Source organism: Streptomyces sp. NPDC045899, assembly GCF_056431485.1.
This window is the reverse complement of sequence record NZ_JBWKKP010000001.1, coordinates 112,507-343,192: the sequence shown is the minus strand read 5'-3', so window position 1 is coordinate 343,192 and position 230,686 is coordinate 112,507. Positions and strand designations below refer to the sequence as shown.

At 72.0% G+C, this 230,686-nt stretch carries 189 protein-coding genes, 2 tRNA genes, 1 other RNA gene, 4 pseudogenes and 1 riboswitch (2 of these 197 running past the window's edge); of the genes and pseudogenes, 79 read left to right on the top strand and 117 right to left on the bottom strand.

Translation table 11 applies throughout. The annotated features are described in order from the left end of the window. The 13 genes from AC07FT_RS01520 to AC07FT_RS01460 all read right to left on the bottom strand — a co-directional run. Positions 1-589 carry the 5' portion of a DUF6282 family protein gene (locus tag AC07FT_RS01520; RefSeq protein ID WP_479173061.1) on the bottom strand. Its footprint begins 302 nt before the window's first position, so the window shows 589 of its 891 coding nt (coding positions 1-589); it begins with the start codon at positions 587-589; its stop codon lies off the left edge, out of view. Further along, entirely contained in the window at positions 576-1,304 is a 729-nt protein-coding gene (locus tag AC07FT_RS01515) for an RraA family protein (protein WP_479173059.1), read from the bottom strand. The genes AC07FT_RS01520 and AC07FT_RS01515 overlap by 14 nt, the downstream gene beginning before the upstream one ends. Next, positions 1,301-3,514, bottom strand: a complete 2,214-nt coding sequence (locus AC07FT_RS01510; protein WP_479173057.1) for an isocitrate/isopropylmalate family dehydrogenase — start codon at positions 3,512-3,514, stop codon at positions 1,301-1,303. The genes AC07FT_RS01515 and AC07FT_RS01510 overlap by 4 nt, the downstream gene beginning before the upstream one ends. Beyond that, positions 3,511-4,341: an alpha/beta fold hydrolase gene (locus tag AC07FT_RS01505; protein ID WP_479173055.1), complete on the bottom strand. Its 831-nt coding sequence runs from the start codon at positions 4,339-4,341 to the stop codon at positions 3,511-3,513. Before AC07FT_RS01505 ends, AC07FT_RS01510 begins: the two co-directional genes overlap by 4 nt. After that, complete coding sequence (locus tag AC07FT_RS01500; RefSeq protein WP_479173053.1) at positions 4,338-5,270, bottom strand: beta/alpha barrel domain-containing protein; 933 nt, start codon at positions 5,268-5,270, stop codon at positions 4,338-4,340. Before AC07FT_RS01500 ends, AC07FT_RS01505 begins: the two co-directional genes overlap by 4 nt. 286 nt (positions 5,271-5,556) lie before the next feature. Then, a complete protein-coding gene (locus AC07FT_RS01495; protein ID WP_479173051.1) occupies positions 5,557-6,495 on the bottom strand; it encodes a LysR family transcriptional regulator in 939 nt (312 codons plus the stop codon). Between the two features lie 160 nt (positions 6,496-6,655). Beyond that, positions 6,656-7,990, bottom strand: coding sequence for a multidrug effflux MFS transporter (locus AC07FT_RS01490; protein ID WP_479173049.1), 1,335 nt, complete (start codon positions 7,988-7,990; stop codon positions 6,656-6,658). A gap of 63 nt (positions 7,991-8,053) precedes the next feature. Further along, positions 8,054-9,481, bottom strand: coding sequence for an FAD-binding protein (locus tag AC07FT_RS01485; protein ID WP_479173047.1), 1,428 nt, complete (start codon positions 9,479-9,481; stop codon positions 8,054-8,056). Between the two features lie 77 nt (positions 9,482-9,558). After that, positions 9,559-9,756 carry a tautomerase family protein gene (locus AC07FT_RS01480; RefSeq protein WP_432588472.1) on the bottom strand — a complete coding sequence of 66 codons (198 nt, stop codon included), beginning with the start codon at positions 9,754-9,756 and terminating at the stop codon, positions 9,559-9,561. Between the two features lie 220 nt (positions 9,757-9,976). Then, positions 9,977-10,987 (bottom strand): LLM class F420-dependent oxidoreductase, encoded by a 1,011-nt coding sequence (locus AC07FT_RS01475; RefSeq protein ID WP_479173367.1) that lies wholly within the window; start codon positions 10,985-10,987, stop codon positions 9,977-9,979. Between the two features lie 132 nt (positions 10,988-11,119). Then, positions 11,120-11,953, bottom strand: a complete 834-nt coding sequence (locus tag AC07FT_RS01470; protein ID WP_479173045.1) for a hypothetical protein — start codon at positions 11,951-11,953, stop codon at positions 11,120-11,122. A 162-nt stretch (positions 11,954-12,115) separates the two neighbouring features. Next, a complete protein-coding gene (locus AC07FT_RS01465; protein WP_479173043.1) occupies positions 12,116-13,021 on the bottom strand; it encodes an N-acetylmuramoyl-L-alanine amidase in 906 nt (301 codons plus the stop codon). Positions 13,022-13,045: 24 nt separating this feature from the next. Continuing rightward, the gene (locus AC07FT_RS01460; RefSeq protein ID WP_479173365.1) at positions 13,046-13,657 is read right to left on the bottom strand and encodes a class I SAM-dependent methyltransferase; all 612 of its coding nucleotides are present in this window, start codon (positions 13,655-13,657) and stop codon (positions 13,046-13,048) included. Positions 13,658-13,961: 304 nt separating this feature from the next. On the opposite strand from AC07FT_RS01460, the gene AC07FT_RS01455 reads away from it, so the two are divergent. Beyond that, positions 13,962-15,425 carry an MFS transporter gene (locus AC07FT_RS01455; RefSeq protein ID WP_479173041.1) on the top strand — a complete coding sequence of 488 codons (1,464 nt, stop codon included), beginning with the start codon at positions 13,962-13,964 and terminating at the stop codon, positions 15,423-15,425. A 151-nt stretch (positions 15,426-15,576) separates the two neighbouring features. On the opposite strand, the gene AC07FT_RS01450 is transcribed toward AC07FT_RS01455, so the two are convergent. Both AC07FT_RS01450 and AC07FT_RS01445 read right to left on the bottom strand, forming a co-directional pair. After that, positions 15,577-16,182 carry a response regulator gene (locus AC07FT_RS01450; RefSeq protein WP_479173039.1) on the bottom strand — a complete coding sequence of 202 codons (606 nt, stop codon included), beginning with the start codon at positions 16,180-16,182 and terminating at the stop codon, positions 15,577-15,579. Next, complete coding sequence (locus AC07FT_RS01445) at positions 16,179-17,408, bottom strand: sensor histidine kinase (RefSeq protein WP_479173037.1); 1,230 nt, start codon at positions 17,406-17,408, stop codon at positions 16,179-16,181. The genes AC07FT_RS01450 and AC07FT_RS01445 overlap by 4 nt, the downstream gene beginning before the upstream one ends. A gap of 331 nt (positions 17,409-17,739) precedes the next feature. Between AC07FT_RS01445 and AC07FT_RS01440 the strand changes: the two genes are divergently transcribed. The 4 genes from AC07FT_RS01440 to eda all read left to right on the top strand — a co-directional run bounded on the left by AC07FT_RS01440 (position 17,740) and on the right by eda (position 21,410). Then, positions 17,740-18,612 carry a MaoC/PaaZ C-terminal domain-containing protein gene (locus AC07FT_RS01440; RefSeq protein ID WP_479173036.1) on the top strand — a complete coding sequence of 291 codons (873 nt, stop codon included), beginning with the start codon at positions 17,740-17,742 and terminating at the stop codon, positions 18,610-18,612. Between the two features lie 25 nt (positions 18,613-18,637). Next, on the top strand, positions 18,638-19,723 hold the full coding sequence (locus AC07FT_RS01435) for an alcohol dehydrogenase catalytic domain-containing protein (RefSeq protein WP_471195209.1): 1,086 nt from the start codon (positions 18,638-18,640) through the stop codon (positions 19,721-19,723). After that, entirely contained in the window at positions 19,708-20,688 is a 981-nt protein-coding gene (locus AC07FT_RS01430; protein ID WP_479173034.1) for a 3-oxoacyl-ACP reductase, read from the top strand. Before AC07FT_RS01435 ends, AC07FT_RS01430 begins: the two co-directional genes overlap by 16 nt. Before the next feature lie 77 nt (positions 20,689-20,765). Continuing rightward, positions 20,766-21,410, top strand: a complete 645-nt coding sequence (gene eda / locus AC07FT_RS01425) for a bifunctional 4-hydroxy-2-oxoglutarate aldolase/2-dehydro-3-deoxy-phosphogluconate aldolase (RefSeq protein WP_479173032.1) — start codon at positions 20,766-20,768, stop codon at positions 21,408-21,410. A gap of 27 nt (positions 21,411-21,437) precedes the next feature. On the opposite strand, the gene AC07FT_RS01420 is transcribed toward eda, so the two are convergent. Genes AC07FT_RS01420 through AC07FT_RS01410 form a run of 3 tightly spaced genes read right to left on the bottom strand, consistent with a single transcriptional unit; the run spans position 21,438 to position 24,241 of the window. Continuing rightward, positions 21,438-22,595 carry a bifunctional RNase H/acid phosphatase gene (locus AC07FT_RS01420; RefSeq protein ID WP_479173030.1) on the bottom strand — a complete coding sequence of 386 codons (1,158 nt, stop codon included), beginning with the start codon at positions 22,593-22,595 and terminating at the stop codon, positions 21,438-21,440. Between the two features lie 4 nt (positions 22,596-22,599). Beyond that, positions 22,600-23,343 (bottom strand): zinc ribbon domain-containing protein, encoded by a 744-nt coding sequence (locus AC07FT_RS01415; RefSeq protein WP_308358791.1) that lies wholly within the window; start codon positions 23,341-23,343, stop codon positions 22,600-22,602. A gap of 46 nt (positions 23,344-23,389) precedes the next feature. Beyond that, positions 23,390-24,241, bottom strand: a complete 852-nt coding sequence (locus tag AC07FT_RS01410; RefSeq protein WP_479173028.1) for a Nif3-like dinuclear metal center hexameric protein — start codon at positions 24,239-24,241, stop codon at positions 23,390-23,392. A 264-nt stretch (positions 24,242-24,505) separates the two neighbouring features. On the opposite strand from AC07FT_RS01410, the gene AC07FT_RS01405 reads away from it, so the two are divergent. Both AC07FT_RS01405 and AC07FT_RS01400 read left to right on the top strand, forming a co-directional pair. Further along, complete coding sequence (locus AC07FT_RS01405; protein WP_479173026.1) at positions 24,506-26,962, top strand: hypothetical protein; 2,457 nt, start codon at positions 24,506-24,508, stop codon at positions 26,960-26,962. A gap of 139 nt (positions 26,963-27,101) precedes the next feature. After that, positions 27,102-27,266, top strand: a complete 165-nt coding sequence (locus AC07FT_RS01400; protein ID WP_479173025.1) for a hypothetical protein — start codon at positions 27,102-27,104, stop codon at positions 27,264-27,266. Between the two features lie 81 nt (positions 27,267-27,347). Here the strand turns inward: AC07FT_RS01400 and AC07FT_RS01395 are convergent, their stop codons facing one another. Next, on the bottom strand, positions 27,348-28,856 hold the full coding sequence (locus AC07FT_RS01395) for an alkaline phosphatase family protein (protein ID WP_479173023.1): 1,509 nt from the start codon (positions 28,854-28,856) through the stop codon (positions 27,348-27,350). A gap of 298 nt (positions 28,857-29,154) precedes the next feature. On the opposite strand from AC07FT_RS01395, the gene AC07FT_RS01390 reads away from it, so the two are divergent. Further along, a complete protein-coding gene (locus AC07FT_RS01390; protein ID WP_479173022.1) occupies positions 29,155-30,297 on the top strand; it encodes an erythromycin esterase family protein in 1,143 nt (380 codons plus the stop codon). A gap of 16 nt (positions 30,298-30,313) precedes the next feature. Here the strand turns inward: AC07FT_RS01390 and yaaA are convergent, their stop codons facing one another. From yaaA to AC07FT_RS01365, 5 genes are all read right to left on the bottom strand, one after another. After that, complete coding sequence (gene yaaA / locus AC07FT_RS01385; RefSeq protein ID WP_479173020.1) at positions 30,314-31,117, bottom strand: peroxide stress protein YaaA; 804 nt, start codon at positions 31,115-31,117, stop codon at positions 30,314-30,316. An 87-nt stretch (positions 31,118-31,204) separates the two neighbouring features. Further along, positions 31,205-32,860, bottom strand: a complete 1,656-nt coding sequence (locus AC07FT_RS01380; RefSeq protein WP_479173019.1) for a glycoside hydrolase family 13 protein — start codon at positions 32,858-32,860, stop codon at positions 31,205-31,207. An 87-nt stretch (positions 32,861-32,947) separates the two neighbouring features. Continuing rightward, complete coding sequence (locus AC07FT_RS01375; RefSeq protein ID WP_479173017.1) at positions 32,948-33,793, bottom strand: carbohydrate ABC transporter permease; 846 nt, start codon at positions 33,791-33,793, stop codon at positions 32,948-32,950. Then, positions 33,793-34,803 (bottom strand): carbohydrate ABC transporter permease, encoded by a 1,011-nt coding sequence (locus AC07FT_RS01370; RefSeq protein ID WP_479173016.1) that lies wholly within the window; start codon positions 34,801-34,803, stop codon positions 33,793-33,795. Before AC07FT_RS01370 ends, AC07FT_RS01375 begins: the two co-directional genes overlap by 1 nt. Beyond that, a complete protein-coding gene (locus AC07FT_RS01365) occupies positions 34,800-36,131 on the bottom strand; it encodes an ABC transporter substrate-binding protein (RefSeq protein WP_471195264.1) in 1,332 nt (443 codons plus the stop codon). The genes AC07FT_RS01370 and AC07FT_RS01365 overlap by 4 nt, the downstream gene beginning before the upstream one ends. 194 nt (positions 36,132-36,325) lie before the next feature. Between AC07FT_RS01365 and AC07FT_RS01360 the strand changes: the two genes are divergently transcribed. Beyond that, positions 36,326-37,615, top strand: a complete 1,290-nt coding sequence (locus AC07FT_RS01360; RefSeq protein WP_479173014.1) for a LacI family DNA-binding transcriptional regulator — start codon at positions 36,326-36,328, stop codon at positions 37,613-37,615. Here AC07FT_RS01360 and AC07FT_RS01355 read toward each other — a convergent pair. Then, complete coding sequence (locus AC07FT_RS01355; RefSeq protein WP_479173013.1) at positions 37,530-38,126, bottom strand: hypothetical protein; 597 nt, start codon at positions 38,124-38,126, stop codon at positions 37,530-37,532. The two genes, AC07FT_RS01360 and AC07FT_RS01355, sit on opposite strands and share 86 nt — an antisense overlap. Beyond that, complete coding sequence (locus AC07FT_RS01350; RefSeq protein ID WP_479173011.1) at positions 38,123-38,923, bottom strand: MerR family transcriptional regulator; 801 nt, start codon at positions 38,921-38,923, stop codon at positions 38,123-38,125. Before AC07FT_RS01350 ends, AC07FT_RS01355 begins: the two co-directional genes overlap by 4 nt. 95 nt (positions 38,924-39,018) lie before the next feature. Here AC07FT_RS01350 and rnpB point away from each other — a divergent pair. Continuing rightward, positions 39,019-39,420, top strand: an RNA gene (gene rnpB, locus AC07FT_RS01345) — RNase P RNA component class A. Between the two features lie 341 nt (positions 39,421-39,761). Here the strand turns inward: rnpB and AC07FT_RS01340 are convergent. After that, on the bottom strand, positions 39,762-41,369 hold the full coding sequence (locus AC07FT_RS01340; protein WP_479173010.1) for a hypothetical protein: 1,608 nt from the start codon (positions 41,367-41,369) through the stop codon (positions 39,762-39,764). Between the two features lie 197 nt (positions 41,370-41,566). On the opposite strand from AC07FT_RS01340, the gene AC07FT_RS01335 reads away from it, so the two are divergent. Then, positions 41,567-43,474, top strand: coding sequence for a hypothetical protein (locus tag AC07FT_RS01335; RefSeq protein ID WP_479173009.1), 1,908 nt, complete (start codon positions 41,567-41,569; stop codon positions 43,472-43,474). 129 nt (positions 43,475-43,603) lie between these two features. After that, positions 43,604-44,119: a GNAT family N-acetyltransferase gene (locus AC07FT_RS01330; RefSeq protein WP_479173008.1), complete on the top strand. Its 516-nt coding sequence runs from the start codon at positions 43,604-43,606 to the stop codon at positions 44,117-44,119. Between the two features lie 40 nt (positions 44,120-44,159). Here AC07FT_RS01330 and AC07FT_RS01325 read toward each other — a convergent pair. Then, positions 44,160-44,399, bottom strand: a pseudogene (locus AC07FT_RS01325) (thiopeptide-type bacteriocin biosynthesis protein); the annotation flags it as partial. 195 nt (positions 44,400-44,594) lie between these two features. On the opposite strand from AC07FT_RS01325, the pseudogene AC07FT_RS01320 reads away from it, so the two are divergent. Continuing rightward, positions 44,595-44,702, top strand: a pseudogene (locus AC07FT_RS01320) (IS5/IS1182 family transposase); the annotation flags it as partial. A gap of 373 nt (positions 44,703-45,075) precedes the next feature. Here the strand turns inward: AC07FT_RS01320 and AC07FT_RS01315 are convergent. From AC07FT_RS01315 to AC07FT_RS01290, 6 genes are all read right to left on the bottom strand, one after another. Beyond that, positions 45,076-45,561 (bottom strand): SitI3 family protein, encoded by a 486-nt coding sequence (locus AC07FT_RS01315; protein ID WP_479173007.1) that lies wholly within the window; start codon positions 45,559-45,561, stop codon positions 45,076-45,078. 23 nt (positions 45,562-45,584) lie between these two features. Then, a complete protein-coding gene (locus tag AC07FT_RS01310) occupies positions 45,585-47,252 on the bottom strand; it encodes a CdiA C-terminal domain-containing protein (RefSeq protein WP_479173006.1) in 1,668 nt (555 codons plus the stop codon). Then, positions 47,249-47,569 (bottom strand): hypothetical protein, encoded by a 321-nt coding sequence (locus tag AC07FT_RS01305; RefSeq protein WP_479173005.1) that lies wholly within the window; start codon positions 47,567-47,569, stop codon positions 47,249-47,251. Before AC07FT_RS01305 ends, AC07FT_RS01310 begins: the two co-directional genes overlap by 4 nt. Next, positions 47,566-49,464 carry a DUF6177 family protein gene (locus AC07FT_RS01300; protein WP_479173004.1) on the bottom strand — a complete coding sequence of 633 codons (1,899 nt, stop codon included), beginning with the start codon at positions 49,462-49,464 and terminating at the stop codon, positions 47,566-47,568. The genes AC07FT_RS01305 and AC07FT_RS01300 overlap by 4 nt, the downstream gene beginning before the upstream one ends. Before the next feature lie 315 nt (positions 49,465-49,779). Further along, positions 49,780-50,334, bottom strand: coding sequence for a hypothetical protein (locus tag AC07FT_RS01295; RefSeq protein ID WP_479173003.1), 555 nt, complete (start codon positions 50,332-50,334; stop codon positions 49,780-49,782). Positions 50,335-50,409: 75 nt separating this feature from the next. Then, complete coding sequence (locus AC07FT_RS01290) at positions 50,410-51,558, bottom strand: glycosyltransferase family 39 protein (RefSeq protein WP_479173001.1); 1,149 nt, start codon at positions 51,556-51,558, stop codon at positions 50,410-50,412. 152 nt (positions 51,559-51,710) lie between these two features. Between AC07FT_RS01290 and AC07FT_RS01285 the strand changes: the two genes are divergently transcribed. Further along, positions 51,711-52,487, top strand: coding sequence for an AfsR/SARP family transcriptional regulator (locus AC07FT_RS01285; RefSeq protein WP_479173000.1), 777 nt, complete (start codon positions 51,711-51,713; stop codon positions 52,485-52,487). Between the two features lie 122 nt (positions 52,488-52,609). On the opposite strand, the gene AC07FT_RS01280 is transcribed toward AC07FT_RS01285, so the two are convergent. Beyond that, a complete protein-coding gene (locus AC07FT_RS01280) occupies positions 52,610-53,572 on the bottom strand; it encodes a hypothetical protein (protein WP_479172998.1) in 963 nt (320 codons plus the stop codon). Further along, a complete protein-coding gene (locus AC07FT_RS01275; protein WP_479172996.1) occupies positions 53,562-54,164 on the bottom strand; it encodes a TOMM precursor leader peptide-binding protein in 603 nt (200 codons plus the stop codon). Before AC07FT_RS01275 ends, AC07FT_RS01280 begins: the two co-directional genes overlap by 11 nt. A gap of 192 nt (positions 54,165-54,356) precedes the next feature. On the opposite strand from AC07FT_RS01275, the gene AC07FT_RS01270 reads away from it, so the two are divergent. After that, positions 54,357-55,373, top strand: a complete 1,017-nt coding sequence (locus tag AC07FT_RS01270; protein WP_479172995.1) for a YcaO-like family protein — start codon at positions 54,357-54,359, stop codon at positions 55,371-55,373. A 140-nt stretch (positions 55,374-55,513) separates the two neighbouring features. Here AC07FT_RS01270 and AC07FT_RS01265 read toward each other — a convergent pair whose 3' ends face one another. The 4 genes from AC07FT_RS01265 to AC07FT_RS01250 form a co-directional block, all read right to left on the bottom strand. Beyond that, positions 55,514-57,121 (bottom strand): M4 family metallopeptidase, encoded by a 1,608-nt coding sequence (locus tag AC07FT_RS01265; RefSeq protein WP_479172993.1) that lies wholly within the window; start codon positions 57,119-57,121, stop codon positions 55,514-55,516. Positions 57,122-57,350: 229 nt separating this feature from the next. Continuing rightward, positions 57,351-58,655 (bottom strand): MFS transporter, encoded by a 1,305-nt coding sequence (locus AC07FT_RS01260; protein WP_479172991.1) that lies wholly within the window; start codon positions 58,653-58,655, stop codon positions 57,351-57,353. Continuing rightward, the gene (locus AC07FT_RS01255) at positions 58,652-60,658 is read right to left on the bottom strand and encodes a PEP/pyruvate-binding domain-containing protein (RefSeq protein WP_479172990.1); all 2,007 of its coding nucleotides are present in this window, start codon (positions 60,656-60,658) and stop codon (positions 58,652-58,654) included. Before AC07FT_RS01255 ends, AC07FT_RS01260 begins: the two co-directional genes overlap by 4 nt. Next, positions 60,658-62,040, bottom strand: coding sequence for an ATP-grasp domain-containing protein (locus tag AC07FT_RS01250; protein WP_479172988.1), 1,383 nt, complete (start codon positions 62,038-62,040; stop codon positions 60,658-60,660). The genes AC07FT_RS01255 and AC07FT_RS01250 overlap by 1 nt, the downstream gene beginning before the upstream one ends. 354 nt (positions 62,041-62,394) lie before the next feature. Here AC07FT_RS01250 and AC07FT_RS01245 point away from each other — a divergent pair, with 354 nt between their 5' ends. Both AC07FT_RS01245 and AC07FT_RS01240 read left to right on the top strand, forming a co-directional pair. After that, positions 62,395-63,681: a PAS domain-containing protein gene (locus AC07FT_RS01245; RefSeq protein ID WP_471195314.1), complete on the top strand. Its 1,287-nt coding sequence runs from the start codon at positions 62,395-62,397 to the stop codon at positions 63,679-63,681. A gap of 217 nt (positions 63,682-63,898) precedes the next feature. Beyond that, positions 63,899-65,605, top strand: a complete 1,707-nt coding sequence (locus AC07FT_RS01240; protein WP_479172986.1) for a sigma-70 family RNA polymerase sigma factor — start codon at positions 63,899-63,901, stop codon at positions 65,603-65,605. Between the two features lie 2 nt (positions 65,606-65,607). Here the strand turns inward: AC07FT_RS01240 and fxsT are convergent, their stop codons facing one another. The 5 genes from fxsT to AC07FT_RS01215 form a co-directional block, all read right to left on the bottom strand. Further along, positions 65,608-69,675, bottom strand: a complete 4,068-nt coding sequence (gene fxsT / locus AC07FT_RS01235) for an FxSxx-COOH system tetratricopeptide repeat protein (protein ID WP_479172984.1) — start codon at positions 69,673-69,675, stop codon at positions 65,608-65,610. Continuing rightward, on the bottom strand, positions 69,672-70,721 hold the full coding sequence (locus tag AC07FT_RS01230) for an AAA family ATPase (RefSeq protein WP_471195322.1): 1,050 nt from the start codon (positions 70,719-70,721) through the stop codon (positions 69,672-69,674). The genes fxsT and AC07FT_RS01230 overlap by 4 nt, the downstream gene beginning before the upstream one ends. A 47-nt stretch (positions 70,722-70,768) precedes the next feature. Next, entirely contained in the window at positions 70,769-72,481 is a 1,713-nt protein-coding gene (locus AC07FT_RS01225) for a VMAP-C domain-containing protein (protein WP_479172982.1), read from the bottom strand. Positions 72,482-72,566: 85 nt separating this feature from the next. Next, complete coding sequence (locus AC07FT_RS01220) at positions 72,567-73,115, bottom strand: toll/interleukin-1 receptor domain-containing protein (protein WP_479172981.1); 549 nt, start codon at positions 73,113-73,115, stop codon at positions 72,567-72,569. Positions 73,116-73,195: 80 nt separating this feature from the next. Further along, positions 73,196-74,344, bottom strand: coding sequence for a DMT family transporter (locus AC07FT_RS01215; protein ID WP_479172979.1), 1,149 nt, complete (start codon positions 74,342-74,344; stop codon positions 73,196-73,198). A 183-nt stretch (positions 74,345-74,527) separates the two neighbouring features. On the opposite strand from AC07FT_RS01215, the gene AC07FT_RS01210 reads away from it, so the two are divergent. Beyond that, entirely contained in the window at positions 74,528-75,139 is a 612-nt protein-coding gene (locus tag AC07FT_RS01210) for a TetR/AcrR family transcriptional regulator (protein ID WP_254745770.1), read from the top strand. A 21-nt stretch (positions 75,140-75,160) separates the two neighbouring features. Here the strand turns inward: AC07FT_RS01210 and AC07FT_RS01205 are convergent, their stop codons facing one another. Both AC07FT_RS01205 and AC07FT_RS01200 read right to left on the bottom strand, forming a co-directional pair. Further along, complete coding sequence (locus tag AC07FT_RS01205) at positions 75,161-76,036, bottom strand: glycosyltransferase family 2 protein (protein ID WP_479172977.1); 876 nt, start codon at positions 76,034-76,036, stop codon at positions 75,161-75,163. Positions 76,037-76,150: 114 nt separating this feature from the next. After that, on the bottom strand, positions 76,151-76,792 hold the full coding sequence (locus tag AC07FT_RS01200) for a hypothetical protein (protein ID WP_479172976.1): 642 nt from the start codon (positions 76,790-76,792) through the stop codon (positions 76,151-76,153). 487 nt (positions 76,793-77,279) lie between these two features. Between AC07FT_RS01200 and AC07FT_RS01195 the strand changes: the two genes are divergently transcribed. Beyond that, on the top strand, positions 77,280-78,902 hold the full coding sequence (locus tag AC07FT_RS01195) for an alkaline phosphatase D family protein (protein ID WP_471195337.1): 1,623 nt from the start codon (positions 77,280-77,282) through the stop codon (positions 78,900-78,902). A 68-nt stretch (positions 78,903-78,970) separates the two neighbouring features. After that, complete coding sequence (locus AC07FT_RS01190) at positions 78,971-80,095, top strand: serine hydrolase domain-containing protein (RefSeq protein WP_479172975.1); 1,125 nt, start codon at positions 78,971-78,973, stop codon at positions 80,093-80,095. 40 nt (positions 80,096-80,135) lie between these two features. Here the strand turns inward: AC07FT_RS01190 and AC07FT_RS01185 are convergent, their stop codons facing one another. Then, positions 80,136-81,143, bottom strand: a complete 1,008-nt coding sequence (locus tag AC07FT_RS01185; protein ID WP_479172973.1) for a small ribosomal subunit Rsm22 family protein — start codon at positions 81,141-81,143, stop codon at positions 80,136-80,138. Between the two features lie 91 nt (positions 81,144-81,234). Between AC07FT_RS01185 and AC07FT_RS01180 the strand changes: the two genes are divergently transcribed. Then, positions 81,235-81,852: a TetR/AcrR family transcriptional regulator gene (locus AC07FT_RS01180; protein ID WP_471195343.1), complete on the top strand. Its 618-nt coding sequence runs from the start codon at positions 81,235-81,237 to the stop codon at positions 81,850-81,852. Here the strand turns inward: AC07FT_RS01180 and AC07FT_RS01175 are convergent. Next, entirely contained in the window at positions 81,839-82,774 is a 936-nt protein-coding gene (locus AC07FT_RS01175; RefSeq protein ID WP_479172972.1) for a glycerophosphodiester phosphodiesterase, read from the bottom strand. The genes AC07FT_RS01180 and AC07FT_RS01175 overlap by 14 nt on opposite strands. Positions 82,775-82,943: 169 nt before the next feature. Between AC07FT_RS01175 and AC07FT_RS01170 the strand changes: the two genes are divergently transcribed. Beyond that, positions 82,944-83,681: a bifunctional DNA primase/polymerase gene (locus tag AC07FT_RS01170; protein ID WP_471195349.1), complete on the top strand. Its 738-nt coding sequence runs from the start codon at positions 82,944-82,946 to the stop codon at positions 83,679-83,681. Between the two features lie 199 nt (positions 83,682-83,880). Here the strand turns inward: AC07FT_RS01170 and AC07FT_RS01165 are convergent, their stop codons facing one another. The 7 genes and pseudogenes from AC07FT_RS01165 to map form a co-directional block, all read right to left on the bottom strand. Continuing rightward, positions 83,881-84,819, bottom strand: a complete 939-nt coding sequence (locus AC07FT_RS01165; protein ID WP_479173363.1) for an SCO2278 family lipoprotein — start codon at positions 84,817-84,819, stop codon at positions 83,881-83,883. After that, the gene (gene efeU, locus AC07FT_RS01160) at positions 84,737-85,708 is read right to left on the bottom strand and encodes an iron uptake transporter permease EfeU (protein WP_479172970.1); all 972 of its coding nucleotides are present in this window, start codon (positions 85,706-85,708) and stop codon (positions 84,737-84,739) included. Before efeU ends, AC07FT_RS01165 begins: the two co-directional genes overlap by 83 nt. 28 nt (positions 85,709-85,736) lie before the next feature. Beyond that, a complete protein-coding gene (gene efeB, locus AC07FT_RS01155; RefSeq protein ID WP_479172968.1) occupies positions 85,737-86,999 on the bottom strand; it encodes an iron uptake transporter deferrochelatase/peroxidase subunit in 1,263 nt (420 codons plus the stop codon). A gap of 50 nt (positions 87,000-87,049) precedes the next feature. Then, positions 87,050-88,183 (bottom strand): iron uptake system protein EfeO, encoded by a 1,134-nt coding sequence (gene efeO / locus AC07FT_RS01150; RefSeq protein WP_479172967.1) that lies wholly within the window; start codon positions 88,181-88,183, stop codon positions 87,050-87,052. 127 nt (positions 88,184-88,310) lie between these two features. Next, a pseudogene (locus tag AC07FT_RS01145) lies at positions 88,311-88,676 on the bottom strand (hemin ABC transporter ATP-binding protein); the annotation flags it as partial. Between the two features lie 92 nt (positions 88,677-88,768). Continuing rightward, positions 88,769-89,437, bottom strand: a complete 669-nt coding sequence (locus AC07FT_RS01140) for a biliverdin-producing heme oxygenase (RefSeq protein WP_479172965.1) — start codon at positions 89,435-89,437, stop codon at positions 88,769-88,771. A gap of 156 nt (positions 89,438-89,593) precedes the next feature. Further along, entirely contained in the window at positions 89,594-90,451 is an 858-nt protein-coding gene (gene map / locus AC07FT_RS01135; protein WP_471195373.1) for a type I methionyl aminopeptidase, read from the bottom strand. Between the two features lie 91 nt (positions 90,452-90,542). On the opposite strand from map, the gene AC07FT_RS01130 reads away from it, so the two are divergent. After that, positions 90,543-90,761 carry a hypothetical protein gene (locus tag AC07FT_RS01130; protein ID WP_254745799.1) on the top strand — a complete coding sequence of 73 codons (219 nt, stop codon included), beginning with the start codon at positions 90,543-90,545 and terminating at the stop codon, positions 90,759-90,761. 25 nt (positions 90,762-90,786) lie between these two features. Here AC07FT_RS01130 and AC07FT_RS01125 read toward each other — a convergent pair whose 3' ends face one another. From AC07FT_RS01125 to AC07FT_RS01115, 3 genes are all read right to left on the bottom strand, one after another. Further along, complete coding sequence (locus AC07FT_RS01125; protein WP_479172963.1) at positions 90,787-92,076, bottom strand: MFS transporter; 1,290 nt, start codon at positions 92,074-92,076, stop codon at positions 90,787-90,789. A 74-nt stretch (positions 92,077-92,150) separates the two neighbouring features. Further along, positions 92,151-92,756 carry a hypothetical protein gene (locus AC07FT_RS01120; protein WP_471195379.1) on the bottom strand — a complete coding sequence of 202 codons (606 nt, stop codon included), beginning with the start codon at positions 92,754-92,756 and terminating at the stop codon, positions 92,151-92,153. A gap of 54 nt (positions 92,757-92,810) precedes the next feature. Continuing rightward, positions 92,811-93,011 carry a DUF5708 family protein gene (locus AC07FT_RS01115; RefSeq protein WP_479172961.1) on the bottom strand — a complete coding sequence of 67 codons (201 nt, stop codon included), beginning with the start codon at positions 93,009-93,011 and terminating at the stop codon, positions 92,811-92,813. Positions 93,012-93,300: 289 nt separating this feature from the next. Between AC07FT_RS01115 and AC07FT_RS01110 the strand changes: the two genes are divergently transcribed. From AC07FT_RS01110 to AC07FT_RS01085, 6 genes are all read left to right on the top strand, one after another. After that, positions 93,301-94,425, top strand: a complete 1,125-nt coding sequence (locus AC07FT_RS01110) for a sialidase family protein (protein WP_479172960.1) — start codon at positions 93,301-93,303, stop codon at positions 94,423-94,425. Continuing rightward, the gene (locus tag AC07FT_RS01105; RefSeq protein WP_479172959.1) at positions 94,422-95,759 is read left to right on the top strand and encodes an ABC transporter substrate-binding protein; all 1,338 of its coding nucleotides are present in this window, start codon (positions 94,422-94,424) and stop codon (positions 95,757-95,759) included. The genes AC07FT_RS01110 and AC07FT_RS01105 overlap by 4 nt, the downstream gene beginning before the upstream one ends. Then, a complete protein-coding gene (locus tag AC07FT_RS01100; protein ID WP_479172957.1) occupies positions 95,756-96,676 on the top strand; it encodes a carbohydrate ABC transporter permease in 921 nt (306 codons plus the stop codon). Before AC07FT_RS01105 ends, AC07FT_RS01100 begins: the two co-directional genes overlap by 4 nt. A 122-nt stretch (positions 96,677-96,798) precedes the next feature. Next, complete coding sequence (locus AC07FT_RS01095) at positions 96,799-97,629, top strand: carbohydrate ABC transporter permease (protein ID WP_479173361.1); 831 nt, start codon at positions 96,799-96,801, stop codon at positions 97,627-97,629. A gap of 24 nt (positions 97,630-97,653) precedes the next feature. Continuing rightward, a complete protein-coding gene (gene npdG / locus AC07FT_RS01090; protein ID WP_471195392.1) occupies positions 97,654-98,391 on the top strand; it encodes an NADPH-dependent F420 reductase in 738 nt (245 codons plus the stop codon). Positions 98,392-98,496: 105 nt separating this feature from the next. Continuing rightward, positions 98,497-98,688 carry a hypothetical protein gene (locus AC07FT_RS01085; protein WP_471195395.1) on the top strand — a complete coding sequence of 64 codons (192 nt, stop codon included), beginning with the start codon at positions 98,497-98,499 and terminating at the stop codon, positions 98,686-98,688. 30 nt (positions 98,689-98,718) lie between these two features. Here AC07FT_RS01085 and AC07FT_RS01080 read toward each other — a convergent pair whose 3' ends face one another. Continuing rightward, positions 98,719-99,516: a site-2 protease family protein gene (locus AC07FT_RS01080; RefSeq protein ID WP_479172955.1), complete on the bottom strand. Its 798-nt coding sequence runs from the start codon at positions 99,514-99,516 to the stop codon at positions 98,719-98,721. A gap of 172 nt (positions 99,517-99,688) precedes the next feature. Between AC07FT_RS01080 and AC07FT_RS01075 the strand changes: the two genes are divergently transcribed. Further along, positions 99,689-103,483: an AfsR/SARP family transcriptional regulator gene (locus AC07FT_RS01075; RefSeq protein WP_479172953.1), complete on the top strand. Its 3,795-nt coding sequence runs from the start codon at positions 99,689-99,691 to the stop codon at positions 103,481-103,483. Between the two features lie 32 nt (positions 103,484-103,515). Here AC07FT_RS01075 and AC07FT_RS01070 read toward each other — a convergent pair whose 3' ends face one another. From AC07FT_RS01070 to panB, 5 genes are all read right to left on the bottom strand, one after another. Further along, on the bottom strand, positions 103,516-105,009 hold the full coding sequence (locus tag AC07FT_RS01070) for a sodium:solute symporter family protein (RefSeq protein WP_479172951.1): 1,494 nt from the start codon (positions 105,007-105,009) through the stop codon (positions 103,516-103,518). Beyond that, on the bottom strand, positions 105,006-105,302 hold the full coding sequence (locus tag AC07FT_RS01065) for a DUF3311 domain-containing protein (RefSeq protein ID WP_479172949.1): 297 nt from the start codon (positions 105,300-105,302) through the stop codon (positions 105,006-105,008). The genes AC07FT_RS01070 and AC07FT_RS01065 overlap by 4 nt, the downstream gene beginning before the upstream one ends. 151 nt (positions 105,303-105,453) lie before the next feature. Beyond that, a complete protein-coding gene (locus tag AC07FT_RS01060; RefSeq protein ID WP_479172948.1) occupies positions 105,454-106,281 on the bottom strand; it encodes an ABC transporter permease in 828 nt (275 codons plus the stop codon). Then, the gene (locus tag AC07FT_RS01055) at positions 106,278-107,303 is read right to left on the bottom strand and encodes an ATP-binding cassette domain-containing protein (protein ID WP_479172946.1); all 1,026 of its coding nucleotides are present in this window, start codon (positions 107,301-107,303) and stop codon (positions 106,278-106,280) included. The genes AC07FT_RS01060 and AC07FT_RS01055 overlap by 4 nt, the downstream gene beginning before the upstream one ends. Before the next feature lie 151 nt (positions 107,304-107,454). Beyond that, a complete protein-coding gene (panB, locus tag AC07FT_RS01050; protein ID WP_471195415.1) occupies positions 107,455-108,345 on the bottom strand; it encodes a 3-methyl-2-oxobutanoate hydroxymethyltransferase in 891 nt (296 codons plus the stop codon). Between the two features lie 235 nt (positions 108,346-108,580). Between panB and AC07FT_RS01045 the strand changes: the two genes are divergently transcribed. From AC07FT_RS01045 to AC07FT_RS01025, 5 genes are all read left to right on the top strand, one after another. Continuing rightward, entirely contained in the window at positions 108,581-110,206 is a 1,626-nt protein-coding gene (locus AC07FT_RS01045) for an MFS transporter (RefSeq protein WP_471195417.1), read from the top strand. Beyond that, complete coding sequence (locus AC07FT_RS01040; protein ID WP_479172943.1) at positions 110,203-110,850, top strand: TetR/AcrR family transcriptional regulator; 648 nt, start codon at positions 110,203-110,205, stop codon at positions 110,848-110,850. Before AC07FT_RS01045 ends, AC07FT_RS01040 begins: the two co-directional genes overlap by 4 nt. Before the next feature lie 230 nt (positions 110,851-111,080). Then, positions 111,081-112,106: an endonuclease/exonuclease/phosphatase family protein gene (locus AC07FT_RS01035; RefSeq protein WP_479172941.1), complete on the top strand. Its 1,026-nt coding sequence runs from the start codon at positions 111,081-111,083 to the stop codon at positions 112,104-112,106. A gap of 176 nt (positions 112,107-112,282) precedes the next feature. Next, positions 112,283-113,491, top strand: a complete 1,209-nt coding sequence (locus tag AC07FT_RS01030; protein WP_471195426.1) for an MFS transporter — start codon at positions 112,283-112,285, stop codon at positions 113,489-113,491. 709 nt (positions 113,492-114,200) lie between these two features. After that, positions 114,201-115,007 (top strand): alpha/beta fold hydrolase, encoded by an 807-nt coding sequence (locus AC07FT_RS01025; protein ID WP_479172939.1) that lies wholly within the window; start codon positions 114,201-114,203, stop codon positions 115,005-115,007. 9 nt (positions 115,008-115,016) lie between these two features. On the opposite strand, the gene AC07FT_RS01020 is transcribed toward AC07FT_RS01025, so the two are convergent. Both AC07FT_RS01020 and AC07FT_RS01015 read right to left on the bottom strand, forming a co-directional pair. Further along, positions 115,017-116,777, bottom strand: a complete 1,761-nt coding sequence (locus AC07FT_RS01020) for an NAD+ synthase (protein WP_479172937.1) — start codon at positions 116,775-116,777, stop codon at positions 115,017-115,019. A 132-nt stretch (positions 116,778-116,909) separates the two neighbouring features. Continuing rightward, positions 116,910-118,616 carry a multicopper oxidase family protein gene (locus AC07FT_RS01015; RefSeq protein ID WP_479172935.1) on the bottom strand — a complete coding sequence of 569 codons (1,707 nt, stop codon included), beginning with the start codon at positions 118,614-118,616 and terminating at the stop codon, positions 116,910-116,912. A 631-nt stretch (positions 118,617-119,247) separates the two neighbouring features. On the opposite strand from AC07FT_RS01015, the gene glnA (AC07FT_RS01010) reads away from it, so the two are divergent. Then, the gene (glnA, locus tag AC07FT_RS01010) at positions 119,248-120,609 is read left to right on the top strand and encodes a type I glutamate--ammonia ligase (protein WP_471195435.1); all 1,362 of its coding nucleotides are present in this window, start codon (positions 119,248-119,250) and stop codon (positions 120,607-120,609) included. 147 nt (positions 120,610-120,756) lie between these two features. Next, positions 120,757-121,383, top strand: coding sequence for a maleylpyruvate isomerase family mycothiol-dependent enzyme (locus AC07FT_RS01005; protein ID WP_479172933.1), 627 nt, complete (start codon positions 120,757-120,759; stop codon positions 121,381-121,383). Positions 121,384-121,518: 135 nt separating this feature from the next. Here the strand turns inward: AC07FT_RS01005 and AC07FT_RS01000 are convergent. Both AC07FT_RS01000 and AC07FT_RS00995 read right to left on the bottom strand, forming a co-directional pair. Then, positions 121,519-121,598, bottom strand: a tRNA-Tyr gene (locus tag AC07FT_RS01000). A 66-nt stretch (positions 121,599-121,664) separates the two neighbouring features. Beyond that, positions 121,665-121,749, bottom strand: a tRNA-Ser gene (locus tag AC07FT_RS00995). Positions 121,750-122,042: 293 nt separating this feature from the next. Here AC07FT_RS00995 and AC07FT_RS00990 point away from each other — a divergent pair. Beyond that, entirely contained in the window at positions 122,043-125,279 is a 3,237-nt protein-coding gene (locus tag AC07FT_RS00990) for a bifunctional [glutamine synthetase] adenylyltransferase/[glutamine synthetase]-adenylyl-L-tyrosine phosphorylase (protein WP_479172931.1), read from the top strand. Between the two features lie 81 nt (positions 125,280-125,360). Next, positions 125,361-125,894 (top strand): MepB family protein, encoded by a 534-nt coding sequence (locus tag AC07FT_RS00985; RefSeq protein WP_479172929.1) that lies wholly within the window; start codon positions 125,361-125,363, stop codon positions 125,892-125,894. Here AC07FT_RS00985 and AC07FT_RS00980 read toward each other — a convergent pair. From AC07FT_RS00980 to AC07FT_RS00955, 6 genes are all read right to left on the bottom strand, one after another. Then, on the bottom strand, positions 125,879-126,544 hold the full coding sequence (locus tag AC07FT_RS00980) for a helix-turn-helix transcriptional regulator (RefSeq protein ID WP_471195447.1): 666 nt from the start codon (positions 126,542-126,544) through the stop codon (positions 125,879-125,881). The genes AC07FT_RS00985 and AC07FT_RS00980 overlap by 16 nt on opposite strands. After that, a complete protein-coding gene (locus AC07FT_RS00975; protein WP_479172927.1) occupies positions 126,541-127,707 on the bottom strand; it encodes a threonine synthase in 1,167 nt (388 codons plus the stop codon). The genes AC07FT_RS00980 and AC07FT_RS00975 overlap by 4 nt, the downstream gene beginning before the upstream one ends. A gap of 139 nt (positions 127,708-127,846) precedes the next feature. After that, positions 127,847-128,752: an HAD family hydrolase gene (locus AC07FT_RS00970; protein WP_479172925.1), complete on the bottom strand. Its 906-nt coding sequence runs from the start codon at positions 128,750-128,752 to the stop codon at positions 127,847-127,849. A 193-nt stretch (positions 128,753-128,945) separates the two neighbouring features. Beyond that, the gene (locus tag AC07FT_RS00965) at positions 128,946-129,827 is read right to left on the bottom strand and encodes a phosphatase PAP2 family protein (RefSeq protein WP_471195456.1); all 882 of its coding nucleotides are present in this window, start codon (positions 129,825-129,827) and stop codon (positions 128,946-128,948) included. A 115-nt stretch (positions 129,828-129,942) separates the two neighbouring features. Next, on the bottom strand, positions 129,943-130,995 hold the full coding sequence (locus AC07FT_RS00960) for a LacI family DNA-binding transcriptional regulator (RefSeq protein WP_479172924.1): 1,053 nt from the start codon (positions 130,993-130,995) through the stop codon (positions 129,943-129,945). Positions 130,996-131,020: 25 nt separating this feature from the next. After that, on the bottom strand, positions 131,021-132,682 hold the full coding sequence (locus AC07FT_RS00955) for a glycoside hydrolase family 13 protein (RefSeq protein ID WP_479172922.1): 1,662 nt from the start codon (positions 132,680-132,682) through the stop codon (positions 131,021-131,023). Positions 132,683-132,936: 254 nt separating this feature from the next. On the opposite strand from AC07FT_RS00955, the gene AC07FT_RS00950 reads away from it, so the two are divergent. The 6 genes from AC07FT_RS00950 to pulA all read left to right on the top strand — a co-directional run bounded on the left by AC07FT_RS00950 (position 132,937) and on the right by pulA (position 141,685). Further along, complete coding sequence (locus AC07FT_RS00950) at positions 132,937-134,214, top strand: extracellular solute-binding protein (RefSeq protein ID WP_471195464.1); 1,278 nt, start codon at positions 132,937-132,939, stop codon at positions 134,212-134,214. A gap of 12 nt (positions 134,215-134,226) precedes the next feature. Beyond that, positions 134,227-135,240, top strand: coding sequence for a carbohydrate ABC transporter permease (locus AC07FT_RS00945; RefSeq protein ID WP_471195467.1), 1,014 nt, complete (start codon positions 134,227-134,229; stop codon positions 135,238-135,240). A 2-nt stretch (positions 135,241-135,242) separates the two neighbouring features. Further along, positions 135,243-136,073 (top strand): sugar ABC transporter permease, encoded by an 831-nt coding sequence (locus AC07FT_RS00940; RefSeq protein ID WP_471195470.1) that lies wholly within the window; start codon positions 135,243-135,245, stop codon positions 136,071-136,073. 50 nt (positions 136,074-136,123) lie between these two features. Further along, positions 136,124-137,818, top strand: a complete 1,695-nt coding sequence (locus tag AC07FT_RS00935; RefSeq protein ID WP_479172919.1) for a glycoside hydrolase family 13 protein — start codon at positions 136,124-136,126, stop codon at positions 137,816-137,818. Next, complete coding sequence (locus tag AC07FT_RS00930; protein WP_479172917.1) at positions 137,806-138,849, top strand: LacI family DNA-binding transcriptional regulator; 1,044 nt, start codon at positions 137,806-137,808, stop codon at positions 138,847-138,849. Before AC07FT_RS00935 ends, AC07FT_RS00930 begins: the two co-directional genes overlap by 13 nt. Positions 138,850-139,048: 199 nt before the next feature. After that, positions 139,049-141,685, top strand: a complete 2,637-nt coding sequence (gene pulA, locus AC07FT_RS00925; protein WP_479172915.1) for a pullulanase-type alpha-1,6-glucosidase — start codon at positions 139,049-139,051, stop codon at positions 141,683-141,685. 185 nt (positions 141,686-141,870) lie between these two features. Here pulA and AC07FT_RS00920 read toward each other — a convergent pair whose 3' ends face one another. From AC07FT_RS00920 to AC07FT_RS00895, 6 genes and pseudogenes are all read right to left on the bottom strand, one after another. Further along, positions 141,871-143,820, bottom strand: coding sequence for a hypothetical protein (locus AC07FT_RS00920; RefSeq protein WP_479172913.1), 1,950 nt, complete (start codon positions 143,818-143,820; stop codon positions 141,871-141,873). 81 nt (positions 143,821-143,901) lie between these two features. Then, positions 143,902-147,042: an alpha-N-acetylglucosaminidase gene (locus AC07FT_RS00915; protein ID WP_479172911.1), complete on the bottom strand. Its 3,141-nt coding sequence runs from the start codon at positions 147,040-147,042 to the stop codon at positions 143,902-143,904. Positions 147,043-147,198: 156 nt separating this feature from the next. Then, entirely contained in the window at positions 147,199-147,846 is a 648-nt protein-coding gene (locus tag AC07FT_RS00910; protein WP_254745848.1) for a LuxR C-terminal-related transcriptional regulator, read from the bottom strand. A 174-nt stretch (positions 147,847-148,020) separates the two neighbouring features. Further along, positions 148,021-148,635, bottom strand: coding sequence for a hypothetical protein (locus AC07FT_RS00905; protein WP_479172910.1), 615 nt, complete (start codon positions 148,633-148,635; stop codon positions 148,021-148,023). Between the two features lie 182 nt (positions 148,636-148,817). After that, a pseudogene (locus AC07FT_RS00900) lies at positions 148,818-149,069 on the bottom strand (hypothetical protein); the annotation flags it as partial. Positions 149,070-149,083: 14 nt separating this feature from the next. Beyond that, positions 149,084-150,361 carry a sensor histidine kinase gene (locus tag AC07FT_RS00895; protein ID WP_471195494.1) on the bottom strand — a complete coding sequence of 426 codons (1,278 nt, stop codon included), beginning with the start codon at positions 150,359-150,361 and terminating at the stop codon, positions 149,084-149,086. Between the two features lie 258 nt (positions 150,362-150,619). Between AC07FT_RS00895 and AC07FT_RS00890 the strand changes: the two genes are divergently transcribed. Next, positions 150,620-152,827 carry an MMPL family transporter gene (locus tag AC07FT_RS00890; protein WP_479172908.1) on the top strand — a complete coding sequence of 736 codons (2,208 nt, stop codon included), beginning with the start codon at positions 150,620-150,622 and terminating at the stop codon, positions 152,825-152,827. A gap of 83 nt (positions 152,828-152,910) precedes the next feature. On the opposite strand, the gene AC07FT_RS00885 is transcribed toward AC07FT_RS00890, so the two are convergent. From AC07FT_RS00885 to AC07FT_RS00875, 3 genes are all read right to left on the bottom strand, one after another. Continuing rightward, positions 152,911-153,513, bottom strand: a complete 603-nt coding sequence (locus AC07FT_RS00885) for a winged helix-turn-helix domain-containing protein (RefSeq protein ID WP_479172906.1) — start codon at positions 153,511-153,513, stop codon at positions 152,911-152,913. A gap of 365 nt (positions 153,514-153,878) precedes the next feature. Continuing rightward, the gene (locus AC07FT_RS00880; protein WP_471195503.1) at positions 153,879-154,670 is read right to left on the bottom strand and encodes a S1 family peptidase; all 792 of its coding nucleotides are present in this window, start codon (positions 154,668-154,670) and stop codon (positions 153,879-153,881) included. 258 nt (positions 154,671-154,928) lie between these two features. Next, positions 154,929-158,168, bottom strand: coding sequence for a helix-turn-helix transcriptional regulator (locus tag AC07FT_RS00875; RefSeq protein ID WP_479172904.1), 3,240 nt, complete (start codon positions 158,166-158,168; stop codon positions 154,929-154,931). A 184-nt stretch (positions 158,169-158,352) separates the two neighbouring features. On the opposite strand from AC07FT_RS00875, the gene AC07FT_RS00870 reads away from it, so the two are divergent. After that, complete coding sequence (locus AC07FT_RS00870) at positions 158,353-158,796, top strand: SPW repeat protein (RefSeq protein ID WP_479172902.1); 444 nt, start codon at positions 158,353-158,355, stop codon at positions 158,794-158,796. A 152-nt stretch (positions 158,797-158,948) separates the two neighbouring features. Here the strand turns inward: AC07FT_RS00870 and AC07FT_RS00865 are convergent, their stop codons facing one another. Beyond that, the gene (locus AC07FT_RS00865; protein ID WP_479172900.1) at positions 158,949-159,689 is read right to left on the bottom strand and encodes a DUF2848 domain-containing protein; all 741 of its coding nucleotides are present in this window, start codon (positions 159,687-159,689) and stop codon (positions 158,949-158,951) included. 161 nt (positions 159,690-159,850) lie between these two features. Between AC07FT_RS00865 and AC07FT_RS00860 the strand changes: the two genes are divergently transcribed. The 3 genes from AC07FT_RS00860 to AC07FT_RS00850 all read left to right on the top strand — a co-directional run bounded on the left by AC07FT_RS00860 (position 159,851) and on the right by AC07FT_RS00850 (position 162,576). Beyond that, complete coding sequence (locus tag AC07FT_RS00860) at positions 159,851-161,221, top strand: MFS transporter (RefSeq protein WP_479172899.1); 1,371 nt, start codon at positions 159,851-159,853, stop codon at positions 161,219-161,221. Positions 161,222-161,374: 153 nt separating this feature from the next. Continuing rightward, a complete protein-coding gene (locus AC07FT_RS00855; RefSeq protein ID WP_479173359.1) occupies positions 161,375-162,184 on the top strand; it encodes a carbon-nitrogen hydrolase family protein in 810 nt (269 codons plus the stop codon). Beyond that, positions 162,181-162,576: a cupin domain-containing protein gene (locus AC07FT_RS00850; RefSeq protein WP_479172897.1), complete on the top strand. Its 396-nt coding sequence runs from the start codon at positions 162,181-162,183 to the stop codon at positions 162,574-162,576. Before AC07FT_RS00855 ends, AC07FT_RS00850 begins: the two co-directional genes overlap by 4 nt. 50 nt (positions 162,577-162,626) lie before the next feature. On the opposite strand, the gene AC07FT_RS00845 is transcribed toward AC07FT_RS00850, so the two are convergent. Together AC07FT_RS00845 and AC07FT_RS00840 are read right to left on the bottom strand one after the other, a co-directional pair. Next, entirely contained in the window at positions 162,627-163,265 is a 639-nt protein-coding gene (locus AC07FT_RS00845) for a GntR family transcriptional regulator (RefSeq protein WP_479172895.1), read from the bottom strand. Between the two features lie 108 nt (positions 163,266-163,373). Further along, positions 163,374-164,495, bottom strand: coding sequence for a medium chain dehydrogenase/reductase family protein (locus AC07FT_RS00840; protein WP_479172893.1), 1,122 nt, complete (start codon positions 164,493-164,495; stop codon positions 163,374-163,376). Between the two features lie 207 nt (positions 164,496-164,702). Between AC07FT_RS00840 and AC07FT_RS00835 the strand changes: the two genes are divergently transcribed. Both AC07FT_RS00835 and AC07FT_RS00830 read left to right on the top strand, forming a co-directional pair. Further along, complete coding sequence (locus tag AC07FT_RS00835; protein ID WP_479172892.1) at positions 164,703-165,371, top strand: TetR/AcrR family transcriptional regulator; 669 nt, start codon at positions 164,703-164,705, stop codon at positions 165,369-165,371. 133 nt (positions 165,372-165,504) lie between these two features. Next, positions 165,505-166,023: an inorganic diphosphatase gene (locus AC07FT_RS00830; RefSeq protein WP_479172890.1), complete on the top strand. Its 519-nt coding sequence runs from the start codon at positions 165,505-165,507 to the stop codon at positions 166,021-166,023. 29 nt (positions 166,024-166,052) lie between these two features. Here the strand turns inward: AC07FT_RS00830 and AC07FT_RS00825 are convergent, their stop codons facing one another. From AC07FT_RS00825 to glnA (AC07FT_RS00810), 4 genes are all read right to left on the bottom strand, one after another. Continuing rightward, positions 166,053-167,873 (bottom strand): ABC transporter ATP-binding protein, encoded by a 1,821-nt coding sequence (locus AC07FT_RS00825; RefSeq protein ID WP_479173357.1) that lies wholly within the window; start codon positions 167,871-167,873, stop codon positions 166,053-166,055. 306 nt (positions 167,874-168,179) lie between these two features. Continuing rightward, positions 168,180-169,460 carry a ricin-type beta-trefoil lectin domain protein gene (locus AC07FT_RS00820; protein WP_479172888.1) on the bottom strand — a complete coding sequence of 427 codons (1,281 nt, stop codon included), beginning with the start codon at positions 169,458-169,460 and terminating at the stop codon, positions 168,180-168,182. A 264-nt stretch (positions 169,461-169,724) separates the two neighbouring features. Further along, a complete protein-coding gene (locus tag AC07FT_RS00815; RefSeq protein WP_479173355.1) occupies positions 169,725-170,720 on the bottom strand; it encodes a helix-turn-helix domain-containing protein in 996 nt (331 codons plus the stop codon). Positions 170,721-170,907: 187 nt separating this feature from the next. Continuing rightward, on the bottom strand, positions 170,908-172,317 hold the full coding sequence (glnA, locus tag AC07FT_RS00810; protein WP_471195530.1) for a type I glutamate--ammonia ligase: 1,410 nt from the start codon (positions 172,315-172,317) through the stop codon (positions 170,908-170,910). 240 nt (positions 172,318-172,557) lie between these two features. On the opposite strand from glnA (AC07FT_RS00810), the gene AC07FT_RS00805 reads away from it, so the two are divergent. Continuing rightward, complete coding sequence (locus tag AC07FT_RS00805; protein WP_479172887.1) at positions 172,558-173,025, top strand: RDD family protein; 468 nt, start codon at positions 172,558-172,560, stop codon at positions 173,023-173,025. 144 nt (positions 173,026-173,169) lie between these two features. On the opposite strand, the gene AC07FT_RS00800 is transcribed toward AC07FT_RS00805, so the two are convergent. The 4 genes from AC07FT_RS00800 to lipB all read right to left on the bottom strand — a co-directional run bounded on the left by AC07FT_RS00800 (position 173,170) and on the right by lipB (position 176,288). Further along, the gene (locus AC07FT_RS00800) at positions 173,170-173,850 is read right to left on the bottom strand and encodes a DUF4191 domain-containing protein (RefSeq protein WP_479172885.1); all 681 of its coding nucleotides are present in this window, start codon (positions 173,848-173,850) and stop codon (positions 173,170-173,172) included. Positions 173,851-173,860: 10 nt separating this feature from the next. Then, on the bottom strand, positions 173,861-174,058 hold the full coding sequence (locus tag AC07FT_RS00795) for an SCO2195 family GlnR-regulated protein (RefSeq protein ID WP_254745882.1): 198 nt from the start codon (positions 174,056-174,058) through the stop codon (positions 173,861-173,863). Between the two features lie 264 nt (positions 174,059-174,322). Next, positions 174,323-175,273, bottom strand: coding sequence for a lipoyl synthase (lipA, locus tag AC07FT_RS00790; RefSeq protein WP_479172883.1), 951 nt, complete (start codon positions 175,271-175,273; stop codon positions 174,323-174,325). Positions 175,274-175,472: 199 nt separating this feature from the next. Then, on the bottom strand, positions 175,473-176,288 hold the full coding sequence (lipB, locus tag AC07FT_RS00785) for a lipoyl(octanoyl) transferase LipB (protein WP_479172881.1): 816 nt from the start codon (positions 176,286-176,288) through the stop codon (positions 175,473-175,475). A gap of 217 nt (positions 176,289-176,505) precedes the next feature. On the opposite strand from lipB, the gene AC07FT_RS00780 reads away from it, so the two are divergent. Further along, positions 176,506-178,068 (top strand): regulator, encoded by a 1,563-nt coding sequence (locus AC07FT_RS00780; RefSeq protein WP_479172879.1) that lies wholly within the window; start codon positions 176,506-176,508, stop codon positions 178,066-178,068. A 660-nt stretch (positions 178,069-178,728) separates the two neighbouring features. On the opposite strand, the gene AC07FT_RS00775 is transcribed toward AC07FT_RS00780, so the two are convergent. Together AC07FT_RS00775 and AC07FT_RS00770 are read right to left on the bottom strand one after the other, a co-directional pair. Beyond that, the gene (locus AC07FT_RS00775; protein ID WP_479172877.1) at positions 178,729-180,042 is read right to left on the bottom strand and encodes an NAD(P)/FAD-dependent oxidoreductase; all 1,314 of its coding nucleotides are present in this window, start codon (positions 180,040-180,042) and stop codon (positions 178,729-178,731) included. A 294-nt stretch (positions 180,043-180,336) separates the two neighbouring features. Continuing rightward, entirely contained in the window at positions 180,337-181,236 is a 900-nt protein-coding gene (locus AC07FT_RS00770) for a TIGR01777 family oxidoreductase (RefSeq protein ID WP_479172875.1), read from the bottom strand. A gap of 66 nt (positions 181,237-181,302) precedes the next feature. Here AC07FT_RS00770 and AC07FT_RS00765 point away from each other — a divergent pair, with 66 nt between their 5' ends. Then, positions 181,303-181,851: an N-acetyltransferase family protein gene (locus AC07FT_RS00765; protein WP_479172873.1), complete on the top strand. Its 549-nt coding sequence runs from the start codon at positions 181,303-181,305 to the stop codon at positions 181,849-181,851. Between the two features lie 75 nt (positions 181,852-181,926). Here the strand turns inward: AC07FT_RS00765 and AC07FT_RS00760 are convergent, their stop codons facing one another. Next, a complete protein-coding gene (locus AC07FT_RS00760) occupies positions 181,927-182,448 on the bottom strand; it encodes a DUF4240 domain-containing protein (protein WP_254743405.1) in 522 nt (173 codons plus the stop codon). A 162-nt stretch (positions 182,449-182,610) separates the two neighbouring features. Here AC07FT_RS00760 and AC07FT_RS00755 point away from each other — a divergent pair, with 162 nt between their 5' ends. Continuing rightward, the gene (locus tag AC07FT_RS00755) at positions 182,611-183,561 is read left to right on the top strand and encodes an SDR family oxidoreductase (protein WP_471195567.1); all 951 of its coding nucleotides are present in this window, start codon (positions 182,611-182,613) and stop codon (positions 183,559-183,561) included. Positions 183,562-183,845: 284 nt separating this feature from the next. Here AC07FT_RS00755 and AC07FT_RS00750 read toward each other — a convergent pair whose 3' ends face one another. From AC07FT_RS00750 to AC07FT_RS00720, 7 genes are all read right to left on the bottom strand, one after another. Beyond that, positions 183,846-184,811: a helix-turn-helix transcriptional regulator gene (locus tag AC07FT_RS00750; protein WP_471195570.1), complete on the bottom strand. Its 966-nt coding sequence runs from the start codon at positions 184,809-184,811 to the stop codon at positions 183,846-183,848. 132 nt (positions 184,812-184,943) lie between these two features. Beyond that, positions 184,944-187,622 (bottom strand): pyruvate dehydrogenase (acetyl-transferring), homodimeric type, encoded by a 2,679-nt coding sequence (gene aceE, locus AC07FT_RS00745; RefSeq protein WP_479172871.1) that lies wholly within the window; start codon positions 187,620-187,622, stop codon positions 184,944-184,946. Between the two features lie 93 nt (positions 187,623-187,715). After that, positions 187,716-188,339: a GntR family transcriptional regulator gene (locus AC07FT_RS00740; RefSeq protein WP_479172869.1), complete on the bottom strand. Its 624-nt coding sequence runs from the start codon at positions 188,337-188,339 to the stop codon at positions 187,716-187,718. A gap of 149 nt (positions 188,340-188,488) precedes the next feature. Continuing rightward, positions 188,489-190,231, bottom strand: coding sequence for a 2-oxoglutarate dehydrogenase, E2 component, dihydrolipoamide succinyltransferase (gene sucB, locus AC07FT_RS00735; protein WP_479172868.1), 1,743 nt, complete (start codon positions 190,229-190,231; stop codon positions 188,489-188,491). A gap of 50 nt (positions 190,232-190,281) precedes the next feature. After that, on the bottom strand, positions 190,282-191,670 hold the full coding sequence (gene lpdA, locus AC07FT_RS00730; RefSeq protein WP_479172866.1) for a dihydrolipoyl dehydrogenase: 1,389 nt from the start codon (positions 191,668-191,670) through the stop codon (positions 190,282-190,284). A gap of 267 nt (positions 191,671-191,937) precedes the next feature. Beyond that, positions 191,938-193,473, bottom strand: coding sequence for a leucyl aminopeptidase (locus tag AC07FT_RS00725; protein ID WP_471195582.1), 1,536 nt, complete (start codon positions 193,471-193,473; stop codon positions 191,938-191,940). A 193-nt stretch (positions 193,474-193,666) separates the two neighbouring features. Continuing rightward, a complete protein-coding gene (locus AC07FT_RS00720; protein WP_479172864.1) occupies positions 193,667-194,584 on the bottom strand; it encodes an adenosylcobinamide-GDP ribazoletransferase in 918 nt (305 codons plus the stop codon). Positions 194,585-194,617: 33 nt separating this feature from the next. Between AC07FT_RS00720 and AC07FT_RS00715 the strand changes: the two genes are divergently transcribed. Continuing rightward, the gene (locus tag AC07FT_RS00715) at positions 194,618-195,379 is read left to right on the top strand and encodes a hypothetical protein (protein WP_471195587.1); all 762 of its coding nucleotides are present in this window, start codon (positions 194,618-194,620) and stop codon (positions 195,377-195,379) included. Here the strand turns inward: AC07FT_RS00715 and AC07FT_RS00710 are convergent. The 3 genes from AC07FT_RS00710 to AC07FT_RS00700 form a co-directional block, all read right to left on the bottom strand. Beyond that, the gene (locus AC07FT_RS00710; protein ID WP_479172862.1) at positions 195,374-197,209 is read right to left on the bottom strand and encodes a phosphatidylglycerol lysyltransferase domain-containing protein; all 1,836 of its coding nucleotides are present in this window, start codon (positions 197,207-197,209) and stop codon (positions 195,374-195,376) included. The genes AC07FT_RS00715 and AC07FT_RS00710 overlap by 6 nt on opposite strands. A 115-nt stretch (positions 197,210-197,324) precedes the next feature. Then, positions 197,325-198,446, bottom strand: a complete 1,122-nt coding sequence (cobT, locus tag AC07FT_RS00705) for a nicotinate-nucleotide--dimethylbenzimidazole phosphoribosyltransferase (protein WP_479172860.1) — start codon at positions 198,444-198,446, stop codon at positions 197,325-197,327. A gap of 71 nt (positions 198,447-198,517) precedes the next feature. Then, positions 198,518-199,717 carry a bifunctional adenosylcobinamide kinase/adenosylcobinamide-phosphate guanylyltransferase gene (locus AC07FT_RS00700; RefSeq protein ID WP_479172858.1) on the bottom strand — a complete coding sequence of 400 codons (1,200 nt, stop codon included), beginning with the start codon at positions 199,715-199,717 and terminating at the stop codon, positions 198,518-198,520. Between the two features lie 140 nt (positions 199,718-199,857). On the opposite strand from AC07FT_RS00700, the gene AC07FT_RS00695 reads away from it, so the two are divergent. Further along, positions 199,858-200,061: a hypothetical protein gene (locus AC07FT_RS00695; protein WP_471195598.1), complete on the top strand. Its 204-nt coding sequence runs from the start codon at positions 199,858-199,860 to the stop codon at positions 200,059-200,061. A 111-nt stretch (positions 200,062-200,172) separates the two neighbouring features. Here AC07FT_RS00695 and AC07FT_RS00690 read toward each other — a convergent pair whose 3' ends face one another. Both AC07FT_RS00690 and AC07FT_RS00685 read right to left on the bottom strand, forming a co-directional pair. Then, positions 200,173-200,928, bottom strand: coding sequence for a methyltransferase domain-containing protein (locus AC07FT_RS00690; protein WP_471195952.1), 756 nt, complete (start codon positions 200,926-200,928; stop codon positions 200,173-200,175). A gap of 62 nt (positions 200,929-200,990) precedes the next feature. Next, the gene (locus tag AC07FT_RS00685) at positions 200,991-201,587 is read right to left on the bottom strand and encodes a DUF3043 domain-containing protein (RefSeq protein ID WP_471195599.1); all 597 of its coding nucleotides are present in this window, start codon (positions 201,585-201,587) and stop codon (positions 200,991-200,993) included. A 247-nt stretch (positions 201,588-201,834) separates the two neighbouring features. Between AC07FT_RS00685 and AC07FT_RS00680 the strand changes: the two genes are divergently transcribed. The 4 genes from AC07FT_RS00680 to AC07FT_RS00665 all read left to right on the top strand — a co-directional run bounded on the left by AC07FT_RS00680 (position 201,835) and on the right by AC07FT_RS00665 (position 205,009). Then, positions 201,835-202,623, top strand: coding sequence for a PspA/IM30 family protein (locus AC07FT_RS00680; protein ID WP_431776002.1), 789 nt, complete (start codon positions 201,835-201,837; stop codon positions 202,621-202,623). A gap of 44 nt (positions 202,624-202,667) precedes the next feature. Beyond that, entirely contained in the window at positions 202,668-202,946 is a 279-nt protein-coding gene (pspAA, locus tag AC07FT_RS00675) for a PspA-associated protein PspAA (RefSeq protein ID WP_479172856.1), read from the top strand. A 90-nt stretch (positions 202,947-203,036) separates the two neighbouring features. Next, positions 203,037-204,329 (top strand): sensor histidine kinase, encoded by a 1,293-nt coding sequence (locus AC07FT_RS00670; protein ID WP_479172854.1) that lies wholly within the window; start codon positions 203,037-203,039, stop codon positions 204,327-204,329. Then, complete coding sequence (locus AC07FT_RS00665; protein WP_254743318.1) at positions 204,326-205,009, top strand: response regulator; 684 nt, start codon at positions 204,326-204,328, stop codon at positions 205,007-205,009. Before AC07FT_RS00670 ends, AC07FT_RS00665 begins: the two co-directional genes overlap by 4 nt. A 112-nt stretch (positions 205,010-205,121) precedes the next feature. Here the strand turns inward: AC07FT_RS00665 and nadA are convergent, their stop codons facing one another. Next, on the bottom strand, positions 205,122-206,309 hold the full coding sequence (gene nadA / locus AC07FT_RS00660; protein ID WP_254743316.1) for a quinolinate synthase NadA: 1,188 nt from the start codon (positions 206,307-206,309) through the stop codon (positions 205,122-205,124). 238 nt (positions 206,310-206,547) lie between these two features. Here nadA and erpA point away from each other — a divergent pair, with 238 nt between their 5' ends. Then, positions 206,548-206,901: an iron-sulfur cluster insertion protein ErpA gene (gene erpA, locus AC07FT_RS00655; protein ID WP_135340779.1), complete on the top strand. Its 354-nt coding sequence runs from the start codon at positions 206,548-206,550 to the stop codon at positions 206,899-206,901. Positions 206,902-206,986: 85 nt separating this feature from the next. On the opposite strand, the gene AC07FT_RS00650 is transcribed toward erpA, so the two are convergent. Next, complete coding sequence (locus AC07FT_RS00650; RefSeq protein WP_479172852.1) at positions 206,987-208,558, bottom strand: hypothetical protein; 1,572 nt, start codon at positions 208,556-208,558, stop codon at positions 206,987-206,989. A gap of 91 nt (positions 208,559-208,649) precedes the next feature. After that, positions 208,650-208,862, bottom strand: coding sequence for a hypothetical protein (locus AC07FT_RS00645; protein WP_471195616.1), 213 nt, complete (start codon positions 208,860-208,862; stop codon positions 208,650-208,652). A gap of 178 nt (positions 208,863-209,040) precedes the next feature. On the opposite strand from AC07FT_RS00645, the gene AC07FT_RS00640 reads away from it, so the two are divergent. Then, positions 209,041-210,015, top strand: a complete 975-nt coding sequence (locus AC07FT_RS00640) for a carbohydrate kinase family protein (RefSeq protein ID WP_479172850.1) — start codon at positions 209,041-209,043, stop codon at positions 210,013-210,015. Positions 210,016-210,091: 76 nt separating this feature from the next. Here AC07FT_RS00640 and AC07FT_RS00635 read toward each other — a convergent pair whose 3' ends face one another. Further along, positions 210,092-211,528 (bottom strand): aminotransferase class V-fold PLP-dependent enzyme, encoded by a 1,437-nt coding sequence (locus tag AC07FT_RS00635; RefSeq protein WP_479172848.1) that lies wholly within the window; start codon positions 211,526-211,528, stop codon positions 210,092-210,094. 315 nt (positions 211,529-211,843) lie between these two features. On the opposite strand from AC07FT_RS00635, the gene ctaC reads away from it, so the two are divergent. The 4 genes from ctaC (at position 211,844) to AC07FT_RS00615 (ending at position 216,336) form a co-directional block, all read left to right on the top strand. Then, a complete protein-coding gene (ctaC, locus tag AC07FT_RS00630; RefSeq protein WP_479172846.1) occupies positions 211,844-212,806 on the top strand; it encodes an aa3-type cytochrome oxidase subunit II in 963 nt (320 codons plus the stop codon). Further along, complete coding sequence (gene ctaD, locus AC07FT_RS00625) at positions 212,803-214,542, top strand: aa3-type cytochrome oxidase subunit I (protein ID WP_432015252.1); 1,740 nt, start codon at positions 212,803-212,805, stop codon at positions 214,540-214,542. Before ctaC ends, ctaD begins: the two co-directional genes overlap by 4 nt. Next, positions 214,539-214,937, top strand: a complete 399-nt coding sequence (locus AC07FT_RS00620; RefSeq protein ID WP_471195628.1) for a cytochrome c oxidase subunit 4 — start codon at positions 214,539-214,541, stop codon at positions 214,935-214,937. Before ctaD ends, AC07FT_RS00620 begins: the two co-directional genes overlap by 4 nt. 145 nt (positions 214,938-215,082) lie before the next feature. Further along, the gene (locus AC07FT_RS00615; RefSeq protein ID WP_479172843.1) at positions 215,083-216,336 is read left to right on the top strand and encodes a L,D-transpeptidase; all 1,254 of its coding nucleotides are present in this window, start codon (positions 215,083-215,085) and stop codon (positions 216,334-216,336) included. A gap of 47 nt (positions 216,337-216,383) precedes the next feature. Here the strand turns inward: AC07FT_RS00615 and AC07FT_RS00610 are convergent, their stop codons facing one another. Beyond that, the gene (locus AC07FT_RS00610) at positions 216,384-216,785 is read right to left on the bottom strand and encodes a DNA-binding transcriptional response regulator (protein ID WP_254743293.1); all 402 of its coding nucleotides are present in this window, start codon (positions 216,783-216,785) and stop codon (positions 216,384-216,386) included. Between the two features lie 199 nt (positions 216,786-216,984). On the opposite strand from AC07FT_RS00610, the gene ctaE reads away from it, so the two are divergent. The 6 genes from ctaE to AC07FT_RS00580 all read left to right on the top strand — a co-directional run bounded on the left by ctaE (position 216,985) and on the right by AC07FT_RS00580 (position 224,284). Further along, positions 216,985-217,605: an aa3-type cytochrome oxidase subunit III gene (ctaE, locus tag AC07FT_RS00605; protein ID WP_471195635.1), complete on the top strand. Its 621-nt coding sequence runs from the start codon at positions 216,985-216,987 to the stop codon at positions 217,603-217,605. A gap of 72 nt (positions 217,606-217,677) precedes the next feature. Next, the gene (gene qcrC, locus AC07FT_RS00600) at positions 217,678-218,487 is read left to right on the top strand and encodes a cytochrome bc1 complex diheme cytochrome c subunit (RefSeq protein WP_431776011.1); all 810 of its coding nucleotides are present in this window, start codon (positions 217,678-217,680) and stop codon (positions 218,485-218,487) included. Next, positions 218,484-219,539: a cytochrome bc1 complex Rieske iron-sulfur subunit gene (qcrA, locus tag AC07FT_RS00595; RefSeq protein ID WP_254743284.1), complete on the top strand. Its 1,056-nt coding sequence runs from the start codon at positions 218,484-218,486 to the stop codon at positions 219,537-219,539. The genes qcrC and qcrA overlap by 4 nt, the downstream gene beginning before the upstream one ends. After that, entirely contained in the window at positions 219,536-221,173 is a 1,638-nt protein-coding gene (gene qcrB, locus AC07FT_RS00590) for a cytochrome bc1 complex cytochrome b subunit (RefSeq protein WP_479172840.1), read from the top strand. Before qcrA ends, qcrB begins: the two co-directional genes overlap by 4 nt. A gap of 230 nt (positions 221,174-221,403) precedes the next feature. Further along, on the top strand, positions 221,404-222,477 hold the full coding sequence (gene trpD / locus AC07FT_RS00585) for an anthranilate phosphoribosyltransferase (RefSeq protein ID WP_432015248.1): 1,074 nt from the start codon (positions 221,404-221,406) through the stop codon (positions 222,475-222,477). A gap of 84 nt (positions 222,478-222,561) precedes the next feature. Beyond that, positions 222,562-222,679, top strand: a riboswitch (SAM riboswitch). Between the two features lie 198 nt (positions 222,680-222,877). Next, positions 222,878-224,284 carry an aminotransferase class V-fold PLP-dependent enzyme gene (locus AC07FT_RS00580; RefSeq protein WP_479172839.1) on the top strand — a complete coding sequence of 469 codons (1,407 nt, stop codon included), beginning with the start codon at positions 222,878-222,880 and terminating at the stop codon, positions 224,282-224,284. Between the two features lie 35 nt (positions 224,285-224,319). On the opposite strand, the gene AC07FT_RS00575 is transcribed toward AC07FT_RS00580, so the two are convergent. Next, on the bottom strand, positions 224,320-224,601 hold the full coding sequence (locus AC07FT_RS00575) for an Lrp/AsnC family transcriptional regulator (RefSeq protein WP_254743272.1): 282 nt from the start codon (positions 224,599-224,601) through the stop codon (positions 224,320-224,322). Continuing rightward, positions 224,598-225,320, bottom strand: coding sequence for a rhomboid family intramembrane serine protease (locus tag AC07FT_RS00570; protein ID WP_254743269.1), 723 nt, complete (start codon positions 225,318-225,320; stop codon positions 224,598-224,600). Before AC07FT_RS00570 ends, AC07FT_RS00575 begins: the two co-directional genes overlap by 4 nt. 163 nt (positions 225,321-225,483) lie before the next feature. Between AC07FT_RS00570 and AC07FT_RS00565 the strand changes: the two genes are divergently transcribed. The 5 genes from AC07FT_RS00565 to AC07FT_RS00545 all read left to right on the top strand — a co-directional run. After that, complete coding sequence (locus AC07FT_RS00565; protein ID WP_254743266.1) at positions 225,484-225,729, top strand: hypothetical protein; 246 nt, start codon at positions 225,484-225,486, stop codon at positions 225,727-225,729. Positions 225,730-225,746: 17 nt separating this feature from the next. Further along, positions 225,747-227,108 carry an NYN domain-containing protein gene (locus AC07FT_RS00560; RefSeq protein WP_479172836.1) on the top strand — a complete coding sequence of 454 codons (1,362 nt, stop codon included), beginning with the start codon at positions 225,747-225,749 and terminating at the stop codon, positions 227,106-227,108. Positions 227,109-227,379: 271 nt separating this feature from the next. Further along, positions 227,380-228,405 carry a C40 family peptidase gene (locus tag AC07FT_RS00555; RefSeq protein WP_254743260.1) on the top strand — a complete coding sequence of 342 codons (1,026 nt, stop codon included), beginning with the start codon at positions 227,380-227,382 and terminating at the stop codon, positions 228,403-228,405. Between the two features lie 274 nt (positions 228,406-228,679). Beyond that, a complete protein-coding gene (locus AC07FT_RS00550; RefSeq protein ID WP_479172834.1) occupies positions 228,680-229,738 on the top strand; it encodes a C40 family peptidase in 1,059 nt (352 codons plus the stop codon). A gap of 44 nt (positions 229,739-229,782) precedes the next feature. Continuing rightward, positions 229,783-230,686, top strand: partial view of a hypothetical protein gene (locus AC07FT_RS00545; RefSeq protein WP_479172833.1) — the 5' portion only. Its footprint extends 374 nt past the window's final position; the window shows 904 of its 1,278 coding nt (coding positions 1-904); its start codon is at positions 229,783-229,785; its stop codon lies off the right edge, out of view.

Below are 230,686 nucleotides of genomic sequence, written 5' to 3'. Positions count from 1 at the left end.
GCTGGTTGAGCATCAGCCTCGGCAGGTCCAGCCGTACGGCCTCGTCCACCAGCAGCCGCACCTCGTGGCCGTTCGCGTGGCCGGTGGAGATCACCACCGGCAGATCCCGTGCGACGCGCAGCAGTTCGCGCACATCGGTGCGCAGCACGCGGCGGTCATCGGTGACCGTGAGCGGCCGGAGCCCGTCGATGAGGAGCGGATGGGCGGGGGTGCGGGTGAGCCGGCTGCGGTGGGGGCGGCCGGTGACGGTGGGCAGGTGGACGATCAGCCGCAGTCCGCTGTCCTCGCCGTGCTGGATGACGGCCTGTTCCACCGCCCGGGGGTCGAAGCCGCCGGCCAGGTCGTTGAGAACGATCGAGCCGGAGACCGGCAGTCCCTGCTGACGGGCCTCCCACGCCTGAGCGGCGGTCGAGCCGAGGTGGTTCTTCAGGACGACCCAGCCACCGTGCTCGGCGTAGACCGCACCGGCGGTGGCGGCGGTGTGCCGGCGGATGTAGGCGTCCGGGCCGACGTGATAGTGGACGTCGATGAAGCGGGCGTCCTGCGGTGGCGGTGTCGTGGACCGCACGGTGAGTTCAGTCGCTGCCATGGTCGTCGCCGCCCTTCTCGTCCTCCCAGGGGCGCGCGTAGCCGAAGCGGGCGCGGGCCTCGTCCAGTCGGCTGTCGCCCAGCGCGGCTTCCCGGATACGGCCCTCGGTACGCTCCACGGCCTCCGCACGCCGGACGACCTCCTCGACGAGGTCGGCGGGGATGCGCAGCGCGCCGTTGTCGTCGGCGAAGATCCAGTCGCCGGGGGCGACGGGCGTACCGGAGATGTCGACCTCGACGCCGGTACGGTCCATCGCCACCCGGTTCTTGCCGCTGACCATCGTCACATCGGTGCTGAACAGCGGATATCCGGCGGTGCGGCTCTCCTTCACATCCCGCACCGAGCCGTGCACGACCGTGCCGGCGATATGGCGGTGCAGGGCGACCGCGCTGAGCAGGGAACCCCAATTGGTGCAGGTCCGGCTGCCGCCGTTGTCCACGACGACGACCGATCCGGCGGGTACGTCGTCGATGTAGTCGGCGGCGTTGTGAAAGGTGGTGGTGTCGTCGATGGCACGGTAGCGAACGGTGAAGGCAGGTCCGCAGGCGACGGAGCCGGGGGTGCGGGACCGGATGCCGGGCAGCACGCAGGGCGGCGTGCGCAGGCTGTCCATGGCGTCGGAGAGGGCGGCGGTGTCCAGGCGGGACAGCCGTTCGTGCAGCGATTCGGCGGATGTGTCGCCGTCGGCCGCGGGGGTGCCGGTCGTGGTGGTCATGCGGATTCCTCCGTGGAGTGGCGCCCCGTGAGGTGCCGGGCGATGGACCAGGCGGCGAACTGGGCGAAGTAGGTGGTGACTTCCGCCCCCCGGTTGGGGACGGTCAGCGTGCCGGTGTGTTCACCCGCCCCGTCCCGCACGGTGCAGGTGAGGGCGACGGTGCCGGTGTAGCTGGTGCGGTCCCCGCCTTCCCAGGTCCCCGAGAGGGTGACGCTCAGCGGGCGCTCGGTCCCGACGGCGACGCGTTCACGGGCCAGCTCGGCGGCGAAGACCCCCTCGGTGAGCCGGTCGTCGACGTCCAGGACGAGGCCGCGCTCGTCCAGCACCATCGCCAACTCCTGTACAGCGGTGCGGTCCTGCTCCGTGACGATGTGGTCGGCCAGCGCCGTGTCCAGCCGCTTGGTGAGTTCGCCGGCGGTGTGGGGCGGGCAGCCGAGCCGGATGTCGACGTAGGGGTAGTGCCAGCGGTACGCGGGCTTGACCGCTGCGCCGCTCTCTCGCACCAGCTCGTCGACCAGGGCCGCGGCGTCCGCCTCGATGATGCCGAGCGTACGGCGGAAGACGGTGGTGACCTCAGGGGGCCCGGGGATATGGGCCAGCCCGTCGCGCAGCACGTTCTCCAGCATCGGCAGGCATTCGCGGGGCGGGCCGGGAAGCATGATCACGGTGCTGCCCTGGGCCTCGGCGCGGCAGCCCCACGCAGTGCCATGGGCGTTCGGCAGCAGGTCGGCACCCTCGGCGAAGAGCGCCTGGCGGCGGTTGTCGTCGTGGATGGCGACGCCGAAGCGGGTCAGCCGCTCCACCACGCCCTGCCAGGCTTCCTCCCGGTGCTCCAGCGGCCGGCCGAGCGCGCGGGCCACGGCGCTGCGGGTGACGTCGTCGGAGGTGGGACCGAGTCCGCCCATCACGAGGATGACGTCGTCGCGGCCGATGGAAGGGCGGATGGCGTCGGCGATGGTGGATTCGTCGTCACCGACGGTGTGGCGCACACGGACCGGGATGCCGCGTTCGCCCAGCATCCGCGAGGCGTTGGCGGCGTTCGAGTCCTCCAGATCGCCGCGGAGCAGCTCGTCGCCGATGGTGACAACGGCGGCGGAGGAGGTGTGCGGCACCTCGCGACAGGCGTCGATCACGGCTGTGGCCGCCTCGGTGGTGGTGGCGGAGCCGCCCAGGTCGTAGGTGACCCGCTCACGGCGGCGCGTCACATGCCGTACGGCGTCCTGGATGCCGCCTGCCTCGTCCTTGAAGCCGAGGTGCTCCAGCATCAGTCCAATGGTGAGGAACGCGGCGACGGGGTTGGCCCGCTGCCGGCCGGCCATCGCGGGGGCGCTGCCGTGCACCGGCTCGAAGTAGTTGCCGTTCTCACCGATGTTGGCACTGGGTGCCAGGCCCAGTCCGCCCATCACACCACCACCGAGGTCGGAGAGGATGTCGCCGAACATGTTCTCGGCGACGATCACGCCGAAGCGCTCCGGGCGGCGGGCCATCCACAGTGCGACCGCGTCCACGTTGAGGACTTCGTAGGCGATCTCCGGGTATGCAGCGGCGATCGTCTCCAGGCGCTCCAGGACGTAGGCGCTGCTGGACCGCAGTACGTTGGGCTTGTCCGCGAGGGTGACCCGCTCGTAGCCGTGGCCGCGGGCGGTCTCGAAAGCGAAGCGCAGGATGCGGTCCAGGCCCTGCGAGGTCTGCAGGCGGATGCTGGCGGTCGTGCCGTTCCGTCCGCTGCGGCGGACGTTGGGGTGCTCGGCGACGAGCGGCCACATCCCGTCCGGTACGTGGTTCCAGTCCAGGCCCGCGTACAGGCCCTCGGTGTTCTCCCGGACCACGCAGAAGCGGTAGGGGGTGCCGCCGCCGAGGTAGTTCTCCACCGGCCGCAGATTGGCGAACAGGTCGAGGCGCTGGCGGAGTTGGATGATCGGCGAGATGTACTGCGGGGTGCGCTCGCGCGGTTCGGGGGCCAGCTCCGCCAGCGCCTCCCGGCGCGGCTTGCTGGTGGTGGCGCCGAGCAGGACGGCATCGCTCCGGCCGATCAGGTCCCAGGTACGGTCGGGGACGGGGTTGCCCTCGGCGCGCCAGCACTCCCAGCCGATGTCACCGAACTCCAGGTCGATGGGCAGGCCGAGAGCCTCGATCACCGGAAGGGCGGCGTCCAGGACCTCCGGCCCGATTCCGTCACCGGGCAGGACTGCGATGGTCTTGCGTTTCATGACTCTTCAGCTCCCACGAAGCGGGCGATGGCCTCTTTGGTGAGGGCCGGTTGGTCGGCGTGCGGGCGCATTCCGGCCCGCGGGATGCCGACGCACTGGTGCTGCGGGCGGGGGCCGGTGGCCAGGTGCTGGCGCTGGACGAGCAGCGACTGCTCGCCGTACACGTGCAGCAGGGGCCCGGGGAAGTCCCGTACGGGCTCCCGGACGTCGATGTCGTGCAGCAGCCGCAGTCCGGCGGACAGCCGTCGGCCCGCCCGTTCCTCTTCCGGAGAAGACGCTGGTGCGGCAGTCGTGCTGTGAGGATGCGGCGATGCGGTGCGGGGCTCCCGGCCGGGACCGCGTACGACCTCTTCGAGGAGGTGCAGCGCCGCGGCCAGGCCCTGGGTGCCCACGGCGGCGGCGATCCGCTCCAGCTTGGTGTTCAACGCGTCATCGGCGAAGGTGGGGCCGGAGAGCAGCAGCACTCTGGCGCGGTGGGTCCAGTCGTGGGTGAGCAGGGCCTGGACGACGGCGCCGCCCAGGGCGTTGCCCGCCAGTACGTCGGGGCCGTCGGCGCCGGATACGAGGTGGTCCGCCCAGCGGTCCACGAGCGCCTTCAGATCGTCACCCTCGCGCAGCAGGGACAAGGTGTCGTAGACCGTGACCCGGTGCCCTGAGGTGAGCAGTGGTCCGGCGACGTGCCGGAAGAACGTGCCGTGGTCCCAGCGGGGCATGACCGGGGCGAGGACGACCGCATGCCGCGGTGCGCCGGACTCGCCGAGAACGGCGAGGGCTGGAGCCGGCGCGGTGTCGCGCGCCGGCCCCGGATTCAGAGGACGCGAGGTCACCGCGCGCCCACCGCGGTCAGTTCGCGGGCCGCCGAGAAGGCGTCGCCGATCCGGTCCACGGGGAGCTTGGCGCGTTCCTCGACGGACAGGTCGAAGTGGCCCAGGACCAGGTCGGGCAGCGGCAGGGAGGGAGAGGCTTCCTCGAACTCCGCCTCCATGCGGTGGGCGAGGTCGAGGATCCGGCCGAGGTCGTACGTGCCGTCGGCGGCGAGCCGGCCGAGGTAGGCCAGCCACTGCTCGGCGACCAGGTTGCCCGGGCCCTTGCCCATGCCCAGGACGGAGGAGTCGATCCAGGTGGCGCCCGCTTCCACGGCGGCGATCGCATTGGCCAGGGCCAGCCCAAGGTTGTTGTGGGCGTGCAGGCCGATGGCCGCGTCGGTCACCGAGCGGACCAGGGTGACGAGTTGGGACACCTGGCTCGGCAGCATGCTGCCGTTGGAGTCGGCCAGATAGACCACATCGGCGCCGGCGTCGCCGGACATCGCGGCGAGTTCGACCAGTCTTCGCCGGTCTAACTGGCTGACGCGGGTGATGTTGACGGTGGTGGTGAAGCCCAGGTCCGCGGCCTTGGACAGCAGGGCGAGCCCGGGCTCAGGCGTACCGGAGGGCAGGCAGAACCGTACGAGGCGGATGCCGGCCTGGTACATGCGCGGAAGGTCGTCGTCCGAAATGTTCTTCGGGTGCACTATCATGCAGAGACGATCAGGGGAGACGACCTCGGCGACCGCGCGGATGTAGTCGTCAGCGCCCACGCCGGTCCGGCCGATGCCGGGCTTGGGCTTGAACGAGCCGTTGCGGTATCCGATCTCGACCCAGTCCATGCCGGCAGAGATGCTCTCCTGGGCGTGGTGCAGCGCGTACGGGAGAGGGAATTCGAAGTTGTTGCGATAGCCCCCGTCGCGCAGAGTCACATCAAGGTTAACGATCATTAACTCTCCAGGTATGACGCCTACATGCAGTGGGCGGAGTGATAGTCGGTGCGCACAGCCGTCGCAATGCGACGAGTCCGATGAAAATTAACGCACGGTTATTCCTGGTGGGATTATTAGAAATTCCCACATCGCCCCGTTGGGGAGCCTCACGGTTCGGCTTTCCGCGTCCTTCCAACCGAAGGCGCCTTGGCGTGCCGAACCGGAACTCTTGGACACAAGCTAGCAGGCATTCGCCAAAGGATTTCAATGCCAGAGTAAAGAACGTCCCAAGCGCGGACGGGATTCAGTGCCGCCGATCTATTTTGGAGGACGGGATACGCCACCCCTCCTTCGCAACCTTCTGGCGAACCTGCGCACTCGTCGCCGTAAGCAATTCAAGGCGCTCGGGGTCCGCGTTTTCTCGCAGAGCAAGAAACATGCGGATGGTGATGGGCTCCCCGTGGAGCGGAAGCAGTGCGATCCGGCGGGAGGAGATCGTGCCGGCCGCCGTCGGATACACCGGAGTCCAGCCGCCCGACCCCGCACCGATCTCGGCGAGGGTGTCCTGGAGCCGGGTGGAGGGCGGGCCGAGGGCGGGTTCGAACCCCGCCTTCCGGCAGGCGGAGAGGACCGTGTCGAAGAGCACGGGGTTCTCGTTGCGGGAGGCCACGCGCAGTGGCAGTGCGGCAAGGTCGGCCAAGTCCAGGCTGCCGCGTTCGGCCAGCGGGTGCGAAGTCGGCAGCGCGACCACCAGCGGGTCGTACCAGAGGGTCAGAAGCCGCAGGCCAGGGGCGGTGTCGATGCCGCGAACGAAGGCAGCGTCCAGTCGCCCGGCGCGGACTTCCTCAAGGCGGGCGTGGGCGTCGAGGGTCTGGAACTCGAACCGTGTGCCGGCGCCGCGGTCGGTCAGCGCGTCCAGGAAGTCGTCCAGCCGCTGCCCCAGGGCGGAGCTGATGCCGACGCGGAAGGTGGCTTCACTCTCCGCAGCCAGATACTGGGCCTTGGCGGCGAAGGATTCCCGCGCCGTGAGCAGTTCGCGGGCCTCGGGCAGCAGGGCCTCGCCGGCCGGCGTGAGGGTGACGTTGCGACCGGAACGGTCGAAGAGCTGGATGCGCAGTTCCCGCTCCAGTCGGCGCACCTGCTGGCTGACCGCGGGCTGGCCTATATGTAGCCGCTCAGCCGCTCTGCCAAAATGCAGCTCCTCGGCGACCGTGACAAAGTATTGGATCTGGCGCAGTTCCACAGGACCCCCCCTATGCCGAGAGCGACCCTGTTCATCGGACATGGTCTTCCGACGTCCGGGGGCCACCTCAAGGGGAATTCTCGCATACCGATGGTCGACACCACCACCAGTGTGGTCGCTCTCACCAATGAGGAATTTTGCGTACCTCTGCAAAATTTCTCTAATTGCAGTTCTGCTCGGCGGTAGCTTTCTGCAGACCGGCAGGCTCCCCGGCGCTGGGGATTTCGTCGTCCCCGGCCGCGGCCGCGGACACGGTGCTGGTGGGCAGCGAAACCGTCCCCCCGGTTCCCTCCTGCCGTCGCGCCAGCGACAGGAAGAATGCGAAGGCCAGAATTCCCACCGTCGCAGCGGTCAGTACGAACCAGCCCAGGGCGAAGAGGTCGCCCGCGGGCAGCCGGCTGGACAGGAAGATCCCCAGCGAGGCGGCCAGCAGTTGGATCGCGCCCATGAGACCGGAGGCCGAGCCGGCGGTCGAGCGGAAGGTCGTCACCCCCGCGCCCATCGACAGTGGCAGCAGGAAACCGTTACCGAAGGTCATGACCGGCATGAAGACCAGCACCAGCAGGCCCCAGGGCGCACCGGCCCCGCTCATCCCCAGAGCCAGCATCATCAGCGCGCCGATGAGGAAGAATCCGTGGCCCATCCACAGCAGTTGGTTGACGGGCCGCTCGCGGACCAGGCTGCGCGAGGTGAGGTTGCCCGCCACGTACGCTATCGAGACGGTGATGTAGCAGTAGCTGGTGGTCTCGGTGGACAGGCCCATCTTCTCGAAGACCAGGGGAGAGGCCGCCAGGTAGCCGAAGTAGCCGCCGTACGCCACCGCGAGGTTGATGGTGTACGCCCAGAACAGCGGGCGGGTCAGCAGCCTGGGGTAGCCCTTGAGCGTGGCGCCCAGGTGCTTGCTGCGCCGCTCGGGCGGCAGGCTCTCGGGGATCGAGGTGACCATCACGACCAGCGTCGCCAGGCCGAGCAGCGCGGTCACCACGAACGGTGCGCGCCAGGAGATGTACGAGGTCAGATATCCGCCGAGCAGCGGGGCGATGGACGGGGAGACGCCTACGATCGGCATGACCGTGGCGAACATCCGGGCCGCGTCCTTCTCCTCGTACAGGTCGCTGATCACGGCCCGGCCCAGCACCATGCCCGAGCCCGCGCCCAGTGCCTGCAGGAGCCTGCCGGCGCCGAACACCTCGACTGTGGGCGCCACCGCGCACACCAGGGAGGCCGCGACGAACACGCCGAGCCCGAAGACGATGACGCGCTTGCGCCCGTACGCGTCCGAGATCGGCCCGTAGACCGCCTGCGAGACCGCGATGCCGATCATGAAGGCGCTGAACGTCCACTGCACGGACGCGACCGGGGCGTCGAAGGCGTGCGCGGTGGCCGGCACGCCCGGCAGATTGATGTCGGAGGCGAACAGGCCACCGGCGTTCAGCGAGCACAGAACAGCGAGCAACAGCGCGTAGGGCGCGCGCGTTGGTGCGGTGGTCTTCATGACACCTGGCAACTTTCTTGATCAAACGCGGTCGGCGGTGGACTCGGCTGGTGGTGACCGGCGCTAGGCGATGTCCGCCCCGGCCATCCGGCCGAAGGTCAGCGCCCGCAGCACCGAAGTGGCCCCCGGACAGTGGCTGTAGGAGAACCCGGCGGTCTCCCCGATGGCGTACAGGCCGTTGATGGGCTCACCCCGCTCGGTCAGCACGCGCGAACGGGCATCGGTGCGCAGCCCGCCGAAGGTGAACGTGATGGCGCAGTGCACGGGCCAGGCCGCGTACGGCCCGGTGTCCAGCTCCACGGCCCAGTTGGACTTCTGCGGCACGAGCCCCACGGTGTGCTTGCCGTCCAGCCGCGTCGGATCGTAGGGAGCGGGTCGGCAGGCGTCGTTGAACCGGGCCACGGTCCAGCTCAGCTCATCGGGCGGGAGATCCAGCTCGCGGGCCAGCTCGTCGATGGACGGCGCGGTGATCGGGTCCTTGTCCGTCAGCAGCGCGCGTTCATGTCCCTCGATCTGCGACAGCTTGGCGTCGCAGATCAGATACGCGGATTGCCGGGCCTCCCGCCAGATCCGGTAGGCGACTTCCTCGAAGGTGTTGTCGGGGATGTCCGCACCCTCGTCCAGGAAGCGGTGCCCGTCCGCGTTGACGAGGATCCCGTACGGGTAGGCCATGACGAGTGCCTCGGCCTGGTGGCTGCGCGGATCGACGGGTTCCCCGTGGAAGCGGTCGTAGCGACCGCTGCGGGCCGCTCCCACCGCCACCGCCATCTCGATGCCCTCGCCCTTGTTGTTGCTGCCGCCGGGTGTGACGGGCTGCAACTGGCGACCGGTGTGACCGACATGGCACTCCAGCAGCTCCGGATTCCCCTGGAATCCGCCGCACGCCAGGACGACCCGCCGAGCGGCGATGTGCCACAGCCTGCCGCCCTCCTGGACGTGCACGCCATTGACCGCGCCGGTGACGTCGGTGCTCAGCGAAGTGGCCCGCACCCCGTAGGCGATCGTTCCCCCCAGCCTCTCCAATGACTTGGCGAGCTGGTCCACGAGACCGGCGCCGCCACCCACGGGCATCAGCCGGGGCCCGCACACGGTGCCGAAGTGGGCCGGCCGGATCTCGAAATCCACACCGTGCCGCTCGGCGAGCCAGCGCACGGTGGGCTCCGCGTTCTCGCTCAGCACCGAGACGCGGTCGGCGTCGGACGGGCCCTCGCCCAACTCGTGGCTCCGGCCACCGGCGTCCCCGGCGGCGTCGGCCGGCTTGCCGTCCGCGGTGAGCCGGAAGAACAATCCGGTCCAGGTGGTGTTCCCGCCGCGGCGGTAGCGGCTGGAGCGCTCCAGGATCAGGACCCGGCTGCTCGGAGCGTTCTCGGCGAAACTGACTGCGGTCGCGAGCCCGCCCGCACCGCATCCCACGACCAGCAGATCCAAGGGACCGGCGGCATCGGCTGTGGCTACGGAGGACGCTTCGGCGGTGTCAAGCGCTTCGCTCACGGCAACTCGTCATCTCCTGTTCTGATGCCGGACCTGGGGCGACCGGGGACCGGGCAACCCCCGGCCCTCCAGGTGGGTCAGCGCTTGGCGGCGCGGGCGGCGAGTGTGTCGCCACCGATCGACCAGCTGTCGGTGGCGATCTCCTGCACGGTCACCCACACGCTCTCCGGTTTGCTGCCGGTGGCCTTCACGTATGCGTCGGTCAGTTCACGGACCAGCTCGGCCTTCTGCTCGGCGGTCTTGCCGGGGGTCTGGTGCACGTGGATGAGAGGCATGGTGTTCTCCGGGACATCGGGGGCGGACTGATCCGCGGCCCCTGGCCACTGGACCCGGGGAACCGCCGTGCACCGATTCCATCACCGGGCCGGGTGCCCTCCAAGACGCAAACCGATCCGGCACCGATCACGAATCGTGATGCATCCGGGGTGAGCAGGCCGGTCTGCCCACCGTCCCCGACCTGCTGTGCAAGGTCAGCGAGTACGACCCGCGCGCCCCCTAGCCGTTGAGCTCGGCCAGCACCCGCAGGGTCTCCTCGTCCGGGGAGAGCGCCAGCAGATCCGTCACCGGTCCCGAACGCCACATCTCCAGCCGCTCCGCGATCCGTTCCCGGGGACCGACCAGGGAGATCTCATCGGCGAACGCATCCGGCACCGCGTCGATCGCCTCCTCGCGGCGCCCCGCGAGGAACAGCTCCTGGACCCGCCGCGCCTCGTCCCCGTAACCGAGCCGCGCCATCAGATCGGCGTGGAAGTTACGGGCCGCGTGGCCCATCCCGCCGATGTAGAAACCGAGCATCGCCTTCACCGGTTTCAGCCCCTCGGCCACGTCCGCGCAGACCCGCACCTGCGCCATCGCCGCCACCGTGAAACCCTCGCGCGCCTCGGCGAGCGCCTCCGCGTACAGCCCGGCGCGCAGCGGCGACCAGTACAGCGGCAGCCAGCCGTCGGCGATCCGCACGGTCTGCGCGATGTTCTTCGGCCCCTCGGCACCGAGCAGAACGGGCAGGTCGGCGCGGAGCGGATGGACGATCGGCTTGAGCGGTCTGCCGAGCCCGGTCGCGTCGGGCCCGTCGTACGGCAGCGGATGGTGGCGCCCCTCCAGCCGCACCGGGGCCTCGCGGCGCAGCACCTGGCGGATGACGTCGACGTACTCACGGGTGGCGGTCAGCGGACTGCGCGGGAACGGCCGTCCGTACCAGCCCTCCACCACCTGCGGTCCGGACAGCCCGAGTCCGAGCATCATCCGCCCGCCGGAGAGGTGGTCCAGGGTGAGCGCCTGCATCGCGGTGGCGGTCGGGGTGCGGGCGGCCATCTGCGCCACCGCCGTACCCAGCCGGATCCGGCTGGTGTGCGCCGCGATCCAGGTCAGCGGGGTGAAGGCGTCCGAGCCCCAGGACTCGGCGGTCCACACCGAGTGGTACCCCAACCGCTCCGCCTCCCGGGCCAGTTCCAGATGGCGGGGGTCGGGACCGCGCCCCCAGTAGCCGAGCGCCAGGCCGAGCCGCATCATGACCCCTTTCCCCACCATGTGAGTGACGGTACGTCAGCCGGTGCGCCGGACTGTACGGGCCGGTAACAGGAATGGCAACGGCCCCCCGCCCGGTGAGGGGCGAGGGGCCGGGTGCACACGAGGCGGAGATCAGCCGCGCTGGATCCCCGTGGTGTCCTGGAGGACGCCGCGACGGCCGTCCTGGGTCTGGGCGACCAGGGCCTGGCCGCGCTGCTCGACCGCCAGGTACCAGGTACCGGGGGCCAGTTCGGCGATGGTGTTCGACGAACCGTCCTCGGCGTACAGCGGACGGGCCACCGGCACGGCGAACCAGAACGGGGCGAAGTCGCCGCCCGCGGCCGGAGCCGGGGCCTGGGCCGCCGGACCGGGCTGGCCGCCGCCGAACGGCTGGCCACCGGGCTGGGGCTGACCGGGCTGGCCGCCGAACGGACCCGGGGCGCCGGGCTGGGCACCCGGGCCCGGGTAGCCGTAGCCGGGCTGCGGCGGCTGGTGGCCGTACGGGGACGGGGCCGCCGGGCCCGCACCGCTCATCAGCGGAGCCTTCAGCGCGGGGACACGCTGGGTGAGCAGCGCACCGGCCGCCATCGCCAGGGTGGCGACGAGGCCCAGGATCTGGCCGACACCCTTGTCGGAGCCGTCAGGGCCGCCGAGGATCGTCCACAGCGAGCTCCAGGCCGCGAAGACGGCCAGTGCGGTGCCCCACTGGTCCAGCGCGAGCCCGAACAGGTTGCGCCCCGCGGGCTGGAAACGCGCCGCCACGATGAGGCCCGCGGCGATGACGCCGGCGAGGTAGATCGACGGCAGCACGGGGAAGATGTCGCCATCCCACCCGTTGGGCAGGTCGATCCTGTCGCAGTAGTCACCGCAGTCGGTCGTGTAGAAGTCGAGGAAGGAGGCGATGAAGAGCAACACCGCTGCTCCGATCACCACGCCGTCGCCTCGAGTGAGCGAGCGGATGTTCAACGTGAGGTCCTTTGTCGGTTTCGTGGGTAGTAGCGCTGCCGCCAGGCGCTGGGCGCTGAAGGCGTCGGGGGTGGGCCCCATCGTACGGGTGAATCTTTACGCGCAGAGCCGGGGTGTCCCATCGGTTTCCCGGTCGTGACCTCCCGTTCGGTTGCGGGGAAGCTACCCGTTCAAGAAGTCCGTAATGCCCCGTGCGACACCGCGCGCCGCCCGCTCCCGCCAGCGTGCGTCGGTGAGGTGCGCGGCGTCCTTCGCGTCCCGCATGTTGCCGCATTCGATGAACACCTTGGGGACGGTGGAGAGGTTGAGACCGCCGAGGTCTCCCCGGACGTCCAGCCCGCTGCCGTCCCCGATGTAGTCGGCCGGTTCGCTGCCGGTCTCCTCGGCGAACGCGTCGAGCAGCCGCTCCCCGAGACGGCGGGAGGGCTTGGTGATGGCCGAGGTGTCGGCGCCGCCGCCGCGCACCGACTTCGGCAGGATCAGGTGGAAGCCGCGCTCACCGGAGCCCGCGCCGTCGGCGTGGACGGAGACGACGGCGTCCGCGTGGGCCTTGTTGCCGATCTCGGCGCGCTCGTCGACGCACGGCCCGAACTCCCGCTTGCCGTCCTGGGTGAACTTCACCGTGGCGCCACGGGCTTCGAGCAGGGTGCGGGTCCGGCGCGCCACATCGAGGGTGAACGACGCCTCGGCGTAACCGGAGTTGGTCGCCGTACCGGTGGTGTCGCACTCCTTCTTGTCGGTGCCGATGTCCACCCGGCGGGCGATCTGCGCGGAGTGATCGCGGTTGTTCGGATTGTGGCCCGGGTCGAGCACCACGACCTTGCCCTTGAGCGGCTCCTCAGGAGCGCCGGAGGGGGGTCCGGCGGGCGGTGGCGACGGGGACGAGGTGGACGACGCGGTGGGCTGCCCGGAACCGCCCGGGTTCCCGTCGTCCTGCCCCGGGTCCGGGCCGCCGAACGAGCTCCACACCAGCCAGCCCGCGAAACACGCGGGGATCAGGGCGGCCAGGACCACGGCGAAGGTGCCGCCGCGACGGCCGGACGAGGGGGGAAAGCTGCCGTAGGACACGCAGGCGATGGTAGCCGGGCCGGATCACACCCCGGTGCCGTCACCCTCCAGCGGTCCGCCGGTGCGGCGCAGCACCCGCAGCGAGCGGGTCGCGGAGATCTCCGTGAAGGCGCCGGACTCCAGCGCGCGGCGGTAGATCCGGTACGGCGCCTGGCCGCCGTCGGCCGGGTCCGGGAAGACGTCGTGCACCACGAGGAGGCCGCCGGGCGCGAGGTGCGGGGCCCAGCCCTCGTAGTCCGCGGTGGCGTGCTCGTCGGTGTGGCCGCCGTCGATGAACACCAGCCCCACCAGCCGTCCCCAGACCGCCGCCACCCGCGGCGAGCGGCCGACGACCGCGATCACGTGGTCCTCCAGACCGGCCGCGTGCAGGGTGCGCCGGAAGGCGGGCAGGGTGTCCATCCGTCCGACCTCGGGGTCGACGACCTCCGGGTCGTGGTACTCCCAGCCGGGCTGCTGCTCCTCGGAGCCGCGGTGGTGGTCCACGGTGACCGCGACGGTGCCGGCCGCGCGGGCGGCGTCGGCCAGCAGGATGGTGGAGCGCCCGCAGTAGGTGCCGACCTCGACCAGCGGCAGCCGCAGCGCGGTGGCCGCCTCGTGGGCCGCGGCGTACAGGGCCAGCCCCTCGTCGACGGGCATGAAGCCCTTGGCCGCCTCGAACGCGGCGAGGACGGTGCTGTCGGGGGCCGTGGTGGCGGGCTGTGTCGTCACCGGGCCATCTTCCCGTACGGCTCCGGCGGCCGGGCAGGAGGGGGGCGGAGTGACCACCGGGGCGTGCGCGCGGCCGCACTAGTCCGCCGGACCTAGGACCCACCGGGGTCCGGATGCTCCGAAATGACGATGCGGGGCCCGTGGCCGGACTGACAGCATCAGGGGCATGGGCGCTCACACTCCTTACCCGGCATCGCCGGACGCCGAAACCGCGAAAGCCATCCCTCCCGACATGGCCTCCGCCACGTCCGTCTCCGGCGCCCGGTCCGCGCCGCCGGTCTGGGCGGTCCTGCTCGCCGCCTGCGCCGGGCAGTTCCTCGTGGTGCTCGACGTCTCCGTGGTCAACATGGCGCTGCCGTCGATGAGTTCGTCCCTGGCGCTCACCGAGACCGGTCTGCAGTGGGTCGTCAACGCCTATGTCCTCACCTTCGCGGGCTTTCTGCTGCTCGGCGGGCGCGCGGCGGATCTCTTCGGCCGCAAGCGGGTGTTCCTGCTGGGACTGGGGCTGTTCACCGCCGCCAGCCTGGCGGGCGGTCTGGCGCAGGAGCCGTGGCAGCTGATCGCGGCCCGTGCCGTCCAGGGGGTGGGTGCCGCGGTGGTCTCCCCGGCCACGCTCACCATCCTCACCACCACCTTCCCGCACGGCTCGGCCCGCACCCGGGCCATCGGCACCTGGACGGCGGTCGGCGCGGGCGGGGGAGCGGCGGGCGCGCTGGTCGGCGGACTGCTCACCGAGTACCTGTCCTGGCGCTGGGTGCTGCTGGTCAACGTGCCGGTGGGGGCGCTGGTCCTGGTGGCCGCCACGGTGTGGCTCACCGAGAGCCGGTCCGGTGCCGCGCGCCGGCTCGACATACCCGGTGCGGTGCTGGTCACATCGGGGCTCGCGGCCCTCGCGTACGGCATCGTCCAGACCGAGTCGCACGGCTGGGGCGCCGCCGCCTCACTGGTCCCGATGCTGGCCGGTCTCGTGCTGCTCGGTGTGTTCCTGGCCGTGGAGGCCCGCACCCGGGAGCCGTTGATGCCGCTGCGGCTGTTCCGGGTCCGGGCGGTGACGGCGGCCAACGCGGTGATGACGGTGTTCGGCGCCGGGATGTTCGCCATGTGGTACTTCATGTCGCTCTATCTGCAGAACGTGCTGCACTACAGCCCGGTCAAGGCCGGTCTGGCCTTCCTCCCGCACACCCTCTCCATCGTCCTCGGTTCGAAGCTGGCGCCCCGGCTGATGGCGCGGTTCGACGGGAAGACCCTGGCGCTGGTCGGCGGCACCCTCGCGGTGACCGGATTCGGCTGGCAGAGCCGGATGGACGCCGACGGCACCTTCCTCGGCACGGTCCTGGGCCCGGCCGTGGTGATGTCGCTCGGCTCCGGGCTGCTGATGACCCCGCTGGCCGCCGCGGCCACCTCCGGGGCGACCGCGTCGGACGCCGGACTGGTGTCGGGCCTGGTCAACACCTCCCGGCAGATGGGCGGCGCCCTCGGGCTGAGCGTGCTGGCGACGGTGGCGGCCGAGCGCATCTCCTCCGTACGCGGCGACGGAGGCACCGCGGAGCGGGCGCTCGCGTCGGGCTACGCCCAGGCGTTCACCGTGGCCACCGGGTTCATCGCGGCGGCCGTGGTGCTGATGGCGGTGGCCCTGCCCCGCACCTCGGCGGTCCCGGTGGGGCCGGGCGGCGGGGGCGCGGACCGCGCGGCCTAGGGTCGTCTGAAAAGGGAGTGTCCGGCCGCGACCGGCGTCCGGTGCACGGGGCACCCCCAGCGGTGGCCGGGGGCGGCGTGCCGGGCGCCGGGAGCAGGGCGGCCCCCCTTGAGGGCGAGCGCCGGCGGACGGTCCTCCGCCGCCGGCCGTGCTACAGCCAGCCGTTCTGGCGGGCCGCCCGGACCGCCTCCATCCGGTTGCGGGTCCGGGTCTTGCCGATCGCCGAGGAGAGGTAGTTGCGCACGGTGGCCGGGGACAGATGCACCCGGGCCGCGATATCGGCCACCGTGGCACCGTCCACCGCCGCCGCCAGCACATCGCGTTCGCGCTGGGTGAGCGGATTGGGCCCGGCGCTCAGCGCCGCGGCGGCCAGGCCCGGGTCGATGACCCGCTCCCCCGCCAGCACCCGGCGCACAGCCACCGCCAGTTCCTCCACCGGCCCGTCCTTGACCAGGAATCCGGCCGCCCCCGCCTCCATCGCCCGGCGCAGATAGCCGGGACGGCCGAAGGTGGTGAGGATCAGCACCTGGCACGCGGGCAGCGCCTCGCGCAGCGCGGCGGCAGCGTCCAGTCCGCTGCGGCCGGGGAGTTCGATGTCCAGCAGCGCCACATCGGGCCGGGTCTCCAGGGCCCGGGGCACGATCTCGTCGCCGTCGTCGACCTGCGCGACGATCTCGAAGTCCGCCTCGAGTCCGAGCAGCAGGGCCAGTGCGCCGCGCATCATCCCCTGGTCCTCGGCGAGCAGTAGCTTGATCACGTCGTTCGGGCCCCTTCGGCCGTGCGGTCCATCTGTTCATCTGCGGTCCCCGCGGGTCCGTGCGCCGCGCCGTCGACCGTCTCGTCCACCGGCAGTTCGGCCGCGAGCCGGAAACCGCGGCGGCCGTCGGGTCCGGCGGCGAGCGCCCCGCCCGCCGCCGACAGCCGCTCGGCCAGTCCTTTCAAGCCGGTGCCCCCGCCCGCCGCGGGGGCCGGGTCCGCAGGGCTGGGCGCACCGGCCGTACCGGAGGCCGCGCAGCGTCCGTCGTCGGTGATCTCCAGCCGTACCCGGTCGGTACCGCCCCGGATGTCGATCGCGCACCGCCGCGCCCCGCTGTGCCGGACCACATTGGTGACGCCCTCGCGGACCACCCACCCCAGGAGCGCCTCGGTCTGCGGCGGCAGCGGCGGCCCGGACCGGCGCAGATCCGCCTCGATCCCGGAGGCGCCCAACAGCGAGGCGGCCCGCTCCAGTTCGGTGGCCAGACCGCCCTCGCGGTAGCCGGTGACGGCCTCGCGGATCTCGGTGAGCGCCTGCCGTCCCACCGCCTCGATGTCCGCGGCCTGGCCGAGCGCCGCCGTCAGATCGTGCGGGGCGAGCCGCCGCACCGCCTCCGCCTTGACCACCACCACCGACATGGTGTGGCCGAGCAGATCGTGCAGATCGCGGGAGAAGCGCAGTCGCTCCTCCTCCACCGCCGCGCGGGCCAGTTCCAGACGGGTGGCGCGGAGCTGGGCCACCGCCTCGAACAGCGACAGGATGGCGGCCGTCACCAGCCCGGACAGCACGGTTCCGTACGCCACCGTCAGCGAGTCCGAGGAACCGCCGCGCAGGGCGGCGATCACCGCGGCGGATCCGGCGAAGACCAGGATGAACGGCCCCAGCCGCCGCCTCCGGAGCACGATGCCGGTGGCCAGCGACAACAGCGGGAAACACAGCAGCCAGTCCTTGGCGTAGCCGATGGCCAGCGCGTAGGTGACCACCGCCAGTCCGGCGAGGACGGCCCGCGGAACCCAGGTGTGGCGGTGCCGTTCGTCCAGACCGGTGAGCACGGCGGTGATGTAGAGCGCCGTGAAGGCCACCATCCCGAGCCCGCCCAGCCAGGGCGCCGGTGTCCGGCCCCGGATGAGCGCGTGCGCATTCCCGCTGAGCATGAACAGCCAGGGCAGGAAGGCATAGCGGCTGGGGGGTTTGAGCCGCTCGATCTCCGCGGTGGTGGCGTCCATGGACCGCACCCTATGCACACCGCCATGACCTGGGCAGATGCAGATATGGGCGGACGGCCATGACATATGTCCCGAGCAAAACTGACACAGTGTCAGCACCCTTCCCAGTGCCGGGGGATTGGGCTATACATGGGTGCCATCGGCTAGAACGCGTTCTCGTTCTCGTCCGCGCGGACCGCCTCCGGCGGCCGGACGTGTGCGGCGCGGACCTGCCGACCAGAAGCGACCCCGGCACGGCCGACGGTGCGGACGGGCGGGCCGGGGTCTTCACACGGTGGGGACGACTCCCGCCGTGCCGCCGTGGCCAGGAACCGAGGAGTGCTGTCGCCCTATGCCCATCGATGCCGCCAAGGCCGTCTCGGCCGAGCCCCGGACCACGGCGCTCAGCTGGGGTCACAAGGACATCCAGCTCTACCACCTCGGTATCGGGGCCGGAACCCCGGCCACCGACCCCGATGAGCTTCGCTACACCCTGGAGAGCAGGCTCCATGTCCTCCCCAGCTTCGCCACCGTGGCGGGCGGCGGGATGGCCCTCGCGGGCGGGATGGGCGCGCCCGGGATCGACGTGGACCTCGCCGCCGTCCTGCACGGCGGACAGTCCGTCACACTGCACCGGCCCATCCCGGTCGACGGCCGGGCCACCCAGACGTCGAAGGTGGCCGCGGTGTACGACAAGGGGAAGGCCGCGGTGATCGTGCTGCGGACCGACGCCACCGATGCCGACGGGCCGCTGTGGACCTGTGACACCCGGATCTACGTCCGCGGCGAGGGCGGGTTCGGCGGTGAACGCGGACCGTCCGACCGGGTGGAGCCGCCGGCCCGCGAACCCGACCACACCGTGGAGCGGGCCATCCGCGACGACCAGGCGCTGCTGTACCGGCTGTCCGGCGACTGGAACCCGCTGCACGCCGACCCCGACTTCGCCAAGGGCGCCGGGTTCGACCGGCCCATCCTGCACGGGCTGTGCTCGTACGGGATGGTGCTGAAGGCGGTCGTGGACACCGCGCTGGACGGCGAGGTGGCCCGCGTCCGCTCGTATGCCACCCGGTTCGCCGGAGTGGTCTTCCCCGGCGAGACCCTGCGCGTCCGGATGTGGCGCGAGGCCGCCGACGGCGGCGGTCCCGGCCGTATCCATGTGACGGCCCAGGCCGTCGAACGGGACGGCGCACCCGTCCTCACCGACACCACCGTCGAGCACGCTTGACCCATGTGACCCACGAGGAGGCGCCGTGCGCGCGGCCGTACTGCACGAGACGGGGCAGGAGAAGCTGGAAGTCCTCGATGACATCGAGCCGGTGGGGTTCGGTCCCGGCACGGTCCGGCTGCGCGTCAGGGCCACCGGACTGTGCCACTCCGACCTCTCCGCGATGAGCGGCGTCCTGCCGCAGCCCGCGCCCTTCGTCCCCGGACACGAGGGCGCGGGGGAGATCCTGGAGGTCGGCGAGGGCGTGACCGGGCTGAGCGCGGGCGACCGGGTGCTGGTGTGCTGGCTGCCCGCCTGCGGCGGCTGTCCGTCCTGCCGCCGCGGCCAGCCGCATCTGTGCCTGGCCGGTTTCATGAACGCCGGAACGCCCAACTACCGCCGCCCCGGCGGCAGTCCGCCGGAGGTCTTCGGCTTCGCGGGCACCGGCACCTTCGCCGAGGAGGTCGTCCTGCCCGCGCCCTGCGCGGTGCCGATCCCCGACGATGTGCCCTATGACATCGCGGCTCTCATCGGCTGCGGCGTCACCACCGGGCTCGGCGCGGTGTTCACCACCGCACGGGTCGAGGCCGGGGCGTCGGTCGCCGTCATCGGCTGCGGCGGCGTCGGCATCAGCGTCATCCAGGGGGCCAGGGCGGCGGGCGCGGCCCGGATCGTGGCCGTCGACCCGGTCGAGGCACGGCGCGAGGCGGCCCTGCGGTTCGGCGCCACCGAGGCGGTCCCGCCGGACGGTCTCGCCGACGCCAAGAACCGCGTCACCGCGGGCGAGGGCTTCGACTACGTCTTCGAGGTGGTCGGCCGCTCCGCCACCGCCCGCACCGCCTACGACACCACCCGGCGCGGCGGCACCCTCTGCGTCGTCGGCGCGGGCGCCGGCGACGACCTGCTGAACCTCAACATGTTCGAGCTGTTCTTCGACGAGAAGCGGATCCTGCCCTCGCTCTACGGCGGCGGTGATGTGCTGCGCTCCTATGAACGCACCATCGCGCTGTGGCGGGCCGGCCGGATCGACCTCGAAGGGCTGATCACCCACCGGGTGCGGCTGACCGAGATCAATGACGCGCTCGACCAGATGCGGACCGGGGAGGCGCTGCGCACATGCATCGAGATCTGAGACCGTCCGGGGACCGCCCGCTGACGGGCAGGACCGCGATCGTCACCGGCGCGGGCCGTGGTCTCGGCCGCGCCGAGGCCCTCGAACTGGCGCGCCTCGGGGCCCAGGTCGTCGTCAACGACTTCGGACAGGGCGGCCGCGACGGCTCGGGGGAGGCGTCCGCCGGACCGGCCGAGCGGGTCGCCGCGGAGATCCGCGCCTCCGGTGGCCGGGCCACCGCCCACGCCGGTGACGTGGCCGACTTCGAACAGGCCCGGGAACTGGTCCAGCTCGCCGTGGACACCTACGGCGCCCTGGACATCCTGGTCAACAACGCGGGCATCCTCCGTGATCGGATGATCTTCTCCATGTCCGAGACGGAATGGGACTCGGTCATCCGTGTCCACCTCAAGGGCCACTTCAACACCACCCGTTTCGCCGCCGCCCACTGGCGCGAACGCTCCAAGGCCACCCGCGGCGGTCCGGTGCACGGCCGGATCGTCAACACCTCCTCCGAGGCGTTCCTCGCCGGGTCCCCGGGGCAGCCCAACTACGCCGCCGCCAAGGGCGGCATCGTCGGACTGACCACCTCCACGGCGGGCGCCCTGGCCAAGTACGGCGTGACGGCCAACGTCATCTGCCCGCGCGCCCGCACCCGGATGACCGAGGACGTCTTCGCCGACTTCGGACTCCCCGAGGACGGCCATCTCGACCCGCTCGCCCCCGAACACGTCGCCCCCCTCGTCGGCTATCTCGCCTCACCCCGCGCCGCCAAGGTCAGCGGGCAGGTGTTCGTGGTCCACGGCGGCATGGTGGCGATCCTCGAACGCCCCAAGGTGGCGGCCCGGCTCGACGCCTCGAAGGACACCTTCGGCTTCGACGAACTGGACGACGTCCTCACCCCGTACTTCGCCGGGCGCGGCGGGGAGAACTTCGCGGCGGTGGAGGTGCTGGGGCTCCGGCGCGGCCAGCCGCGCGTGCCGTAGGACACCTCCGCGGGACGACAGTTGCACACAGTGCAACGCCCATTGCGCGGTGCGGTGGGGGTGGGCAGGATGGCGCCGTGACCAGCGCCGTGCCCACCCCCACCGCCGTGTCCCCGCTCGATCTCGCCCCGGTGCTCCCCGTCGTGGTGCTGTCGGAGGCGGCCGACGCGGTACCGCTGGCCCGCGCCCTGGTCGCGGGCGGACTGCCCGCGATCGAGGTGACCCTGCGCACCCCGGCAGCCGTGACCGCGATCCGGGCCATCGCCGAGGAGGTTCCGGAAGCGGTCGTCGGCGCCGGGACCGTCCTCACCCCCGAGCAGGTGGAGAGCTCCGTCGCGGCCGGTGCCCGCTTCGTCGTCAGCCCCGGCTGGACCGACCGGCTGCTGGACGCGATGCGCGGGTCGGGAGTGCCGTGTCTGCCGGGGGTGTCCACCGCCTCGGAGGCCGTGGCACTACTCGAACGCGGCGTCACGGAGATGAAGTTCTTCCCGGCGGAGGCCGCCGGGGGCCCGTCGTATCTGCGCTCACTCGCGGGCCCGCTGCCCCGGGCCCGCTTCTGCCCCACCGGCGGCATCGACGCGCTGCGTGCCCCGGACTATCTGGCCCTGCCCAACGTGGCCTGTGTGGGCGGCACCTGGATGCTTCCCGCCGACGCCCTCGCGGCCCGGGACTGGACGCGGGTGGAGGCCCTGGCCCGCGAGGCGGCGGCGCTGACGGGCTGACCGCCCGGCGGGGCCGGCCGCGTGGATCTACCGCAGATGGGCCGTGTCGTTGAGCAGACGCAGAGAGGCGTTGCCGTCGGCGTAGTACGCCACCGCCGACAGCGAGGCCGCGGAGAGCTCCATACGGAACAGCGAGTCCGGCGGGGCGCCCAGGGCCAGCCGGACCAGGGTCTTGATCGGCGTGACATGGGTGACCAGCAGGACGGTGCGCCCGCCGTACCGGGCGATCAGCTGGTCGCGCGAGGCGGCGACCCGGCGGGCGACCGTGGCGAAGGACTCACCGCCACCGGTGGGCGCCGCCTTGGTGGAGGAGAGCCAGGCGTCGAGGTCGTCCGGGTAGCGCTCCTTGGCCTCCGCGAAGGTCAGCCCCTCCCAGGCGCCGAAGTCCGTCTCGCGCAGCCCCTCGTCGATCCGGACCTCCAGGCCCAGCCGCGCTGCGACCGCCCCGGCGGTCTCCCGGCAGCGCCGCAGCGGGGAGCTGACGATCGCCTGGACGGTGCCGCGCGCGGCGAGGGCCGAGGCGACCAGTTCGGCCTGGCGGCGGCCGACCGGCGAGAGTTCGGGATCGGTGCCGCCGCTGCCGGAGAACCGCTTCTCGGGGGTGAGCGCGGTCTCACCGTGCCGCAGCAGGACGAAGGTGGCGGGGGTGCCGAGGTCCGCGGCTCCCCAGCCCCGCGCCGGGGCGGGGGCCTCGGCACCGGCGGCGGGCTCGGCGAGCGCGTCGCCGGCGGGGGCGGGGGCCTCCGCCGGAGCCCCGGGGCTCCACAGCTCGCCCCGCTGCCCCGCGTCCATCGCCTCGTTGGCCAGCCGGTCCGCGTGCTTGTTCCGCTCGCGCGGGATCCACTCGTACGTCACCTGGCCGGACGGGAAGACCGAGGCGGCCTCGGCGGCGAGCGGGCGCATATCGGGGTGCTTGATCTTCCAGCGCCCCGACATCTGCTCGACGACCAGCTTGGAGTCCATCCGGACCTGGACCCGGGCCTCCGGGTCCAGGGCGTGCGCCGCCCGCAGCCCGGCGATCAGCCCCTTGTACTCGGCCACGTTGTTGGTGGCGGTGCCGATGTACTCGGCCGCCTCGGCCAGGGGTTCACCCGTCCCGGGGTCCAGCACGACCGCGCCGTAACCGGCCGGACCCGGGTTGCCCCGGGACCCGCCGTCCGCCTCGACGATGACGCGACGCGTCATCCTCCTACAGCCCCGACTCGGGCGTACGCACCAGGATCCGGCGGCAGTTCTCGCAGCGCACGACCGTGTCGGCCGCCGCCGCCCGCACCTCGTTCAGCTCGGTGATGGCCAGCTCCTGACGGCAGCCGTCGCAGCGCCGCTGGTAGAGCCGGGCCGCGCCGACCCCGCCCTGCTGTCCGCGCAGCTTGTCGTAGAGGGCCAGGAGATCGGCCGGGATGGTGCCGGCGATGACCTCGCGCTCCTTGGTGACCGAGGCGGTCTCGGCGTCGAGCTCCCCGTCCGCGGCGTCCCGGCGCGAGGTGGCGTCGGCGATCTTGGACTGGAGGGACTCCACCCGGCCGGTCAGCTCGGTGATCCGCTCCTGCGCCGACTCACGGCGCTCCATGACCTCGAGCACCACGTCCTCCAGATCGCCCTGGCGCTTGGCCAGCGAGGCGATCTCGTGCTGGAGGTTCTCCAGGTCCTTGGGGGAGGTGACGGCCCCGGAGTCCAGCCGCTGCTGGTCGCGGGCGGCGCGCTGGCGCACCTGGTCCACGTCCTGCTCCGCCTTGGTCTGCTCGCGGGCGGTGTCGCTCTCCTCGGTCTGGGCGGCGACGAGGAGATCGCGCAGCTGGGTGTGGTCGGCGTTCAGGGCGTCCAGCTCGGCGTGCTCGGGCAGCGTCCTGCGCTTGTGCGCGAGCTGCGAGAGCCGGACGTCGAGGGCCTGGACGTCCAGCAGGCGGATCTGGTCGGCGGGCGCGGCGTTCAGCGTGGGGCTCCAGGGGTGGTTGAGGGGCGGGAAGGCTCGGGCGTACTCAGAGGGAGGCGGCGTGGGCCGGGGCGTGCGCCTGGGCGTGGGCCGTCCAGGGATCGGTGACCGTACGGGAGACATGGGTGCGCAGACCCCAGCCGTTCCGGTCGGAGATCTCGTCGAGCTGGGCGGCGGCCTGCTCGGTCCACGGCCACTCGGTGGCCCAGTGCGCGGCGTCCACCAAGGCGAGATCACTGTGCTCACGCGCCTCCGAGGACGGGTGGTGGCGCAGGTCCGCGGTGAGGTACGCGTCCACGCCCGCCGCCCGCACCTCCGCGAAGAGGCTGTCGCCGGAACCGCCGCAGACCGCGACCGTACGGAGGATGCGGTCCGGGTCGCCCGCGGCGCGGATCCCCTGGGCGGTGGCGGGCAGTGCCCCGGCGGCGCGCTCGGCGAACTCCCGCAGCGTCTGCGGACGGTCCAGTTCGCAGACGCGGCCGAGGCCGCGGCGGCCCGCCGGGTCGGTCGGATCGGGCACCAGCGGCCCGGTGATCCGCAGCCCGAGCGCACCGGCGAGGGCGTCGGAGACACCGGGGTCGGCCCGGTCGGCGTTGGTGTGCGCGACGTGCAGCGCGATGTCGTTCTTGATCAGCGTGTGCACCACCCGGCCCTTGAAGGTGGAGGCGGCGACCGTGGTCGTGCCCCGCAGATAGAGCGGATGGTGGGTGATCAGCAGATCGGCGCCGAGCCGGACCGCCTCGTCGGCGACCTCCTGGACGGGGTCCACGGCGAACAGCACACGGCCGACCCCGGCGTCCGGGTCTCCGCACACCGTGCCGACGGCGTCCCACTGCTCCGCCCGCTCGGGCGGCCAGAGTGCGTCGAGGGCGGCGAGGACGTCGTTGAGTGCGGGCACGGGGCAAGGCTACCTCCCGGATCACGGGTAAGCCCTGCCCCCGCCTTCACTCACCGCGACCACCGGACGGGCGCGGGGAGCGGGGCTCACGGCGGCGGTCGCGGCGGCCCTGGGCGCAACGTGGCGCGCCGGTGCTTACAGCACATTCACCCGCGACGTCTCAGGCGAATCGGGCAATCGCCACACGTACGGGTGGAGCAGGACCCTTTCAGCTGGTTTCGGGGGGAGCGAAAACTACGTTCAGTGGCCGGAGGTGACTGATCTATGACTGCCTGTGCTTTCGACGCCGCCGTCGCCGTCGGTGTCAGCACCCGGCGGCGCGAGGGGTCCGCCCGGGGGTCCGCCCCGGACGGTGCGGCCCGCGAGAGGTTCACCGTCGCCGCCGACGGCTCGTACGGCGCACGGCTCGCGTTCCAGCCGGAGACGCGGTGCTGGTACCCGGAGCGCTGGACGCTGGACGGACCCGAGCCGTACGCCGTGCCGCTGCCCGGCGCCCAGCCCGAGGAGCCGGACAGCGAGCTGCTGCCGCTCGCCGACGGTCAGGTGCTGATCCACCGTCGGGTGGCCGGGCACCACGCCTTCTCCCTGCTCTACCCGGCGGGTCCGGGCACCGGCGAACGGCTGCTGGGCGCCCTCGACCGCGCCGATGTCTCCCTGTTGCCCCCGGCGCCCGGCGGTCTGTCGGTCTTCGCCCTGGCGCGCGGAGAGCACTCCACCTCCGTGTGGCTGGTGCACGGCGGTCTCGTCCCCCAGCACCTCGCCGAGGTCCCCGGCCGCTGTACGGGCGGCAGTTGGCTGGACCGTACGGGGCGGCTGCTCGCCCTCGACCGTGAACTCGACGGCCGGACGAAGACCGTCGTGGTCGATCTGGGCCGCGGCGGCGAGACCAGTCCGCTGCTCCAGATCACCGAGCGCAGCAACGACCGGCTGCTGCTCGCCGACCCGGACAGCGGTCTGCTGCTGGTGCGGTCCGACGCCCCCGGGGACGAGCGGCTGGGCTGGGGCGTGCTGGGCAGCGCCCGTCCGGTCCGCTTCCCCGACTGTCTGCGCCCCGCGGCGCGGTCGGAGGCCACCCCCTTCGCGGTCCAGCCGGGTCAGGTCCTCACCCCCGAGACCTGCGCGGTCGCCTTCCGTATCGACGGCCCGGCCGGTCGCCCCTGGGTCGGCGTATGGCGCCCGGCCGAGCGCCGGTTGCGCCAGTTCTCCGCCCCGGAGGGCTGGCTCCCGGGCGCGGGCCTGATGACCCGGGACGGCGCCCTGCTGCTGCCCTACACCACACGGCAGGTGGCGTGCGGCGTCGCGCGGGTGTGGCTCCCCGACCTGGAGCGCGGCGCGGGGCTCCCGGGCGCGGACACGCTGGGCGGGCTCGAGCTGACGGGCGCGGCGGGCGAACCGCCCCGCGCCGCCGCCCCGCCGCGTCCGCTCCCGCTGCCGCACCGTACGGCCGAGCTCCCCCGCACCGGCGAGATCCACCGGGTCTCCGACCCCCGGCGTCGGCTCCAACTGCCGCCCAGCCCACGGGCAACCCCCACCGGGCGCCCGGCCGGGGCCCCCGACACCGGTGAGTCCCCCCGCGCGACGGAAGCCCCCCGTGCCGGGGAGCCGGGCCGTACCGCGGAGTCGAGGTACCCCGGGCCGATGCCGGAGGCGGTGTCGGTGGTGCGCGCCGGTGAGCTGTCTCGCACGATCGAGGTGCCCCGTACGGGGCCGGCCTCCCGCCCGGCCGAGGCGGCGCCCCGCGCGGCGGAGTTGCCGCGTGCGGGGGAGGCCCGCCCCGCCGGGCAGATGCCCGGTGCCGGTGAGTCGCTCCGGCGGGGTGAGGTGCCCGGTGCCGAGGGGTTCCCGCGTCCCGGGGAGCCGGGGCGCACCGCGGAGTCGGCGCGGCCCGGCGCGATGCCGGACGCGGTGGGGATGCCGCAGGCCGGCGGGACACCCCGTGCGGCGGAGCCGCCCCGCACGGCGGGGGCCCACCGCGCGGGCGAGCTGTCTCCGGCCGGGGCGATGCCGGGCGGGGCGGAGTTGCCGCGTACCGGAGGGGCGCCGGGTGCGGTGGGGGCGGAGTCGCCTCGCCCGGGGGAAGCGCCGCGCGCCGCCGAGACCTACCGCGCGGGCCGAGCGCCCGGTGCCGGGGAGGGGCCGCGTCCCGTGGAGGAGGGCCGTGCGGGGCACGGCTCCGCGGTGTCGCCCCGGACCGGGGAGATCCGCCGTATCGCGGAGTTGCGGCGTACGGCGGGGGTGGCCCGCTCCGGGGAGACATCGCCCGCCGCCGTGCTGCCGGGCGTCGGGACGGCGTCGCCCACCGCCGTGATCCCCCGTGTCGGGGAGGCCCGCACCGCCGTGCTTCCCCGCGTCGCGGAGGCCCACCCCGCGGGCGGGCTCGCGATGGCGGCGGCCACTGCCGCGCCCGGGGCCGCGCGGGTGGTGCGGCGGGTGGTGGGGCGTGGGGTGGAGCCCGCGGGGACGGGGCTCGCGGGGATCCCGGAGCCCGCGCGGATCACCCCGTGGACCAGGGTCAAGGGCGAGGACCGGGCGGTGGTGTCCGGGGTCGAGCCCTGGGGCGGGACCGGGTCCTGGGCCGGGGTGGAGCAGACCGGTCCGGAGCCCGAGCCGGGATCCGACACGCTCGACATGCAGCGCCCCGTACCGTTGCAGCAGGCCCCGCTCGCGCGCCCGCTCCAGCCCCGTCCACCCCGGTGGGTCAGAGATCAGCACCCTGGTTAGACTCTGGCGGGGGCTGCGCAGCCATGCGTTCCGTGCACCCGCGGGGCGTTTCGGGTGGCGTGCACGGTGATGTCGTGACCAGCGTCGCTTCCCACCTCCCCCGCACAGTACGGAGCGATTTGACGGGGTGACTACCCACATGTCCGAAACCCAGATCGACACGGCCCAGGCGCGTCCGCGCGAGGCGGTCGCGAACCACGATGCCGGAAGTCAGGGCAGGCACCGGGGACAGCAGGCCACGTCGGAGGAGACACAGGGGCCGGTGCACGGCCGTCACCGCCGACCGGACGAGAGCGCCTCGTAACACCCGGGCACAGCTGAGACCGCCGGTCGGGCCGGGGACACCCCGGCCCGACCGGCGTCCGGCATCCGGGGCCGGGCGGGGTCAGCCCGTCACGGTCACCTGATCGACCGTCCAGAAGGCACTGTTGGTGCCGGTGTAGCGGAAGTACAGCCGGGCGGAGGTGGCACCGGCCGGTACCGCCACCGAGAGCTTCTCGGCGGTGTTGAGGTGGGACCGGTAGGACTTCAGCAGCGTCCGCGCCCCGCCGTCGAACGCGATGTACACATCGCCGGTCTGCGGACCGTCCACCCGGTAGTCCGTGGCGTAGGAGACCGTCGCCGTCCGGCCGCCCGTCACCGGGAACGCGGGGCTGTTGAGGGTGGAGTCGAACGGCCCGGCGCCGTGCGCCTTGTCGTCCCACTCGTCGGAGTCGGCGACCGCGAACACATCACGGGCCCGTACGTTGGTCTCGCGGCCCTGGCCGAGCTGGCTGTTGCTCCAGAACTCGTCGTTCGCGAAGGACCAGCCGCGCCACTCGCTCACCCCGCCGCCGGGCATGGCCGCGTTGTCGACGCTCCAGCCGGACGGGGCGGTACGCGTCCAGCCCTTGAGAGCGGCGGGCAGTCCGGTTTCGTCCACCCGGGTGCGCAGCGACGGGCGCAGCGTGTCGAAGGCGTCGGGGGTGAGCGAACCGATCGCCTTGCCGTCCAGCTTCCAGGCGGGATCGGCGGGGACGCCGAAGTGGGCCAGCACGGTGGGGGCGACATCGGAGACCTTGACGTCGTGGCGGACCGAACCCGGTGCGAAACCGGTGCCCTTGGCGATGACGAAGGTCTGCCGTTCGGCGGGGCTGCTGCCGCCGTGGCCACCGCCCGCGGTGTGGCCGTGGTCGGCGGTGACGATGATCTGCCAGTCCTCGTCCGGGTATGTGGCACGTGAGGTGACGGCCCGGAGTATCCGCCCGATCCGGCCGTCGGCGGCTTCCAGGGCATCCCGGTACTCCTGGCTCGCGGTGCCATGGCCGTGGCCCGCCTCGTCGACCTCGTCGAGGTGGACGAAGGTGGCGTCCGCGTCGGTGGACGCCAGTCTGTCCACCGCCTTCGCGGTGGTGTCCGCGTCGTCCGACCCGGCGATCCGGGTGTCCGCGGCCGGGCCGAAGACAGTGCCGGTGATGGGCTCCCAGGTGCCGACGACGAGGGTGTTCCGCTCGGGCTTCGCGGTCTCCAGACGGGTGGCGTAGTCCGGGTAGCGGGCGAAGTCGGCGCCCAGGAAGGAGTTGTCCACCACCTTGTGCTTGTCCGGCCACACTCCGGTGGCGATGGTCGACCAGCCCGGGCCGGAGAGGGTGGGGGCCATCGGGGAGGCGTAGAGGTTGCTGGTGGCGGTCGTACCGCCGGTTCTGAGGGCCGCGAGGTTCGGCATCCGCGCCGAGCCGAACGCGGCGAACGTCGCGCCGTCGACGCCGATCACCAGCGACTTGGGCCGCTTGGCGACGGTGCCCGCGGAGTCGGATCGCGCGGAGTCGGCCCGCGCGACGGAGGTGAGCGGAAGCGCTGTGGCGGCCACCGCGGCGACCGCGATGGCTGAACGCAGACAAGGGGACAGACGCACGAGATCTCCCAGGGGAAGTCCGGGCGGACAAGGGGAAGTTCGAGCCTGAGTCCGGTCGGCCCGTGCCCTGAGCATCCGCCCGGACCGCGATCGTCCTGTGCACGAGAGCCCCCCGGGAGATGAACGGCGCACGACTTCCGGCCCAGACCCGTTACCGTACCGAGATCCCGAAGTGCCGTACACCATGCGTGCACCGGGTAGTCGCGGGACCTCCCAGCGGTTGAGACTTCACGGCCCCACGGGGCGGCCATCGCACAAAAAGTCTCAACGAAGATATTCAACGATATGATTGAGGCTCATGACCCAGGAGATCCGAGACCTCATCACCCCGTCCTGCGCCCTGCTGGCGCTCGGTGAGCCGACGCACCGCGAACCGGCCTTCGGGCGGGTCCGCAACCACCTGTTCGGCCGGCTCATGGACATGGGTTTCCGGTCCATCGCCCTCGAGACCGACCGGGTGGCCGCTTTCGCCGTGAACGACTTCGTCCAGGACGGGACCGGAAGCCTGGACGCGGTGATGCGCGAGGGCTTCGCCCACGGCTTCGGCGGACTGGACGCCAACCGTGAGCTGGTCATCCGGATGCGCGTGTACAACGAACACCGGCCGCCGGAGGACCGCGTGTCCTTCCACGGCTTCGACGCCCCGCTGGAGAACGCCAGTGCGCCCAGCCCGCGCGGCTACCTCGAACACGTCCGCGACTACCTGGGATTCGACACCGACATCACACAACTGGCGGGCGAGGACACACGGTGGAGCCGCACCGAGGCGGTCATGGACCCGGCCGCGTCGCCCGGCGCCACGCCCGCGGCCGAGCGGCTGCGGGCGATCGCGGAGGAGATGCTCACCTCGCTCTCGGCGCGCGCGCCGGAGCTGGTCGCGGCGAGTTCGGCCGAGGAGTGGTCCCGCGCCAGGATCCATCTCACCGCCGCACTCGGGCTGTTGCGCTACCACCGGCAGTGCGCGCGGCCGGGCCTCGATCCGGGCACCCGGCTGTCCCGGCTGCTCGCCACCCGGGACGCGCTCATGGCCCAGAACCTCCTCGACATCCGGGAGGCCGAGGCGCCGCGCGGCCCCACCCTGGTGTTCGGCCACAACCACCACCTCCAGCCGGGCACGGCCGCGTTGCGCGCGGCGGACATGGACCTCAGCTGGTTCGGCGCCGGTGTCATCGTGGCGGCCCTGCTGGGGGAGCGGTACGCCTTCGTCGCGGGCGGTCTGGGCCGCAGCGCGGCGCTCGGGGTCGGTGAGCCCGGACCGGACACCTATGAAGGCGCCCTCCAGAGCCGCGGCACGGCCTGGGCGCTGGCGGCGGCCGCCACGCTGCCGTCCGCCCGCACCCGCGAGGACGCCACCGAGGTCATGGGGTACTACCCCCTCGACGCGCGGACCCTCGGTGAGGCGGCCGGGGTCCTGCACATCAGCGACGCCGAAGCGGTGTGAGAGGGCGGGGCGGGGGCTACAGCTCGGTGACGATCACATCGAGCGCCCACGGCCGCCCCGCCTTCTCCGGCTCCGCGGCCTCGACCACGTAGCCCAGCTCGCGCAGCGCCCCGACCAGCTCACCCGGGGTCGTGGGCGCGGCACCGGCGATCAGCAGTTCGCGGACCAGCCGTCCCTTGGTCGCCTTGTTGAAGTGGCTGACCACGGACCGCTTCTCGACACCGTCCACGACGGTGGAGTGCAGCACCCGGACCGTGGCCGTACGGTCCGCCGGCTCACCCTTGGGCTTCCAGGCCGCCGTGTACGCCGACGACCGCAGGTCCAGCACCAGACCGCGCCCGGCCGCCCGCGTGATCACCTCGGCCATCGGGGTGCGGTTGCGCCAGTACGTGCCCAGCGCGCCCAGGCCCGGCAGCTTCACCCCCATCGGGCAGCGGTAGGACGGGATGCGGTCGCCGATCCGCACGGCGCCCCACAGCCCGGAGAACACCAGCAGCGACCGGGCCGCCCGGCGCCGGGCATCGGTGGGCAGGGTGGCCAGGCCGAGCGCGTCGTAGAGCACCCCGGTGTAGATCTCCCCGGCGGGCCGGGTCCCGGCCTCCCGCAGCGCCGCGTTCTTGGCGACCTCGCCGCGCAGTCCCTCGCTGAGCCCCAGCACCTCGGCGGCCTTCGTCGCGTCGCCCGCGCACAGCGACACCAGCTCCTCCAGTACCTCCGCCCGTGCCCCGCCCAGCTCGGGCAGCGACAGCCTTTCCAGGTCCAGCGGCGACCGGGAGCCTCCCGTGGCCTTTCCCTCGGACGGCGGCAGCAGGACGAGCACGGTGGATCTCCTCGGAGGGTCGGTGGCGACGCGCGGGGCGGGGCGGGTAAGGACCGGCCCGCCCCGCCCGCAGCCTACGGCCTTCCGCTACCGCAGCCAGACCGTCGTATGCGCGGGCACCTCGTCGCCGTCGACCGGACCGCTGGCGAGCACCACCTCGCGGCCCGGTGGCAGCGGCACCGGGACCGCCGAGAGATTGCTGAGGCTGTGCCAGCCGGTGGAGCGGCGGAAGTGCAGCACCCCCGCGCTCAGCTCCTCCACCGAGCCGATCCACTCCACTCCCTCGTCGCCGCCCAGCGAACGCCGCAGCCGCAGCGCCTCGCGGTACAGCTCCAGCGTGGAGCCCGCCACGCCGTCCTGCGCCTCGACCGACAGCTCGCCGAAGACCGGTGGCTGCGGCAGCCAGGAGCCGCCCTCGCCGAAGCCGTACGACGGGCCGGACCGGGTCCACGGCAGCGGCACCCGGCAGCCGTCACGGCCCTTGACCCGGCCGCCGCTGCGCTCCCAGGTCGGGTCCTGGAGGGCCTCGCGCGGCAGATCGGCCACCTCCGGCAGGCCCAGCTCCTCGCCCTGGTACAGATACGACGAACCCGGCAGCGCCAGCATCAGCAGCGTCGCGGCGCGGGCCCGGCGCAGCCCCAGCTCGTGGTCGGCCTCCGGCTCCCGGCCGTCGGCCAGCAGCCACGCCTCCCGGCCCGCCAGGCCCAGCTCCTCCGGCAGGGCCAGCCGGGAGGCGTGCCGGATCACATCGTGGTTGGACAGCACCCAGGTGGCCGAGGCCCCGGCCTTGCGGGCGTCGCCGAGCGCGCTGTCGATGGCGGCGTGCAGCGCGGGCGCGGACGGCGGGGTGTAGAGGAAGTCGAAGTTGAACGCCTGGCCCAGCTCGTCGGGGCCGGCGTAGGGCGCGCGGCGGGAGTTGCGCACCCATGCCTCGGCCACGGCGATCCGCGGCGGGTCGTACTCGTTCATCACCTTCCGCCACTCGCGGAAGATGCCGTGCACCTCGTCGCGGTCCCAGAGCGGATGGCTGCCGTCCTCGGGCAGTTCGTCCGGGTCGTAGCCCGCCACGTCGCCGATGTCGCGCAGCGGTTCGGCCAGGTCCTTGGCCAGGCCGTGGGCGACGTCGACGCGGAACCCGGCCACCCCGCGGTCGGACCAGAAGCGCAGCGTGGTGAGGAAGTCGGCGCGCACCTCCGGATGGTCCCAGTTGAGGTCGGGCTGCTCGGGCGCGAACAGATGCAGGTACCACTGCCCGTCGGGCAGCCGGGTCCACGCCGGGCCGCCGAAGCAGGAGATCCAGTCGGTCGGCGGGAGCGCGCCGTCCGGTCCGCGGCCGTCGCGGAAGACATAGCGGTCGCGGGCGGCGGAGCCGGGGGCCGAGCGCAGCGCCTCCTGGAACCACACATGCTGGTCGGAGGTGTGGTTGGGGACGATGTCGACCATGACCTTCAGGCCGAGCCGGTCCGCCTCGGCGATCATCCGGTCGAAGTCGTCCAGGGTGCCCAGACGCGGATCGACATCGCGGTAGTCGGCCACGTCGTAGCCGCCGTCGGCGAGCGCGGAGGGATAGAACGGGCTCAGCCAGACACAGTCCACACCGAGACCGGCGAGATACGGCAGCCGGGAGGTGACACCGGGCAGGTCACCCACGCCGTCCGCGTTCGAGTCGGCGAAGCTGCGGGGGTAGATCTGGTAGAAGACGGCCTGCCGCCACCAGTTGGGGTCCGAGGGCTGAAAGGTCACGTGGTCCTCGCGGGGAAGAATGCGGGCGGGGATGCGTACGGTTCACGGATGCGGCCGGTGTGCCGCGGGCGTCAGTTCACGGCGGCGTCACCCCTTCACCGCCCCGGAGGTCATCCCGGAGATCACCGACCGCCGGAACACCAGGACGAGGATGGCGATGGGCACCGTGGCCACCATCGCACCGGCGAAGATCGTGCCGTAGGGGACGGTGTACTGGCTGCTGAACAGGGCCATGCCGACCGGCACCGTACGGAAGGAGTCCTCGCTGTTGAGGGTGAGCGCCATCAGGAACTCCGCCCAGGTGGCGGTGAAGGTGAACACCCCGGCGGTGAACAGGCCCGGCCGCGCCAGCGGCAGGATCACCGAGAGGACCGTGCGCAGCGGACCGGCGCCGTCCACCGTGGCCGCCTCCTCCAGCGCCCTGGGCACCCCCAGCAGGTAGTTGCGCAGGATCCAGATGGAGAACGGCAGGTTGAAGGCGATGTACGGGATGATCAGCCCCTGGTAGCTGTTGAGCATCCCCACCGAACGTTCCAGCAGGTACAGCGGGGTGACCACGGCGATGGCGGGGAAGACCGAGATCATCAGCAGCGCGATCATGATCGGTCCGCGGCCGCGCATCGGCAGCCGGGCCAGTGCGTAGCCCGCGAAGAAGGCCAGGGCCAGCACCACGACCGTGGACACCACGGACACCAGCGCGCTGTTGAACAGATAGCGGCCCAGGCTGTTGCCGCCGAACGCGTCCGCGTAGTTGCCGGTGGTCGGGTGCCCGGGGACGAGGGTGGGCGGGCTGGCGCTGATCTCGCCGGTGCCCTTGAAGGAGGCCGAGGCCATCCAGTACAGGGGGGCGGTGGTCAGCACCACGATGATCAGGGCGCCGATGTTGACCACGTTGACGTACCGCCGCCAGCCGCGGGTGGTCCGGTTCCTCATCATCGGCCTCCTTCGTCCACCTGGGCCCGGAAGGCGCGCAGGAAGAGCAGACAGCACCCCATGACCAGAGCCGCCGTACTGGTGGCGACGGCCGCGCCGGGCCCGATGCTGAGATTCTGGAAGAGCGTCTTGTAGCCGAGGATGGCCAGCGACTGGGTCGCCGTCCCCGGCCCGCCCTGGGTGAGCACGAACGGCAGGTCGAAGACGCCGAACGCCTGGAGGGTGCGGAACAGCACCGCGATGGCCAGGATCGGCCGCAGCTGGGGCAGGGTGACCCGCCAGAAGGTGGTCCAGGGGCCGGAGCCGTCGATCTCCGCCGCCTCGTACACGTCCTTGGGGATCTGCATCAGCCCGGCGAGCACGATGATGGCCACGAACGGGGTGGTCTTCCAGATGTCGGCCACCGCCATCGCCGCCATCGCGGGCACCGGGCGGCCGAGGATGGCGGGTTCACCGCCGCCGAGTGCCTCGATCGCCCAGGTGATCACACCGTAGGTGCCGTTGTAGAGATAGCCCCACAGCTGGGCGGCCACCACGTTGATCATCGCCCAGGGCAGCAGCAGGACGGCCAGGATCCAGCCGCGCGCCGCGCCCAGCCGCTCCAGGACCAGCGCGGCGGCGGTGCCGAGCGCCAGTTCCAGGACGACGGTGACCAGGGTGAAGCCGAGGGTGAAGACGAGCGATTCGAACCAGGCCGAACTGTGCGCCAGCGCCGCGTAGTTGTCGGTGGTGAAGCCCTCGATCCGGAAGCCGCCGTAGCTGAGGCGTACCTCGGAGAAGCTGAGCACCACCGAGAACAGGATCGGGAAGAGGGTGACGGCCGCGATCAGGGTGAGGGCGGGGGAGGCGTAGAGCCATCCGGCGCGGGCCAGACGGCGTTCGGTGGCGCCGCGGCCGGTGCCACGGCCCGTACCGCGGCGCGCTGTCCGGCCGGCGGCCTTCCCGGCCGTCCGGGCGGCGGCTCTGCTCGGTTCGCCGGTCGTGGTGCCGGTCGTGCTGGTGGTACTCACAGCGCCTTGCCCTCCAGTGCCGCGGTGATGTCGGAGCGGGCGGCCCGCAGGGCGCCGCCGACCGGTTCCGAGCCGCCGATCGCCGAATTGACCTGGGTGTAGACGGCCTTGCTGACCTGGGGGTAGTACGGCGTCTGCACGGGACGGGCGACCAGCTTCAGCCGCCGGGTGGTGGTGATGGTCGGATCGCCGGTCCTCGCCGCGGCCGGGCCGTCGAGCACGGTGTCCATCGCGGGCAGCACCCCGGCCTCGCGCAACAGCATCATCTGCGCTTCCTCCCCGGCGCAGAAGCGGGCGAAGGCGACGGCGGCGCCGAGGTTCTCCGAGTTGGGGTTGATGAAGTTGCTCCAGCCGCCGAGACAGGCGTAGCCGGAGTCCGGACGGCCCTCGAAACCGGGCCGCGGGACCACGCCCACCTTGCCCGCCACCTTGGAGGCGCCGTCGGCGTCGGACATCCCCCAGGCGTAGGCCCAGTTGCGCAGGAACACCGCCCGGCCGCCCGCGAAGGCGTCCATGGCGTCCTGTTCGGCGAAGGTGGTGACCGCCGACGGTGTCACTCCGGCGTCGACCAGCCCGCGCAGATAGCTCACGGCACGCTGTGCGGGTTCGTCGGCGACGGTGACACGTCCGGAACGGTCGAGCACACTGCCGCCCGCGTCGGCCAGGAACTCGGTCACGACGCAGGTGAGGGATTCGCTGACGGAGCCCTGCCAGACGAAGCCGTAGTCGGCGTCCCCGGCGCGCTGGATCCGCCGTGCGCCGCGCTCCAGCTCCTCCCAGGTCCTGGGCACCGGGATGCCGTGCTTGGCCAGCAGGTCCTTGCGGTAGAAGAGATAGGCCGCGTCCGTGTAGCAAGGGAACGCGTACACCTTGCCCTTGAGGCTGGACGCCTGCATCAGCGCGGGTGGATAGGGGTCCCAGAAGCTCTCGGGCACCAGCGAATCCACCGGCAGCGCCAGGTAGTTGGCGCCGAACTGGGCGGGCCAGGTGGTGTCGCCGAGATACACGTCCGGGGTCGTGGAGCCCCCGCCGATCTGGGTGGTCAGCGCCACGCGGTTGCCGTCGGTGGTGCTGAGCCCCTTCACGATCTCGACCCGGATGGTGGGGTGTTTGCGGCGGAACGCCCGGATGATGGCGGGGCGCATATCGCCCCCGTCGCGGGCGGGTATCTTCCCCGCCCACCAGCGCACGGTCACCGGTCCTTCCGGTGGCCGTTTCGCTTCGACCAGCAGGTCGTCCAGGTTGTTGGTCCCGCACGCGGTGGTGAGACCGGCGGTCATGGCGATGCTGCCAGCGCTTGCAAGCAGCGTCCTGCGGCTCAGGGCCATGCGCTCTCCTCCCGTTCCCGTCAGGGCTGCCTCTCTGACAGCGTTTGCAAGCTAGGCGGGCGGCGGGAGAGGTGTCAACGGGCGTACTGGTGAAAGTTCGAGGAGAATGCCGGTGATCTTCGAATGACAGCGTTGCCAAACTGTAGTGGCCGGGCCCTTGCCGGTGGCTTCCGGACGCGTGCTACGGTCCCGCCATGTCCGCAGCTTCCGACGGCCCTGACGGCCTCGCCGGTCCTCCACCCCCGGACCGCGCTGCCAGCGCTGCCACCGATGGTCCGGACGCCCCGGCCGGGGTGGTCGGCCCCCGGGTGCCCGGCGACACCGGCACCCCGGGCGACACCGGCACCTCCGGTGCCCTGGGCGACACCGACGGCTCCGAGAGTTCCGAGGGCTCGGGTGCCTCAGGGGGGCCGGGCGGCCACGGTGACGACGCCACCATGGCCGATGTCGCCGAGCGCGCGGGTGTCTCCGTCTCCACGGTCTCCCGGACCCTGCGCGGACTGTCGAGCGTGTCCCCGCAGACCCGCGACCGGGTCGAAAAGGCCGCCCGTGAGCTGTCGTTCGCGGTCTCGCGCAGCGCCTCCAGCCTGGTCACCGGCAAGACGCGGCGGATCGCCGTCCTCACCCCGCACCTGGACTCCTGGTTCCTCGGCAACACCATCGCCGGGGTGAGCGCGGTGCTGCGCGAGGCCGAGCTCGACCTGCTCGTCTACAGCGTCACGGACGTGACCGAACGCCGCGCGTTCTTCGACCGGTTGCCCGCCCGGCGCAACGCCGACGCGATGCTGGTGACCTGCTTCGACCTCACTCCGGAGGAGCGGACCCGGCTGGACGAGCTGGGCATGCCGGTGGTCTTCGTCAGCCAGCACGCCCCCGGGCGGCCCAGTGTGTACATCGACGACGCGGACAGCGCCCTGCGCGGGATGCGCCACCTGCTCAACCTGGGCCACCGGCGGATCGCCTTCCTCCAGTCCAGCGACAACACCGGCTTCTACTGGAGCTCCCAGGAGCGGCTGACCGGATACCGCAACGCGCTGGCGGAAGCCGGGCTGCCGTACGACGAGGAGCTGGTCCTCTACCCCGTGGCCCGCCACCGCCGCGGTATCCGCGAAGCCGTGGGCCAGCTGCTGAGCCTGCGCCATCCGCCGACCGCCGTGTTCGCCGAGTCCGACGAGGTGGCGATCGAGGTCATGGGGCTGCTGCGCTCCGCGGGCGTCGACATACCCGGCCGGATATCCATCCTCGGCTTCGACGACCACCACTTCTCCGAATGGCTGGACCTCACCACCGTGGCCCAGCCGGTGGAGGAGATCGGCCGCGCCGCCGCGGAGCTGGCCCGGTCGATCATCGACGACCCGGAGGCCGACCCGGCCCGTCACATCGTCTTCCCCACCCGGGTCATCCCGCGGGGGAGCACCGCCCCGCCCGCACCGACGGAGGCAGCGCGGCGAGAAGCCGGTCCGGCTCGTCCGCATGACACCTGACCGTATGGACCGCGGCGCTCCCGCCCCGGGGGAGTGCGGCCGTCACCGGCTCGGACAACTCGATCACCAGGCTGGTCCGTGAGCCGACGGCCAGGGTGAGCACCCCGTCCCGGGCCTCGGCCCCGTCCGCGCCGAACCGGGAGGCCCGCCGCGCCGAGGCGATCAGCTCCACCGGGATCCGCAGATCATGGCGGCGGCCGTGGCGCAGCCGCAGCACACCGGGGGAGCCGGGGGTGTCCGGCGACACCACATGGGGGTGTACGACACAGGCCGCGTGCAGCTCCAGCACCCACAGCACGGTGTACACATCGAGCACCAGGACCACGGTGTGCACCACGGGCCACGACCACAGCAGGACCGCCATCCCCACGGTCTCCACCACACACACGGAGGCCAGCGCGTACACCGTTGACCCGTTCCCCCGGGCGTAGCCGAACGCCGTGTCCCGCGCCCCGATCCCGTCCCGCCGCCGGGTCACCCACAGCGCCAGGGTCCGCATCAGCCGGATCACCGGAGACGCTCCTGGATCATCCGGATGGCCCGGCGCACGGCCTCGGCCTGGGCAGGCGCGAAATCTGCGAAGAACGCCTCCATGAAGGCGGCGCCCCCTGCCCCCGTCGCGTTCTCCCCATGCTGCTGCATCCCGGCGACGATCTCGTCCGGCAGCGCGTCCGTCAGCGCCCGCGCGGCCTCCTCCACCCGCGGATCGGCCACCTCCGCGTCGGCCAGCGCGTCCAGCAGGGCGTACACCTCGTACGCCCGCTCCATCGCGCCCGGTGTCCCGGTCATCGCGGTACGGAACAGCGCGAGCGTCCGCTCGGCGTCCTCCGGTGCCGCCGTCGTTTCCAGCAGCGCCAGGAACTCCCGCTCCCGCGCCGCCATCCGCGGTTCAGGGCCGGGCAGCGCCGCCGAGGCCCGCGCCATCTCCCCGAACAGCGCGGCCAGCCCCTCCGACACCGGTCCCTCCGCGGGCAGCCCGCCGTCCTCCGCCTGCCGCAGCAGCCCGGCCAGCCGCGCCCGCCGCTCCCGGAGCACCTCCTCCTGCCGGGCGAGATCCGCGTCCAGCTCGGCCAGCACCTCGTGCAGCTCGCGCCCGGCGTCATCGGCGATCACATCGCGCACCTCTTCGAGGCCGAGCCCCAACTCCGCCAGCCGCCGCACCCGCGCCAGCGCGATGGCGTCCCGCAGCCCGTACACCCGGTAGCCGTTCGCCCGCCGCCGTGGCTCGGGCAGCAGTCCCAGATGGTGATAGTGCCGCACGGTCCGGGTGGTGACCCCGGCCACCGTGGCCAGCTCTCCGATCCTCATGGGCCCAGTGAACACATTGACGCCACGGCAAGGTCAACGCCGCCGGCGGCGGCCGTCCACCCTCCCGCTGCGGGTAGCATGGTCGACACGGCGGACGAGCCGGCCGGGCGGTCGCGTCGGGTCCCTTCAGGGGCCCGCCGAGGAACGTCCGGGCTCCACAGGGCAGGGTGGTGGCTAACGGCCACCCGGGGTGACCCGCGGGACAGTGCCACAGAAAACAGACCGCCGGGGACCTCGGTCCTCGGTAAGGGTGAAACGGTGGTGTAAGAGACCACCAGTGCCCAGGGTGACCTGGGCAGCTAGGTAAACCCCACCCGGAGCAAGGTCAAGAGGAGCCGCCTCGGCGGCTCTGCGCGGACGATCGAGGGCTGCCCGCCCGAGTCCGCGGGTAGACCGCACGAGACCGGCGGCAACGCCGGTCCTAGATGGATGGCCGCCTCCCCGCGGGCCGCGAGGCCCGCGGGAGACAGAACCCGGCGTACAGGCCGACTCGTCCGCCTCGCCGCTCTGGCCCCCACGCGGGACCGTAATCGGTACTGTCCCGCCGTGCGGGCCCGTAACCGGGAAGTGGACGCACTTCGGCACGCGACGGACCGCCTCGTTTTCCCTGGCCCATGTGCTGTTGCTCGTTGGGCACGGCCTTTTGGCTCCGGCGGTTTCAGAAGTTGCGGCCCGCCTCCTAGGCGTTCGTCGAGAAGCCCGAGCAACGGCTGTACCGATGTTCCCCGAAGCCGTGAGAGGTTAGCGCACGAGGGCCCCCGGTGGGCCGCCGCCTGCCGCGGCGCCCCGCCGGGGGCCTTTCCCGTCGTACGGAAGGGGCAGCGTCTACGGGTGGGGCTCAGCCCCGTGTCCTGTCCCCGTTGAGCCACGTCCTATCGACGTTGGGGAAGACGGGGATTGCGTGCAGCCCGTTGAGCCAGAAGTTGCCCGCCGCCATGTCGTCCCGCGCGAGGGAGGCGGGAGCCGCGTCCCGCCGGTACTGCACGGCCTCGAAGTCAGGGTAGGAGTCGCCCGAGCGACGCACGGTAATGCCCTCCCCGGTCAGCTCCACCCTGAGGTCGGTGTCGACGGCGAAGACGGGGAGCACACTGTTCACGCCACGGATCTTCAGATGGATGCCGGATCCGTCGACACGCCTGGCGTCGATGACGTTGCGCCATTCCGCTGTGTCCTCCTTGCTCGGATCGCCCTGGCGAATGGGCCGGGCCGGGACGTCGGCGCTGAAGTCACCGTCGAGGACACCGAGTGACCTGCTGAGGGTGGTCTTGGTCGACTGGGCCACGGTGAAGGTCACCTCTCCGGTCGCTGTGTTCCAGAACATGGCCATCCGGTACCCGGCCTCGGGCTCCTTGGAATGCCCCCGATCGTCGCCGTGCAGGGTGCCGTAGGCGGCTTCCTCGGTGTGGATGAAGAAGCGGGCCATGATGATGCCGTTGTCCGGGCCCGGCTGCCCCTGGATCCGCACACGTTTGGCGCCCTTGGGCGGGGCGCTGTCGAAGCCGGTGTACTTGGCCCGCTCGTAGAACCGCTCGGACGGGCCACCGGTCATCGACCACGATGTGCCCTCCCCATCCCAGCGCAGGACATCATGGCCGTCAGGTGAGACGCCGTACACATGCTCGTCGCTGACGCCGAAGGTCAGGCCGGGGCCGCCCGCAGGCGTCCAGACGCCGGGCTCGCCGCTGTACGCCTGCAGACTGCCGTCAGCCGGGTCGGTGGCGAACAGCCCGGCGCCGCCGGCATGGAGGCTCTTCGCCGGGCCGCCGATCCGAGCCCATTCCTCTCCCTTGCCCGACCACTGGTACACGGCCGAACCGTTCGGCGCCACGCCGTAGAGGTGCTCGTCGCTGACGGCGAAGTCCGCCCCCGGCCCACCGACGCGGTCCCACGCGTACGGGGTGCCGCTGTACTTTTGGACGGCGCCGTCGCTCCGACTGGTGGCGAATAGTCCCGCCTCGCCCACGTAGATGTGTTGAGCCGCCCCGCCGATGCCCCGCCAGCTCTTGTCGCCGTCCCACTTGCGTACATAGGTGCGGTCGTCGCTCAGGCCGTACACGTCGTCGCCGGTGATGGCCAGTTCGGCGTACGCGCCGCCGACCCACGTCCAGGAGTCGGGCTCGCCGTCGTACCGCAGGACGGAGCTGCCGTCGGGGCTGATCGCGAACACCCCGGCCTTCCCCGCGTAGATGCGCTTGGCGGCTCCCCCGATCCGTTCCCACACGATGCCGTTGCCGGTGCGCTGCCACACTGAGCCCCGGTCCGCCGCCAGTGCGTACACGCCGTCCCGCCCGGTGACTGCCAGCACCCCCGCGGTGTCGGTTGCCGCCGGGGACGACGCCTCCTGGCCAGCTTGCTCGTCTGCGAGGGACGGCGTGGCGGTGAGGAGGCCCAGGGCCAGCACAGCGGCCAGCAGCACACCCAGGCGGCGGACGAGTGCGACCACCACGGAGGGATGATGACGCGGGAAAAACCGGATCCCAGCAGTGCTCGCGCCGGACGCGATGACGCCGATGCGGCGCGGAACCGCAGGGGGTTTGCGGAGTCCGGACTTCCGGGGCCGGACTCGGGAGAGAGGACGGGTCACGGGTTGCTCCAGGGTTTGTCTGGGAAGTGCTGGAGCTCCCACGGTGTGACCTGGTCTGATTGTCCATCAACAGCGGTTTCGTATGCCTGCAGGTGATGTGCTTGCACGCGGCGGACAACGCGGACAACTACGGGGGGTCCACGGTGGCGAAGGCTGGACGTCCGCAGGGCGGGCTCAAGGGGCAGACCGATCAGGCGAACGCGTTAGCGGTGTTCGTGCGCGAGCTGACGAAGGAATTCACGGTCCGCGAGCTCGCCGAGCGGTACAAGATCAGTAAGACGAGCTGGGGCGAGTACCGTGCCGGCACCAAGACGATCCACCTGCACCTGCTCAAGCGCCTGGTCGACGATGTGGTCCGCGATGAACGCACCCGCACCGTGCGGTGGGAACAGGCCCAGCGACTCCATGCCCAGGCCACCGCCGCCCTGCAACCCCCGCCTCTTGCGCAGCCGGCGCACCTCGGCGAGGAGGTCACTCCGCTCCAGGCGGCAGCCCAGGCGTCCGCGACGCTCGAGGACGCTGAGCGTCTTGTCCACATCCTGCTCGGCGTCATCGCCGGTCTGCAGATGCAAGACCCCCCGACCGCTTCCACCGACCCCGCCGCCGCGGGCCCTTCCGTCCCGGACCCCGCGGTGGCCGCGGACCCGGCACCCGGTCAGGTCGCCGGATACCTGCGCGAAGCGCACGACCGGCTGGACCAGATCCGCATGATCCACACCACGGTCAGCGGCGTATGGGACCAAGTGACTGCAGATGAATCGGCCACCGGTGCGGTACCTGGCACCACCTCCGCCCTGGAAGGCACCGCACCCACCCATGGCACCGGCGCTCTCCTGCCCGTCCACAACGCACAGGCCTCACACGAGGCCGCTACCGTGCTCGCCGTCTCCCGCGCAGCGCTGGCCGAGCAGTACGCCGCGGTCCGGCTGCTCACCGCCCGGTCCGTAGGCGCGGACACCGCCCTCGTCGCCGCCACCCCACCCGCCACAGAGCAGCCCGCCGCCCCGCCGCGCGAGCGGCCGCACCGGAGGCCCACCCTCGCGGTCGTGGCGGTCGCGGTTGCGCTCACCGCCGTCGCCACGAGCGCAGCCGTCGTCACCACTCTGAACATGCGCGACGCCAATCACCCCCCCAACAAACAGGCCCACCAGCCCCTGCCCGCCACCGCGACCCCGGGCACCTTCCCGCCGAGCCCCTCTCTGTCCGCATCCCGCTCGCCTTCCTCCAGCTCCTCAGCAAGCCCCACCTCATCACCTCGGGCCCGCAACACCGCCAGCACGACGTCCGTGCCAGACACCTTCATCGGCACATGGGAAGGCGAATTCAACGAGCCCGGCGAAGGCGCAGCCACCCTGCGCCGGCTCGTGATCCACAAAGGCCCCGTCGGTAGCCAGATCGCCGACATCCTGACCTCCTCGACCAACGCCCTCTGCCAGTCGAAGGGCACCCTCATCACTACCGGCACACACCTCGTCCTCGCACCAGAACCCGTCACCACCATCCCCGACAACCTCTGCACCACCACCGGCCACCTCACCCTCCGGCACCGAAGCAAAGCCACCCTCACCCTCGAGACCGCAGGAACCACCTTCAAACTCCACCGCGCCACCCCCACAACCCAGACCATCCCCATCCCCTACCTGGGAACCTGGCAAGCCCAGGACGGCAACGACCCCACCTCCTCCGTCCGCCTCACCATCCATCAGGGAACCCCGGGCCATGCCCGTGCCGAGTTCGCCTGGGACGGGGATGCCCACCACTGCCGAGGCTTCTCCGTACTCGCATCCGTCGACAGCACACTGCGGTTCGGCCCGGAAACCGTCACCTCCTCCGAACCAGACGACTTCTGCACCCAGACCCCGACACGCGTCATGTACCGGCCGCAAGGAAACACGATGCACGTGCAGTGGATCGCGCCCGCCAACGGCGCAGCACCCCGGTCGTTCACCTTCACCCGGACCAACTGACACAGGCCCACCGCCCACGCGAGGAGGGCCGGTACGCGGCACCCCTCGTTTTGGCGCGCCATCAAGGCCACCGCCAAGCACGCGGGCCTCCCGCAGAAGAAGCTCGGCCCGCACTCCCTCAAGCACAGTATGATCACCCACGCGTACGACCGGCCCGGCGCCCGCCTGGAGAGAATCCAGCACTTGGGCCGACCACAAGGATCCGCGGGCGACGCAGCGGTACAACCAGCGCCGCGGCGTGCTCGAGGGAAGCCCCGCGTACGACGTGGCCGTGTCCATGGCCGAGGAGCTGGAGGGCCCGTAGCGATGCCGTTCGACCCCGAGCGTCCCGCCCCACCAGACGGGATGAAGCACCGCACCGCCCACGGCTACATCATCGCCGGACCTGACGACCAAGGATGCTGCGTGATCCACGAAATGTGGGTCGCCCCTGGGAAGCGCGGCACCGGCGAAGGGCGCGCTCTGGTGGAGTCCGTCCGTACGTGGGCGCGTACTGAGGGACCGTGGCCGCTCGTGGTCCACTGCTCGCCCGGCAATGAAGGTGGCCGGGCCTTCTACGAGGCCCTTGGCATGCGGGCTGTCGCCATCGTTTACCAGGATGACCTGGACGGTCGGCCCACCCGCAGCTCTTCCCGACCGCGGTAGTGCGAACGGTCTGCCGCGCGGTCTGCTCAGCCCTTAACAGGGTGTGGGCGATGGTCATGCTGGTGTCGCCACCGAACGCCGCGGTCTCGGGTTCATGGATGCCGGGCCACCAGCGCTGGACTTGCCCGCTGGCGGTGAGTTCGTCCAGCGTGTCGGCCAGCGTCCGGGGGAGCTGCGTCCCAGGGGCTGGGAGTAATCGCATCCGCCAGCACGGGTGCTTACGGATGAACCACCAGCCCGTGATCAGCCCGTCCTGTTGGGTCAGGTCCAGAACGGGGGCGAGGCGGTCGGTTGCTCACCGCTCGGCCCACCAGCCGACATGACCTGAGTGAACCGACCGGGGCGAAGAATCACGCCGGCCCGGTCCTGCCAGCCATCGATCCCGAGATCGTGACCCGCTTGCGGGGTACCGTCTACGCCCATCTCGGGCTGCCCTGACAACGCGAGATGACGCGGATAAGGCAAAGGGCCGCCCGGACCTGCGGAATGCAGCCCCCGCTACGAGCGCTCCCGCAACTACTTGGCCTTTCTCGGACTCGCCGCAGCCATCTGCTGCTACAAGCGACTCGTCCGCCTCACCACATGGGACACGGTCTCAAGGCCAAGGACGACTTCTTCATCACCTTGTACCGGGCCGCCACCGAGGTCCGGTTCACCGGGGTCGGGCCGGACCACCGAGGTCACCGAGCCCAGCGACGACCCCCGCGGGATGCTGAACGCCGCGAGGCGTACCTACTGCTGGTTGTCGGCCGCCAACCCCGCCCGGGCGCTGGTGGTCGAGTCGGGCGCCTGCCCGGCGATCCCCAAGGTACGGGCCGAGTGCCTCACGGCGTGGACCAAGCTGATGGAAGGCTGGTCAGCAGGTTGCTGCGACGCTGCTCAGCAATACAACGGCGCTGCTCACCGCTGCGAGCGGGAGTCTCAGACCTCAGCGCCTGGGCAAGGCCTGTTGCTGATCACTCGTCGGAAAACACGTGTGTGGTACGTCGATAGGGCTGGGAGACCGCGGCCAGCCGGTGCGGGGTCCACAGGTCGTCCCGCTCATTCAGGCTCATTTCGCCTGAACGGCGCAGCAGCCAGATGACCTCGAACTGGAAGTGCAGCACCGCATCGCCGGTGATCCGGTCCAGTAGGCGGGACGCCAATCTGATCATCTCGTCCTGCTGGTCGGAGTGCTCACTTGATCTGGCGAGTTCGAACATTACGGACACGTTCGGGCTGAACCCGAGATCGGTGAGCACAGGATGCCGCGAATCTGATTTCTCTTCACCCACACGCATCCACAGACCAGTTGTGGTCGCCGTCCCTTCGTCGACTAGCAGTTCGGGGGTGGCTGACGCATCGAACAGATCGAGAGACCGGGCTACGTCACACATGTGCCAGGCGACCTGCGACACGGTGTTGTCCGTCGCTGCCATGTCGAGACTGTAGGAAATTGACATGCGGAATATCCTTCTCGCAAGTTCTAGGGAAAGAGGTGGAGTACGTTGCCTTCTCTGTCGATGGCGATTACCTCTTTGAGTCCTGGGGTTGGCCAGTCATGCAACTGGGCGTACATCTTGGAAACGTCGACGGAACTGTCCCCCAAGTTCAGCACGACACGTTCGGTTTGCAACTTTTCGACCTTCTTCCCCATCTCCCTGGCGATGTTACGGGCGTTGCCGCTGCTGGGTGAATAGCAGTCGAAGACCTTGTCATTGATTTTATAGTCGGGGTTCCTGCTCCCGGGCACTTGAGGCGCGTGCTCGACGTCGTAGCCATGCTGGGCCAACGTGTCGGCAGCCTCGTTCTGACGGCTCAGCGCGCGGCGGGTCTCAGGGTCTGCCTTCTTGGATATGGCCTCTGGATTGCCCTGCGCCTTGGCATTTGGGTCGGGGTCTCGTTTAGGCAGGGTGTGATCGAGGTCGTCGGGTGCTCCCTTGCTTCCACCTCCTCCCCCAGAGGGGGCGTGGCTGCCGTCGTCCGGCCCGTCCCCGGAGCCGCCTTCGGTGCCAGGGCCGTCGTGCCCTGCACCGCTTGCCCCATCGTGGGCAGGCGTGTCAGGGCTGCCTCCAGGGCCGTCGGTTGACGGGCCGTGGTGTCCGCCTGTGCTGCGACCGTCGCCGTGGCGGCCGGAGGGGCCGTCGCCGGTGTGTGCCTGGGCGCGTGGGGGTTGGTGGTCCGCGCCGGCCCCGACCGTGGCCTTTTCGCGTTCGGGTGCCCTTTCGTGCGCGGGGTGATCCTCGGGCAAGGAGTGCTGCGGGTGGTCGGCTTCCTTTCTGGCGTCCTTGATGTGGTGGAGGATCTCGCCGTTGTCCGCATGGCGGATATGTCCTTGGTCGTCCACGACCACCGGAGGGTGGCCATCCCGGTCCGGCATGCGTACGCTCCCGCTCGGCGCGTGGGCGAGGTCGTCCGCGGCGTCCACGGTGCGATCGAGGTGAGGTGCATCGCCCCAGTGCGGGAGGCGCTTGACGGCCTGCAGCAAGTCTGAGGCTTTGGGGAGTGCGGTGCGGGCGGCCTTGGTGCCGGCGGCGATGGAATCGATGGCTTTCGCGGCCTTCGTGACCTCCGCCAGGTGGCTGCCCTTGGCCATTTTTCCCAGCTTGGAGGCTATGCCGAAGGGCGTGAAGTTGTAGAGGACCTGGCCTCCTGCGCGGACTGGGTCCTCGTCCCACTCGTCCCACGCCACGAAGCCTTTGAGGGCCCCTCGGAATGCCTTCTTCTGGTCGTTGTCGCCGTTGCCGCCGCCGAAGGTCTTGGACATCGCCCAGTCGTACGGCCAGATCGTGTACTGGCCGAGGCCGCTGAACGTGTCTCCTAACTGCCCCCAGGCCTGGGATGCTTTGTCGCCTCCATGCCAGCCGACGAGGGTGGCGAGCCCGTCGAGGTCGCCGCCGATACCGTCGACGACGATTCCCTTGAACGCACTGGCACCCCAGTGATCGAGCTCCCAGACACGGTGGGTTTCCTTCTCCGGGGTGCCCCAGGGGAGATCCTTCGCCTTGTCCAGGTCACCGGCCCGGTACCCGTACGTACCCCGCCTACCGGAGCCGTCGTCGACCGTGTAGTGAGTGGAGCCGAAGAAGCGGTCGCCGATCTTGTTGGCCGCGCGGCGTTCTGCCGCCTGAAATGCCGCGACCGCGACGTTCACGTCGTGCAGCAGGCCGGCTTGAGCCGCCGCAACCTGTTCTTGATGGGGCGTACGTCATCGGCGTAGTCCGACAGCGCTGTCGCGATCTTTTCCAAGTCGTCGGCGATGACGTCGGACATGTCGCGGACCGGGGTGGTGGTGTCGAAGAGCTGCTGGGCCTCGGGGGCGTGGTAGACACCGGACAGGCTCTGGAACTTGGAGTGGACGTTGGCGCCGGTGGCGCGGAACTTTCCCGCCTGCTTCTTCAGCGCGGAGGCATCCTTCTCCAACTGCTCCAAGTCGCCCTTGAACTGGGGTATGGCATGGGGGTCGATCATTTGGCGCCCTTTTTCGACGGGCCGTCGAGATCGATGTAGGGCGCCTTGAGTGCCTTGTCCTGCGCGTTGGCCGCCATGTCCAGATCCCCCTTGTTGTATGCCTCCGTCGCGTCCACAGCGCCCTGCAGTGACTTGTCCGCGCGGGCCACGATGAAGGCGATGTCCGACTGCTGGGCGGTGGCGTACTGCCCCAAGGTCACGCCCACCAGGCCGACCTCAGGCGTCTCGCTCTCGCCCCCGAAGTCCAGCGTCCCGGCCGCCTTCATCGCGCTCTCCAGATGGGAGCTGATGGCCTTGAGCTCGCCCTGGAAATGCCCGGCGCTGCGTCCGGCTTCCCCGACGATGCGGCCCACACCCGCCGTGTTGATGTTCCATTTCGTCATGATCCCCCTCGGCTCCCCTCCGGAGCGCGCCGGTCGAACGCGCTCCGCCCTGTGCCCCTGATATGTGCGGTGAATGGTCCTCGGTGCTATGCGTCCTGGCTGCGCAGGTACCCCATGAGCGAACGCAACGCCTCCCAGTTGGCCGGGGAGTCGACCTCTCCCAGGCAGAAGTACCTGCCTGGTCTGCGTCGCGATCCGAGGGGGCGCGGTCGCCGGGAAACCGGAACCCTGTCGCCGTGGGCACCAGCGGGCTTCCTCCGGGCCGAGCGCCAAGGCGAGCGGGATGGGCGGTGTCTCGAAACTCGCCGGAGCGTTCACATCCCGCCGCCCCGTCCGCACATGGAACAGGGCTGAACGGAGACTGTGGTGGGAGGCCAGGTCATCGGCGAGGTCGGCGAGTGCGTCGAAAGGCGGTTCCTCGCCCCGGCCGTAGCCGATACCGAGGGTGATGTCCTCTTCCACACCGTCCGCGGTGCGCAGGATGTGCAGGGCGGCGACGGCCGGGCGTTCCGGCTTGCCGACGACCACCAGTCTGGTCGGCCGGGGGGCGCGTTCCCGCGCGAAGTCGGTGAGGTTGCGCCGGGACCAGCGCAGGCCGGCCGGCTCGGCCGTGCCCCAGGCGGCCGGAGCGGCACCGGTCAGGTGCTGCCAACAGGCATCCAGCGCACCGCCCAGAAGCAGGTGTTCATCGGGCGGATGGCAGGTGCGGAGGGACAGCAGCAGCTGGCGCTCATCCGGGTTGGGTACCGGGGCGAAAGTCGCCGCTGTGCCGCTCCCACCGGTCCCACCGGTCTTGCGGGAGTCTGAGGAGACGGGAGCGAAGGAGGCGCCCTGCCATCCCAGCACCGCTCCGGTCAGACCGTCGTAGTAGTCCCCGGTCTCCTCCCGCACCACCCAACGCCCCCCGGCTTCCCTCAGCGCGAGGCGGGCGGGGAGCGTCAGCAGCGTGTGGGGCGGGGTGACGATCTGCACCTCACGCCCCTCCGCCGCGGCGGAGAGCAGCGCGTTACCGAGCCAGGAGGACAGTGTGAGAACCGGACGGTCCTGAAACAGGACGGCCGCGGTGTCGGTCAGGACGTCCACCGCCGGCTGTTCAGGGTGAGGCGCGGGAGGGGGCTGGGCGTCATGGGTGTCGACGACGCCGATCCCTTCCTCCACGGCCCCCGGCGGCCACAGCGCACCGCCCAGCATGGTCACCAGACGCCCGGCCACCACCGCGGCAAGGCGCTGTGCCTGGTGGGTGGCGGCCGTGGCACGGATCTCCGTCCACCACACCGACTCACCCAACTGCTCCGCCCGCACGCGGAGAAGACGCTGCGCCTCGTGCGGCACGGCAAGCAGTATCGGGGACTCGACGGAGACCAGCGGATGCCCGCCGTCGTCGGTCAGCTGCACCACAGCCCCCTCGCCGAGGGTCCGCAACCGAAGGTCGGGTCCACCCGACAGGAGAGCGGCCGCGAGGGTCCGCGGGTCCGGCAACTGGTCGGTCAGAGCGATGATGTCCTTCGTCATGACGCTGCCTCGTGGCTGTCGGACGGTTCGCGCCAAGCGGGGCGGCGGCCGACGCCGCTGTGCTTCCTGCCCGCTGTGAGCTGAGCCGGACCGCTGAGGCCGACGTCCAGCTCACCACAGGGAATACTGGCTGCTCTCCGTGGTGTGGCCGATCCGAATCCGCTCGCGTCGAACGTCATGCGCTCGCCCCCCCCGGGTCACGAAATAGCACCGCATGCATGGTCGCCTCTCCCCGGAGCGGTGCTTCCCCCGGAGCCCCACCTCCACCATGGATTACGGCGCGTCAGGGCGTGACGACCCATGGCCACCCCCGGCTCAGTCCGTCCTCAGCTTGCGGTTCAGGGCCCGGTCCTTCGCGATGTTTCGTGTCTTCCTGGTTCTGCCCGACTCGGCGAGCAGGGTGAGTACCGTCGGCGATGTCGAATGCTCGGCGAGGCGGCGCTGCATCCAGTCCGTGACCTTCGCCAGCTCGGCCGGTGTGGGCATATGGCCATCCTTGATGGACAGGTGGAACAGCCAGTCGTCGATACGGCGGCGGATGAACTCGCGGTACGCCTCCGTCTCGAGCTGGTCGATCTCCGGCAGCAGTTGGGCCGACCACTGCCGGAACTCGGCGGGTCCGGTCACCTTCCCCGCGATCCCGTCCACGAGGGCGACCACCGCCGTCTTGGACACGATGTCGATGGGGTCGCGCAGGATCGTGGCCACGATCGCGCGGTCTCGGTCGCGACTCCGCGAGGCAGCGATCACCGAGACGACGCGTCGGTAGACGGACGACCGGAGGTGCTCGTCCGCGACGGCATCGTCGACCTCCACGTCGACGATGCCGGCCCCCGCCAGCAACTCGGCCACATCGGAACGCAAGGTCATCGCTTCATCCCTCGCCGCACGCTTGGTCCTTGGCGGCCTTGCGCCGCTCTCCTTCGGCTCGTCGCGTCCGCCGCGTCAGGGCGGACCGGAACCGTTGAGCCAAAGGGCACCATAGGCGGCGGAGGCCATGCACATCGAAGCGATCACCGAAACGCGCGCCGTGCTGCCCTTCCGGCTGAGGAACAGCGCCGGAGGGATGAGCAGGCTGAAGGCCGGAATCAAGAGGCGAGGCTTCGACTCAAAAAATCCCGAGGAACCCAGGGCGAGGATGATCACGATCCCGGAATATACCTGGACGGGAAGGGGGTACCTGGCTGAAAATCCCAGCAGATAGGTCCGGATCACCATGCCGACACCAATAAGGAGGGCAATGCCTCCAGTGTACGGAGGGGTACTTGCGAGGGTGCCCAGGAACTTGATGAAGGTGACCCCGCCGTCGTATCCGTTGCCCCATTCCGACTGGACGTCCAAGTAGCCGAATGGGGTGCCTCTTGAGGCCCCCACCCACGAGATGTAACAGGTGAAACCGGCGGGGGAGAGAGCGAGTGAGACGACCTTTGGTGCGCTCCATCCCTCTCTTCGTACGCTGATTGCCACGGCGCTCCAGATGGCCAAAGCCACGGAAATGCCCACCGGGCGGGTCAGCCCTGCCGTACACGCAAGGACACCCGCGAGTACCCACTTCTCCTGGAGTGCGAAGCACAGAGCCCAGGCGGCGGCAGCCGTGAACAGCGACTCGCTGTAGGCCATGCTCTGAACGATGCTCACCGGGGTGGTTGCCCAGAGGGCGACCGTGAGGAGGGCTGTTCTGTGGTCGGTGAACATGCCGACGAGCCGATATATGCCGGCCCCGGCAAAGAGCGATGACGCCGCGCTGATCAATAGTCCGGCATCTGCTGGAGAAAGGTGCAGGAGGTGTGACAACATCTTTTCGAAGGCCGGGAACAGCGGGAAGAACGCCTGGTCGGACAGGACTCGGCCATCCGGTGCGGTCAAGGTGAAGCTGTATCCGTGTTCTACGACTCTGACGTACCAGAGTGAGTCCCACCGGGCGGATAGCAGGAGATGTGCGCTCCTGCCGTTCAGCGAGGACCAGAGCGCCAGGGCGAGCAGGCCGATGGCTTTGACCGACGCCATCAAGGCAAGCGGGTGCGCATAGCGCGGACGGTCATCATTCGACGCGGATAATCCTTGTGATGATGCGCGCCAATCGAGTGTGAACATGAGTGCCAAACTTCAGTGATGGCGCACTTCCGCCGTCGTAATGGGGGAAGTGCGTTCAGGAAAAGAGGACTCGTCCGCCCCGGTCGACGCGCGTGCGCCGGGCCATACACGATCCATACGGGGTCCGTGCAGACCGCTGACACGCTGCGTCCATGTATCTGCATCTACTGGGTCCGGTAGGGATCAGCGACGAAGGACACCATGTCAATCCCCGTTCCGCCCGTGCGCGCGGGCTGCTCGCCGCGCTGGCCGTGAAGCCGAACGAGGTGGTGCCGGACGATGTGCTCATCGGCCGGATCTGGGACGACCGGCTGCCCGAGAACCCGTTGGACGCGCTCTACACCTGTGCCAAGCGGCTCCGGAAGGCGGTCGGGGAGGTTGCGACGGGGGAGTGCGTGGTGCGCCGGAGGGGTGGGTACGAGCTGCGTGCCGAACCGCTCGCGGTCGATGTGTTCCGCTTCCGCCGCGCCGCACAGCAGGCGGCCCGGGCTGCGGCCGCCGGAAACCACACGCGGGCGGGGGAGTTGTACTCCGCCGCGCTGTCCCTGTGGTCCGGCACCCCGCTGGCCGATGTGATCGGCGGCTGGGCCGAGCGGACCCGGGAGGTGCTGCACCGGGAGCGGCTCGCCGTGCAACTGGCCGAGGCGCGGATCTGTCTGCGGCTCGGCCGGCACGCCACCACGGTGGCCCGGCTGGACGAACTCGCCGCCGACCACCCGACGGACGAGGGCATCGGCGCCCTGCTGATGCTCGCACTGCACCGTTCCGGCCGCCGGGCCGAGGCGCTCGGGGTGTACACCCGCACCCGCCGTCATCTGGTCGAGAACCTGGGGGTGGAACCCGGCGGCGAACTGCGTGAGCTGCACCGGCGATTGCTGCGCGGCGACGCCTCGCTGGACCGCCCCGAGAACGTGCTCCTCGGCGTCTGAGCCTGCCGGGCACCCGGGCCCCGGGGGATGGACGGGGCCCGGGCGGTCAGGGGCGACGACGTGCCGGAGACATACGGCGGGTCGTCGGTGGGGCGGCGCGGGGCGCACGGGGCGTTCCGCGGTCATCCGCCGGTTTGTGCGTCGTCGCCGACGGCGAGGGCGGCCGGACGGGGAGGGCAGTCCGGGCAGCCGGATCCGGGTGCCGCCACGAAGGATTCGGCCGAACACTCGTCGAGGGAGATCCGGGTCACCGTGCGCGGCGCGCGCATCGCGGTCGTCCTCAGCAGGAACGCCAGCGCCTCCCCGCCCGCCAGCGCGGCCATCGCGTCGGCCACCGGACCGGTCGGCGCCGGTGCACCCCAGCCGGTCGCCTCGCGCCTCCGGCGGAAGCAGTCCACGCACACCGGGTACCCGGGGAAGAACACCGGCCCGGCCTCCAGCCCGCCCCGGCACGCGGCCAGCCGCATCACCGGGATCTGGGGGAACTCTCCCCGGCCGCAGCGGGCGACGGTGCCGGCGAGCGGATCGGGGGTGTGCGGGTCCTCGCCGCCGTGGGGTTCCTCGACGCAGAGGACGAGACGGCGGGCGGCCTCACGCATCTGCTCCATCTGGTCCCGCCCGAGAGCCCGGGTCACGTGGTGGACCCGGCCGATCCCGGCCTCCCGCAGATCGTCGGCGATCCGCCGCGCCGCGGCGGTGGTGCCGACGACGGCGGCGGCCGACCCGGCGAGGGTGTCGAGCAGGGCGGCCGGTCCGGAGTGTCCGGCGGCCGTGTGCCGGATCCGGTCCGGGGCGAAGTACCGGCGGAAATGGCCCACGACATCCGTGCTCGGCGGCCCGGCCGGCGGCTGGGCGTTCAACATGGCCAGGATCCGGTGGAGTCGGCGGTCGGACAGTCCGTCCCCGGTGAGCGGTTCGTCCCGCGGGTACTCCCTGTCCAGCAGCGGGAACAGCCACGGAAGGACCGTGACCGCGGCGCGGCCGCGGAAGACATGGCGGCGGGACGCGTCCTGTACGACCAGCCCCTCGTCGGTGAGGACGACGGCCAGATCGTCGCCCGGCGGCGGTGTCATCTCATCGGCCATCGTCGGACCCCGCCCGCTCCGCCGCCGTCGCCGGGCGCGGGACCGCCCGCAGGCCCGTCGCGCCGGTGCCACCGCCGCAGCGGTCGCAGTCCGGACGGGGCACGACCGTGTCACAGGACACGGAGAGGTCACGCAGGGACACCCGGGTCACCCGGCCCAGCCCCCGGTCGGGGCGTTGCAGCCGGGACAGGACGATGCCTCCGGCGATCCGCGCGCCGTACGGTACGGGTCCGGCCGGGCCGTACCCCTGCGGCGGTTCCGTGAGGTCCTCGCCATGGCGTGGTGCGTGGCAGCGCAGGCACGGGCCCGCGCCGGGCACCACCCACGGCCCGATCACGAGGTACGGATACCCGTCGACGACCGGCAGCCAGGGGGTGCCCGACTCATGGGCGAGCCGGTCCGCCTCCTCGCAGAGGGCGGGTGCGGGCCGCCACAGGGCGATCACCACGGCGTCCGCCGTGCCGTCGAAGGCCGTGTACATGCCCTCACCGGCCCGGAGTTCGACGCCGGGGTGGCACCTCGCCAGCATCCCGGCCATCTCCGTGCCGAAGGGCCCCGAGCCCAGCACCGCCACTCTCTCCACTGTGTCCACAGGCTGCTGAACCCCTTTCATGGTGCGGATCACCACCGTGCCGGGGAGTCCGGTCGTGTCCCGGTCGCGCGGCCGTCGTGCCGTCTCGTACGGCCGGACGTCGCGAGACGGATCCACGACCACGACGCGACCGCGGCGGCGGCGAGGCTGGGGCCATCGACCGCACAGCCACCGCGACCCCGGAGCACGACAGTGACCGAGACCGACGCCGCACGGACGGGTACCGCGGTGATGAGGCGGCCCGGCCCGGAGGAGGAGCGGATCTGGGCCGGCGCCGGGGAACTGGGCGGCGCGTGTCTGGAGCCGGAGCGGTATCCGCGCTGTTCCGAGGCGGAGTACGCCCATCCGCGGGCACGGGTGGTGCCGTTCGACCCCACCGCGAAGATCCGCTGGCAGCGCGGGCACGACCTGGTGGACGGCTCTCCGGTGTGGGTGCCGTCGGTGATGGCCTGCTACGGACTCGTCGACAACGTCCCGGCGGAGAGGTTCACCCACCAGATCTCGACGGGGTACGCCGTGCACACCGATCCCGTGGAGGCCGCGCTGCGCGGTGTCTGCGAGGTGATCGGGCGGGACGCGGTGTCCGTGATGTGGTTGCAGCGGCTGCCCGTTCCGCCGCTCGATCCGGCGCTCCTGGGGAGGAACGCCGCGGCGATGGTGGCCGCGCTGCGCGAGCGGTGCGCCGCGGTCCGTCTCTTCGACGCCACCTCCGACCTGGGGGTGCCGACCGTCTGTTCGCTCGTCGAGCTCCTCGAGGCGGAGCACCACCGCACCACGCGGTTCGCCGTGGCGGCCGGCTGCGGTCGCACCCTGCGGCAGGCGGCGGAGCGGGTCCTGCGCGAGGTGCTGTCCGTGCGCGGGGAGCCGCACCACGCCTCCGCGTTCGACTTCCTCCTCGCGGAGGCGGCCGAACGCCGTCCGCCGCGAAGCGTTCCGCTGCCCGGTGATCCGGGCGAGGCGCTGGACATGGTCACCGGGCGGCTGGCGGCAGCGGGGATGCGCCCGGTGGTGGTGGACCGGACGCCGCGGGAACTGCGGGAGGTGGGGCTGACGGCGGTCAGCGCGGTGGTCCCGGACCTCCAGCCGATGAGCGTCGATCCGTTCGCGCAGTTCAAGGGCCACCGCAGGCTGTACGAGGCGCCGGTGCGGATGGGGTACCGCAGTCTGCCCGAGGACGGGCTGCATCCACTGCCGCCGCCGTTCGTCTGACCGGCCGGCGGAGCGGGCCGAAGCAAGGAACCGGCTGACCAGGGGAGGGGACGAGATGATCCCCGGCGCCCCGCGCGGGGGGCGGGGTGCCGGGGATCACGGTCTGCTCAGGTCGGGTCGGACCCGTTGACGCGGTGGCGTCAGCGGACGTTGACGCCCTTCCACGCGGCCTTGACCGTCTTGTACTCGGTGCTGGTCTTGCCGTACAGGTCGCCCGCGGCCTTCAGGGTGGCCTTGCGGGCACCCTTGTAGTTCGTCGTCGAGGTCATGTAGACGGTGAGCGCCCGGTACCAGATCTTGGCGACCTTCTTGTTACCGATGCCCTTGACGGTGGAGCCGTCCTTGGTCGGGCTGTTGTACTTCACGCCCTTGATGGTCTTCCGGCCACTTCCCTCGCTGGCGAGGTAGAAGAAGTGGTTGCCGACCCCGGAGGAGTTGTGCACGTCCATGTCGCCGAGACCGGACTTCCAGTAGTCGGCGGACGAGCCGTCCAGGGAGGGCTTGTCCATGCGGCGCAGCCACGGCGGGGTGGACTGGTCGCTGAAGAGGTAGTCGGGCTTGTCGTAGCGGTTGTTGGCGTACCACTCGACCATGGTGCCGAAGATGTCGCTGGTGGCCTCGTTGAGACCGCCCGACTCACCGGCGTAGACCAGACCCGCGGTGGCGCTGGTGACGCCGTGGGTCATCTCGTGACCCATGGTGTCCAGGTCCACCTGCTCGGCGTCGCGGTTGCCGTCGCCGTCACCGGTGAACATGCAGAAGCAGTCGTCGGACCACTGGGCGTTGTCCCACTTGTCGCCGACGTGGACGAAGACCGTGGCGCCCTTGCCGTCGTTGCGGATGCCCTTGCGGCCGAAGTTCTTCTGGAAGTAGTCCCAGGTCCACGCGGTGTTGGCGTGGGCGTCCACACCGGCGGTGTTGCGGTTGGTGGAGAACTTCTTGCCGTCGCCCCACTCGTTGTCGCGGTCGGTGAGCAGCTTGCCGGAGCTCGGCTGCAGCGCGTCGGCGTCGACGTTCTTGGCATCCCTGGTGATGGTGCCGCGCTTGGGGTCCTTCATCGCGTACTTGCCGTTGGGCTGCTTGGTGGTGTCGATGCTGATGTCGCCGGTGTACTCGGAGTGGCCCTTGCCCTTGGCCTGGTGCTGCGCGTCGTAGGACGCGATGTGCTTGCCGTTGGCGGCGTCGGTGACGACCACCTTGGCGACCGGCTCGCCGTGCGCACCGGTGCCCTTCACGGTGGTCTGCCAGGCCAGGCGCGGGGTGCCGTCCACGGCCCACACGATCAGCTTGGGACGGGAGGTGGCGTCCTTGACCCCGTCGGTCTTCTTCAGCGCCTGGTCGGCGGTGTGCCGGGGCGAGACGCCCGGGGTGGTCTTGTCGACGGCCACCGTGCGCGCTCTGGCCCGGCTGAGGTCCTCGAAGCCGCCGTCCTTCGACTGGTGGACGACGAGGTCGCCACCGACGACCGGGAGACCGCGGAAGGTGCGGTCGAAGCGGACGTGCTGGGTGCCGTCGGCGTCGAAGACGACGTCCTTGACGGCGAGCTCCTGTCCGGATCCGAAGCCGAACTCCTCGGCGTGGGCACGGACGTTGGCCTTCGCGGCGTCGACGGCCTTGTCCCGCGGTGACGCGGCGGCCTGCGCGGACGCCGGACCGGCTATCTGGAGGCCGGTGGCGACAAGAGCGGATGCTGCGGCTAGCGCCGCCGCCGCGGTGACGCGACGGCGCTGTGGGGAAGCCGATATCACGCTGTATCTCCTCGGGGGAGTTGACGGAAAGATGGTGAGATCTTGTCGTTAACGGCCGGATAAGTGATCAAATCTGAGCGATCTTTACCTAGATTTAACAACTCTCGGCCGTTTCCCTCCTCCTGAAGACGATCTGAGAGGGGTGGAGGTTGAGTGCGCGAGGTCATGACACGGCGCGGCCGCCCGGGAGGTCCCGGACGGCCGCGCCGTGTCGAAGAGTTGACCCGCATCACCTCGGTGGCGCGTGGCCGACGGTCTCCTGACGTTCCTCGCGCACGCTCCGCCGCGGCTCGGGGCGCCGCGGCCGTCCGAACACCACCGCCAGGTGCACGGCGAGCATCACCGCGCCGGTCACCGCGGCGCTGTGCCACAGCAGGGCGTCCATCCGGCCCGCCGAGAGGTACGCGCCCGCCGCCACCGCCACCAGCGCGCACACCGCGCGGTCGATGATGCTCTCCACCGACAGCAGGGTGGCCCGCGGAGCGCCGGGCGGCACCGCGTCGTTCACCAGCTTGCGCTGGATCGGATAGGCGAAACCGGTGACCGCCGAGAACAGACAGAGCAGCGCGATGGCGGCCATCGGCCCGCCGAGGGTGATCCCGGCCAGGGACACGGCCATCGCCAGGCTCAGTACGGACACCATCGTCAGCGGTTTGAGCTTGCGGCCCAGCCACTGCGGCCGGGCGGCGCCCACGGCCTCGGCCACCGTCACCGCCGCCAGCACACTGCCGTGCGAGGTCTCCGGGATGCCCTGGTCGATCAGGATCGGCTGGAACAGGTTCACCTGGCAGATCCGGGAGAGCGTGAAGACCGCCACGCCCTGCACCATCACCAGGGCCAGCCAGGGCGAGCGGCGTACGTGGCGCAGCGCGCCCCCGGCCTCCTTCCACACCCCCGACCGGCGTTCGCCGGTCCCGGCACCGGCCAGCCGGGGCAGCGCCATGACGCACACCAGGGACGCCGCGGCGCTGGCGGCGCTGAGCACGTACGGCGTGGGCCGGGACAGCGCCATCAGCGGTCCCACCAGCGGCCAGCACACCACCTTCGCGGCGAGGCCCAGGGCCCGCGCGGTCCCTTCGGCGCGCAGGTAGTGGTCGTCCGCGCCCTCCGCGTGCAGCGCGTCGTAGAGGTACGCGCTGGCCGCGCCCGAGGTGAGGGAGCGGCCGGCGGCGATGGCGAGGAAGTGCACCAGGAAACCGGTGTAGTCGGGGGAGAGGACCGGGGCCAGATTGGCCGCGGTCATCACCACCGCGCCCGCGCGCAGACAGTTGCGGGCGCCGATCCGGTCGGCGATCAGCCCGGTCGGGATCTCGAACAGGCAGAACGCGATGTAGTAGATGGACTGGATGCCGAAGATCTGGGCGTCCGAGAGCCCGGCCTCCCGCTGGTAGGCGTAGAAGACCGGCATCCACCACAGCAGGTTGAACAGCAGCTGGAAACCGTTGTTGAGCGCGATGACCCGGCGGGCCCCGGTGGTGAGCGGGGTCCGCCCCTCCGCCGGGGACCGGCGGAGGAACGGTATACGGCCCCTCACAGCGCGTACGGGCGGAGCTGGACCAGCCGGAAGCCGCCCTCGTCGGTCATCAGCCACTCGATGTCCAGCGGATCGTCCGGATCGTCCGAGAAGTGCGACTGGAGCAGCCGGCCGGTGAGCGCCAGGTCCGCCAGCTGCGCCCGCGCCGCCGCGGGCAGGTCCTCACCGGACGAGCCGAGGTCCACGGTGCGGCCCCCGCCCTCCACGGTGTTGTACAGGTACTGCAGCGGCAGCGCCGTCCCGTCCACCACGCTCTCGGGTGAGCCGGGGGTGCAGTTGATGTACACGTTGCGGAAGTCCTCGCGGCGGGTCGGGTTGCAGGTGACCAGCACCCCGCCCAGCTCGGCCGGGGTGTACTCCTGGACGATGACGCCCATGTAGGTGTCGTCCAGCGAGATGCCCGCCTCATGGCGCAGTCGTACGCTCCGCGGTGACAGCAGCGAGGCCCACACCTGCCGTACCGCGTCCAGGAGTTCATCCGTGCCGTGCACCGTCGTGATGGAGTCGTAGACCCCCGCGGCGGAGAACCCGGGCAGGTCCTCGGCGTTGGAGGAGGACCGCACCACCAGCCGCCTGCGGCACGCACTGTCCGGGAACGGGCCGGTGATCCGTGCCGCCACCTCATCCGGCACCGGGGTGCCGCGCACCAGCTGCTGGAGGCTCAGGCACAGCGGGTCCAGCACATCGGTGGCCCCCAGCTCCAGCGCCATCTTCAGCTTGCCGATGCCCTGCTGGAGGGCGGGCGAGGAGATCAGGAAGCGGTGCTGGAGGGCGAACGGCAGCGCCACGCCGTCCGGCGCGGTGACGGTGGCGGCCACGAACTCCGAGGCCGCCTGGCGCAGCGCCTCCGGATCGGGCGACGCGGTCAGCCGGGAGGCGAGATGGCCGTACAGGTCCTTCCGGGGCGGCCGGGAGCGGCCGTAGAAGGCGGTGAGATCGGCGGTGCGGCTGTCCAGCACATGGTGGAGCTCCCCGAGGTTGGCCGCCTTGGTGCCGTAGCGGTCGTGGTCCTCGCGGCGCAGCCGGCGCAGCTCCAGGACGGGTACGTCCTCCAGGAGCGGCGGCTCCAGCCGGATCCGCTGCTGGTGCCACGCGGGCTCCGCCAGTTCGGGGACCTCGTGCAGCCGGACCAGGCTCACCTCGTCGTCCCGGACCCGGTAGCGGACCCAGGACCCGTCCAGCCCCTCCGCCTCCACCAGCCGGGCCAGATCGCGCACGATGGCGTTGGGGATGCCCCAGCCGGAGGCCAGCACATTGGTGTGGGACAGCGGGGTGATGGGGGCGGCGTTGATGAATCCGGCCACCCTCGGGACGTCGTCCGGCAGACAGTCCATGGCCACGATGTCCGACCAGCCGAGCCCCGACGCGTGTGCGCGGTACTCCTCCAGCGAACGGAACCAGCGCAGCCGTCCGATGGCCTCACCGGTGTTCAGCGGGGTGCGCGGGCGGCTGACGAACAGCTCATGGCTGAGGATGCGCGGCAGCCGTACGTCGCTCACCGGGGCGAGCGCCGCCTCCTGGGCGTGGTTGGCGGGTTTCAGCAGCAGCGGCAGCCGCCCGTCCACCCGCTCCCGCACGAAGTCGTAGAACTCCTGGAGCAGCGGGCCGTCCATGGTGTCGGCCTCGGTGGTCTCCAGCACCAGGAACGGCCGCTCCCGGCCCTCGGCGTCCTCGTCGGCGTGCAGCGAGAGCACGCCGAGCAGGAACCGGCGGCCGGGGTCGGTGTACACCGAGGCGTTGAACGCGTCCAGCCGGGCGTCCAGTTCGTCGAGGTCCATCCCGAGGATGCGGGTGGCCACGTAGTTGACGTGGAACGGGTGGACGGCGGTGTCCAGCAGATGCCAGGTGTGCTCGGTGCGGTCGACCACCACCTTCAGATAGGGGTGCCCCGCCAGCACCCCGGAGAGTGTCCGGAACAGCGGGAGCGACAGGTTCTCACCGACCACGGTGGCATCGGTGCCGGGCGCGGCGGCCGGGCCGGAGAACGCGGTGATACCGGTCATCAGGGCCTCCCGGTGGCCGGGACGGGCGGAAGGACGGCGGGCAGGGCGTCGTTGAGTCTCTCGAAGTCCCGGATCACCGTGACCGGATCGTCGGCGACCAGCAGACACAGCGCCGCCATGGTGTTCGCGCCCGCCGCCGGGTCGTAGACCGGCACCGGGGTGCCGTCCGGCAGCGAGTGCTCGGTCACCTTCGTCAGCCGCGCCCCGGTGGATATCAGCTCCGAGCGCTGGACGGCGGAGAAGTCCCACAGCCGCCGGTCCGGCCACGGTGCGCCGGAGCCGTCCACGGCCAGCACCACCAGCGATCCGGCCGCGCCCTTGGCGTCCGCGGCGCCCAGCACCGAACCCGGCCCCGGATCCGGCCAGTCGACCTCTCGGCCGAGCAGCCGGTCGATCAGCATGCCGATGACGTCCACCCCGAAGACGTCCTCGATCTGCGGGACGGTCATCGCGCCGCCGAACCGGGCGGCGGTCTCGATGACCCACATCTCCCCGTCGGCGCCGAGCTTGATCTCGGTGTGGGTGCCGCAGGTGCGCAGACCGAGCGCCTCCACGGCGGCCGCCGCGAGCTCCACCACCTTCCGCTGGGCGTCCTCGGGGAGCAGCGCCGGGGTGATCGCGGCGCGCTCGGTGAACGGTTCGATGGTGGGCATCCGCCCGCTCAGGCACACCGGATGGTAGACACCGTCGGCCACCACGCCCTCGACACTGACGTAGTCACCCCATCCGGGCTCCTCGAACCAGTCCTCCGCCGTGCCCGTCACGATCTGCTCCACCAGGAAGTCCGCGTCGGCACCGGCCACATGGAGCTCGGCGTAGCCCTGACGGGCCGACTCCTCCATCACCTCGCGGGCCCGTGCCCAGGCGGGCGCGATGTCCTCCGGCCCGCGCAGGATCTGATGGGCGGTCGACCCGGCACTCCAGGCGGCCTTCATCAGCATCGGGTACGGGATCTCGGCGGCGGCCTCGTGCAGATCGCGCTCGGTGGCCACGGAGCGGAACCGCGGCTGGGACACCCCATGGGCGTCCCAGGTGCGGCGCATCATCCGCTTGTCGCGGGCCAGTACGCAGTGCGCACCGGCCCCGGCCAGGCCCAGCCGTTCACAGGCGTCGGCCACGGCCACCACGGCGTACTCGGACGGGGTGAACACCGCGTCGGCGCCGACGGCCTGTGCCTGAGCCGTGATCAGCGCCACGAGATCCTGGGACGCGGTGTCCGCGGGGGTGACCACCGAGGCGCAGAGCCGGGTGACCACATCGCGGGCGGAGGGCGGAAGGGGACTGAGCACGAGCAGATGCACTTCGGCCTTCGCGGCGACCCGGGACAGCGCGTATTCCAGCGGAGGCCCGCCCTTGGCGTAGACAAACAGCACCTTACTCACAGATAACGACTCCTCGGTTCAGAGTTTCTCGATGGCTCAGCGAAAGCCGACGGGCTGGCACATCCGCCGCGATCCGGGCTCATCAAGCGAACCAGCCGGGCACCACGCTTACCCACCGAACGGGGGGTGGGCGCTCAGGCAAATGCCTGAGTGTCACGAGTGGTTCACGGTGAGCGAGGGCCCTGGGTGTGGGTTTCGGCCCTTCTCGGCCCCTGGTGCGTTCCGGCCGGTTACGGTGCATGCACGCACCGTGCCTGGGCAAGCCTTGGCCATGCCTTCGGCGGTCGATGCCCGGAGGCCGGACCGGAAAGGCGGCTGGTGTCCGATATGGGCCTGAGTACGCTGTTGGAGCGCATGCCCGTGTCATGGTGGGAAGCCGATGAGGGGCTGCGCATCGTCAACTGCGGCGGGGGCGCGTTCCATGACCCCGGCACCGCGCAGCGGTTCGTCGACAGCCTTGGCGACGCGGACGGCGGTCCGGCGGGGGAGGCGGCCGCCGAGGACCGGGAGGCGGGTATCGACCGGCGTCAGGTCCGCTTCGGCGGGCGGCTGTTCGACGTCACCTCCTACCCCGGACGGCTGACCGGTGGCCGCCACGGCGGGACCAGCGGACTCGCGGTGGACATCAGCGCGCTGGACGCCGTACGACGCGATCACACCGCCTTCACCGACTTCGCGGACTACGCGCCCGCCGCCGCCTTCATCCGCGACGCCCACGGCCGCTACCTGTGGGCCAACCACGCCTACGCCCATCTGTACGGCACCACCGCGGAAGCCGTGATCGGCAGCAGTGTCACCGACTTCGACGCCCCCGAGGACGTGGCCACCTTCCAGACCCTGGACCGGCAGGTGCTCAGCTCCGGCCGGCCGGTGCGGCACACCATCAGCTACCACCGCCCCGACGGCAGCCCCGGACGCGCGGTCGGCCACCGCTTCCCGGTGGCCGAGGGCGGCCGGACCTGTGTGGCCGGGATCTACATCGACATCACCGACTACACCCTCGCCCTCAGCCAGCGGCGCGCCGCCGAGGAGGACCTCCAGGCGCTCAGCGAGCACAGCGGTCTGCCCTGTGCGCTGCTCTCCACCGGTGGCCGAATACGCCGGGTCAGCGCCTCGGCCGCGGAGTTGCTGCGGATGCACGTCCCCGATCTGCTCGGCCGTCCCGCCCACGGCTTCCTCGCCCCCCACGACGACCTGGCCGGACTGCGCCACGCCTGGCGGGACCTGGTGAACCGGCGCCGGCGCCGGGTGCAGACCTCCGCGGTCTTCCTCGACGCGCGCGGTGAGGAATGGCGGGCCCGGGTGCTGCTCACCGCCGTCAGCAGCGGTTCCCGGCGGGCCCGTGGGGTCTGGGCGGTGCTGCCCCACCACACGCTGCCGCACCGGCCGCTGCCACCGCTCACCGCCGCGCAGTTGCGCATCCTCACCCTGCTCTCCGCCGGACACGGCAACAACGAGATCGCCGCCTCGCTCCGGCTCTCCCGGCAGACCCTGGACTACCACCTCGGCCGGCTGCGGGAACTGCTGGAGGCGCCCACCCGGCTGGCCCTGGTCAGCCGGGCCTATGTGCTGGGCATCCTCGATCCGCAGGCATGGCCGCCACGCTCGGCGGTCGGCTTCCGCCCGGCCGGTCCCGGTTGAGCCCGGGTTGCCCCTGGTCGGGCGTGATGGAAACCGGTTGACCCCCTCAGGTCCGCACGGAACCCGGCCGGTTCTCACCGGAAGGGGCCCCGAGTGTGGGGTGGTTCACAGCGCCTCCACCCCATCTCCTGAATGAATTCCTGTTATCCGCTGTCCCGGCCCGGGTCTCCCCCAGTGCCAGGACGACGAGTCAAGCTCAGGAAGAGGGGCGCTGAGAGTGAGCAGCGAGGTCGGAGCAGAGGTCATCGAGGCCGCGCGGTCCGGTGACCCGGCGGCGCAGGATCAGCTCGTCAGCGCGTATCTGCCGCTGGTCTACAACGTCGTCGGCCGCGCCCTCAAGGGGCACGCCGACGTCGACGACGTGGTGCAGGACACCATGATCCGGGCCCTCGGCGGGCTCGGCGGCCTGCGCGACACCTCCGCCTGCCGCTCCTGGCTCGTGGCGATCGCGATGAACCAGGTACGCCGCCACTGGCGGGAGCGACAGGACGCGCCCGTCGGCGGTCTGGGGGAGGTGCACGAGATGCCCGGACCCGAGCCCGACTTCGCCGATCTGACGATCGTGCGGCTGGGTCTCGAAGGCCAGCGCAGGGAGGTCGCCGAGGCGACGCGCTGGCTCGACGACAGCGAGCAGGAGGTGCTGTCGCTGTGGTGGCTGGAGGCCGGGGGTGAACTGACCCGCGCCGAGGTGGCCGCCGCGCTCGACCTCTCACCGCAGCACACCGCCGTACGCGTACAGCGCACCAAGGACCAGCTGGAGACCGCGCGGGTGGTGGTCCGCGCCCTGTCCACCACCCCGCGCTGCCGTGAGCTGTGGCAGCTCACCGGCATCTGGGACGGCCGCCCGTCCGCGCTGTGGCGGAAGCGAATATCCCGCCATGCCCGCGGCTGCGCCGAGTGCTCCGGCCACTGGTCCGGACTGGTCCCGGCCGAGGGGCTGCTCGTCGGCCTCGGGCTGGTGCCGGTGGCCGGCGCTCTGGTGGGCTGGCGCGCGAGCACGGCCGCCGCCGCGCACCACCCCATGGACCCGGCCGGAGCGGCCACCCCCGGCGACGCCTGGACGCACACCGCGGACACCACGGTGCTCCCGACGGTGGACAGCGGCGCGGCACACGCCTCGGGCGGCGCCTACACCCCGGGCGGTGCGCATGCCGCGGGCGGCGGGGCGCGCGGCGCCCGGCACCGGGCCCGCAAACCGTCCCGGGCGGCCCGCGCCACCGGCGTCGCCGCGCTCGCGCTGGCGGTCGGAGGCTCGGCGCTGCTCTTCGATCTCCCGGGGGACAAGGGCCACAACGACGCCGGGTCCAGCCGGACCGCGCTGTCGGAGGAGGACGCCCCCGCCACCGACGAGCCCACCCCCGACCGCACCACGACCCGGCCCGCCAGCCGCAAGGAGAGCCCGACCCGGCACCCGGTCAAGAAGAAGCCCCGCGCCTCCGAGCCCACCGCGCGCCCCAGCACCAAGGCCCCCACCGCGAAGCCCACCCGCCCGGCCCCGACCACCGCGCCCCCGACGAAGGCCGACCCCCCTCCGAGTAACAGCAGCGCGTTCGCGCAGCAGGTCATGGAGCTGGTCAACATCGAGCGCGGCAAGGTCGGCTGCTCTCCGGTCCGGCTCAACGACCAGCTGAACTCCGCCGCCCAGGGCCACTCCGACGACATGGCCGCCCGCGGCTACTTCGACCACACCGCTCCCAACGGCTCCGACCCCGGTGACCGCATCACCGCCGCCGGATACCCGTGGCGCACCTACGGCGAGAACATCGCCAAGGGCCAGCAGACCCCGGCCGCGGTCATGGACTCCTGGATGAACAGCCCCGGCCACCGGCAGAACATCCTCAACTGCGACTTCACGGAGATGGGCATAGGCGTCAACCGCGGCGGCGGTGGGCCGACCTGGACCCAGGCGTTCGGCGACCGCTGAGGTCACTTCGTCCCGCGGCGTCCGCGCCGGGGGATCCGGGCCAGCAGTCGCTGCGCCTCGAACGGCCTGCCGGTGGCCGTGAGCACGGACGCGAGGGCCTCGGTGGTCAGCCGGGTGCGCGGATGACCGGAGCCCAGCAGCCGTGCGGAGCGGCTCCGGGTGTCCCGCAGCATGCTCTCGGCCGCCCGGTACTCGCCCAGTTCGCGCAGGACGATGCCGAGGTTGTGGCTCACGGGCAGTACGTCGGGATGGTCCTCGCCCAGGACGCGGACGAGGCCCGTGAACGCGTCCTCCAGAAGACCGCGCGCCCGGGTGTGCTCACCGACGCCCTTCAGCGTGACGCCGAGTCCGACGACGGTGCGCAGGGTGTCGGGGTGGGCTTCGCCGAGGACGCGGCGGCGGCGGTCCAGGACGTCCTGCTGGACCCGCAGCGCCTCCTGGCTCTCCCCGAGTGTGTGCAGCGCACTGCCCAGCGTGGCCGCGGCGCGCAGGGTGTCCGGGTGGTCCTCACCCAGGACCCGGCACCCCCTGAGCAGGGCGGCATCCGCGTGGCCGCGCATCTCGTGGAGTCTCCCCAGGGGGTGGAGGAGGATGGCGTGGGCGAGGGCCGCCCGGATGGTGTCGGGGTGGTCGGCGCCCAGGACACGGTGACAGCGGTTCGAGGTGTCCGCCTGGATCCGTTCGGCCTCTTCGTACTGACCGAGGCCGTGCAGCGCCACGCTCAGCCGGCCGGAGAGCCGGAGCGTGTCCCGGTGGTCCGTCCCCAGCACCCGTCGGCCCCGTGCCAGTTCCTCCTCGGCGATGTCCCGGGCGCGGGTGTACTCCCCGAGGGCGTACAGCGACTCGGCCAGGAGCGAGGCACAGCGCAGGGTGGCGGGGTCGTCCGGCCCGAACGCCTCGGCCCACGCGGTGTGGACGCCTGACACCAACGCCGCCGCGTCCCGGTGCGCACCGCTCTCCAGCAGGTACCGGGCCGACTCCAGCATCATCCGCCGGCCTTCGGGCCGCTGGGCGACCTGCAGCCCGGACGCGAGCAGATGGCGGGTGAGGGTCTTCCAGGCGGGCCAGCGGGCCGGGAGGCGCGGCTCGTCCGGACAGGCCGCGGCCAACAGGGACTCCAGCTCCGGTGTCCCGGGCACCGCGCCCTCTTCGTGCGCGCGGGCCGGAAGGATGGAGCGGGTGAGAGGGTCGATCTGGAAGGTGTGGCGGTCCAGGCGGACGAGTCCGAGGCGCGCCAGGGTCCGGAGGGACTCGTGTGACCACAGGCGCCCTTCCGGAAGGTCGGCCCAGGTCTCGGGGATCGGCTCGGGGCCGAGCCGGGCGAACGCCGTGAGCAGGCCCACCGCCTCGGGTTCCGCGTCCTCCAGGTGGTCGAGGGCGAGGTCCACCAGGAAGCTCCTGGCCACGTCGGAGTCGTCCTCGTCGCGCAGCAGGAGAGCGCCGAGGTAGTCGTCCGGGTCCACCCCCACGGAGAGATGGGCGACGGCCTGTTCGAGCACGGCCGGAAGGCCCCCCGTCGCCGCGGCCAGCGCTCCCGCCTGCTCGGTGGTCAGACCGGGATGCCGGCGGTGCAGATACGCCAGGGACTCCGCACGCGACAGCGCACCCACCTCGATGACCGGGGCGGTCTCCCGCCACGCGGGGTCGCGGGATGTCACGAGGACATGGCCGGGCCCCTCGGGCAGCCACTCCCGGACCGTCTCCGGACCCGCGGCCCCATCCAGGACGATCAGCCAGCGGTCGGAGGTGCGGAGCGCTTCCAGCCCGAGGCGCGCGTTGTCCAGGATGTCCTCGCCGGACCCCCGGGGGCGCAGCCGTCCGGCCAACTCGGCGTAGGAGAGCACCACATCGGCCTGGTCCCGGGCCGGGATCCACCACACCAGGTCATAGCGGCCGAGGTGGCGGTAGACGTACTCCAGGGCGATCTGCGACGTGCCCGTGCCCTCGGCACCGACGAGCGCCCTGACCGCGGGGCGGTCGCCGGAGAACAGCCCGTCCTGGACGCTGAGGAGGGTGCGGTCGCGGCCGATGAACGCCTCGTTGCGGGACGGTACCGACCACAGGCGCGGGCCGCCGCCGTCGGAGGGTCCGGGAGCCCCGCGCCTGCCGCGCCGCGCGGCGTCCTCGACCGCGCGGTACAGCACACGACGGGACTCGGACTCCCGCAGCCCGTACAGCTGCGCCGTGTTGAGCACCCGCAGGGTCCCGGGCACCTCCTCGTCCGGGTAGGGGGCGACCGCCAGCGGCAGCACCCGCAGGGACGGTGCGAGGACGGGAAGCCACTCGGTCAGGGCGTGTTCCAGGGAGCGGAAGTAGTGGGGGGAGAACAGCGCCACCATGACCGTGGCGTCGCGCAGGAACGCGGCGATCCGCTGCGGGAAGCTCTCGCCCGCCGCCATGTGCCAGGTGTCCAGCAGCACTTCGTGGCCGACGGCCTGGAGGTGGGCGGCGACCCACTCGGCCCAGGACCGGTCCGGAGCCGCGTAGCTGATGAACACCCGCTGCTGCCCCGCGTCTCCCGCGCCGTGCCCCAGCCGCTCCACGGCCCCCGGGGACGGCGTGGCGAACGTCTCGCCCGACGCCTCCGCCGTCGCCGCGGCTCCGGCGGCTCCCGTGAGCACGCCGGTGAAGGCGCGCGGGCTTCCGTAGCGCTTTTCCAGCCGGGCGGAGACCTGTTCGCGGACCAGCGCCCGCACCTCCCGTACGTCCCGGTCGCGCTGGGCGTAGCGGAGCGCGTCCGCGATCTCCGGGGGGAACGTGAAGTGGAGCGCTCCCGTACCGGAGCGCCGGAGGAGTCCGCCGAGCAGTACTTCGGCCAGGTCGCCGCGGGACGACCCCGGCAGCAGGGACCGCTGCACCAGCCGTGCCACCGGCACCGTGACCGTCGTGAGCGCGGAGAGGAGTCCGGCCAGGCGCCAGGACGCCGGGGAGGAGGAGCGGCGGAACCGCTGGATCGCCTCCGCGGGGGACAACGGCGCCGTCGGGTCCGGGGACCGTGCCGGGCGCACCGGCTGGGGGAGCGGCAGCGCGGCCGTGGAGATCCACCGTCCGCTGCCCGCGGTCAGCTCGGCCCAGGCACGCAGCGGTCCGGGCTCCAGCTCCAGCACCGGCACGGCGAGCGGGGGATGGGCGCCCGGGGCGTGGCGCAGACCCGGGAACACCGCGTTCCACCGGCCGTTGGGCATCCCCGGCTCGGGGAGGTGCAGCAGGGCCGGCCGCGGAACGACGGCGCCCCGGCGCCAGAGCGCGGCGGGGAGCAGATGGGCCACGGCGACCTGGGTGCGCCGGGACCACTCCAGCAGCAGACGGCTGGCCGCCCCGGTGCGCCAGACGGCCCCCACCATGTCGCTGAGCACGAGGATGAGTTGGCGCCCTCCCGGAGCGGCCACCTCGCGGGGGTGGCGCGCCCCGGGGGTGGCGGAGGGGGAGAGACGCAGTTCGGCGGCCGAGCCGTCGTCGCGGGGGGCCAGGTGCCAGCGGCGGATGTCGCGGAACGCGCCGAGCCGGGTCAGGCCCTCCTGGATCTCACGGACCTCGTCGTGCCACAGGGCCATCGACGGGCTGGTGTCCACGACCAGGGCGAGGCTCAGCCAGCGGGCCGGTTCTGGCCGCACCACCGGCACCAGGATGTTCTCGTCGGCCAGCCGGGTGACCGTGGCCTCCTCGTCCAGTTCGAAGGCGGTGTCGGAGGGGACCTTGCGGGTCAGGGCCTTGAGCGACCGGGCCAGTGCCAGGGCCTGCGGCAGGGCGGCCTCGGCGGGTACCGGGACGGGCGGGCCCGTCTCCGCGCCCGTCCGGTCCCGGGCGGCCCGCCCGTAGGCGCGCAGGCCCGGGCGTCTCCCACGGACCGTGTCCCCGGGGGACCCGGCCACCGAATCCGCCCGGTGGCCCTCGGCCACCGGCTGCCCGTCGTCCGCCGCGCCGGGTGCGACCGGGACGGTCTCACCCGGTTCCGGGCCGGTCCCGGGCGGCAGCACCTCGCGGGCCAGCCACAGGATGTCCGCCAGCTCGTCGGGGCCCGGGTCGGCCACCCCGCCTTCCCGGAGCAGTTCGACGAGGTGGGAGATCATGTGGCGTCGGGTCCGCTCAGGGTGTGCATGGTGGCGTCGGTGAGACGGCCCAGTTCCTCCGGAGCGGTCCAGGCCCCGGCCAGCCGCAGCTGGATGGCGTTGAGGAGCTGGTCGGTCGCCAGGGATCCGGTGGCCCGGCGCCTGAGGAAGGCGGAGATGACACCGTCCTCGCCGTCGGCGGCCTCGGCCGCCTCCCGGCCGATGCGCTGTTCGATGATGGACAGCAGCTTCTCCCGGCTGGGGTCGGCGATGGTGAGCCGGATACAGCGGCGCAGGAAGGCGGGCGGGAACTCGCGTTCGCCGTTGCTGGTCAGGACGACGATCGGGAAGGCGCGGCAGGCGACCCGGCCCCGGGCGATCCGGGCCCGGCCGTTCTCGTCGTCGGTGCCGACGGTGATCGTGGGGCTGTGCTCGGCGAGCCGGGCCAGCTCGGGGATGTCGAACCGGCCCTCGTCCAGGACGGTGAGCAGATCTCCGGGGAGGTCGAGATCGCCCTTGTCGATCTCGTCGATCAGCAGCACCCGGGGGCGTCCGGTGGGGATGAACGCCGTACCGAGCGGGCCGAGCTGGAGGTACTTCCCGATGACGTCGGTCCCCGGGGCCTCCTCCGGGGCGGCGGCGCCGCCGGTCCCCGGATCCTCCAGCCGCCGCAGATTGGCGTCCTCCAGCCGCCGGATCGCGTCGTACCGGTACAGCCCGTCGCGGAGGGTCGTCCTGCTGGTGACGGACCATCGCAGCACCGGACCGAGCCCCAGGTCCTCGGCGATGCTGTACGCCAATGTCGACTTGCCGACTCCCGGAACCCCGGTGACGAGGAGCGGACGGCGCAGATAGAGCGCCGAGTTGACGAGTTCGGTCTCGTGCTCGTCGGCGATGTAACCGGCGCCGCGCACCCGGTCGGCCCGGTAGCGGTCCAGATCGAGCGACGGCACCGCGTACCCCTCGTCGATCTCGCCGTCGTAGTGGCGCCAGGGCGGCTGGTGGGCGGCGAGCCGGGCCAGCCGGTCGGTGGACCGGTCGCCCTTGTAGATCCACCAGTCCTTCATCGAAGCCTCCGCTCCGGCTCCCCCGGGGCGGGGCGGCCAGATCCTCGTCACGCGGTCAGATGGGTGTCGGTCAGTGCCTGGGTGTCCAGGGCGTGGTCGGGGTCGTCCCACAGCAGGGCGATGTCCGAGCGGATGGCCGGATCCCCCTTCAGCCGTGCCTTCTTGACCAGGCGGGGCAGCTCGGTGACGTCGCCGACCGGCAGGACCTCGCGCAGTGCCACCGGCGGGGTGCTCCCGGCGGGTCCGTCCCGCAGCCACAGGATCACCGGTACACCCGCCTCCAGCGCGGCCCGCCGGCCCGGTCCGGCAGGGGTCGCGGACATCGCCACACACACCGGGTGGTGCTCCTCGCACCACTCGTACATCAGGTCCTCGGCGCGGGCCAGGTCCTCGCCGTCCAGCCACACCAGGGCGTTGCGGTGGTCACCGCCTTCCTGGGTCAGCCAGTTCCAGCGGTCCGACCACAGCGCCGCGACATCCCCGTGGCCCCGCGCGTCCGGACAGCGCAGCACCACCTCGTACCGCTTGCCCAGGCAGAGCTCCTGGGCGCCGGGCCGCAGCCGCCACTGGTCGAAGGCGGCGTCCAGCAGGGCGTCGGGGACGGCGAATTCGATGCGGTGCAGCCGTGGGGCCGCCCGCCGCGGTCCGCGCCGCTCCGGGGCCGGCAGCCGGCGCAGACAGTCCTCCAGCAGCAGCCGGGTGTCCTCGAGGGTCACCCGGCGCGGCCCGGAGGTCCCGTCCGCGGGCTCCAGCCGCCGCCAGCCCCCGGTGCGCAGCCAGACCTCCGCGTAGAAGAGACCGGCGTCCTGCGGGTCCTGGTCGAGCCGTACCGTGAGAACGGCCGTCGCCCGGACCGGTTCCGGCGGTGCGGGCAGCGGGGGCAGGCCGTGACCGGCCACCACCCGGCCCGTCCAGCAGGTCAGGTCCGCGGCCAGTTTGCGGTCCGCGGGGTCCTCGCCCGCCGCGAGCCCGGCCGCCAACGCGTGGACGAAGGCCACGGTCTTGGGCACCGAGCCCGGCCGGTGGTGCAACTCCCCGAGCGTCCGTGCCAGTCCGAACAGGTCCCGTCCGCCGTCGGGTGAGGGGGCCGCGGCGGCCTCGGGACTGCCCGGTGGGCCGAACGCCCACCGGTACGCCTCCTCGTGCCCGGGACAGCGCGACACGGGCAGCTCACCCAGGATCACTTCGAGCTCCAGCCACGCCTGACGGCCCAGGGCGCCGACGAGATCGTCGGCCGGGGCGCGCGGGGGCAGCGGGGGCGGGGGACCGACGGGCGGCGGGTCCTCCCACGGGGCGCCGTGCAGATAACGCAGCAGCGTCTCGCAGCCCGCCGGGTCGATCGTGTCGATGGGGTAGCGGGTCACCGCCCGCCCGGCCAGGAACTCCGGGAAGTCCTCCGTGCTGTCCCCGGACAGCACGATGAGCAGCACCCGTTCGTACCAGGTCCGGGGATTGTCCTCGACGTAACTCCGCAGATAACCGGCTTCGATCGGCACACCGGTGCCGTCCCTGGCGGGCCGCGCCTCCTCGACGAACCGCCGGTAGGCGGCGGAGGCGATCACCACCACGAACTGCGCGTCCCGGGACTCCTCGTGCCGCCAGCGGCCCCAGTCCCGCGGGCTCTCGGCGGCCGGGCCGTCCCAGCGCGCCTCGACCCCCGAGGCCCGGAGCACCCGGCACAACTCCCGCACCCGGTCGCGGTGATCCTGTCCGTCGGTCTCCTCGCAGGCGTAGGAGACGAACACCCTGGGGCGCGCCACCGGCTCCTCCGGCCGCGCCCCGCCCCCCGTTCCCGCCAACGCCGCACCGTCCTTTCCCGCCTCCAGCGTAATGACAGAACTGACGTCACGTCGGCTCTTGGGACGGCCGCGGAGGCAGGTGCGGCACCGGGCCGATGGCGGGGGGCCGTTCGTAGGGGAGGCCGTGCAGATAGCGCAGCAGTGTCTCCGCCCCGGCGGCGGTCAGCGGGTCGATCCGGTACGTGGTGACGGCGCCGCCGCCCAGGAAGGCGGGGAGGTCGCCGGCGCTGCCGCCGGGCAGGACCACGCGCAGGATGCGGCGGAACCAGCCGTGCGGGTCGCCGTGCACCTCGGCACGCAGCAGCGCCGCCTCCCAGGCCACCCCGAGTCCGGTGCCGGGCTCCTCCCGGACTTCGGCCCGGCGCTTGTACGCCGGGGAGGCGATGACGAGGACGTGGTCGGCCTCCTGACAGCGGTGCATCATCCATACGCCCCAGTCCTGCGGGGACTCGGCGGCCAGGAGGTCGAGCCGGGCGTCGACCCCCTGGGCGCACAGCAGCCGCCACAGGGTGCGCACCCGTTCGCGGTGGACGCCGCCGTCGTCCTCGTGCGCGTAGGAGATGAAGACCAGCGGTGGCCGCCCGTCGACCGTCATCCGTGCCCCCTCGGAAGTGATCGGTGACCGGATCGTACCGAGGGGGCGGCCGCGGGCGCGGGGTTTCAGCCCGTGGGGCTTCAGCCCGGGGTGAGGGCCAGCCCCTCGGCGCCCGGTTCGTCGGGGAGCGCGGCAGCGGTCTCCGGCAGGGCGGGGAGGATGGCGGCGAGGGGGGCGAGGATGCCCGGGGCCGGGACGCCGGAGAGCAGTACCGGGTAGGTGGCGTCGCGGTGGCGGGACGCCCGCGCGGCCACCGGGTCCGGGCGGGTGGCCGGAACCATCACCGGGACCATCACCGGCACCGTCGCGGCGACCGGCGGCAGGGCAGCCGCCCCGGCCGGACGCGGCGCGGCATCGGCCGGGCGCGGCGCGGCGGTGGCCGGGGCCGGTTCGGTCGGCTGCTGGGTGCGGGAGAGCAGGACCACACCGTGGGCCGCCGCCGCGGCGCCCGCGAGGGCGAGGACGGTACCGGCCGGGCCGCCGTGGAGGCGTTCGCCGAGCAGAGCGATCCCGATGGCCGCGGCGGCCACCGGGTTGGCGAGGGTCAGGGTGGCCAGCGGGGCGCCGAGGCCGCCGCCCGCGTACGCGCTCTGGGAGAGCAGCAGACCGCTCACCGCGAACGCCGCGACCAGGACGGCCACCGCCAGGACCGGCCAGGACAGCACGGCGGTCCCGGTGCGGGCGGTGAGCGCGACCGTGAGGGTCTGGGTGAGCGCCGAGGCGACGCCGGAGGCGACACCGGACGCGGCGGCGAACCGCAGGCCCCGGCCGCGCGCCTCCCGGCCGGACCGGGTGAGCAGGGCGATCAGGACCAGTACGACCGCCGCCACCGACAGGGACTCGGACAGCGCGAGCGTGTCGTCCGGCGCGGCGCCACCGGTGACCGGCAGCAGGGCGCCGAGGCCCAGGAGGGCGAGCGCGGTGCCGCGCCACTCGGTCCGCAGCACCCGTCGGCCCGCGAGCCGTGCGCCCAGCGGCACGGCCGCGACCAGGGTGAGCGCGCCCAGCGGCTGGACGAGGGTGAGCGGTCCGTACTTCAACGCCGCGACGTGCAGCAACGCACCGGTCACGGTCAGCCCGACCGCTCCCCACCAGGCGCCGCACAGCAGCAGCCCGGCGATTCCGGCCCGGCGGTCCCGGCCCGCGAGCCGCTCCTGGGCGACGGCGGCGGTCGCGTAGGCCACGGCGGAGGCGAGCGCGAGTACGACGGCTATCAGCGTGGGGTCCATCCGCCGCTCCTCCCGGCCGCCCGGCCTCCATGGCCCGGGTTCCTATCGGTACACGACTGTACCGAAACGAGAGTGTACCGGTTCACGGGTGTATCGGTACAGGGCTGTATCGGTACGTCGATGTCTCGGTACACTGCGGAGCAGGGGCAGCCGGGAGACCCGGGGAATCCGAGGAGGACACTCATGCCGTCGGAGACCACGGCGACGCCGCAGCGCCGTTCGAAGATCACTCCCGAGCGGGAGCAGGAGTTCTACACGGCGGTGCTCGATCTGCTCCAGGAGGGCGGATACGAGGCGCTCACCATCGAGGGCGTCGCGGCCCGCACCCGCTCCAGCCGTTCCACGCTCTACCGCCAGTGGAACTCCAAACCGCAGCTGGTCGTCGCCGCGCTGCGGTCCGGCAACCGGCGGCTCGCCCTGGAGGGCATCGACACCGGCTCCCTGGAGGGCGATCTGCGCGCGGTCGCCGAGGTCGCCGGATCCGTGTGCGGCGCGGACACCAAGCTGATGTACGCGGTCGGCCACGCCGCGCTGCACGACCCCGAGCTGCTGGAGGCGCTGCGGTCGGCGCTGATCGAGCACGAGGTGGCGGCGATCCGGGCGATGGTCCGCAGGGGAGTGGAGCGCGGGGAGGTCGACGGGGAGAACGCGGCGACCGAGTTCGTCCCGACCCAGCTGATCGGCGCGATGCGGGTGCGCCCGCTGCTGGAGGGGCGGCAGGCCGATACCCCCTACCTCACCCGCTTCCTGGAGTCCTCGGTCTTCCCCGCCCTGGGGATCGGTGTGCGGGCCTGACCGCCCGCCCCCGCGGGACCGTCAGATCACCGGCGGACGGCCCAGCCGGGTCATCCGCCACACCGTGCGCCAGCGCATCGGGCGCCGGGTGCCGCACGGGGTGCGGACCCCCTCCGCGAACCCGCCCGCCCATGCCCGCAGCCCGTCCAGGGCGCGGGTGCGCGCCAGGGTGAGCAGCGTCCAGCTCCCCAGGTAGAGCGGGACCAGCGGCAGCGGCAGATGGCGGCGGGCCAGCCAGACCCGGTTGCGCGCGGTCATCCGGTAGTAGACCGCGTGCCGGGCGGGGGAGGTCCTGGGGTGCTGGAGCAGCAGCTCGGGCACGTACCGCACGGACCAGCCGTCGTCCAGCGCCCGCCAGGCGAGGTCGGTCTCCTCGTGGGTGAAGAAGAACGCGTCCGGCCAGCCGCCGATCCGCTCCAGCATCGGCATCGACAGGGCGTGGCCACCGCCGAGGAAGGTGGTCACCTCACCGCCGCGCATCGGGTCCGAGGCGCGCAGCCGGGGGACGTGCCGACGCTGGGTCTCCCCGTGCTCGTCGGCGATGCGGAAGCTCACGATGCCCAGCCGGGGATCGGCCGCGTACAGATCGCGCACCGTACGGAACACCCCGGGGTCGACCAGCAGTCCGTCGTCATCGAGGTCGATCACCACATCGACGTCACCGAACTCCCGCAGCCGCCGCAGCGCCACGTTGCGCCCGCCGGAGACACCCAGGTTCTCGTCCAGTTCGACGGCGGTCACATGTGCGGGGAGCTCCGGGAGCGGGGAGCCGTTGCCGACGACCACGACGCGGGTCGCCGGTACGTCCTGCCGGTCCACCGACTCCAGGAGCGCCGCCACCTCGCGGGGCCGGTTGCCCATGGTCAGGATGGCGACACCCAGGCGGGGTTCGGGCACGGCGGGACTCCAGGGCTCGGCGACGATTCCCGCGATCGTAGCCGTTCACCGAAGTGGCCACTTCCGTACAGCCGATGTTCATCGAGCGACGCGCGAAGGGCGGAGCCGGCGGCTTCAGCCGTCGAGGGCGGTCATCGCCTGCTTGGCGGCGCCGACCGCGCCCTCGCGGATCACCGTGGCGGAGGGTGCCCCGCGGTCGCCGAAGTCGCTGCCGTTGTACGTCACCGTGACCGTGGCGTTGGCCATCCGGACGGTGACCACGGCCTCGCGCACCTTCTGGCCGTCCTCGGTGGTGAGCTCCTGGCCGATCCACGCCTGCTTGCCGAGGCCGGAGAGCGGTTCGGCGCCCTCCGGACCCCGCGCCCCGCCGCCGGAGCCGCCCGTGACGTCGAAGGCGATGTCCAGCCAGCGGTAGTCGTAGTCGTCGAGGGCGTGCCAGGAGCAGCCGGTGCGGCGCGAGACATCGCTGGTCCGCAGCTCGTTCCCGGCCGTCAGGGCACCGGGTACCAGCTTCTTCACCATCGCCGCGGGGACGGCCGCGCACGGTTTGGCGGGCGCGGCCGGATAGCGGCGCTGCTCGACGGCGGCACCGGGGGCGGAGGCCGTGGCCGTGGCCGTGGCCGAGGGCTTCGGCGAGGCCCCGGCCTGCTGGGGCCGCGCGTCCGAGTCACCCGGGGCGGTCATGGCCACGCCCGCGGCGGCGAGCACGGCCACGGGCACCAGACGGGCGGCCAGGGTGAGCGGCAGAGAACGCATGGCGTCTCTTTTCGGTCGGATGGCGAAGTGAAAAGGGAGGCGCGAGCGGGGTGATGGGGCCAGTGGGGACGGTGGGAAGACCATGCCATACACAGCCGCCGTGGAACACCCCGGGCCGGAAGGAGATGGTCGCTGGACTAAAGGGGTGAATTTACATCTTCTTCACATTATCTACTCAAATCCCTGGATATCTACGACGGGTGACGATCCATCGCCCCTCCCTCGCGACCGGCTTACGGCCTTCCGCCCGTCCCCTGCGTCGCTTTCCGCGCATCCCGCACCGTTCGCCCCGTCTCCACCGTCATCTCCTGCTCCGGCTCATCGTTCTGATGAAACGTCAGCCGGTGGCGACGGCGGCGGATTGCGTCAAACGCCCCTTCCGGCAACGGTCCTCATCCGGTGGCCATGTACATGTTGTGTGCGGGCAAACACCCCGCCGCTCCCCGACACTCCAATTCCTCTGACGCCACGAGCCAGGGGAGAGCACATGGCACACGACTCGCACCAGCGGGCGATACGAGCCGCGGCAGCACTGCTGGGCCGCCGCCGCTTCCTCACCGCAACCGGTGCCGCCGCCGCACTCGCGTTCACCACCAACCTGCCCAGCGCCCAGGCCGCGCAGGTGTCCTCGCACTCGCTCACCGACGACCCCTTCACCCTCGGCGTGGCCTCCGGCGATGCCCTGCCGGACGCCGTCGTGCTGTGGACCAGACTGGCGCCCCGCCCCTATGAGCCGGGCAACGGACTGCCCGAGCACGGCACCCTCACGGTCCATTACGAGATCGCCCGCGACGAGCACTTCAAGCGGATCGCCCGGCGCGGCACGGCCGTCGCGCACGCCGAGTTCAACTACACCCTGCACGTGGACGCCAAGGGTCTCGAACCCGACCGCGTCTACTGGTACCGCTTCCGCGCCGGCAAGTGGACCAGCCCGGTCGGCCGCACCCGCACCACTCCCTCCGCCGGGGCCCGGATCCGTGAGATGCGGTTCGGTCTGGCCTCCTGCCAGGCGTACCACGACGGCTACTTCACCGCCCTCGGCCACCTCGCCGACGAGGACCTCGACGCCGTCTTCCACGTCGGCGACTACCACTACGAGTACGCCGTCAACGCCTCCGGCGGCGCCCGCAACTACACCGACCGCCGCCTGCCCGCGGTCTTCAACACCGAGACCGTCACCCTCGAGGACTACCGGCTGCGCTACGCGCTCTACAAGACCGACGAGGACCTCCAGGCCGCCCACGCCGCCTTCCCCTGGTACGTCACCTGGGACGACCACGAGACCGAGAACAACTACGCCGACGACGTGGACGAGAACGACAGCCCGTCGGAGGAGTTCCTGGTCCGCCGGGCCGCCGCGTACCGCGCGTACTGGGAGAACATGCCGCTGCGCATGCCGCAGCAGCCCGATGGCCCCGATATGCGGCTCTACCGCCGTTTCCACTACGGCAGGCTCGCCCAGTTCGACATCCTCGACACCCGCCAGTACCGCTCCAACCAGGCGTACGGAGACGGCTGGCAGTACCCCGGGCCCGACTCCGCGGACCCGGCCCGCACCCTCACCGGCGGGGCCCAGGAACGCTGGCTGCTCGACGGCTTCCGCCGCTCCCGGGCCACCTGGAACGTCCTTCCGCAGCAGGTCACCTTCTCCCAGCGGAAGAACACCACCGCCGCACGCTCCAAGCTCTCCATGGACTCCTGGGACGGCTACCCGGCCTCCCGCGACCGGATCCTCGCCGGTGTCGAGCAGGCGGGGGTGGAGAACCTCGTCGTCCTCACCGGTGACGTCCATGTCCACTACGCCTTCGACATCAAGGAGGACTTCGACAAGCCCGACTCCCGCACCGTGGGCGTGGAGTTCGTGGGCACCTCCCTCACCAGCGGGAAGGACGGCGCGGACAAGCCGGACAACTGGTCCACCTACATGGCGGCCAACCCGCATATGAAGTTCTACAACGGCCGGCGCGGCTATGTGACGGTCACGCTGGACGAGCGGCAGGCCCGAGCCGACTACAAGACGGTCGCCAAGGTCACCACCCCGGGCGCGCCGCTCACCACGGCGGCGTCGTTCGTCACCGAGGCCGGGAACCCCGGTCTGCACTCCGTCTGACGCCCCCGCGAACGCGCTGACGGTACGCGTCCGGCCCCGCCCCGGGCCGGACGCGTACCCTGCCGTCCGTGGCGACCAGCAGCGAGGCGGACCTCGACCCCGGACGTGACCGCGCACTGTCCCGGCTGGTCCGGGACGTGGCGGCGCTCCCCGAGGGGGAGCACCCGTGGTGCGCCGGGGTGGTCGTGGCCGCCGGGACCGGATCGGATCCGGAGCCGCTGGTCCTCGAGGCGTCCGGCTGGGCGGTGCGCCACGCGGCCCATGACCGGGAGCTGCCGCGCGAGCGGTGGGAGCCGGTGCGCACCGACACCGTCTTCGACCTCGCCTCGCTCACCAAACTGTTCACCACGATCCTGGCGGTGCGGGCGGTCGAACGCGGACGGATCGAGCTGGACGCGCCCGTCGCCGCGTACGCCCCGCGGTTCACCGCCGCCGAGCACGGCATCACGGTGCGGCAGCTGCTCACCCACACCTCGGGCCTGGTCCCCGAGCTCCCCCTGTACGAGTGCGGCTCCGACGAGGAGCGGCGGGCCCGGCTGGCCGCCGAGCCCCCGGCCACCCCGCCCGGCACCGCGCGCCGCTACTCCGACCTCAACTTCCTGCTGCTCCAGGCGGTGCTGGAGGGGGCCGCGGACGAACCCCTGGACCGGCTGGTCCACGACACCGTCACCGCTCCCCTCGGTATGACCTCCACCCGCTTCCGCCCGCCCGCCTCCTGGCTGCCGCGGATCGCCGCGACCGAGGACCAGCGGCGCCCCTGGGGCAAACTGGACCGGGGCATGGTGCGGGGCACGGTCCACGACGAGAACGCCTACGCGCTGGGCGGGGTCGCTGGCCACGCCGGACTCTTCGCCACCGCCGATGACCTCGCCGCGCTGTGCCGCGCCCTGCTGCGCGGCGGCGGCCCGCTGCTCTCCCCGGCGTCGGTGGAGCTGATGCTGACCGCGCCGGGTCTGGGCTTCGAGATCGACCAGCCGTGGTTCATGGGGGAGTTGGCGGGCCGGGGCGCGGCGGGCCACACCGGGTTCACCGGCACCAGTCTGGTCCTGGACCCCGCCACCGACTCCTATCTGATCCTGCTGGCCAACACCGTCCACCCCCGCCGCCGCCCCGCCGACAACCGCCCGAGGGCGGCCGCGGCGACGGCCCTGGCGCGAGCCGTGCGGGATGACGGGGAGGGGGACGGCCGGTGACCTGGCCCGTGCCGGTGACCTGGCCCCGGCCGGGGGGCCGTCAGTCCTCGGCGGGCGGCCAGCTGTCGCCCCACACGGTGTCGCGGGCCGCGCGGTAGAGGGGGCCGTGGCGCTTGGTGACGGTCCGGCGGGTAAGCCCCTCGTCCGCGGTGCACAGGTCCAGCAGCACCTGGCCCTTGCGGATCTGCGGATGGCGGGTCACCCGCGACGGGGCCGGCGCGGCGGGGAAGCGGACCGCGGCCACATAGCTGAACTTCTCGTCCTCGTACGGCAGTGAGCCGCCCTTGACCTGGCGGTGCAGGGAGGAGCGGCTGACCCGGGCGGCGAAGTGGCACCAGTCGGCGCCGGGTTCGATGGGGCAGGCCGAGCCGTGCGGGCAGGGGGCGACCAGGGTCAGCCCCGCGGTGGTGAACCGGTCGCGGGCCTCACGGACGCGGGCGAAGCCGTCGGGGGTGCCCGGTTCGACCAGCACCACGGCCCGCGCGGTGCGCGCGGCCTCGTCGACGACGGCGTGCCGGTCGGCCTCGGTCAGTTCGCCGAGCACATACGAGACGGTGACGAGGTCCGTCGGGTCGGGGAGGGCGAGGCCGTCGCCGATGGCCCGTCGCTGCCACCGGGCGCCGCGCAGGGCCTCGGAGTCCGCCTGGCCGGCCAGTTCACGGCCGAGGGCGAGGGCGGGCTCGGCCCAGTCCAGCACGGTGGTGGTGTGGCCGCCGTCCGGCCAGGCGGCGGCGACCGCCCAGCTCGCCGCGCCGGTGCCGCCGCCGATGTCGATATGCGAGGCCGGGGTCCAGTCGGGGACCCGGGCGCGGAACGCGGCGAGGGCGGCGCGGACCGCCTCGAAGGTCGCGGGCATCCGGTAGGCGGCGTACGCGGCGACATCGGAGCGGTCGCGCAGCACGGGCGCGTCGGTGGGGGTGCGGCCCCGGTAGTTGGCGATCAGCCGCTCGACCGCCCGCGCCGCCTGGCGGGGCGGCAGTCCGTCGAGGAGCCCGGCGAGCGCGGTGCGCAGCGTCTCGTCGGCGGGGGCGGGGTGAGGGGCGTGCATTGGGCGGATTCTACCGGCCGGAAGGGCCCGGCCGAGTGCGAGACGATACGTATCGGTTCGATTCACCCGAGTCCTTCGATAGATTGGCGCCATGGCCGACAAAGCAGCCCCTGACGCCACCCGCCGCAGCCAGCGCTCGCACCGCGCGATCCTCGACGCCGCCATCGAACTCGTCGGCGAGGTGGGCTATCCCAAGCTCACCATCGAGGCCATCGCCGCCCGCGCCGGGGTCGGCAAACAGACCATCTACCGCTGGTGGCCCTCGAAGGCCGCGGTGCTGCTCGACGCCTTCGTGGCGCTCGGCGAGCGGGCCGCCCGGGAGGCGGGCGGCGAGGACACATACGAGATCCCCGACACCGGGGACCTGGAGGCGGATCTGAAGGCGGTGGTGCGGGCGACGGTGGACGAGCTGAACGCGCCCGGCTACGACGCCCCGTCGCGCGCCCTGGCCGCCGAGAGCGTGATCAATGCCGAGTTGGGCGCCGAGTTCGTCCGCCGGGCGCTGGAGCCGCAGCTCCAGCTCTATGTGACCCGGCTGCGGGCCGCGCAGGACGCCGGGCAGGTGGATCCCGCGGTCGATCCGCGGATCGCCCTGGAGCTGATCGTCGGGCCGCTGGCCCACCGCTGGCTGCTGCGCACCCTGCCGCTGACCCATGAGTACGGCGACGCCGTGGTCGAGATGGCCCTGCGCGGGATCACCGTGCGCTAGGCGCCGGTCCGCCCGGTGCCGCGCGCCCGGCCGTCCATCCGGCGGAGGCCCGGATCGGCGGCGGAGGGGTGCCCAGCCGCTGCGGCGCGTCGGTGATGATGCCGTCGCAGCCCAGCCGCAGCATCCGGTCCCGCTGGCCGGGGGTGTTCACGGTGTGCGCCCAGACCCGGCGGATGCCCGAGGCGACGGCGCGCCGTACATCGGCGTCGCGCGCCTTGTAGTCCACGTCCAGCAGTTCGACGAAGCCGCGCCAGTCGCGCGGCCGGTCGGTGGTCATCTGGCGGGCGGACCGCCACAGCTGGGTCCGTACGCCCAGGCCATGGGCCTGCCGGGCCACCTCGGGACGGTTGGTGTTGACGAAGACCGAGCGGACCAGCCCCCGCTCGCGGATCATCCGGGCCAGCCGCGGCAGGCTCTCCGGGTCCTTGGCCTCGACCATCAGCGTGGTCCGGCCGCCGAAGCGGTCCAGCGCCTCGGCGACGGTGGGCGGCCGCTCGGGCCGCCAGCTGCCGGGGAGGGCGGGGTCGGGGCGCAGCCGTACGGACTGCCAGTCGGCGGCGGTGAGGTTCTTCACGGGGCCGGTGTGGTCCGTCGTACGGTCCAGCGTCGCGTCGTGGATCACCACCAGCGTGCCGTCCCCCAGCATGCGGGTGTCGAAGTCCAGGACCTGCGCGTGCCGCCGGGCGAAGGCGGCGGTCAGCCCGGACATGCTGTTCTCGGGTTCTTCGAGGGCGCCGCCGCGGTGGGCGGTGTAGACGACCGCCCGGGAGGGCCGGGCCGGACGTATCGCCTCCGGGAGCGGGACGCTGGTCAGTGGGGCGGGGCGGCGCGCTGAGGGCCGCGTGGCGGGATGGGCCGCGAGGGCCACCGGTATCGACAGGGTGAGAACCGCCATACCGGTCACAAAGCGCCTGGTGATCATAGACGGAACGCTAAGGGCGAGACATCCGTTATGCCCTGATATCAGCACCCGGACGTGGGTCCCTCCCGTACCCCGGATGCGGACACCGGCCCCCTCGGGAGCAGGATGGTGGCAGCATTGATCGGGTACCGGCCGTACCGCCGGTACCGGCGGTGAAGCGAGGCGGTAGATGGAACGCAAGGGCAGGTTCTCCCAGTGGCTGCGTCGGCCGAGGAGCGGATCGGGCGGCGATACCGGCACGGGAGCGGGCGCCGGGGGCGTCCGCGAGGACCTGCTCATGGCCGCCGCCGCCGCGGGATTCCCGCTCGCGACGGCCGCCCATCCGTCCGGCTACGGCTGTTCCTGTGACCGCATCGGCTGTCCCACCCCGGCCCGCCACCCCGTCTCCTTCGCCTGGCAGACCCAGGCCAGCACCGACCCGGACAAGGTCGCCGGATGGCTGCGCGCCGATCCGCAGGCCAACTTCATCACCGCCACCGGCATCGTCCACGATGTGCTCGACGTCCCCGCGGACGCCGGACGGCAGGCCATGGAGGTGCTCGGCGAGGCCGGGATCGAGATCGGACCCGTCGCCACCAGCAGCGCCGATCTCCAGCAGGGCCGGATGCTGTTCTTCACGGCCACCCGCGGCACCCCGGACGACGAGGACGAGTGGTGGCCGTGCGAGCTGGACTGCCACCCCGAGACCATGGACGAGCACCCCGGGCTGCGCTGGCACTGCCGCGGCAGCTACGTCCTGGTACCGCCCGCGCGGCTGCCGGGGGACGGCCATGTGGGCTGGCTGCTCGGGCCGGAGCGGCCGCTGCCCGATCCGCTGTCGCTGCTGGAGACGCTGACCGACGCCTGCGCCCGGTTCGTCGGTGAGAACCACGACCACGACCACGCCGCCTGGCCGATGGGCCGGTAGGCCCTGTCCTGCCGGTCTTCGTGGGCCCGCGACGCCTGGCACCGCGCCTCGCCGCGTTGTCGGGCTCATCCGGGTACGCCCCGTACGAGGACGACCATCCGCCGTGCGATGCCCGGCACCGGACGCCGCGGCCTGATCCACGAAGATCCGAACGACACGACCTGGCGGGCGGGAGGAACACGGGCGCGCGGCCGGCGCGTCACTCGCCCTTGGCCGCCGTCACACCCTCCAGCCGGTTGAGGAACACCACCTTGGGGTCCGCGGCGTCCTTCGCCGGGACCCGTACCGCGGCCTCCGAGATCCGGGTCAGCGTCACCGCCTTCTTCGCCTCACCCGTCATCAGCGCCTTGATCTGCGCGTCGGGGTTGGGCCGGAACCCCTTGGCCATCGTCTGCTTCTGACGGTGGTGGGAGCTGAAGAACACCAGTGCCCCGCCGTCCTGGGTGCGCAGCCCCACCGGGGCGTAACGGCCGCCCTGCGCCGGGGTGTCGATGTACTCGGTCCAGAACTTCGGCGTGCGCAGGAACTTCTTCCGCGTGGCCCGCATCGAGGACGTCGCCTGGCCGTCGGCGAAGGTGTCGCCCTTGCCCGTCATCAGGTAGCCGGTGTACTCGGCGCTCAACCGGTCCGGCCGGACCGCCAGTTCCCGCGCCGGGCCCCGGACCGCCACCGGCCGCGCCCAGCCGTCCTTGTCGGTCGCCAGGTCCGGTACCTCGTCCTGGCTGAGGATGGACAGGTACGCCGCCTTCCACGGCTCGTCCGCACCCGCCCGGGTGAACACGAACAGCCAGCGGTTGTCGTCCCGGTTGCTGTCGGTGTCCGCCACGAAGAACTTGGGCCAGCCCACCTGCTTCGGGATCCGGTAACGGGCCCCGGTCAGCTCCAGCGAGCGGAACCCGGGGTTCCCCTCCGGCTTGTTGGCGTGCTGGGCCTTCAGGTCCGCGGTGGTCATGGCCTCGAGCGGACCCGTCTCGACCTGACCGGCCAGCGACGGGTCCAGCTCGCGGTACGCCTTGTTGTAGGTGTCGGTGAACCGCTTGAGCGCCTCGGGCGCCTCAGCCCTGTCCACCGACGGGATGTTCTCCCGCTCGCCGTGCACCGTCATGCACCCGGTCAGCGCCGTCCCCAGCGCCAGCACCACCGCGGCCGTCCGAACCGCCTTCCGCCGACGGGGTGGCCTGGGTGTCATGGGGCTCCTGCTCCTTCGGGGCGCGTACGGACGGCGACACCCTACCGGGGGAGAAGAAGAACGCCAGCGTGGGGACCAGATACAGCAGCCACACCGTGACCTGGACCCAGGTCGGGTCCGGCTGGAAGTTGAACACGCCCTTGAGCAGGGTGCCGTACCAGGAGTCCGGCGGGACGGTCTCACTGATGTCGAACGCCCGGTCGGCCAGGCCGGGGACGAACTCGGCCTCCTGGAGGTCGTGGAAGCCGTACGCCAGCACCCCGGCGGCCACCACGATCAGCATCCCGCCGGTCCAGGTGAAGAACTTCGCCAGGTTGATCCGCAGCGCGCCCCGGTAGAACAGCCAGCCCAGTACCACCGCGGTCAACAGCCCCAGCACCGCGCCGAGCAGCGGATCCGTGGCACCGCTGTTGCCCGCCCGGACCGCGGTCCAGATGAACAGCGCGGTCTCCAGACCTTCCCGGCCCACCGCCAGGAACGCGGTGACCACCAGCGCACCGGTGCCCATCGCCAGCGCGGCGTCCAGCTTGCCGTGCAGTTCGGCCTTCAGATGGCGGGCGGTGCGCCGCATCCAGAAGACCATCCAGGTCACCAGGGCGACCGCGATGATGGACAGCGAACCGCCCAGCGCCTCCTGCGCCTCGAAGGTCAGCTCCTGCGAACCGAACTCCAGCGCCGCGCCGAAGGACAGGCTGAGCGCCACCGCGGCGCCGATCCCCAGCCAGACCGGCCGCAGCGCGTCCCGCCGCCCGGTCTTGACCAGATAGGCCACCAGGATGCACACGACCAGACTGGCTTCGAGCCCTTCGCGCAGACCGATCAGATAGTTGCCGAACACGGGGTTCGCCTTCCTCTCGCAGAGTCCCTCAGGAGAACAGCGCCCGGCCCCACCAGTCGTCCTTGTCGCGGACGCCCGGCGGAACGGCGAACAGCGCCGAACCCACGTGCTGGATGTACTCGTTGAGCGCGTCCGTCCGCGCCAGGTTGCGCTGCACCGGTACGAACCCGTCGCGCACATCGTGCTGGTAGGCGAGGAAGAACAGTCCGGCGTCCAGCCGTCCCAGACCGTCGGTGCCGTCGGTGAAGGAGTAGCCGCGGCGCAGCAGCCGTGCCCCGCCGTTGGAGTCCGGATGGGCCAGCCGGACATGGGCGTCGGGCAGCATCGCCTTGAGGTTGGGCTCGTCCCGTTCGCGCTGCTTGCCGTAGGGCGCGCCCTCGCCCTTGTCCCGGCCGAAGATGTCCTCCTGCTCCTTGAGCGAGGTACGGTCCCAGGTCTCGATGTGCATCCGGATGCGCCGGGCCACCAGGTAGGAGCCGCCCACCAGCCAGTCGGGGCCCGCCTTCTCGCCGACCCACACATGCTTCTTCAGCGCCGCGTCGTCGGTGCCCGGGATGTTCCGGGTGCCGTCCTTGAAGCCCATCATGTTGCGCGGGGTCTGGGCCTCGGGCGTGGTCGAGGACGTCTTGCCGAAGCCCAGCTGGGACCAGCGGATGGCGACCGTGCCCATGCCGATCCGGGCGAGGTTGCGGATGGCGTGCACCGCCACCTGCGGATCGTCGGCACACGCCTGGACGCACAGATCGCCGTCGCTGCGGGCCGCGTCGAGATTGTCCCCGGGGAAGGCGGGCAGGTCGATCAGCGCCTCGGGGCGGCGCCCGGCGAGACCGAACCGGTCCTTGCCCTTCTTGTCCTCGAACAGCCCCGGTCCGAAGCCGATGGTGAGGGTGAGCCGGGACGCCTTGAGGCCGAGCGCCTCACCGGTGTCGTCCGGCGGGGCCTCCGCCAGGTCGCTGACCGCGCCGCCGCCGACGGAGTGGCCCTGGGTCATCCGGGCGGCGGCCTTCGTCCACTCCTTGAGCATCGCGATCAGCGCGTCACGGTCGTCGGTGGTGACGTCGAAGGCCGCGAAGTGCAGCCGGTCCTGGACCGCGGTGGCGATACCCGCCTGGTGCGCGCCGTAGAAGGGCACCGCGGCCCCGCTGTCCGCCACCGTACGGGTGGTGTCCCCGTCACCGCCGCCCAGGGCGACCGCCGTACCCCCGGCGGCCGCGGCGCCGAGCGCGAGCCCGGCGCCTCCCCAGCCGATCAGGGCGCGGCGTGAGGGGCTTGTCACGGCCTCGTCGGTCATGTCCGGCTTCTCCCTGCTGCGTTGGCGTTCCGTGGACGGGTCCGGCGGCGTCACTTGACGACGACGGCGGCGGCGAGCTGCGACAGCGGCTCGGCCAGTGCGTTGACCGCGTCGGAGAGCTTCTTGCGGTCCGCCTTGGAGACGGTGTCGTAGGAGACGAAGCCATCGCCCTCGCGGTAGCCGTCCAGCAGCTTGTCGACCGCCTTGAACTGCTTGTCCAGCTCCTTGGTCAGGGCGGGCTTGCGCTGCGAGGCGACCGGGCGCAGCAGGGTGTACGAGGTCTCGGCGCCCTCGACGTTGGCCTTGAAGTCCACCAGGTCGGTGTGGCTGTAGCGCTCCTCCTCACCGGTGACCTTGCCGGTCTGCACCTCGTCCAGCAGCTCCTTGGCGCCGTTGGCCATACCGGTGGGGGTGATCTCGGCGGTGCCGACCCGCTTCTGCCAGTCCTTGAGGTCCTTCACCAGCTGGTCGGCGAGGTCCTTGTCGGCCGCGGTGATCTTCTTGTCCTGCCACAGGGACTTCTCGAGCCGGTGCCAGCCGGTCCACTTCTGGCCCTTCTCCAGACCGTCCTCGCGCACATCGACCTTGGGGTCGATATCACCGAAGGACTCGGCGACCGGCTCGGTGCGCTCCCAGCCGATACGGGAGGGGGCGTACGCCTTCTTGGCGGCCTTGAGGTCGCCCTTCTTGATCGCGTCGGTGAACTTCTCGACCGCGGGCAGCGTCTCGTCGGCCTGGGTCTGCGCATAGGTGCGGTACGCGGCGACGGCCTTGTCCAGCTTGGGGTCGCGCTTGGCGACCTTGCCCTTGCCGGTGGCGGACACCTTCTGGCGGATGCCGTGGCCCTTCATCCCGGGCTTGCAGGCGATCTCGTAGCTGCCGGCCTTGACCTCGGCGTTGATCGTGGTCTTGGTGTGCGGGCCGATGTTCTCCCGCTCGGTGACGATCCGGTCGCCGGGGGCGTACACATAGACCTCGGTGACCTTGGAACCCTTGTTCTCCACGGCCAGCTTCACATGCCCGGCGGGGAAGGAGGTCTTCGAGACCTCGCACTTGTCGTCGGAGGCGGTCACCTGGACGGCGTCGGAGTCCTTGGCGTCGGACTTCTCGGCGCAGCCGGCGACGGCGGTGATCGTCGTCAGCGCCGATATCGCGGCGACAACGGAGGTGCGAGCGGCTCGCATACAGGGGCTCCAGGCAGGCTCAGGGGTGGAACGGGCGGTCGGACACAACGGCACGGAACCGATAAGGCTGCCCTAACTTAACTGAGGCTTGCCTGTACAGTTCCTATGGATTCCCATGATCTGGTCTTCACCGGGTAAAGTTTTCGCCATGTGGTGCGTCGCGCCGCGGCAGTACCCGCAGCTCCGTGGTGCGGGGGTGCGGAAGCACCTCCACCGGCTTCCGGTAGACCCGGGAGAGCAGTTCCGCGTCGAAGACCCGCTCCGGCGGCCCCTCCGCCACCACCCGTCCCTCGTGCAGCACCGCCGTCCGGTCCGCGTACGCCGCGGCCAGCCCCAGATCGTGCAGCACCACCACCACCGCGTCACCGGCCGCCGCCCGCTCCCGGCCCAGCCGCAGCACCAGCTCCTGGTGGCGCGCCGCGGCGATGGTGGCGGTCGGTGCCGCGGCCGTCTTCGCGGCGGCCCGCCGCCGCACCGACTCGACCACGTCCACCACGTCCTGACACGGCCGCCGCGACGGCCGGTATCAGCCGCCCGCGCTCACCGGACCCTCCGCCGGTGGGCGCGGGCTTCTGGCACCGTCCCTCACGCGCTGAGCGGGAACTCCTGCCCCAACTCCCGGAAGACCGCCGTGTTCAGCGCGAAGGCCCGCCGGCACTCCTCGACCACGCGCTGCTTCTCCAGATCGTCCACCGGCAGCGCGTCCAGCAGCGTGCGGTACTCGCGCTTGAACGCGGCCGGGTTGCCGATCTCCTCGAAGACGTAGAACCGCACTCCGTCGCCCTTCCGCGCGAAGCCCCATATCTTCTCCGCCGTACCGCGGATGATCTGCCCGCCGGAGAGATCGCCGAGATAGCGGGTGTAGTGATGGGCGACATAGCCCGCGGACCACTCCCGCACGCACCACGCCACCCGCTCCGCGTACGCCCGGGTGGCGGGCAGCGGGACGAGCCCGGCCCGCCAGTCCGGCCCGCCGAGGTGGCGCAGATCGCGCTCCAGCGCCTCGGTGCGGATCAGCTCGGGCCGGATGAACGGACCCGCCACCGGATCCGCCGCCAGGGCCCCGGCGGCGGACTCCAGGGCGCGGTAGACGAACCAGAGCTGCTCGGTGTAGCGCCGGTAGGCCGCCATGCCGAGGCGGCCCCCGAGCAGGTCGCTCATGAACGTCGAGTTCTCGGCCTCGGTGTGCGCCGCGTGCGAGGCGGTGCGGATGAGCGTCGAGAACGGGGTCGGGGCGGCGGGTGCGGCGTCCACGGTGGACCTCCGGGTACCGTACGAGTAGGTTAGGCTTACCTAAGCCGCTCGGCTCGCCTACGTCAATGATTTCCCGACAGGCTGTCGGTAAACCCTCCCCGTACCGGTCAGGGCCCCGCTTCCACCGTCCGCTGTCCGCTTCCGGCGGCCCCGGGGCTACGGCAGGGTGAGGATCTCCGCGCCCGTCTCCGTCACCACCAGGGTGTGCTCGAACTGCGCCGTCCGCTTCCGGTCCTTGGTGACCACGGTCCAGCCGTCGTCCCACATGTCGTACTCATGGGTGCCCAGCGTCAGCATCGGCTCGATGGTGAAGGTCATCCCCGGCTTGATCTCGGTCGTGTGGTGCGGGCTGTCGTAGTGCGGCACGATCAGGCCCGAGTGGAACGAGGTGTTGATGCCGTGGCCGGTGAAGTCACGGACCACGCCGTAGTCGAACCGCTTGGCGTACGACTCGATGACCCGGCCGATGATGTTGATCCGGCGGCCCGGCTTGACCGCCTTGATCGCGCGGTTGAGGGACTCCCGCGTCCGCTCGACCAGCAGCCGCGACTCCTCGTCCACCTCACCGCACAGATAGGTGGCGTTGTTGTCCCCGTGCACCCCGCCGATGTAGGCGGTGACGTCGAGGTTCACGATGTCGCCGTCGCGCAGCACGGTGCTGTCCGGGATGCCGTGGCAGATGACCTCGTTGAGCGAGGAGCACAGCGACTTGGGGAAGCCGCGGTAGCCCAGCGTCGAGGGGTAGGCGCCGTGGTCGCACATGTACTCGTGCGCCACCCGGTCCAGCTCGTCCGTGGTGACACCGGGCTCGATCAGCTTGGCGGCCTCCGCCATGGCGCGGGCGGCGATCCGTCCCGCGATCCGCATCTTCTCGATCGTCTCGGCGTCCTGGACCTCGGGCCCGCTGTACGGCGTCGGGCTCTCCTTCCCGACGTACTCCGGACGCCGGATCGAGGTGGGAACGGGGCGGGTGGGGGAAAGCGTCCCCGGGACAAGAAGCGACTGGCCAGACATATCAGCGAGTGTATCGGCGGCGCATCGGGCAGCATGGCCGCAAGGGCAACGCCGCGGTGCGCGACGGCGCACGCGGAGGACGGAGAGCGGGATGGCGCTGTTCAAGAAGAAGGCCGAGGGCAAGCCGGGCGAGTGGTACTACTGCCTCAAGCACGGCACGGTCGAGGAGGGCCCGGAGTGCCGCGCCGCCGACCGCATGGGGCCGTACGCCAGCCGCGAGGAGGCCGGGCACGCGATGGAGACCGCGCGCGAGCGGAACGAGGAGTGGCAGAACGACCCCCGCTGGCAGAACGAGCCGCGGGAGGACTGACCCCCGGCCCGCCCCCGTACCCGGATCAGGCCGGGGCGGGGGCCGCCTCGCGGACCTCGCGCGCATGCTCGTCGGTGCGGACGTCGTAGGTCATCAGCCGGGGCAGGGTCAGCGCCAGCAGGCCCACGGAGACCACGCACGCCACTCCGCCCGACCACACCGCCGCCCGCACCCCGGTGAGCCCGGCGACGGTACCCGCCCGGACCTGGCCCAGCTGCGGCCCGGTCGCGTAGGACAGCAGCTCGATACCGGCCAGCCGGCCCCGCAGCCGGTTGGGGATGGTCTGGTTCCAGATCGTGGCGCGGAACAGTCCGCTGATCATGTCGCCGCCGCCCGCCACCGCGAGGCAGAGCAGCACCAGCCAGACGTTGTCCAGCCAGCCCGCCGCGGCCATCGCCAGCCCCCATACCGCGGCGCCCAGCGCCACCATCCGGCCGTGCCGGTGGATCCGGGAGGTCCAGCCGCTGGTCAGGGTGACCACCATCGAGCCGACCGACCCCGCCGCGTACATCAACCCCAGGGCCCAGGGCGCGTCCAGGTCATCGGCGAGGAAGGGGAAGATCGCGTTCGGGAAGGCGAAGAACATGGCGACCATGTCCACCGCGTAGGTGCCCAGCAGCTCCTTGCGCCCCCAGGCGTAGCGGGCGCCCTCGGCGATAGCGCGCAGTGACGGCGGCTCGGCGTCATGGGCGGGCGGCGCCGGGGACAGTCCGACGGCGAGCAGTACGGAGACGGCGAAGGTCAGCAGGTCCAGGCCGTAGGCGAGGGGCACTCCGGCATAGGCCACGACCACACCGGCGAGCGAGGGACCCGCGATGGCCGACAGCTGCCAGCGCATCGAGTTGAGCGCGGCGGCGGCCGTGAGCTGCTCATGCGGCACGATCCGGGCGGTGACCGCGTCGATGGCCGGGCGCTGGATGCCGACGAGCGCGCTGGTCAGCGCGGCGACCACATACAGCGGCCAGACCATGGGGTCCGGCAGCAGGCTGTTGACCAGCAGGACGGCGGCGAGCACACCGAGCCCGGCCTCGGTGAGCAGGATCAGCTTCCGGCGGTCCAGGGCGTCCGCGAGCGCTCCGCCGTAGAGCCCGAAGACGATCAGCGGCACCAGCTCGACCGCGCCGATGGCACCGACCGCGAAGGCCGAACCGGTCAGCTCCTTGATCTGGAGGGGCAGCGCCACCAGCGACAGGAAGCTGCCGAAAGCGGTCACCAGCCCGGCGGTCCACATCAGGCGGAAGTCACGGGAGGAGCGCCAGGGCGCGAGGTCGGGGAGGAGGGCGCGCTTGCGCGCTCGGGCGTCTGTGGGGGTCACAACGGTTCATCGTGCGGTGCGCTCCGCCCGCCGGGCAACTCGATAAGACCGCGGCGTCAGCGGGCCCCCCGGACTCACCAGCGGGGCGGCGGCGGGGCCGTCAGCCGTTCGGCCAGCCGCGCCAGCCGGTCGCCGAAGCGGCGGCGGCCCGGCCGGGCGGGGAGGCTGTTCTCCCCGGCCGCCGCGCTCACCAGGTGCTGCACCGTGTCGAGGTCGAGCCCGGCGTCCCCGGGCACGGCCAGCGCGTCATGGGCCAGGGTGTGCAGCTCGCTGTCGCCGCCGTCGAGGGCGAGTACGGTCGCGCCGCCCCGGCGTGCGTCGTTCACCCGCTCCAGCAGGCCCGCCCCGGGGTCCCCCGGGGTGACGACCAGCAGCGTCTCACCGCGTCCGGCGCCCTCCAGCCGTCCGAGCCCCACGGACAGATGGGCCGGGACCGGGCCGTCCGGCACCCGGTGGCGGACCAGGGTGGGGGACAGCTCGGGCAGCCCGGACCAGGCGGCCTCGTCATCGAGGTGCGCGGCCAGATGCCAGGGCTCGTACTCCTCGCTGCCGACCAGCAGCAGCCCGCCCTCCCGCGGTCCCACCGAGGCGCGCAGCGATCCGGCGAAGCGGCGGGTGGTCTGCAACCACTCGGTCCCGGCGAGCACTTCGCGCAGCAGCGCGACCCGTACGGCGTCCATGGCAACCGCATCCTGCCGGGGCGAGCGGTGCGGCAGCGGCGGTTCGCGGCAGTGTCACCCCTTCGAGCGGCGGCTTCCGTTCAGCCCCAGATAACCGGCGTAGAGCAGCTGGACGACACCGAGGCAGGCCACCACCATCGCGGTCTTGAACTCATTGACGAAGGGGATGTCGAGCTCCCCGTCCAGCAGCCACAGGACCGCTCCACCGGCGAGGGTGAGCGCGCCTTCGAGGAAGTTCTTGGGGGCCGGTGCCATGGTGGGGATCCTTACGCGTGGTGGGGGACGGAACGGAGTTCACGCTATGGCCGCGCCACCGCCCGCTCCTCGGCCCCGCGGAGGAGATCATTTCGGTCCGCCGTCCGTCGTCGGGAGGACCCCGGCTCCTCCCGGCCGCTTGAGGCCCGGCCCCGCCATCGCCAACTGTTCATGTGCCGTCTCTTGACGGTGTGTTGGACAAACCCTAAGGTCACCGCACACAAGGGACGTCCTACGTCCCATATTTCCGGCTCGGTACTCGATTGCGACGGGGCATCGGGAGGGTCTGATGGCGAACGGCGCGGCGGTCCGCCCGTACGAGATGTCCGTCCCCTACCGGGCGGGGGCCGGGGGATACGCGAGCTACCGGATCCCGGCGGTGGTGCTGACCCGCGCCGGGACGGTCCTCGCCTTCGCCGAGGGACGGGTGGGCTCCTCCGCCGACCACGGGGACATCGACCTGGTGGTCAGAGGGTCCGCCGACGGCGGGCGCACCTGGGGCGCGTTACGGGTCGTCACCCGCAACGGCGGCGGTACGGCGGGCAATCCGGCCCCCGTGGTCCTCACCGGCGGCGCCCATGACGGCCGGATCCTCCTGGTGCAGGTGCACAGCGCCGCGTCCGCCACCGAGGACCGGATCCGGCGCGGTGAGGTCTCCGCCGCCGACGGACGGCGGGTGTGGGTCGTCCACAGCGATGACGACGGCGCCACCTGGAGTGCGCCGCGTGAGATCACCCAGCAGACCAAACGGCCCGGATGGCGCTGGTACGCCACCACTCCCGGCCACGCACTCCAGCTGCGCCACGGCCCCCACGCGGGCCGGATCGTGGTCCCGGCCAACCACTCGACTCCACCGACCGTCCCCGGCGACGACGGGACCGAGGGCCGCTACAACGGCGGACACGCGCTGCTCAGCGATGACGGGGGCGCGACCTGGCGGATCGGCTATGTGGACGACAACCCCGACGGCTATGTCAACGTCAACGAGACGACCGCCGCCGAACTGCCGGACGGCACCCTCTACGTCAACACCCGTACCGAGGCGAACGCCCCCGGCACCCGGGCCGACGCCCGTTCGCTGGACGGCGGCGCCACGCTGACCGCCCCCTTCCGCCCGCAGGCCGGGCTGGTCACCCCCGTCGTGGAGGGCTGTGTACTGCACCCGGGCACCCCGGACGTGCTGCTGTACTCCGGCCCGGCCGACCCCGGGCACCGGGCGCTGATGACGCTGCGGGCCAGCCGGGACGGCGGGGTCACCTGGCGGCCGGTGCACACCGTGGACGGGCTGCCCGCCGCCTATTCGGATCTGGTCCGGCTCGATGAGCACACGGTCGGACTGCTCTACGAGACCGGCGACTTCAGCGCCTACTCGACCATCACGTTCCGGCGCATTCCGATGGAGGAGCTGGTATGAGCGCACCAGACGTACAGGGGCCGGGGGCACCGCGCCGCGCCGTCCTCGGCGGAGCGGCCGCCATGGCCGCCGGGTTCGCCCTGACGGGTTGCGGTTCGGACGACGACGGCGAGCCCGAGGGCCGTGAGAAGGGCGAGAAGATCACCCTCACCTTCTGGTCCTGGGTGCCGGGCATCGACAAGCCCGTCGCCCTGTGGAACCGCCGCCATCCCGAGGTGCGGGTCGAGGTCGAGAAGGTCTCGGCGGTCGACGGCGCGCAGTACGCGAAGATGCACGCCGCCATCAAGGCGGGCAATCCGCCGGACCTCGGCCAGATCGAGTACCCGGTCGTCCCCAGCTTCCTCGTCGACAACGGGCTCCTCGACCTCACCCGCTACGGGGTGGCCGCCCACAAGGACCGGTTCATCGGCTGGCAGTGGCAGCAGTCCGTCTTCGGCAAGGCCGTCTACGCCGTACCCCAGGCGTCCGGCCCGATGGGGCTGTTCCTGCGCCGGGACCTCTTCGACAAGTGGGCCATCGAACCCCCCGCCACCTGGGACGACTACGCCGAAGCCGCCGAGGCGGTCCGCCGGAGGGGCGCCTGGATCGAGACCTTCTCGGCCACCAACGGCAACCGCTTCGCCGGACTCGCCTGGCAGGCCGGGGCGCGCTGGTTCCGCACCGAGGGCGACACCTGGATCGTCTCCCTCGACGACGAACCCACCCGGAAGGTCGCCGACTACTGGGACGACCTGGTCCGGCAGAAGCTGATCAAGACCATTCCGGACCGGCAGAACGCCTGGTACAAGGACATCCAGACCGGGGCCATGGCCTCCTGGCTCGGCGCCAGCTGGGGGGACGCGCTGCTCGTCGGCAACGCGCCCCGGACCGCCGGGAAGTGGCGGGTGGCGCCCATGCCGCAGTGGGAGAAGGGCGGCCACGCCCACGCCAACTGGGGCGGCTCCACCACCGCCGTCTTCGCCGGGACCAGGTACCCGAAGGACGCGCTGGAGTTCGCGATCTGGCTCAACACCGACCCGGACTCCATCGCGCTGCTGATCGAGAACGGCTACGGCACCCCCGGCGCCAGGAAGGGCTACGCCACCTCCGACCTCGATGTGCACAAGGACTTCTTCGGCGGTCAGACCTACAGCCGGGTCTTCGCGGAGGCGAGCCGGGGCGTGGACACCAGCTGGCGTTGGGGACCGGCCACCGACACCCTCTACCAGCGGCTGGGCGACGCCTTCACCGCCGCCGTCGGCAGCGGCGGCAGCTTCCGTTCCGCCCTGGCCAAGGTGCAGGGCGAGACGGTCCGGGACCTTGCGGAAAAGGGCCTGAAGGCGGAGGCCGGGTGAAACGGCCCAGCCGGACGGAGATCCGCGGTGCGCGGGCGGCGGCCGGATTCCTGCTGCCGTTCCTCGCGCTGTTCCTCCTCTGCTTCATCGCACCCATCGGCTACGCGCTCTACGAGAGCGTGCTGAAGGTCGAGCGCACCGGCCCGCTGGGCCTCGGCGGAGAGACCCGTGAGGTGTGGGCGGGCTTCTCCAACTACGCCCACGCGCTGGAGGACGACCGGTTCACCACCGGATTCGGCCGGGTGCTGCTCTTCGGGGCGGTGCAGATCCCGCTGATGATCGCCTTCGCCACCGCGCTCGCCCTGCTGCTGGAGGCGGCGTCGGCGCGCTGGGCCGGGTTCTTCCGGACCGCGTTCTTCCTGCCCTACGGCGTCCCCGGGGTGATCGCGTCCATCCTGTGGGGCTTCCTCTACGTCCCCGGGATCAGCCCACTGGTGGAACTGGCCGACGCGGCGGGCTGGGAGGTGGACTTCCTGGGCCGCTCCGCCGTGCTGTGGTCCATCGCCAACATCGTCACCTGGCAGTTCACCGGCTACAACATGCTGGTGCTGATCGCCCAGCTCAAGGCCGTCCCGGGGGAGCTGTACGAGGCGGCGCGGATCGACGGGGCGAGCGCCTGGCAGGTGGCCCGGCACATCAAACTGCCGCTGATCCGGCCCGCCTTGGTGCTCACCACCGTCTTCAGCCTGATCGGCACCCTCCAGCTCTTCGCCGAGCCCAAGGTGCTCAAACCGCTCAGCAACTCCATCGACTCCGGCTACACCCCCAATCTCGCCGCCTACAACGAGGCGTTCACCAGCAACAACCAGCACATCGCGGCGGCGGAGGCGGTGCTGCTCGCGCTGGTGGCGTGTGTGCTGTCCTTCGGCTTCCTCCGGCTGGTGGGACAGCGCGGAAGGGACGGTGAGGACAGGTGACCACCGGGCTCACCGAGGACGCCCCGGCCGACGGCGCGCCGGGGGCGGATACCCGTCCGCCGGGGAGGCGCCGTTCCGGCCGTCATGGCCGGACCGGCCGTGGCGCGGGGCCGCGGCCGCCGCTGCGGTACCGGATCATCACCGTCTCGCTGCTCGCCGTCGCCGCCCTGTACTTCCTCACCCCCGTCTACTGGCTGGCCGTCTCCGCCACCAAGTCCAGCAGCGATCTCTTCGGCACCTTCGGCTTCTGGTTCCACGATCCGCGCCCACTGGACCGCCTCCGGCAGGTGCTCACCCACGACGACGGAATCTACGTCCGCTGGTTCCTCAACAGCCTGCTGTACGCGGGTGTCGGCGCCCTCGTCGCCACCCTGCTGTCGGCCGCCGCGGGCTACGCCCTGGCCGTCTACCGCTTCCCCGGCCGGGAGGCCGTCTTCAACGTGGTGCTCGCCGGAGTGCTCATCCCCGGCACCGCGCTGGCCCTGCCGCTGTATCTGCTCTTCAGCGAAGTGGGTCTGGCCAACACCTACGCCGCGGTGCTCATCCCCAGCGTCGTCAGCCCCTTCGGCGTCTATCTGTGCCGGATCCACGCGGCCGCCGCCGTCCCCGGCTCCCTGCTGGAGGCGGCGCGTATCGACGGGGCGGGCGAGGCCCGGATCTTCACCACGCTGGGGCTGCGGCTGATGACCCCGGCTCTGGTCACCGTGTTCCTCTTCCAGTTCGTGCACATCTGGAACAACTTCTTCCTGCCGCTGGTGATGCTCTCCGACTCCGATCTCTATCCGGTCCAGCTGGGGCTGACCTCCTGGCAGGGCTACGCCGACCGGCAGCCGGAGCTCTACCAGTACACGGTGGGCGGTGCGCTGCTGTCCGTACTGCCGCTGATGGTGCTGATGGGCGTCCTCCAGCGGTACTGGCGCACCGGGTTGACAGAGGGGAGCGTGAAGGCGTGAGACGGGCGTGACAGTATCGCTGTCATGACTACTTCCGATGGTGCGACTCCCGAGACCACCGCCCCCGCGAAGAAGGCGCCCGCCAAGGACCCGTGGGACCTCCCCGATGTGTCCGGCCTGGTCGTCGGCGTGCTCGGCGGTACCGGTGACCAGGGCCGCGGTCTGGCCTACCGGCTGGCCAGGGCGGGCCAGAAGGTGATCATCGGCTCGCGTGCCGCCGAGCGCGCCCGGACCGCCGCCGAGGAGCTCGGCGGCGCCGGACTGGGCATCGAGGGCGCGGACAACGCCGAATGCGCCCGGCGCAGCGACATCGTGATCGTCGCCGTGCCGTGGGACGGACACGCCAAGACGCTGGAGTCGCTGCGCGAGGAGCTCGGCGGCAAGCTGGTCGTCGACTGCGTCAACCCGCTGGGCTTCGACAAGAAGGGCGCGTACGCCCTGAAGCCGGAGGAGGGCAGCGCCGCCGAGCAGGCCGCCGCCCTGCTGCCGGACTCCCGGGTCACCGCCGCCTTCCACCATCTGTCGGCCGTGCTGCTCCAGGACCCGGAGATCGAGCGGATCGACACCGATGTGATGGTGCTGGGCGAGGTCCGCGCGGACACCGACATCGTCCAGGCGCTGGCCGCGCGCATCCCCGGGATGCGGGGCGTCTTCGCGGGCCGGCTGCGCAACGCCCACCAGGTCGAGTCGCTGGTGGCCAATCTGATCTCGGTCAACCGCCGCTACAAGGCCCACGCGGGTCTGCGGGTCACCGACGTCTGACGGATGTCCGGCGACGACCCGTGTGACGGGCATGGGGGGCGCGAACGGGGCATGGGGGACAATGTCCGGGAAGCCGAGAACACCCCCCGACAGGAGCCGCACCCCATGCCCCGCCTCGCGATCTACGCCCTCGTCGTCTGCGTCCTCGCCATCGCCGCGGCCGTGGTGTCCTTCTCCCGGGGCAGTTTCCTGGGGGTGGTGTGGATCCTGCTCGCGGGTGTCTCCTCCAATATGACCTGGTACTACGTGCGCAAGGCGCGGATGGACCGGGCCGAGGCGCGCGAGGTCACCGGCTGACCGAGGCGCCGGCGGCCCAGTGCCGGGGGCCTAGCCGCTGATCCCCGGGATCTGTGGCTCGCCCTGCCAGAACCTGAAGAACTCCTGGCCCCAGTAGGTGTCCCATTCGGTCACCCCCATCGCCCCCATGATCGCGTCCACCGCGTCGAAGAAGGCCTGGTTGACCCCCGGGATCCACAGCACCCCGAAGACCGCCAGCAGTCCGAACGGCGCGTACGGCTCCACCTGCCGCCGCACCCGGTACGACAGCCACGGCTCGATCACCCCGTAGCCGTCCAGCCCCGGCACCGGCAGCGAGTTCAGGATCGCGGCGGTGACCTGGAGCAGCGCCAGGAACGCCAGCGCGTACCGGAACACCTCCGGCATCCCGTCCACCGTGCCCAGCCAGAACGGCGCGGTCAGCGCGGCGGCGAACAGCACGTTGGTGAGCGGCCCGGCGGCCGAGATCAGACTGTGCTTCCACCGCCCCCGGATCCGGTGCCGCTCGATGAACACCGCACCGCCCGGCAGTCCGATCCCGCCCATGATCACGAAGATGACGGGCAGCACGATGCTCAGCGCGACATGCGTGTACTTCAGCGGGTTCAGGGTCAGGTACCCCTTGGCCCCGATCGACAGATCACCGCCGTGCAGCGCGGTGCGGGCATGCGCGTACTCGTGCAGACACAGCGAGACGATCCAGCCGGAGACGACGAACAGGAACACGGCGAAGCCGGGGCTCGCGGAGTAGTCCGTCCACACCGCCCACGCGGATACGCCCATGATCGCGACCAGACCGAGGAAAACGGGGCTGATCCGCCGGTCACGGCGGCTTACTGCGGTGGTCATCGGGTGGGGTCTCCGTGGTGGGGGGTGCGGTTGCCAGGGGAGGAACGTGGACCAGTGTGCGTGGAGTTCCTGGCCGCGCGGAGCCGGTGTGACGGGCGTCACGCACTCCGTCCGCCCTCCGGGGCGGGATCCCGCCCCGGGGAGCGGGACGACCGTCGACCAGAATGGGCCCGTGCGCTACGGCATCCTCGGCACCACCCAGGCCCACCGTGACGACGGCACCCCCGTCGCCCTCGGTGGCGCGCGGCTGCGGGCGCTGCTGACCGCCCTCGCGCTGAACCCCGGACGACCGCGCACCGCCGGTGCCCTCATCGCCGACATCTGGGACGACGACCCGCCCGCCGACGGGCACGGCGCGCTCCAGGCCCTCGTCGGACGGCTGCGCCGGGCGCTGGGCAAGGAGTCCGTGGCCTCCGCCCCGGACGGCTACCGGCTGGGCGCCGGCCGCGACGACGTCGATCTGCACCGCTTCGAGCGGCTCACGGACGAGGGCGTCCGCGCCCTCGCCGACGGTGCCCCGGAGCGGGCCGCCGACCTCCTCGGCGCGGCCCTCGCGCTGTGGCGCGGGCCCGCCCTCGTGGACCTGCCGGGCGGCGCGGCGACGGCCACCCGCGCCGAGGCCCGCCGTCTGGACGCGCGCCGCGCACGGTTCGCCGCCGACCTCGCGCTCGGCCGCGCCGCGCGGATCCTCCCGGCGCTGTCCGAGCTGTGCGACACTCATCCGCTGGACGAGCCCCTGCACGCGCTGCGCATCCGGGCCCTGAGGGACGCGGGCCGCCCGGCGGAGGCGCTCGCGGCGTACGAGTCGATCCGCGCCGAGATCGCCACGCGACTGGGCGCGGACCCCGGCCCCGATCTGAGAGCCCTCCACGCTTCCCTGCTCACCCCCACGCCTGTCCCGTACCCCGCGCCCCCGACGGGCCCGGTGGCTCCGGACACCTCGGCCGCGCCCGCTGCCCCGGCGTACCCCGCGCCCGCGACGGGCCCGGCTGCCCCGGGCAACCCGGTCAGCCCGGCGCCCGCCGCTTCGGCGGACTCGGTGTCCCCGGCGGCTCCGACCCGTCCCGCACTCCCGGCGGGTTCGCAGGCCCCCTCGGCCCCCACTGCCCCGGCCGCCCCGGCGCGTCCCGCGCCCCCGTCGGCGCCCGCCGTTCCAGGGGACTTCGCGGCCGGCGTGAACCCGGCCGCACCGGGCGGGTCCCTGGGCCCGGCGAGCACCGGTGCTCGCGCGGACTCAGCGTCTCCGGCGGCTCCGGACATCCCGGCCGCGCCCACTGCCCCGGCGGCCCCGGGCGGACCCCCGGGTCCGGCCGCCTCCCACGGGGTCGCGGATCACTCGGTCGCGGGGTCGGGGCCGGGGTCCCCGGACCCCACGGCCTCCGCGGGCACGCGTGCCGTTCCGGCCGGCCCGTCCGGGGGCGGGAATCTGCGGGCCCGGCTGACCAGCTTCGTGGGGCGGGAGGCCGAGTTGGCGGGGTTGCGTGGGGATCTCGCGGAACATCGGCTGGTGACCCTGCTCGGACCCGGTGGGGCCGGGAAGACACGGTTGTCGCAGGAGGCCGCCGACGCCGTCGGAGCCGCCTGGCCGGACGGGGTCTGGCTGGCCGAACTGGCTCCCGTCGACGACCCCGCGACCGTCCCGGAGACGGTGCTCACCGCACTCGGCGGACGCGAGACCGTCATCCGCGGCACCGCCGCCGAGGGGCTGCGGGCCGCCGCCGACCCCGCGAGCCACGACCCGCTCAACCGGCTCGTGGAGCACTGCGAACCCCGCCGCATGCTGCTCGTGCTCGACAACTGCGAACACCTCGTCGAGGCCGCCGCCCGGCTCGCCGACACACTGCTCGCCCGCTGCCCCGGTGTCACCGTCCTGGCCACCAGCCGTGAACCCCTCGCCGTACCCGGGGAGTTGCTCCGGCCCGTCGAACCGCTGCCGGACCCGGTCGCGCTGCGGCTGCTCCAGGACCGGGGCGCGGCGGCACGGCAGGGGTTCCGTACGGAGGACGACCCGGCGGCCTGTGCCGAGATCTGCCGTCGCCTCGACGGTCTGCCGCTGGCCATCGAACTGGCCGCCGCCCGGCTGCGGTTGCTCACCCCGCGGCAGCTCGCCGACCGGCTCGACGACCGTTTCCGTCTGCTGACCAGCGGCAGCAGGACCGTGTTGCCGCGGCAGCAGACCCTCAGGGCGGTCGTCGACTGGTCCTGGGACCTGCTCGACGACCGTGAACGCACCGTCCTGCGCCGGCTGTCGGTCTTCGCGGGCGGCTGCGAACTCCAGGCGGCCGAAGCGGTCTGCGCGGACCCGGCCCGCGGCGCCGGCACGGTCGATCCCCGTGATGTGGCCGCCCTGCTGGGTTCACTTGTCGATAAGTCGCTTGTCGTGGCCGCCCCCGCGATGACGACCGGCGAGATGCGCTACCGGCTGCTGGAGACCGTCGCCGAGTACGCGGGCGAGCGCCTGGACGAGGCGGGGGAGCGGACCGCCGTCGAGGGCCGCCACCTCATCGCCTACCGGGAGCTGGCCCGCACCACCGACCCGTTGCTGCGCGGCCCCGCCCAGCGCGCCGGGCTGGACCGGCTGGAGAGCGAACACGAGAACCTGCGCACCGCGCTGCGCCGCGCCGTCGCCGCCCGCGACGAGCAGGAGGCGCTGTGCCTGGTGCTCTCCCTCGGCTGGTTCTGGAACCTGCGCGGACACCGCGCCGACGCCCGGCACTGGGCCACGGCCGCCGCCGGCCTCGGTCCTGACCCGTTCCTGCCGCCGGTGGCCCCCGCCCCGCCGCTGCTCCGGAGCGGTATCGACGCCCCGCCCCCGATGCCGCCCGAGCTGCTGGCCGAAGCGCGGCGCGGAGTGCGGCTGTTCGCCCTGGCCAACATCGAGGGCGACCTGCAGTCCATGGCGAACGACACCGCACAGCGCGAGCTGGAGGGGATCGTCGCCGCCTACCGGGCGGGACTGCCGCAGACCTGCCGCCTCCCGGGGCTCCTGTGGTTCTTCGCGGTGATCATCAAGGGCGACTTCGGCCTGCTGCGCGGGATGGCCGACGAAACGGTGCGCACCTGCCGGGAGCTGGGCCACACCTGGGAGCTGGCCTTCGCACTCCAGCTGCGCGCCAAGCTGCTCAACGAGCGCGGCGACGGGACCCGGGACGGGACCCCCGACGCCGACGAGAGCCTGGAGATCTTCCTCCGGCTCGGTGACTCCTGGGGCGCGGCCGAGGCGCTGTCCGGCCGCGGCGAGACCCGGGAGCAGCGGGGCGAGGGCGCGGCCGCCGCCGAGGACTACCGGGCGGCGATCCGCTGTGCCGAGGAACTCGGCGCCCATGAGCAGGTGGTGCTGCTCCGGTGCCGGCTGGCCGGGGTGCTCGTGGAGTTCGGGGACGAGGAGGAGGCCGCCGGGGGCGAGCGGACGCTGCGCGAGGTGGTCGAACGGGGGCCGCAGGCGGGCGCCGAGGCCCTGTCGTACGCCCGGATGCACCTGGCGCTGCGCTACGGCACGACGGGCCGGTTCGCCGAGGCGCGCGCCGAGCTGGGCGCGCTGTACGCGGAGTTCGCGATCCGGGCGCTGCCGCTGTTCCAGGGCGTGACGGAGGGGATGCTCGCCTGGCTGGACCTGGAGGAGGGGCGGCCGGACGAGGCCCTTGAGAGGGTGCGGACCGCGCTGGTGAAGACGACGGGCCGGATGACCGAGCTGGTCGCGCCGTTCCTCCCGGTGACCCAGTTGCTGACCGGGGCCGAGGCGCTGGGCCGGCTCGGCGGTGCGGAGCGTGCCGGCACCACGGCGCGGCTGCTGGGGGCGTACGACGAGCTGCGCCGCGATCAGCACCAATGGCGTTCCGCTGTCGAACGGATGAGCCGGGAGCACACCGAGGCCACGGCGCGGGCGGAGCTGGGGGACGCGGCGTACGAGCGGGCATACGGCGAGGGCACCGCCCTGACGCTGCCCGAAGCCATCGCTCTGCTCTGAGCCCGGCCCGGTGCGCGGGCCGATGTCCCGCGTCACCCGCTCGGCGCCGGTGCGTGGTCCTCCTCGTGCGCGTGCTCCTCCGGACGCGCGAGCCGTTCGTCCGGTGTGTCGGCCGGGCGCCAGAGCGTGAGGGCTACCGTCACCAGCAGATTGGCCGCGAGCGCGAGGAGGCCCGCGTTCACGCCGTGGAAGGGGTCGCGGTCGGTGAAGACGAACCAGAACACCAGCCCCACGCCGACCGCGATCCCCGCCACCGCCGCGAGCGCCGACATCCGGCGCCACAGCAGTGCGATCAGCACGGCGGGCAGCAGTTGGGCCATGCCCTCGTAGCTGAGCACGGACAGCCGGACCAGCGCGGTGGGGAAGGCGTAGGTCATCACCAGCGCCACCACCCCGGCCAGCAGGGTGACCGCCTGGGACAGCTCCCGCTGGCGCGCCGCCGTCCGCGGATGGGCGCCCAGCACCGAACGCCCCCACATGGTCCCGATGACCAGCATGAAGACGGCCGTCGGCACGATCGAGGAGAGCGCCCCGGCGGCGCCGATCACCCCGAGCAGCCAGGCGGGCATGTCCTTGCTGATCATTTCGAAGAGCGCGAGGTTGGAGTCCCCGAGCCCCGGGGCGACGAAGAGGGCGGCCATGCCGAGCAGCACCGGGACGAACAACAGCACCTGGTAGAACGGCATCAGCATGGCGTTGCGCCGCAGCACCTGCGCGCTGCGCGCCCCGAGGAACCCGGCCACCTGGGTCGGGAAGACCGTGTAGACCACGCCGTTGAGCACCGCGGTGGAGATGAACCAGCTCAGCCCGAGCGCCTTGTCGGCGGGGCCGGGCAGGGTCAGCCAGGCGCCGCGTTCGGCGGTGAGCCGGTGCAGCAGATCGCCGTAGCCGCCGAAGTGGTGCAGCGGGACGTATACGAAGACGACCGCGAGCGTGACGACGACCAGGCTGTCCTTGAGCACCGAGACCCACGCACTGCCGCGCAACCCGCTGACGAGGACGAACACTTCGGAGATCAGGAACGCCAGCAGATAGGCGAGGGACAGCCCGATCGTGCCGTAGCTGACGGTGGCGACCACCACACCCATACCGGTGATCTGGAGCTGGATGTACGGCAGCACGAACACCGTGGCCAGCACCGCGATGACCGCGCCGAACCAGGGCGCGGCGAAGCGGTGGGCCACGATGTCGCTGATGTTGTGCAGTCCGTGGGTGCGGGCGTAGGACCACAGGACCGGCCCCACGAGATAGCTGACCGTCATGCCGATGGAGAGGTAGGCCACCACGTACAGCCCGGACAGGCCGTGGGTGTACGACCACCCGGCGGCCCCGAGGTAGCTGAAGCTGGTGTACGTCTCACCCGCCATCAGCACCAGCGTGAGGACCAGGCCCATACTGCGGCCGCCGACGGACCAGTCGGCGAGGTCGCGGCCTGACCGGCCGCGGGCGGCGGCGATCCCCAGGCCGAGGGTGGCGGCCATGAACAGGCCCAGGACGGAGACCGAGACGGCCGCGTCCGCGCTCATCGGACCCCGCCCTCCGCCGTACCGGCCGGGCTCTCACCGTCCGCCGGGCTGCGGCCCCGGTCGCGGTCCCGCGCCGCCAGCCACACCGGGTCCCGCCGGGCGGCGAGCCAGACGAACACCGGGGTGAGCAGGGTGGCGACCAGCAGCCACAGCGCGAGGAAGGGGATGCCGAGCAGGGTGGGGTGCACCCGGTTGGCGAACGGAAGGACACCGAGGTAGGCCAGCGGTGTGCCCGCCAGCCACCACAGGGACTTCCGGTTCCGGAACAGACTCCGGGACGCGTTCGTGGGCAAGGCTGCTCTTTCCTCCGTGACGGCCGGGCGCGGTGCGGCCTGGTCCCCGGGGCGGCGTCACGGCCGGCGGCCCCGGCCGCCGACAGGTGTGCTGCCCCCTGTGCAGCACACATGATCGGCGGTCGGGACCGGAGGAGGTACCCCCACCCCCTCAGGTGGTCTTGTTGCGGAACTTGGCGACCGCGAGCGGAGCCGTGATCACCGTGATGGCCACCGCCCACACCAGACAGACGGTCACCGGATGGGCGATCGCGCCCTCGCCCCGGGTCAGCGCCCGCGCGGCATCCGCGAGCTGGGACAGCGGGTTGTACTTGGTGAAGGACTGCAGCCAGCCGGGCATGGTGTTGGTCGGCGCGAAGATGGACGAGCCGAACTGAAGCGGCATGATCACCAGCATGCCGATGCCCTGGACCGCCTGGGGGGTCTTCATGGACAGTCCGAGCAGCATGAAGATCCAGGTCAGCGAGGAGCCGAAGAGAAGCGAGAGGGCGATCGCGCCCAGCAGCTGCACCGGACCGGTCTCGAGGTCGAAGCCCATGAGGAAGCCCATGGCCAGCAGGATGAGGGTGGACACCAGCATCCGGCCGGTCTCCACGACCAGCTTGGCGATCAGCACCGAGGAACGGGCGATCGGCATCGTCCGGAATCGGTCCATGACCCCCTTCTGGAAGTCGTCGTTGACACCGGTGCCGACCGACATCGCGATGTTCAGACCGCCCATCGCCATCATCCCGGGGATGAAGTAGTTGACGTACGCTCCCCGGTCGCCCTGCGCCACCGCGCCGCCGAAGACGTAGACGAACAGCAGCGAGAAGATGATGGGCATCAGCACGGCGTCGAACATCGACTCCGGGTCCTGCTTGATCTGCAGGGCGTTCCGGCGGACCAGCGCACCGATGTGGCGCAGATTGGCCCGCAGTCCGATCCGGCCCTCGCCGGGAAGCGCCTTGGCGGGCGCGGTCATCGTTGCCGCGCTCATGCGGCGACCTCCTCTACGACGTCGTGCGTGGTGGTCTCGTCCTCGGGGGTGGAGGTCTTCTGGCCGGTGATGGCGAGGAACACCTCGTCGAGGCTGGGCAGATGGGTGTCGATCCCGGCGATGGTGAAACCACGCTCACCGAGCAGTCCGATCACCGCGGTCAGCTGCTCATCGCTGATGATGGGCACGTTGACCAGGCCCTCCTCGGTGTCCGCGGTGGCGCTGCCGACCCCGTCGAGACCGGCCTGGGCGATGGCGCCGACCATGCGGGACAGCTCCAGGGGGTCGGAGGGGCGGATCTGGAGGGTGCGCCCGCCGACCTTCGCCTTGAGCTCGTTGACCCGGCCCTCGGCGATGACCTTGCCGCGGTCGATGACCGTCAGATCGTGGGCGAGCTGCTCGGCCTCCTCCATGTACTGGGTGGTGAGCAGCACGGTGGTGCCGTCGGTGACCATCCGCCTGACCTCGTCCCACACCTCGTTGCGGGTGCGGGGGTCCAGACCGGTGGTCGGCTCGTCCAGATAGAGCACCGAGGGCCGCCCGATCATGGACGCGGCCAGGTCGAGCCTGCGGCGCATACCGCCGGAATAGGTGCGCGCGGCCCGCTTGGCGGCGTCGGTCAGCGAGAACCGCTCCAGCATCGCGTCCGCGCGGCGGCGGGCGTCCTTGCGGGGCAGATCGAGCAGCCGCCCGATCATGTAGAGGTTCTCCCAGCCCGACAGCTTCTCGTCCACCGAGGCGTACTGCCCGGTGAGCCCGATGGTGCGGCGCAGCTGGCGGGGCTGCTTCACCACGTCGTACCCGGCCACCACGGCGGTCCCGGCATCGGGCACCAGCAGGGTGGACAGACAGCGGACGAGGGTGGTCTTCCCGGCCCCGTTCGGACCGAGCACACCGAGGACAGTGCCCTCCGGGACCTCCAGGTCGACGCCGTCGACCGCTTTGGTGTCACCGAAGTGCTTGACCAGCCCCCGAACTTCGACGGCGATGCCGCCCCTGATCGTGTGTTCCTGTCGCTTCATGCCCTCACCATGACAGCGGCCACCGACAGACCACCGACAGACGGCAGACAGGCTGTGCACAGACGCCGGACAGCCCGCCGACGGGGGAAGATCGGCGGGCTGTCGGTGTACCGCGGTGGCTCACCGGGGCCGCTCACGGCCCCCGGACGGGTCAGCGGAAGGAGTGCTCCGCGGTCGGGTACGCCCCGCCGACCACGTCCTCCGCGAAGGCCCGTGCGGCGTCGCCGAGGCTCTGGCGCAGCTGGGCGTACTGCTTGACGAAGCGCGGCACCCGGCCGTCGGTCATCCCCGCCATATCGGTCCACACCAGGACCTGGGCGTCGCAGTCGGGGCCGGCGCCGATACCGACGGTGGGGATGTGCAGCGAGCGGGTCACCTCGGCGGCCAGCTCGGCCGGGACCAGCTCCAGGACGACCGCGAAGGCGCCCGCGTCCTGCACCGCCTTGGCGTCCCGCAGCAGCTGCTGGGCGGCCTCCTCGCCGCGTCCCTGGACGGGGTAGCCGCCGTAGGCGTTGACGGACTGCGGGGTGAGGCCGACATGGGCCATCACCGGGATCCCGGCCTGGACCAGCAGCTCGATCTGGTGGGCGGAGCGCTCACCGCCCTCCAGCTTCACCGCGCCGACCCCGGCGTCCTTGATCAGCCGGGTGGCGTTGCGCAGGGCCTGGACCGGGCCCTCCTGGTAGGACCCGAAGGGCAGGTCGCCGACGATGAGGGCGCGCTTGGTGCCGCGTACGACGGCGGCGGACAGCAGGGTCATCTCGTCCATCGTGACGGGCACGGTGGACTCGTAGCCGAGGTGGCAGTTGCCCATCGAGTCGCCGACCAGCATCACCGGGATGCCCGCCTGGTCGAAGACGGAGGCGGTCATCGCGTCGTAGGCGGTGAGCATGGGCCACTTCTCGCCGCGCTCCTTGGCGGCCGAGATGTCACGGACGGTGATGCGGCGGGATCCGGTCCCTCCGTACAGTGCCTTGGCGGCCGCTGCCGGACCGTTTCCGCTGCTGCCGGACTGATTCTGCGCAGGGCTGACGTGCGTCATTGCGACGGCTCCTGTTCGTCATCTCGAGGCGCCCTGACGGCGTCCCCGGACCACCCCCATGCTGGCACGGCTCCGGGCGGGGGGAAAGTGGGTCCGGGAGGTCCGGCCGGTGGCCTTGGCCACCCCCGCCCCGGCCCCTGGCTCCCCGCCCTGAAGCTCCTCCATTGGCCAAAGCATCGCAAAGAGTTTTCAATACGAGACGGATCCGTATCGTAACTGTCCTAGCCTGGCCGGTATGGCAACCCCTTCCGATACCCAGGACGCCTCCGGCGGGTCCGGCGTCTCCGAGGCGATCCACCGCAGACGGTGGGCGATCCTCGTCGTCCTGATGTTCAGCGTCCTGGTCGTCGTCCTCGACAACTCCATACTCAACGTGGCGATGAAGACCATCGCCTCGCCCGAACCCACCGGTCTCGGCGCCACCCAGTCCGAGCTGGAGTGGGCGATCAACTCCTACACCCTGGTCTTCGCCGGGCTGCTGTTCACCGCCGGACTTCTCGGTGACCGGCTGGGCCGCAAGAAGGTGCTGCTCGGCGGGATGGCCGTATTCGGCATCGGCTCGGTGCTGGCCGCGTTCTCCGGCTCGCCCGGCGAGCTGATCGGCTTCCGCGCGCTGATGGGCCTGGGCGCCGCCTTCGTGATGCCCGCGACCCTCGCCATCCTGGTCAACGTCTTCGAGCGCGAGGAGCAGGCCAAGGCCATCGGCATCTGGGTCGCCGCGGTCGGCCTCGCCATCGCCATCGGCCCGATCACCGGCGGACTGCTGCTCGAGCACTTCTGGTGGGGCTCGGTCTTCTTCGTCAACGTCCCGGTCGTCATCGTCGGGCTCATCGCGATGGTGCTGCTGGTACCCGACTCCAAGGACCCCCGGCCCGGACGGCTGGACCCGCTGGGCGTGGTGCTCTCCGTGATCGGTCTGGTGCTGCTGGTCTACGGCATCATCAAGGGCGGCCAGATCGCCGACTTCGCCGACCCCCAGGTGCTGGCCACGATCGGCGGCGGGCTCGCCGTGCTCACCGTGTTCGTCCTGCACGAGAAGCGCAGCGACCACCCCTCGATCGACGTCGGCTACTTCCGCAAGCCCGCCTTCTCGGCCGCCATCGCCGCCATCGCCCTGGTCTTCTTCGCCCTCATGGGCGTGACCTTCTTCATGGTCTTCTACATCCAGAGCGTGCGCGGCTACAGCGCCCTGGAGTCCGGGCTGCTGATCCTGCCGCTGGCCATCGCTCAGCTGATCTTCGCGCCGCGCGCCCGGCTGGTCGTCGAGCGGTTCGGCGCCCGCGCCGTGTGCACCGGCGGCATGCTGCTGGTGGCCGCCGCGATGAGCGGGTTCCTGCTGCTGGACGTGGACAGCCCGATGTGGATCCTGGAGGTGCTGTTCTTCGCCCAGGGCGCCGGGATGGCGCACATCATGCCACCGGTCACCACCTCGATCATGCAGGCGCTGCCCCGGGAGAAGGCCGGTTCCGGCTCGGCGCTGAACAACACCTTCCGGCAGGTGGGCGGTGCGCTCGGCGTCGCCGTCCTCGGCTCGGTGCTCTCCACCGCCTACCGCGAGGGCATCCAGGACACCCTGGACACCGTCCCCGGGCTGCCCGACTCCGTACGGCACACCGCGGGCGAGTCCGTCGAGGCCACCCTCGGCCTCGCCGAGCGGCTCGGCCCCAAGGGCGAGGCGCTGATCGGCCCGGCCCAGGACTCCTTCGTCCACGCCATGCACATCACGGCACTGGGCTCGGCCGGTGTGGCCCTGTTCGGTGCGCTGGTCGTACTAGCCTTTCTGCCCGGCAAGGACAGCGGTGACCAGGCGCCCGAGGGCGGCCGGCCGCGGGAACGGACGGAGGCGGAGGCAAAGCGATGACCGATGTGGCGTCCGATGTGACGGATCTCGGCGACGGGGCTCCGACCGACTCCGCCGTCGCCAAGGTCCGCGGGCGGCCGCGCAGCCCCGCCGCCGACGCCGCGATCATCGAGGCCGCGCTGCGGCTGCTGGAGGAGGGCGCCACGGTCGACGGGCTGTCGATCGAGCGGATCGCGCGCGAGGCGGGCGTCGGCAAGGCCACCGTCTACCGCCGCTGGCCCGGTAAAGACGCCCTGCTGCTCGATGTGCTGCGCTCCCTGGAGGAGGCCGGTCCGGAACCGGCCGGGATCTCGGCCCGCGACGACATCGTCACCATCCTGGAGTTCATGCGGCGGCGCGGACTGGCCAAGCGCAACTCGGCCCTGCTGCGCAGCGTGGTCACCCAGATGCACGCCAACCGCGAACTGTGGCGGGCCTACGAGGAGAACGTCATAGCGGCCCGGCGTGCCTCGCTGCACGAGGTGCTGCGGCGGGGCGTCGAGCGCGGGGAGATCCGCGGCGATGTGGACCTGGAACTGCTCGGTGAGCTGTTCACCGGGCCGATGCTGACCCGCGCCATCCTGCACGAATGGCGGGAACTGCCGGAGGGGCTGGCCGAGAGCATCGTGGACACGGTGCTGGAGGGAGTGTCCCCGCGCGGATAGGGAAGGCGCGCGGGCGGGCTCCCCGCGCGGGTGACGTGCCCCGGTCCGCTGCGGCGGGATGTGTGCCTGTTGTGTCACAACAGGCGCCTGTCCGCCCGGACTCGGAACCCCCGCTCGATCCCCGCTCGTCCTCGACAAGGGGAACCCCTGACGATGGCGTCAGGAAAAGCCCTGGTCATCGCCTATGGTCTTCACCTAGGCGCGGCAGTTGAGGCAGTGAGGGACAGCGAATGGCGCAGGCGAACACGCAGGAGACGGACCGGACCGGGGGCGCCCCCCAGCGCTCCGGCTCCAGGGTCGCCCTTCTGCTGGGCCGGCTCCGCGGCGACCGCGGGATCTGGCGGCGCGGACTGGTGCTCGCGGGTATCGCGGTCCTGCTCGCGCTGGTGATGATCCTCCACGCGGAGATCCCCAACGATGTCGGCAACCTCGGCAGTCTGCTGGAGACCTTCCTGCCCTGGCTCGGACTGCTCATCCCGGTCCTGCTGGTGCTGGGCCTGGTCCGGCGGTCTGCCAGCGCCGTCATCGCGCTGGTGCTGCCGGTCACCGTCTGGCTGAACCTCTTCGGCGGGCTGATGTTCTTCGACAAGGCGGGCCACGGCGGCGACCTGTCCGTCGTCACCCACAATGTCAACGCGGAGAACCGCGATCCGCGCGGCACCGCCGATGTGCTGCGCACCTCGGGTGCCGACGTGGTTGCCCTGGAGGAGCTCACCGGGGACGCGGTGCCGGTCTACGAGCGGGCGCTGAAGGACACCTACCCGTACCACGCGGTGCGCGGCACGGTCGGTGTCTGGAGCAAGTACCGGCTCTCCGCCACCGAACCGGTGGACATCAAGCTCGGCTGGACCCGTGCGCTGCGCACCACCGTCGCCGCGCCGCACGGCGAGGTCGGCGTCTACGTGGCCCATCTGCCGTCGGTGCGGGTGCGGTTCAACGCGGGCTTCACCGCCGGACAGCGCGACGCCAGTGCCGCGGCGCTGGGCCGGGCCATCTCGGGCGAGCGGCTGAAGCGGGTGGTGCTGCTCGGCGATCTGAACGGCACGATGAACGACCGGGCGCTGGCCCCCGTCACCTCCCAGATGCGCTCCGCGCAGGGCGCCGCCGGTGACGGCTTCGGATTCAGCTGGCCCGCCTCGTTCCCGATGGCGCGGATCGACCAGATCATGGTGCGCGGGCTGGACCCGGTGGGGGCGTGGACGCTGAAGGAGACCGGCAGCGACCACCTGCCGGTGTCGGCGTCGGTCGACTTCTGAGACCGGGCCGCCGCGGCCCCGCGGCGGTTCCCGGCTGTTCACCTCGCTGTCGCACCGGGGGAACAAACGGCGTGAGAGACTTTGTTTAGCGGGAGAACATATAGCCCCCCGCAGGGTGGCACACAGCCCCCGCAGGGCGTCTCTCCGCCGTCTTCCGTCGTTGTGAAAGGTCTCTCATGCCCCTGGCACTGCTCGCTCTCGCTGTGAGCGCCTTCGGCATCGGCACCACCGAGTTCGTGATGATGGGCCTGCTGCCCAATGTCGCGGACGATCTGGGCACCTCCGTGCCCACCGCCGGATACCTCGTCTCCGCCTACGCCATCGGCGTCGTGGTCGGCGCTCCGCTGCTCACCGCCCTCGGCTCCCGCGTACCGCGCAAGCGGATGCTGGTGCTGCTCATGGCGCTCTTCACCGTAGGCAACCTCGCCTCCGCGCTGGCGCCCTCCTTCGGGTCGCTGGTGGCGGCGCGGGTGCTCGCGGGACTGCCGCACGGCGCCTTCTTCGGCGTCGGCGCGGTGGTCGCCGCCCGGCTGGTCGCCGAGGAGCGGCGGGCCCGCGCGGTCGCCACCATGTTCCTGGGTCTGACCATCGCCAACATCGTCGGCGTCCCCGTGGCCACTCTGCTCGGCCAGCATCTGGGCTGGCGGGCGACCTTCCTGGTGGTCGCCGGGATCGGGGTGGTGGCCATGGCCGCCATCGCCCGCCTCGTCCCGCAGGTCCCGCTGGACCAGCACGGCGGCCTCCGCCGCGAGCTGGGCGCGCTCCGCGACCGGCAGGTGCTGCTCGGCCTGCTCACCGCCGTCTTCGGCTTCGCCGGGGTGTTCGCCGTCTACAGCTATCTCGCCTCGATGATGACCGAGGTCACCGGCTTCGCCGAGTCCTCCGTCACGGTCGTCCTCGCCCTCTTCGGTATCGGTATGACCCTGGGCGCGCTGGCCGCGGGCCCGCTCACCGACCGCGCCCTGCGGCCCACGCTGTACGGCTCGCTGGCGGCGCTGGCCGTGGTGCTGGTCGTGTTCGACGTCACGGTGCACATCAAGTGGGCGGCGCTGGCCACGGTGGTGGTGCTGGGAGCGGTCGGCTTCATGACCACCACCCCGCTCCAGATGCTGGTCATGAACAAGGCCCGCTCGGCCCCCACCCTGGCCTCCGCCTCCAACCACTCCGCCTTCAACCTCGCCAACGCGGGCGGCGCGTGGCTGGGCGGCGTGGCCATCGCGGCGGGCTGGGGCTGGACCTCCCCCACGCTGGTCGGCGCGGCCCTCGCGGTGATCGGCCTGGCCATAGCCGTCACCGCGGGCTTCCTCGACCGCGCCGCCCCGGAGGAGCCCTCGCGGGTGGTGGCGACGAGTGAACCGCTGCCGAAGATGTCGGAAGTCGGCTGACCCCCGGCCGGAGCCTGCCCCGCCGCGCCTTTGCGCGCATCGCGCACCACGGCGCTCAGGGGCGGGGGCGTGTTGTCACCCGCGCAGGTGGGTCGCGGGGCTCCAGGGCCCGGATCGGGCCACCCGCGGGCGGAGTGCCCGACGGGGCGGCCCGGCCGTGCCGCGTACGTACGCGGCACGGCCGGGCCCGTCGCTCCGTCAGTCCCGTCCCGGCGTCCGCGGGGCCGGGGCCAGGGCCGCGCGCGAGCTCGGGAGCCTGGACCTCGAGCGCGCGTGGAGTACGCCGTACGGCGCTCAGCGGCGACACTCCGTGTCACCCGCGCATGGTCGGGCACGGGGCTCCAGGGCCCGGATCGGGCCACCTGCGGAGCGATGCCCTGGACGTGGCCCTGCCGTCCCGGGGCGTGTGCCGGCCGTGTGTCTCCGCGCGCGACGCGGGGCCCGTCGTCCCGTCCGGCACCGCCCCGGCGCCGCGGAGCCGGGTCTGAGCCGACCGCAGGGCCCCAGGGCGCGCCCCGGCCGTTTTCGGGTGTGCGCAGCGCGAGGACGGGTGGGCTTCACGGTCCGGCGGGGGGCGCGGCCGCCCCCCGCCGGGCGGGTGGGGACCGCCCTTACGGGCGAACGCACTTGACCTTGACATCGATGGCAGGTCCTAGCGTCTCCGCCACAGGCCGCCGCGTCACGCGGCCCCGAGGAGAGGAACACGTCCATGACCAGTACGTCAGCCGCTGCCCCCGACCGCGTCGTGCGGGGCACGAGTGGAGCCGGGCTGCTGCTCGCACACGGGGCCACCGGGTCCGTCGAGGGCAATTACGGGCCGCTGCTGAATGGGCTGGCCGGGCGGTACCGGATGGTCGGAGCGGACTATCCGGGCTCCGGGCGCAGCCCGGTCGCGGACGGGCCGCTGGAACTCGACGCGCTCGCCGACCGGTTGGTCGCGGTCGCGGTCGAGGAGGGGCTGGAGACCTTCGCCGTCTCCGGGTACTCCCTCGGCGGCGCGGTGGCGGTCCGCGCCGCCGTCCGTCATCCGGAGCGGGTGACCGCGCTGGTGCTGACCGCCGCGTTCGCCCGGCCCAGCGCCCGGATGGGGGTGCTGGTCGACGACTGGCTGCGGCACCTCCGGTCGGACGACCCGGAGGCGGCGGCCCGCTGGATGGTGCTCCAGGCCGCGGGCGCCCCGTTCCTGGACCGGATGACCGGGACCGAGCTGGCCGCGGTGATCGACGGAACGCGTACCTCCGTACCGCCGGGGGCGGTCGACCAGGTCGAGCTGGTCGGCCGGGTGGACATCAGGGCGGACCTGGAACGGATCACGGTGCCCACACTGGTGATCTCCACGGCGGTGGACGCCATGGTCACCCCGTACCACCACCGGCAGCTCGCGGACGGGATCCCGGGCGCGCGGTACGCCGAGATCCCGTCGGGGCATCTGCCGTTCGCGGAGGCGCCGGACACCTGGCTGGAGCTGATCGGGGCGTTCCTCGACGAGAACGTCCCGGTCCAGGCCGTGTCCTGACCGCCGCCGTCAGGCGTGCTCGCGCCAGCGGTTGGTGATCGGCAGCCGGCGGTCCTTGCCGAACCCCTTCGCGGAGATCTTCGTACCCGGTGGGTACTGGCGCCGCTTGTACTCCGCGGTGTCCACCAGCCGCAGCACCCGCGTGACCAGCTCGTCGTCGAAGCCCGCCGCGACGATCTCCTCCCGGCCCCGGTCCCGGTCGACGTACAGCTCCAGGATCCGGTCCAGGACGTCGTAGTCCGGCAGTGAATCCGTGTCGACCTGGCCGGGCCGCAGCTCGGCGCTGGGCGGCTTGGTGATCGAGTTCTCGGGGATGGGCGGGGTCTGGCCCCGCTCCTCCGCCGCGCGGTTCCGCCATTTCGCCAGCCGGAAGATGGACGTCTTGTAGACGTCCTTGATCGGGCCGTACGCCCCGACCGAGTCGCCGTAGAGCGTGGAATAGCCGCAGGCCAGCTCGGACTTGTTGCCCGGCGCGAGCACGATGTGGCCCTCCTGGTTGGAGATGGCCATCAACGTCGTGCCGCGCAGCCGCGACTGGAGGTTCTCCTCGGCCAGCCCGGTGAGCTGGAGCGACGCCATATAGGCGTCGAACATCGGACCGATCGGCACGGTGCGGAAGTTCAGTCCGGTGCGCCGTGCCAGCTCTGTGGCGTCGGTGACCGAGTGCTCGGAGGAGTAGCGGGACGGCATCGCCACGCCGTACACGTTCTGCGCGCCCACCGCGTCACAGGCGATGGCCGCGACCAGCGCCGAGTCGATCCCGCCGGAGAGCCCGATCAGCACACTGCGGAATCCGTTCTTCGCGACATAGGCGCGCAGTCCCACCACCAGCGCCGTGTAGATCTCCTCGTCGTCGCCGAGCCGCTCGGCCTCACCACCCGCCAGCTCCGGCTCCGGCTCGTATGCCGGGAGCGGATCGGCGGACAGGATGAGGTGGTCGATGCGCAGCCCGTCGTCCACGATCCCCTCCGGAACCGAGTCCGGATCGGCGGCGGGCAGCTCGAGGTCGACCAGCACACAGCCCTCGGCGAACTGCGGAGCGCGGGCCACCACCTCGCCGTCACGGCCGACGATGATCGAGTCACCGTCGAAGACCAGCTCGTCCTGGCCGCCGATCATCGCCAGATAGGCGGTGGTGCAGCCCGCCTCCTGGGCCCGCTTGCGCACCAGGTCGAGGCGGGTGTCGTCCTTCTCGCGCTCATAGGGCGAGGCGTTGACCGACAGCAGCAGCCCGGCCCCGGCGGTGCGGGCCGCGGGCACCCGGCCGCCCTCCTGCCACAGGTCCTCGCAGATGGCGAGCGCGACATCGACGCCGTGGACCCGGATGACGGGCAGCGTGTCACCGGGGACGAAGTAGCGGAACTCGTCGAAGACGCCGTAGTTCGGCAGGTGGTGCTTGGCGAAGGTGAGGACGACCCGGCCGCGGTGCAGCACGGCCGCCGCGTTCTGCGGGGCACCGGCGGGCTGGCCGAACCGCTCGGCCCGCTCACTGCGGTCCAGATAGCCGACGACCACGGGCAGCTCGCCGAAGCCCTCGTCCGCCAGCCGGGCGGCGAGCGCGTGCAGCGCGGCGCGCGAGGCCTCGACGAAGGAGGAACGCAGCGCGAGGTCCTCGACCGGATAGCCGGTCAGCACCATCTCGGGGAACGCCACCAGATGGGCGCCCTGCTCGGCGGAGTGCCGGGTCCAGTGGACGATCGACTCGGTGTTGCCGGAGAGGTCTCCGACGGTCGAGTCGATCTGGTTCAGAGCGAGGCGAAGTTGAGGCACGCGCTCAGTGTAATCGTCTGACTGACGCGATGGCCCGGACTGTCTCCCTTCTCACGTTCCCCGCCGCCCGGACCCGTGCGCCCCGGAAGGCCGGGGCGCACGGGTCCGGCCGGGGCGCATGGGCCGCACGGCCTAGCGCTGGTAGCCGAGGACGGTCATCATCCCCGACTCCGAGTGGTAGACGTTATGGCAGTGGATCATCCACAGCCCCGGGTTGTCCGCGTCGAAGTCCACGCTCACCCTCGTGCCCGGCAGCAGGATCGCGGTGTCCTTGCGCGCCCCGCCGTCGGGCAGCGCGAAGGTGTGGCCGTGCAGATGGAACGGGTGCCACATCTCGGTGCTGTTGATGAAGGTCATCCGGACGCGTTCGCCCTCCCGGACGGGATAGCGCTGCGCCGGGTCGTAGGGCCGGCCGTTGATCGACCAGTGGTAGCCGCGCATCGACCCGGTGAACCGCATCCGGATCGTCCGGTCCGGTTCGCGCGGGGTCAGCCGCACCTGCTCCGCCGCCTTCAGCCGGGCGGCGGTCAGCAGCCTGCCGTCGAGCTCCTTGGGGCGCGGGAACTTCCGCGGCCCTTTGCCGCCGGTGCGCAGCACGGCCATCGTGGACCGCCCCTTGCCCTCGGCCAGCGCGGCGAACGGGAACACCCCGTTCTTGACCTTGACCAGTACGTCATAGCGCTCGCCCATGCCCACCAGCAGCGCATCGGTCTTCGCGGGCACCACCGGATAGCCGTCGGTGTGGGTGACGGTCATCTCGTGGCCGCCGAGGGCGACGCGGAAGGCCGTGTCCCCACCCGCGTTGATGATGCGGATGCGGACCCGGTCACCGGCCTTGGCGCGGAAGACCTGCGGGGAGTGCGGGGTGCGGCCGTTCGCCAGGTAGTAGGGGTAGGCGACATCGCCCGGCACCCCGCCCAGCAGGGCGCTGCTGCCGCCCGTCAGCCTCCGGGACGGCGGGTGGAGGGCCGCCTTCGCCCCGCCCTTCTTCCCCTTGGCCCGCTTCCTCCCCTTCATCTTGTCCTTCACGGCGGCCACGCCCCGCGCCGCGTTCGCGGGCGTCGCCGGGGCCGTGGCCGGGCCCGCGGGCGCGGGGACGCTCGGCGTCCCGCCGTGGTCCATCACCGGGCCCCGGCCGCCGTTGAGCTCATCGAGCACCCCGTCCGGCGTACTGCCCCCGACCCCGTCCAGCCAGTCGTCGAGCACGATGACCCACTCCTTGTCGTACGACAGGGGCTCCTTCGGGTCCTCGACGATGAGCGGTGCGTACAGGCCGCGGTCCAGCTGCACCCCGGAATGCGGATGGACCCAGTACGTGCCCGGGTGCGCCGCCGTGAAGCGGTAGTCGAACGCCGCGCCGGCTCCCACCGGCCGGTGGGTGAGGCCCGGGGCGCCGTCCATGTCGTTGCGCAGCCGGATGCCGTGCCAGTGCAGCGAGGTGGGCTGCGGCAGGTTGTTGGTGAGGGTGAGCGCGAGCGTGTCGCCCGCGGTGACCCGGATCTCCTGGCCCGGCAGCATGTCGCCGTACGCCCAGGACTTCACCGTACGGGCGCCCAGGTCGAGCGTGGTGGGCGTGGCCAGCAGCTGGAACCGCCGGACCGGCCCCTGGCCCCGCTGCCGCTCGGCGGCCAGGACCTCGGGCCCGTCGGGGGCGACGTACTGCGGGCGGGGCGCGACGACGGCGTCGCCCCCCTTTCCGGCGGTGTCCATGCCGTTGTTGTCCGTACCGTCCCCGCCCAGGGTGTTGGGCGGGACGGAGGGGCTACAGGCGCCGAGCAGACCGCTGCCCGCGGCGGCGATTCCCGCGCCGAGCACGGCGCGGCGAGAGTGTGCGTGCATGAGAGAGCACCCCAATGCTGATGTCGTGATGTGCGCAGGCGGGGTCCGCGCGTCCGCCGGACCCCGGAGGGGGGACGGGACGGACGCGCCGCTCTATGCGCCGCGGCGGCAGCGGGGGGCCGGGGGACGGCGGCCCGAGGGGTGGCGAGCCGGGAGCCGCCGGACCGGGAGCCGCCGGACCGGAGACGGTGGCGGGGCGGCGGCGTGACGCGGTACGGCGTGCCGCCCGGCCGTGACGGTGGCCGTGGCCACGACCGGCGCGCGGACGGGGCGGACGGGGCGGACGGCGGGACACGGCACGGTGCCGCACCCGGCCACGGCCGGCGCTCACCCTCCGCTGTCCCCGCACCGGTGCCTCCGTCGGGTCGGCCCTGATCGCCTGATGTCCGGATATGCGATGATCGTGATAATCGACACCTTACCCCCAAGGGGTATCGCATCCCCGAAGGCGCCGCCGGGGCGCGGAACGGTCGGGTCCGACGCGGCACGCTGGAAAGTACGATGCAGACACGTGGTGCGGGGCGGAGGGAGCGGAGGAAACCTCCCGGAAATCCCGCCGCGTGATACTGGGGCCGCGACAGGTGCCCTGCGCCCGCCGAAAGAGCCGCTTGACCTGCAAGGATTGGGGACCATGGATAAGCAGCAGGAGTTCGTGCTCCGGACGCTCGAAGAGCGCGACATCCGGTTCGTGCGGCTGTGGTTCACCGACGTGCTCGGCTTCCTGAAGTCGGTCGCCGTCGCACCCGCCGAACTCGAGGGCGCCTTCGACGAGGGCATCGGTTTCGATGGCTCGGCGATCGAGGGATTCGCCCGCGTCTACGAGTCCGACATGATCGCCAAGCCGGATCCGGGCACCTTCCAGATCCTGCCCTGGCGCGCCGAGGCCCCCGGGACCGCCCGGATGTTCTGCGACATCCTGATGCCGGACGGCTCCCCCTCCTACGCCGACCCGCGCTATGTCCTCAAGCGCATCCTCGCCAAGACCTCCGACCTCGGCTTCACCTTCTACACCCACCCCGAGATCGAGTTCTTCCTGCTCAAGCAGAAGCCCGTGGACGGCAGCCGCCCGACGCCCGCCGACTCCTCCGGCTACTTCGACCACACCCCGCAGAACATCGGCATGGACTTCCGCCGACAGGCCATCACCATGCTGGAGTCCATGGGCATCTCGGTCGAGTTCTCCCACCACGAGGGCGCCCCCGGCCAGCAGGAGATCGACCTGCGCTACGCCGACGCACTCTCCACCGCCGACAACATCATGACGTTCCGTCTGGTGATGAAGCAGGTGGCGCTGGAGCAGGGCGTCCAGGCCACCTTCATGCCGAAGCCGTTCTCGGAATTCCCCGGCTCCGGGATGCACACCCACCTCTCGCTCTTTGAGGGCGACCGGAACGCCTTCTACGAGTCGGGCGCGGAGTTCCAGCTCTCCAAGGTCGGCCGTTCCTTCATCGCCGGTCTGCTGCGCCACGCGGGGGAGATCTCCGCGGTGACCAACCAGTGGGTCAACTCCTACAAGCGCATCTGGGGCGGCTCCCAGCGCACCGCGGGCGCCGGCGGCGAGGCCCCCTCCTACATCTGCTGGGGCCACAACAACCGCTCCGCGCTGGTCCGGGTGCCCCTCTACAAGCCCGGCAAGACCGGCTCCACCCGGGTCGAGGTCCGCTCCATCGACTCCGGCGCCAACCCCTACCTCGCCTACGCCGTGCTGCTCGCCGCGGGCCTGAAGGGCATCGAGGGCGGCTATGAACTCCCGGCCGGAGCCGATGACGACGTCTGGGCCCTCTCCGACGCCGAACGCCGCTCCCTCGGCATCGAGCCCCTCCCGCAGAACCTCGGCGAGGCCATCGACCTGATGGAGCGCAGCGAACTGGTCGCCGAGACCCTGGGCGAGCACGTCTTCGACTTCTTCCTGCGCAACAAGAAGCAGGAGTGGGAGGAGTACCGCTCCGAGGTCACCCCCTTCGAGCTGCGCAAGAACCTGCCGGTGTTGTGACGCCCGGGGCCCGGCACCCGGGGCCGTACGCCCCGGGGCCCGGCCCCGCGCACCGCCGTCGCCCCCGCCGGGCGACAACCGGCGCTTCTGGCCGCGAGAACCACCCGCTCTTGGACGGATGACCGCCGGGGCCGGGATCCTGGTCCCATGGACGACACGGGGATCCGGGCCGCCATCGCGGCCGAACGCGGGGACATGGCCGATCTGTTGGACGGGCTGTCCGCCGGGCAGTGGGACGCGCCGAGCCTGTGCGCGGGCTGGCGGGTGCGGGAGGTCGCGGCCCATATGTCGCTGGGGTTCCGCTACTCGCTGCCCAAGGTGGTGTGGGAACTGGTCAAGGCCGGGGGCGGTCTCCACCGGATGACCGACCGGACCGCCCGCAAGGACGCGGCGGCCGCCACCACCGCCGAACTCGCCACCTGGCTCCGGGAGAACGCCCACCACCCCTGGACGCCCCCGGTCGGCGGTTTCACCTCGGCACTCGGTCATGACGTCATCCACGGCCTGGACATCACGGTCGCCCTGGGCCTGGACCGCCGGGTGCCCGAAGACCGTGTCCGCGTCCTGCTGGGGACGGTCGACCCCAAGACGGTGAAGTTCTTCGGCGTGGACCTGACCGGCGTCCGGCTGCGCGCCGACGACCTCGACTGGACCTACGGCACCGGCACCCCCCTCACCGGCTCGGCCCAGGACCTCCTCCTGCTCGCCTACGGCCGCAAGCTCCCCCCGGGCCGCCTGAGCGGCGAGGCGTGCGAACGCTTCGTCACGGCGTGAGGCACGGCGGGACGAGGGCGGCTCTCGGGGCGGGCCGATCGCCCTTGCCGAGACGCTTCAGGCCGTTCGGCCGCGGCTGGTACCGGGACGGAATGGGCCACCGGCCGTCGCGTGGCGACGGCCGGTGGCGAGGCGTGGGCGAGGACGGAGTCGAACCGTCACAGCCGGAGCGGGGGCTTTACAGGCCCTTGGGCTCGCCGGTGCCCAGCTCGCCCGGGGCGGAGGAGGCGGGGGCGAACCCACGCCTGGCGATGGTGTTGCGACGCGCCTGGGTGGCGGCGCGGAGAGTGCGCGGATCGAACGCGCGCGGGTATGACCCCGACGACGGCTCAGCAAGCCGCTGCCTTACCACTCGGCCAACTCTCCTCGGCGGCGGCGAAGGGCCGCCCGGGCGGGGATCCCGTGGGCGGCGCGACCGTCTCGGACGGTCAGACGGCGTACCCGGGGGAGCCCGCTGAGGACGATGAGCGCGGATACGGGCGACTGCTCGGCTGCCGGATCATCGTGGGCTCCTCTCCCGGTCGGCGGTGTGATCACTGTGCCCGGCCGCCGGACACCGCGGCAACCGGTTTCCGGCACGGCCGGTACCTGCCGCTTCGCCGTCGCGGTCGCTTAGGCTCAGCAGCGAGCGTTGATCACGACGGCGGGAGGCGTGCGGGATGTCCGTACCGCAGGGACGCAGGAGCAGCAATGTCACCCGGCTGCTCCGGCACGGGTTCACCGACGCCTCCTCCGCCCAGCGGCTGCTGGACGTGCCCGAGCTGTCGGCGGTGCGCAGTGACCCGGTGCTGCTGGAGGCGCTGGGGGCGACCGCCGATCCGGATCTGGCGCTGCGCGGGCTGGTGCGGGTGGTGGAGGCGTTGCCGGAGGACGCGGGGGAGGGGCGGAACGGGGGGCAGCGGGCCGGATCGCGGCAGGCGCTGCTGGACACCCTGGTCACCGCCAAACCGCTGCGCGACCGGCTGCTGGGGGTGCTGGGCGCCTCCGAGGCGCTGGGTGACCACCTGGCCCGGCATCCCCAGGACTGGCACGCGCTGGTCACCTATGAGCCCGCCGATCTGCATCCGACCACGCCCGAGTTCGAGCAGGCCCTGGCCGAGGGGGTGTGGAGCGGGCCGGGTGCGCAGCTGCCACGGCCGGACGCGCTGCGGATCGCCTACCGCCGGGCGCTGCTGGCCATCGCGGCACGCGATGTGTGCGGGACCACCGATGTCACACAGGCCGCCGCCGAGCTCGCGGACCTGGCCACCGCCACCCTGCGGGCCGCGCTGGAGATCGCGGCCGAGGAGCAGCCCGAGGACGCCGCCGCCTGCCGGCTCGCCGTGATCGGCATGGGCAAGTGCGGTGGCCGCGAGCTGAACTACGTCTCCGACGTTGACGTGATCTTCGTGGCGGAGGCCGTGGACGGGGCCGAGGAGGGGAAGGCCGTGCAGGCCGCCACCCGGCTGGCGTCCCGGCTGATGCGGATCTGCTCGGACGTCACCGTCGAGGGCACCATCTGGCCGGTGGACGCCAATCTGCGGCCCGAGGGGCGCAACGGTCCGCTGGTGCGCACGCTGTCCAGCCATATCGCGTACTACCAGCGGTGGGCCAAGACCTGGGAGTTCCAGGCGCTGCTGAAGGCCCGGCCGATGGCGGGCGACGCGGTGCTCGGGCAGGCGTACGTGGAAGCACTGGCACCGATGGTCTGGCAGGCCGTCGAACGCGAGAACTTCGTCCCCGACGTCCAGCAGATGCGCCGCCGCGTGGTGGAGAACATCCCGGCCGCCGAGATCGACCGCGAGCTCAAGCTGGGGCCGGGCGGGCTGCGGGACGTGGAATTCGCCGTCCAGCTGCTCCAGCTGGTGCACGGCCGGTCGGACGAGTCGCTGCGCAGCGGCACCACGCTGGACGCGCTCGCGGCGCTGGCCGCGGGGGGCTACGTGGGCCGCTCCGACGCGGCCGCGCTGGACGCCGCCTACCGTTTCCTGCGGTCGATGGAGCACCGCATCCAGCTGTACCGGCTGCGCCGTACCCATCTGGTGCCCGAGGAGGAGGCGGATCTGCGGCGCCTGGGCCGTTCGCTGGGGTTCCGCACCGAGCCGGTCACCGAACTGGGCACCGCATGGCGCCGGTACGCGCGCGAGGTGCGGCGGCTGCACGAGAAGCTCTTCTACCGTCCGCTGCTGGACGCCGTCGCCCAGCTGGAGCCCGGGGAGACCCGGCTCAGCTCCGAGGCGGCCGGGCAGCGGCTGGAGGCGCTGGGCTACGCCGATCCGGTCTCGGCGCTGCGGCACCTGGAGGCACTGGCCTCCGGGGTGACCCGGAAGGCGGCGATCCAGCGCACCCTGCTGCCGGTGCTGCTGGGCTGGTTCGCCGACTCCGCGGATCCGGACGCGGGGCTGCTGGGCTTCCGCAAGGTCTCCGACGCGCTGGGCAAGACGCCCTGGTACCTGCGGCTGCTGCGGGACGAGGGCGCGGCCGCGGAGAACCTGGCCCGGGTGCTCTCCACCGGACGGCTCGCTCCCGACCTGCTGTTGCGCGCACCCGAGGCGGTGGCCCTGCTGGGCGATCCGGGAGGGCTGCGGCCGCGCGGGCGGCGCCATCTGGAGCAGGAGGTGCTGGCCGCGGTGGGCCGCGCCGACGGCGCGGAGCAGGCGGTCGCCGCGGCGCGCGGGGTGCGGCGGCGGGAGATGTTCCGGACGGCCGCGGCGGACATCATCGACAGCGCGCGGCTGGCCAACGGCGAGGTGCGTCCGACGGTGAGCTGGCCGCCACCGGGCGACGAGGGCTCCGGCGGTACCGCGGCGCGCACGGCTCCGGCGCCCACCGCCCCGCGCGGTGCGCCCGAGGTCCCGAACGCCCTGCGGGCCGCCGAACCGCATCTGCCCGCGGGGGCCGGAGCCGGGGCCGCGTCGGCGGAGGAGCCGCCCGCCGACGCGGGGGCACTGGTCGACATGGTCGGCGACGCCCTCTCCGACCTCAACGCGGCCGCCATCGCGGGCGCCCTGCGCGCCGCCGTCCGCGACACCTGGGGCGATGAACTGCCCACCCGCTTCGCCGTCATCGGCATGGGCCGCTTCGGCGGTCATGAGCTGAGCTACGGCTCGGACGCGGATGTGCTGTTCGTGCACGAGCCGCGCGAGGGCGCCGATGAGCAGGAAGCCTCCCGCGCCGCGTTCGCCGTGGCCAATGAGATGCGGCGGCTGCTCCAGCTGCCGACCGTCGATCCGCCGCTGCTGATCGACGCCGATCTGCGCCCGGAGGGCAAGTCCGGCCCGCTGGTGCGCACCCTGGCCTCGTACGCCGCGTACTACCGCCGCTGGTCGCTGGTCTGGGAGAGCCAGGCGCTGCTGCGCGCCGAACCGGTGGCGGGCGACCCCGAGCTGGGCGGGCGCTTCATCGAGCTGATCGATCCGCTGCGGTACCCGGCCGAGGGCCTGGGCGAGGACGCGGTACGGGAGATCCGGCGGCTGAAGGCGCGGATGGAGTCCGAGCGGCTGCCCCGCGGCGCCGATCCCACCACCCACGCCAAACTGGGCCGTGGCGGACTGAGCGACGTCGAGTGGACCGTCCAGCTGCTCCAGATGCGCCACGGCTGGGCCGAGCCGGGGCTGCGCACCACCCGTACCCGCCCGGCCCTGGCCGCCGCCCACGCCGCCGGGCTGATCGGCACCGAGGACGCCCAGACCCTCGACGAGGCGTGGGTGCTGGCGACCCGGGTCCGCAACGGTGTGATGGTGGTCCGCGGCCGCTCCGGCGACACCTTCCCCAGCGAGGCCCGTGAACTGGCCGCCGTGGCGCGGTACCTGGGCTATGGACCGGGGCACGTCGGGGAGATGCTGGACGACTACCGCCGCACCACCCGCCGGGCGCGCGCCGTCGTGGAGCGCCTCTTCTACGACTACGAGGGCTGAGACGGCCACCGGGCTGAGACGGCCATCGGGCTTGAGAGCCCGGCGGCGCCGTTGTCAGTGGTCTGTGGCAGCCTGCGGCACATGGGAACAGGGTCGACATGGCGCGGACCGGTGCACGACGATCTCCTCGCGGCGCGCGAGCGGGTCTACGACGTCTGCGGGTTCGCCTGCTCGGAGCCGGTGCCGGAGCCGGAGAGCGCCGAGTACGCGGCGTATGGCTTCGAGCTGGACGGCCTGGCGGTCCGCTTCCGGGTGGCGAAGACCACCCCGACCAAGACCGGTCAGTTCGTCACGGTGTGGCAGCGGTCCGAGGAGGGGCCGATCCGGCCCTTCGACACCGCGGACGGGGTGGACCTCTTCGTCATCAGCTCACACGAGGGTGACCGCTTCGGGCAGTTCGTCTTCCCGGGCGAGGTGCTGCGCGCGCGGGGCATCGTCTCCACGGGCGGCGCCGGAGGGAAGCGGGCGTTCCGCGTCTATCCGCCCTGGGCCGAGACCACCAGCCGCCAGGCCCGTGCCACCCAGACCTGGCAGCTGGCGCACTTCCTCGACATTCCGGAGGCGGGAGCGGTGGACACCGCCCGCGCCCGGGCGCTCCATCAGCCGCGCAGATAGTTGTAGACGGTGGCCCTGGAGACCCCGAGCAGTTCGGTGACCACCTGGACGGAGTGCTTCATCTGGAGGAAGCCGCGCGTCCGCAGCGAGCGGACCAGCTCCTTCTTGGCCGGGGTGCCCAGACTGCGCGGGGTCTGGCCGCGGGCGGCGGCGAACTCCTCGACGACGGTGCGCAGCTCGGCGGCGGTGCGCGCGCGGAGGGTCTCGGTGAGCGGCTGCTCCTGCTCCTCGGTGCGCACCAGGTTGGTGAGGCTGCGGGCGACACTGGCGAACAGCGAGACATCGAGGTTGAGACAGATCGCGGCCACATAGGTGCCCGCGCTGTTCTTGATGCCGATGGAGGTGCTCTTGGCCGGGCGGCCGTCGGGGAAGCTGTTGGCGTAGTTCTGGACGATGCCGGGGAAATCGGGGTCCTCGATCCGGGCGAGGCCCAGTTCGGTGGCCGGATCGCCGACCTCACGGCCGGAGAGATTGCTCTCGATGGCGCGGATGGCCCGGTCCGGGTGGCGCAGGTCGTGCAGGACCACCTCGCACAGTCCGGGGAACATCCGGCCGATCGCGGTCACGATCTTCTCGGCCTCGCGCAGCAGCAGTTCGTCCTCGGCGGTCCCCTCCGGCCGCGGATCCTCCGGCGGTCGCTGTGCGGTCATCGCGGGTCACCGCCCTCCGGGGCGAAGAGCGCCGCCATCGTGCCGGCGGCCTTCAGCCCGGATCCGGTGAGCACCACGGCCGTGGTCTCACCGGGGCGGATGGCGCCGCGCGCCCGGAAGAGGTCGATGGCCGCGGCGGCGGTCGCGCTGGTGGGTTCGGCGTACAGGCCCATCGCGGCCAGCCGCCGCACGGCCGCGACGATGGCGTCCTCGGGCACGGCGGCCATATCGCCCCCCGAGCGGCGGATCGCGCGCAGCACCTCGGGGTGGCGGACGGGCCGCCGGATGGCCGTGCCCTCGGCGATGGTCGGCGCGTGCTCGAACGGGACGGGGTCCTCGGTGCCCGCCGCGAAGCTGGCCTGGAGCGGGGCGCAGTGGGCGGGCTGGGCGACCAGCAGTCTCGGGCGGCGGCTGATCCGGCCCGCCGCCAGCAGTTCGGTGAAGCCGAGGTCGCAGCCGAGGACGGTGCTGCCCGCCCCGGCCACCGTCACCACGGCGTCGGGGGCGGTGAAGCCCAGGTCCTCCCACAGTTCGTAGGCGAGGGTCTTGACCCCCTGGAGGAAGAAGGGGTGCCAGTTGTGGCTGGCGTAGTAGGTGTGCTCCGACTGGCGCAGCGCCTCGGCCGCGGTGGCGTCCCGGTCACCCGGCACCACCTGGACCTCGGCCCCGTACGCCCGGCTCTGGAGGACCTTCGCCGGGGAGGTGCCCTCGGGGACCAGGATCCTGGCCCGGATCCCGGCCGCGGCGCAGTACGCGGAGACCGAGGAACCGCCGTTGCCGGAGCTGTCCTCGATCACCTCGCGGATGCCGTGCCGGCGCAGGGCCGAGATCATCACGCTGGTGCCGCGGTCCTTGAAGCTGCCGGTGGGGCTGAACCACTCCAGCTTGAAGTGGACCCGATTCCCGCCCCAGTCCTTCTCCACCAGCGGGGTGCACCCTTCTCCCATGGACACCGGGGCGTCGAGGCGCACCGGGAGGGCCGCCCGGTAGCGCCACAGGGAACGGTCCCCGGTGTCCACCTCCTCACGGCTGATGCCGGGGAGCGCGGAGACGGTGAGCGGAGCGCCGTCGTCACCGCGCCAGCGCGGTTCGTCGATCGGGTACGTGGCTCCGGAGCGCTCATCGACGTAGTGGGGACCGGGGAGGGGGGGTTCGGTTCGCACTTGGATATTCTGTTTAGATCTAGACCGCTGGTCAAGGGCTTCTCGGTGGGTTCCCGGTGTTCCGAGCGTGCTCCGAGACTGCTCCGAGTGGGCCGCGAGAGCCGCTCCAGCGCTCTTCGAGGACGGGGAACACACCGGTTCAGGAGCGCGGGAACAGCCGTTCCAGTACCACCGCGACCCCGTCCTCGTCATGGCCGGGTGCCTGTTCGTCGGCCACCGCGACCAGGTCCGGATGGGCGTTGCCCATCGCGACCCCGTATCCGGCCCAGTTCAGCATCGGAATGTCATTGGGCATATCGCCGAAGGCGATGGTCTCCGCGGGGGAGAAGCCCATCCGGTCCGCCGCCCGTTGCAGCCCCACCGCCTTGGTCACGCCCGCGGGCAGCACCTCGATCATCCCCTTCTCGGAGTGGGTGACGGCCACCTCGCCCCCGCCGATCCGCTCGGCGGCCGCCGCGACCAGCCCGTCCGGCAGCTCCCGGTGGCGCATCAGCACCTTCTCGATCGGCTCGGACCACAGCTCCGCCCGGTCCGCGGCCACCCCCCACCCGGGCCGTATCCGGTCGGCGAAGCACGGGGTGACCACGAAGCGGTTCTCGGGTGCGGCGGTGACCACCGCGAGTTCCAGCGGTCCCGCGCCCAGTTCCTCCTCCGTACGCTCCACCACCGAACGGGCCAGGGCCCGGTCCAGTGCCGCGGAGACCAGCAGCCGGTCCGCGCAGGCGTCGTACAGCTGCGCGCCCTGTCCGCACACCGCGAGCCCCCGGTAGCCGATCGCGACCAGGAACTCCCGGCAGGACGCGGCCGGACGCCCGGTGACCACCAGATGCCGTGCCCCGGAGCGCCGGGCCGCGGCGAGCGCCTCACGGGTGCGGACGGAGACCGTCAGATCGCCGCGCAGCAGCGTTCCGTCCAGATCGGTGGCCACCAGCGGGAAGCGCGGTGGCGCGGTCCGCGGGCGGGGGAGCGTGGGAGCGGTCCCGGCGGTGGTGGCTGAAGTGGCGGCGTCGGCGGTGTGCACGGTGCCGGTGGTCCCTTTCGTCACGCTCGTCGTGCCCGGTCCGCGGTGGGGCACACCCCGGCCGCGGACTCCGCGTCGAGCCCCTGAAGCAGGCCCTGTCCTGTCGGTCTTCGTGGGCCCGCGAGAACGGCACCAGAATGGCGGGCCGGAAGGAGACGATCAAGCTGTGCAGGCAGCGGCGATCACACCCGGCGGACGCCGGTCCTCACCCCGCCCCTCAGGCCGTCCGCAGCTCGCCCTCGCGCTCCGCGGCCGCCATCCGGCGGCCGCTCACCTGCTTGGGCAGCCGGGCGGGCGTGGTGCCGTACCAGAGGTAGGACAGCGAGAAGCCGACGGACAGACACAGGACACCGCCGACCGCGTCCATCCAGAAGTGGTTGGCCGTCGCCACGATCACCAGCAGGGTGACCGTCGGATAGAGCAGTCCCAGCGCCTTCACCCACACCGGCCGGGCCAGGGTGGCGACGGCGATACCGCACCACAGCGACCAGCCGATGTGCATCGAAGGCATCGCCGCGTACTGGTTGGACATCGCGGCCAGGTTCCCCGAGGCCATCGAGCCCCAGGTGTTGTGCGCGACCACGGTGTCGATGAAGTGGCCGCCGTGCATCAGCCGGGGCGGGGCCAGTGGGAAGAAGTAGTAGCCGAGCAGCGCCACCCCCGTGGTGGCGAACAGCACCAGCCGGATGGCGGCATAGCGGCCCGGGTGCCAGTGATAGAGCCACACCAGCACCCCGAGCGTCACGATGAAGTGCAGCGTGGCGTAGTAGTAGTTCATGCCCACGATCAGCCAGCCGACCGAGTCGATCGCGTGGTTGACGCCGTGTTCGAAGGCCATGCCGAGCCGGTGCTCCCACTGCCAGATCCAGCCCGCGTTCCGCAGGGCCTCGGACCTCTGCTCGGGGACCGCGTTGCGGACGAGGGAGTACGTCCAGTAGCTGACGGCGATAAGGGTGATCTCGAACCAGAGACGGGGTCTGCGGGGGGTGCGCATCCGGCCCATCAGCGTGGTGTGCCCCGCCGGGCGTGCCCCGGTCGCCGCGATGGGTGACGGGGTGGCCGTCCGGCCCTCCGGAGTCCTCACAGTCGCTTCACCCATAGGGCAACAGTCTGCCAGACGCGACCCCCTGACAGACCGTCCGCACAGCGGTTCCGGGTGGCATATATGCCGGTTCGGGGGGTCCCTTACGGGGTGTACGACGCCTTGCGTCCGGCTATGTCGTCCGCTCCGCCGCGGCGCTGCGCACCGGGTGGCCGTGGGCGGAGGCGGTCGAACCGCGGACGACCAGTTCGGGGAGGAAGACGAACTCGCTGGGCGGGGCCGGGGTGCCGCCGATCTCCTCCAGCAGGGCCCGCACCGCGGCCTGCCCCATCGACTGCACCGGTTTGCGGATGGTGGTCAGCGGCGGATCGGTGAAGGCGATCAGCGGGGAGTCGTCGAAGCCGACCACGGAGATGTCCTGAGGGACCGCCAGATCACGCTGCCGGGCCGCCCGTATGGCCCCCAGCGCCATCATGTCGCTCGCGCAGACCACCGCCGTACAGCCCCGGTCGATCAGCGAGGACGCCGCCGCCTGACCGCCCTCCAGGGTGAACAGCGAGTGCTGGATCAGCTCTGCGGAATCCTCCGGCCCGAGCCCGAGCCGGTCCCGCATGGCCTGCTGGAAGCCCTCGATCTTGCGCAGTACGGGGACGAACCGTCTGGGCCCCAGCGCCAGCCCGATCCGGGTGTGGCCCAGCGAGACCAGATGGGTGACGGCCAGCAGCATCGCCGCCCGGTCGTCGGGGGAGATGAACGGCGCCCGCACCGCGGGCGCGTAACCGTCCACCAGGACGAACGGCACACCCTGGCCGCGCAGCTGGTCGTAGCGCTGCATATCGGCCGAGGTGTCCGCGTGCAGTCCGGAGACGAAGATGATCCCGGCCACCCCGCGGTCCACCAGCATCTCGGTGAGCTCGTCCTCGGTCGAACCGCCGGGGGTCTGGGTGGCCAGCACCGGGGTGTAGCCCTGTCGGGTCAGCGCCTGCCCGATCACCTGGGCGAGCGCGGGGAATATCGGGTTCTCCAGCTCGGGCGTGATCAGTCCCACCAGACCCGCGCTGCGCCGGCGCAGCCGCACCGGGCGCTCGTAGCCGAGGACGTCCAGTGCGGCGAGGACGGACTCGCGGGTCGCCGCGGCCACCCCCGGCCTGCCATTCAGGACGCGGCTGACGGTGGCTTCGCTGACCCCCGCCTGGGCTGCGATGTCAGCGAGCCGTGCGGTCATGGGATTGGACTGTACCGGTCGCATGTCAGATTGCCCACCACGCGCAGCAATCAGGAGGAATGCGCACCGTAGCGGCACGGTACGCGAGCGGCGCGGAGGACAGCAGCGCGCGCCCCGGAACGGGAAGCTCGACCTCCTCCCCCAGGGTGTTCAGCGTGCACAGGAACCCCGGCCGGGACAGCGCCAGCACCCCCGCGGGGGCATCGAGCCAGGTCATCCGGCCGTCACCGAGGCCCGGCAGCTCCCGGCGCAACGCGAGTGCCGAGCGGTACAGCTCCAGCGTAGATCCGGGGTCGCCGGTCTGGGCCTCGACCGAGAGTCCGGCCCACTCCGCGGGCTGCGGCAGCCAGCTGCCCCCGGGGCCGAAGCCGTGGCTGGCGCCCGAGCGGGACCAGGGCAGCGGCACCCGGCAGCCGTCGCGGAAGCCGTCCTGGCCGTCCTGGCCGTCCTGTCCATCGGGGGAGGCGCGGAAGAAGGCCGGGTCCTGGCGGCACTCGTCCGGCAGGTCCACGACCTCCGGAAGGCCCAGCTCCTCGCCCTGGTAGAGGTAGACCGAACCGGGCAGCGCCAGGGTGAGCAGGGCCGCGGCGCGGGCCCGGCGCAGCCCCCGGGCCGGGCTGCCGTCGGCGTAGCGGGTGGGGTGCCGGACCACGTCGTGGTTGGACAGCACCCAGGTGGTGGGGGCACCCACGGACGCGGTCGCGGCCAGCGACTCGTCGATCACCGTGCGCATCGCCGCCGCGTCCCAGGGGGACTTGAGGAACTGGAAGTTGAACGCCTGGTGGAGTTCGTCGGGGCGTACGTACAGGGCCAGCCGCTCGGGGCTGGGCGCCCACGCCTCGGCGACCCCGATCCGGTCACCGGGGTAGGAGTCCAGCAGCCGCCGCCAGGAGCGGTGGATCTCGTGCACCCCGTCCTGGTCGAAGAAGGGCAGCACCTGGGAGCCGATCAGCTTGGCCTGTTCGGTGCGGCCGATATCGGGCATCCCGGCCGCCTTGACCATGCCGTGGGCGACGTCGATACGGAAGCCGTCCACGCCCAGGTCCAGCCAGAAGCGCAGCACCGAGTCGAACTCCTCGCGCACCTCGGGGCTGTCCCAGTTCAGATCGGGCTGCTCGGGGGCGAAGAGGTGGAGGTACCACTCGCCCGGGGTGCCGTCGGCACCGGTGGTCCGGGTCCAGGCGGGGCCGCCGAAGACCGACTCCCAGTCGTTGGGCGGAAGTTCGCCGTCCCGGCCCCGGCCGGGACGGAAGTGGTAGCGGGCGCGGGCCGGGCCGCCGGGCCGCTCGGTGAGGGCCGCGCGGAACCAGGGGTGCTGGTCCGAGGTGTGGTTGGGCACCACGTCCACGATCACCCGCAGTCCCAGCTCATGGGCGGTGCGGACCAGGTCGTCGGCGTCGGCGAGGGTGCCGAAGAGGGGGTCGACCGCACGGTAGTCCGCGACGTCGTAGCCCCCGTCGGCCTGCGGGGAGGCGTAGAAGGGGGTCAGCCAGACGGCGTCCGCGCCCAGCCCGGCGAGATGCGGCAGCCGTGCGCGGGCCCCGCGCAGATCACCGATGCCGTCGCCGTCGCTGTCGGCGAAGGACCGCACATACACCTGGTAGATGACGGCGTCGCGCCACCAGCCGGGCCCTCCGGACGGTCGCGCGGCGTCGGCCTGGAGGGAGGTCGTGAGCTCCTGGGTCATAACCGCGAACGTAACAGCTCTGCAATGCCTTGCGGAAGAGATTGCAGAAGCGGGCGAGGCGCCCCTGAGCGCGCTCCGGCGCGTGTTCTCCGCGTTCACGGGGCTCGCGGCGGACTTCGGCAGGACACGCGGACGTAACGAATCCGGGTGCCTTGCAGAAAATTCCCGCAAGGTCTTTCGAGTTTCTTGCAGCCCTGTTACGTTCCTCGGCAACCCGGAGCCGCGATGACGCGGCCGGTCTTGGAGGAGTTCAGATGCGACGTGGCATAGCGGCCACTGCGCTTGTCGCGGCCATGGCGCTCGCGGCGACCGCATGCGGCGGTGACGACGGTGACAACGGCGGCGGCAAGTCGGGCGGCAAGCTGTCCGGCACCGTGACCTACTGGGACACCTCGAACGAGGCCGAGAAGGGCACCTACAAGGAGCTCGCCCTCGGCTTCGAGAAGGAGCACCCCGGCGTCAAGGTCAACTACGTCAACGTCCCGTTCGGCGAGGCCCTGGCCAAGTTCAAGAACGCGGCGGGCTCCGGCGGCTCCGGCGCGCCCGACGTGCTGCGCACCGAGGTCGCCTGGACCCATGACCTGGCGAACATCGGCTATCTGGCCCCGCTGGACGGCACCGCGGCGCTCGACAAGGAGTCCGACTACCTGCCCAAGGCCGCCGCCGGTACCCGGTTCAAGGGCAAGACGTATGCGGTGCCGCAGGTGATCGACACTCTCGGCCTCTTCTACAACAAGAAGATGCTGGGGGACGCCGGGGTGGAGCCGCCCCGGAGCTGGACCGAGCTCAAGGCCGCCGCCAAGAAGATCAAGAAGAAGACCGGCAAGACCGGTCTGTACCTCCGCGGCGACGACGCCTACTGGTACCTGCCCTTCATCTACGGCGAGGGCGGCGATCTGCTGGACACCAAGGCCAAGAAGGTCACCGTCGACGACGAGCCGGGTGTGAAGGCGTTCGCCGCCGCCCGGGACCTGGTCACCTCGGGGGCGGCGGAGACCGACGCCACCGACGGCTGGGAGAACATGCAGAACGCCATCAAGAACGGCGACGTCGCGATGACGATCAACGGGCCGTGGGCGATCGAGGACACCCTCGCGGGCAAGGCGTTCAAGGACAAGTCCAACCTCGGCGTGGTCCCGGTCCCGGCCGGCGGTGACGGCCAGGGCGCCCCGCAGGGCGGCCAGAACCTCACCGTCTACGCGGGCTCCAAGAACCTGGACGCGTCCTACGCCTTCGCCAAGTACATGAGTTCGGCGAAGGTGCAGGCCAAGACCACCGAGAAGCTGAGCCTGCTGCCCACCCGCACCTCCGTCTACCAGGACTCGAAGGTCGCGGCGAACGCCAATGTGAAGTTCTTCAAGGGCGCCGTGGACAAGGCCGTCGAGCGCCCCTGGATCCCCGAGGGCAACAGTCTCTTCCAGGCGATCCTGGTGCAGTTCCCCAACGTCCTGACCGGCAAGACCTCGCCCGAGAAGGCGGCGGGCGCCGTCGGCGACGCCTACCGCAAGCTCCTCAAGGGCGACTGGAAGTAAGGACCGGCAACGATGGCTGTCGACACCAGCCGGTCGGCGCGTCCGGCCGCGGGCGCCAAGGGCACCCGCGGCCGGGCCCGCGGGACCGGGGACACCCCGCCCGGCCGGATCCGCTCCGCGCTCTCCCGGCACTGGTACGCCTGGGCCATGGTCGCGCCCGTCGTGATCGTCGTCGGGCTGATCATCGGCTATCCGCTGGTCCGCGGCGTCTACCTGTCGCTGACCGACGCCAATGAGGCCAATGTCGAGCGCACCATCGGGGTCAACCACATCCCGGCCACCTACGAGAACGTGGGCCTCGACAACTTCCGGGCCATCCTGGAGGACGAGGTCTTCTGGGACCGGCTCAGCTGGACGGCGACCTGGACCCTGTCCTGCGTCATCGTGACGTTCGTGCTCGGCCTCGGCCTCGCCGTCCTGCTCAACCGCCGGTTCGCGGGCCGCGCCGTCTACCGGTCGCTGCTGATCCTGCCCTGGGCGGTGCCCGCCTTCGTCTCCGTCTTCGCCTGGCGGCTGCTCTACAACGAGAAGAACGGCATCCTCAACAAGGTGCTGGAGGGCGGTGGCATCGACGGGGTGCCCTGGCTGAACGACCCCACCATGGCCAAGGTCTCGGTGATCGCCGTGAACATCTGGCTCGGGGTGCCGTTCATGCTGGTGGCCCTGCTCGGCGGACTCCAGTCCATCCCCGGTGAGCTCTACGAGGCGGCCGAGATGGACGGTGCGAGCCCCTGGCAGCGGTTCCGCCACATCACCCTGCCCGGTCTGCGGTCGGTCAGCTCCACCGTGGTCCTGCTCTCCACCATCTGGACGTTCAACATGTTCGCGGTGATCTACCTGCTCACCCGCGGCGGTCCGGGGGACAGCACCGAGATCCTGGTGACCTACGCCTACCGGCTCTCGTTCGTCAACAGCCCCCGAGATTTCGCGGGCGCCTCCGCCTGGGGCGTGCTGATCCTGGTCATCCTCATGCTCTTCGCGGTGGTCTACCGCCGTTCGCTCCGCAAGCAGGGAGAGGTCTGGTAGCCATGCGCGACCGCCGCCGCAGCCCGCTCGCCTCCGTCGGGCTGCACACCACCCTCGTCATCGCCTCCGCCGTGGCGGTCTTCCCGCCGCTGTGGCTGCTGGTGACCTCGTTCAAGCCGAAGAGCGAGGCGTTCAGCACCGATGTGGTGAAGAACCCCACGCTGGCCAACTACCAGCACGTGCTGAACGACACCGAGTTCCTGACCTGGTTCGGCAACTCGCTGTTCATCGTCGTCGTCACCACGGTCCTGGGCGTCTTCGTCGCGGCCACCACCGGCTATGCCGTCAGCCGCTTCCGGTTCCCCGGGATGCGCTCGCTGATGTGGCTGCTGCTGATCACACAGATGTTCCCGGTGGCCATCCTCATCGTGCCGCTGTACAACATCATGTCGACGCTGGGCTGGCTCAACCAGCCGATCTCGCTGATCGTCACCTACCTCACCGTGGCCGTGCCGTTCTGCGCCTGGATGATGAAGGGCTTCTTCGACACCATCCCGGTGGAGATCGACGAATCGGGCCGGGTCGACGGCCTCAACCCGTTCGGCACCTTCTGGCGGCTGGTCGTCCCGCTGGCCAAGCCCGGCCTGGCGGTCACCGCCTTCTACACCTTCATCACCGCCTGGGCCGAAGTGGCCTACGCCTCGGCCTTCATGACGGGCGAGGAGAACCTCACCCTCGCCTCGGGCCTCCAGACCTTCGTCAACCAGTACACCTCGGACTGGGGTTCGATGACCGCCGCCGCCGTCATGATCGCCATTCCGGCCGCCCTGGTGTTCTCCTGGGCCCAGCGCCATCTGGTGGCCGGTCTGACCGCCGGTGCCACCAAGTCCTGACCCGCGCGACCGACGTGCGAACCGACGCTTCCGATGAATCCAAGGACGACATGACGCAGTACCTCGCCGACCCCTTGGCCGCCACGGCACCGGAGTCCCCCGGGGCTCCCGGCCGCCCCGGATGGTGGCGCGACGCGGTGATCTACCAGGTCTATCCGCGGAGCTTCGCCGACGGCAACGGCGACGGCATGGGCGACCTCCAGGGCGTCCGCGCCCGGCTGCCCCATCTGAAGGAACTGGGCGTGGACGCCGTCTGGCTCAGCCCCTTCTACGCCTCACCGCAGGCCGACGCCGGATACGACGTCGCCGACTACCGGGCCATCGACCCGATGTTCGGCACCCTGCACGACGCCGACGCGGTGATCCGTGACGCCCATGAACTGGGGCTGCGGATCATCGTCGACCTGGTCCCCAACCACTGCTCCGACCAGCACCTCTGGTTCCGCAAGGCGCTGGAGGAGGGCCCCGGTTCCCCGCTGCGCGCGCGGTTCCACTTCCGCCCCGGACAGGGCCCGGACGGCGAACTCCCGCCCAACGACTGGGAATCGATCTTCGGCGGGCCCGCCTGGACCCGCACCCAGAACCCCGACGGCACCCCCGGCGAGTGGTATCTGCACCTCTTCGCCGCCGAGCAGCCCGACTTCGACTGGGACCACCCGGCCGTGAGGGACGAGTTCCGCTCGGTGCTGCGGTTCTGGCTGGACCTCGGTGTCGACGGCTTCCGCATCGATGTGGCCCACGGTCTGGTCAAGGCCGCGGGACTGCCCGACCTCGGCCGCGCCGGACAGCTGAAGCTGCTGGGCAACGACGTACTGCCGTTCTTCGACCAGGACGGGGTGCACGCCATCTACCGCAGCTGGCGCACCGTCCTGGAGGAGTACCCCGGTGAGCGCATCGGGGTCGCCGAGGCGTGGACCCCCACCACCGAGCGCACCGCGCGCTACGTCCGCCCCGACGAGCTGCACCAGGCGTTCAACTTCCACTTCCTGGGCGCCGACTGGGACGCGGAGCGGCTGCGCGAGGTCATCGACGACTCCCTGGACGCGATGCGGCCGGTGGGCGCTCCCACCACCTGGGTGCTCTCCAACCACGATGTGGTCCGGCACACCACCCGCTACGCCGACGGTGACCCCGCGCGCGGACTGCGCCGGGCCCGTGCCGCGACCCTGCTGATGCTGGCACTGCCTGGCTCCGCCTATCTCTACCAGGGCGAGGAACTGGGCCTTCCGGAGGTCACCGACCTTCCCGACGAGGCGCGCCAGGACCCCGCGTTCTTCCGCACCTCCGCCGACGGGCAGACCGGGCAGGACGGATTGCGGGACGGCTGCCGGGTGCCGATCCCGTGGTCGGGCACCGAGGCCCCGTACGGCTTCGGTCCCCGCGCGGGCGGGCCCAGCTGGCTGCCCCAGCCCGACAGCTGGGGCGGGCTCAGCGTCGAGGCCCAGACCGGACGTCCGGGCTCCACGCTGGAGCTGTACCGCGAGGCGCTCACCGTGCGCCGGGCCCATCCGGCTCTCGGCGCGGGGGAGTCGGTGGAATGGCTGGCGGCGCCCGACGGGGTGCTGGCCTTCCGCCGCCGGGCGGCCGGCGACGGCCCGGACTTCGTCTGCACGGTCAACACCACCGGTGAGCCGGTCACGCTGGCGGCTCCGGGCCGGGCGCTGCTGGTCAGCGACGGGGAGGTGCCGCGCGGCGAGGACGAGGTCACCCAGGCCCCCGACACGGCCGTCTGGTGGGCGGTGTGAGCGCACCCCTGTCGCCCCGGCTCGCCGACATCGCCGCCCAGGCACAGGTCAGCGAGGCCACCGTCAGCCGGGTGCTCAACAGCAGGACGGGGGTCGCGGACGCCACCCGGCAGCGGGTGCTCGCGGCCCTCGACGTCCTCGGCTACGAACGGCCGGTGCGGCTGCGGCGGCGCAGCGCCGGACTGGTGGGCCTGGTGATCCCGGAGCTCATCAACCCGATCTTCCCCGCCTTCGCGCAAGTCATCGAACAGGTGCTGGCCGGACACGGTTACACCCCGATCCTGTGCACCCAGATGCCCGGCGGCGCCACCGAGGACGAGCTGGTGGAGCAGCTGGAGGAGCGCGATGTGGTCGGCATCGTCTTCATGTCCGGACAGCACTCCGACACCACCGCCGATCCGGCCACCTATCTGCGGCTGGCCGAACGCCGGGTGCCATTCGTGCTCATCAACGGCTACCACGAGGGCATCCGGGCGCCGTTCGTCTCCCCCGACGACCGGGCGGCGGCGCGGATGGCGGTGAACCACCTCGCCGCCCTCGGCCATGAGCGGATCGGACTCGCGGTGGGGCCCGCGCGCTACGTCCCGGCGCGGCGCAAGGTCGAGGGGTTCACGGCGGCGATGGGCGAGGTCTTCGGCCGTTCACCCGCCGAGGCCGGGGAGCTGGTCCGGCACACCCTGTTCAGCGTCGAGGGCGGACAGGTCGCCGCGGCCGCGCTGCTGGACCAGGGCTGTACGGGCTTCGTCTGCGGCAGCGACCTGATGGCGCTGGGGGTGATCCGGGAGGCGTCCCGGCGCGGCCTGAGCGTCCCCCGGGACGTCTCGGTGGTCGGCTTCGACGACTCCCCGCTGATCGCCTTCACCGATCCGCCGCTGACGACGGTCCGTCAGCCGGTGCAGTCGATGGCCACCGCGGCGGTCGGCGCGCTGCTCGAGGAGCTCGCCGGGAACCCGGTGCAGTGCACCGAGTTCGTCTTCCAGCCCGATCTGGTGGTGCGCGGATCCACGGCGCAGGTCCGCCGCGGCGGTTGACCCACCGGGGCGGCTGACCCGGGGACGCCGCCGAGGGGGAGATGACCGGCCCGACCGGCCGGGCGCGTGGGGCCCGCGCACGGGCCCCCGGCCGGCCGGACCGGAGACGTGCCTGAACGTAACACCGCCGCAATCGCTTGCGAAAGGTCTTGCAAGAAGGAATCGTCCGCGCCTCGGACCACGAAGGAGTCCCCACCCCGTGAACCGCACCCTCCGCCGGACCGCCGCCGCCCTCGCCGCCCTGGCGCTGTGCACGGCGGCCGCCCCCGCGGCACAGCGGCAGCCCGACGCCGCGTCCGACAGGCCCCCCACCGCCGAGGCCCAGTGGATCGACCGCGCCACCGTGGTCTGGAAGGCCGAGGCGGGTGACACCACCGCCGAGGAACTGCGCTCCTCGCGCGGCGGGGCGCTCCGTCTCTCCCCGACCACGCTGACCGCCGCCCAGAAGGCAGCCCATCCCCATCTCGCGGCCTTCCCCGCCTTCTCCGTCGACCCCCGGGACCGCGGCAAGGCCGCCACCGCGCTGCGCGGCCATGTCACCGCCGTCCAGCGGGCGGCCACCGGCGACCACCGGGTCCTGCGCCGCACCGATGTGCAGATCCCCGGGGTGCTGGACGACCTGTACGCCTCCGCCGCCCGCCGTGCGCACCTCGGCCCGGTCTTCCGCGACGGCCGCCCCACCCTCTCGGTCTGGGCGCCCACCGCCCAGAGCGTGGCGCTCGAACTCGACGGGCGCACCGTCCCGATGCGACGGGACGCGGCCGACGGGGTGTGGCGGGTGACCGGCGGTGCCGACTGGCGGAACAAGCCCTACCGCTACCGGGTCCAGGTCTGGGCGCCCACCGTTCAGAAGATCGTCACCAATGAGGTGACCGACCCCTACGCCACCGCCCTGACCGCCGACTCCACCCACAGCCTCGTCACCGATCTGGCCGACCCCGGGCTGGCCCCGGCCGGCTGGTCCTCGCTGGAGAAGCCGGAGGCGGTGCCCGCGCGCGACGCCCGGATCGAGGAACTGCACATCCGCGACTTCTCCATGGCGGACCGCACCAGCGCCCACCGCGGCCAGTACCTCGCCTTCACCGACCGCCGCTCGGACGGGATGCGGCAGCTGCGGAGGCTGGCCCGTGCCGGTACCTCCTACGTACACCTCCTCCCCGCGTTCGACTTCGGCACCGTCCCCGAGCGCCGCTCCGGCCAGGCCGAGCCCGGCTGCGCGCTGGACTCCCTGCCCGCGGACTCCGGGCGGCAGCAGTCCTGTGTGGGCGAGACGGCCGCGAAGGACGGGTTCAACTGGGGCTATGACCCGCTGCACTACACCGTGCCCGAGGGCTCCTACGCCGGCGATCCCGACGGCCCGGCCCGCACCCGTGAGTTCCGGCGGATGGTGGCGGGCCTGAACCGCGCCGGGCTGCGCACCGTGATGGACGTCGTCTACAACCACACCGTGGCCTCCGGACAGGACCCCCGGTCCGTACTCGACCGGATCGTGCCCGGCTACTACCACCGGCTGCTGGACGACGGCACCGTGGCCACCTCCACCTGCTGCGCCAACACCGCGCCGGAACACGCCATGATGGGCAAGCTGGTGGTCGACTCGGTGGTCACCTGGGCCCGGCAGTACAAGGTCGACGGTTTCCGCTTCGACCTCATGGGCCACCACCCCAAGGCCAACATCCTCGCCGTCCGCAGGGCCCTCGACGCCCTCACCCCCGCGAAGGACGGTGTGGACGGCAAGGCGATCCTGCTCTACGGCGAGGGCTGGAACTTCGGCGAGGTGGCGGACGACGCCCGGTTCGTCCAGGCCACCCAGCGGAACATGGCGGGCACCGGTGTCGCCACCTTCAGCGACCGGGCCCGGGACGCGATACGCGGCGGCGGGCCGTTCGACGAGGACCCGCGGGTCCAGGGGTTCGCCTCCGGTCTGTACACCGACCCCAACGCGTCACCGGCCAACGGCACCCGCGAGGAGCAGCGGGCCCGGCTGCTGCACGCCCAGGACCTGATCAAGGTCGGACTCTCCGGCAACCTCGCCGACTTCACCTTCACCGACACCACCGGCCGCCGGGTCAAGGGCTCCGAGATCGACTACAACGGTGCCCCGGCGGGGTACGCGGCCGCCCCCGGCGACGCCCTCGCCTACGCCGACGCCCACGACAACGAAACCCTCTACGACGCGCTCACCTACAAGCTGCCCGCCCGCACCCCGGCCGCCGAGCGGGCCCGCGCACAGGTGCTCGCGATGGCCACCGCCACCCTCTCCCAGGGCCCGGCGCTCAGCCAGGCCGGTACCGACCGGCTGCGCTCCAAGTCCCTGGACCGCAACTCCTTCGACAGCGGAGACTGGTTCAACGCCCTGCACTGGCGGTGCCGGGACGGCAACGGCTTCGGCCGCGGACTGCCCCCGGCCGCCGACAACGAGGCGAAGTGGCCCTACGCCAAGCCCCTGCTGACCAACGAGGCGGCCCGTCCCGGCTGCGCCGAGATCACCTCCGCCTCCGCCGCCTACCGGGACCTGCTGCGGATCCGCACCACGGAGAAGGCGTTCAGCCAGGCCACGGCCACAGAGGTGCGGCGGGCGCTGTCCTTCCCGCTGTCCGGGACCGGCGAGACCCCGGGCGTCATCACCATGCGGCTCGGTGATCTGGTGGTGGTCCTCAACGCCACCCCGGAGCGGCGGACCCAGACCGTGGCCGACCTCGCGGGCACACCGTACGCACTGCACCCGGTGCAGGCGCACGGCGCGGACCCGACCGTCAGGACCTCCTCCTACGAGCGGTCATCGGGCACCTTCGGCGTCCCGGGGCGCACGGCCGCGGTCTTCACCCGGCGGTAGCGGCCCGGGGCGGGGGCGCGGCACTGGGCCCCCTGCACGGGCCTCGTTGAAGTCCGGTGCGGTTCGGGTGCGCACCCGAAGGGGCGCGGGGCTCTGCCGAGGTGCGGCTCCGCCGCGTGGGCGCGACCGGCCACGACGCGGCCGCAGACGCACGACGGCATCTCGCGGCACTTCCCGCGGAGCGCTCAGCGCAGGGAGCCGAGCCGGTCACCGTCGGCCAGCCGGGCCTTGAGGTCGGCGTGCGCCCCGGCCGTGGCGGGCAGGGTCAGCTCCCGGCCCCACACCCGGCCCCGGACCCCGCCGCTCGCCGCGATCGAGGTCACCTGACGGCTGCCCGCCGCCAGCAGGTACCACCGCCCGGACTGCGACTTCCACAGCACCCCGGCCAGCACCCGCGGCTCGCGCGGACCACACGCCGGGGAGTCGTCGGCGCTCGCGGCCACGGCGCCCGCGGCGCCCCGGCGCACGTCCCACGGCTGGAACTGGGCCAGCACCCGGCTGCCCCGGCCCCGCCAGGTCTCCGCCCGGGTGCACAGCCACGCCGCCCGGCCGCCCGCCTCGGGCAGCGACTGGGCCGCGAACCGCCAGGTGTTCACCCGGCGCACGCCCCGGGCCTGCATCACCGGCAGCCGGCAGGCGGTCCGCGCCCAGCTCATCCGCGCCGCGCGGCCCGCCACATCACGCGGTGTCCGCGATCCCGGCGGGCCGTAGGTCAGCCGTGCCGGGGACAGCTCACCGAGGTCGACCACCAGCCGTGAACCCAGTTGCAGCGCGGGCCAGCCACGGCACGGCCGCAGCTGCGGCATCGTCCGCACCGGATCGGTCACCCCGTCCGGGGCGCGGTGCACCGGACGTGCCGGCTGCGCAGGGTGCAGCAGGTCCCGGACCGCGGCCCGGCGCACCCACGGGGCCGTCAGGTAACGCACATTGCCGTCCGTGCGGGTCAGCACCAGCGCCGTGGAGTCGGCCGCGTCCGCGGCGTCCAGCCGGGCCAGGTCCAGGGCCACCGCACCGCCGTCGGCGCCGTCCGCCTCCGCGTACCGCGCGATCCGCAGCCCGTCGTGGAGCAGCACCACCGCCGCCTGGTCCACCTCGCCCGCGAAGAGCAGCTGCGGCGGCCCGGACGGCGGCCCGGACTGCGTACCCGCCGTGGTCGAGACCCGCACCGAACGGCCGGGCCGCGCCCAGACCGCCAGCGCGCGGCGCAGCAGCGCGGTATCGCCCGTGCGCTCACCGCGCGCGGGCCACACCGAGAAGTCCACCCGGCTCGCGGTGCGCCACGCGTCCGGCGTCGCACGGGTCAACCGGTCCGGATCCAGGGCCCGTTCGGCGGAGGGGTTACGGGCGTACGAGGGGGCCGCCGCGCCGCCCGGCCCCCAGCCGTCACCCGGCATCCCCAGCAGGGTGCCGCACACCACCAGCGCCACCACGGCCACCAGCAGCGCCCGCAGATGCTGACGGCGGCGCATCAGATCGGTCGGCCGCGCCTGGAGCGAACACGCGTCGAACTCGGCCGACTCCAGCGGCGATCCGTCCCGGCTGCCCGCGGGCTCCGGTACGGCCTCCGCCTCGGCGAGCGCGCTCCGCGCGTCGTCGACCCCGGCGGCCTGGAGCAGTTTGCGCACCTCGCGGTCCTCCAGCCGCTCCAGCTCGCGCAGTACGTACGCGGCGCGGCCGGGGCCGGAGAGCTCGGACAGCGCTTGGTCCAGGGCGAGTTCATCGGCCCCGCCGGAGCGCGGGAACAACCGCAGCCCGAACACCTGCGGCAGCGGCGGCGGAATCCGCCACCAGCAGCGCGGCCCGGCGGCCCGCAGGGCGGTGCGCAGCACCCGCAGCCGTACGTAGGCATAGCCCGCGTCGGCCGCCGCGCCCTTCGTCCCGCGCTGCCACGGCAGTTCGACATCGGGACGCGGATCCTGCCCGCCGCTGCCGGAGCGGTTGCGGGGCAGCGCGCGCTGCGCCAGCGCATGCGCGGCCAGCACCCGCCGGGTGCGTCCCATACCGGGCGGCAGGATCAGGTATCCCAGCCGCACCAGCCGCGGGTAGTGCTCGACGATGGCGGCCTCGGCCTGCTCGACGTCGATCGGGCCGGTGGTGTCGTCGTCGAGGGTGGCTGTCGCCTGGTGCTGTTCCACGTCTCACAGAACGAGTGGCGGGGCGGGTTGGTCACCTCACCGGCCCCGCGGCGGTCATCCCGCCGCGGGGCCGGCCGGCCGCTACGCGACCTTCCAGCCGCTGAACTCCACGGTGCCGCGGTCGCCGCCGCCGCCGTTGGCCGCGCTCATGAACATCCCGGCGTCCTGCGCCGCCGCCGCGCCCGGCGCGGTCACCGTCGCCACCTTCCGCCAGGTCGCGCCGTCGTCGGTGGACAGCTCACCGGTGTACGCGGTGGCGGCGGTGCGGGTCAGCCGCAGCAGTACGGGCGCCTTCACACCGGTGATCCGCCGGTAGCTGTCCAGCGTGCCGTCACCGCCGGAGTCGTACGACAGCACCACGCCGTTGGCCGGAGTGACGGACAGATTGACGAAGCCGGGTGAGCCCGCCGTGGCCAGCGCGTTGCGGACCACGATCCCGGCGCGCGCCCACGGGCCGGTGACCGCCTGGGAGTCGACCCGCACCGTCACCGACCTCCCCGCGGTCAGGGCGCCCGCGCGGTGGACGGCGCCGAACTCGGCGGTGCCCTTCCACAGGTCCGAGCCCCCGCCGTCGATCGCGAACCGCTGCCCCAGCTGCCCGAAGACCGCGTCGTTGGTGGTGACCGTCCGCCAGCCGTCGGCCAGCGGACCGGCGATCCACAGGGAGCCGGTGCGCACCGCCCGCACCCGCTCCTCCCCGCGCGGCCCGTAGAGCACGCCCAGTTCGTAGGGCAGGGACCGGAGCGGATCCGCCGGCGGTCCGGCGGGGGCGGTGGCGCGCCAGCGGACCTGCCCGGTGCCGCCCGCCCGTACCGAGTCCAGCGAGGTGGGGCCCTGCGGCTCGGGCTCCAGTCCGGTCACGGTGAGCCCGAAGTCCACCCGGCCGGTGGCCCGCAGCCCGTTGACGTTGCGCAGCGCGGCGGTGATGGTCGCGGTGCCGCCGGGCGGCAGGGCGGCCGGATCGGTGGTAACGGACAGCGTGCCCTGGTACGGGGCCCTGGCCAGGGTGTCGTGCACCCGCTGGGCGGTGCGGTGGGCGTCGGTCGTGGGCCGTACCGGATAGCCGGTGCGCTCCCGGGTCCAGGGCTCCTCGACGGCGTACCAGTCGAACGTGCGCGGGGCGCGGTCCTCGGCGAGCGCGTCCTCCAGCTCGTCGAGGTAGGAACGCCACTGGGGGAGGTGGAAGTCGGCGATCAGGCCGTTCCAGTCGCGGTTGGCGTAGTTGGCCAGTTTGCCGCCGTCGGCGGTGACCCGGTCCGCCCAGGTGGTGATCAGCGTCCGGGCGGCGTGTTCGAGCCGGGCGGACTCGGCCTCGCCGGTGGCCATCCGCTTGGCGTCCGCCAGCCAGGGGCCGAGGAGGAACCGGCGGTGCGCACCGGTCATATCGTCGCTCAGCCGCATCAGTTTCAGCCACAGCCGGGACAGCGCCCGGAAGGTGGTCAGGTCCTTGCGCCGGTACGCCTCCTGGAGCTGGGGGATCAGCTGCCAGGACCGGTTGGCCAGCGCCTGCCGGGCGATATCGGTCAGATCGTGGCGGTAGGCGTCACTGTCGCGCAGCGCGGGCGCCACCGCCAGCAGGGCCGCCAGCGCCGGGTCGAAGCCCGCCGGGTCGAACGCCGGGGTGTGGGTGGCGTAGTTGGTGCCGGAGCGGGCGGTGAGGCTCGGCCGGGCGGCGAAGACGGAGTCGTGCGGCCGGCCGTCCTTGCTGCTGATCTCGTACGCGGTGTCGCGCAGCGCGGCGTACGCCTCCCGGCCCCGGTCGTCGCGCCCGCCGAGCCGGACGTCCGCGTATTCCCGGAACCAGGCGGTGCGGTCGACCGGCTCGTCCCGCCAGGCCAGTTCGCTGAAGAGCTCGAAGGCCGCCGGGTCCCGTTCCGCCGCCTCGGCCATGTAGGCGGTGCCGACCAGGGTGCCACCGGGCTTGTCACGCCACTTCGTGAACCGCTCCGCCCACATATGGGTCTTGGCGCCGATGGTGGTGCGGCCGCCGAAGTTGGGGATGGTGCCGAACGCGTACGGCACCCGGCCCCAGTCCTGCTCCCGGTCGGTCACCGTGTCCAGGTCCGACAGACCGTCCACCACCAGCATCCGGTCGTGGTCCACCGCGTCCAGCAGATCGCGCCGGGGATTCTCCTGCCAGCCGAGGATCACCCAGGTGGCACCGGGCCGGGCGGTCTGCAGCGCCTTCTCCACCGCGCGGGCGGCGTCGGGCACCGGGACGTCACCGGGGTCGCCGCCCTCGTGCAGCAGGTCCATCTTGAACAGGTCGACCGGACCGAAGAGCTCGTGCTGGTGGCGGTAGAACGCGGCGGCCACCTTCCGGAAGGACTCGGTGCGCGGATCGAGCCAGTCGGGGCGCTTGAGCCCCGCCCAGTCGCCCTGCGGCACGGTGCGTGCCCCCGGGTTGCGGCCGGCGAAGCCGTCGGGCACGGTGCCGAAGTAGCCGGGCAGGACGGGACGCATGCCCAGTTCGCGCAGCCGGCCGGTGATCCGGCGCCCCAGCTCGGCCCGCTTGGCCAGCAGTTCGGGGGAGACCGGCCCGCCGTACCCGCTCATGTTCTGGAGCAGCCACCAGGGCTGGTGGGAGGGGGCCGGGAGCCAGCCGCGGGCCTCGGCGTCGGAGTAGCCGAAGTCCTTCAGCAGCCGGTGGTAGACGGCCTCCTGGCCCGGGGTGACCAGCAGCTCGTTGCAGCCGTGCAGGGCCGCGATGTCGATCAGGTGCTCCCAGCGGTCCCAGTCCGCGAACGGGGCCGTGTAGCCGTCGTGGGTGTCGTTGAACGCGAAGCGGTGCGGCAGCGCGGTGGAGCGGGCGACCGGGCGGTCCGGCGCGGGCAGCTTCCGCGGCAGTCCGAGCTGATCGCCGGACCAGGTGAGCTGCGCGTGGCAGACGTACTTCAGATACCAGTGGACGCCGGTGAGCAGCACCGCCGGACTGGTTCCGGCCACGGTCAGCCGTCCCGTGGAGCCGGTGACCTCGAACCGCTCCGCACCGCCGCCGGGCGACAGCGCCGTCAGCCGGAACTGCCCGGCGTGGTCCGGGAGCAGCCGCCGCAGCGCGTCATGCGCGGGCGTGGTGTCGAATGCGGTCACGGCGGGGTCCTGTGGACTGTCCTGTGCCCCGGTCCGGCCCTCCGCGGCGGCGGGGACGGTGCTCCCCAGCGCGGCTCCGGCTCCGAGTGCTCCGGCGGTTCCGATCAGCGTGCGTCTGCTCAGGTCGCTCATGCGCCCCCCAACGGACAACGGCCAAGGGTCCCTCTGCGAACGGCACTTAACCAGTGTTGTGGGGTGGGAGCAATGGGGTGTACGGGGCGCGAAAGGCTCGCTTCAGCACTCGTGTCCGGTCCCGGCCCGGTCCGCGGCTCTTCCCGCCGGCCCCGGTCAGCCCCGGTCGAGATAGGCCAGGACGGCCAGTACCCGGCGGTTGTCGTCGTCGGACGGCGGCAGTCCCAGCTTGCCGAAGATGTTCGAGGTGTGTTTGGCCACCGCCCGCTCGGTGACCACCAGCTGGGCCGCGATCGCCGCGTTGGACCGGCCCTGTGCCATCAGCTCCATCACCTCGCGCTCCCGCGGGGTGAGGCGGCCGATCGGCCGGTCCTGGGCGCGCCGGTCCAGCAGTTGCGAGATCACCTGCGGATCCATCGCGGTACCGCCCCCGGCCACCCGCCGTACCGCGTCGATGAACTGGTCGGCGTCGAACACCCGGTCCTTGAGCAGATAGCCGATCCCGCCGCTGCCGTCGGCCAGCAGCTCACGCGCGTACAACTGCTCCACGTGCTGGGAGAGGACCAGCACCGGAAGGCCGGGGCGGGCCCGCCGCGCGGCCAGCGCGCACTGCAGCCCCTCGTCGGTGAAGGACGGCGGCAGCCGTACGTCCACCACCGCGACGTCGGGCTTCAGTTCCTCGAAGGCCCGGGTGAGCCCCGGACCGCTGTCCACGGCGGCCGCGATCTCGAAGTCGTACGCCTCCAGCATCCGCACCAGTCCGTCCCTGAGCAGGAACAGATCCTCGGCGATCACAACGCGCACGTGACGGCTCCAAGAGGTCGTCGGGCCCCGGTCCGGGGCGGGTCGGGGGCAGGGGCGGACGCGTCGAATGTACCGCTCGCGGGGGCGGGCCCCCGGTCCGCGCCACGGGCGGTCACCACGCACCGGGCGGGCCGGACCCCCGTGGAGGTCCGGCCCGCCCGGTGCGTACGGGGATCAGCCCTTCACGGGCCATTCCAGCGGCTCGTTGTAGAAGCCCTGGGTCAGCTCCACCGCGGCGGCCTTCTGGCCCTCCGGGATGAGGAAGGTGGTGCAGATCTTCTCCGACTGCCCGGCCGAGAGCTTCTTGTAGCTGTCGGGCTCCGGGCAGTTGTTCCACTTCGCCTCGCCCATGAGCACGAGGAGGGCGCGGGTGCGCTGCTGGGCGTTGGTCCGCACGACCAGGTCGTCGTCCATGTCGTCGAGTTCCATGGCCTTGCCGCTCTTGTGGGTGAGCGTGGACCAGACATGGACGGGGATCTGCGGACCGTCCTTCTTGTCCTTCTTCAGGCCGGACGCATCCATCTCGGCCTTGGTGCCGGTCACCACCTTGGTGGGCGTGACCGTGAAGGTGGCCCCGTCGGACTCCTTCATGTCGCTCTTCTGGGCCGGACTGGGCTCACCGAGCCGGAAGGTCTGCTTCTTCTTCCCGGCGTCGGAGGGGGCCGCGGCATGGTCCTTCTTGCCGTCGGACTTGCCCTTCTTGGACCCCGAGTCATTGCAGCCCACCAGAGCCACCGCCAGTGCCACGACGCCCAGCGTCGCCGGCACGGCACGCGTCCACGTTCGCATGTCGTCCTCACTCTCCCCGTTGTGTGCGATCCCGGCCGGCCGTTCGACGGCATCGGTACCGGGCGATGACGTCTCCCTCGCGGTCCTTCCGGACGCGCGGGCACACGGATGTGCGGCAGCGCGGGACGGTACCGGGGGACATGACGTCGTGGATGATGGTAGCGAGTGGCCGGATCTCGCCTTCACGGGCCCGGGTCGACGGACCGGGACCGTGCCCCGGGCGGTCCGCCGAGCTTCTCCTCGATCCAGCCGACGCCGAAGCGCACCACCTCCGGCGCCTCGAACAGATGGCTCTCCGCGGCGCCCACCGTGCCGCGCACCCCGAACCCGGCGGCCGGCATGTCCCGCGCGATGACCGTGAACGGCTCCTCCCCGGGCACCACCGCGGAGTAGTCGAACGCCTCGTCCTCGGTGTCGATGTCGTGGAAGCTCCGCCGCTCCCGCCCGATCAGCTGGTGGGCCGGGGCGCGGTGAGCGCGCAGGGGATCTCCATCGTCACCATGGTCGGCCCGCCGGGCGGACTGCTGACCGCGAGGATCCCGTCGAAGGCGCCCAGCCGCCGTTCGATCCCGTCCAGTCCGCCGCCCGGCGCGATCCGGGCGCCGCCGCGGCCGTCGTCGGTCACCACGATCCGCAGGGTGGCGCCGTCATGGTGCAGATCGACCCACATCCGGGCGGCGCCGGAGTGCTTGGCCGCGTTGGTCAGCACCTCGCTGATCGCGAAGTACGCGGCCGACTCCACCGGTTCGTCGGTCCGGCCCGGCAGCTCCACGTCCACCTCGACCGGGATCGTCATCCGCAGTGCCAGCGCCCGCACCGCGTCGCCGAGACCGCGTTCGGCCAGGACCGGCGGATGGATACCGCGGACCAGGTCGCGCAGTTCGGACAGCGCCTCCGCCGAGTCGCTGCGGGCCGCGGCGAGCATCTCCTTGGCCTTGGCCGGGTTCTTCTCGATCAGCGCCTCGATGGTGCCCAGGCTCATCCCCATGGCCACCAGCCGGGCCTGCGCACCGTCGTGCAGATCGCGTTCGATGCGGCGCAGTTCGGCGGCCGAGGTGTCCACCGCGTCATGCCGGGTCTCGGTCAGCCTCCGCACCCGTGCGGCCAGCGCCATCTGCGGGGTGGGGGCCAGGAACGCCCGGGACACCAGGAAGCCGGTGCGCAGCAGCAGGGGCGAGACCACCAGACCGACGCCGAAGAAGACCACGCCGAGCAGTGCGGCGAGCAGGGCGGTCGACTGGGAGTCGATCGGGACGAAGGCGTACCAGTACGTACCGCCCGCGTCCACGACCGGCCTCCACACACCCGCGGCCATCACCCACGCCTCCACCCCGTAGGGGACGAACGCGAAGGTCAGCGTGGCGAGGAACAGGCCGCCGATCATGTCGTAGAACAGCCACAGCAGATCCCGCCAGGTCGCCGGATCCTTCAGCAGGAAGGTCAGCAGCTCCACCTGGCCGGTCAGGCCGGGGCGGCGGTCCGCGGGCAGCGGGCGGTAGGGCACCGGGATCTCGACCCCGGCCCACCGGGCGGCCAGCCGCCGCCGGGAGTCGGCGTAGGCCCGCACCAGCCGCACCATCACCGGGGTGGTGAGCATCCCCAGACCCAGCGGGATGAAGCACAGGGACAGCACCATCAGCGTGAACAGCGGGATCGAGCAGAGCGCCGTGATGAACAGCAGCGCCAGCCCCTGTGCGCAGGCCGTGAACCCGCTGCGTACCTTCATGCGTCGTCCCCCTGGTGGTCGGCGGCCGGTGCCCGGCGGCCCGGTGATCAGCCCTCATTCTCGGACACGTCCAGTCTGCGGCCACGTTCCTCCCCGGTCACGGGGGGCTGGCCCCGCCCGGGGGTGTAGCTGGCCCCACCCCCCGGCTTCGCCTTCCGGCTCCGGGACCGGGTGGCTGCCCGGCTGGGGCGCGGGCGCGCGGATTCCTAGCGTCGAGGACATGACCAACGCAGTCCGCACCTCCACGGGAGAGACGCCATGAGCGCATCGAGGCAGGGCCTGGCCGTCCGGCTGGGCGGGTGGAGCACCCGCCACCGCAAAACCGCCATCATCGGATGGCTGCTGTTCGTCGTGGTCGTCGCGGTGGTCGGCGGGATGTCCGGAACCAAGGTGATGACGGACTCCGAGGGCGATACGGGCGACTCCGCGAGTGCCCAGCAGATCCTCGGGGACGCCGGGCTCAAGACCCCGGCCGGTGAGATGGTGATGCTGCGCAGCGAGCGGCCCGACGGCTGGCGCGCCGCCGCCCGCGATCTCACCGCGCGCCTGGAAAGGACCGGGGAGACGGCACGGATCCAGCCCCCGGTGCGGTCGGAGAGCGGACGCGAGGGCCTGGTCAGCTTTGACCTCAAGGGCGATCCCGACACCGCCGGGGACCGGGCCGAGCCGGTCCTCGACGCGGTCGAGGACACCCGGGCCGCCCACCGCGGCGTCACCGTCCATGAGTTCGGTGACGCCAGCGCCGCGCACATGCTCAGCGGGATGCTGGAGGACGACCTGAAGAAGGCCGAGCTCACCGCGGTGCCGCTGGCGCTCGGCATCCTGCTGGTGGTCTTCGGCGCGCTGGTGGCGGCGCTGCTGCCGGTGCTGCTCGGGGTGACGGCCTGTGTCGGCACCTTCGGACTGCTGGCGTTCGTCAGCCACCGGGTCCCGCTCGTCGAGTCCACCAACTCGGTGATGTTCCTGGTGGGACTGGCCGTCGGGGTCGACTACTGCCTGTTCTATCTGCGCCGGGAGCGCGATGAGCGGGCCGCGGGGCGGGACGCGGACACGGCGCTGCGGATCGCCGCGGCCACCAGCGGCCGGGCGGTCCTGGTCTCCGGGATCACGGTCATGCTGGCGATGGCGGGCATGTTCCTGTCCGGGCTGCAGCTCTTCAAGGGGTTCGCGGTCGCCACCATCCTGGTGGTGCTGATGGCGATGCTCGGCTCGGTGACCGTGCTGCCCGCGATGATGTCGTGGCTGGGCGACCGGATCGACGCCGGCCGGGTTCCGCTGCTGAACCGCCGCCGGAAGAAGGGCGTGCACAGCAGCGGCGGACTCTCCGGACGGCTGATGCGGCCGGTGCTGGCCGCGCCGAAGGTCTTCGCCGCCGTGTCCGCCGCGCTGCTGCTGGCCCTGTGCGCCCCCGCGCTGGGGATGAAGACCGAACAGCTCGGCATGGAGCAGCAGTTCGGCTCCGACGCCGAACTGACCGTGGCCTTCAAGGAGATCACCGGTGCCTTCCCCGGCGGCCCGGCCCCGGCCGAGGTGGTCGTGCGCGCCGACGACATCGGCTCGGACCGGTTCGGCGCGGCCGTCGCCGACCTGAAGAAGGAGATCACCGGCTCGGGCCGGTTCGGCAAGCCGGTCGAGGTGGAGCTGCACCGGAAGGAGGGCGTGGCCCGGATCGAGGTGCCGCTGTCCGGCAACGGCCGGAACGCCGCCTCCGAACGCGCCCTGGACACCCTGCGCGAGGACCTGGTGCCGCGGATCCTGGGACCGGTCTCGAAGGAGGCGTACGTCGGTGGTCAACTGGCCGGGAACCTCGACTTCAACGACCAGCTGAAGAGTGATATCGCCCCCGTGCTCCTCTTCATCGCGGGTGTGACCTTCCTGCTGATGCTGGTGTGCTTCCGTTCGGTGCCGATCGCGCTCGCCTCGATCGTGCTCAACCTGCTGTCGGTGGGCGCCGCGTACGGCACGATGACCGCCGTCTTCCAGCACGGCTGGGGCGCCGGGGCGCTGGGCATGGAACCGGCGGGTGCGATCGAGGCATGGATGCCGCTGTTCGTCCTCGTCATCCTCTTCGGGCTGTCGATGGACTATCACGTGTTCGTGGTCTCGCGGATCCGTGAGGCCCGTGACCGGGGGCTGTCCACCCGCGACGCGATCCGCGAGGGCATCCGGACCACGGCGGGCTCGGTCACCGGGGCGGCCGTCATCATGGTCGCGGTGTTCGCGGTCTTCGCCCTGCTCCAGATGCAGGACATGCAGCAGATGGGGGTCGGTCTCGCGGTGGCGGTGCTGGTGGACGCCACGCTGGTCCGGATGGTGCTGCTGCCCTCGGTACTGGCCCTGCTCGGGGAGCGCGCCTGGTACCTGCCGCGCGGTCTGCGGTGGCTGCCGCGGTTCGGGCACGGCGAGGAGCCGCCGGCCGACGGCACGGCCGGGGCCCCGCGCCCCCGGGTACCGGCGGGCCGCTGATGTCGCCGCCCGGCCGCTGACGCCACCGCCCCGGGAGGTCCAGGACCTGCCGGGGCGGTGCCGTGTCCGGGGACGGCGGGGCGTCAGCCGGTGGGCGCGGGCGGAACGTACTTGTAGCCCACCCGCCGCACCGTCACGATCGTCCCCCGGTGCTCGGCGCCCAACTTGCGGCGCAGCCGGGCCACATGGACGTCGACCGTCCGGCCGTCGCCGACATGTCCGTATCCCCAGACCGTGGTCACCAGCTGATCGCGGGTGTGCACCCGGTGCGGATGGGCGACGAGATGGGCCAGCAGCTCGAACTCGAGGTAGGTCAGCTCCAGCGGCCGTCCGGCGATCCGCGCGGTCCGCCGGTCGGGGTCGATCCGCACCGGTCCTTCCCCGGTGTCCGCCGCCACGGTGTCAACGGACGGCTGCGGGGCGGCGGTGGTCAGGGCGGTCGCGGGATCCTGCCGGTCGGCGGGGACCAGCACCAGATAGCCGATCATCGGCGGCCGGCCGGGCAGCGAGGGCAGGGTGTGCGCCGGTGCGGGCAGCCAGGTCGCCCCGGGATGGAGCAGTTCGGCCACCGGTGGCACCTCGTCCGGCGCAACGGCCCGCAACCGTTGACGGTGGGCGGAGGCCGCGGGGGCGCCGGGCGGGACGGCGGGGGCGGGGGAGGAGGACAGGCTGCGGACGTTGGTCATGGGAGTCAGCTCTTTCGCGCTCGCGAGGTCGTCGGGGACGTCGTGCGCGCGGGCTGGGCATCTGGCCGTGGAGCCGCCGGTGATGGTGCGGTGGCGGTGGGTTCAGCGGCCGAGCGAGCGGGCCCGCGTACGGAACGCGCGGCAACACTCGCGGTCGAAATGGTGCGCCTGCCGGGACGGCCAGAACGGCTCGAGGTCCGGACGACCCGTCGCGGCGTGGTGGAGGCTGACCATGCCCCTATTGAAGCAGACGACGTGCCCGCTCCGCTCGGTCCCGGGACGGGACGAGGGCCACATCAGGACAGCGTCAGCGCAGTGCCCCTCCCCGGCCGGACGGCCGGGGAGGGGCGGTCGGTCCGTTGGGGTCAGGAGTTGACCTGGGCCGAGACCAGGGAGGAGAAGGTGGTCAGCCGGCTGTAGATGCCCGGGTAACCGGCCAGGGCGCAGCCCTCGCCCCAGGAGGTGATTCCGGCCAGCTTGCCGTTGATGACCAGCGGACCGCCGCTGTCGCCCTGGCAGGTGTCCACGCCGCCCTGGGTGTAACCGGCGCAGACCATGTCGGAGGCGAGGTAGTCGGAGCCGTAGGAGCTGCGGCAGCTGGAGTCGGACACGGTCGGCACGGTGGCCGTGCGCAGCTGGTTGGAGGAGGAGCCGCCGGAGCGGGTGGTGCCCCAGCCCAGGATGCGGGCGGTGGTGCCCGCGGTGTACACGCCGGTGTCGGACGGCGAGACGTAGGGCAGCGTGCTGTACGGCATGGCCGTGGACAGCGTCAGCACCGCCACGTCGTCGCCGTTGGTGACGTCGGAGTAGGACGGGTTGATCCAGATCCTGCTGACCCTGCTGACCGTTCCGTTGGTGCCGTTGCGGTAGGTGCGGCCGCCGACCACGCGGACGCTGCCGGTGGTCTCACCGACCATGCAGTGGGCGGCGGTGACCACCTTGGTGGGCGACACCAGCGTGCCGCCGCAGAACTGTCTCTGCGAGGAGTCCGTGATCTGCATGACGTACGGATAGGCGGACGCCGTCGTGGTGGTACCGCCGACGATGGGCTTCGGCGCCGCCTGGGCGGTGCCGGTCATGACTCCCGCGATGGACGCCGCGGTGGCGAGGACGGCCGCGGCCGCGAGGCCGGCGCGGCGGGGGAGTGTGAAGGACATGCTTCTCTCCAGGGTTTCGGTGAGTGGGGGAAACCTGAAACGGAGCGCGTCGCGCCGACGGCGCCCCCTCTTCGCCCTGGGGCGGAGCGGGTCGCACTGCGTCGTCGACGGCGGGTTCACGCTAGAAGCGTTCGGGCAACTGCCCAATGAGGGTTGGCCCTTGAGGCGCGGCATAGGGAAATCCCCCTGTCCCGGGGGAGTCAGGGGGATGGGGCCGGGCGGGGCCCGCCGGAGCGGGCCGGGTTGCCGGACGGGGCGTCAGGTGCCGCCGCGCGTCGCCAGTCTGACGATGTCCACCCGCGATCGGATCCCCAGCTTGCGGTAGACGCGGGTGAGCGTGGCCTCCACGGTCTTGACGCTGATGAACAGCCGTGCCGCGATCTCCCGGTTGGTGGCGCCCTCCAGCACGAGCGTCGCGACCCTCCGCTCCATCTCGGCCAGGGCGTCCAGCAGCCGTGGCGGCGACAGCGCCTCCGCGGGCAGCATTCCCGCCGCCGTTTCCGCCGTCCTCCCCGCTGACGGGGCGACCGCCCGCCACTCCCCGGTCGCCGGTCCCGGCACCGGCTCCGCCTCCACCGCGGCGCGTTCGGCCGTGGCGCGCTCCAGCCAGGGATGGGCGGCGGCGTGCCGGAAGACCCGGACCGTGGCGTCCAGCGCCGTACGGGCCGCCGCGATATCGCCCCGGCGCAGCTCCACATGGGCCAGCGCCAGTTCGCACCGGCCCAGCTCGATGCGGTAGCCCAGCGCGCGCAGTTCGCGCCCCGCCGTCCGCAGGGTGAGCGCGGCCCGCCCCGGATCCCCCTGCGCGGCGGTCATCAGCGCCTCGGCCCGCGCCAGTACGGCCAGCACACTGCCGCGCCCCAGCCGGGTGGCGGACTTCCGGGTGGCCTCGACGACCTCGGCGGCCTCCTCCGGTTCACCGATGCCCACGAGTGCCTCGGCCAGATCGCCCTGCCAGCGGCCGCGCGCCGGATCGGTCACCCCCTGGCCGCGTTCCAGCTCCCGCACCCGCCGCAGCGCCGTCACCGCCCCCTCGGTGTCCCCGGCCACCAGCCGGGCGTGGCCCAGCGCGTACAGATTGCGGGCGAGATAGAGGAGGTCGCCGTCCTCCTCGGCACTGCGCACGGCGTCCTGGGCCAGCGACAGCGCACCGGCCACACTGCCGCCCGCCGCCTCCGCGAGCGCCGTGAGCTGGAGTGCGGGTCCTACGCCCATCCCGGCGTCCCGGGCCAGCCGCAGACTGCGGTGGGCGAGGTCCAGCGCGGATTCGCAGCGTCCGGCCCGCAGTTCGGTCTCGGCCAGCCCGCGCAGGAACAGGATCTGACTCTCGACCGCCCCGCGCCGCTCGGCCAGCCGGACCAGCGCGCCGACCGCCGTCCGGGCCTCGTCCAGCCGGTCGCCCATCAGCAGACAGCGGAAGCGGGTGTAGCCCGGTCCGTTGTGGTCGCAGGTCACCCGGGGGTCCTGGGGCTCCTCCAGGGCCCGGGCCAGGGTCCGTTCGGCGTCCCGATGGCCCATCAGGGTCTCGGTGAGCGCCTGGAAGGACAGCGCCAGCAGCTCGGTGCGGCGGTCGTCCGCCAGCCGTGCGAGCCGCGCCGCCTCGGCGGCCTCGCCCCGGGCCCGCGGCAGGGAACCGCGCACCAGCACGGCCCGCCAGGACAGCTGATAGCGCAGTGGGGCGAGCAGCCGTGGCTCACCGCCCGCGTCGGCGAGCGCCCGCGGGAAGACATCATCCACGTCGGCCATGGCCTGTCCGGCGGAGTCGATCACCGCGATCCAGCCGCGGACGCGGTCGGCGGGGCGTACGGATTCGGCCAGCACCTCATGGGCGGTCGCGCGGGCGAGCTCCGGCTCCCCGGCGGTCAGCGCGTCCTCGGCCGCGTCCAGCCGCCGGGCGTGGGCGGCGATGGCGTCGTCGGCCGGGGTGCGGTCGGCGGCGAGCAGCCCGAGCCGGGCCGCGGCCGCGGGGGCCCCGCGCTCCCGGGCGACGGCGGCCGCGGCGGCGAGGGTCCGCGCGACGCGCTCGTCCCGTCCCGGGGTGGCCAGCGCCAGATGGCGGGCGCGTTCGATCAGGTCGGTGGAGGCGGCGCCGAGCGCGGCGTGCGCGGCGCGCCGTTCGCGCGGGGCGGCCGCCGCGTACAGGGCGGCGGAGACCAGTGGATGCGTGAACCGCACCACCGGCTCGGCCTCCTCGTCCACGATGCCGAGCGCGGCCGCCTCGCCGAGTTCGGCCTCGGCCTCGGTACGGCCCGCCGCGCGCAGCAGCGCCACGGTGGGCCGGGCGGCGGCGCTGGCCAGCAGCAGGGTCTCCCGGGTGCCGGGGCCGGGGGCGCGCAGCCGGTCCAGGACGAGGGCGCGCAGGCTGGTGGGCACCGGCAGGTGTTCCCCCGGCCTGGGCGGAGCCCCCGACTCGGCCAGCGCGCGGCCGAGTTCGAGGGCGTAGAAGGGGTTGCCCGCACTGGTGCGGTGAATCTCCCGCAGCACGGGTCCGGGCAGCCCCACCCGTCTTCGCGCCGACAGCAGCGCGACGGTCTGCGGATAGGTGAGGGGCGGTACGGCCAGCACCAGCGCGGGTGGCGGCAGTACGCGGAGGTACGGCGTGCCGAGGTGCGCCGCGGGGGTGTCGGCGGGGCCGGGGGCCGCGCCGGGGCCGGGGGTGGCACGGGGATCCATGATGCCGAGGTGGTGAGCGAGGTCCTGCCCGGAGGTGTGGGACCGGGCGGGGGCGAGGGCGGGCCCCGGGTCCGGGGCGCCCCAGGCGCGGGCGGGGAGGAGGGCCCGGTCGGGGTCCGGGCCGCCCCACGCCCCGTCCGTACCCGCGTCGCCCGCTTCGCCCGCGTCGCCCGTGTCACGCGGCCGGCCTCCGCCCGGCCCCTCCGCCCGGCCCGGTCTCCCCGTCCGGCCCGGTCTCCCCGTCCGGCCCGGGGTGTCCGTCCGGTCCGGGGTGTCCGTCCGGTCCGGGGCCGATATCTCCGGGCCGGTCCGTACCGCGGCGATCATCTGCACCGGCAGCCCGGCCGTCCGCCGCGCGGCGAACTCCAGCAACTCCCGGCTGGGCGCGTCCATCCACTGCAGGTCATCGGCGACCACCAGCACCGGGCCGCGCCCGGCCAGCGCCCGGAACACCGACAGCACGGCCAGCCGCAGTGCCAGCCCGTCGTGCCGCTCCGACGGGCTCTGCCGCCCGGTGAGCGCCGCGTCCAGGACGGTGCGCTGTGAGGCGGGCAGGATGTCCGAGACCTCATCGGCGACGGGCCCCAGCAGATCGATCAGGGACAGAAACGGAAGCTGGCTCTCGGAAGCGGTCGGAGCACAGTCCAGTACCAGCCGTCCGCGGCCAAAGGGCCCGGCGGCGAGCGCCCGCAGCACCGTGGACTTGCCGATCCCGGCCGGTCCCGGCAGCAGTACGCTGCCGCCCCGCGCCAGCTGTTCACGCCCTCGTACCAGCAGCTCATCGCGTCCGACCACGGGCTCTGGCTGTTCGCCGTACCGCTCCACGCGTATCGCCCTCCCCTGCCTCCCGAGCGCGCGGCGCCCGGTCAGGAGAGGTCCGGTGGCACATCGTGGAGCATCGGGGCCAACAAGACATCTACCTATAAACCAAGGCGAGGCGCACAATGGTGGTGCGGTGTTTTACCGCACTGCGCGGTCAGACTTGCATGGATCGAAGGAGGCGAGTCGTATGGCCGACGTCTCACACACCAGAGGGGATCTCACGGGCCACCCTGATGTGACCGAAATGCGGGAGCGCTACGCCCGCATGATGGACGCGCGTGATGTGGTCTTCCTCGACGGACCGGTGCTTCTCGCCGGTCTGTACTTCGCCATCTCTCCCTGGGTGGTGCACTTCTCGAGCACCAGCCCCAACCTCATGGTCCACAACCTCATCCTCGGCCTCGCCATCGCGCTGCTGGGGGTCGGCCTCACCGTCGCACCGAGGCGGATGTACAGCCTGTGCTGGACCATGGCCGCGATCGGTGTATGGATGATCATCTCGCCCTGGGTGGTCGCTCGGGGCCCCGACGCCGGAATGATCTGGAACAACGTCATCGTCGGCGCCATCACCTGCCTGTTCGGGCTGGTGGCCGCAGGGATGGTCATGAAGAAGGGCCGGGGTGAGACCTGACCGGTTCATCGACGGGAATTCAGACCCCAGACCGAAGGAAGAAGGCCGCCGACCGCACGGCACGCCCTGATGGGCCGTGCGGCGGGCGGCCTTCGCTCTGCCCGGCCGGCGGGGGCGGCCGGCCTTTGCCCGGATCAGCCGATCGGTTCGGGTCAGCCGATCGGTTCGGGCAGGGGCACCACGTCATAGGAGCACTCGATCGTCTCGCCGGTGGCCGGATCACCCAGCTCCACCCGCCAGCGCTCGGCGAACTGGTCCACCCCCTCGGCCATCGGGATCGTCCCGGAGATCAGCACCGTGCCGGGTATCAGTCCACCGCGCTCGCGCAGCACCTCGATCCAGTACGCGGGCGGCAGCAGCTCGGCCAGGGTGCCGCTCTGCACCTCGGTCTCCGCACCGTCGTGGGTGACCCAGGCCCGTAGCGTCAGATCGTCCAGCCGCGGCGCCACGTCCGACAGCCGCCAGGCGCGCGAGGCGAGCACATCCGGGCCCGCGTTCTTGCTCCAGGCCACGCCGTGCACCTCCAGATCGCGGTCGGTGTGGTCACAGGCGGCGGTGAGTAGCAGCTCACCGTCGTCCGCCACCACCAGCGCCCATTCGGCCTCCCCGGAGGTACGGGCGTGCTGGACGCTGACCCGCGCCGTCTGCTGGGCGAGATACGGCGAGACCGGGTAGAGCGCGGGCGTCACGGCCGGTGCGGGAACGCCCAGCCCGGCGAGCTCGGCGACATGTGCGGCCACGTCCTCCTGGCTGCGCCCGGCATAGCCCGCGTTCAGCACCTGGACAACGGTTGCCTCGCGGGTGGAGCCGTCGGGAAGCTCGAAGGTGAGCGTGGTGTGCGACGGGGACGGACGGGTCCGGGTGTGGTGAAGCGGCTGATGCGTGGTGGTCATCGGCGGATGCCTCCAGGTCGCGGTGCGGTGCGGTCGCGGAGTACTGCGGTCACGGAGTGGTTGATTTCCGCTCGGGGGTTGCGCATACGGTGTGTATACAACAAGTATGCCGGAAGGTCGAACGCACGCACCACCGCACGCACCACCCATGAGGACGGAACATGCAGCCCACCGCACCGGCACCGAGCACGGCAGCGCCCCGGCCCGGCGGGCCCGGGGTACGCCGGGCCTTCGTCGCCAGCCTCACCGGCACCGCCCTGGAGTGGTACGACTTCGCCGTCTACTCCGCCGCCGCGGCCCTGGTCTTCGGCGATCTCTTCTTCCCCTCCAGCGATCCCTTCACCGGCACCCTGCTGGCGTTCTCCACCTACGCCGTCGGCTATGTCTCCCGTCCGCTGGGCGGCTTCGTCTTCGGGCGGCTCGGTGATGTCATCGGCCGCAAGAAGGTGCTCATCGCGACGCTCGTCCTCATCGGCGCAGCCACCCTGCTGATCGGACTGCTCCCCACCTACGCCACGGTCGGGGCCGCCGCCCCGGCCGCCCTGGTGCTGCTGCGCTTCGCACAGGGCGTGGGCGTGGGCGGTGAATGGGGCGGCGCGGTACTGCTGTCCAGCGAGTTCGGCGACCCCCGGCGGCGCGGCTTCTACGCCTCCGCCGCCCAGGTCGGGCCCCCGGCGGGCAATCTGCTGGCCAACGGCGTGCTGGCCGGGCTCGGTGCCGCGCTGACCGAGGAACAGTTCCTCTCCTGGGGCTGGCGGGTGGCCTTCCTGCTCTCCGGTCTGCTGGTGGTCTTCGGCCTGTGGATCCGCGCCAAGCTGGAGGAGACCCCGGTCTTCCGTGAGATGGAGGCCGCGCAGAGCCGTCCCGAGGCACCGGTGCGCGAGGTGTTCACCACCCAGCCCCGGGCCCTGACCGCGGCGATCCTCTGCCGGATCGCGCCCGATGTCCTCTACGCGATGTTCACCGTCTTCGTCCTCACCTACGCCACCGACGAGTTGGGCATGTCCCGTGGCTCCGCGCTGACCGCGGTCCTGATCGGCTCCTCCCTCCAGATCGTCCTGATCCCGCTCGCCGGTGCTCTCTCCGACCGGGTCAACCGGCGGCTGCTGTACGGCGGTTCCGCGGTGGCCGCCGGAATATGGCCCTTCCTGTTCTTCCCGATGGTCGCGGACGGGAGCTGGGGGCTGCTCACCCTGGGCGTCATCGGCGGACTGGTGATCCACTCGCTGATGTACGGGCCCCAGGCGGCCTTCGTCGCCGAACAGTTCTCCCCCCGGCTGCGCTACACCGGCTCCTCGCTCGCCTACACCCTGGCCGGGGTGGTGGGCGGAGCGGTGGCGCCCCTGCTGTTCACCACCCTGCTGGGGACCTACGACGCCTGGGTCCCGCTGGCCCTCTACATCGCGGTCACCGCCGTGCTCACGGTGACCGGTCTCTGGCTGGGCCGGGACCCCGCCACCGCCGCGGAGGAGGAGCCGGACCGCGGGTCCGCCGGCCGTGCCGCGCCCGCGACCGCCTCCGCGGAGCGGTAGGGCGGGCCGCAGCGGGGAAGGGGCGGGATGGACACTCCTTTCGCACTCCGGCCCTTCTGCACTCCGACCCTCCGCACCAGGACACGACCACCCGGGACCACCCGATGGGCCCCGGCCGACCGACGACGAAACGAGGCAGCACCCGCCATGCCCCTGCGCATCGCACTGAGCCAGCTCACCACCGGCCCGGACCCCGCGTCGAACCTCGCCCTGCTGCGCCGCGAGGCACAGCGGGCGGCGGAGGCCGGGGCGCGTCTGATCGCCTTCCCGGAGGCCGCCATGGCCTGCTTCGGCACCCGGCTCGGTCCGCTCGCCGAACCGCTGGACGGCCCCTGGGCCACCGAGGTCCGGCAGATCGCGAAGGACACCGGTCTCGTGGTCGTCGCGGGCATGTTCACCCCCGCGCCCGACGGACGGGTCACCAACACCCTGCTGGCCACCGGCCCCGGGGTCGAGGCCGCCTACGACAAGATCCATCTGTATGACGCCTTCGGTTTCCGGGAGTCCGACACCGTGGCGCCGGGCTCCGAAGTGGTCACCTTCGCTCTCGACGGTGTCGGGATCGGCCTCGCCACCTGCTACGACGTACGCTTCCCGGAGCTCTTCCGGGCTCATGCCGACGCCGGTGCGGTGGTCTCGCTGCTGCCCGCCTCCTGGGGTGCCGGGCCGGGCAAGCGTGAGCAGTGGGAACTGCTGACCCGTGCGCGGGCGCTCGACGCCACCGTCTGGCTGGCCGCCGTGGGCCAGGCCGACCCGGCCGCCTCCGGCGCCGGTCCCGCCTCTGCCGGAAGCGCCCCCACCGGTATCGGGCACAGCGCCCTGATCGGTCCCGACGGCACGGTGCGCGAGCGGCTGGACGCCGCTCCGGGTCTGCTCGTCGCGGACCTCGACCCCGATGAGGTCACCGCGGTGCGCCGGACCCTGTCCGTTCTGGAGAACCGCAGGCTGGACGGCCGGCCATGAGCGGCGGCCACCGGGCGGAACGGGGCGCCGGGGGCGGAGCCGAACCGGAGCGCGAGTTCCATCTGCCCGCCGCGCCCTGGCGACGGCCGCCGGGCGCGGTCGCGGGGGTCAGCGAACAGCTCCTGGCCGCGGACTCCAGCGGTACCCGCACCACCGCCCTGGTGCGCTGGGAGCCGGGGACGGACACCTCCGCGTCCGGAGTCGTCCGCCACGACGGCTGGGAGGAGGTCTATCTCCTTGAGGGCGGTATGCGTGATCTGACGCTGGGGGAGACCTTCTCCCGCGGCTTCTACGCCTGTCGGCCACCGGGGATGCCACATGGCCCCTGGCGCTCCGAGGAGGGCGTCACCATGCTGGTGATCACCTATCCGGAGGCGCCGGACGGACGATGAGTCATCCGGACCCACCCGGACCCACCGCACTCATCCGGATTCGCCCGGACTCACCCGGCGAGCAGCACCTTCAGCGTCGTCTCCAGATGGCCGCTGATCGCCGCGCGGGCCGCCTCCGTGTCCCCGGAGGCCACCGCGTCCAGGATGGCCCGGTGCTCGCAGAGCACTTCCTCCTGGCGGCCGGTCTGGTTGTACAGGGCCACCACCCCGGCCCGGATCTGACGGCTGCGCAGCCCTTCGTAGTGCCGGTTGAGGAGTTCATTGCCCACCGCGGCGATCAGGGTCGCGTGGAACAGGTGGTCCACGGCGATGAACTCCTTGGCCTGGTCGGGGCCGGTGAGCCCGCGCTGCCGCTCCAGCAGCTCGGTCAGCTCCGCCACCGGCACCTTCCCCGCCGCGATCGACTGGTCGGCCGCGTACCGCTCGACGATCCCCCGCAGCTCCATCAGCTCGGTGATCTCCCGGCCGGACAGCGGCGCGATATGCGCACCGCGCTTGGGGACCAGCCGGACCAGGTCCTCCGCCGCGAGTAGCAACAGGGCCTCGCGGATCGGGGTCCGGGAGATGCCGATCCGGTCGGCGATCTCCTGCTCGGTCAGGAACCTGCCCTGCATGTCGGGATCGGTCAGCACGGTTTCCTTCAGAAACGCGTACGCCTTCTCTCGTCCGGACTGCACCTGGGCCCCCATGGCTGTGGCTCATCGCATACAACTCGTATACGGAAATTATCACGGAGGGACGGGGCCCGCGCCGGTGATCCGTAAGCCGGGGCCGGCCGGAGCGGGGCGGGCCGGCGCTCATCGCGCGCTCTGCCCATCGGTCCGCCCGGCACCCCGGCCCACCAGCCGCAGACCGCCCTCGGCGCCGCTCCGGCCGGTGTCCTCCGCCGCCTTCTCCTCGGCCCCCATGACCAGCACCACCTTGCCGGTGACGGTGCCCGACTCGGCCAGCCGCATCGCCTTCGCGGCCTCGCTCAGCGGAATCCGCGCCGCCACCTGGGCGGAGAACTCCCCGCTCGACAGCAGCGCCAGCACCTGGCCCAGATCGGCGCGCATCCGCGCCTGGTAGCTGTCCAGCCGCCGCCGTCCGGCCCACAGGTTGTAGAAGTGCGCCCGGCGTCCGTTCGGCAGCAGGTTCCACAGCAGCAGCCGTCCGAACAGCTTGAGCACCGGCATCCGCGACGATCCCGCCACATCGCGGGTGGCGGCTGTGCCGTACGAGACCAGCGTGCCGCCACGGGTCAGCAGCCGGAAGGAGTCGATGATGCCCTCGCCGCCCACATGGTCGAAGACCGCGTCCACCCCGCCGGGAGCCAACTCGCGCACCCGCGCGGTCAGATCGGGGTCCCGGTAGTCGAGCGGAGCGGCGCCCAGTGCCCGGACGGCCGCGTGATGGCGGGGTGAGGCGGTGCCGATGACCCTGATACCCGCGTGCCGGGCGAGCTGGACGAGGGTGGACCCCACGCCGCCATTGGCCCCGAGGACCAGGATCGTGCCCCCGGAGCGGACCTTGGCCACGCGGTGGAGCATCTGCCACGCCGTGATCCCGTTGACCACCACCGTCTCCGCCTCGGCCGCGCCGACCCCCTCCGGCACCGGGACCAGATCGCCCGCGTCGACCAGGGTGTGGGTGGACCAGCCGCCCGTCTTCGTCAGCACCGCGAACCGGCCGCCCCCCAGCGCCGGGTCCACCCCGGCGCCGGTGGCCACGACCTTCCCCACCAGGTCATAGCCGGGCACGAAGGGGAACGGCGGCTGGTCGTAGTACTTCCCCCGGCGCATCTGCTGCTCGGCGAACGAGACCCCGGACGCCTCGACCTCCACCAGCGCCTGGCCGGGGCCGGGCTCGGGGAGCGGGCGGGTGCGGACCTGGAGCCCCTCGGGCTCCACCTGACCGGGCAGCACGACTTCGGTGAGCATGACGACCTCGTTTCTCCTGGGCCTCGCGATCGCCGTGAGGCGGTCGACGTGAGGTGTTCTTTCGTCGGTGAGAACTTCTAACTAAACAATGAACCTGTTACCCTCGATGTGTCAACCCCGGATCCCCACCGGGATCCCGGGCCGGAGGCGGGCCCCGGCCGGCAGTCCCGGTCCGGGCCGCCCGTACGGAAGGTGAGAGGCGCGTCGATGGCGACAGCACGGCGGGAGCGCTACCGCAAACAGACCCGTGAGGAGGCCAAGGCCGTGGCCCTCACCCAGCTCGCCGAGGCGGGCACGGCGGGCATCTCGGTGAACGCGATCGCGAAGGCGATGGGTATGACCGGCCCCGCGCTCTACCGTTATTTCGCGGGCCGGGACGAGCTGCTCACCGAGCTGATCACCGACGCCTACCGGGATCTCGCCGAGGCCGCGGCCGCCGCCGTCGCCGAGGCCGCCCCCGGCGACCGCTTCCGCGCGCTGGCCCACGCCATCCGCGCGTGGGCCGCGGCGCAGCCCGACCGCTATCTGCTCATCTACGGCACCCCGGTGCCCGGTTACCAGGCGCCGCCCGAGACCACCGAGATCGCCGGCAAGCTGATGCGCACGATCCTCGACGCCTGCGCCGAGCCGGACGGCCCGGCCGCGGGTGGGTCCGTCTCACCCCTGGAGGCCGAGCTCGCACGGCAGCTCGATGCGGTCGGCCCCTGGGCGGACGGCACCGACCCCGCCGGAGAGGTGAAGGGGCGCGCGCTGCGGACCTGGACCCGGCTGCACGGGGTGATCAGCCTCGATGTGCAGGGCCAGTTCAGCGGGATGGGGTTCGATCCGGGGGCGCTCTTCGAGGCCGAGGTCGAGGCCCTCATGCGCGGCGTCTGAGCGCGCGGTGCCGGACCGCTCCGGTCGCCCTCCGGGGACCCCGGCCGGTCTCCGGGACCCGAGCTGCCCTCCGGCCGCTCCCGGCGCACACTGGAAGCGCACCGGAGCGTCGTACGGGTGACCGGAGGCCGCGATGGAGTCCGCCGAGTTCGATGTGGTCGTGGAGATCCCGGAGGGGTCCCGCAACAAATACGAGATGGACCATGAGGAAGGCCGGATCCGGCTGGACCGGATGCTGTTCACCGCCACCAAGTACCCGGCGGACTACGGCTACATCGATGACACCCTCGGCCGTGACGGCGATCCGCTCGACGCCCTGGTCACGGTCGGCGAACCCACCTTCCCCGGCTGTGTGATCCTCTGCCGGGCCATCGGCATGTACGTGATGAGCGACGAGAAGGGGCCGGACGAGAAGGTCCTCTGCGTCCCCGCCCACGATCCGCGCTACACCGATGTCCAGGACATCGACGACGTCCCCGAATTCGACCGTAGGGAGATCACCCACTTCTTCGAGGTCTACAAGGACCTCGAGCCCGGGAAATCGGTGGAGGGTTCCCACTGGGAGGGCCGCGACGACGCGTACGCGGAGATAGCCGCCTCCCGCGCCCGCGCCACCGCGACCGCCCAGCCCGGTACCGCCCAGCCCGGTTGAGCCGGAGCCGGTGCGCCTTCCCCGGCCGCCTACGGCTCGGCGCGCGGCGCCGGAACACCACGGTCGTTCTGCAGCTCCCACAACTCCCGGAACAGCCCCGGTGATCGGGTCAGCTCCGCGAACGTCCCCTGCTGGATCACCCGCCCGTGGTCGAGCACCACGATCCGGTCGGCCACCGCCACGTTCGCCAGCCGGTGCGTCACCAGCACCACCGCCCGGTCCTCCGCCAGCCGCCGCAGCCCCGCGAAGATCCGGTGCTCGGCACGCGCGTCCAGGGCGCTGGTCGGCTCGTCCATGACCAGCAGCCCGGCGGGCCGGTGGAACGCCCGCGCCAGCGCGATGCGCTGCCACTGCCCGCCGGACAGCTCCACCCCGCCCCACCACTGCCGGGCCAGCAGCGTGTCCAGCCCGCTGCGCAGCCCGTCCACCACCTCATGGGCACCGGAGTGCGCCGCCGCCGTGCGCACCGCCTCGTCCCCGCCGTGCGGCTGCCCCAGGGTGATGTTGTCCCGGGCGTTCAGCGGCCAGTGGGCGTAGTCCTGCGGCACGACCGCCGTATGCCGCCACATCTCCTGCGGATCGAGCTCCTCCACATTGGTGCCGTCCCAGGTCACCGCGCCCTTGCTGGGCAGATAGAGCCCTGTGAGCAGTTTGCTGAGCGTGGTCTTGCCCGAACCGTTCTCCCCGACCAGCGCCAGGACCTCACCGCGCCGTACCTCCAGCGTGACGTCGTCCAGCGCCGGGGCGTCCGATTCCGGGTACGCGTACGTCAGCCCCTCCGCCCGGACCACCCGCGGTGCCGCCGGGGCGCCGGTGCCGCGCCGCATCCGGTGGCCGCCCGCCTCCTCGATGAACTCCGCCCAGTCGTCGAGGTACAGCCCGGTGCGGAACAGCCGGGTGCCGTAACCGACCATGCCCTGCAACGAGGTGGCCACCGTGCGCAGCGCGAAGACGGCCGTCCCCGCCGAGGCCACCGACATCCGCCCCGACCCCAGCAGCAGGGCCAGTGACACCCACACCAGCGCCGAGGCGATCCCCCCGGCCGCCGCCCCCAGCAGCGCGTACCGCGCGCCCCGGTGCACCGCCTGGTCGGTCGCGGTGTCCACCCGCGCCCCGATGGACCGGTAGCGCTCCAGCAGGAAGCGGGCCATGGTGCCCGACCGGAGCTGATCGGCGATGTCCTTGTCGATCATGTACCAGCGCAGCAGCGCCAGGGTGTTCCGGTCCGCGCTCATCGCCCGGCTGGTCTCGTACTGGACCCGGGCGGCCTTCATCCCGGCGATCCCCTGGGGCAGCGCGGCCAGCAACAGCAGCGGCAGCAGCGCCGGATGCAGCACCGTGACCACGCCCGCCGCGGCGATCAGCGACGCCAGACAGGCCATGAGCTGCTGCGACTCGGTGATCAGATCCTGTGCGACCTCGGCGCCCCGGTCCGCCGCGTCCCACTTGTCGTTGAACCCGGGATTGTCGTACGCCGCCAGCTCGGCGTTGATCGCCGCGTCCAGCATCTGCGTCTCGGCCTCCCGCGAGATCCGGGGGGACAGCCTGCTGGAGATGTTGGTGATCGCGATCCCCAGCAGCGCGCGCAGCCCGGCCGCCCCGGCCAGCACCGCGATCGACGGCAGCGCCTCCCGCAGCCGTTCGGTGATCTGCCCGGAGGAGATCAGTGCCGTGATGGTGCCGGTGGTGGCCAGCAGTCCGAAGGCTTCGAAGAAGCCCGACAGCGCCTGGCACACCAGCAGTGCCACCACCGCCCTGCGGTCCACGGTCCAGGCCAGGGCCAGTGATCTGCGCACCAGCTGCGGCAGTCTGCGGCCCATGGTCCGGGTGGTGATCGGGTTGTCCGCCATCGCCACCAGCGACGGAGGGCGGAACCTCAGTTCCTCGTCGGGCTGTTCGGCCGGTTGCTCAAGCGTCTCTGATGCCACGAATCCCCCTGGACGGTGCAACGGAGTTGTTCAGCGCGATCGGCGTCGTATGGTGCGGTGCCGCCCAGACTGCCGCAAATCAGCGATATCCGCCGCGAGTCAGGGACGAGGTGCACACGAACGGGCACGATTCGGCCGCCTCTCCGCAGGAGGGGGAACACCCCGGGGTCCGGGCCGGATGCACCGGCCCGGACCCCGGGGGACGCGCTCGGCGCGGTCTGCTGCGGGCTACTTCGGAGCGGCCCAGACCTGGCGCTTGTACGCGTTCGCCGAGTGGAGCTGGATTTTGGTGCCGTCGGTGGTCCTGCCACCGGTCACGTCCAGCACCTTGCCCGAGGCGACATGCGTGATCTGGCCCCTGGCGTTGACCGACCAGCGCTGCGACGGGCCGCCGTCGCAGTCGTGCAGCTGGATCCTGTTGCCGTCGGCGGTGGCGTTGTCCGCGTTGTCCAGGCATTTGCCCAGCGCGCGGAAGGTGCCGTCCCGGTCCAGGATCCACGACTGGGTCGCCGATCCATTGCACCGGTAGAGCTGGATCTGCGTACCGTTGGCCGGGTTGCCCGCCGTGACGTCCAGGCACTTGCCGCCGAGGCCGGTCACCTTGCCCTGCGGGGGCACCGCCGCACCGGCGCCCTTGGCCAGCAGACGCAGGCCCTGGACGTCGAACTGCTGGACGTAGGTGCCCGCGCGGCTGTCCCGGTACCCGCCGGCCGGCGAGCACAGGACCGGCTTCTGGTGGGAGTCACCGGCGACGGCGCAGTCGCCCCGCGCCGCACTGCGGTTGGCGTGGGCCAGCCCCAGGGTGTGGCCGAGTTCATGGCTGATGTGGTTGCTCATGAGCTTCTCGCCCCGGGAGGGCAGGGGCTTGCCGGCCGACGTGAAGAACTCGCTGTCGATGTAGGCGTGTCCGCTGGTCACCGTGTCGGCCACGGAGGAGCCGATGAGACCGCAGCTGAGGTTCTTCTTCCCGGACCCGTCGCGTACGACCTTCCAGCCGCTCTGCCCGCCGTCCGCGGGCGGGACGCACGGGCGCTTCAGCACCCCGACGACCACGACTCCCTTGGGCCGCACGTAGTCCCAGCCCACCGGCTCGGTGTCGACGTCGATCGGCAGACCGGTGATGCGCCGGAGCTCTTTGGCCGACGTCTTCACATAACGGCCGAGCCAGTCCACGGACTTCTGATCGTAGAACTTGATGGTGTAGCCGCCGGCCAGCAGTCTGCGCGGACCGGCCAGTTTCCATCCCTCGCCGCGCGGAGGGGCGGCCGCGGCCAGGCCGCGTACGCCGGACGACGTCACCGGCATGACACCGTCCTCGAAGACCGTCCCGTCGGTGCCGGAGACACCGGAGTCCTCCTGGTGGGGCGCCGCCGCCGAGGGCCGGTGCCGGTCGTCCGGCTCGTCGTCATCGGTGCCGAACGCGCTGGACGAGAGCTGGAGGCCCCCCGCGACCGCCGCCGCCGCGCAGATGGCGATGATCGACATCCGGCGCTTACCCGTGAATCCCACGTCCCCGTTTCCTTTTCACCCGGTGAGGTCGTCGCGTTCCGGACCGGGGGAGCTGGAACCGGCGAAGAGAAGGCCGCGGCGGCAGGCCGAAAGTCCGTACGGACCCTTGGGAACGCCTGAGCCGCCGCGGCAGCGTGCGCAGTGACACGGGGATTCCCTTGGCAAAGATCCCCTGACGCTTCCCCCGGCGCACGCATCATCAGGATGTCCCAGCCACCGGGAAAGGTCATGAGCACAGAGTCCACAGCTGTGTTGGCAATCCGTTCACTCCCGGCGTCCAGAACCTCCGCCGCCACCGGTGATCGCCCGGTGGCGGTGGTCCCTGGGAGTGGCGCCGTAGGCGGCGCGGTAGGCCCGGCTGAAGTCGGACGCGCGGGGGAAGCCCCAGCGGGTGGCGATGGCGTGGATGGGGGTCGTGCCGAGCGCCGGGTCGGTCAGGTCACGGTGGGCCGCCTCCAGGCGCAGCCGGCGGATCCAGTCGGCGACGGTGGCCTCCTGGTCCTTGAAGAGGCGGTGCAGATAGCTGACCGAGATGTGGTGGGCGGCGGCGACGGACCTCGGTGTGAGCCCGGGGTCGTGCAGCCGCGCGCGGATGAACGCCTGGATGTGCAGGGTGAGGGACCGCTGCCGGGTTTCCGGCGGCAGCGCCCTGTCCTCCTCCAGCACATGGGCGAAGACGGTGGCGACCAGGTCGCTCGCGACCTTGCCCAGCCGGGGTGCGTCGGCGGGCCGGTACACGGAGGTGTCGGCGGCCAGCTGGGTGAGGAACCCCGCCAGCAGCCCGCCGACCCCCTCACGCGCCGAGATCGGGTGCGAGATGATCCGGCGCACCTTGTCGTGCGACAGCGGCACCAGGGCCTGGGGTATCTCCACGCCCACGATCCTGACCGGGTTCCCGGTGCTGTGGACCTCGTACTCCAGCGAGGAGGAGTTGATGTGCAGGTCGAGCGGCCGGTACTCGGCCTCCCGGTGCCCCCACACCCCGGCCCCGGTACCGTGCAGGACGAGCGAGAGGTGGTACGACTCGGGGTCGGACTGCCGGATCAGCTTCGGGGTGCGGCGGAAGACCACCGGCTGGAATGCGGCCGGCCACACGGCGACCGGGCCGAGCTGCAGGACGCGCTGGGAGCCGAAGTAGTCCTCGGTGCCGTCGCGGTGCAGCTCCATGGGGGCGTGGGTCCGTCCCATCCGCTCCACCCAGGCGTCGAACCGGTCGGCCGCGGCCACCTCGTCGGTCCGGAACACCAACTCGTCCAGCAACTGACCCTCCATATGCCTGCCGTGGCGCGCCGCGCTCCGGCGCCCTGGTACGTGAGCCCCCTCTCACCCCTGCTCAGCGCACGATCTCACGCCCCGGCACGGAAAAGCCGCCGGCCGTGGCCTCCCAGCGGGGAGGCCACGGCCGGCGGCCCGGGTGAGCGGATACCGCTCCGTCCCGTGACGCTCTTTAGACGTCGAAGTAGAGCTCGAACTCGTGCGGGTGCGGCCGCAGCTGGAGCGGGGCGATCTCGCTCGTCCGCTTGTAGTCGATCCAGGTCTCGATCAGGTCGGAGGTGAACACCCCGCCCTGGAGCAGGAACTCGTGGTCGTTCTCGAGGGAGTCGAGGACGGCCGGGAGCGAGGTGGGCACCTGCGGGACGCCCGCGTGCTCCTCGGGAGCCAGCTCGTAGAGGTCCTTGTCGATCGGCTCGGCCGGCTCGATCTTGTTCTTGATGCCGTCCAGACCGGCCAGCAGCAGGGCCGAGAAGGCCAGGTACGGGTTGCCGGAGGCGTCCGGGGCGCGGAACTCGACGCGCTTGGCCTTCGGGTTCGAGCCGGTGATCGGGATCCGCATCGCGGCGGAACGGTTCCGCTGCGAGTAGACCAGGTTGACCGGGGCCTCGAAGCCGGGGACCAGGCGGTGGTAGGAGTTCACCGTCGGGTTGGTGAAGGCCAGCAGCGACGGGGCGTGCTTGAGGATGCCGCCGATGTAGTAGCGGGCGGTGTCCGAGAGGCCCGCGTAGCCCTGCTCGTCGTAGAAGAGGGGCTCGCCGTTGGTCCACAGCGACTGGTGGACGTGCATACCGGAGCCGTTGTCACCGAAGATCGGCTTCGGCATGAACGTCGCGGTCTTGCCGTTCTTCCACGCCACGTTCTTGACGATGTACTTGAACAGCTGGAGGTCGTCGGCCGCGGCCAGCAGCGTGTTGAACTTGTAGTTGATCTCGGCCTGGCCGGCGGTGCCCACCTCGTGGTGCTGACGCTCGACCTGCAGGCCCACGCGCTCCAGCTCAAGGCTGATCTCGGCGCGCAGGTCGGCGAAGTGGTCGACCGGCGGGACCGGGAAGTAGCCGCCCTTGTAGCGGACCTTGTAACCGCGGTTGTCCTCGACCGCACCGGTGTTCCAGGCGCCCGCCTCGGAGTCGATGTGGTAGAAGGACTCGTTCGCGGTGGTGTTGAACCGCACGCTGTCGAAGACGTAGAACTCGGCCTCGGGACCGAAGAACGCGGTGTCCGCGATACCGGTCGAGGCGAGGTAGGCCTCGGCCTTCTTGGCGATGTTCCGCGGGTCACGGCTGTACTGCTCACCCGTGATCGGGTCGTGGATGAAGAAGTTGATGTTGAGCGTCTTGTCCCGGCGGAACGGGTCGACACGGGCCGTGGAGAGGTCCGCACGGAGCGCCATGTCCGACTCGTGGATCGCCTGGAACCCGCGGATCGACGAGCCGTCGAAGGCGAGCTCCTCGTGCGGGTCGAACGCCTCCGCCGGTACGGTGAAGTGCTGCATGACGCCGGGAAGGTCACAGAATCGGACATCGACGAACTTGACGTCCTCGTCCGAGATGAACTTCCGAGCGTCGTCGGCGTTCTGGAACATCCAACTCCTCCTAGCCCGGCCGCGGGGGGACGGGATTTGTTCGGTCGCACGGTCCAAATGCGTGGTGTGCTGAGCCCGACCATAGGCAGACGGGATTTCCCGGGCATGACCCATTTGTTTCACCCAGGTTAACCGGCCGAGCGACGAAATGCGGGGCCGAAGAGGCGATCATGGGCTGTTCCGGGGCCTGGGCGGCACCCGGCTCCTGGGAAACGTATGCGGTCGCAGTAACGTGGTCGGGTGGACAAGAGGCAAGCAATCGGATCGTGGCTTTCCGGGCCCCGCGCGGCCGCCGAGGACATGGGCGTCGACATGGGCTACCGGGGCCAGGCGCTGGGGCTGCCCGAGAGCGGGCCGGGCGCCATAGCGTCGCTCGGCCGCCGCTTCGGGGCGCTCTTCATCGACTGGGGGCTGTGCCTGCTGGTCGGCTGGGGGCTGCTGTCCGGCGGCGACGCACGGGCCGCCGGGAACTGGGCGCTCGTCGTCTTCGTCGGGCTCAGCGTCCTGACCGTGGGCACCGTCGGCGCCACCCCGGGCAAGCTGCTGCTGAAGCTGCGGGTCATCGGCGAGGGCGGGGTGCGGCTCACCCTGCCGCGGGCCGTTCTGCGCAGTGTGCTGCTCGCGCTGGTCATCCCCGCCGTGGTCTGGGACCGGGACACCCGCGGACTGCACGACCGGCTCTCCCGCTCCGTGCAGATCAGGATCTGAGGCGATCAGGATCTGAGGCTCCGCATACGGATCGCATACGAATGGCGGCCGGGACAGGATCCCGGCCGCCATTCGTATCAGCGTGTATGCGCGCACATCCGCGCGCAATCCGTCGTATTTCGCGTTCCGTGACGCGGGGTGTGCTCAGCGTCCCTTCGGCATCCGCATGCCCTTGGGCATCGGACCCTTCGGAATCGGCATGTTGCTCATCAGGTCGCCCAGCGCCCGGAGCCGCTCGTTGACCACGGTCACCTGCGCGCCCGGCAGCACCCGCGGGAGCTTCATCAGCGTGGTGCGGAGCTTCTTGATCTCCACCTGGCCCTCGCCGGAGCCCACGATCATGTCGTGCACCGGGACGTCCGCCACGATGCGGGCCATCTTCTTCTTCTCGGCCGCCAGCATGCTCTTGAGCCGGTTCGGGTTGCCCTCGCCGACCAGCACGATGCCCGCCTTGCCCACGGCGCGGTGGATGACGTCCTGGTTGCGGTTCATGGCCACCGCGGGCGTCACGGACCAGCCGCGTCCCACGTTCTCCAGGACGGCGGCCGCGGCGCCGGGCTGGCCTTCCATCTGTCCGAAGGCCGCCCGCTCGGCACGGCGGCCGAAAACGATCGCCATCGCGAGGAAGGCCAGGACGAAGCCCAGGATGCCCAGGAAGATCGGGTGGCCGATCCAGAAGCCGATCGCGAGGAGGACACCGAAGGTGACGATCCCCACGCCAGCGACGACAAGGCCGACCTTCGAGTCGACCCGCTTGGTCATCTTGTAGGTCAGGGCGATCTGCTTCAGCCGCCCGGGGTTCTCGGATGTTTCCTTCCTCGCCATACAGCGAAGTTTACGTGGCCTGGGAAGCCCCGGCGGACACGGCCTCCAGTACGTGCTCGGCCTCGTGCCGGTCCTTGGCCCGGCGCCGGTCCTCCAGCACCGCGGTCCAGGCGTTGCGGCGGGCGGTGCGCTGCCCGCCGCGCAGCAGCAGACCCTCCAGGGCGAGCAGCGCGTCGGTGACGGACGGGCGTACGGGCGCAGCCGACATGGGATCCCCTCGAAGCAGCGGATGATCACGACGCATGCACTACAGATAAGCAGTGCGTGGCTTAATCGTTACCCAATGGTGTTACCAGCGCGTGACCGGGCGGTCAAACACCGATGAAGCCTGGGTACGGCCCGTACCCTCCCCCTGACCTGCGGAAGGGCGCGGGCCGGTGATGTGCGCGTGTGCCGGTACTCACACAGCGTGTTGCTGCTCACACACCCGGTGCCCGGTGGGGCGGCGCGGAGCCGAGCGGTGCTGTGTGGTTCAGATGCCCGGTGAGGCCACTGCGACGTTACGCCGGTCGATCGCCTGCTGGTAGAGGCGCCCTGCGCGGTACGACGAGCGGACGAGGGGGCCGGACATGACACCGGCGTAGCCGATCTCCTCAGCCTCCTCCTTGAGCTCGACGAACTCCTGCGGCTTGACCCAGCGGTCCACCGGGTGGTGGCGCACGGACGGCCGCAGGTACTGCGTGATCGTGATCAGTTCACAGCCCGCGTCATGGAGGTCCTGGAGTGCCTGGCTGATCTCCTCGCGCTCCTCGCCCATGCCCAGGATCAGGTTGGACTTGGTGACCAGACCCGCCTCGCGCGCCTTGGTGATGACCTCGAGCGAACGCTCGTAGCGGAAGCCGGGACGGATCCGCTTGAAGATCCGCGGGACCGTCTCCACGTTGTGGGCCAGCACCTCGGGACGGGACGAGAAGACCTCGGCGAGCTGCTCGGGAACCGCGTTGAAGTCGGGGATCAGCAGCTCGACACCGGTGTCCGGCATCAGGGAGTGGATCTGGCGGACGGTCTCCGCGTACAGCCAGGCGCCGCCGTCCTCCAGGTCGTCACGGGCGACACCGGTGATGGTGGCGTACTTCAGCTCCATGGTGCGTACGGATTCGGCCACCCGGCGCGGCTCGTCCCGGTCCAGGGCCTGGGGCTTGCCGGTGTCGATCTGGCAGAAGTCACACCGCCGGGTGCACTGGTCACCGCCGATGAGGAAGGTCGCCTCGCGGTCCTCCCAGCACTCATAGATGTTCGGACAGCCGGCCTCCTGGCACACGGTGTGCAGGCCCTCGCGCTTCACCAGGCCGTGCAGCTCGGTGTACTCGGGACCCATCTTCGCCCGGGTCTTGATCCACTCCGGCTTGCGCTCGATGGGGGTCTGGCTGTTCCGGACCTCCAGACGCAGCATCTTCCGTCCGTCGGGTGCGACTGCGGACACGTCCGGCACTCCTCTTTGCTTGGCGGCTCGGCTGGCGAGTTTGCTGGCGCGGCTTTCGAATCGTCGGCGGTCACCAGGGTACGCCCGTCATTCGTACGGATTTACGTCCAGGGCAACCCATGGGCCGCAAGGACCATTCCCCCGGGCAGGTGAGCGGCGTCACGACGCCCCTCACGCCCCGGTGCCCGGGGCCGGACGGCTAGACGGCCCGCGGCATCGGGATGGCCCCCTCCAGGACGGTCCGCAGGTGCTTCTCGACCACCGGGAGCACCTCCGAGACCGGGACGTCCCGGCCCAGCTCCTCCGAGAGCGAGGTCACGCCCGCGTCCCGGATCCCGCAGGGCACGATCCGGTCGAACCAGGTGTTGTCCGGATTGCAGTTCAGCGAGAAGCCGTGCATGGTCACGCCCTTGGCGATGCGCACCCCGATCGCGGCCAGTTTGCGGTCCTCACGGCGCTGTCCGGCGTTGGACGGCGCGTACTCCGGACCGTTCATCCGGGGGTCGAACTCCTCGTCGTCGATCCGGGGGTCGAAGTCCAGGCTCAGTCCGCCGGGCGACTGGCGCTGCTCGACCGGGTCGCCCAGCACCCACACCCCGCTGCGGCCCTCCACCCGGGTGGTCTCCACACCGAACTCCGCGCAGGTCAGCAGGAGCGCGTCCTCCAGGCGCCGGACGTGCGCGATCACGTCCACCGGACGCGGCAGCTTCAGGATCGGGTAGCCCACCAGCTGGCCGGGGCCATGCCAGGTGATCTTGCCGCCGCGGTCCACGTCCACCACCGGGGTGCCGTCGAGCGGGCGCTCGTTGTCGGCGGTGCGCCGGCCGGCCGTGTAGACCGCCGGGTGCTCCAGCAGGAGACAGGTGTCGGGGATCTCGTCGGCGAAGCGCGCGGCGTGCACCCGGCGCTGCTCCTGCCACGCCTCCTCGTAGTCCACGGCGTCCGCCCCGAACCCGAGGTGGACATAGCGCAGCGACGAGGAGCCGGGGATCTCCCCCGGGGACGATGCGGTCACGGCGGGCTCCTGTTCGGACCTGTTCAAGGACCTCGTACAAGTGAGTGGCGATGCCTGGCGGCGGCGCCCCAGCCACTGTACGACCGTGGATCAGGTCGCCCCCATCGGGCTCGTTCTCACACGATCGGATGAATGCCGCCCGACGGCCGCGATCAGCCCTCGAGCGGCAGTTAAATTCGCGCCGTTCCACAGGGCGATCAGGGAGACCGGCAGGCTGATGACGGAACGACCCCCGCAGCGCATTCCCAATCGTCAGCTCGCTGCGCTCATTGCCGAGGCTGGCTTCTCCAACGCCGGGCTGGCCCGGCGGGTGGACCAGCTCGGGCTGGAGCACGGCCTCGATCTGCGCTACGACAAGACCTCGGTGACCCGCTGGCTGCGCGGACAGCAGCCACGCGGCACCACTCCGGCGCTGATCGCCGAGGTGTTCACCCGGCGGCTGGGACGCCGGCTGTCCGCCCAGGACCTGGGGCTGGACGCGTGTGCGCCGGTCTACGCGGGGCTGGAGTTCGCGGCCACCCCGCAGGAGGCCGTGGACATCGTCAGCGGGCTCTGGCGGAAGGACTCCGGCAGTCACGCGGAGCTACGGAAGATCGCGTTCACCCCGGCGGGTCTGGTGGTCCCCAGCCGTGACTGGCTGATCGGACGGCCCGACGACCGGGTGGCGCGCGGAGAGCCCCCGGCGGTCCCGGCCCCGGCCGCGGCGCCGGGCGTCAGCGCGGCGGGCGCCGCCGCCGTGGCCCCGGCCGCCGTCCGGCTGCCCGCCCAGGGCGGCCGTCCCGGTGCCCCGCCGGCCACGCCCGGACGCGCGCCCGCGGCGGGCCGGGCCCCGGTGCCCCGCCAGCGGCAGGCGGACCGCTGCCAGCGCGGCCCCGGCCACCGGGTGACCACCGGGGACATCGCGGCGCTGCGCTCGGTCAGCGAGCTGTTCCGGACGCTGGACCAGACGTACGGCGGCGGTCACGCCCGGCAGGCCCTGGTGCGCTACCTCGAGCACGAGGGCGAGCCGATGCTGCGCGGCACCTACAGCGAGGCGGTGGGGCGGCGGCTGTTCGGGGCGGTCGCGGATCTGACCCGGCTGGCCGGGTGGACCTCGTACGACATCGCCGCCCACGGTCTGGCCCAGCGCTACTTCGTCCAGGCGCTGCGGCTGGCGCAGGCGGCCGGGGACCGGGCGTACGGCAGCTACGTCCTGGTGACGATGAGCCGCCAGGCCGTCTACCTCGGCCACGGCCGTGAGGCCGTGCAGCTGGCCCGGGTGGCCCAGCAGGGCGTCGGCGGTGGTGCGCCGCCGGTGCTCCAGTCGCTGCTGCACGCGGTCGAGGCGCGCGGCCACGGAGTGCTGGGGGAGGTGCGGGCCTGCACGGCCTCGCTGGCCCGTGCGGAGCGCGCGCTGGAGACGGCGCGGCCGGGTGACGACGTGCCGTACTGGGCGCGGTTCTTCGACGAGGCACAGCTCGCGGACGAGTTCGGCCACTGCCACCGCGACCTCCAGCAGTACCGGGCCGCCGCCCAGCACGCCGAGCGCTCGCTCCAGCTGCGCGGCAACGGATACGCGCGCAGCAGGCTGTTCTGCCGGGTGGTGCTGGCCACCGCGCGGCTGGGCCTCGGTGAGCTGGAGCAGGCGTGCGCACTGGGCGCCGAGGCGGCGCAGCAGGCGTCCGAGATGCGGTCGATGCGGGCGCTGGACTACGTACGGGACTTCGAGCGCCGTCTCGAGCCGTACCGCGACGCGGCCCCGGTGCGGGGCTACCGGGAGCGCGTAGCCGCCCTCCAGTAGCCCTGCGGGCGGCCCCCGGGTCTGCCGGGGGCCGCCCAAGGGCATGGCCGGATACCGGCCGTCCCGGGGCACGATCCAGGCCAGCTGACGGCCGGTCCCGGGCCAGGGGCCGGCGCCCCCACGGGGTGTGTGTCCGGCCGGTGGCCGGACAGCGGCCGGACTCGGCGGGCCCCTGCGGCGCGTCCAGTGGCCGTTGGGCGGAATGCGGCGGTGCCGGGGCCGGACGGGCCGCGCCCGTTCGCCGGGGGCGGCTCGATGCCCCACGGGGCGTCCGGTCGGTGGCTGGGGTTGCGGCGGCCCTCGGCTGCCCGCGCCGGGCTGTCGGCCGCCGAACCAACCCATGGGCCCGGCGCCCCCGTGGGGGTGCGTCGGGTGGCTGTTGCGGGCGGGCAGCGGTCGTCCCGGGGTGCGGGCCGGGGTCGGGGTACGGACGGGTGGGGTCGGACCGGGGCCCGGCGGCCCCGCAGGGCGTCTCCGGCCGATTGACGGACGGCGGCGGCACCCGGCAGCCCGCGAGGGGCTGTCGGCCGCTGGAACGGTCCGTGCCGTCCTGTCGGAGGCTGAGCCGGGCGTGCGGCTGCCGCGCCCCCGCGCGGGCGAGTCAGCCCGCGCGGGGTGATCCGGGCCGGGCCCGCGTGGGCGTCGGCCGGGCCCGCGTGGTCAGGCCGCGGCGGAGAGGGTGGTGCCGGAACCTGGCGGGGCTCCGAAGTCGGTGAGCACCGCGCGGGCGGCGCGGCGGCCGGAGACGAGCGCGCCCTGCACCGTGCTGGAGTCGCGGTGGTCGCCGCAGACGTACAGCCCGGACAGCAGCCGCACCGGACGGCGCAGGTCATGGGGTGCGGGCATGGCCGGGACGGCGTACGGGTCGTGGTGGGCGGCCAGCAGCCCCCAGCGGGCCGTGGACGTGCCGTAGACGGCGGCCAGTTGGTCGCGGGCGGCCCGGTCGAGTTCGGCGGTGGGGCGTCCGGCGGCGGGGCCGAGCACCGTGGAGGTGATCAGCACCCGGCCGGGCGGGGTGCGCGAGGGGTCCACCTCGCTGGCCACCATGGTGTGCGCCACCGGGCCCGGGCCGTCGGCCGCGAGGACCAGCGCGGGTTCGCGCAGCGGTGGGCGGTCGGCGGTGTGGTGCAGCACCGTCACCGGGTGGAAGGCCGGGAGCCGCAGACCGGGCAGGAGCGCCGCGGCGTCGTGCGCCCCCGTGGCCACCAGGACCGCGCGACAGCCGATCTCACCGTGTTCGGCGGTGGCCACGGCGGTGGTGGAGGCCGCGACGGCGCGGACGCCGGTGTGGACCGTCCCCGGCGGCAGGGTGGCCGCCAGCAGTTCGGGGACGGTGGCCGCGCCGCCCGCCGGAAGGCAGAGGCGGCCGCGTGCGTAGCCGCGCAGGGCCAGATCGGCACAGCGGCTCGAGGTATTCAGCTCCGGGTCGCTGAGCAGCGACACCAGGAGCGGGCGCAGCACCCCCTGGACCGTGCGGGCAGGTAGGCCCCGCCCCCCCAGGGTCTCGTGGACCGGCCGGTCGGGGCGGGCGAGCAGACGGTCCGCGGGCAGGGCGGCGAGCCTGCCGAGCGCGGCACCGAGTCGGGCCTGGTCGAGCCCGTTGCCCAGGGGCGCACGGGCGGCGTTCGCCAAAGCGCGCGCCGACGTGAATGCGCCCCTCATGCTCCGGGGGGTGCCGAACCGCTGGGTGCGTCCCTCGCTGTGGACCAGCAGGCCCTGGGTGAACGGGCGCAGGGCGAGGGAGCCGAGCCCCGGAGCGCGCCGCAGCTCCGGGAACGAGGTGTTCATCAACTGTCCGGTGCGGTCGAGCCGGAAGCCGTCCACGCTGTCCGTCGCCATCCGGCCGCCCACCCGTGGCGCGGCCTCCAGGACCGTGACCGACACCCCCGCGCCGGCCAGCAGTTGAGCCGCGGCCAGCCCCGCGAGACCGGCTCCCACGATGACGACGTCCGTGCGGTGCGCGCTGCTGAGCACGTGCCCTCCTCGAGGTCGGTGCGTTCGCTACGGAGGCCTGATGCCCCAACCAGCGGGCCGGAAGCGTGAGTCCCGCGACACGGAGCGTGAGGTGGATAACGCGAGGACGTACTTGACGGTAGTCAGAAAAACGTTCGAGGGCAGTCGCGCATCGACCGAGCACGGTCGCACGACGGTCGCACACCGGTCACCCACCGGTCGGAATTCCGGCCGCCGGAGCGGGGTTGACGCACCGTCCGACCCTCCGGACGCCGCCCCGTGCACCCCCTCCGCCGAACGTTCGGCGGACCGCGCTCAGCGCTGCTCCTTCAGCGCCGCGCGCAGGGCCTCGTCGATATGCGGGTAGGTGAAGGAGAAGCCGGAGTCCATCAGCCGCCGGGGCAGCGCCCGCACGCTCCCGAGCACGTCGCCGGACATCTCGCCCAGGGCGATCCGCAGCGCCGGGGACGGCACGCTGAACAGCGTGGGCCGGTGCAGCACCCGGCCCATGGCGGCCGTGACCTCGCGGTTCGTGACCGGCGTGGGGGCGGTGAGGTTGACCGGGCCGGAGAGTTCCTCGGAGGCGATCACATGGCGCAGCGCGGCGATGTGGTCGTACAGGGCGATAAAGCTCCAGTACTGACGGCCGTTGCCCATCCGCCCGCCCAACCCCGCCTTGAACAGGGGGAACAGCCGCCCCCACGCTCCGCCTTCGGGCGAGACGACCAGTCCGGTGCGCGCGAACACCGTGCGGATGCCCGCCTCCTGGGCGGCCCCGGCCGCCTCCTCCCACTCCTGGCACAGATCGGCGAGGAAGCCGTCACCGGGGGGCGCGTTCTCGTCCACGGCGCGCGCCCCCGTGTCCCCGTAGAACCCGATGGCGCTCCCGCTGATGAGCACCCGCGGCGGAGTGTCCAGGGAGGCCACGGCATCGGCGATGGCCGCGGTGCCCAGCACCCGGCTGTCCCGCAACTCGCGCTTGTACGCGTCGGTCCAGCGGTGGTCGCCGATCCCGGCGCCCGCGAGGTGGACCACCGCGTCGCACCCGGTCAGCCCCGCGGTGTCCACCCACTGCCGCTGCGGATCCCACTCCACCTCGCCCTCGCCGCGCGGGGTGCGCCGCACCAGCCGGACGGTCTCGTGGCCGTCCTCGTGCAGTGAGCGGAGGAGAGCCGTGCCGATGAGTCCGGTGGAGCCGGTGACCGCGATGCGCATGGCACCATCCTGCCCCCGATCTTGAACGTGATGTCGGACGACGGGGCCGGTGGCACACTGACCGGCATGTCCGAGCCGACCGTGCCCACCCGTCCCACCAGCTCCCTCCGCACCACCGGTGAGGGGGAGTTGACCGTCCGTGCCGCCGTGGCGGACGACGAGACCGCGCTGGCCGCACTGGACCGGCGCGCCTGGTCGCCGCTGCACTCGGTGCAGCCGCGCCCCGAGCCGCCCTACGCCACCTTCTTCACCGACCGCAACCTCCCCGAGCACATCCTGGTGGCCGAGACCGGCGGGCACCCCGTCGGCTACCTCCGGCTCGTCGCCGCGATCCCGCTGGCCTCCAACGCCCATGTGCGGCAGATCCAGGGGCTCGCGGTCGACGAGCGGGCGCGCGGCAGGGGAGTGGCCCGGGCGCTGCTGGCCGCCGCGTACGAGCGGGCCCGGCAGGCGGGCGCCACCCGCATCACCCTGCGGGTGCTGGGCCCCAACACCCCCGCGCGGCGGCTGTACGAGTCCGAGGGGTTCACCGTGGAGGGCGTCCTGCCGGGGGAGTTCCTGATCGAGGGGAGCTACGTGGACGACGTCCTGATGGGCCGCGGCCTGACCGCCTGACCGCCGGACCGGCTGACCGCCTGACCGCCTGACCGCCGGACCGGCTGACTCCGCGCCGGCCGCGGGCCCCGGGGGTCAGATCCGGAAGCGCTCCCAGAGCCGGGGGTAGCGCTCCGCCAGCTCGCGGTCGTTCTCGAAGTCGATGGCCACGCCACCCGGTTCGTCCGGGGGCCCCGGAAGCCCCAGCTCCGGCAGGGCCGCCCCGGTCAGCCGCTCATACGCCTCGTCCGCCGCGAACCCCAGATCCTCGCAGTCCCCGTCCACCTGGTCGTCGAAGTCGTCCAGCAGCTCGGCGAGGGCGTCCGGCTCGTGCAGCGCCCCCTCGAAGACCTCCCGGCCCTGGCCGATCAACCAGAAGCGGAACGCCTCGAACGCATCGTCGCTGACCCCGCCGAGCAGCACCCAGGCCGCACCCCACAGATCCCAGCGGTAGGCCCGGTCGGAGCGGGCCTCGAAATGCCGCGCGAAGTCCAGCACGGCGTCCGGGTCGAGCTGGGACAGGCGCTCGACGAGCACGTCGGACTGGTCCTCGGGGTCGCCCTCGGCGGCCTCCCGAGCGCTGTCGACCAGCCCCCAGAACTCCGTCTCGTCCATCATCACGGGACCAGGATCGGCCCTCCCCGGCGCGCCCGCACGCGGAGCGACCCGGATGCGGCCCTCTCGTTATGGAGAGCGACCCGGCTGCCGGAGACCCGGGAAAGTGCGAACAAAAAGCGACAGAAGATGTCGGGATTTCCTGCGAGCGTCGAACGCACAGCCATGACGGACACCCATCGAAGGGACAGCTACGTGAGCACTCAGGGCGCACTGGCGGGCAGGATCGCACTCGTCGCGGGGGCGACGCGCGGCGCGGGCCGCGCGATGGCGGTCGAGCTGGGGGCGGCCGGCGCCACCGTCTATGTGACGGGACGCACCACGCGGGAGCGGGCCAGCGAGGTCGGCCGGCCCACCGAGACCATCGAGGAGACGGCCGAGCTGGTCACCGCCGCGGGCGGTGAGGGCATCGCGGTGCCGACCGATCACCTGGAGCCGGAGCGGGTACAGCAGCTCGTCGAGCGCATCGACCGGGAGCGGGGGCGGCTGGACATCCTGGTCAACGACCTCTGGGGCGGTGAGGCGCTGATCGAGTTCGACAAGAAGACCTGGGAGACGAACCTGACGAGCGGGCTGCGGATGCTCCGGCTCGGCATCGAGACCCATCTCATCACCCTCTACTACGCGCTGCCGCTGCTGGTCCGGAACCCGGGCGGGCTGGTGGTCGAGATCACCGACGGCAACGAGGAGTTCAACAAGACCTACCGGGTGAACCTCTTCTTCGACATCACCAAGAACGCGCCCATCCGGACCGCCTTCGGGCTCGCCCAGGAGCTGAAGGAGTTCGATGCCACGGCGGTGTGCCTGTCCCCGGGGTTCCTGCGCTCCGAGCAGATGCTGGACCACTTCGGGGTGACCGAGGAGAACTGGCGGGACGCGGTGGAGAAGGAACCGCACTTCGCCATCGCCGAGACACCGCACTTCGTGGGGCGGGCGGTGGCCGCGCTCGCCGCCGATCCGGACCGGGCCCGTTGGAGCGGGAAGTCCGTCTTCAGCGGTGAGCTGGCCAAGGTCTACGGCTTCACCGACCTCGACGGCTCCCGGCCGGACGGCGTCGGCTACTTCCGCGACATCGTCTTCGGCGGCAAGGAGGGCACGGCGGAGGACTACCGCTAGCGCGTGTCCGCGACGTCGTGCCGGATCGGCCCGCATGATCCCGACAACGCGACGAGCGTGCCAAACGCGCCGGAGGGGCGCGGGGAGCTGTGGGAGTGGCCGCCACGTGGCCGTGGAGACGTGACGGCGCTTCCCGACGCCGCCCGCGGAGCGCTACTGGCTGAGCGGCGTCGCCGGGGTCCGGGCGGTGGGGTGCGCGCCCAAGGGGCGTAGGGAGCTGCGCGAGTGGCCACCACGTGGCCGTGGAGACGTGACGGCGCTTCCCGACGCCCCCCCGCGGAGCGCTACCCGTAGAGCCGGGCGGCGCGCCGCGCCGCCTCGGCGAAGCGCTCCCGCAGCTCCGGCGGCTCGAGCACCTCGGCCTCCGGGCCGAGGGCCAGCAGCTGCCCGAAGGCCACCTCCTGCGACTCGACGGACAGGGTGACGGTGATCCGCCCCTGTCCGTCGGGCTCCCCGGCGCCGCGCACCGCCTCCTCGGCGGCCGTGCGGTCGGTGACGTAGGGAAGCTGCCGGGCGCCTTCCGGGGTGAGCCGCAGCACGGTCCGTTCGCGCAGGATCGAGCGCGCGAACTGGGCCGCCCGCTCCTCCCAGAAGGAGGGCAGCTCGAACTCCCCGGCCCGCTCGAAGCGGTCCTCACCGCGTTCGACGGAGACGAAGCGGTCCACCCGGTACACCCGGAAGTCGCCCTCCGCTCGGGCCGCCAGGTACCAGACGCCCGCTTTGAGCACGAGGCCGTACGGCTCCAGCTCCCGGGCCACCTCGGTGTCCCGGCGCCGGTAGCGGACGGTGATCCGCCGGTCGTCCCAGACCGCGTCGGCCAGCGGTGGCAGCAGCTCGGGCGTCTGCGGCTCCTGCCACCAGCCGGGGGCGTCCAGGTGGAAGCGCTGGGCCACGCTGTAGGAGGCGTCCCGCAGCTCCGGCAGCAGGGCCGCGGAGACCTTCAGCCGGGCCGCGGAGGCGGCGTCGGCGAGCCCCATCTCGCGCAGCGCGGACGGTACGCCGGAGAGGAACAGCGCCTCGGCCTCCGCCCGGCCGAGCCCGGTGAGCCGGGTGCGGTAGCCGCCGATGAGCCGGTACCCCCCGGCGCGACCCCGGTCCGCGTAGACGGGGACACCCGCCTCGGAGAGCGCGGCGGCGTCGCGGGTGACGGTCCGCTCGGAGACCTCCAGCTCACGGGCGAGCTCGGCCCCTGTCATCGAGGGCCGGGCCTGGAGCAGAAGCACCATCTTGATCAGCCGGGCAGCGCGCACCCGCCCATCATGCCCCTCCGCGGCGCGGGCCCCGGCGGAAGAGACGGCCCCCTTCGGAAGCGGCGTGCCCATGAGACCCGCCGTCGTGCGACCGCGAGACACGGCCGCACGACGGCGGAGCGGGGGCGGGCGTCAGAGCCCGTAGTGGCGCGCGGCCTCCTTGGCGGCGGTGCCGTTCACCTCGCCGCGGCGGGCCAGCCGGTCCAGGGCCGCCACCACGATCGCCGGAGCGTCCACCCCGAAGTGGCGGCGGGCCGCCTCCCGGGTGTCGGAGAGGCCGAAGCCGTCGGTGCCCAGGGAGGACCAGTCCTGTTCGACCCACTGGCTGATCTGGTCCGGTACCGCGCGCATCCAGTCGCTGACCGCGAGGACCGGGCCCGGTGCGCCTGCCAGGGCACGGGTGACGTACGGGACCCGGTCTTCGCCATTGAGCCGCGCCGTGTCACAGGACAGGGCGTCACGGCGCAGCTCGCTCCAGGAGGTGGCGGACCACACGTCGGCGGCCACACCCCAGTCGTCGGCGAGGAGTTTCTGGGCCTCCAGCACCCAGTGGATGGCGGTGCCGGAGGCGAGGAGCTGGATCCGGGGCGCTTCGGCGGCGGGCGCCTCGGCCTCCCGGTAGCGGTACAGGCCCTTGAGGATGCCCTCCTCGACACCCTCGCCCGACGGCATGGGCGGCTGGACCTTGGTCTCGTTGTAGACGGTCAGGTAGTAGAAGACGTCCTCGGCGTCCGGACCGTACATCCGCCGCAGTCCGTCCCGCACGATCACCCCGACCTCGTAGGCGAACGCCGGGTCGTAGGCGAGCGCCGCCGGGTTGGTGGAGGCGATCAGATGCGAATGGCCGTCGGCGTGCTGGAGGCCCTCACCGGTCATGGTGGTGCGGCCCGCGGTGGCGCCGATCAGGAAGCCGCGGCCGAGCTGGTCGGCGAGCGCCCACATCTGGTCGGCGGTGCGCTGCCAGCCGAACATCGAATAGAAGATGTAGAACGGGATCATCGGCTCGCCGTGGGTCGCGTACGACGTGGCGGCGGCGGTGAAGTCGGCCATCGAACCGGCCTCGGTGATCCCCTCGTTGAGGATCTGACCGTTCGCGGCCTCCTTGTAGTACAGGAGCTGATCGCGGTCGACCGGGTCATAGGTCTGGCCGAGCGGGGAGTAGATCCCGGCGGTCGGGAACAGCGACTCCATGCCGAAGGTCCGCGCCTCGTCGGGCACGATCGGCACCCAGCGCTTCCCGGTCTCCTTGTCCCGCATCAGATCCTTGACCAGCCGGACGAAGGCCATGGTGGTGGCGATCTCCTGGCTGCCGGACCCCTTGGCCAGGGCCTCGAACGGCTTGGCCGCGGGCTCGGGCAGGGCCACCGGGTGGACCTTGCGGGCGGGGGCGGGGCCGCCGAGCGCGGCGCGGCGCTCCTGGAGGTAGCGCACCTCGGGGGAGTCTTCGCCGGGGTGGGCGTACGGGACGAGCTCATCGGCCAGCTCGCTGTCCGGGATGGGCAGCTCCAGGAGGTCGCGCATGGTGCGGAACTCCTTGCCGGTGAGCTTCTTCATCTGGTGGTTGGCGTTGCGCGACTCGAAGCCGGGGCCGAGGGTCCAGCCCTTGACGGTCTGCGCGAGGACCACGGTCGGGGCGCCCTTGTGGTCCATGGCGGCGCGGTAGGCGGCGTGCACCTTGCGCGGCTCGTGGCCCGCGCGGGAGGTGTGGAAGCACTCGGTGAGCTTGGCGTCGGTGACGCTCCGGGCGAGCCGGGCCAGCTCCGGGTCGGCGCCGAAGAAGTGCTCGCGGATGTAGGCGGCGTCGCGGGTGGCGTAGGTCTGGAACTGGCCGTCCGGTACCTCGCGCAGCCTGCGCACCAGCGCGCCCGAGGTGTCCAGCGCGAACAGCTCGTCCCAGGCCGAGCCCCACAGGGACTTGACCACGTTCCACCCGGCGGCGCGGAACTGCGCCTCCAGCTCCTGGACGATCTTGAAGTTGGCGCGCACCGGGCCGTCGAGCCGCTGGAGGTTGCAGTTGATGACGAAGGTCAGGTTGTCCAGGCCCTCGCGCCCGGCCAGGGCGAGCGCGGCGGTGGACTCGGGCTCGTCCATCTCGCCGTCGCCGAGGAAGGCCCATACGTGGGAGCCCGCGGTGTCCTTGATGCCGCGGTTCGCCAGATAGCGGTTGAACCGGGCCTGGTAGATCGCGGAGAGCGGGCCGAGGCCCATCGAGACGGTGGGGAACTCCCACAGCCAGGGCAGCCGCCGCGGATGGGGGTAGGAGGGCAGCCCGTCACCGCCCGACTCGCGCCGGAAGCGGTCGAGGTGGTGCTCGGTCAGCCGGCCGTCGAGGAACGCGCGGGCGTAGATGCCGGGGGAGGCGTGGCCCTGGATGTAGAGCTGGTCACCGGAGCCGCCCGGGGCCTCCTTGCCGTGGAAGAAGTGCTGGAAGCCGGTCTCGTAGAGCCAGGCGGCGGAGGCGAAGGTGGCGATGTGGCCGCCGAGGCCGTCCCGGCTGCCGCGGGTGACCATCGCCGCCGCGTTCCACCGGTTCCAGGCGGTGATCCGCCGCTCCATCTCCTCGTCACCGGGGAAGGCGGGCTCCGCGGCGGTCGGGATGGTGTTGACGTAGTCCGACTCCAGCAGCGGCGGCAGCGTGAGCCCGGTGCCCTCCGCGCGCTCCAGGGTGCGGCGCATCAGGTACGCGGCGCGGTGCGGACCGGCGGCCTGGGTGACGGCCGTGAGCGAGGCGGCCCACTCCGCGGTCTCCTCGGGGTCCCGGTCGGGGATCTGGTCGAGCGCACTCGGCTGCGTGCTGGCGAGATCGGTCATGCTGCCGACTGTAAGTTCTGATCGATGATCGATCAAAGGGCCGGAGCGAAAAAAGTGCTCCGTACCGCGAAAATGGCATTCCGTGCCGCGAAATCAGGCACGCGGTGCACAGCCGAGCACATGCTCCTTCACGAGTTCACCCACCCGCGGGTCCCGGCGCCGGAAGGCGTCCACGACCGCCTGGTGCTCCTCGGCGTAGGACTGCTGCACGGTGCCCAGCCACCGGATGGACAGCGTCGTCCAGATCTCGATGCCCAGCGACTCCCAGGTGTGCAGCAGCACGCTGTTCCCCGAGGCCCGCACCAGCTCGCGGTGGAAGGCCACGGTGTGCCGGACCTGCGCCTCGCCGTCGGCCTTGCGGTCCGCCTCGTACAGCGCCCGCACCTCGGGCTCCAGGGCGGAGGTGTCCTCGGCCAGCCGGGCTGCGGCCAGCTCCGCCGCCATCTGCTCCAGTCCGGCCCGTACCGGATAGATCTCCTCGAGGTCCGAGGCGGTCAGGTTCCGCACCCGGACGCCCTTGTTGGGGGCCGACTCGATCAGCCGCAGGGATTCCAGCTCCCGCAGCGCCTCGCGGACGGGGGTCTGGCTGACCTCCAGCTCCGTCGCGATCCGCCGCTCCACGATCCGCTCGCCCGGCTTCCAGCGCCCGCTGACGATCCCCTCCACGATGTGCTCGCGGATCTGCTCGCGCAGCGAGTGGACGACGGGCGGGGCCATGGGGCGCTCCTTCGGGACCAGCGGTGAACGGAAGCCATTATCCAGGCGAGGGAACGCCCCGCGGACCGTCGGACGGAAACGGGCCGCGCCCCGCACGGAAAACCCGTGCGGGGCGCGGCCGGTAGCCGTCGGCGTCAGCCGTGGGCCGGTCAGAGGCCGAGCTCGACCTCGAACTCACCGGCCTCCAGGATCTCCTTGACGGCCGACAGGTAGCGGGCCGCGTCGGCACCGTCCACCAGACGGTGGTCGTAGGAGAGCGTCAGGTACGTCATGTCCCGGACGCCGATGACGGTGCCCTCCGGGGTCTCCATGACGGCCGGGCGCTTCACCGTGGCGCCGATGCCCAGGATCGCGACCTGGTTCGGCGGCACGATGATGGTGTCGAACAGCGCACCGCGCGAACCGGTGTTGCTGATCGTGAAGGTCGCGCCGGCCAGCTCATCCGGCGTGATCTTGTTACCGCGGACCTTGCCCGCCAGATCGGCGGTGGCCTTGGCGATACCGGCCAGGTTGAGGTTGCCCGCACCCTTGATGACCGGGGTCATCAGGCCCTTCTCGGAGTCCACGGCGATGCCGACGTTCTCCGAGTCGAAGTAGGTGATGGTGCCCTCGTCCTCGTTGATCCGGGCGTTGATGACCGGGTGGGCCTTCAGCGCCTGGGCCGCGGCCTTGACGAAGAACGGCATCGGGGAGAGCTTGACGCCCTCACGGGCCGCGAACGAGTCCTTGGCCTGCGTGCGCAGCTTCATCAGCCGGGTGACGTCGACCTCGACGACCGAGGACAGCTGGGCCTGGCCGTGCAGCGCCTTCATCATGTTGTCGCCGATGACCTTGCGCATGCGGGTCATCTTGACGGTCTGACCGCGCAGCGGGGACGCCTCGAGCACCGGGGCCTTCTTGGCGGCCGGCGCGGCGGCGGCCGGAGCCGGGGCAGCTGCGGCGGCCTTGGCAGCCTCGGCGGCGGCGATGACGTCCTGCTTGCGGATCCGGCCGCCGACGCCGGTGCCCTTGACGGTGGCCAGGTCGACGCCGTTCTCGGCGGCCAGCTTGCGCACCAGCGGGGTCACATAGGCGCCCTCGGCCTCGGGGGCGGAGGGGGCGGGGATCGACGGGGTGGCCGGGGCGGCCGCCGGAGCCGGGGCGGCGGGCGCCTGCGGAGCCGGGGCCTGCTGGACCGGCTCGGGAGCCGGGGCCGGGGCGGGAGCCTCCTGCTTCGGGGCCTCCTGCTTCGGGGCCTCCTGCTTCGGGGCCTCCTGCGGGGCCGGGGCCGGGGCGGCGGCCGGAGCGGCCCCCGCGGCGCCGATGACGGCCAGCTTGGCGCCGACCTCGGCGGTCTCGTCCTCGGCGACCAGGATCTCCAGCAGGGTGCCCGCGGCCGGGGCCGGGATCTCGGTGTCGACCTTGTCGGTGGAGACCTCGAGGAGCGGCTCGTCGGCCTCGACCGAGTCACCGACCTCCTTGAGCCAGCGGGTGACGGTGCCCTCGGTCACCGACTCACCGAGCGCCGGAAGCACCACGTCGGTGCCCTCGGCGCCACCGGCCGGGGCGGCCGCGGCGGGCTCGGGGGCCGGGGCCTCGGCGGCCGGGGCGGGCTCGGGCTGCGCCGCCGGAGCGGGCTCCTCCGCCGGGGCGGGGGTCTCGGCGGGGGCGCTGCCGCCGTCGTCGATGACGGCGAGCTCGGCGCCGACCTCGACCGTCTCGTCCTCAGCGACCTTGATGGACGACAGCACACCGGCCGCCGGGGCCGGGATCTCGGTGTCGACCTTGTCGGTGGAGACCTCGAGCAGTGGCTCGTCGGCCTCGACACGCTCACCCTCGGCCTTGAGCCAGCGGGTGACGGTGCCCTCGGTCACGCTCTCGCCGAGCGCCGGCAGGGTTACGGAAACCGCCATGGTTTCGGTTGCTCCTTAACGATCTGTACGGATGGTTCGCGCTCGAACGATTAGTCGTGGGAGTGCAGCGGCTTGCCGGCCAGGGCCAGGTGGGCCTCGCCGAGCGCCTCGTTCTGGGTCGGGTGGGCGTGGACGAGCTGCGCGACCTCGGCCGGCAGCGCCTCCCAGTTGTAGATCAGCTGGGCTTCGCCGACCTGCTCGCCCATCCGGTCACCCACCATGTGGACACCGACGACGGCGCCGTCGCGGACCTGGACGAGCTTGATCTCGCCCGCGGTCTTCAGGATCTTGCTCTTGCCGTTGCCCGCGAGGTTGTACTTCAGGGCGACGACCTTGTCCGAGCCGTACAGCTCCTTGGCCTTGGCCTCGGTGATGCCGACGGAGGCGACCTCGGGGTGGCAGTAGGTGACCCGCGGCACACCGTCGTAGTCGATCGGGACGGTCTTCTGACCGGCCAGCCGCTCGGCCACCAGCATGCCCTCGGCGAAGCCGACGTGGGCCAGCTGGAGAGTGGGGACCAGGTCACCGACGGCGGAGATGGTCGGGACGTTGGTCTGCATGTACTCGTCGACCAGGACATAGCCGCGGTCCATGGCGACCCCGGCCTCCTCGTAGCCCAGGCCCTGCGAGACCGGGCCGCGGCCGACGGCCACGAGCAGCAGCTCGGCCTCGAAGGTCTTGCCGTTCTCCAGCGAGACCTTGACGCCGTCGGCGGTGTACTCGACGCCCGAGAAGCGGGAGCCGAGGGAGAAGTTGATACCGCGCTTGCGGAAGGCGCGCTCCAGCAGCTTGGAGCTGTTCTCGTCCTCGACCGGGACGAGGTGGGGGAGCGCCTCGACGATGGTGACGTCGGCCCCGAAGGACTTCCACGCGGAGGCGAACTCGACGCCGATGACACCGCCGCCCAGCACGATCGCGGACTTCGGCACCCGGTCCAGCACCAGGGCGTGGTCCGAGGAGATGACGCGGTTGCCGTCGATCTCGAGACCGGGGAGCGACTTCGGCACCGAGCCGGTGGCGAGCAGGATGTGGCGGCCGGTGTAGCGCTCGCCGTTCACATCGACCGAGGTCGGGGAGGACAGCCGGCCCTCGCCCGTCACATAGGTGACCTTGCGGGACGCGATCAGACCCTGGAGGCCCTTGTACAGGCCCGTGACCACGCCGTCCTTGTACTTGTGCACACCCTCGATGTCGATGCCCTCGAAGGTGGTCTTCACACCGAATTCCGAGCCCTCGCGGGCCTGGTCGGCGATCTCACCGGCGTGCAGCAGAGCCTTGGTGGGGATGCAGCCGCGGTGCAGGCAGGTGCCGCCCAGCTTGTCCTTCTCGATCAGGGCGACGTCCAGACCCAGCTGCGCCGCGCGCAGGGCAGCGGCGTAACCGCCGCTACCGCCTCCGAGGATCACTAGGTCGAAAACGGTGCTGGCGTCGTTCGCCACGTCACGTCCTCCATGCATGGTGCGCCGGAGCCGGCCGTCGGTCGGCCGGGCGGCGGCTGTTGTTCGGCCGCTGATTCGTCGGCCCTGGTGTCGGGGGCCCTGTCCTGCCGAGACAACATCTTCGCACTTGTTGACGTGAGGCGGGACGCCGGGCCGTGTTGTGAGATATCTGCAGACCCCAGTTCAGGGGTTACTCATGCGTAAAAGGAATCCGTAGCCCCGCCGATTTCGTTGACGGCGAAATCGGCGGGACTTTAGGCCCGTGCCTCAGCCCAGATCGCCCGCGGCGGTGCGCTCGGCCAGCCGCACCAGCGTGCGCACGGCGGAACCGGTGCCGCCCTTGGGGGTGTAACCGGACGGACCGCCGTCATTGAAAGCGGGACCCGCGATGTCCAGGTGGGCCCAGGTGATGTCGTCCTGGATGAATTCCTTCAGGAACAGACCGGCCACCAGACCGCCGCCCATCCGTTCACCCATGTTCGCCAGATCGGCGACCGGCGAGTCCATGCTCTTGCGGAGGTCCGTCGGCAGCGGCATCGGCCAGGACGCCTCGCCCGCCTCCTCGGCGATCTCGTGGACCGTGGTGCGGAACGCGTCGTCGTTCGCCATGATCCCGAAGGTGCGGGTGCCCAGGGCGAGGACCATGGCGCCGGTGAGGGTGGCCACGTCCAGGATCGCGTCCGGCTTCTCCTCGCAGGCGCGGGTGATCGCGTCGGCGAGCACCAGACGTCCCTCGGCGTCGGTGTTCAGCACCTCGACGGTCTTGCCGCCGTACATGGTCAGCACATCGCCGGGGCGGGTGGCCGAACCGGAGGGCATGTTCTCCGCCAGCGCCAGCCAGCCGGTCAGATTGACCCGCAGCCCCAGCTTGGCGGCGGCGACGATGGTGGCGAACACCGCGGCGGCACCGCTCATGTCGCACTTCATCGTCTCGTTGTGACCGGCCGGCTTGAGCGAGATACCGCCCGAGTCGTAGGTGATGCCCTTGCCCACCAGCGCCAGCGTCTTCTCCGCCTTGGGGTGGGTGTAGGCGACCCGCACCAGCCGCGGCGGGGCGTCCGAGCCCTGGCCGACGCCGAGGATGCCGCCGTAGCCGCCCTTGGTGAGCGCCTTCTCGTCCAGCACCTCGGTCTTGAGGCCGAACTCCTTGCCCGCCGCCACCACGGTCGCCGCGAAGGAGGCCGGGTTGAGCACGTTGGACGGGATGTTGATCAGGTCGCGGGCCCGGTTGACCTCGGCGGCCAGCGCCACGGCGCGCTCCGCAGCGGCCTTGTACGCCTTGTCCCGCGGCTTGCCGCCCAGCAGGGCGACCTCGGCCAGCGGGCCGTTGCCGTTCTTCTTCTTGTCCTTGGCCGCGGTGCCGTTGCCGCTGTTGGCCTTGTCGTACGCGTACGCGCCCAGCAGCGCGCCCTCGGCGACGGCGGCGGCGGCCGACGCGTCCTCCACGGGCAGCGCGAACGCGCCCTTCTTGGAACCGGACAGCGCGCGGGCCGCGGCCCCCGCCGCCCGGCGCAGTACCTCGGCGTCGTAGCCGTCGCCCTTGGCCGGGGCCTCGCCCAGGCCGACCGCCAGCACGACCGGGGCCTTGAGTCCGGACGCGGCGGGCAGCTTGGTCACCTCGCCCTCGGCGCCGGTCGCGCCGAGCGTCTCCAGAACGGCCGCCAGCTTGCCGCCGAACGCCTTGTCCACGGCCTCCGCGCCGGCGGCGACGACGGGGCCCTTCGCCCCCTTTGCCACGCCGACGACAACGGCGTCCGCGCGCAGCGTCGCGGCGGAGGAGGTGCTGAGAGTCAGTGCAGTCACAGTGGTCGGGTCCCTCTTCCGGTTAGTTCGTCGGCCGACATCGGATGTCCCCGCGAGGCGGGGGCGGTCGGCCGCGCCCGTCGGCATCGTATGCGCCGGTCGCCGGACGCCCGAGCGGCGGGCTGGTCGCGGCTCACCGCGAGCGTAGCTCTCACCGGGCCCGTACGCGGACCCCAGTTGGCCGCGCGAGGGGTCAGCCGAGGGCCAGGACGACCAGTGCCGCGGTGGCCGCGGTCTCCGCCAGGGCGCCGAAGACGTCCCCCGTGACCCCGCCGAACCGGCGGCGGCAGTGGCGCAGCAGGAGTTCGGCGGCGGCCAGGGCGGTCACCACCGCGAGCCCGCAGCGCAGCGCCGGCATCGGGCCGGACAGCAGTCCGCCCGCGGCGCACACGGCCATGGTGCCCACCGCCACGGCCAGTGCCGAACGCCCGGGCACCGCGCCCGCGACCGCCGCGCCGAGCCCTTCCGGACGGGCCGCGGGTACCCCCGCGCGGGCCGCGAGGGTCAGTGCGCAGCGGGCGGCGGTCGCGGCCACGGCGGCGGCCACCGCGCCCCGTGCCCAGCCCGCCGCGAACAGCTCCGCCAGCGCGGCCGTCTGACCGAGCAGCACCAGCAGCAGGGTGATGACACCGAACGGCCCGATGTCGGAGCGCTTCATGATGCGCAGCGCGTCCTCGGCGGGTTTGCCGCTGCCGAGCCCGTCCGCGGTGTCGGCCAGCCCGTCGAGGTGGAGCCCGCGGGTCAGCACGGCGGGTACGGCGACGGTCGCGACGGCGGCCAGTAGCGCGCCACCGCCGAGCAGCAGCAGCACTCCGCCCAGCGCCGCGGCGCACAGCCCGACCACCAGCCCGGCCAGCGGGGCGCAGAGCATTCCGGCGCGCGCCGCCTCCCGGTCCCAGCGCCCCACCCTGACCGGCAGCACGGTCAGGGTGCCGAAGGCGAAGCGGAGCCCGTCGTCCCAGGCGAGGCGGGGAGCCCGGTCGGGCCGGGGCGGTGGCCCGGGGTGGGGCGCGGCTTCGGGTGCGGGTTCGGGCGCGGGGGACCGCCCGGTGTCCGCCGGGCGGTCCGGCTCCGGCGGTCGTGCGGGGGACTGCTCCGGCGTGGTGTCCATCGCGCCGCAGGCTATCGCGCACGCTGAGGGGCCATGGGCGACTGGTTGGAGCGGAACATCATCGAGCCCGGCAAACTGCCGCTGCTGCTGGCCCTCGCCTCGTTCATCCTGTCGTTCGTCGTCGTCCGCACCATCACGCGGATGATCAAGGCCGGACGGGGCCCGTTCCGCAACATCACCCCGGGCGGGATGCATATCCACCATGTGGTGCCCGGGGTGGTGCTCACCGTCATCGGCGGATTCGGCGCGGTCGCCAGCGGGCGGGAGGGGGCCGGGGCGGCGATCTCGGCGGTGCTGTTCGGGGTGGGCGCGGGGCTGGTGCTGGACGAGTTCGCGCTGATCCTCCACCTCCATGACGTCTACTGGTCCGAACAGGGCCGCAAGAGCGTCGAGGTGGTGGTGCTCACGGCCTCCCTGGTCGCCCTGGTGCTCAGCGGCTTCCTGCCGTTCGGGGTGAACGAGGTGTCCGAGGCGGAACAGAGCAGCCGTGGCGCGGTGATCGCGGATGTGGTGGTCAACTTCGCCTTCGCGCTGTTCGCGCTGGTCAAGGGGAAGCTGCGGATCGCGGTGGTCGGGGTGCTGGTGCCCGTGGTGGCGATCGTCGGCGCGGTGCGGCTGGCCCGCCCGGACTCGCCGTGGGCCCGGCGCTTCTACCGGCGCCGCCCGCGGGCGAGGAGGAGGGCGCGGAAGCGGGCGGACCGGCATGACGCCCGCTGGAGACGGGTGACCCGCCGGCTCCAGGACTGGATCGGCGGCTTCTCCGAACCCCCGCCGCCGTCCTCCCCGGCCTCATGAGCCCCCGTCAGGGCCCCCGCTGACCTCGTCGCCCCCGGTGTCCCCGGACCGTCGGGGCGTCCCGGCCCGCGCCACCCGTGCCCCCGCCGCCAGCCGGGTGCGGTTCAGCCACTTCGGCAGCCCCGGCGCCTCCAGGAACCCCTCCGCACGGGCCGCGGCGATCGCGATCCGCGGCAGTTCCGTGGACTTCTCGAAGAGCACATAGCGCGGCTCCCAGACCGGCCGGTACTTGGCGTTGGCCCGGTACAGCGACTCGATCTGCCACCAGCGGGAGAAGAAGCCGAGCAGCGAGCGCCACAGCCGCAGCACGGGGCCCGCGCCCAGCCGTGAGCCGCGTTCGAAGACCGACCGGAACATGGCGAAGTTCAGTGAGATCTGGGTGACCCCGACCTCTCCGGCCCGCTGGATCAGCTCCAGGACCATGAACTCCACCAGGCCGTTCTCGGAGTCCCGGTCCCGCCGCATCAGATCCAGCGACAGCCCGTGCGGACCCCAGGGCACAAAGCTCAGCAGCGCCCGCGGCACGCCCTCCGCGTCGGTGCTGACGAGCATCACACAGCGTCCGTCGCACGGATCGCCCAGCCGTCCCAGCGCCATCGAGAAGCCGCGTTCGGTCTCCCCGTCCCGCCAGTCGTCGGCCCGCCGCAGCAGCGCGGCCATCTCCGCCGCCGGGATGTCCTCGTGGCGGCGGACGCCGACCGTGTACCCGGCCCGCAGGACCCGGTTGTACGCCTGGCGTACGGTGCGCATCGCCCGTCCGTCGAGGGTGAACTCCGCGGTGTCCACGATCGCCTCGTCGCCCAGCTCCAGCGCGTCCAGACCGTGCCGGGCGTAGACGGTGCCGCCCTCCTCGCTCGCGCCCATCACCGCCGGGACCCAGCCGTGCTCCCGTGCCTCGGCCAGCCAGCGGTCGATCGCGCCCGGCCATGCCTCCGGATCGCCGAGGGGGTCGCCGGAGGCCAGGGACACTCCGCCCACCACCCGGTAGGTCACCGCCGACTTGCCCGACGCTGACCACACCGCGCTCTTGTCGCGGCGCAGCGCGAAGTAGCCGAGCGAATCGCGGTCGCCGTACCGGTCCAGCAGCTCCCGCAGCCGCCGTTCGTCGTCCGGGGAGATGGGGTCGACGGCGCGGCGGGAGCGGAACGCGGCCCACAGCACGAGCAGCAGCAGGGCCGTGCTCATCACATTGATGATCACGTCGACCCAGCCGGGCGTCTCGATGCCCGCGAAGCGCCCGTCCACGGCCACCAGTGACACCAGCCGCAGCGCCCCGTAGTGCCAGCGGTCCAGGAAGGTGGCGCGGTGCTCGTCGGGCGCGGTGTTGGTGACGGTGACCAGGGCGGCGGCCAGCAGTGAGCCGATCAGCAGCCCGACGACCGCGACGGCCGCGGCCAGCTTCGGATTGGACCGGTCGCCCTTGGCGTAGAACTCCCGGCGCCCGGTCAGCAGCGCGGCCACGAACACCGCGGTGAGCGCGAGCGAGATCCAGTTCTGCGGGTGGTGCCGGGCCGGGGCCCAGCTCATGGCGAACGCGATCCCCACCGCGGTCAGCGCGCTCAGCCCCAGGTTGAGGAGCCACGCCGCGCGCTTGTGGCGGCGCATGGTGACGGCCAGGAACATCGAGAACGCGGCCGAGAAGAAGCCCGCGGTCAGCAGGTAGGGAGTGAAGTACTCGTCGACGTTGTGCCGTTTGATGTCGTTGCCGAACGACACCCACACCGCGCCGAGCAGATTGACGAAGGCGACGGTGCGCAGGTACCAGACGGTGAACACCGCGGCGCGCGGCGGCAGGGCGGTGTGAGTGTGGCGGTCCGGGCGGCGGTCCAAGCGAACCTCTTCCTCCCCCACCGGCCGAGCGGAGGAGGGGTGAGGCGTGGGATGGCGGTCCGGACCATCGTGTCTGATATGTCCGGACCGCTCAACCGCTGCGCGCGGGCGTCGCTCAGTCCTGTCCGGCTGCGGTCTCCCCGGATGCCGCGTCCCCGGCCTGCTCGCCCCCGGCCTCCGCGTCCCCGGCCTCCTCGCGCTCGGGCAGTTCCGCCGCCAGGGCCGCGGCCGCCTGCACCAGGGGCAGCGCCAGCAGCGCCCCCGTCCCCTCTCCCACCGTGACGCCGTGGTCGAGCAGAGGAGTGAGCGCGATCCGGTCCAGCGCCTTCTCCTGCGCCGGTTCACCGCTGTTCTGACCGGCCAGCCACCAGTCCGGGGCACGGAACGCCACCCGCTGGGCGACCAGCGCGCCCGCCGCCGAGACCACGCCGTCCAGGATCACCGGGGTGCGGCGCACCGCGCTCTGGAGCAGGAAACCGGTGATCGCGGCGAGGTCGGCGCCGCCGACGGTGGCCAGCAGCTGGAGCTGGTCACCGAGGACCGGACGCGCCCGGCGCAGCCCGTCCCGGATCGCGGCGCACTTGCGCATCCAGGCCAGGTCGTCGATCCCGGCCCCGCCGCGGCCGGTGACCACGGAGGCGTCGGTACCGCACAGCGCCGCGATCAGGGTCGCCGCCGCGGTGGTGCCGCCGACGCTCAGATCGCCCAGGACCAGCAGGTCCGTGCCCGCGTCGGCCTCCTCGTCGGCGATGGCCATCCCGGTGCGGAACGCCTGCTCGGCTTCCTCGGGGGTCAGGGCGTCCTCGATGTCCAGCCGTCCCGAGCCCCGGCGCACCCGGTGCCGGGTGACCTCCTCGGGCAGATCGGCCGGATCGCAGTCCAGCGCCATGTCGATCACGCGCACCGGGACGTCGAAGCGGCGGGCGAGGATCGCGACGGGGCTCTCACCGTCGAGCACCGCGCGCACCAGCCGCCGGGCGCCTCCGGCGGGACGCGCGGAGACACCGAGGCCGGCGACGCCGTGGTCGCCCGCGAACAGCACCAACCGCGGGCGCTCCACGGGCCGCACCGGCACCCGCTGCTGGGCGGCGGCCAGCCACTCACCCAGCTCGTCCAGCCGCCCCAGCGCGTCGGCCGGTGGCGCGAGCCGTGCCCGGCGCTCCTCGGCATCGCGGCGGACGCTCCCGTCGGGGCGCTCGATCAGATCGACGAAGTCATCGAGATTCAGGGCACTCACGCCGCGAACCCTACCGTCGGGCCTCCCGGGGTGCGCCCCCGGTGCGCGGCGTACCGTGCGCGCGGGTCCGGTCAGCCGCGCAACGGCAGCGCCTGGCCCGCCACCACCAGCAGCACCTGTTCGCACTCGGCCGCGAACGCCGCGTTCAGCCGCCCCAGTTCATCGCGGAAGCGGCGGCCCGAGGCGGTCGCCGGGACCACGCCCGCGCCCACCTCGTTGCTGACCGCCACCAGGGTGCGGCCGGTTCCCCGGACCGCGGCCACAAGGGCGTCCACCCGCTCGCGCAGGGCGCGTTCACCGCCGTGCGCCCACTTCTCGTCGTCCCACGCCCCGACGGAGTCCATCGCGTCGGTGAGCCACAGTGCCAGACAGTCGATCAGCAGCGGCGGACCGTCCTCGGCCAGCAGCGGGGCCAGTTCACAGGTCTCGGTGGTGCGCCAGGAGCCGGGGCGCCGGTCGCGGTGGGCGGCGATCCGGGCGGCCCATTCGGGGTCGCCGTCGCGGACGCCGCCGGTGGCCACGTACAGCACCTCGGGGAGGGCGGCCAGCCGCCGCTCCGCCTCCAGGGACTTGCCGGAGCGGGCGCCGCCCAGCACCAGGGTGCGCCGGGGCAGGTCCGGTACCGCGTGGTACTCGCCGACGATCACCGTCCGGCCGTCCGGGACCGCCCGCGCGCCCGCCGTGGCCAGCCGCCGGTGCAGTTCGCGGCCGGGCGGAACGGTGTGGTCGATGTGGACCGCCAGGACGTCGGTGGTCGCGCCCACGGCGCCGCCCGCCCGCAGCCGGGCCAGCGCGTCGGGGCGGTCGAGCACGTCCAGCACCACCATGTCGTACGGCTGGGCCTGTTCGGGCAGTCCGGCGGGGGCGGCACCGGGCGGCAGGTACAGCAGCCGGGTGCCGTCGGGCCCGGTGACCGCGTAACCGGTGCCGGGGGAGTCCAGGGCGACCGCCCGCACCCGGTGGCCGCTGATCAGGGACAGCTCACGGCCGTCCGGCACCCGCCCCGGGGCGGGCAGCCCGGCGGGGAACTCGACGGCCGGACCCGCGTGCGGATGCGACAGCAGCACCTGCCGCACCCCGACCAGCGAGTACCCGGCGCGGGCCGCGGCGAAGGCGGCTCCCGGGGTGAGGTCGAGGAGCAGCGCGCCGTCGATCAGCAGGGCCGTCGCGGCCCGTGCCTCGTCGCCGACGGCCGTGGCGCAGGCCGCGCAGGGGCAGTCGTGCCGCGGCAGCCCGTCGGGGGCTCCGGTGCCCAGAAGTGTGAGTTCCACGTCCCGATCGTCTCGCGTCCGCTCGAGCGGGTCGCGCGGGGCCACCCCGTACGGAGTGATCAGTCGCCTAGGCTGCGGGCAGATATCACCTGTGGACCGGCGGGCGTCACCCGTCGGCCGACGGGACGGAGGAGGCGAACATGGCGTGGACGTGGCGGTTCGAGAAGTCCGACGGGACGGAGACGAAGCCCGCGGTACAGCCGGAGGAGTTCCCGACCCAGGGGGATGCGGAGTCATGGATCGGTGAGGAGTGGAAGGCGCTCCTGGAGGGAGGGGCCGAGCAGGTCACCCTCTTCGAGGACGGCACCAGGATCTACGGCCCGATGAGCCTCAGGGGCGAATGAGCGCCGGGGGCCGAGAGCCCCCGGAAAGCCGGAAGGTGGGGGCGCCCCCGTGGCGCCGCCACCTCTTCCGTTCCCGCTCCGTTCCGGGCGATCAGCTCCCGGTGCGGCGTGTCAGCCGCCGCGTACCCCGCACAGATGCAGCAGGGCCGCCACCGAGCGGTACGGATCGGTGCGCCCGGCCCGCTCCTCGGCCGCCAGCAGCCGCTCCCACTCCGGGGAGGGCGGGGGCGGGGTGTCGCCCGCGGCCTGGTCGGTGAAGACGCGCACCCCGTACCAGGCGTGCAGCGGAGCGCCGATCGCGGTGAGCGTCTCGGTCAGCTCCGCGCGCCGGTCGGCGCGCACCCGCAGCCCGATCCGGTTGGTGTAGGAGGGCGAGTCGAACGCGGCCAGCGCGGTGTCCCAGTTCCCGGCGAGACCCGGCCGCATCGCCAGTGCGTCGGCGTTGCGCACCAGAAGCGACAGCAGCCCGCCCGGCGCCAGCACCCGGGCCAGCCCCGCCAGCAGCGGATCCGGTTCGGACACGTACATCAGCACACCGTGGCAGAGCACCACGTCGAAGGTGCCCGGCAGGAAGTGCGCACCGGTGTCCCGGCCGTCGCCCTCCAGCAGCCGCACCCGGGCCCGGATGCCCTCCGGCTCTTCCGCGAGCGCGGTGCGCACCGCGGCCATCATGGTGGGGTCGGACTCCAGCCCGGTCACCTCGTGGCCCGCCCGGGCCAGCCGCAGGGCCTGGGTGCCCTGGCCCAGGCCGACGTCGAGCACCCGCAGCCGCCGGCCCACCGGATAGCGGGCGGTGATCTGCTCGTCGAGCTGCCGGGCGACCAGCGCCTGGCGGAGGGTGTTCCGCAGGCCCCCGAGACGGCTCAGCCAGCCCTCGGCCCCACCGGCGAAGCCGGACGGTTTCCCACTGCGGTCCGCGGAGGTCCGGCTCAGGGCTTCTCTCCGCGCTTGACCTGCGGCTTGGGCAGTCGCAGTCGGCGCATCTGAAGGGTTCGCATCAGGGCGTACGGCACGGCCCCGCGCAGGTTCTCGTCGGGGAACCGCTCGCGCAGCCGGCGCTTGAGCTGGAAGGCGATGATGAACGAGTTGATCACGATCATCACGATGACGACCATCCACAGCAGCAGCACATAGCTCTGCATGGCACCGGCACGGATCATGCTCAGCACCAGGATGACCACCGCCAGCGGCAGGAAGAACTCGGCGACGACGAAGCGCGAGTCGACGAAGTCACGGGCGAAGCGGCGCACCGGACCCTTGTCACGGGCCGGCAGGTAGCGCTCGTCGCCACTGGCGAGGGCCTCGCGCTGACGGGCCAGGTCACCCCGGCGGGCCTCCCGCTGGCGCTTGGCGGCGTCCTTGCGGGTGGCCGGGGTCTTCGCCAGGCTGCGGCGCTGCGACTGGGCGTCGCTGCGCTTCGGCGTGGGGCGGCCCTTGGGCGCCTGCGGGTCACGGGTCTGCTGCGGCTGGTCCGCGGTCACCTTGGCGGTGGCGGCCTGCTCATCCTTGGAACGGCTTCGGAACACAAAGCCCAAGGGTACGGGTTCACGGGTGTACGCCCCAGCCTCATGGGGAACGATCCGGCAACGGCGGACCGCCGTAATCGGGACACAGCGGTCACCTACTCCTTGCGCCGGAGACGCCGGCTTGTCGATCGTCCTGGAGGAGGAGCGCGAGCGGGCCCGAACAGTGCGGTAATGGAGGCAGGGCCCGTAGGCTGGGTCTGTTGGAGTGCTGGAGTCTCAGTCCGTCAGAAGGGGGCGCGCGAGGCCCATGAGCGGTGTCATGAAGCGTATGGGGATGATCTTCCGCGCGAAGGCCAACAAGGCCCTGGACCGGGCCGAGGACCCGCGTGAGACCCTTGACTACTCGTACCAGAAGCAGCTCGAGCTGCTCCAGAAGGTCCGCCGCGGCGTCGCCGACGTGGCCACCTCCCGTAAGCGTCTGGAGCTCCAGCTGAACCAGCTCCAGGGCCAGTCCGCCAAGCTGGAGGACCAGGGCCGCAAGGCGCTGGCGCTCGGCCGTGAGGACCTGGCGCGTGAGGCGCTCTCCCGCCGTGCCGCGCTCCAGCAGCAGGTCACCGACCTGGAGACACAGCACCAGACCCTCCAGGGCGAGGAGGAGAAGCTCACCCTGGCGGCGCAGCGGCTCCAGGCCAAGGTGGACGCCTTCCGCACCCGCAAGGAGACCATCAAGGCCACCTACACCGCGGCCCAGGCGCAGACCCGGATCGGCGAGGCGTTCTCCGGCATCTCCGAGGAGATGGGCGACGTCGGCATGGCGATCCAGCGCGCCGAGGACAAGACCGCGCAGCTCCAGGCCCGCGCGGGCGCCATCGACGAGCTGCTGGCCTCCGGCGCCCTCGACGACCAGTCCGGGATGGCCACCAAGGACGACATCGCGGCCGAGCTGGACCGGATCTCCGGGGGTACGGACGTGGAGCTGGAGCTCCAGCGGATGAAGGCCGAGCTGGCCGGCGGCGGCTCCCAGCAGGCGCTCGAGAGCGGTCAGCAGAACGGGTCGCAGCAGTCCCAGGGGCAGCACAAGTTCGACAAGCAGTAGCCCGCGCCCCCACTGGGCGAGGTCTCCCACTCCAGGAGGGCGTCGTGATCGTACGGATCATGGGGGAGGGCCAGGTGCAGGTGGCCGAAAGTCATCTGGCCGCACTGAACGAGCTGGACGACGAACTGCTCACCGAGGTCGAGAGCGGTGACCAGGACGGCTTCCGGCGGACGCTCGGCGCACTCCTCGACGCCGTGCGCTCGGCGGGCGAACCGCTGCCGGACGACTCCCTGGAACCGTCCGAGCTGATCCTGCCCGCCCCGGAGGCCACGCTTGAGGAAGTCAAGGCGATGCTCAAGGACGACGGCCTGATCCCCGGCTAGCCCGGTCGCACTCCAGCACAGGTCGTGCCCCCTTCGTCCGCCGGGCACGGGCCGCCCCCGGAGCGGGGCGACCCGGGACGGCGCATACCGTTGGATCCCGTGACTCCCCTCTCCGTGGGGCCGGGCCTGGCCCGTCCCCACCGCTGGCTGGCGGCGCACCCGAGGGCCCTGGACCTCCTGGTGGCCGTCGGCGTCTTCGCGTTCATCATCATCGGCGCGGCGGCCAACCCGCATCTGCGCGGACACCCCATCGGCCTGGTCTTCGTCCTGCTGGCGCTGGTCTCCTCGGCGTCCCTGGTGTTCCGCCGGGACATGCCGGTCACGGTGCTGGCGATCACCTCGGCGATCACCGTGGTGGAGATCACCACTTCCCGGAGCGGACCGCCGCGCACCGCGATCGTGCTGGGCGTGGTGGTGGCGCTCTACACCCTCGCGGCCAGCACCGACCGCCCCACCACCTGGCGCGTCGGATTCATCACCGCGGTGCTGCTGACCGGGACCGCGATGCTCTTCGGGCTCAGCCCCTGGTACTCCCAGGAGAACCTGGGCATCTTCGCCTGGGCCGGGCTGGCCGCCGCCGCGGGCGACGCGGTGCGCAGCCGCCGCGCCTACATCGCCGCCATCGAGGAGCGGGCGGTACGGGCCGAGCGCACCCGCGAGGAGGAGGCGCGCCGCCGGGTGGCCGAGGAGCGGCTGCGGATCGCCCGGGAGCTGCACGACGTGGTCGCCCACCACATCGCCCTGGTCAATGTGCAGGCCGGAGTGGCCTCGCACGTCATGGACAGCCGCCCCGACCAGGCCAAGGAGGCGCTCGCCCATGTCCGCGAGGCCAGCCGCTCGGCGCTGGACGAACTGCGCGCCACGGTCGGCCTGCTGCGGCAGTACGGCGACCCCGCCGCGCCCACCGAACCGGCACCCGGCCTCGGTGTGCTGGACCAGCTCGTGGAGGGGTTCGCCCGGGTGGGGATGCGGGTCGAGGTGGACGCGGAGCCGCGCGACCTCGGCCCCCTGGCGGGTTCGGTGGACCTCACCGCGTACCGCGTGGTCCAGGAGGCGCTGACCAATGTGCACAAGCACGCCGGGCCCGAGGCCGCCGTGCGGATCACCATCGTCCGGGACCGCGGCGCACTGGAGATCACCGTCGTGGACGACGGGGCGGGAGCGGAGCCCCGGGCCGCCGGGGCGTCCGGGACGGAGCTGTCCGAGCCCCCGGTGCCCGCGGCACCGCTGGACGAGGAGCACGGCGGCGGGCACGGGCTGATCGGGATGCGGGAGCGGGTCACCGCGCTGCGCGGCAGTTGTGAGGCGGGTGCCCTGCCCGACGGTGGCTTCCGGGTGCGGGTGAGACTTCCGCTGCAGAGCCGTATGGGAGGGGACTCATGACGATCAAAGTGCTGCTCGCCGATGACCAGGCGTTGCTGCGCAGTGCGTTCCGTGTGCTGGTGGACTCCGATCCGGACATGGAGGTGGTGGGGGAGGCGTCCGATGGTGCGGAGGCGGTCGAGATCGTCCGGTCCGAGGGCGCGGACGTGGTCCTGATGGACATCCGGATGCCCGGTACCGACGGACTGACCGCGACCCGCCTGATCAGCGAGGATCCGGAGCTGACCGACGTCCGGGTGGTCATGCTGACCACCTTCGAGGTCGATGAGTACGTGGTGGACTCGCTGCGAGCGGGCGCCAGCGGCTTCCTCGGCAAGGGCGCCGAGCCCGAGGAGCTGCTGTCCGCGATCCGGATCGCGGCGGCGGGTGAGGCGCTGCTCTCCCCGGCCGCCACCAAGGGGCTGATCGCCCGCTTCCTCGCCCAGGGCGAGGGGGCCCGGGACGGCGGTGAGTCCGCCTATGACGCGAGCCGGCTGGACGCGCTCACGGTGCGCGAACGCGAGGTGCTGGTCCAGGTCGCCGGAGGGCTGTCCAACGATGAGATCGCCGCGCTGCTGGAGGTCAGCCCGCTGACGGTCAAGACCCATGTGAACCGGGCGATGGCCAAGCTGGGCGCGCGGGACCGGGCCCAGCTGGTGGTGATCTCCTACGAGACGGGCCTGGTGCGCCCGGGGACCTGACCCGCCGGAGACGGCTGACGCGTCTGCGCAGCCTGACGCGCCGCAGACGGCGGACGGGGCGCGGAGCCCCTCGGCCCCGCGCCCCGTCCGCCGTACGCGTGTCCGCCGCCCGTTACGGCAGCGCCAGCATCCGCTCCAGCGCCAGCTTGGCGAAGCTCTCGGTCTCCGGGTCGACCTGGATGCGGTTGACCACCTTGCCCGCGGCCAGCGACTCCAGCGCCCAGACCAGGTGCGGCAGGTCGATGCGGTTCATGGTCGAGCAGAAGCAGACCGTCTTGTCGAGGAAGACGATCTCCTTGCCCTCGTCGGCGAACCGGTTCGCCAGCCGCCGGACCAGGTTCAGCTCGGTGCCGATGGCCCACTTGGACCCGGCGGGCGCGGCCTCCAGGGCCTTGATGATGTACTCGGTCGAGCCCACGTAGTCCGCGGCGGCGACCACCTCGTGCTTGCACTCGGGGTGCACCAGGACGTTGACGCCCGGTATGCGGGCACGGACGTCCTCGACCGACTCCAGCGAGAACCGGCCGTGCACCGAGCAGTGGCCGCGCCAGAGGATCATCTTCGCCGCGCGCAGCTGCTCGGCGGTCAGCCCGCCGCCCGGCTTGTGCGGGTTGTAGACGACACAGTCCTCCAGCGACATGCCCATGTCGCGGACGGCCGTATTGCGCCCCAGGTGCTGGTCGGGCAGGAACAGCACCTTCTCCCCCTGGCCGAAGGCCCAGTCCAGGGCGCGCTTGGCGTTGGAGGAGGTGCAGATGGTGCCGCCGTGCTTACCGGTGAACGCCTTGATGTCCGCCGAGGAGTTCATGTACGAGACCGGCACCGTCGCCCCGGCCACGCCCGCCTCGGTCAGGACGTCCCAGCACTCGGCGACCTGCTCGGCGGTGGCCATATCGGCCATCGAGCAGCCCGCCGCCAGGTCGGGGAGGACGACCTGCTGGTCGTCGCCGGTCAGGATGTCGGCGGACTCCGCCATGAAGTGCACACCGCAGAAGACGATGTACTCCGCGTCCGGCCGGGCCGCGGCGTCCCGGGCGAGCTTGAAGGAGTCCCCGGTGACGTCGGCGAACTCGATGACCTCGTCGCGCTGGTAGTGGTGGCCGAGCACGAAGACCTTGTCCCCGAGCTTCTCCTTGGCCGCGCGGGCGCGGGCCACCAGATCCGGGTCGGAGGGCGCCGGAAGATCTCCGGGGCACTCCACACCGCGCTCGCTCCGCGGGTCGGCCTCTCGGCCGAGGAGCAGCAGAGCGAGCGGGGTCGGCTGCACGTCGAGGGGCTGGGCCGTGGTCACGTCACGCACCCTTCTTTCTTCGCTGGGAAACCCTGATGCCTGTTAATCGTCAAAATGACGCTATCTATCATAACTGCTTCACGTCACGTTGACGATGGGCATCGTGTCGATGTGACGCATTCCCGGTGTGCCGGGCCGTGTGCGAGCATGAAGAACGCAGCACGAAAGCGATGGGCCCGGAATGAATCCGGGGGGCCGTTGGTTTGTGCCGACGGCAAGCAGTCCGTACAACCCGGGAGAGAAGCAGATGACCGTTCAGGACGAGACCACCGCGAGCGAGGGCATCATCCTGTCCGACGCCGCCGCGTCGAAGGTCAAGAGCCTGCTGGAGCAGGAGGGCCGTGACGATCTCGCGCTGCGCGTCGCCGTCCAGCCCGGCGGCTGCTCCGGCCTGCGCTATCAGCTCTTCTTCGACGAGCGTTCGCTCGACGGCGACGTCGTCAAGGACTTCGACGGCGTCAAGGTCGTCACCGACCGGATGAGCGCTCCGTACCTGGGTGGCGCCTCGATCGACTTCGTCGACACCATCGAGAAGCAGGGCTTCACGATCGACAACCCGAACGCCACGGGCTCCTGCGCCTGCGGCGACTCCTTCAGCTGAGCCCTCCCGCGCGGATGCGCGCTCACCGCTGAACGAACGAGAAGGCGGCGGTCCCGGCCGGGACCGCCGCCTTCTCGGTGCTGATTCACTTCTTCCGCAGCGGCACCGTCTTGTCGGTCGACTTGTCGACCACCTTGCGGCCGTCCAGCGGCTTGTCCAGCGAGACCTTCTCGGTCATCTCCTTGGCGATCAGGACACAGTTCCGCCCGGGGTGCTTGGGCTTGCTCTTGATCTCCACCGTCACCTGCTTCGACGTCTCCTCCGCGGAGACCGAGTAGGTGTTGCAGACCCCGCCCCAGAAGCGCAGCGTCAGGGTCTTGTCGTCCGCGGTGTAGGAGATCACGTGGTTGATCTTCTTGCTGCCGGACGGGTCGGACTCACCGCTCCGCCCCTGTCCGGGGCTCTCGGTCCCCGCGGCCTTCTTGATGTACTTGGGCTGCACCGCCGGGTACGGAACGGTCATCGGGACCTTGTTGGTCCCGGCCGGCCGGGTCTCGAAGATCCACGACGGCACCAGCGCCCGCCGTCCGTCCACCATCTGCGAGGCCAGGCCCAGGGTCGCCTTGCTCACCATCAGCTTGTCGGACGTCCCCGACGGGTTCGGCTCGCACGGCGCGATCCGGCCACCCGACCCCGTCTCCTGCGAGCCCGGGGTGGCGGAGGGGCAGTTCGCGTCCGTGGCCGGACCACGGCCCTTCGTCGCCGCGTTGAGCTTCTTCAGCGCCTCGGCCGCGCTGATCAGCGGATAGGTGTCGTCCTCCTCGGGCGTCGCCAGCGTTCCGCTGCCGCCCACCAACTGGCCGTCGGCGGCCACCTGGAGACTGGTCGACCAGCCGTGTGTCGGCAGATCGCCCACCGTCGGCTGTGCGTCGACGGTGCGGATGGCGGCGTACCGGCCGGTCGCGTCCAGCGTGGCGTCGTCCAGGCCGAGCGCCTTGAGTACCGGCTCGGCGGTGCGCTTGGCCTCGGCCTCGGAGATCACCTTGTCGTGATCGGCGTCGCTGCGCTCCGAGTGGGCGGGGTCGTCACCCTTCTTGTCAGCACCCTTGGACGGGCCGTCCCGGTAGACCGGGCAGTCCGACGTGGCGCCGCCCTTGCCACTGCTCTTGCCGCCCCCGGCCTCCGAGCCCGGCAGCCGGACGCAGTCACCACCGGCGGGGGTGCCGTAGCGGGAGTAGGTCCAGCTGCCCGGGCCCTCCTGGTTGACCCGCAGCACCGGCTGGGCCGAGTCCTTGCCGCCCCCGACCTTCCAGAAGCCGTGGTCGGCCCGGGGTTCGCCGGATACGTCCAGCGCCTTGGCCAGCCGGACCACCTCGGCCTTGGTGACCTTGGGACCGGCCAGGTACACCGGGGCCGAGTCCGGGCCCTCGGGCAGCTTCTTCTCCGTCACATAGCGCCCCCCGCCCGGGTCGGGCTCACCGGGCGCGATGCCCTCGCGTGCGGCCGACGGGTAGGCGTCCAGCGCGAGGGGTTTCGGCGATCCGTCCTTGCCCGCCGTGCCGTTGCCGTCCGCGGCGGTCGAGGCCCAGTAGGCCCCGCCGCCACCGGCGACCAGCACCGCGGCCGCCACCGAGACCACGGCCAGCGGCGAACGCCGCCGCTGACGCGCATGGTCGTCGTCGGGGGTCTGCGGGGTGTCGGTCTCCTCGGTGCTCACCGTTTCGCTCCTTCGGCTCCGCTCACTTCGTACGGTCCATTCCCTCGCGAGGGGACGCCGGTGAGACGGGGCGGACGGGCGTACGGTTCCGTCAGTCGCCGTAATCGCACATCTGAGCCAGCAGATGTGCCGACGCGGGCGGCACGGTGACCCCCCGGATCCGCGACGGGGAGACCGGTGCGGCGGGCGGTGAGACGGTCACCGGCCAGTGCGGCGCCATCCGTGCTCCCTGGCCGCGCAGCTCTTCCAGTGACTCGGGCTCGATGGCACCGGTGGGAAGAGTGTCGATCATGTGCTCCGGCATGGGAGCCTCCCGGTCCGAAGGGGTCGCGGATGAAATATCTGCTGCATACGCACCGTATGCACCGGATCTCTGGCGAAAAAGGCCCTACTATCAGGTAGTTTCTTACGTTCATACAGGGGTGGCAAGGCGATAGCGTATGGGGTCCGACCCCGCCGCCGCCCCCGCAGGAGCGACTTCCGTGCGTATCGCCGTCACCGGCTCCATCGCCACCGACCATCTGATGACCTTCCCCGGCCGCTTCGCCGAGCAGCTGGTCGCGGACCAGCTGCATACGGTCTCCCTCTCCTTCCTGGTCGACACCCTCGACGTCCGCCGCGGCGGCGTGGGCCCCAACATCTGCTTCGGCATGGGCGTGCTCGGTCTGCGCCCGATCCTGGTCGGCGCGGCCGGTGAGGACTTCGCCGAGTACCGCGCCTGGCTGGACCGCCACGGTGTGGACACCGCCTCGGTGCGGATCTCCGAGGTGCTGCACACCGCGCGCTTCGTCTGCACCACCGACGCCGACCACAACCAGATCGCGTCGTTCTACACCGGCGCCATGAGCGAGGCCCGGCAGATCGAGCTCAAGCCGGTCGCCGACCGTGTCGGCGGCCTCGACCTGGTGGTCATCGGCGCCGACGACCCCGAGGCGATGGTCCGGCACACCGAGGAGTGCCGCACCCGGGGCATCCCCTTCGCCGCCGACCCCTCCCAGCAGCTCGCCCGGATGGACGGCGAGGACATCCGCATCCTGGTCGGCGGGGCGGAGTACCTCTTCACCAACGAGTACGAGGCCGCGCTGATCGAGACCAAGACCGGCTGGACCTCCGAGCAGATCCTGGCCAAGGTCGGCACCCGCGTCACCACGCTGGGCGCCCAGGGTGTGCGGATCGAGCGCTCGGGCGAGGAGCCGATCGTCGTCGGCTGCGCCGAGGAGGAGGAGAAGGTCGACCCGACCGGTGTGGGCGACGCCTTCCGCGCGGGCTTCCTCTCCGGTCTCTCCTGGGGACTTTCCCTGGAGCGCTCCGCCCAGGTGGGCTGCATGCTCGCCACCCTGGTCATCGAGACCGTGGGCACCCAGGAGTACGAACTGCGCCGCGGCCACTTCATGGAGCGGTTCGCCAAGGCGTACGGCCATGACGCCGCGGCCGAGGTCAACGACCACCTGGCCTGAACCACCCGGTCCGCCGGCCCCGGGCGTATCCGGGACCGGCGGACGCCGGGGGCGACGCCGGGGGCGACGCCGGGGGTCAGGTGCGGCGGCGGACCCGGTAGGCGACCCCGCGCTCGGCCGGGCGCTCCCCCTCGTACTCCTGGTCCCGCATGGCGCACCAGGCCGGGATGTCCAGCCGGGCCGCCTCGTCGTCGGACAGCACGGTGACCACCCCGCCCACCGGGACCTCGCCGATCACCTTGGCCAGCTCGATCACCGGGATCGGGCACCGCTTGCCGAGCGAGTCGACCACCAGCCCGGGTCCGGCCTCCGCCGCCCCGGCCGCGGACCCGGACTCCGCCGCCCCGACCACCCCGGGGAGCGGTTCCGCCGCCTCCGGGGCGCCGAGCCGTCCGCGGACCTCCCGCACCACACCCGGCAGCACCTCCAGGAACCGTTCCACCTCGGCCTCGGCCGTCCCCCGCGGCAGCGAGACCCGGATGTTGCCCTCGGACAGCACCCCCATCGCCCGCAGCACATGGCTCGGGGTCAGGGTGGAGGAGGTGCAGGAGGAACCGGACGACACCGAGAACTCCGCGCGGTCCAGCTCGTGCAGAAGTGTCTCCCCATCGACATAGAGACACGAGAAGGTGACCAGATGCGGCAGTCTCCGCCGCGGGTCGCCCACCACCTCCACCTCCGGCACCAGCTCCGGCACCCGGGCCCGGATCCGGTCCACCAGGGTCCGCAGCCGCGCCGCCTCGGCGTCCGCCTCCGCGCGCACGGCGCGCAGTGAGGCGGCGGCGGCGACCACGGCCGGGAGGTTCCCGAACCCGGGGGAGCGGCCCGACTCCCTTTCGTCCGCCGGTCCCTGGGGCGCGAAGCGCACCCCCTTGCGGACGGCGAGCAGTCCCACTCCCGGGGGGCCGCCCCATTTGTGGGCGCTCGCGGTCAGCAGCGACCACTTCCCCTCCACCGCGCCCCAGCCGAGCGACTGCGCCGCGTCCACCAGCAGCGGTACCCCCGCCTCCGCGCACGCCTCCGCGGTCTCGGCCACCGGCTGCACCGTGCCGACCTCGTGGTTGGCGGACTGCAGACAGGCCAGCGCGGTGGGTCCCGGCGCCTCCCGCAGGGCGAGCGCGTAGGCGTCCGGCGCGACCCGCCCGGCGCGGTCCACCGCCACCTCGGTCACCGCGCCGCCGCCCGCCTCATGGGCGGCCGCGGCGTGCAGCACCGCGGAGTGCTCGACGGCGGAGACGATCAGATGACGGCCGGCCCGGCGGCGCCCCGCGAGCGCTCCGGCAATGCCGTCGTGCAGTGCGCGTGTCCCCGATGGGGTGAACACCAGCTCGTCGGGACGGCAGCCGACGGCCTCCGCCGCCGCCTCCCGCGCGGCGTCCAGCAGCAGCCGGGCGCGGCGCCCCTCGCGGTACAGCCGCGCGGGGTCGGCCCACCCCTCGTCCAGGGCGGCGAGCAGCGCCTGCCGGGCGACGGGGTGCAGCGGAGCGGACGAGGCCGCGTCGAAGTAGGACACACGGGAACGCTAGCCGGTGGGTGCCGCGGGGAGCCGTGACGGCGACCGGAACCGGTGCCACCGCCCTCGCCCGCCGCTCCCGATCCGGGGGCCCCAACACCCCGTACCGGGGCGAAAACCGCTGGCCGAGCCGGTGATTCCACCCCTTCGGGGTGCGGCCCGGCGCGTTGGGCACCCTGGCCGCGCGGCCCCAAATAGCGTCCAGTAGGGTTTGGTCCGCATAAACATCCAAACCCCTGCCCGCACCGGGCCGGCGACCGACCAGACAGATCGCCGCCGCTGACCGCGCGGGCGAGACTCTCGGGAAGGCGCTACGTGAGTCCCAACGGCTCCGACCGCTCGTCGCGGCGCCCGGTGCGGCGGAAGCTGCTGCAGGCGCTGGCCGCGGGCTTGGTCCTGGCGACCGCCACCGGTTGCACATCCAAGGACTTCCCCCGCCTCGGAATGCCCACCCCGGTCACGGAGGAGGCGCCGCGGATCCTCTCCCTGTGGCAGGGCTCGTGGGCCGCTGCGCTCGCCACGGGCGTTCTGGTCTGGGGCCTGATCCTGTGGGCGGTCATCTTCCACCGCCGCAGCAGGACCAAGATCGAGGTTCCCGCGCAGACCCGGTACAACATGCCCATCGAGGCGCTGTACACCGTGGTCCCGATCATCATCGTCTCGGTGCTGTTCTACTTCACCGCGCGCGATGAGACCAAGCTCCTCAAGACCTCCAAGAAGCCGGACCACGTCATCAACGTCGTGGGCTACCAGTGGAGCTGGGGCTTCAACTACATGGAGAACGTGGACGGGAAGGTCACCACTCCGAAGCAGAACGCCAAGGAGATCGAGGCCATCCCCAACCGGATGCTCTCCGCGGTGCCCAAGGGCGCCGAGGGTGTCTACGACGCCGGTGTGCCCGGCCAGCGGAACCCCCAGAACGGCAACCCCGGTCCCACCCTGTGGCTGCCGAAGGGTGAATCGGTCCAGTTCATCCTGACCTCCCGCGATGTCATCCACTCGTTCTGGGTGGTCCCCTTCCTGATGAAGATGGACGTCATCCCGGGTCACACCAACCGCTTCGAGGTCACCCCGAACCGTGAGGGCACCTTCATGGGCAAGTGCGCCGAGCTCTGCGGCGTCGACCACTCCCGGATGCTCTTCAACGTCAAGGTAGTGTCGCCCGAGCGCTACAAGAAGCACCTGGAGGCCCTGGCGAAGAAGGGCCAGACCGGCTACATCCCGGCGGGCATTGAGCAGACGGACGCTGCCAAGAACGCGGAGACCAATAACACATGAGCATCCTCAACGAACCTCAGGGTGCCGACGCCACCGCCTCGTACGAGGACGAGTTGCCAGTGCGCCGCAAGCAGCCCGGCAATGTCGTCGTCAAGTGGCTGACCACCACCGACCACAAGACGATCGGCACGCTCTACCTCGTCACGTCGTTCGCGTTCTTCTGCATCGGCGGGGTGATGGCGCTCTTCATGCGCGCCGAGCTGGCCCGCCCGGGCACGCAGATCATGTCGAACGAGCAGTTCAACCAGGCGTTCACCATGCATGGCACGATCATGCTGCTGATGTTCGCCACCCCGCTGTTCGCGGGCTTCACGAACTGGATCATGCCGCTGCAGATCGGTGCCCCCGATGTGGCGTTCCCGCGGCTGAACATGTTCGCGTACTGGCTGTACCTCTTCGGCTCGCTGATCGCGGTGGGCGGTTTCCTCACCCCGCAGGGCGCGGCCGACTTCGGCTGGTTCGCCTACTCCCCGCTGTCGGACGCGGTCCGGTCGCCGGGTGTGGGCGCGGATATGTGGATCATGGGTCTGGCCTTCTCCGGCTTCGGCACGATCCTCGGTGCGGTCAACTTCATCACCACGATCATCTGCATGCGCGCTCCGGGCATGACGATGTTCCGGATGCCGATCTTCGTCTGGAACGTCCTGCTCACCGCGGTGCTGGTGCTGCTGGCCTTCCCGGTGCTGGCCGCCGCGCTGTTCGCCCTGGAGGCGGACCGTAAATTCGGGGCACATGTCTTCGACGCGGCCAATGGCGGCGCCTTGCTCTGGCAACACCTCTTCTGGTTCTTCGGCCATCCAGAGGTGTACATCATCGCGCTGCCGTTCTTCGGGATCATTTCCGAGATCATTCCGGTCTTCTCCCGCAAGCCGATGTTCGGCTACATCTCGCTGATCGCCGCGACGATCTCGATCGCCGGTCTGTCGGTGACGGTCTGGGCGCACCACATGTATGTGACGGGCGGCGTACTCCTACCGTTCTTCTCGTTCATGACGTTCCTGATCGCGGTCCCGACCGGTATCAAGTTCTTCAACTGGATCGGCACCATGTGGAAGGGGTCGCTGAGCTTCGAGACCCCGATGCTCTGGGCGATCGGCTTCCTGATCACCTTCACCTTCGGTGGTCTGACCGGTGTCATCCTGGCCTCGCCGCCGATGGACTTCCACGTCTCGGACTCGTACTTCGTGGTGGCCCACTTCCACTACGTGGTCTTCGGCACCGTGGTGTTCGCGATGTTCGCCGGCTTCCACTTCTGGTGGCCCAAGTTCACCGGCAAGATGCTGGACGAGCGGCTCGGCAAGATCACCTTCTGGACGCTGTTCATCGGCTTCCACGGCACGTTCCTGGTGCAGCACTGGCTCGGCGCGGAGGGCATGCCCCGCCGCTACGCCGACTACCTGGCGGCCGACGGCATCACCACGCTGAACACGATCTCCACGATCGCCTCGTTCCTGCTCGGTCTGTCGATCCTGCCGTTCTTCTACAACGTCTGGAAGACCGCCAAGTACGGCAAGAAGGTCGAGGTCGACGACCCGTGGGGCTACGGCCGTTCGCTGGAGTGGGCGACCTCCTGCCCGCCGCCGCGGCACAACTTCCTCACGCTGCCGCGGATCCGTTCCGAATCTCCGGCGTTCGATCTGCACCACCCGGAGATCGCGGCGCTCGACCAGCTCGAGAACCACGGCGCCTCCGACGATGACAAGGCCCTCACGGGCGGCAAGGAGGCCGGCAAGTGAAGGTCCAAGGCCGGATGTTCATCTGGCTCGCCGTCTTCATCCTGGTCATGGCCATCGTGTATGGCGTGTGGTCCAAGGAGCCGGCGGGCACCACGGCGCTCTTCCTCGCCTTCGGCCTGAGCATCATGATCGGCTACTACCTGGCGTTCACCGCGCGCCGGGTGGATGTCGGGGCGCAGGACAACAAGGACGCGGACGTCGCCGACGACGCCGGTGAGCTGGGATTCTTCTCCCCGCACAGCTGGCAGCCGCTCTCCCTGGCCGTCGGTGGCGCACTGGCCTTCATGGCGGTGGCCTTCGGCTGGTGGCTGCTCTACTTCTCGGCTCCGGTCATCATGGTCGGTCTGTTCGGCTGGGTCTTCGAGTACTACCGGGGCGAGAGCCAGAACCAGTAGCCGCTCTTCCCATGGCTCACCGCGGGGCCCGGACACCTGTCGCAGGTGTCCGGGCCCCGCGGGCATCTCCCGGCGCTCCAGCGGGTGTCACTCCGGTGCTCCACTCCGCGCGCGCGTCCCCGGCGGCCGTTCATAGCGTGTGTCCATGAGCCACACATCGCGATCACCTCGAACCCGGGCGGTGCTCACCTGCACCCTGCTGGTGGCGTCGCTGATAGCGGGACTCAGCGGCTGCGGGGGGCCCTCCTCCAACCCGCTGTCCGCCAAGCCGTACGACGCCGCCGACCAGATCTCGTTCAGCGGCGACGGCGATGAGAACCACCGTGCCGATCCGGACAAGCCGCTGGAAGTGACGTCCAAGGGTGACGACGGCCGGATCACGGACGTCACCGCCACCGACGCCGCGGGGCGCTACGTACGGGGCGAGCTGACCGAGGACGGCAGCCGCTGGCGCAGCACCGTGCCGCTGGCCGCCGGAGCGCACTACACGCTCCGGGTGAGCACGGAGGACTCAGACGGGTCCCCGGGCCGCCGGACCATCGACTTCACCACCAGCTCCGCCCGCAAGCTGCTGAAGGTCACCTTCGGGCCCAAGGCGGGGGAGTACGGCGTGGGACAGCCGGTCACCGCGAAGCTGAGCAGAGCGGTGAAGGACCTCTCGGCGCGGTCGGTGGTGGAGCGCGCGCTGAAGGTCGACTCCCAGCCCGCGGTGGATGGTGTCTGGCACTGGGTGGACAACAAGACCCTGCACTTCCGTCCGCAGGACTACTGGCCCGCCCACGCGACCATCAACGTGCACTCCAACCTCAAGGGCATCAGGATCGGCGGTGGGCTCTACGGCGGTGACGCCAAGACGCTGCGGCTGACCACCGGTGACCGCATCGAGGCCCTCACCGACTCCGGTACCCACCAGATGACGGTGAAGCGCAACGGGGTGCCGATCCGGACCATCCCCATTACCACCGGTATGCCCGGATTCGACACCCGCAACGGCACCAAGGTGATCCTCGCCAAGGAGTCCGCGGTGCGGATGACCGGCGCCAGTATCGGCCTCGGCAACTCCTACGACCTGATGGTCTACTGGGCCACCCGGGTCACCTGGAGCGGTGAGTACGTCCACGCCGCCCCGTGGTCCACCGGCGCCCAGGGCGTGGCCAACGTCAGCCACGGCTGTACGGGTATGAGCACGGCCAACGCCCAGTGGTTCTTCAACACCGTGAAGCTCGGCGATGTCGTCAAGGTCGTGAACAGCAATGGCGCCGATATGACGAACTTCGACAATGGCTACGGCGACTGGAACATGGCCTGGAACGACTGGCGTCAGGGCAGCGCCCTCGCCGCCGGTCAGCGGGACGGCTCGACCCCGGCCGACTCGGCCCGGCTCCGGCCCCAGGTGTGACGCGTGGCGACAGCCGTGACCGCCGCGACCGCAGGAGACCCCTGAGGTCAGGCGCTCACGGCCAGCCGCTCGCGGATCAGCCGGGCCAGCGCGTCCGCCAGGGCCACCGGGTCCACCGGATGCGTGACAGCGGCCTCCGCGCGGCTCCAGGTGGCCAGCCAGGCGTCCTGCGGGCGGCCGATGAGCAGCAGTACCGGCGGACAGCGGAAGATCTCGTCCTTGATCTGCCGGCAGACGCCCATCCCGCCCGCGGGCACCGCCTCGCCGTCCAGCACGCAGACGTCGATCCCACCCTCCTCCAGCGCCGTCAGCACGGCGGGGAGGGTCGCGCACTCCACGAACTCCACCGGGGGCACATCGGCCGCGGGCCGCCGTCCGGTGGCGAGCCGCACCTGCTCGCGGGTGCTCGCGTCGTCGCTGTAGACCAGCACCGTGGCGGTAGGCCGCATCGTGTCCTCCGGATGAACTAAGTGATCCGCTGGGCTCCTGAGGCGGATGCTACTCCGGTACAGCCGCCCGGAGGAGGGGGCGTACGGATCTCTACCCCCTTCGGGGGACCGGTCCAGGGCCCCTCGACGAGCAGGGCCGATGGCCTTGACACTCCGAACGGTACCCCCGGGAGTGAGGGCTGGATAAGCGACCGACATAATGTCGGTCGTGGCGACAGCAACAGCAGTAGATACCGGGCACGCGCACCCGTCGGTCAACCGGCCGAACCTCACCAGCGTCGGAACCATCATCTGGCTGAGTTCCGAGCTGATGTTCTTCGCGGCCCTCTTCGCGATGTACTTCACCCTGCGATCGGTGACCGGAGCCGAGCACTGGAAGGAAATGGCGTCCGCGCTGAACTTCCCGTTCTCCGCGACGAACACCACGATCCTGGTGCTCTCCTCCCTCACCTGCCAGCTCGGTGTCTTCGCCGCCGAGCGTGGCGACGTGAAGAAGCTGCGCTCCTGGTTCGTGATCACCTTCATCATGGGCGCGATCTTCATCGGCGGTCAGATCTTCGAGTACACCGAGCTGGTCAAGCACGAGGGGCTCTCGCTCTCGTCCGACCCGTACGGCTCGGTGTTCTACCTGACCACCGGCTTCCACGGCATGCACGTGACAGGCGGTCTCATCGCCTTCCTGCTGGTCCTGGGCAGGACGTACGCGGCCAAGAGGTTCACCCACCAGCAGGCGACGGCAGCCATCGTCGTGTCCTACTACTGGCACTTCGTCGATGTCGTCTGGATCGGCCTCTTCGCCACGATCTACATGATCAAGTAAGCCGGTCTCCGCACCGGCGGAACCACGTCCTTAAAAGCATCGACGCAGAAGATCCTGACACCGGGGTAATCCGTGAAAAAGCTCTCCGCACGACGACGCCATCCGCTGGCTGCGCTCGTCGTCCTACTCTTCGCGCTGGCGGTCACTGGGGGGCTGTACGCCGCGTTCTCGCCGAGCGAGGCGAAGGCCGATGACAGCTCCGCCCAGTCCCTCGCCATCGAGGAGGGTAAGAAGCTCTACGCCGTCGGCTGCGCCAGCTGCCACGGCACGGGCGGTCAGGGGTCCTCCGACGGCCCGAGCCTGGTCGGCGTCGGGTCCGCCGCGGTCGACTTCCAGGTCGGCACCGGCCGGATGCCCGCCCAGCAGCCGGGCGCCCAGATGCCGAAGAAGAAGAAGGTGTACACGGACGCCGAGATCGAGCAGCTCTCCGCGTACATCGCCTCACTCGGCGCCGGTCCGTCGACGCCCACCAAGAGCCAGTACGACATCGAGGGCGCGGACGTCGCCAAGGGCGGAGAGCTCTTCCGCACCAACTGCGCGCAGTGCCACAACTTCGCCGGCAAGGGTGGCGCCCTCACCAACGGCAAGTACGCGCCCGCCCTCGACGATGTGAGTCCGAAGCACCTCTACGAGGCCATGCAGACCGGCCCGCAGAACATGCCGTCCTTCCCCGACAGCACGCTGCCGGAGAAGAACAAGCAGGACATCATCGCGTACCTGGACACGGTCAACAGCGACAAGTCCAAGACCCCCGGTGGCCTTGAGCTCGGCGGGCTCGGCCCGGTCAGTGAGGGCCTGTTCGCCTGGGTCTTCGGCATGGGCGCCCTGATCGTCCTCACCATCTGGGTCGCCGCCCGGACCGCAAAGGCCAAGAAGTCATGAGTAGCCACGAGATTCCAGAAGCAGACGAGCTGCCCGAGAAGCGGGAGTCCGCCGAGGGCGCGGTCCAGGTCTCCGAGGACCCCTTCGCCGACCCGGGCATGCCGCCCCATGAGCACCGCAAGCAGGACATCGACGAGCGGGCCGCCCAGCGCTCCGAGCGCACCGTGGCCCTGCTCTTCACGTCCTCGATGGTGGCCACGATCGCCTTCATCGCCGCGTACGTGGCGATCCCGGTCGACAAGTACATCTACGTCTTCCCGATCGGCCACATCAGCGCGCTCAACTTCGCGCTCGGCCTGACGCTCGGCGTCGCCCTCTTCGGCATCGGCGCGGGCGCGGTCCACTGGGCCCGCACCCTGATGTCCGATGTGGAGATCGCCGACGAGCGTCACCCGATCGAGGCCAGCCCCGAGGTCAAGGCCAAGGTCATGGAGGACTTCCGGGCCGGTGCCGCCGAGTCCGGTTTCGGCCGCCGCAAGCTGGCGCGGAACACCCTCTTCGGCGCCCTGGCGCTGGTCCCGCTCTCCGGCCTGGTGCTGCTGCGCGACCTCGGCCCGATGCCCGGCACCAAGCTGCGGCACACCAAGTGGGCCAAGGGCAAGCTGCTGATGAACCAGAACACCATGCAGCCGCTGCGCCCAGAGGACATCATCGTCGGCTCGCTGACCCCCGCCTTGCCCGAGGGCCTGGAGGAGGACCAGCACGACTTCCAGACCGAGATCGCCAAGGCCGCCCTGATGCTGGTCCGGCTCCAGCCGGAGAACATCAAGGACAAGCGCGAGCTGGAGTGGTCGCACGACGGCATCGTGGCGTTCTCGAAGATCTGCACGCACGTGGGTTGCCCGATCAACCTGTACGAGCAGCAGACCCACCACGTCCTGTGCCCCTGCCACCAGTCGACCTTCGACCTCTCCGACGGTGGCCGAGTGATCTTCGGTCCCGCCGGGCATGCGCTGCCGCAGCTGCGCATCACGGTGAATGACGAGGGGTACCTCGAGGCCATGGGCGACTTCTCGGAGCCCGTCGGTCCTGCTTTCTGGGAGCGCGGATGAGTACTGCACAGGCCAACGACGCGCAGCGGCGCGGAAAAGCGCCCGCGGGCGAGCGCGTTGCCGACTATGTCGACGGCCGGCTGGGCATCTACAGCCTCGCCAAGGCCAATATGCGCAAGATCTTCCCGGACCACTGGTCCTTCATGCTGGGCGAGGTCGCGCTCTACAGCTTCATCATCATCATCCTCACGGGTGTGTATCTGACGCTGTTCTTCCACCCCAGCATGAGCGAGGTCGTCTACCACGGCCCGTACGAGCCCATGCAGGGCGTGCGGATGTCGGAGGCGTTCGCCTCCACGCTCGACATCAGCTTCGAGGTGCGCGGCGGTCTGCTGATCCGGCAGATCCACCACTGGGCCGCGCTGATCTTCCTCGCCGCGATGTTCGTGCACATGATGCGCGTGTTCTTCACCGGCGCGTTCCGCAAGCCGCGTGAGATCAACTGGCTGTTCGGCTTCCTGCTGTTCTTCCTCGGCATGCTGACCGGCTTCACCGGCTACTCGCTCCCCGACGACCTGCTCTCCGGTACCGGTCTGCGGTTCATCGAGGGTGTGTTCCTGTCGGTCCCGGTCATCGGCACCTACATCACGATGTTCGTGTACGGCGGCGAGTTCCCGGGCACCGACCTGATCGCCCGGCTCTACCCGGTCCACGTCCTGCTGCTGCCGGGCATCATGCTCGGTCTGCTGGTGGCGCACCTGATCCTGGTCTTCTACCACAAGCACACGCAGTACCCCGGGGCCGGAAAGACCAACAAGAACGTGGTCGGCATGCCCCTGCTGCCGGTCTACATGGCCAAGGCGGGCGGCTTCTTCTTCCTGGTCTTCGCCGTGATCGCGGTCCTCTCCGCGATCGCCACGATCAACCCGATCTGGACCATCGGTCCCTACCGGCCGGACCAGGTGTCCACCGGTGCCCAGCCGGACTGGTACATGGGCTTCGCCGAGGGTCTGGTCCGTGTGATGCCCGGCTGGGAGATCAACATCTGGGGCCACACGCTCGTCCTGGGCGTGTTCATCCCGATCGTGCTCTTCCCGGTCGTGCTGCTGGCCATGGGTGTCTACCCGTTCATCGAGTCGTGGATCACCGGCGACAAGCGCGAGCACCACATCCTGGACCGTCCGCGCAACGCCCCGACCCGCACCGCCTTCGGTGTGGCGTGGCTGACCGCGTACTTCGTGATGCTGGTCGGTGGTGGAAACGACCTGTGGGCCACCCACTTCCATCTGTCGATCAACGCGATCACCTGGTTCGTCCGGATCGGGTTCTTCCTCGGCCCGGTGGTGGCGTTCATCGCCACCCGGCGGATCTGCCTCGGCCTCCAGCGCCGCGACCGTGACAAGGTGCTGCACGGCCGCGAGACCGGCATCATCAAGCGGCTGCCGCACGGTGAGTTCGTCGAGGTCCATGAGCCGCTCTCGCAGGAGCAGCTGCACACGCTGACCCAGCACGAGCAGCCGAAGCCCTACGAGGTCGGCCCGGAGGTCGACGAGAACGGGGTCGCGCGGAAGATAAAGGGTTCGCAGAAGCTCCGCGCGAAGCTCTCCAAGAGCTACTACGGCGAGCAGGCTCAGATCCCGAAGCCGACCCGCGAGGAGTACCAGGAGATCACCAGCGGCCACGGCCACCACTGATCCCCGCAGGTCACCCGCTGACGCCACAGACCAGGGCCCCGGCCCGGACCACCACGGTCCGGCCGGGGCCCTGGCCGTTGCGTGGTCCCGCGGTCCCGCGGTCCCGCGCGGTGTCCGGCATACGGGCGCGCGGCATCCGGGGCCGCGGCGCCGATAGGCTGATGGCGGGGCCGCCGCCGCCCGCGCGGACCCCCTTTCCCCTGCCCACCCCACGGATCCAGGAGCGGACCATGGACGTTGTGACCCCAGCCGGAGGCGACAGCACCGCGACGGCCCGCACCTGGCCGGATGTCCTCACCTCGCTGCTCGCCGGCCAGGACCTCAGCGCCGATGACACCGCCTGGGCCATGGACCGGATCATGCGCGGGGAGGCCACCGACGCGCAGATCGCCGGATTCATCGTGGCGCTGCGCGCCAAGGGCGAGACCGTGGACGAGGTGACCGGACTCGTCCGCACCATGTACGAGCACGCCACGACGATCGAGGTCCCCGGGGACACGGTCGATATCGTCGGCACCGGTGGCGACCGTGCCAGGACGGTCAATATCTCCACGATGTCGGCGCTGGTGGTGGCCGGTACCGGGGCACGGGTGGTCAAGCACGGCAACCGCGCCTCCTCCTCCGCCAGTGGCGCCTCCGACGTCCTGGAGAAGCTGGGCGTCAACCTCGAACTCACCCCGCGGCGGGTGGTCGAGGTGGCCGGGGAAGCCGGGATCACCTTCTGTTTCGCGGTGAAGTTCCACCCGTCGCTGCGGCATGTCGCGGCCGCCCGCCGCGAACTGGGCATCGCCACCACCTTCAACATCCTCGGTCCGCTCACCAACCCGGCCCGGGTGCGCACCCAGGCGACCGGTGTGGCCGATGCCCGGATGGCGCCCATCGTGGCCGGGGTGCTGGCCGACCGCGGCTCCTCCGCGCTGGTCGTCCGGGGCGACGACGGCCTGGACGAGCTGACCGTGACCGCTACCTCCCAGGTGTGGGTGGTGCGGAACGGCACGGTCCGTCAGGAGACCTTCGACCCGCGGGACGTCGGGATCGAGCTCGTGCCGGTGGAGGCCCTGCGCGGCGCGGACGCCTCGTACAACGCGGATGTGGCGCGCCGGCTGCTGGCGGGCGAGACCGGTCCGATCCGGGACGCGGTGCTGCTCAACTCGGCGGCGGCGCTGGCCGCGCTGGACCCCGAGCCGGGGGCCAGGACGCTCACCGAGCAGATCGCGGACGGGCTGTCGCGCGCGGCGGAGTCCATCGACTCGGGCGCGGCGCGGAACGCCCTGGAGCGATGGGTACGCGCCAGCAACGCCTGAGCGCGGCCCGGTGTGCGCACCGCCCCTGCCCGGATGCCGGACAGGGGCGGTGCGCCGTTTCCCGGTATGGCATACTCCTGGCCAGGTCACGAGCGACAGCGACTACGGCCCCGGCCCGCTGTCCGGCAACCCTCCGTCCGTGGCGGGGTGCCCCGGGTGATGACCAGGCCGCAGGCAGCGAGGTCTGCGGCAAGCGCGGACCCCTCACACTAGGGGTCCTGGTGGTCGAGGGAGCTCTTCCGTGACGCAGCGAATGCTTTAGGGCCGGACGGCCCACACCCCCACCCTCCGCGCGGTGCCCCGCTCCGTGCGTCGAGCGATTCCCCACGCCCGTACCGGCGGTGAGCCGCCGGATCCGCGTGTGACGCATTCACGCCTTCACCCTCCGGGAGACTTCGCCATGTCCGTGCGCCCTGCTGCCACCGCCACCCCCACCGCCGACTCCGTCCCCGCCTGTGCCGACGCCGGGGCCGGTGAACCGCTGCCCGTGCTGGGCGCGGACGTCCGGGTGCCGCTGGTCACCGGTGGTGAGGTCACCTACGCCGCGCTCGACTACGCCGCCAGTGCCCCGGCCCTGCAGCGGGTGTGGGACGACGTCGCCGCCTACGCCCCGTACTACGGCAGCGTCCACCGCGGCGCCGGATACCTCTCGCAGCTGTCCACCGATCTGTTCGAGAACAGCCGCCGGGACGTCGCCGCGTTCCTCGGCTGCCGCGAGGACGACCAGGTCGTCTTCACCCGCTCCACCACCGACTCGCTGAACCTGCTGGCCGGGGCGCTGCCGTCGGGTACCGAGGTCTTCGTCTTCGAGACCGAGCACCACGCCTCCCTGCTGCCGTGGGAGCAGCGCGAGGACATCCGCGTGCGCTACCTCAGCGCGCCGCGCTCCCCGCGGCAGGCCGTGGAGACGCTGGAGCGGGCGCTCGCCGAGCGGGCCGGAGGCCCCGCACTGGTGTGCGTGACGGGTGCGTCCAATGTGACCGGTGAGCTGTGGCCGGTGCGGGAGCTGGCCGCCGCGGCCCACGCCCACGGTGCCCGGATCGTCCTCGACGCCGCCCAGCTCGCCCCGCACCACCCGGTGGACATCGCGGCGGAGAACGTCGACTGGGTCGCCTTCTCCGGGCACAAGCTGTACGCGCCCTTCGGCGCCGGGGTGCTCGCCGGACGGGCCGACTGGCTCCAGCGGGCGCGGCCGTACCTGGCGGGCGGCGGCGCCAGCCGCAAGGTCGCCCGGCGGGACGACGGCGGGGTGGACGTCGAGTGGCACACCACCCCCGCCCGGCACGAGGCGGGCTCACCGAACGTCATCGGCGTCTACGCCATCGCCTCCGCCTGCAAGGCGCTGACCGAGGCCGGGTTCGACGGTCTGGTCGCCCGGGAGCGGCAGCTGATCGCCGCGGTGCGGGAGGGGCTGGCGGAGGTGGCTCAGGTGCGGGTGCTCTCGCTGTTCGGTGACGACGCCCCGCGGGTGGGCGTGCTGTCGTTCGTGGTGGACGGCTGGAACAGCTCGCACTTCGCCGCCGCGCTCTCCGCGGAGTACGGCATCGGCGTCCGTGACGGCCTCTTCTGCGCCCATCCGCTGGTCCGCACGCTGCTGGGCAGCGAGCCGGAGGAGCCGGGCGAGTGCGGGGCCCCCGAGGCCGCTCCCGGTGAGCGCTCGCTGAACGCGATCCGGGTCAGCTTCGGCGCGGGCACCCCGGACGAGCATGTGGACCGCTTCGTCCGCGCGGTCAAGGAGCTGGTCCGCGACGGTGCCCGGTGGACCTACCGCACCGAGGACGGCCGCTGCGTCCCCGCCCGCGGCTGACCGGCACCGGGGCGGAGCCCCGGGGTGGACAGGGCCTAGCCGTCGAGACCGATCGCGAAGGCCGCTTCCAGGTCGTGCTGGGAGTAGGTGCGGAACGCGATATGCGTCTCGGTGGAGGCCACGCCGGGGACCTTGCTGATCTGGCCGGGGATGATGTCCGCGAGGTCGTCGTGCTCGGCCACCCGCACCATCGCGATCAGGTCGTGCGCGCCGGTGACCGAGTAGACCTCGCTCACGCCCTCCAGCGAGGCGATCTTCTCGGCGATCTCCGGGATCCGGTCCACGCTGGTCTTGATGAGCACGATCGAAGTGATCACGGCTGGCTTTCTCCCTCGCTGGCCCTGGCTGCGCCGCCCACTCTAGCCGTCCGTCCGAAGCGGGCCCACGCGTAGAGGAAGCCGAGCGCGAAGCCCACCAGATGGGCCAGATAGGCGACCCCCGGACGGTCGTCGGCCTCCCGGGCGGCGAGCCACTGGAGGGCGACCCAGAAGACCAGGACCGCCCAGGCGGGGAAGCGCAGCGGCAGGAAGAACAGGAACGGGAAGAGGCTGGTCACCCGGGCGCGCGGGAAGAGCCACAGGAACGCGCCCAGGACCCCGGAGATGGCTCCGGAGGCGCCGACCAGGGTCTGACCCGACTCCGCGTGCGCCGCGGCGTAGCCCAGCAGCGCCAGATAGCCGGTGGCGAGATAGAAGAGGGCGAATTGCACTCGTCCCATGCGCTCCTCGGTCATAGCGCCGAAGACGTAGAGGAACAGCATGTTTCCGAGGAGGTGCAGCCAGTTCCCGTGGACGAAGAGCGCGGTGAGCGGTGTCAGCGGCTGATCGGGTCCACCGCTCCACAGGGCGCTGGGGATCACCCCCCAGCGCTCGAAGTATGTGGACTGAGCCTGGAGCAGCTCCCCGCCCGTGCCGTACTCGGGGTTGAGGCCGGAGGCCGGTCCGAGGACGAAGATCAGGCAGCAGATGACGATGAAGGTGTACGTCATCAGGGGGCGGCCGGACGTCTCACCGGAACCCTCAGACGTATCGATCATGGCCAGATCATCGCGTACCGGGCACAACCTGCCCAGAGCGCCTCGCCGCGCTGCGCCGAGGGGTGGTACGGGCACGGCACGGGCCAGGGCTCAGGCCGTAGGGTTACAGGACGCCCCCTGAGCCACCCGAGAGACGAGCAGAGAAGCGAGGACGCGAGAACCGATGGCCGTTCCCACGCCGACCGACGAGACCCGCTGGCGCTGCACTCTGTGCGGCAACCTCACCCGATTCGATGTGACCCGCTCGACGAAGGCCGTGGAGTATGTCCACCTCGACCTGGCCGGGGAGCCGAAGGTCGAGGAGCGCGAGGTGGTCAGTGAGACCATTGAGTCAGTGCGCTGCCGCTGGTGCAACGCGGTCGATCAGATCGAGCTGGTGGACCGGCCGAGTACCGGTGCGAGCGCCTGAGAACGGAGCGATGACAGGTGGTGGAGCGGACGGGCGGCCACGGGGCGGCCGGTGACGCCGAGAGCGTCACCGAGGCGCTCGACCGCCCCCTGCCGGAAGGGGTGCGGCGGCGCGTCGTGGCGCTCGTCGCGGATGCCTTCGGCGGCCTGACGGTCACCGAATTGCCTCCCCAGCTGCGGCAGTACGCCCGTTTCACCCCGACCCGCCGGGCCAAGTTCGCGGGGAACGCGATGGCCGCCGCCGTGGAGAGCGACCCGGTCTTCCGGCAGCGGATCGCGGCCCGGCTGCGCGAGACCCAGCCGGAGCTGGCCGACGCCATCGAGGGCGGTTCGCCGCCCGCCGCGGCCGATCCGGTGGATGTCGCCGCGGTGGCCTACGTCCTGCGTCCCACCGGATGGGTGAAGCTGGTCGACGCGGCCGGTGAGGAGGCGCAGCGCGCCTCGGCCGAGCGGGCCGGTGAGGAGGCCACCCGTGAGCTCCAGCGGCTGCGCGAGGAACTGGCCGAGGCCAGGACCGGTGCGCGCAACGAGGCCGAGCGGGTGCGCGGGGAGCTGGAGGCGGCGCGCAAGGAGGGTGACGCGCTCCAGCGCAAGCTGCGCAGCGCGCAGAGCGATGTGAAGCGCGGCGCGGCGGCGCTGCGCAAGGCCGAGGCCGAGCTGGACGCCGTCCGGTCCGAGGCGGCGGCGCGGCAGGCGACCGCGGACGGTGAGGCCCGCCGGCTGCGGGCCCGGCTCGCGGAGACCGAGTCGGCGCTGGAGGCGAGCCGCCGCGCGGTGCGCGAGGGCCGCAGCGTGGAGGACATGCGGGTGCGGCTGCTGCTGGACACGGTGCTGGACGCGGCGCAGGGCCTGCGGCGCGAACTGGCGCTGCCGCCCGCCTCGATGCGCCCCGCCGAGACGGTGGACGCGGTGGAACCGGGCCGGATGACTCCGAAGGACATAGCGACCAGGGCGCTGTCCGAAACCGATCCCGCCCTGCTGGACCAGTTGCTCGCACTGCCGCAGGCGCATTTGGTGGTGGACGGTTACAACGTCACCAAAACGGGTTATCCGACCATGCCGTTGGAGAAGCAGCGGCTGCGGCTGCTGGGCGGTCTCGCGGTGCTGGCGGCCCAGACCGGCGCGGAGATGACCTGTGTCTTCGACGGCGCGGAGCTGGCCGCCCCGGTGTTGCTGGCGCCGCCGCGCGGGGTCCGGGTGCTGTTCAGCAAGCCGGGGGTCACGGCGGATGAGCTGATCCGGCAGCTGGTTCGGGCCGAACCGCCGGGCCGTCCGGTGGTCGTGGTGTCGACCGACCGCGAGGTGGCGGACGGAGTGGCGCGCGCCGGAGCCCGTCCGGTGGCATCGGCCCTGTTGCTGAAGCGACTTGCCCGGACCTGAGCGAAGTCTGATTATCAGCACACTGTCAATTGACCGTCACTGCCCGTGTGATGTTTGTAAAAGATGTGCTCGGAGGGGCACTTTTTTGCCGTTGGGATTTGAACGGATCACGGCAGGGTCACTATCGTCGGCTCGAACCTCCGCGCGGTTGATCATCCATCGGGGATGACAGCGGAGGTACCGCCGAGTCCGCAAGCCTTTTTCCGCGGAGCCGGGGTCTCGACCCCCCACTCACCCGGTAGGCGGCTGGAGGAAGAAGGAGCTCGCCTTCGTGGCGTCCCACCGTCGACCCAAGCAGCCGAGCCGTACTCGGGTGACCGTCCTGACCGCGACTGCCGCCGCGGCTGTCGCCCTCACCTCCCAGGCCGCCCAGGCTGCCCCCAAGCAGGACAAGAAGGACGTCAAGGAACAGGTCGACAAGCTCTACGAAGAGGCGGAGCAGGCCACCGAGAAGTACAACGGGGCCAAGGAGAAGCAGAAGAAGCTGGAGAAGCAGGTCGGCGACCTCCAGGACAAGGTGGCGCGCGGCCAGGAGGAGCTCAACAAGCTCCGTGACGGCCTCGGTTCGATGGCCACCGCCCAGTACCGCTCCGGCGGGATCGACCCCTCCGTGCAGCTGCTGCTCTCCTCCGACCCGGACACCTACCTCGACAAGGCGTCCACCCTCAGCCAGTTGAGCGGTAAGCAGGCCGAGTCGCTGCGCAAGATCGGCGACAAGCAGCGCGCCCTCAAGCAGCAGCGCGAGGAGGCGTCCACCAAGCTCACCGACCTGGCGGACACCCGCAAGGCGCTGGGCGAGAAGAAGTCGCAGATCCAGGGCAAGCTCTCCAAGGCCCAGAAGCTCCTCAACACCCTCACGGCCAAGGAGCGCGCCGCCCTCGCCGCCAAGGAGCAGGAGCGCGCCAACCGTTCCAACGAGCGGGTGAACCTCGGCGACGACGTGCCGGACTCGCAGCGGGCCGCCGCCGCGCTGGCCGCCGCCAAGACCAAGATCGGCTCCCCCTACGTCTGGGGTGCGACCGGTCCCTCCTCGTTCGACTGCTCCGGTCTCACCGGCTGGGCCTACCAGCAGGCCGGGGTGCAGCTGCCGCGTATCTCCCAGGACCAGGCCAACGCCGGTACCCGTATCGGCCGGGGTGAGCTCAAGCCCGGCGACCTGGTGCTCTTCTACGGCGATATGCACCACATAGGTCTGTACGCGGGCAACGGGCAGGTGCTGCACGCCCCCAAGCCCGGCGCCAACGTCCGCTACGAGTCGATGGACAACATGCCGTTCCAGTTCGGCGTGCGGATCTGAGCCACTGAGCGGCGCTCCGCCCGAGCGCTCTCCGGGCCAGGTGTCATCAACAGCGGAAAAGCCCTCCGTTCGGGCGAATCCCCACAACTGCCTCTGACTCCCGCCCCGTCGGTGACCTGCGTCTCCGGCGGGGCATCCGTATGTCCGCCACGGTTCCCCGGTTTGGACCGTGCGTGATCGCGCGACTACCGTCTGTCCGCAGTTCGTTCCGGCCCCACGGAACCCGACACTGCGGAACCCGGTACAGCGGGCCCGCGGAAGGAGTGCGGCTTTCATGGCGTCATGTCGCCGCGTCCCGAAGCCCGGCCCGTCCCGGGCGACCGTCTGGACCGCCGCCACGGCGGCCGCCGCGGCCTCCGCCGCCGCGCTGGGCGCCGGTACCGCCGGTGCCGAGCCGTCCGGCCGCGCCGAGGGCCACCCCGCCGCCCGGCGGCTGAGCGACCGCGTCGAGCGGCTCTACGCCGAGGCGGAGCGGGCCACCGAGCACTACAACGCGGCGGAGGCCCGCACCGACGCCCTGCGCCACCAGGTGGACCGGATCCAGGACCGCGTGGCCCGCGGTCAGGAGCGGGTCAACCGGATGCGGGTGGCCCTCGGCGCGTTCGCGGGCGGGCAGTACCGCAGCGGCGGGATCGACCCCGGGCTCGCCCTGATCCTCTCCGAGGAGCCCGCCGCCTACCTGGAGAAGGCGACCACCCTGGAGCGCATCGGCCACCGCCAGAACGCCCAGCTGCGGGTACTCCAGGGCGTCCAGCGCACCCTGCGCCAGCAGCGCGCCGCGGCCGCCGGGAAACTGGTGCGGCTGGAGGCCGGACGGAAGGCCGTGGCCCGCCACAAACGGGAGGTACGGCGCAAGTTGGCCATCGCCCGGCGGCTGGTCGACGAACTGCCCCCGGACGAGCGGTCGGCGTACACACGGGCCTCGCGCGGCGGACGCGACGCCCATGGAGAGCCCGGCGTCCTCGCGGGATCCCTCCCGGCGTCCTCCTCGCGCGCCGCGGCGGCGTTCGCCGCGGCCCGCGCCGCCCTCGGCAGACCGTACGCCTGGGGCCAGGCCGGGCCCACCGCCTTCGACTGCTCGGGGCTGACCCAGTGGGCCTACGCCCGCGCCGGGGCGGCCATCCCGCGCACCTCACAGGCTCAGTCCGGAGCCGGACAGCGGGTGCCGCTGTCCCAGGCCCGCCCCGGTGATCTGGTCGTCTACCGCGCCGACGGCAGCCATGTGGCGATGTACGCGGGCAACGGCCAGGTGATCCACGCCCCGCACCCCGGGGCGCCGGTCCGCTACGACCCCGTCGGCATGATGCCGATCTCTTCCGTCACACGTGTCTGACACACGCGTCTGAACCCGGGCCCGCGGGCTCGTACGATCTACGCGTGGCGGGTCGGTGGAGGTCGGGTGGATGGCGGGCGCTGGTGTGCCTGCCGCTGTTGTGGGCGGTGCCGCTGGGGGCGCTGACCGGATGCGGGGCGGTGGCCTCCTCCGACGACGGCGTGGGCCGGGACGGCCGGGCCGTGCAGCAGCTTCTCGACCGGCGGGCCGTGGCGGTCCGCGAACGGGACGCCGCCGCCTTCCTGGCCACCGTGGACCACGGTTCCCGGCGCTACCGGGACGAGCAGCGCCGGGTCTTCCGGCAGCTGGCCGACGTACCGCTGCGCTCCTGGAGCTACCGGCTGGTGCGCACCGGCGGTTTCCAGCCGACGCTGGGCACCGGCCGCCGGCTGGCCGCCCAGGTCGAACTCCGCTACCGGCTGGACGGATACGACACCGCGCCGGTGGTCTCCGCCCAGCACCTGACCCTCGCCCAGCGCTCCGGCCGCTGGTACGTGGCCTCCGGCGACGGTGTGGTCGACGGCAAGCACTCCGGTGAACAGCTGTGGGACCAGGGCCCGGTGGAGGTGGTGCGCGGCGCCCACAGCCTGGTGCTCGGCGTCGGCCAGCGGCGGCGGCTGCTGCGTGAGGTGGCCGACACCGCGGACCGCGCGGTGCCCGCCCTCAGCAGGGTCTGGCCCGGTGCCTGGGCCGGGCGGGTGGTGGTCCAGGTCCCCGCCGACCTGGACCGGATGGCCGCGCTGCTCGGCGCCTCCCCGAACGGCTACCGCGGGATCGCGGCCGTCACCACGGGCGAGGTCGGCGGGAACGACGACGATCCGTCGCCCGCCGACCGCGTGATCGTCAACCCCGATGCGTACCGGGTGCTCGGTGACTTCGGGCGTCAGGTCGTGATCACCCACGAGACGGCGCACGTCGCCACCCGCACCGCCACGACCGCGTCCACCC

What these genes read in the sequence shown, in the direction of transcription:
- AC07FT_RS00950 (WP_471195464.1), top strand. Translation starts at nt 132,937, where the DNA reads ATGCGACGTGGCATAGCGGCCACTGCGCTTGTCGCGGCCATGGCGCTC.
- AC07FT_RS00550 (WP_479172834.1), top strand. Translation starts at nt 228,680, where the DNA reads ATGGCGTCATGTCGCCGCGTCCCGAAGCCCGGCCCGTCCCGGGCGACC.
- AC07FT_RS01035 (WP_479172941.1), top strand. Translation starts at nt 111,081, where the DNA reads ATGGCGCAGGCGAACACGCAGGAGACGGACCGGACCGGGGGCGCCCCC.
- AC07FT_RS01290 (WP_479173001.1), bottom strand. Translation starts at nt 51,558, where the DNA reads ATGTTCACACTCGATTGGCGCGCATCATCACAAGGATTATCCGCGTCG.
- AC07FT_RS00665 (WP_254743318.1), top strand. Translation starts at nt 204,326, where the DNA reads ATGACGATCAAAGTGCTGCTCGCCGATGACCAGGCGTTGCTGCGCAGT.
- AC07FT_RS01245 (WP_471195314.1), top strand. Translation starts at nt 62,395, where the DNA reads ATGCCCGTGTCATGGTGGGAAGCCGATGAGGGGCTGCGCATCGTCAAC.
- AC07FT_RS00695 (WP_471195598.1), top strand. Translation starts at nt 199,858, where the DNA reads ATGGCGTGGACGTGGCGGTTCGAGAAGTCCGACGGGACGGAGACGAAG.
- AC07FT_RS00795 (WP_254745882.1), bottom strand. Translation starts at nt 174,058, where the DNA reads ATGTCGGCTGCGCCCGTACGCCCGTCCGTCACCGACGCGCTGCTCGCC.
- AC07FT_RS01040 (WP_479172943.1), top strand. Translation starts at nt 110,203, where the DNA reads ATGACCGATGTGGCGTCCGATGTGACGGATCTCGGCGACGGGGCTCCG.
- AC07FT_RS00570 (WP_254743269.1), bottom strand. Translation starts at nt 225,320, where the DNA reads ATGATCGATACGTCTGAGGGTTCCGGTGAGACGTCCGGCCGCCCCCTG.
- AC07FT_RS01455 (WP_479173041.1), top strand. Translation starts at nt 13,962, where the DNA reads ATGGCCTCCGCCACGTCCGTCTCCGGCGCCCGGTCCGCGCCGCCGGTC.
- qcrA (WP_254743284.1), top strand. Translation starts at nt 218,484, where the DNA reads ATGAGTAGCCACGAGATTCCAGAAGCAGACGAGCTGCCCGAGAAGCGG.
- AC07FT_RS01130 (WP_254745799.1), top strand. Translation starts at nt 90,543, where the DNA reads ATGGCGCTGTTCAAGAAGAAGGCCGAGGGCAAGCCGGGCGAGTGGTAC.
- AC07FT_RS01305 (WP_479173005.1), bottom strand. Translation starts at nt 47,569, where the DNA reads ATGATCGACCCCCATGCCATACCCCAGTTCAAGGGCGACTTGGAGCAG.
- AC07FT_RS01295 (WP_479173003.1), bottom strand. Translation starts at nt 50,334, where the DNA reads ATGACCTTGCGTTCCGATGTGGCCGAGTTGCTGGCGGGGGCCGGCATC.
- AC07FT_RS01500 (WP_479173053.1), bottom strand. Translation starts at nt 5,270, where the DNA reads ATGATCGTTAACCTTGATGTGACTCTGCGCGACGGGGGCTATCGCAAC.
- AC07FT_RS01030 (WP_471195426.1), top strand. Translation starts at nt 112,283, where the DNA reads ATGCCCCTGGCACTGCTCGCTCTCGCTGTGAGCGCCTTCGGCATCGGC.
- AC07FT_RS00565 (WP_254743266.1), top strand. Translation starts at nt 225,484, where the DNA reads ATGGCCGTTCCCACGCCGACCGACGAGACCCGCTGGCGCTGCACTCTG.
- AC07FT_RS01515 (WP_479173059.1), bottom strand. Translation starts at nt 1,304, where the DNA reads ATGACCACCACGACCGGCACCCCCGCGGCCGACGGCGACACATCCGCC.
- AC07FT_RS00945 (WP_471195467.1), top strand. Translation starts at nt 134,227, where the DNA reads ATGGCTGTCGACACCAGCCGGTCGGCGCGTCCGGCCGCGGGCGCCAAG.
- AC07FT_RS01180 (WP_471195343.1), top strand. Translation starts at nt 81,235, where the DNA reads ATGGCCGACAAAGCAGCCCCTGACGCCACCCGCCGCAGCCAGCGCTCG.
- AC07FT_RS00985 (WP_479172929.1), top strand. Translation starts at nt 125,361, where the DNA reads ATGGGAACAGGGTCGACATGGCGCGGACCGGTGCACGACGATCTCCTC.
- AC07FT_RS01390 (WP_479173022.1), top strand. Translation starts at nt 29,155, where the DNA reads ATGACCCAGGAGATCCGAGACCTCATCACCCCGTCCTGCGCCCTGCTG.
- AC07FT_RS01365 (WP_471195264.1), bottom strand. Translation starts at nt 36,131, where the DNA reads ATGGCCCTGAGCCGCAGGACGCTGCTTGCAAGCGCTGGCAGCATCGCC.
- AC07FT_RS01490 (WP_479173049.1), bottom strand. Translation starts at nt 7,990, where the DNA reads ATGAAGACCACCGCACCAACGCGCGCGCCCTACGCGCTGTTGCTCGCT.
- AC07FT_RS01115 (WP_479172961.1), bottom strand. Translation starts at nt 93,011, where the DNA reads ATGGCACCGGCCCCCAAGAACTTCCTCGAAGGCGCGCTCACCCTCGCC.
- AC07FT_RS01085 (WP_471195395.1), top strand. Translation starts at nt 98,497, where the DNA reads ATGCCCCGCCTCGCGATCTACGCCCTCGTCGTCTGCGTCCTCGCCATC.
- AC07FT_RS01430 (WP_479173034.1), top strand. Translation starts at nt 19,708, where the DNA reads ATGCATCGAGATCTGAGACCGTCCGGGGACCGCCCGCTGACGGGCAGG.
- map (WP_471195373.1), bottom strand. Translation starts at nt 90,451, where the DNA reads ATGTCTGGCCAGTCGCTTCTTGTCCCGGGGACGCTTTCCCCCACCCGC.
- AC07FT_RS01005 (WP_479172933.1), top strand. Translation starts at nt 120,757, where the DNA reads ATGGACGACACGGGGATCCGGGCCGCCATCGCGGCCGAACGCGGGGAC.
- AC07FT_RS00720 (WP_479172864.1), bottom strand. Translation starts at nt 194,584, where the DNA reads ATGGACACCACGCCGGAGCAGTCCCCCGCACGACCGCCGGAGCCGGAC.
- AC07FT_RS00680 (WP_431776002.1), top strand. Translation starts at nt 201,835, where the DNA reads ATGAGCGGTGTCATGAAGCGTATGGGGATGATCTTCCGCGCGAAGGCC.
- trpD (WP_432015248.1), top strand. Translation starts at nt 221,404, where the DNA reads ATGGACGTTGTGACCCCAGCCGGAGGCGACAGCACCGCGACGGCCCGC.
- AC07FT_RS00830 (WP_479172890.1), top strand. Translation starts at nt 165,505, where the DNA reads ATGGAGTCCGCCGAGTTCGATGTGGTCGTGGAGATCCCGGAGGGGTCC.
- AC07FT_RS01045 (WP_471195417.1), top strand. Translation starts at nt 108,581, where the DNA reads ATGGCAACCCCTTCCGATACCCAGGACGCCTCCGGCGGGTCCGGCGTC.
- AC07FT_RS00610 (WP_254743293.1), bottom strand. Translation starts at nt 216,785, where the DNA reads ATGCGGCCTACCGCCACGGTGCTGGTCTACAGCGACGACGCGAGCACC.
- AC07FT_RS01215 (WP_479172979.1), bottom strand. Translation starts at nt 74,344, where the DNA reads ATGGACCCCACGCTGATAGCCGTCGTACTCGCGCTCGCCTCCGCCGTG.
- AC07FT_RS00960 (WP_479172924.1), bottom strand. Translation starts at nt 130,995, where the DNA reads ATGACCGCACGGCTCGCTGACATCGCAGCCCAGGCGGGGGTCAGCGAA.
- AC07FT_RS01375 (WP_479173017.1), bottom strand. Translation starts at nt 33,793, where the DNA reads ATGAGGAACCGGACCACCCGCGGCTGGCGGCGGTACGTCAACGTGGTC.
- glnA (WP_471195530.1), bottom strand. Translation starts at nt 172,317, where the DNA reads ATGTTCCAGAACGCCGACGACGCTCGGAAGTTCATCTCGGACGAGGAC.
- AC07FT_RS00870 (WP_479172902.1), top strand. Translation starts at nt 158,353, where the DNA reads ATGGCCGACGTCTCACACACCAGAGGGGATCTCACGGGCCACCCTGAT.
- AC07FT_RS00715 (WP_471195587.1), top strand. Translation starts at nt 194,618, where the DNA reads ATGGGCGACTGGTTGGAGCGGAACATCATCGAGCCCGGCAAACTGCCG.
- AC07FT_RS00580 (WP_479172839.1), top strand. Translation starts at nt 222,878, where the DNA reads ATGTCCGTGCGCCCTGCTGCCACCGCCACCCCCACCGCCGACTCCGTC.
- efeO (WP_479172967.1), bottom strand. Translation starts at nt 88,183, where the DNA reads ATGCGAGCCGCTCGCACCTCCGTTGTCGCCGCGATATCGGCGCTGACG.
- AC07FT_RS01170 (WP_471195349.1), top strand. Translation starts at nt 82,944, where the DNA reads ATGGAACGCAAGGGCAGGTTCTCCCAGTGGCTGCGTCGGCCGAGGAGC.
- AC07FT_RS01210 (WP_254745770.1), top strand. Translation starts at nt 74,528, where the DNA reads ATGCCGTCGGAGACCACGGCGACGCCGCAGCGCCGTTCGAAGATCACT.
- qcrB (WP_479172840.1), top strand. Translation starts at nt 219,536, where the DNA reads ATGAGTACTGCACAGGCCAACGACGCGCAGCGGCGCGGAAAAGCGCCC.
- sucB (WP_479172868.1), bottom strand. Translation starts at nt 190,231, where the DNA reads ATGGCGGTTTCCGTAACCCTGCCGGCGCTCGGCGAGAGCGTGACCGAG.
- AC07FT_RS01360 (WP_479173014.1), top strand. Translation starts at nt 36,326, where the DNA reads ATGTCCGCAGCTTCCGACGGCCCTGACGGCCTCGCCGGTCCTCCACCC.
- AC07FT_RS01080 (WP_479172955.1), bottom strand. Translation starts at nt 99,516, where the DNA reads ATGACCACCGCAGTAAGCCGCCGTGACCGGCGGATCAGCCCCGTTTTC.
- erpA (WP_135340779.1), top strand. Translation starts at nt 206,548, where the DNA reads ATGACCGTTCAGGACGAGACCACCGCGAGCGAGGGCATCATCCTGTCC.
- AC07FT_RS00880 (WP_471195503.1), bottom strand. Translation starts at nt 154,670, where the DNA reads ATGTCCTTCACACTCCCCCGCCGCGCCGGCCTCGCGGCCGCGGCCGTC.
- AC07FT_RS01445 (WP_479173037.1), bottom strand. Translation starts at nt 17,408, where the DNA reads ATGGACGCCACCACCGCGGAGATCGAGCGGCTCAAACCCCCCAGCCGC.
- ctaD (WP_432015252.1), top strand. Translation starts at nt 212,803, where the DNA reads ATGAGCATCCTCAACGAACCTCAGGGTGCCGACGCCACCGCCTCGTAC.
- AC07FT_RS01055 (WP_479172946.1), bottom strand. Translation starts at nt 107,303, where the DNA reads ATGAAGCGACAGGAACACACGATCAGGGGCGGCATCGCCGTCGAAGTT.
- AC07FT_RS01510 (WP_479173057.1), bottom strand. Translation starts at nt 3,514, where the DNA reads ATGAAACGCAAGACCATCGCAGTCCTGCCCGGTGACGGAATCGGGCCG.
- AC07FT_RS01120 (WP_471195379.1), bottom strand. Translation starts at nt 92,756, where the DNA reads ATGGACGCCGTACGGGTCGCGCTGCTGCGCGAAGTGCTCGCCGGGACC.
- fxsT (WP_479172984.1), bottom strand. Translation starts at nt 69,675, where the DNA reads ATGATCTCCCACCTCGTCGAACTGCTCCGGGAAGGCGGGGTGGCCGAC.
- AC07FT_RS00965 (WP_471195456.1), bottom strand. Translation starts at nt 129,827, where the DNA reads ATGGGTGAAGCGACTGTGAGGACTCCGGAGGGCCGGACGGCCACCCCG.
- AC07FT_RS00760 (WP_254743405.1), bottom strand. Translation starts at nt 182,448, where the DNA reads ATGATGGACGAGACGGAGTTCTGGGGGCTGGTCGACAGCGCTCGGGAG.
- AC07FT_RS01175 (WP_479172972.1), bottom strand. Translation starts at nt 82,774, where the DNA reads ATGATCACCAGGCGCTTTGTGACCGGTATGGCGGTTCTCACCCTGTCG.
- AC07FT_RS00850 (WP_479172897.1), top strand. Translation starts at nt 162,181, where the DNA reads ATGAGCGGCGGCCACCGGGCGGAACGGGGCGCCGGGGGCGGAGCCGAA.
- AC07FT_RS00990 (WP_479172931.1), top strand. Translation starts at nt 122,043, where the DNA reads ATGTCCGTACCGCAGGGACGCAGGAGCAGCAATGTCACCCGGCTGCTC.
- AC07FT_RS01400 (WP_479173025.1), top strand. Translation starts at nt 27,102, where the DNA reads ATGTCCGAAACCCAGATCGACACGGCCCAGGCGCGTCCGCGCGAGGCG.
- AC07FT_RS00980 (WP_471195447.1), bottom strand. Translation starts at nt 126,544, where the DNA reads ATGACCGCACAGCGACCGCCGGAGGATCCGCGGCCGGAGGGGACCGCC.
- AC07FT_RS00955 (WP_479172922.1), bottom strand. Translation starts at nt 132,682, where the DNA reads ATGACCCAGGAGCTCACGACCTCCCTCCAGGCCGACGCCGCGCGACCG.
- AC07FT_RS01350 (WP_479173011.1), bottom strand. Translation starts at nt 38,923, where the DNA reads ATGAGGATCGGAGAGCTGGCCACGGTGGCCGGGGTCACCACCCGGACC.
- AC07FT_RS00800 (WP_479172885.1), bottom strand. Translation starts at nt 173,850, where the DNA reads ATGGCGAGGAAGGAAACATCCGAGAACCCCGGGCGGCTGAAGCAGATC.
- AC07FT_RS01195 (WP_471195337.1), top strand. Translation starts at nt 77,280, where the DNA reads ATGGCACACGACTCGCACCAGCGGGCGATACGAGCCGCGGCAGCACTG.
- AC07FT_RS00845 (WP_479172895.1), bottom strand. Translation starts at nt 163,265, where the DNA reads ATGGGGGCCCAGGTGCAGTCCGGACGAGAGAAGGCGTACGCGTTTCTG.
- AC07FT_RS01220 (WP_479172981.1), bottom strand. Translation starts at nt 73,115, where the DNA reads ATGACGGTCGACGGGCGGCCACCGCTGGTCTTCATCTCCTACGCGCAC.
- ctaE (WP_471195635.1), top strand. Translation starts at nt 216,985, where the DNA reads ATGTCGGTCGTGGCGACAGCAACAGCAGTAGATACCGGGCACGCGCAC.
- AC07FT_RS01285 (WP_479173000.1), top strand. Translation starts at nt 51,711, where the DNA reads ATGTATCTGCATCTACTGGGTCCGGTAGGGATCAGCGACGAAGGACAC.
- AC07FT_RS01405 (WP_479173026.1), top strand. Translation starts at nt 24,506, where the DNA reads ATGACTGCCTGTGCTTTCGACGCCGCCGTCGCCGTCGGTGTCAGCACC.
- npdG (WP_471195392.1), top strand. Translation starts at nt 97,654, where the DNA reads ATGACTACTTCCGATGGTGCGACTCCCGAGACCACCGCCCCCGCGAAG.
- AC07FT_RS00770 (WP_479172875.1), bottom strand. Translation starts at nt 181,236, where the DNA reads ATGCGCATCGCGGTCACCGGCTCCACCGGACTCATCGGCACGGCTCTC.
- AC07FT_RS00905 (WP_479172910.1), bottom strand. Translation starts at nt 148,635, where the DNA reads ATGCGAACGTGGACGCGTGCCGTGCCGGCGACGCTGGGCGTCGTGGCA.
- AC07FT_RS00765 (WP_479172873.1), top strand. Translation starts at nt 181,303, where the DNA reads ATGTCCGAGCCGACCGTGCCCACCCGTCCCACCAGCTCCCTCCGCACC.
- AC07FT_RS01460 (WP_479173365.1), bottom strand. Translation starts at nt 13,657, where the DNA reads ATGCCCGTCGACGAGGGGCTGGCCCTGTACGCCGCGGCCCACGAGGCG.
- AC07FT_RS01255 (WP_479172990.1), bottom strand. Translation starts at nt 60,658, where the DNA reads ATGACCGGTATCACCGCGTTCTCCGGCCCGGCCGCCGCGCCCGGCACC.
- panB (WP_471195415.1), bottom strand. Translation starts at nt 108,345, where the DNA reads ATGACGCACGTCAGCCCTGCGCAGAATCAGTCCGGCAGCAGCGGAAAC.
- AC07FT_RS01475 (WP_479173367.1), bottom strand. Translation starts at nt 10,987, where the DNA reads ATGCGGCTCGGCCTGGCGCTCGGCTACTGGGGGCGCGGTCCCGACCCC.
- AC07FT_RS00935 (WP_479172919.1), top strand. Translation starts at nt 136,124, where the DNA reads ATGACGCAGTACCTCGCCGACCCCTTGGCCGCCACGGCACCGGAGTCC.
- AC07FT_RS01420 (WP_479173030.1), bottom strand. Translation starts at nt 22,595, where the DNA reads ATGACGCGTCGCGTCATCGTCGAGGCGGACGGCGGGTCCCGGGGCAAC.
- AC07FT_RS00645 (WP_471195616.1), bottom strand. Translation starts at nt 208,862, where the DNA reads ATGCCGGAGCACATGATCGACACTCTTCCCACCGGTGCCATCGAGCCC.
- AC07FT_RS01015 (WP_479172935.1), bottom strand. Translation starts at nt 118,616, where the DNA reads ATGCACGCACACTCTCGCCGCGCCGTGCTCGGCGCGGGAATCGCCGCC.
- AC07FT_RS01060 (WP_479172948.1), bottom strand. Translation starts at nt 106,281, where the DNA reads ATGAGCGCGGCAACGATGACCGCGCCCGCCAAGGCGCTTCCCGGCGAG.
- AC07FT_RS01110 (WP_479172960.1), top strand. Translation starts at nt 93,301, where the DNA reads ATGGCGAACGGCGCGGCGGTCCGCCCGTACGAGATGTCCGTCCCCTAC.
- AC07FT_RS01315 (WP_479173007.1), bottom strand. Translation starts at nt 45,561, where the DNA reads ATGTCAATTTCCTACAGTCTCGACATGGCAGCGACGGACAACACCGTG.
- AC07FT_RS01280 (WP_479172998.1), bottom strand. Translation starts at nt 53,572, where the DNA reads ATGGCCGATGAGATGACACCGCCGCCGGGCGACGATCTGGCCGTCGTC.
- AC07FT_RS00915 (WP_479172911.1), bottom strand. Translation starts at nt 147,042, where the DNA reads ATGAGCGACCTGAGCAGACGCACGCTGATCGGAACCGCCGGAGCACTC.
- AC07FT_RS00895 (WP_471195494.1), bottom strand. Translation starts at nt 150,361, where the DNA reads ATGAAGGTACGCAGCGGGTTCACGGCCTGCGCACAGGGGCTGGCGCTG.
- AC07FT_RS01480 (WP_432588472.1), bottom strand. Translation starts at nt 9,756, where the DNA reads ATGCCTCTCATCCACGTGCACCAGACCCCCGGCAAGACCGCCGAGCAG.
- AC07FT_RS00840 (WP_479172893.1), bottom strand. Translation starts at nt 164,495, where the DNA reads ATGCTCACCGAAGTCGTGCTGCCCGGTCAGGTGGAGCCCGAGGGGCTC.
- AC07FT_RS01300 (WP_479173004.1), bottom strand. Translation starts at nt 49,464, where the DNA reads ATGACGAAGGACATCATCGCTCTGACCGACCAGTTGCCGGACCCGCGG.
- AC07FT_RS00865 (WP_479172900.1), bottom strand. Translation starts at nt 159,689, where the DNA reads ATGACCACCACGCATCAGCCGCTTCACCACACCCGGACCCGTCCGTCC.
- AC07FT_RS00890 (WP_479172908.1), top strand. Translation starts at nt 150,620, where the DNA reads ATGAGCGCATCGAGGCAGGGCCTGGCCGTCCGGCTGGGCGGGTGGAGC.
- AC07FT_RS01330 (WP_479173008.1), top strand. Translation starts at nt 43,604, where the DNA reads ATGATCACCCACGCGTACGACCGGCCCGGCGCCCGCCTGGAGAGAATC.
- AC07FT_RS01025 (WP_479172939.1), top strand. Translation starts at nt 114,201, where the DNA reads ATGACCAGTACGTCAGCCGCTGCCCCCGACCGCGTCGTGCGGGGCACG.
- AC07FT_RS00940 (WP_471195470.1), top strand. Translation starts at nt 135,243, where the DNA reads ATGCGCGACCGCCGCCGCAGCCCGCTCGCCTCCGTCGGGCTGCACACC.
- AC07FT_RS01185 (WP_479172973.1), bottom strand. Translation starts at nt 81,143, where the DNA reads ATGCACGCCCCTCACCCCGCCCCCGCCGACGAGACGCTGCGCACCGCG.
- AC07FT_RS01070 (WP_479172951.1), bottom strand. Translation starts at nt 105,009, where the DNA reads ATGAGCGCGGACGCGGCCGTCTCGGTCTCCGTCCTGGGCCTGTTCATG.
- AC07FT_RS00755 (WP_471195567.1), top strand. Translation starts at nt 182,611, where the DNA reads ATGACGGACACCCATCGAAGGGACAGCTACGTGAGCACTCAGGGCGCA.
- AC07FT_RS00780 (WP_479172879.1), top strand. Translation starts at nt 176,506, where the DNA reads ATGACGGAACGACCCCCGCAGCGCATTCCCAATCGTCAGCTCGCTGCG.
- aceE (WP_479172871.1), bottom strand. Translation starts at nt 187,622, where the DNA reads ATGACCGATCTCGCCAGCACGCAGCCGAGTGCGCTCGACCAGATCCCC.
- glnA (WP_471195435.1), top strand. Translation starts at nt 119,248, where the DNA reads ATGGATAAGCAGCAGGAGTTCGTGCTCCGGACGCTCGAAGAGCGCGAC.
- AC07FT_RS00740 (WP_479172869.1), bottom strand. Translation starts at nt 188,339, where the DNA reads ATGGCCCCGCCCGTCGTCCACTCGCTGCGCGAGCAGATCCGCGAGCAC.
- efeB (WP_479172968.1), bottom strand. Translation starts at nt 86,999, where the DNA reads ATGACCGACGAGGCCGTGACAAGCCCCTCACGCCGCGCCCTGATCGGC.
- AC07FT_RS01440 (WP_479173036.1), top strand. Translation starts at nt 17,740, where the DNA reads ATGCCCATCGATGCCGCCAAGGCCGTCTCGGCCGAGCCCCGGACCACG.
- AC07FT_RS00615 (WP_479172843.1), top strand. Translation starts at nt 215,083, where the DNA reads ATGAGCCACACATCGCGATCACCTCGAACCCGGGCGGTGCTCACCTGC.
- AC07FT_RS01105 (WP_479172959.1), top strand. Translation starts at nt 94,422, where the DNA reads ATGAGCGCACCAGACGTACAGGGGCCGGGGGCACCGCGCCGCGCCGTC.
- AC07FT_RS00825 (WP_479173357.1), bottom strand. Translation starts at nt 167,873, where the DNA reads ATGGCGGACAACCCGATCACCACCCGGACCATGGGCCGCAGACTGCCG.
- AC07FT_RS00885 (WP_479172906.1), bottom strand. Translation starts at nt 153,513, where the DNA reads ATGACCAACGTCCGCAGCCTGTCCTCCTCCCCCGCCCCCGCCGTCCCG.
- AC07FT_RS00835 (WP_479172892.1), top strand. Translation starts at nt 164,703, where the DNA reads ATGGCGACAGCACGGCGGGAGCGCTACCGCAAACAGACCCGTGAGGAG.
- AC07FT_RS01230 (WP_471195322.1), bottom strand. Translation starts at nt 70,721, where the DNA reads ATGAAGGACTGGTGGATCTACAAGGGCGACCGGTCCACCGACCGGCTG.
- AC07FT_RS00860 (WP_479172899.1), top strand. Translation starts at nt 159,851, where the DNA reads ATGCAGCCCACCGCACCGGCACCGAGCACGGCAGCGCCCCGGCCCGGC.
- AC07FT_RS01200 (WP_479172976.1), bottom strand. Translation starts at nt 76,792, where the DNA reads ATGCGTTCTCTGCCGCTCACCCTGGCCGCCCGTCTGGTGCCCGTGGCC.